Below are 230,686 nucleotides of genomic sequence, written 5' to 3' on the forward strand. Positions count from 1 at the left end.
TCCTGTCAGTTGCAGTCATGGCAATCAGGAGCGGCTGACTTGCCTGCCTGGAGAGGCTGTTTCGCACTGCCGTGGCCATCGGCGAACCGCACAGTCCCGGCATGTGCAGATCGCTGAGGATCACGTCCGGTGGTGCGTTGGTGTCGCTGAGATTGCGAAGCGCCTCGTCACCGCTCGCAGCTGTTCCTACGTCCCAGCCCTCGCTGCCGAGCATGAGCGACAGCAGATCGCGGGTGGTTTCGTCGTCATCGATCAGCAGCAGGGAACGGCCGTCTCGCATGGTTTGCAGGGTACATCGTCCTGCGGCTCATGTGTGATGCCAGCCACGTCGATAGACCTGGCCGATACAATCGGCTGGTGTCGCACGCGAATTCCGGTGCGTCCGTTAAAACGATGAAGATGCTTCTGCCCATCAGCGCTGCGGCACTGCTGTTCGTCCCGCTGCCTGCGAACTCCACTGGTCCGCTGGCACGCAGCCGATGGCAGCGTGTACTGATTGCGCCGCAATCGATGTCGCAGGCCGAGCAGTGCGTGATTGTGGATGCGGATCTGTACGCACACGCCGCCCCGGGCCTGCGCGATGTGCGGCTGGTACAGGATGGCATCGAGATTCCCTACGCCACGGATGTCAGCTTCGACGACCGTACAGGAGACGCAGGCGCACCGCCTCCGGATGACCGCGCGCAGTATGAGACGGTGAAGATTCTGCCCTTGGTGCCAACCCAGGTAGCTGGTGCTTCGAATAGCGGCAGCTCCTTCGTTCCCGGATCGCTCTACCAGGAAGATCTGCTCTCAGCACACGTCCCTGTCGAACGCGTTCGGCTTGAGCCGGCGCCGTCCGGCGAGGCGCGCGTAAGTCTGCGTGCTGCGGCCCGCATGAACCTGGCGCAGGCCGAGGAGCTGCGGACTACGCTTGGTCCTGGGCACGCAGCTGCGCCCTTCACCATCGGAGCGAACCTGCAGGATGAAGCCGACATCACGGTGATGGTGCAGGCTGCGGCGGCTCGTGCGAAGGCTGGGGTGAGTGGCGCGATCATCTCCCCGCGCGGCGCACCGCCTGCGGCGCAGTCCCTCGTGCTGGAGATGCGTCGCCGTGAGATCTGTTACCAGCCCTTGTCCTCTGCGCGCGTGCGGCTACTGCTCGGCGATGCGGAGGCCCCGCCGCCGCGCTACGACTATGCGCTGCATTATCAGCCAAAGGTTTCGCCACTGCTGGCGACAATGGGGCCGATGCAGCCCAATCCTGACTATGTTGCGCCGGTGCGCGCGCAGCGATTCCGCATGACGGCGCGGCTACGTCTGGTCATCGCGTTCAGCGTTGCCATCGCGGCATTTTTCCTGACTGCGATCCCTCTGCTCAAGCTTACAAAGCGATAGGCGCGGCTTATTTTGTGGGGGGTGCGGTGCATCCACTGGGGTCGCGGCCGCTGTCGAGCTGTTCCTGGGCGGCCTTTGCCAGCACGATGATCTGGGTGTAGCTCGGGTCTTTGTCGACGCGGCCAAGGAAGTCCACCAGCGCGGCCTTTGCCTCGGGGAGTTTGCACTGCCGCATGAGGTATTGGGCGTGGTTGAAGTAGGGCGTGTAGCAGTAGGGCGCGGCCTTGATGGACATCTGCGCGAGGCGCTCGACTTCGTTCCATTCGCCCCGGGCGCGGGCGCCTTCGATGGGCAGGATGAACTTGATTTTCGGGGAATTATCCGTATAAGCCGAGCCGGAATAGGCGTCGCTGATGCGCTGCACGCCGTCCGCGGTACACGCGTAATGAATCGTCTCAGTATTGTTCACAGGTTTGTTATTGTCGTCACCGCCGCGTCCCTGCGCGTGCAGTGCGTTGGCAGTGAGAACAACGATGGCGGCGACCGGCAGACGCAAGCGATTTCGCATGCGGAACAGCCTAGCAGTCCACAGGTACCGCTGCGAAGAGGGCCGCACCAATTGGTGCGGCCTCTCTTGTTTCGTTGGTGCCATCATCGTTACCGGACGGCTTCGTCGACCTCGCGATAGAAGTCCTGCGACTTGAGGATCTCGCGGGGGCGGGATCCGTCTGCGGGACCGACGAGGCCGTCGCGTTCCATCATGTCGATCAGCGAAGCGGCACGGCCGTAGCCGATGCGCAGGCGGCGCTGCAGCAGGGAGGTGCTGGCCTTGCCGAACTCGTAGACGAGGCGGACTGCGTCGTCGAATAGCTCGTCGTTGTTGTTGTTTTCGCCGTCGTCGCCCATGTCGTTGCCCTTGTCGTCCTTGGGGCCTTCCAGGAAGCCTTCAACGTATTCGGCCTCGCCCTGTGCTTTCCAGAAAGCGACGACGTCGGAGATTTCCTTCTCCGTGACGAAAGGTGCGTGGACGCGCTGCAGGCGGCTGGTGCCGGGCGGCAGGAAGAGCATGTCACCGCGGCCCAGAAGGCTCTCTGCGCCGTTCGAGTCGATGATGGTGCGGCTGTCGACCTTGGTGGCGAGACGGAACGACATGCGCGTCGGGACGTTGGCCTTGATGAGGCCGGTGATGACGTCGACGCTGGGTCGCTGCGTTGCCAGCACAAGGTGGATGCCCACAGCGCGTGCCATCTGCGCCAGGCGCGTGATGGACTCTTCGACGTTGGCCTTGTCGAGCATCATGAGGTCGGCGAGCTCGTCGATGATGATCATGATGTACGGCAGCGGCTGTTGCTCTTCACCGTCTTCGTTGAAGAGCTGTCCGCTCTCGAACAGCTTGTTGTACTGATCCAGGTTGCGGACGTGCCGCGAAGCGAGGAGCTTCAAGCGGCGTTCCATCTCGCGGACGGCGTTCTTCAGTGCGTTGGCCGCGAGCTTTGGCTCGGTGATGATTGGCGTGAAGAGGTGTGGAATGCCCTCGTACATGCCCAGCTCCACGCGTTTGGGATCGACCAGGATCATGCGGACTTCTTCCGGCGTTGCCTTGAAGAGAACACTCATGATCATGGCGTTGATGGCGACCGACTTACCCGAGCCGGTAGATCCGGCGATGAGCACGTGCGGCATAGCGGCGAGGTTCGCGGTGACGATGCGACCGTTGATGTCTTTGCCCATCGCCATTTCGACCTTGCTCTTGCTGTTGGCGAAGCCTTCGCTCTCGACCACGTCGCGCAGCCAGATGGTCTCGCGTTCGTGGTTGGGGACCTGGATGCCGACGGTGCTCTTGCCCGCCATGCGTTCGATGAGGATAGATTCGGCGGCCATGGCGAGGCATAGGTCATCGGCCAGCCCGGTGACGCGGCTGTACTTCACGCCGGCGTCCGGACGGAACTCAAAGGTGGTGACGACAGGGCCTGGGTTGATCTGGGTGACTTGGCCGTCGACGCCGAACTCGCCACACTTTTCGACCAGCACCTTTGCTTCTTCGCGCAGAGCCTCTTCACGCACGGCGGCGTGCTCATCGCTGCGGTAGAGCAGGGAAGACGGCGGGAGCTTGTAGCCGTGAACGCTCTTCGTGGTGAGTGTGACGGTCTTCAGGCTGTCGTCTGCGCGCTTGCCGAAGGAGATTGTGTTTGCCGGGGGCGCTGGCATCGCTTCAGCACGCGTTGCGGAGACAGGGAAGGGCACGACCTCTGCTGTGCGTCCGGTGCGGACCGGAGCGGGGGACGCTTCGGTGCTCATCCAGTCGAAGGCAGCTTCGGGCTCGGCTTCAGTCGGCTGGTTCCAGTCGGAGAAGTTCTCCTGGGAACCGTGCAGGGGGGCATCCATCGTGCTGGCAAGGACGCCTTCGTGCATCAGATGTGCCTCGGCAGCGGCCTGCAGATGACCCGGCAGTGGAGCGAACTCCGGCTCAGGACCTGCGTCCACGATTGTGCGCGGCATCTGCGACCACATGCTGCGGGATGCAGGCAGATCACTGACTCCCGTGGTGTCCGGGTGAATGCCTTTGCGCCAGAAACCCCACTTGGCAAAGAGACCCGCTATGAGCGATCCGCTGGATGCGCGTTCGGCTGCTGCTGCGGCACGTGCGTTCTCCGCGTCCTGCTTGGCAACGATGCGTTCCCGGCGCGTCTCCAGCCGGTTCGCGGCGCGAGCGGACTTCAGATCGCCACGGTTGCCGCGCCATGCGATGTACCGTTCCCGGGCGCGATAGGCGAAGCCGAGACGCTGCCCTGCCCAGTCCTGGGCGGTGTTGAAGGTGAAAGTGGTGGAAAGGTAGATGCTGAGGACGAAGGCGATGCCGATGACCACACATGCGCCCGGGAAGTTGAGCAGGACGATGACCCCATCGGCAACCAGGCGGCCCAAAACTCCCTCAATGGGCAGCGCGCCGCGCCACAGCATGTGGATGGGAAAAAGGGCGAGCGCAGCGGGTGCAGCGAGAATCCAGAGCACGAGGCCGATGGTCTTCGCGGCGGGGGAACCCTGGGAGCGTGAACGGAGCCAGCAGACACCCAGGCGGGCAATCATCAACGGGAAAGCCAGCGACGCGATGCCCACCAGCTGGAGCAGCAGGTCACTGACCGATGCGCCAAGGCGTCCGGCCCAGTTGTGCACGGGGTGAAGCGCGCCTCCACCGATCAGCCCGCCAACGGTATTCAGGGACGGATCTCCCGGCGTGTAGCTGACGAGTGCGAGCAGCAGCAGCACGGCAAGCGTCAGCAGCCCCAGGCCCAGAACTTCATTCAGGCGGCGGCTGCTGGTTGGGGTCATCTCCAGGCGTAAAGGCTTCATGCAGGGCGTCTCCCAGCCCCCTGAGGGAGTGCAGTTATGCACGCCACCGCACACTGCAACATCGCAGCGACACGCAGGGGATCATGCCCGATTCTCTACTGCTTGGAAGCCTGTGCGGCGCGCAATCTGCAGGAGGAACCCACACGGGCAACCCATGTGAGGCAGTCTGGCTCCTATGCGTTTGTAAGGCTGGCGACGTCAGCACCCAGCCCGCACGACGTATGTCTGTGGGACCTTTGTACCAAGCGGTAAAGGGCGGTGGAGGGGGTTTTCGCGATTTCCTCCCCTTGCCTCCGGCGAAGGAGAATCGCACTGCAGCCGGGGGACACCGCCCTGATACGCATTACCAAGTTTCCGGGCGATTCGCCCGTGGATTTTGCACCAAAGGGCTTCACCGCCCTATCCGAAAGGAACAACATGGCAGAGCTGCTGAAGGATACCGAGAGTGTTTTGAAGGACGTGATCACGTCCCTGATCGATAGCCAGGAAGGCTTCAAGGACATCGGCGAAAAGCTGAAGGACGAAACCCTGAAGCGCTACTTCCTCGCAGAGAGCCTCAAGCGCGCCAGCTTCAAGGGCGAACTCGAGGACGTTTTGATCAAGGAAGGCGTTCACGACGCGTACAAAGAGACGGGCTCGGTTGCCGGCGCTCTGCATCGCACGTGGGGCGACTTGAAGGCCAAGCTGGGCGGCGATGACCACACGCTGCTGGAGACGGCAGAACAGGGCGAGGATGTCGCCAAGAAGGCCTATGCAGATGCACTGAAGCACAACCTGCCGCTGCCGGTTCACCAGTTGCTGAGCACCCAGGCCGCACACGTGCAGACCAGCCACGATTACGTAAAGGCTGCTCGTGACTCGCGCAAGTAGTCCAGGATGTAAGAAAGGCCCCGCCTCGGCGGGGCCTTTTTCTTTGCATCTGAAGAGGGATGAGACAACCGCTACGAACCCTTGGCCTTATCGTGCAGTCGCTGGTTTACGTCGCGGCGGGTATCAATCATTTCTGGCACAGCGGAACGTACGTTGCAATCATGCCGCCGCATTACAGCAACCCGTTGTTGCTGGTGCAGTTGAGTGGCGCGGCGGAGATCCTTGGCGGGATCGGGCTGCTCATGCCGGTGACTCGGCGGTTTTCTGCGTGGGGCATCATTGCGATGCTGGTGATCTACTTCGATGTGCACCTGTACATGCTGATGCACGCGGACCGGTTTGCACAGATTCCGGTCTGGGCGCTCTATGTGCGGATCCTGCTGCAGTTTGTCCTGATTGCCTGGGCTTACGTCTACACACGGCCGATTCGGCCACGGGGATAGGCCAGCCATCCTTTGCGCACTGCGACTCCGCCGCAAAGCAGAAACCCCGTCTCAGTCTGAGACGGGGGCCTGTGTTTCTGTCCGTTACTTGATGGCTGCGGGATGCAGGTGGAGGTAGACCAGCAGGCCTGCGCCGAGGACGATGCGGTAGATGGCGAAGATGGTGAAACCACGCTTGCGCACCCAGCCCAGGAACCATGCCACGACCATGTACGCCACGATGAACGAGACGGCCATACCGATGATGAGGACTATCCAGCGCTCCGGGCCCATGACGAGCGGTGTGAGGGCTTCGGCGCCTTGTGCTGCGAGGTCCTTTGCGCTGGGGTGGATCGCCTTCAGGAGCGAATAGCCGGTCGCGGCGATCATCGTCGGGATCGAGACGAGGAACGAAAACTCCAGCGCGGAAGATCGGTCCATGCCGGCGATCTGTCCGGCTGCGATGGTGGTCATGGAGCGTGACGTGCCGGGAATAACCGCGCTGAGGACCTGGCAGATACCGATCCAGATCGCCTCGCCAACGCCCATCTGTTCTACGTGTGTAACGCGTGCCTCGCTGCGGCTGGCCCATGCGTCGACCACCCACATGACAATGCCACCGATCAGCAACGCGAGAGCGATTACGGTCAGGTTCTCAAGGTTCTCGCCGATCTTTTTGGTCAGCAGCTTGGCCGGGATGGCCGTGCAGACGAAGGCGATGAGCGTAAGCGACACCGGGTGGGTCAGCCACGTCTTGTTCCCGCGCTCACCGTGCGGAAAGGTGCGCAGGTAGCCGATGATGCGGATGGCGAAGAAGAGAAGCAGCGCGAGGATGGCGCCGAGCTGGATGACGATGGTGTACATCTTCCAGAACGGGTCAGTGAGCGAGATATGCAGCAGAGCTTCGCTGAGGCGAAGGTGGGCTGTGGAGCTGACAGGTAAAAACTCCGTCAGGCCTTCCACAATGCCAAGGATGACGGACAGGATGTAGTCGTTCAAAGCGGCTTCACCGGGCTTTCAATGAAATCTGTATTAAGAGGTTGCGAGCTAGTCGCGATCACTGCCGTAGATCGCGATGCCCTGCTCCACCCTGTATACCAGACTGACGGCGCGGGCTGTGTAGTCGCTTGCGGGGAAATGCTGCACCATGGTGTCGCGCAGGACGTGTGCGCGCTGCGAAGCGGCATCGGCGCGCTTCTTATTCTCCTCTGTGGTGTACATGGTCACCAGCACTCCCTGGCGATAGACCGCCTGCCACAGTGCCTGGGCCGTCTTCGGGCCGTCGGGGAAGGTGTCTGCATACTTTTGATAGAGATTGCTCTCCATCTCGGGACACTTGGGTAGTCCCTGCCAGTCGCCGCACAGCTTGCTGTCAAGCAGGTCATAGGCGGCAAGTGCGGGGTATTTACCCTCGCCGGTCTTCACAATCTTCTGCAGATCCTTCTGGTAGAGCGCCGGGCGCATATTTGCGTCCATGTCTTTTGCAGAGGGAAGCGTCGATGCGTCGAACTTCTCTTCCTGCCAGCGGATGTCTGCTGCGCGCCATTGCGCCTCCCCGGCGAGTGAAGAGGAGGGGAAGTACTCGGCAACGCGGCGGTAGAGCAGATGCGCGGCGCCCGCGGCGGATTTCGGTGCGTGCGGTTCGCCCGCTGCGGCTTCCATGCTGGCCGCTTCGCCGTAGATGAGCTTGTCGCCGTTGGGTGTCGTGGGACCGACGATTCCTTTGTCGCGGATCCAGCCGGAGCGCGGCAGAACGGCGGGGTCAACCGTGAACTCCGGTTCCTCTTCCGCTTTTTCCTCTTCGATGTCGGTATTTGCGAAGACCTTCACCCACGGTCCACTGCGCTCGACGATGAGCACTTCATGGCCAGGCGTGACAACGGAGACTCGTTGCGACTGTGCGTCGGGTGCGACGTAGACGTCGGCAACTTTCACCACGGTGGCACGCTGCGCGTCCGGCGGCGGTGCAGGCCGCTTTTGAGCGATAAGTGGGAGTGTCAGGAGGAAGATAGAGGCGAGCTTGCGCATACGGACATTAGACGGTGGTTTGAGGCGTGGTGTCACGCCGCCGGTTCGCTTGCCTCCCACATACTGTCTTCCTGAGCGAAGGGCAGCTACAGGCATTGCCCTGCGCTCAGGATGACAAAGCCATTGGTGTCTATGCTTCGGCGGTCAGGAGTTCTTCGCGCAAGGTGGGGTCGATGTTGCCGCCGCTGACGACAACGACGACCTTTTTGGTGGTGGGAAGCTTATCCGCATGGAAGAGTGCAGCGGCCAGTGTAACGGCGCCGCTTGGTTCCGGCACAATGTCGGTTGCGAGCAGCAGAACCCGCGTGGCTTCGAGGATCTCTTCCTCAGTCACAGTAATGATGCCGTCGACGAACTTCAGAATGTGATGGAAGTTGCGCTCGCCCAGGCTTTGCGTGCGCAGGCCGTCGGCGATAGTGCGTGTCGTCTGGGTACCCTTCCATTCGACGAGGGTCCTGGTGCGAAAGCTTTCCTGCGCGTCAGCCGCGAGTTCGGGCTCGCAACCCCAGACCTGTGCCTTTGCGCCGGAGAGTTTCACCGCGGCTGCGACACCGCTGAGGAGACCTCCACCGCTGACGGGTGAGAGGACGAGGTCAGCATCGGGCGCCTGCTCCGTGATCTCGAGGCCGCACGTGGCCTGGCCCGCGATGATGAAGTCATCGTCGTAGGGAGGGACCATGACATAGCCGTGTTCGGCTACCAGTTCCTCAGCCTTCTGCTTGCGTTCGAGCGACGCGGGACCGACGAGCACAACGTCACCGCCGAGCGCGATGGTCGCTTCACGCTTGATGCGTGGAGCGGATTCCGGCATGACGATGACAGCTTTGGCGCCCAGCGCACGTCCGGCGAAGGCAACGCCTTGCGCGTGATTGCCGCTGGAATAGGTGATGACACCGCGCTCCAGCTCGTCCGGCGAAAGCGATGCGATCTTGTTGTATGCGCCGCGCAGCTTGAAGCTGCCGATGGGCTGCTCGTTCTCAGCCTTCAGCCAGATCTCGGCGGTGGTGGGAACGTTGAATCCCGCCGCAATCATGCGCTGCGTGTCCAGCTTATAAAGGCCGGTCACAACCGCGGTTCCGGCGATACGCTCGCGCGCGGCGTGGATGTCTTCGAGGGTGATCAGGGCTTCACTGGTGGTCGGCATGTCTCTTATTGTCGCGCATGTGTTGCTCCTCCGCCGCTTCGTTACTGCACATGCTGAAGCCTGCGCCCATCAAAGGAAAGGCCCACGAATCTCGTGGGCCTTCCATTTTTGTCGTGTTGTGCTTCAGCTCTACGTGGCGCTGTAGGGTCTCGCGAAGTGTGTGGACCACTCCACGCGACGCTCATCGATCCATTCGATCTTGCCCTGCTTTGCATCGGCACGGAAGATCATGAAGGCGTTCGGGTCGTAGCGCGTCGCGGCGGTGACGGTGTGTTGCGGGCCGTAGGTGTGAGCGAAGTCGATCCACTTGTGCCAATGGCCAGCGATGACGATCTGGATGGTGTCTTTGTACTTCAGTAGCAGCGGGTGCAGGCCGAAGTCTTTAACCTCAGTCGGCGCCACGAGCCACAGCGGGTAGTGAATGAAGACCACCGTGGGCTTGCGTGCGGCGAACTGTGCCTCAGCCCACTGCAGCTGTTCCTCGCCCAGTGAGCCAAGGCGCTTATCGCCACCCGGCTCCCAGGTCTTACCCAGGAAGTTGTTGAGGATGACGAACCGGAAGCCGTTGTAGTCGACTGCCGAGTAGGGATCGGACTTGAGCTTTTCCTTGAACAGGCGATTCGACATATCGATGGAGACGCCGGGCTTTGCGTGCTCGTCGTAATCGTGGTTGCCGAAGCCGAGATGCACCGGCGCGTGGAAGCCGTCGATGATCTTCTTTGCGATGTCGATGCGGGTTTCGTTCTTGAAGTAGAAGTCGTAATCGGCGGACGGATAGTTGTGGAAGATGTCGCCCGGCATGAAGATGCTGTCGACTTTGCTGCCATCTTTGAAGCGGATGCCGTTGATGGTGTCACGGGCAGCGGCAAGGCGATCGTTTGCCTTCAGGATGCTTTCGTTGTCTTCGACTCCGTTCTCGGACCCGGGCTTGTAGAACTTGTCGATGACATGCGTGTCGGAGACGACGGCGAAGTGGAAGGGTTTGTCTGTCGCTGCGGTGGATGGTGCAGCGGCGGCGGTGGCTGGCAGCCACGAGGGCAGCATTGCTGCCCCCGCGGCCGTTACACCAAGTGCGTTGAAGTTGCGACGAGTGAGGATCATTTAGAAGATGATCTTGCCGGCAAGCTGCAGCTGACGCGCGGGAGCGGCAGTTGTGATCTGACCGAAGCTGCTGCCGCCATACGTGCTGTTGGCTGCGCCGTAGTTCACCTTGTTGAGGACGTTGAAGGCCTCTGCGCGGAAGTCAAACTTCGACTGCTCGCTCCAGAGACCGAATGCCTTGTGCAGGCCAAGATCGGCCTGGTAGAAGGCATCCGAGCGACCGAGGTTACGCGATGCTGTGCCGTTCGGGGTCGTTAGAGGAAGGCTGAAGGCTGCAGAGTTGAGGATGCCGTTGACCGAGGTCGCCGTCTTGGTGCGCGTGCTGCCGTAAATCGGCACACCCACGTTGCGGTTGGGGCGGTACGTGACGAGATCCGTGCCGTACAGGCCCGAGGAGCTCGACAGCGAGTAATTGATGTTGATGGGGGAGCCGCTGGTCATGGTGTTGATCAGCGTAAGCTGCCATCCACCAACAACCTCGTTCAGGAAGTTGTTGCTGTTGGAGCCGAAGCGACGACCGTGACCATAGGGCAGGTCATAGACGACGGCAAGCGTGTCGGCCAGCGGCTGGTCGTAGCCCGAAGGACCGTAGCTCGCACCCGGGTTTGCGTAATCGACTCGGCTGTTATCGCCGTTCGCGGTCTCAAGGTGACCACCGGAAAGATCGAAGTCGCGGCTGTAGGTGAAGGAGTTGAGCAGGTACAGGCCCATGGCCGTGCGCTTCTCAACCTTTACCTGGAGCGAGTTGTAGTTGGTCGAACCGCCACCGAAGGCGATTTCGATATCGCCGAAACCGGCAACCGGGCGACGGGAAGCCAGCGACGGGCAGCCAGTCGTTGTTGATGCATTGCAAGTAGCGGTAACGGGAGCGGGTGCGCCCTGGTTGTAATCGGCAAGGATCTGGTAGTGCGTTCCCTTGTTGCCGATGTAGCTCGCATCGAAGAGCCAGCCGTGGCCCAGGTCCTGCTGGACGCCGAGGAAGTAGCTCTGGAGATAGCCGGTCTTCGGATCCTTCGGGAGGTAACGCGAGGTGACGTTCGCGGGGTTGAAGTAAGCCGCTGAGGTCAATACGTTGCTGTAACCCTGCTGGGTCTGGCGGAAGCAGGCCGACTGCAGCTGTGTGTCATTGGCGCAAAGCAATGCCGCCGTAGGGTTCGAGGATTGAGTGATGGCTGCGTTCACGACGTTCGGACCGTTATAGGTGAGGTTGTTCTCACCACCGGCGCGGTTCCACTGGGTGTAACCGATACCGTAGCCGCCGCGCATGACCGTCTTCGGCGTCATCTGGTACGCGAAGCCGAGGCGGGGACCGACGTTGTTGTGCTTCGTGTTCACCAGCGCCTTGTTATAGGTGCTGCCGTTCGAGGCCTGGACCAGCGTCTTGGTGGTGGGGTCAAAGTTCGCCAGCTTGTTATCGCGCTCCCACTGCGGAGTCACGATCTCATAACGCAGACCGGCGTTGATCGTAAGCGAAGGGGTGACCTTGATGTCATCCTGCACGTACATGAAGTTGTAGCGTTGGCGCAGGTTCACGATCGCGTACGTGGTCAGCGAGTACGACGAGCGGTTGCCGAAGAGGAAGTCCGCCATGTTCCGTGCCTGCTGCAGCTGAGCGGCCAAGGTGGGTGCGCCTGCGGCAACCGTGGTGTTCGCCGGACTGCCGTTGGCCGAGTAAGTACCCGCGTAGTTGTCCTGGCCATAGCTCGGGTTGAAGTCATTCAGTTCCGTGTGGACTTCCTGGAACTCATAACCGAGCTTGACGCTGTGCTTACCCTTCAGGATGGTGTAGTTCACCTTCGGGTTGAAGATCATGGGGTTTTGGAACTGCGGATTCGACGACTGCGCACCGAACTGCGTGTAGCCGGTGACAGCCTGCGCATTCAGCGAACGGACGATGCGCGGATCGGTCGGGAGGCCGTCGGTGATACCGCTCTGCGTCAGGATGGAAGTCTGACCTACGTTGACCGGGAACTTCTGGCCCACGTTGCGCGACCAGCCGAAGCGGGCATCGAACAATTGATTGGGCGTGATGGCATACGTAACGCCGCCCGCGATGTTCTTGTTGCGGATGGTGACGTTGCCGTTGCTGTTGCCACCGGCGAGGCCGGTGATGCCCGGCGGGTCAAAGATGTATCCGCGATGCTGGCTATACCGGGCGAAGATGGAGAGTTTCTGGTTGAAGGTATGGTCCAGGCGGAAATCGCCCTTGTCGTCATTGATGATGCCGCGGGGCGAGATGACGAAATTGTTGGACAGGCCAGCAGCATTCGGGGAGGGGAGCGCCGTGACAACATTACGAGCAAAGGTAGTCCACTGTGCCTGCGGAATGCTGCCGAGGAACGTCCGGCCCGAGATGGGATCGCGCAGCGGGATGGCGTTGGCAGGGTTCGAAGGGTCGTCGTTCAGGTAGAACAGACCATTCCGCTGGTTTGCCGTCAGGATCGTCGATGGCGTCGATGCGTTGTTGAAGATCTGGCGAACGGCTTCGTAATCACCGAAGAAGAAGGTGTGGTCCTTCCAGATGGGCCCGCCGATGGTGCCGCCGAACTGGTTCCGGATGAACTTGGGCTTGGTTGCGCCGGGCGCAAGGAAGGGACCGGTCGCGTTGAACACGGTGTTGCGGACGTAATCCCAGGCGCGGCCGTGGAACTGGTTCGTACCGCGACGGACTGCTGCGTTGATCACAGCGCCGACGTTACGGCCGAACTCTGCGGAGTAGTTGTTCGTCTCAACACGGAATTCGTCGATCGCATCGGGCGAGGGCGGAATGTTCTCGTTGGCGAAGCCCTGGTTCGATGTGCCGTAGTTGTTGTTGTCAAGACCGTCCAGCATGAAGTTGTTGAAGGCCGAACGGATACCGTTGACATTGAATGCGCCTTCACGGCTGCTGGTCGTGGTGTTTTCCAGGGCGGACTTGCGTACGCCGGTGGAGAGCAGCGTCAGGTCGGCATACGAACGGCCGTTGAGCGGCAGGTTCTCGACTTCGCGGGTGCCGATGAGCTGGCTGTGCGAGCTGTTCTCAGTCTCCAGCAGGGAGGCTGCGCTGGTCACGGTGACGGTGTCGTTCGCCGATCCGTTCTTCAGGCCCAGGTCGACGCGCTGGCGGGCATTTACGGAGAGTGAGAAGACGCCACTGTCGGACTTGGAGAAGCCGGCAGATTCGGCAGTGATCCGGTAGTCGCCGATACGGATGCTCGAGAACTCGAACTTGCCGTCCTTGTCGGCGGCCATCTGCTGAGTCACGCCGGTCTCGACGTTGGTCAGGGTTACGTTTGCACTTGGGATTGCCGCTCCCGAGGCGTCACGGACGTATCCGAGCACTGAGGCGGTATCGAACTGAGCACGCATGCTCAACGGACTTAACGACAGAACAAAGGGAATTGCGAGTAGTGCTGGGTGGCGTCTCACTAGTTTCTCCAAAGAGGCAGCATGGCTGCGCACGGTCCGGGCTACGACGCTGCAACGGAGCGCAGCGCAAAGGACTTTCAGTTGCCCGGTGTAAACATGATGGCCGGGCAGGGCAAGGCATGTAAGGGGATAGCTGTAACCGGCCATTGCCGGTTACAGGGTGTACACCCCTGGACAGATGTTTTCGTTTCAACAGCTTGCGTGAAAAGAAAGCGCACCCACTTTACACAAAATTCACGAGACTGGCCTAGGGTTTTGCTTATGCGAACTCTTGAGCAAGACGCAGTGTCGCGCGATGCCCCCGAACACTCCGTAACGGCAGACGAGTGCGAGAGCTGGCGCGCCGCCCGCCTGGAGAACAATCCCGAAGTGGAGCTCTTCGCGCGCGAGGAGTGGAAGCTGGCGTGCCGCATCGCCACGAGCAAGGGCATGGCGAAATCTGAGCTCTTGCCACGCTTTTTGCTGCATATCTGCGAGATGTCTCTGCGTGGCCGGAAAGAGGAGATCACCGAGCAGCGGATCGGCATGCTGATCTTTAATCGGCCCCTGGGCTACAACCCGGGCGAAGACAATATTGTGCGGAGTTACGCGCGGACCCTCCGCAAGCGGCTGGACGACTACTTCTTGCAGGATGGTCGGGATGAACCGCTGCGTATGACCATTCCGCGTGGCGGATACGTGCCGTTGTTTGCGCCGGCGCCGACCGGTGACCGGCGGAATGAAGATTCGGCTCCATCGATCGCCACGCCGCCGCAAAGCATCGTGGCGCCTTCCACTCGCGCAATGATCACGCGGGAGTCGCCCGGAACTGGAACGATTGCGGTCGTCGGAGATGCGGGCAACGACCGTCGCGTGTGGCTGGCGGCTGCGCTGGGCATGCTGTGCGGAGCCTTGATCGCCACCGCAATCTGGTTTGCTTCGGCCATGGCACACAGGGGCCAGTGAGACGAGCGGGCTGACCGGCTGCGGATGCCGGACGGAAACGCCCTAAAAGCGACTGACTACGAATGCGAAGAGCCCTGCGATACCAAGCAGAATGGTCGCCAGTGTGCCGGAGATGTAATAGGCGGCGCGGCGTTCCTGGCCTGCCTTTGGCCGTGTGATGCCTACGCTCCAGATGAAACTCTCGCTCACGATATCGGTTAGGCTTCTCATGATGTGGTGCCTCCTGTACCTCTTCATTTGAGCCGTCACGAGGTTGGGCTGATATGCAAATGCTGCGAAAAACGTTCTTCCGATGGTGAAGAAAGACACGGACGATGAGGGATCTTCGCAGCGCGTCACAGTGCTTCGTAACGCCACCCTTGTTCCTCTGCTCGGCTCGCAGGAGGATCGCGATGCGCCGCGACGGCAGCCGTGGAAGGGTGTCGTCCTGGAGCGGCACGTCGTTCAGGCCGGCGAAATTCCAGAGCATGAGCACCCTACGTTGTGTCTCCACCTGCAACTCACCGGCACGCGAGATTTTGAGTGGTGGCAGGATGGTAAGAATGCCGTCGAGCGCACCGAGCCCGGGTCGCTGATCGTCATTCCACCCGGAACACGGGACCGTCTCCGATGGCAGGGCTGTTCCGAGCGGCTGATTCTCTCGATCCAGAACGATGCGATGGAAGAGATCGCTATCCAGCTCGGAGCACAACATGCCCTGGAGATCGTCGGCGGATGGTCGCTGCACAGCGCCTCGCTGCGGCTGTTACTTGCGGAGATGGGCAGGGAAGCGCAGGAGAGCTGGCCGCTTGGGAGCCTGTATGCCGATCTGCTCGCCCTTGGCCTGCAGACCAACCTGATCCGCAACCATGCCACACAGCCGATGGCTCTGCCCGTGCCAAAAGGTGGACTGAGCCTGCCACGCCTGAAGCAGGCGATGGAGTACATCTCGGACAATCTTGCGGAAGATATCGGCCTGGAAGAGATCGCGACCGCGATGGGATTAAGCGCTTCGCACTTTGCGCATGAGTTCCGAAGCTCGACCGGCGCAACGCCGTATCAGTACCTGCTGCAACAGCGGTTGCAGCGGGCCAGGAGCCTGCTGATGAGTACAACCTTGCCGGTCCAAAATGTCAGCGCTCTCACGGGCTTTCAATATCCTGCGAACTTTGTGCGGACCTTCCGCCAGCGCATCGGCCAGTCACCGGAAGCCTGGCGCAGGGAGCATCGCTCGTAGTGTTCAGGAGCCGGGAAAGGGTCGCGCCTTCAGACAAATCTTATTCATGCGCATGGTGCGCGCATGAATGGGGCGCCCGCTTTGCAGCCTTCTATCGAAGCCACGGTTACTGCGCGGTGCGGAGCCACTCGTTCATGGTGGTGTGGTCGACCAGCCCTGCCTGTTGGCGCACGAGTTTGCCCCCGGCGAAGACTGCGAAGTTGGGGATGCCGCGCACGTTATAGCGGGCGGAGAGTTGCGGGTGCGCCTCGGTGTCGACTTTCAGTACGAGGGCGCGACCGGCCATCTCTGCGGCGGTCTTGGCGACTTCGGGTGCGGCCATGCGGCAGGGGCCGCACCAGCTTGCCCAGAAGTCGACGAGCACGGGCACCGAGGAGTTCTGGATGGCCTCGTCAAAGAACGCGACGTCTGCCGCGACTGGCTCGGCCTGTGGCGGCAGGTCCTTCTTGCAGGCACCGCAACGGCCGGTGTCGGCGAGGTGCTTTGCGGGAATGCGATTTTTTGTCTGGCAGTGCGGACAAGTTCGGATGACGGGCATGGGTTTCTCCTGCAGTGGTACAAGTCTTCGATGCCCGCACGTTGCACGTGGCTTCATGGTGCGGCTCGGGCGCCCGGGCGGCGAGTTTCGAATGTGAAGTAACTGTTGCTGGAAGTGCAGATGTACCCGATACTGGATCACCGCTACTTATCAAAGCCCCCACGTCTTCACGGAGATCGTCATGACGTCCCGGTTGTTCTGTCGACATATCGCAGCGCTCTGCTTCGCTGCGTCCTTTGCCTGCGCGCAGCAGGCGCCAGTGATTGTGCAACCGGGCGCTCCAGGGCAGCCCAGCAAGACCCTCACTGAGATGACTGCCGTTTCCGTCGCGCGTCCGCCGTCGGAGGCGGATGTCCGCTTTATGCAGGACATGATCATGCACCATGGCCAGGCTGTGGAGATGACCGAGCTGCTGAAGACACGCACCAGCAATCCGGAAGTGAAGGAACTGGGGCGCAAGATCGATGTCTCGCAGAGCGATGAGATCCGCTGGATGAAACAGTGGCTGTCCGAGCGCGGCATCGCGCCGGAGACGATGGACTCCATGCCCGGCATGGATCATTCGCCGATGGCTGGCATGGATCATTCCCAGATGGCGGGTATGGATCACGGCAGCATGGCCGGCATGGACCACTCGAACATGGCTGGCATGGCTCCCACAACCAAGGCGGCAGCGTCCGGACCTGATCCGATGGATGTGGCCATGATGCCCGGCATGTTGACACCACGACAGATGGTGACGCTGCGGCAGTCGAATGGAGAGACGTTCGACAGACTCTTTCTCACAGGGATGATCCAGCACCATAGCGGCGCGCTACTGATGGTGAAGCAGCTTTTCGCCAGTCCCGGCGCAGGCCAGGACCCTCAACTCTTCGACTTTGCAAATGACGTGGATAACACGCAGCTTGCGGAAATCGACATCATGAAGGGCATTCTCCGAAAGGTAAATCCATGAACCGGTTTGATCGTCTTTCCACGCTTCGCGTCTTCGCAGCGGCTGCTGCGGTGCTCGCAGGCCTTCCGTCCCACGCGCAGATGGATCATGACAAACCGTCGACAGTGGCGCCGACCTCCACCGTCTTTGTGAACCCGCGCGCCGTGGACGATCCACGCATCGGTCTGAAGGCGGGCCTGTACAACGCGGGTGTTGCGGCGAAGGGGTTGGAGATGATCACAACCATCGCCAAGCCGGCGGGTTTCGCGCCGGACGAGTCGAAGATTGCCGCGTGGGAGGCAGCTCCGGCTCCGACGCCACCCAAGCCCGGCCAGCCGCGCGTTGCTCCGGTGCCGGCCCCGTATGGCACCACCAACTCTGACCTGGCGTTTCAGGGCAAGTACGTCTTTGTGGGCAACTACTACGGTGTCAACACCTATGACGCCAGCGATCCGGCCAAGACCAAGCTGGTGACCAGCATGGTGTGTCCCGGCGGTCAGGGTGATGTTTCTGTCTACGGCCACCTGATGTTCATGAGCGTTGAAGCAGCGAACGGCCGCGTGGATTGCGGCGTGCAGGGCTTCGCTTCGATGGAAGCAGCGGCTGCTGCTGCTGCGGCTGCTGCCGCCGCAGCTCCTCCACCCCCGCCCCGTGCGGAAGGTGCTCCACCGGCGGCGCGTCCCACGCCTCCTCCTGCACCGGCGGAAAAGGACCGCGTGCGTGGCATCCGCATCTTCGACATTACCGACGTGACCAAGCCTCGCCAGATTGCCGACGTGCAGACCTGCCGTGGGTCGCATACCCATACTTTGCTGGTCGATCCGAAGGATAAGGACAATATCTACGTCTACATCTCCGGCTCGGCCGGAGTGCGGGACGAAAAGGAACTGCCTGGCTGCAGCGGCGCAGACCCGACCGTGAACCCGGATACGGCGCTGTTCACCATCGTGGTGATCAAGGTGCCGCTGGCGCATCCTGAGCTGGCGAAGATCGTCAGCAGCCCACGCATCTTTACCGATCCCGAAACCGGCGACATGAATGGCTTGTGGAAGGGTGGCAAGCATGGCGACGGCACACAGACCACCAGCGCAACGCGTGGCTGCCATGACATCACGGTGTACTCCGCCTATCACCTGGCGGCGGGCGCCTGCTCCGGCAACGGCATTCTGCTCGACATCAGTGACCCGGTGAACCCGAAGCGGCTGGACGCTGTCAGCGATCCGAACTATGCGTTCTGGCATTCGGCGAACTTCAGCAACGACGGTAAAGCTATTCTCTTCAGCGACGAGTGGGGCGGAGGCGGTCAGCCGCGCTGCCGTGCGACCGATCCCATGAACTGGGGTGCGGATGCCATCTTCAAGCTGGACGGCAACAACAAGATGACCCTGCAGTCGTACTACAAGATGCCGGCGGCGCAGACGGAGCAGGAAAACTGCGTGGCGCATAACGGGTCGGAGATTCCGGTCCCCGGCCGTGCGTTGCACGTGCAGAGCTGGTACCAGGGCGGCATCTCGATTGTGGACTGGACCGATCCTGCGCATCCCGTGGAGATCGGCTACTACGACCGCGGACCCATCAACGGCAACAAGTTTGCCATGGGCGGCCAGTGGTCGACGTACTGGTACAACGGCTACATCTACGGCTCGGAGATCGCGCGAGGCCTGGATGTGATGAAGCTCGTGCCGACCGAGTTCATGACGCAGAACGAGATCGACGCAGCCAACCAGATCAAATTCACGGAGCTGAATGTGCAGAACCAGCCACAGATCGTGTGGCCTGCAACCTTCATCACGGCGAAGGCCTATCTGGATCAACTGGGACGCGGCGATAGTCTGCCCGCAGCCAAAATCGCGTCCCTACGCAGCGCCATCGAAAAGGCAGCTACCTCGAAGAAGGATGCAGCCAAGCTGAAGTCCATGGCACCGGAACTGGAGAAGGCGGCCACAACCGCAAAGACACCAGCCGACGCGAAACGCCTGCACGGCCTGGCAGAGATCATGACCAAGGGCGGCGATGCTGCTCCCATGTCAATCGCCAGCCTGTAAGCAGAGAACTACTCACGCAAGAAGGCCGTCGCTCCTCGTGGGGCGACGGCCTTCTTGCGTTCATGCAGTCGATTGATCTTTGCAATCGTACTCAGAACAGACGGAACCGGGCCGCGTTGCCGGTTCTCGCGTGTAAGGATTGATCTCTACATAGCGGTCACCATCCTAGTTGCAAAAGGGAATAGCAATGCTCGGGCAGTCAATGGACAAACGTGTGGTCTTCGATTTCGAGATCGACTTCCTGAATGGTGGCGGCGTACAGGGCCAGGGTTTTCGCCTGGACGTCGACAGCGAAGAGATCGACGACCGGGACTTGGGCGATGCAGTCGTGCGCGATCTGCGCCTGTTGATGGTGGGCGAAGTCCGCATCCTGAACAAGCAGATTATTCAGGAGCGCCACAAGCGCGGGTCTCGACCAGTCGCTGATGCGAATGGCTCGGTTGGACCCTTGTATGTGGATCTGAGTCACACGGTGTATGAGGGCCTTGTGACGTTGAAGGGATTTCCGGCGCCAATCATCTGTGACTTTCTAAGCCGCGAAGACTCGCGGAAGATCTACGATGCAGACACCAGGTTCCAGATTGGTCGAATCGATATGGTGGCGAATACCGGCACCTACCTCGACAGCCCGTTCCATCGCTTCGAGCATGGGAAGGATCTTTCTGAGCTGGAGTTGGCTTCGCTGGTCGGTCTGGATGCCGTAGTGGCGCGGGTGACGGGACAGGCGCGACGGGCCGTGAGCCGCGAAGTCTTTCTCCCACTGGATGTGCGCGGTAAGGCGGTTCTTGTGGAAACCGGCTGGTCCCGTCATTGGGCCACGGAACAGTACTTCGAAGGACACAGCTTCCTCACACGCGATGCGGCCGAATATCTACGCGCTGAGGGGGCAGCGCTCGTCGGGATCGACTCCTACAACATCGACGACACCACCGATGGCGCGCGCCCTGTCCATACCATCCTGCTGGGGGCTGAGATCCCGATCGTGGAACACATGTGCCAGCTTGAGCGACTCCCAGCGAGCGGCTTCAGCTTCACCGCCGTGCCGGTGAAGGTGAAGGGCATGGGAACATTCCCGGTGAGAGCCTTTGCAACTTTGCGATCGGCATAACGCACGCCCGGAATCTGCACGTCGCAGCTGATGGCGATACTGCTCCCGAAGAACAAAGTTAGGATGAGGAAAATGCACGAGACTGGCTTGAACGAAGAGGCGCAGAAAGCGGAAATCCGTCGTGCCCGAGAGGGTTCCAATCGCGCGATTGCACGACGGAATCTGGTCGGCGTTGGAGACTCACTTGGAGAGGACTACCTCGGAATCATTGGTGACGGCACCTTCGTCCGGTCGCGCGCCGAATATCTCCGGTTGTTTGAAGAAGGCTTTGACCATCCGAAGCAAAGCATGACGTACGTGCGCACGCCCGAGGTCATCACCGTGGCAGACGACTACACGCTTGCATCCGAACATGGCAGTTGGATCGCGACGCTCCCTTCTGGTTCCCTCGCGTATACCGGCACCTATGCCGCGATGTGGCGGCGAACCGTAAGCGGCTGGAAGATCAGATCAGAGATGTTTGTCACCCTTCATAGCGAACCGTCACGGCCCTGAACTCTTCAGGCAATTGGGATCGGCCGGAGCCAGGCAGGTTCCTCATGTGAAGGGCGCTTTCAATACTTACCAAGCGTATGTACGACCGGTCTCGATAAGTGCATTGGCATGTTGTGATCGCCAAGTTGAACCACGCTCGCATTAAGCTCGAGTTTGACGCGAGGGGTTGGGAGTAAGGCCGATGGCGTAAGAGTCAGGCGCATCTTCAGGTGAGCTTAAGTGAATGTTCATTGAGCCGAAACGCTCACTTCACAATCCGAGCATAGAGGCGAACTAAGGTCATCGAATCACTCCTTCGAGGAAGACCTAAGTATGCTTCGTGCACGCTTTTATTTCGCTGTGATTTCCGCCGCCAGCATTCTCTCCGTAGCTCCGCTGTCGGCCCAATCAGGCACGTCCGTCACTGGCACTGTCGTGGATAGTAAGGGCGAATTCGTCACACATGCGAAGATCGCGGTCCACTCGCCTGACAATAAGATCACTCGCAGCACCGTTTCCGACGAAGCTGGACGCTTCTTAATCAGCAATGTACCGGTAGGTACCTATATTCTCGACGCGGACGCGCCGGGCTTTGCGACCACACACGAGGCGAGCGTTACGGTTGATGCTGGCAAGGTTACGACGATGAACGTGACCCTGCGCATTGGGAATCTGGAACAGATGGTCGAAGTGCAGGCCGACGCCTCCAATTCCATTGCGGCACAGCAGGCGCCCATGGATGCCCGCCTCGATGCTCGTTCTGCGCGCACCGAAATTACGTCCCACTTCATTGAGAACTACACCTCACCGGCTGCCGATAACACGGAGATGATTTTCTTCGCCCCGGGAACATTCTCCGTGAACTCGAACGGCAGCGGTCTTGGCGACTCCAAGAGTTTCTTCCGCGGATTCTCCGACGGAAATTACGACATCACCTTCGATGGAATTCCGTACGAGGACACGAATTCGCCCACGCATCACTCTTGGGCGTTTTTCCCCGCGCCCTTCATCGGCAGCATCGACTTTGATCGGTCGCCGGGTACTGCGTCGACTGTTGGTCCGACACCCTTCGGCGGCTCGATCAACATGCTCTCGAAGACTTTGCGCCAGAACCCGGACATCATAGGATCGGTTAGCTACGGAACGTGGAACACGATCCTCTCGGACTTCCAAGTTAACTCGGGCCCACTGGGCGCGAATAAGAAGACGCACTTTCTGGCGGACTTCAACCATCTCACGTCAGACGGATTTCAAACCTTCAATGGGCAGATGCGTTCTGCCGGCGACGTAAAGGTGGAATACCGTTTCAATGATGAGAAGATTCTGACCGGATACAGCGGCGTCGGTATGCTCGACACCAACACGCCGAATATCAAAGGGCCCACACGTGCGCAGTACCAGGCGCAATATAACTACCTGCTGCAAAACACCGATCCCACACGCGCTGACTATTCCGCGTACAACTATTACCACATTCCTTCTGATTTTGAGTATGTCGGCTTTGTGATGCCACTTGGTAAGGGCTGGCACCTTGATACCAAGCAATACACGTACAGCTATTACAACCAACAGAATTATGCCTCGACACCAAAGACTGGTGTGATCTCTGCAGCAAACTGCCTGCCCGTGGGCAGTCAGAACTGCGGCACGGACAAGCTCAATAGTTACCGCAAGTACGGCGACATAACAACCGTAAGCCAGGTGTCGAAGTATGGCATCTTCCGGACCGGTCTCTGGTACGAGTGGGCTACGACGTCCCGTCACCAGATTCCACAAAACCCCGTCACGAAGGCCGATACCGTCGTGCCGAACTTCAACGAATTCTTCATCACCAACAGCTACCAGCCGTTTGCGGAATACGAGTGGCATCCCACGCTAAAACTCACGGTCACAGGCGGCGCAAAGTTTTCGCGCTACACGTTTGACCTCAAGCAGTTGTCCGACAACGGCGGTGCCGTTGGCACACTCCCAGCAGGGCAGGCTGCCGTCTATCACTATGCAACATTCAATACCGTGCTGCCGTCAGCAGACGTGAACTATCGCTTCCGCGAGAATTGGTCGGCTTACGCGCAATTTGGAACAGGGAGCCTCATTCCCCCATCAAGCGTTTTCGATGTTCCAAATGTTGTTGGTGGTGTACTGGTGAACCCTGTCACCGTGCTGCCGAAACAGACCAAGGCCTTTACGTATCAGGCAGGCTCAGTCTTGAAGCTCCGCCGCCTTACGCTTGACGGCGACTTCTACTATGTCCTGTTTGGTAACGGTTACACAGCATCTCCCGACCCGAATGCCGCGGGCGCGAACGAATATCAGAGCTCGGGTAACTCCACGACGAAGGGTTTCGAGGGCGAAGCGAATGTGTCGCTCACGCATGGGCTGCTGCTCTACCTTAACGGAACCGTTGGTTCGGCACGTTACACCAGCCAGACCATCCTTACGGGTACGACCTCGGGTAACAAGTATTACATCAACCCAAACAACGGAAATGCTGTCGCTAGTACGCCCGGGAATACCGAGACCTGGGGGCTTACCTATAACGCACATAACGTCGACTTCGGTTGGTTTACCAAGCGCATTGGTCCCATGTGGAACGACAACAAGGCAACAGTCGCGTTGAAATATACCGATGGGACGACCTCGGCACCGACAAGCATCACGGCGAATCAAGTGATCCCGGTCGATGCATTCACTACCTCCAATCTGTTCATGAATTACAACGTGCATCAGATTCCGCACTTTGGAGCTTCCAAGTTGCGATTGAGCCTGAACAATCTTTTCAATGCTCAAGGCATCACCGGTCTGACCGCAGCGAATGCTGGAACGACCTTTACGCCCGCCGCTGGAGACACGCTCACACTGCTTCCCGGCCGGAGTGTCACGCTTTCCTTCCAGCTTGGTCTTACACGCCGCGAGTAGCTTTCGTTGCCAAAGGGCCGGATCGTTCGTTGCAGGCCTGTCACCTTACCTTCTCAGGAGTGGTTGAACCTTGCGATTGAATCTCTTCTTCTTTTTTGTGATGGCCGCTGCCGGCGCGCAACAAATTTCGCCTGCGCCGGTCGAGCGAACCAGTCCCTGGTTTAACGCGCGTACCATCGATTTCGTCGCGGCGACTCCGGCTCCTCCAGCAGCTGGTTCGAAGCTTGATCGGCAGGATATGCGCGAGGTCTTGCTGGCACAGCGCAATCGAACAACCGCGGAGATTCAGCAGGCACAAGCGGACGATAAAGAAGAAGACATCTTCATCTTTGCACCGGTGTTAGGCGCAAAGTTCAATGCGACCGAGCTGCCGCTCACGGCTGCTTTCTCGCAGCACCTGCGAGGTGCGTCGGCAGTGATCAATCGACCGCTCAAACTTCGCTTCGGGCGTCCACGTCCGTTCATCGCATCGGCACAAGTTCATCCCGTGTGCGAGAAGACATCGTCCAATTCTTTCCCGAGTGGACATGCGATGGTTGGAACGCTGGAGGCGCTGGCGCTTACCCAAATTGTTCCGGAGCGGTCGGCCAAGATACTTCATCGCCTAGATCAATACACGCACAACCGTGTCACGTGCGGCGTTCACTATCCTAGCGATGTCGATGCGTCACGGACCATCGCCTCGGCTCTCTTCGGTCTGATTGCCGCCTCGCCTGTCTTCCAGGAAGAACTTGCATCCGCACGCGCCGAAGTCCGGAACCATTTAGCTCTGCCGGAACGTTCTACAGACCACGCAATGACAAACATTAGTTCGAAACCGGATGCTGTCCACCTCACATCTTCCGCTGCCAGTCCTAACGGGGAAGGTCATTCCCACGCGAACAGCGAATGACATTGAGGCATTCGTGACCGTGAATCACGTGGCATGCCTCATCGTTGTTTTCCGCTGGCTGTCAGTCGCGTTCCTTGTGTCTCCGATTGAAACGACAGCGCAGGAGGGGAGCCGCTCGCCTCTGCGTCGGCTAAGCTGACCAGCGCATCCTGATGATTTCCGGCGAAACGGCGTTCATCGGGACTGATCGTAGTTCTGTAATCCGCGTTTGAGATATTCCCCAGGATTCGCTCCAACCACCCGCTTGAACGCTTTACTGAACGCAGCATCTGATTCGTAGCCGACGGACCGAGCCACGTCAACGAGCTTCCTGTCACGCTGTTCGAGTAAGTGCATCGCTTTCTGCATGCGCCACTCGGTTACATATTCCAGCGGTGTTTGTCGAAGCAATTCTTTGAAGCGCACTGCGAACGCGGAACGAGACACGCCCGCCGATTCGGACAATGACTCGACGGTCCAGGGTGCTCCTACATTTGCGTGAAAGGCGGTCAGGGCAGTGCCGATCTGAGGATCGAAGACAGCGCGAAGCCATCCCTGGTTGCGTCCCGGCTCCGACGCAATATGCGCCCGAAGGATCTGGATGAAGAGAACCTCTGCGAGTCGAGTCGCGACGATATCAGACCCCGGAACCTGCTGGGACATCTCGGACGCCAACGCCTGCATGGTGTTGTGAAGAGCAAACGTGCGTGCCTGATCCGCCCTGATCAGGATGAAGCTCGGCAATAACTGGGTGATCGGTTTCAGGCTGGCACGGTCAAAACTAAGAGACCCACAGACGATGGTGGTCGGGGCGCCGCCACCTCCACAGTGGGCGACGTTGCTCTTGGCCGTGGCCGCGACCTCACGGAAGCTCGACTTCGGGTGCGTTCGAGGGCTATCGCGCATGACGATCGAAGCATCACGATCCAGCAGGATGCAGTCACCCCCGGTAAGTGGAATCGCCTCCGCGATGCCTTCAACGTTGAGCCAGCAATTGCCGCGTGACAGCATGGCGAAGTGCGCCAGATCTGTGGGTGGATTCTCTTTGCCCGCGTTCGGCGCTTTCACGTCGTCCTCCGCTCCGCCCCCTTTGAGTCCCCAGGGGGCAGTGGCTTCGAGCCTGTGTTGACCGAAGGCCGTTACATGCAGCGTTCGGAAGACATCTGTTATCGGGTCCATTTCAGCCTCTCTGTTTGGACGAATAGACAAAATGTTTGGACTTTCGAGCAGTTCTCGTCCACTGCGCGGGGAATCTACCTGTGTAGTGGATGTAACACGGCTACGAAAAGGAGCAAGTATGGGAAAGCTGGAAGGTAAGGTTGCAGTCATCACGGGTGGGTCGAGCGGTTTGGCGCTGGCGAGCGCGAAGCGCTTCGTAGAAGAAGGAGCTTATGTGTTCCTTACGGGCCGCAGGCAGGAGGCGCTTGATGAGGCCGTCAAGCTGATTGGCCGAAATGTGACCGGCGTACAGGGTGACGCTGCGAATCTGGACGACCTTGATCGCTTGTTCGATACGGTCAAGAAACAGAAGGGCAAATTCGACATCCTGTTCGCGAGCGCTGGTAAGGGCGAACCCGCTGTACTGGGCGACGTTACCGAGGAGCATTTCGATCGGGAGTTCGGCCTGATTGTGCGCGGCACGCTGTTCACGGCACAGAAGGCTCTGCCGCTCCTCAATGACGGAGGATCGATCATCCTGACGGGATCGGTCGCGTCGCTGAAGGGGTTCCCCGGCTTCGGGGTGTACGCGGCAAGCAAGGCGGCCTTACGTTCCTTCGCACGCACGTGGCTGAACGAATTGAAGGGCAGAAAGATCCGGGTCAACGTGCTGAGTCCGGGGCAGGTCGACACACCGGACTCCCAGCGTCTCGACCAAGCAACGAGGGAGATGTTCGAATCTCTGATCCCTCGCGGCAAGATGGGGCGTCCTGAGGAGATTGCAGCGGCAGCGCTCTTCCTTGCTTCAGATGATTCGAGCTACGTGAACGGGATGGATTTCGCCGTTGACGGCGGCTTCTCGGCCGTCTGACGTTGCGCCGAGACGCCGACGGTGGCTGATCTGAACACCACCGAATAAGAGCCTGATCGAACGAAAAACGCACTTCTATCAAAGGAAAAGTCATGGGAAAGCTTCAAGGAAAAGTTGCAGTCATCACGGGCGGATCGAGCGGTATGGCACTGGCGAGCGCCAAGCGCTTCGTCGAAGAAGGTGCTTATGTCTTTATCACTGGACGCAGGCAAGAGCAGCTCGATGAGGCCGTCAAGGCGATTGGTCGGAACGTAACCAGCGTCCGCGGGGACGCAGCCAATCTGGACGATCTGGACCGCCTGTTCGAGACGGTCAAGCGCGAGAAGGGCAAGATCGACATCCTGTTCGCAAGTGCCGGTAAGGGGGAGCCGCTGCCGCTGGGCCAGATCACCGAGGAGCACTTCGATGCGGCCTTCGATCTGAATGTGCGCGGCACACTGTTCACGGTGCAGAAGGCACTGCCGCTTCTCAGCGATGGCGGATCGATCATCATGACCGGGTCCAATGCTTCAGCGAAGGGCTTCCCCGGATTTGGTGTGTATGCCGCGAGCAAATTGGCGCTGCGCTCCTTCGCACGCACCTGGGTCAATGAATTGAAAGACAGAAAAATCCGAGTGAACCTTCTGGTGCCCGGGGCTGTGACTTCGCCGATGCAGGAAGAAGTTCTCTCCAAGGAAGCGATTGCGTTCTTCGAGTCGCTGATCCCGCGGGGCAAGATGGGACAGCCTGAAGAGATTGCGACGGTTGCTCTCTTCCTTGCGTCCGACGACGCCAGCTACGTGAACGGCGTGGAATTGTTTGTCGATGGTGGCATGACGGCCGTTTGAGGCCAATGGGCCCGGTGAGTCGATATAACGAACGCACTCGACGGGCCTCCATCAGCGGAAGACACCACTAACAGATACGGGAGAAAACCATGAGTTACGCAATTATCGGATTCGGCAAGATAGGCCAGGCGCTCGCCCGCGCCTTCGCTCGTAAGAACATGAACGTCACCGTCGCAAGCCGCCGCCCGCCCGAGGAGCTGGCAGCGCGAGCCCAGGAGATTGGAGCTACGGTTGTCGCGAGGTCGTTGAAGGATGCACTCAAGGCCGACACGATCATCCTTGCGGTCCCGTTCGGAGAGCTTGGAGAGGTTGCGAAGGCCCTGCCGAGGTGGGAGGGCAAGACGATCATCGACACGACAAACGCCTTCGGAGTTTCACCAGAAGAGCTGGACGGCCTCCCATCCTCTGCCTTTGCCGCAAAGGCGTTCCCCGGTGCCCGATTCGTGAAAGGGTTTAATCACCTGATCGCAGCCACGCTGGCGACCGATCCCGTAGCCGAAGGTGGTCATCGGGTCGTCTTTCTGTCGAGCAACGAGGAAGAAGCAGTCGCTCCCGTGGAGGAGCTGGCCAGACAGCTCGGATTCGCGCCAGTCAAGCTGGGAAAGCTGAATGAAGGCGGATGGCTGGTACACGCGCGCGGTCGCACCTGGGGGCAGCTCATATTTCAGGATGTCTTTAAGAAGCAGCAGTAATCGGTGTGAGTCGCTGGGATACGATAAGTGCCGGGAGATCGGCCTGTCGGAGCCATCCCTCTGCTCCAGGCACCTGACGCCAGAAAAAGCTTGAGGCTCGGAAGCAAGAAGAACCCCGCCTGTATCAGGCGGGGCTCTTACTGTTGAGTCTTGTAACGCCTGGCTCGCTCAGATCTCGAGGATGACTGGCATGATCATGGGGCGGCGCTGGGTGTTTTTCTGGATGTAGCGCTTCAGGTCGGCGCGGACCTTCTCCTTGATCAGCATCCAGTCGCGCTTTTCTTCGTTGCTGGATTGTTCCAGCGTCTGGCCGATGATGCGGCGGGCATCCTTGACCATGCCTTCTTCGTTGACGGCGAATCCGCGCGTGACGATTTCGGGCTGCCCGGCGAGCTTGCCGCTCATCTTGTCGATGGTGATGATGGCGAGCACTAAGCCTGCTTCGGAAAGGTGACGGCGGTCGCGGATGATGATGTCTTCGACGACGTCAGACGTGGAGCCCGAGTCGATGAGGATGCGGCCGCTGTTGACCTTGCCGGTCTTCTCGGCGGAGGTGGCGGTGAGTTCGAGCACTTCGCCGTCTTCCAGCAGAACGCACTTCCCGGGGATGCCGGTTCCGGTGGCCACTTCAATGTGCTGCGTCAGGTGGCGGTAGTCGCCATGGACGGGCACGAAGAACTTGGGACGCAGCAGGTTGATCATGAGCCGAAGCTCTTCCTGCGATGCGTGGCCGCTGACGTGGATCAGGCCACTCTTGCCGTCGTCGTGGATGACCTTTGCCTTGCGGCGATAGAGGTGATCGATGACGTTATAGATGGCCTTCTCATTACCAGGGATGACGCGCGAGCTGAAGAGGACCGTGTCGCCTGCTTCGATGCGTGCGTGCTTGTGATTGTCCACGGCGGCACGGCTCAGGGCGGACATGGGCTCGCCCTGCGTGCCGCTGATCATGACGCAGACCTTCTCGGGAGGCAGGTCCTTGATGGCGCCTGAGTGCACAATGAGTCCCTGCGGCGGATCGATGTAGCCCAGGTCCATTGCGATCTCGGAGGCATTGTCCATGGAGCGGCCGATGAGCGCGACCTTGCGGCCATGCTTGTGCGCCAGTTCCATGGCCAGCTTGATGCGGTGAATCGAAGACGAGAAGCAGGAGAAGAAGAGACGCTTCTCCGTCCGCGCGAAGATCTCATCGAGTCGCGGCTTTACTGCAAGCTCGCCGGGCGTGTAGCCCGTGCGATCGCAGTTGGTGCTGTCCTGCAGCAGCAGGAGGACGCCTTCTTTTCCGAGCTCAGCAAAGCTGTGCAGGTCGAAGGGCTTGCCATCCGGCGAGGAGAGATCGATCTTGAAGTCGCCCGTGTGGACGATCGTACCCACAGGGGTGCGGATCGCCAGGGCTACGCAGTCCACCAGCGAATGTGTCACGCGGATGGGCGAGATCTTGAAGACGCCCAGACTGAAGCTCTCGCCGGGCAGCATCTCAATCATGTCAGCATCGTCGAGCAGCTTGTGCTCTTCGAGCTTGCCTTCGAGCAGCGTCAGCGTGAACTCCGTACCGTAGACGGGCACGTTGAGCTGTGACAGGATGCGAGGCAGGCCGCCGATGTGATCCTCATGACCGTGCGTCAGGAGAATGCCGCGGACTTTCTCGCGGTTCTCAAGCAGGTAGGTGATGTCGGGGACTACGATGTCGACGCCGAGGAGATCGTCTTCGGGGAACATCAGGCCGGCGTCGATGACGACAATGTCGTCTTTCCACTGGATGGCCATGCAGTTCATACCGAACTCGCCCAGTCCACCCAGAGGGATGATTTTCAGTGTTTCATTACTCATGGACCTTCAGGGTAGCACTTCTACCGGCCGGAACGCCGGTCCGTCATACCGTTCCGGCCCTCAGGGATGCGACCCGATAGGCGGGCGGGATGTCGCCTGGGCTGGTCAGGCGACTGCGGATTCAGAGCGCGGCCGACGCATCCGGGCCAATGGCGTTTGCCTGTTCCGCCATGCGGCGTGCGATGCGACCGGATCGGGCGCCCATAAAGCTCTTCCAGACGCTGATGACGAGAAAAAGGAGGCAGGTTGCGCCTGCTTTATCAGGCGAGGCGATCGCCGCCAGCACACAGACCATGATGCCGACAGAGCCGGTGCCGGCCTCTTCCACGATGAAGTTGCGGGTCAGCATGCGTTCCACCGGTGTAAGTGCAAGTTTTTCGCGCTGGCGGTAGGCGTTGGCGTAGAGCGCTGAGAAGAGGAAGTAGATGGTGGCAAGGCCGGCCGAGAAGAGTTGAACGACCTCACGCATGTTGGTGCCGGTCATGACCACTTCATTCTGACCGAAGGAGGACAGGAAGAGGAACTTGAGCGGATAGACGTAGAACAGCACAACAAAGAGCAGCAGGCCGTTCAGCCACACGGTGCCCGGGTCATGCGTGCCAAAGCGGCGGAAGTAGGTGTAGTGGCCGTACCAGACGAGCATCAGCAGGAGAAAGCTGATGCCGAAAGGCAGGAAGCCGGACCAGAGATGATGGAGCTCTTCGTAGTTCTTCGGAACTTCGAGCGAGACGACGAGAAGCGTCAGCGCGAAGCCGAAAACGACATCGGAGAAGGCGTCCAGCCGCGAAAAGCCCAGGCCGCGCAGACGAAAGCCATCGTTGTCGACGGGCTCGTGTTCGTTGTGCAGTAGGGCCTGGCGCAGCATGGGCGGCTTCTCCGATGGTTTCTGTGACGTTACCGCAGAAGATCTTCGAGTGCCAGCGAGAGCTCCGTCTTCTCATCGCGATACTTCACGATGATGGGCGTATACACGCTAAGACCTTCGGCGCCGGGCTTGGTGATGGCGCGCGATCCCGGGACGACTACTGCTCCGGCGGGGATGATGAGCGGCGTGTCTGCCGTGGCGCGGATGGTGACGTTGTTGACGACGTCATACACCGGTGTACCGCGGGTCAGGATGGTGCCTGCTGCGAGGACGGCCTTGCTGCGGACGATGGTTCCTTCATATACGCCAGTATTGCCGCCGACAAGGACGTCGTCCTCAATGATGACGGGCGTTGCGTTCACGGGCTCCAGGACGCCGCCAATCTGCGCTGCGGCCGAGAGGTGAACGCGCTTGCCGATCTGCGCGCAGGAGCCGACGAGCGCATGCGAGTCGATCATGGTGCCTTCATCGACGTAGGCGCCGACGTTGACGTAGGCGGGCGGCATCATGACAACGGACTTCGCCAGGAACGCACCGGCGCGGACGGAGGAGCCGCCGGGAACGATGCGGATGCCCTGCTCCGGCGTGAAGATGCGGGCGGGATAGGTGTGCTTGTCGACGAAGGCGCCGGAGCTCATGTCGACGAGGGTGCCGAGTCGGAAGCCGAGGAGGATGCCGCGCTTGACCCAGGCGTTGACCTTCCAGCCAATGGGGCTGGTGGCGTCCGGCTCGGCGGAGCGGAGGGTGCCGGCTTCGAGGGCGTCACGCAGTTCGTTGAAGGCATCGATAGACTCGCGCTCCGCAACTGCGGCGGCACCGAGCGAGAACGCATGCTCGATGCGTTGTTCCAGATCTTGAAAGGGCATGTGGGAAGTTTACCAAGCGCGTGTGTGCATCCGACTCTAAGTGCGAGAGAAACACAGTCCGCCGGTGACGCCCGATGGCCGCTACTTCGTGGTGCGGGGACGGCTTTGGCGATGCTCGAACCCTGCGTTGAGTGCCGAGGAGCGCGAACGGTTGGTGCATGAACTGATGCAAGCGCGGAGTGCCAAGGGCAGAGCGTTGCGAGCGGGGGACGCTGCGGCACGTGAAGCCGCGCGGAAACGCGTGGACGCGGCAAAGCATGCGCTGGGTGAGCGTGGGGCTGTGTGGTGGGACGATGGTGCGCCGGACTACAACCGGCACATGGCGAAGAACACACCGTATGCCGACTGGCTTGCGTTGATCGAAGAAGAGAATCGCAAGAGGTAGTCATCGGCCGGGAGTAGGCATCGTCTTCGAGAACCGGCTTGCAATCGTTTAGAAAGTTCAACGGATTTCGGTTGGTCGGAAGGGCACGGCGTCGGCTTTGCCAAGAGCATTTCGAGGAGCATAGGCGAATGGTCCCGACCGAATCCAATCGTTCGAGCTGGGCCGATGTGAGCTCTCCAGAACCGGGCTTGGGCCCCTGAGGTCCGCTCTCTTCGATCAGCAAAAGAAAGCTGAACCTCAGCGGCTAAAGCCGACTCGCGGGAGAGGTGGTTGGCACAGCTGAAGCTGTGCCCTTCCGATCGAGGAGCGTAATGTGCGGCAGTAGATCACTGCGGCATCAGTCCCAAGTCCGTCGCGACCGCGCGGAGCTTCTCCCGCGTCGCATCACTGACGGGCAGCATGGGCAGACGGAGGGTATCGCCTTCGATCAGATCCATCATCGCGAGCACGGCTTTGGCAGGTGCCGGGTTTGGCTCAGAGAATAAGGCGTTGTTGACTGCATGCAGTTCTTTTGCGAACTCGCGTGCTGCGCCGAGGTCGTGTACGAGCGCAGCCTTGATGAGATCCGAGACGAGCTTCGGAGCGACATTCGATGCAACCGAGATGAGGCCCGCGCCGCCGCCCGCGATGATGGGTAGCGCGAGGTAGTCGTCGCCTGCGAAGACGGAGAAGTCTGCGGGCTTAAGGGCGAGGATTTCTCCGATCTGCGCGAGGTTGCCGCTGGATTCCTTGATACCGACGACGTTGGGCAGTTGCGCGAGGCGCATGAGCGTTGCCGGTTCGAGGTTTGCGGCGGTGCGGCCCGGGATGTTGTAGAGCAGCAGCGGCAGCGGCGCGATGGCGTCTGCGATGGCCTTGAAGTGCAGGTACTGACCCTGCTGCGAGGGCTTGTTGTAGTACGGATTTGCGGTCAGGATGCCGCTGAGTCCGGGAATCTTTGCGATAGCTATGGAGCGGCGGACGGCTTCGCGCGTGCTGTTGTGCGTGCACCCGGCCATGACAGGGATGCGGCCCTGTGCTGCTTCAAGAACCGTGGTGATGACGGCGATGGTCTCGTCTTCAGAGAGCGTGCTGGCTTCGCCGGTGGACCCGCAGGCGACCAGGAAGTCGACGCCGCCAGCGATCTGCGCTTCGACGAGCTTGCGCAGCGAAGCGTGGTCCACGCTCTCGTCGGTGTGAAAGGGAGTGACGATTGCTGTGCCGAGTCCGTGAAAAATCGCAGGTTCCATGCCGTTGTTGAGTGTATCGCGGACGGGCCTTCAGGCGTCGCTGTGGGCTCGACGAACGCCAAGCTCCGGCGCGATCCAGATGAAGGTGACAAGCAAGTTGAGGAGCAACGAGAGGACGGGCTTGTAGTACGCAACAGGTAGCGCGGCAAGGTAAAGGACGATGCTGGTGACGTGCTTGATCGTCTCGGCGCGATCCTGCTTCGGCAGCGGCTCGCCGCGCAATTTGTGCAGCTGGTTCAATGCCAGTCGCAGCACGAGGAAGGCTCCACCGGAGGACATCATGACGATGGTGTAGAGCGAGACGGAGAAGGAGTCGAAGTGCTTTTCCTGCGCGTAGTCGGTAAAGAAGGGAACCAGCGACAGAAGGAAGAGGAAGAGCAGGTTCGCCCACAGGACGCGGTAGTTGATCTTCTCGCTTCGGCGGAGCAGTTCATGGTGATTGACCCAGTAGATGGCCACCATGAGGAAGCTGAGCGCGTAGATGCCCAGCTTCGGGATGATCGTGAGGAAGCCCGGCAGACCGTTCGCCGCCGGGACGTGAAGTTCCAGCACCATGATGGTGATGATGACGGCGATGACACCGTCACTGAAGGCTTCGAGACGGGTTGACTTCATCTCGAGCGTAGACAAGCTACACCCACTCGCCGTTGCGCATTAAGGGTTCTTCCGTGCCGTCTTCGTAGACGCCGTCGACGTTCATCTGGCCGCTGCCGATCATCCAGTCGACGTGGATCAGGCTGGTGTTCGCGCCCTTGGCGTTCAGCGTTGCTTCGTCGAGCGTCTCGCCGTCCTTGATGCAGGTGGCGTAGGCCTGGCCGAGCGCAATGTGGCTCGCGGCATTTTCATCGAAGAGGGTGTTCCAGTAGAGCAGGCCACTCTGTGCGATGGGCGAGCCGTGCGGGACGAGGGCTACCTCGCCCAGGTGGCTGGCGCCTTCGTCGACCTTGATGAGCTTGCGAAGAGCCTCTTCGCCTGCGGTGGCGTGGGCTTCCACGATCCTGCCGTTCTCGAAGCGCACGCTGATGTTTTCGATCAACGTGCCCTGGTGCGAGAGCGGCTTCGATGCGGTGACGGTACCGTCGACGCGATCTCTGTGCGGCGTGGTGAAGCACTCTTCCGTGGGAATGTTGGCATTGCAGAAGATGCCGTTGCCGCAGACGCCGCCACCGCCCGCCCACAGGTGATCGTCGGCCAGGCCGACGACGAGATCAGTCCCGGGGCTACGGAAGTGCAGGGAGTGAAAGCGCTTGTCATTCAGAATGGTGACGCGCTTGGCGATGTTAGCGCCATGGTCTTTCCAGTCCTGCACCGGGTCTGCGCCGGTGATGCGCGAGGCGTGGAAGATGGCGTCCCACTGCCGCGCGACGGCCTCGTTCTCCGGCACGTCCGGGAACATGAGCTTGGCCCATGCGGGCGTTGCGGCTGCGACTATGGTCCAGTTGATGGCGTGGCGTGTGACCAGTTCCATCGCCGGCTTGGAGGCCCTGGACATGGCAACATTCACGCGGCTTACCTTGGCGGGGTCCTGATCCTTCAGCAGCGACGGATTTGCACCGGTGATGCCCATGCGAGCGGCTCCGCTGCGGTAGGCCTCGGCGATGCCCTCGGTGAGCCACTTGGGCACGGCATCGAAGCTGGCGTCGGGTGCGTACTTGTAGCGCGAGAGGGTTGCATCGTCGTCCGCGTACATCACCGTGACGATGCTGGCGCCGGCCTTGTAAGCCTGCTCGACGACGCGGCGCACGAAAGGGACGTGGTCGAGCGACGCCGTGATGAGGAGTTCCTGACCTTCATGCAGGTTCAGGCCGACCCGGACGGCGACCAGGGCCATGCGGTCGAGCTTCTCTTCAAAGGTGAGGTCGGCGAAGGTACGGGGTGCTTCTGCGATGGCTGCCATAGTGATTCCCTTAGCGGCTGAAGCCGCCTTTGTTGCTAAACCTGGAATGGTAGGGCTAAGCCCTGCCCCTCCAAACGTTTGCTGCGCGAGTCTCTACAACTCGGTGAAGATGTCGCGGAAGTCGTAAACACCTTTGCGTGTGCTCAGCCATTCGGCTCCGCGCACCGCGCCTTCGGCAAATCCACGACGCCCGAAGGCTTCGTGGGTCAGCAGCAGACGGTCGGATCCGCTGACGGCCTCGATCACATGCAGGCCGGGAACATCGCCCTCGCGCAGCGAGGTGATGGGCACTTCACCCACCTCGCTCAGCGACTGCTGCAGGCTGATGGCGGTGCCGCTGGGCGCGTCCAGCTTAGTGACGTGGTGCGTTTCTTCGATCTTGAACTCGTAGCCTGCCTTCCGCAGCGGTGCAGCCATCTGCTTTGCGAGCTGCAGCATGACCTGCACACCGATCGAATAGTTGGTGCCGTGCAGCAGGGCGCCTTCCTTGCGGGTGGCGAGACCGCTCATGTCGTGCAGACTTCCATACCAGCCGGTTGTACCTACGACGACCTTCGCCCCAACGGCCAGGCATGCGCGCAGGTTGGTCAGCACGGCTTCAGGCGTGGTGAAATCGATCACAACGTCGAACCCGGCAACAAAGGGAGCCGTAAGCGCTGCTCCGCGCGGGTTTTCCTTAGCATCCAGAACGTGTACGCCGTGGCCGCGTTCTGTCGCTACTTCCGCGACCAGCTTGCCTGTCTTGCCGTGACCCAGTACCAGCACTCGCATGGTTCAATCCCCGGGGCTGAAGCCCCTTACTTCTAAACTGCCAATCGGCACGGCTGAAGCCGTGCCCTTACGATTCTTGCCTTCCCTTGACGGTGAAACGTTCACCGCAAACAGGGAGCTATAACTGCCCTTCGCACTATAAGAATTGCAACATGCGGAAGGAGCTTATGTCTGCCTCCTGCAGGTGGAAGAACTTGGCCTGCAAGGATAGGAGCCAACCTTCGCACGATTCGTACATCATCATGCGAAGGTGACCACGAGGTGTGATGCTTACTGCACTACGACGGACGCAGATGCGCTAACTGGCGGTGCGCCGGTGGTGTTGGCGCGCGCATCCAGGTCGAAGATGTTGGCGTCCGGATCGGCGAAGAAGGTGCGGTGCAGCGACTGAATAGCCTCAGCCGCGTCGTCCTCTTCGATCATGAAGCTCATGTTGATCTCGCTTGCACCCTGCGAGATCATGCGGACGTTCACGTGTTCCACCGCGGTGAAGACCTTGCCCGCGATGCCGCTGTGGCCGCGAATGTCTTCGCCAACCAGGCAGATGAGCGCCTTGTTGCTCTCGTACTTCACGTCGGCGATCTTTGAGAGATCTTCCGCGATCAGCGGCAGACGGTCGCTTGTGTCCACGGTCACCGAGATCGAAACTTCGCTGGTGGAGACCATATCGATGGCGACCTTGTGCTTATCGAAGACATCGAAGACGGCCTTCAGATAGCCGTGCGACATCAGCATACGGCTGGCTACGATGTCGACGATGGTGAGCTTCTTCTTGACGGCGATGCTCTTGAAGGGCGAGCGGCAGGGCGGTGCGACTGCGCTGATACGTGTGCCTTCATTGGCAGCGTTGCGGCTGTTGAGCACCCAGACCGGAATGTTCTTCTGGACTGCAGGAAGAATGGTGGCGGGATGCAGCACCTTCGCGCCGAAGTAGGCGAGTTCGGCGGCCTCTTCGAACGAGATGGTCTTCACGCGCAGGGCGTCCGGGCAGATGCGCGGATCGGTCGTCATGATGCCGTTGACGTCGGTCCAGATCTCGATGGCGCCCGCGTGTAGCGCACCGCCGACAAGAGCAGCGGAGAAGTCGCTGCCACCGCGCCCAAGGGTGGTGGTGATGCCTGCTTCATTTGATGCGATGAAGCCACCCATAACCGGCGTGAGACCCTGCTCGACCAGCGGCAGAGCGTGCTGCTTCATGCGCTGCTCGATGAGTGCTTCCTGCGGGATGGCCTTGCCGTAACTGTCGTCGGTGATGACGCACAGGCGCGCGTCGAGATGCGTGCCGTTCAGACCGTTGGCGTCAAAGGCCGCAGCCACGATCTGGCTCGAAAGGCGTTCGCCAAAGCTGACAACAAGATCGGTGGTGCGCGGGGTCAACTCACCCACGGCTGCGATGCCGCGCAGCAGGTCGTCGAGTGCGTCGAAGTCATGCTGGATGTGGTTCAGCAGGATCGAGAGTGCTGGTGGCTTGACCAGATCGGCTGCGGTCTCCAGGTGGCGTGAACGCAAACGTGCGCTCAGCGCAAGTGCGCCGGCCTTATCGCCGATGCCCGCGGCTGCCGCTGCTGCCAGCAGTTGATCGGTAACCTTGGCCATCGCGGAGACGACGACGATGGCTTCGAGACCCTTGTCGCGACGGCTGCGCACGACAGCGGCGGTGCGGCGGATGGCTGCGGCATCTTCGACGGAGGTACCGCCGAACTTCATGACAACGAGTTGGGGACGGGGCGCGGTGCTCATGCGGTCACCAGCTCTCGACCCGCACCGGTCTGCGTGTGCTTTACCTGGCCGGGCAGCAGGTCCATCTTTGCCAGCACCTCCGCATTCAACACGGCCGCGCCCGCAGCACCGCGGACGGTGTTGTGGCTTAGCAGGACGAACTTCCAGTCCAGCAGGGAACACTCCCGCAGACGACCGACGGTAGTGCTCATGCCTTTGCCAGCGTTGACATCCAGGCGCGGCTGCGGGCGGTCGATGGACTCGTTGAAGATCACCGGGTTTTCCGGCGCAGAGGGCAGGTGATGCTGTGCCAGGGGCTGGAACTCGCTCCAAGCAGCAAGGATCTCCTCGCGCGTGGCGGCCTTGGTGAACTTGATGGAGACGCACTCCGTGTGGCCGTCGATGACGGCAACGCGGTTGCAGTGCGCGCTGACCTTGGCGGGCAGCATGTCAATCGCCTTACCGTTGAAGGAGCCAAGCAGCTTGTTGACTTCCTCCTGCAGCTTCTCCTCTTCGTTCTTGATGAAGGGAACGACGTTGCCGAGGATGTCGAGCGAGGGCACGCCGGGGTACCCTGCGCCACTGACGGCCTGCATGGTGCTGACGAACATCGCTTCAATGCCGAAGCGCTCCTGCAGTGGAGCGAGTGCGAGCACAAGGCCGATAGCGCAGCAGTTGGGATTGGTGACGATGTAGCCGCCTTTACCGTTCTTGCAGCTCGTCTGGTGCAGCAGCAGCGGCAGGTGGTCGGCATTGACCTCGGGGATGACGAGCGGTACGTCGTGGGTCATGCGGAAGGCGCTGGAGTTGGAGATGACGGCGCAACCGGCTTCTGCGAAGGCCGGCTCGAGTTCTTTGGCAACGTCGGAGTCCAGAGCCGCGAAGATGATCCGTGGCACGTCTTCCGTGTTTGCCTCGGGCGTGTTGGGCTGCAGCACCATCTCTGCGACGCGCGCGGGCATCGGTGTGTCGAGCTTCCAGCGGCAGGCATCCGCGTAGCGTTTGCCGGCGGAGCGCTCGCTGGCGGCGAGCCATGTGATCTCAAACCACGGGTGGGACTCAAGCAGTTGAATGAAGCGCTGACCCACGGTGCCGGTCGCGCCCAGGATACCCACCTTACGACGTTCCATCTGATCCAGTCCTTGTCGTCTCGTACTTATCCGATAAGGATACCGAAAAGCGGCGAATGACGCTTGTTGTGGCGGCGCATCCGGGCGTTTTCGAACAGGCGCGATTGGCCGAAATCGCAAAAGGGCATAGCCGAAGCCATGCCCTTTCGTGATCCGTTTACCCGGCAGCGAATTCGCTTCTGCGTCGCCTTAAAGGTCGCTGCGCCGGCGACGGTAGACCGTGCGTCCGCCGGTGCCGCCCCATGCAATCACAAGAGCGACAGCGTGAATCAGGAACCAGATGCTGAGGCCCTGTGCCGTGTAGATCCAGAAGAGGATCAGGATGCGCGGCACGAGTAGCGCGACCAGAACCGGAACCCACTGGATAACGTAGGTGCTGCCGGTGTGGCCCTGCAGATACAGCACCAGCATCGAGATACGTGGCAGAAACAGGCTGAGAACGAGGAACCAGAAGGGAAGCCCCATCGAGTGTAGGTCGGTCATGGTTTTTGCACCTTGTTCAACGGCTGAGATTGGTCGGTTTTGGGCGGAATCACTACGGTCTTGCCAGGGTTCTTCTGCCCACTCGGCGTGCCAGTGGTGGAGTTGATGGTCGATCCATGCTCCACGGCGGCGTCGGGCTTGCAGCCCGACAGACCAAGGGGGAGTGTGGCAAGCAGCAGATAGCCTTCGAACCTCATCGCTGCTGTGATGCTGAGCGGGCCGATGTGGTTTGTGATGCCGCGGGAAACATTTTGACTGGCTGGTGTGAATGGGCCTTGTTCACGACCGGCGCACATCATGAATGGAATACGGGATGCGCACGTCATCGCGCCCACGCGCAATAGCCCAATCATGCGCACGAATGGGCACCCTGCTCGTGATGCCTAAGAACCTAGACTGTAGGTTTGCGCGTTTTTCCGCCCAAAAGCTCTTCCAGCTCTGCTTTGAATTCGCGGACGTCCTTGAAGTCGCGATAGACCGAGGCAAAGCGGATGTAGGCGACAGTGTCCATCTCGCGCAGATGCGACATGATGAGCTCGCCGATCTCGCTGGTGGTGCGTTCGCGGTCGGGAGAGTCGACGACGAAAGCCTCGGTCTCATCAACGATCTTGCCCAGCTTACCTGTGGGCACGGGACGCTTTTCGCAGGCGTGCAGCAGACCGCTCAGGACCTTCTGGCGATCGAACTTCTCGCGGCGCCCATCCTTCTTCACAACCATGTACGGGATCTCGTCGATCCGCTCATAGGTGGTGAAGCGCTTGTTGCATTTTTCGCACTCGCGCCGGCGCCGGATGCTGTCGGCCTCCTTGCTCTCGCGTGAGTCGACAACTTTATCCTGGGCCCAGCCGCAAAACGGACATTTCATTTGAGGTCCAGTGTACTGTGCGGCACTTCGGACTCTTCCGCTGCCTCATCGCTGGCATTGGCCAGGCCACGCAGAGAGACGTGTTCAAACTGTGCGAAGAGCACGCCAGCGGGGATGATGCTCATGGTGGTCACGAGCCAGAGGATCATGCCGGCGCTGGTAGCGAGCTCGCCTGGAATGCCAAAGAGCTTGGTCAGCGCAGTGATGGACAACACCTGCGCGCCGCCGCCGATACCCGGTAGCTGTACGACTCCACCCACCACGCTGAAGCCCATCAGCAGGACGGAATGCGCGATCGTAAGGTCATGCACGGGGGCGGGAAACGCACGCATGATGACGACGTAGTCGACGGCCACAATGAGCCATGCGGCAAGGCTCAAGAGCGAGACTTTCAGGAAGTCCATCGCGCTGCCGATCGTGTTTAGACCGCCGCGGAACTGCAGGATTTTGGAAGCGATGGCATTGCCGGCGGTAGGGGAAAAGCGCCCGGCGAGGCCACCAAACATCCTTGCCACAGCACTACCCGCGATCCGTACCCCGAAGACAAAGAGGCACAGGAAAAGCGTGAGTCCAAAGATCGCGTAGCCGATGCGGTGGAAGTACTCGTGGTACGGCAACGTGGCTAACTGGGGCGAGAGTAGCAGATTCACGGAGAAAATCAGGGCGAACGCGCCAAGATCGAAGACACGCTCGACGGCGACAACTGCGACCTGCGAAGAGAACGACAGGCCAGTCCGCTTGCTGACAAGATATGGACGGATGAGCTCACCCACTCGTCCAAGCGCTGCGAGTCCTGCAAAGCCGATGAACTGCGAACCGAGGAGAGACCACCAAGGAACGCGCTGCCCGGCGGGAAGAGACGGCTTCAGGAAGATGGCCCATCGTGCCGCGCGGAAGATGTTCATGCTGTAGATGAGCAGCACGGCCACCAGCAGCATGCGCCAGTCAGCCGAGCGGCACGCCTGCCAGAAGCGCGCCCACTCAAAGTTCGAGGTGTGCAGCTTCCAAGCCAGCAGGGCCAGCACGAGTATTCCAACGCCCCAGACGATCGTTCTGCGCTTGTTCATAACTAGCGTGCCGCCATCGTGGTGTTGCCTGCCTTGCCCTGCGCGATGCGTCGATTGAACTCGCGGATGACGCGTGCGACGTACGCCTGTGTTTCGCGGAAAGGGGGAATGCCGTGATAGCGGTCGACCGCACCGGGACCAGCATTGTATGCCGCCAGCGCCAGCGGCAGGTTGTCATGGTAGCGGGTGAGCAGGGCGTCCAGATAGGCGCTGCCACCGTTCACATTGCTTGCAGGATCGAAGGTGTTTCCTACGCCCAGCGCGGCGGCTGTGCCGGGCATTAATTGCATCAACCCTTGCGCGCCCGATCGCGAAACCGCACGGGCATTGCCCGCGCTTTCTGCATGAACGACTGCGGCCAGCAGTGCCACGTTGACGTTGTGGCGAGCGCCTGAGGTGGCAAGAATTTCAGCGGTGCCCACGGACCTTGTCTGCGTCGCAGTGACGGGAGCGGGAAGTTCGTCCGATGTCGTCTCCACGGTCGCGATGGATCCCGCCGGGACGTCCATGTAATTATCGGCATCGCCCGTCGAGCGCAGGTGCAGGCGGACGGTATCGGCTGAGAGCGGCTCGCGCGACGCACAGCGGATGGTGAAGCCGCTCTGAAGCGTCACAATCTCCGCGGCTCGTGCGCAGGGTGCCACCGCCACGAGGACAGCCAGAAGGCACAGTGTGACTCTGTGGGTGCAGGGTTGCATTCGCTATTCAGCGTAGCACTGGACCCGAACACCTGCTTCGCAGGCGTACGGGCACCCGATTCTATCGCTAACGTCCTGAGAAGACCGGTGCGGGGAAGTAGAGGCTCATGGCTTCGCTGACGCCGTCCAGATCGTGTGAGCAGGTGATGGGCCAGCCCTGTTCCGTGGCGAGCTCCCGCAGCGTCTCGGGTGCGTTACCCATCAGCGCCGGCCAGCGGGCAAGCTCGAGCATGGGCATGTCATTCCAGTTATCGCCAATGGCCATGAGGTCGTCAGGCGTCAGGGCCTCGAGCGACAGCAGGCGGCGCAGACCTGATCCTTTGGAGCAGCCGCGCGGCAGAATGTCGACGATGCAGAGATCGCGACCGGGATACTCCGTGCGGTGCAGCGACACACGGTCGTCGTGCGTGGTGGCAATCTCGGCCATCGCGCGTTCCATGCGGTCCATGCTTCCGCACAGCATCGCCTGGATGGGCAGAGGGCCGGGATGACCATCCTCACCAAGCAGCGCGTCTTCGATCGGCACGATGCGGCGTATATAGGGGGCGTTCGCCTCCATCCATTTGCCGATGGAGCCGTGCAGCTCGTCGAGCTCTTCCAGCACCAGGGCGCCGGGCATGTCTTCGCCGTGAGCTCCAAGCTTGTCGAAAGTGAAGACGAAGGCGTTGCGGTATTCCCCAAGCTGCGTGCACAGCCACTCGGCGGTTGGAAGCGGCATCGTCTCGCGGAAGATGAGGTCGCCGCTGACCGTTCGCGCAACCGTCCCGTTGGAGCTGAGGACGATGTCGTCGGGCTGCATGCCGGCCGTGCGCAGGACCTTCATGGCGTAACTGTGACGGCGGCCTGTGGCAATAACGATACGAGCACCCGCGTCTCGAGCGCGTTGCAGGGACGCCTGGTTGGCTTCCGAGACGGTGCCACCGGGATGCACAAGGGTGCCATCCATATCGATAGCGATCATCCGCGGCAATGCTTCGTGAATCGTCATGCGTAGATTCTCATTCGACTTGCGCCATTGCCGCGGCCTCGGCACCTGCGGGGCTACGTGCAGTCAGAACCGCTGCGCTGCCCACGATGAGTGCGCCCCCCAGCCAGGCAAATACGCCAAGCTGCTCGTGAAAGACCAACACTCCCAGCAGCGATCCAATCACGGGCTCCATATTCAGGAAGATACCCGCCTGCGAGGCGGGCACCTGTGTCATGCCCCAGTTCCACAGCATGGTTGTTGATGCGGTACAAAGCAATCCGCTGGCGGCCAATGAGATCCATGCTTTCGTGGAAATTCCGTGCACGGGAGGCGGTCCAAATTGCAGCCAGACCCATATCAGCATCATGACGGTACCTACCATCACACTTCGGGCGCTCACTTCCAGGGTGCGGTGACGGTTCAGCAGATTTTTGTTGCCCAGGATCCAGACCAGGGCAATCAACAGCGAAGCCACGATGAGGAGGTCACCCTTCAGCGACGACGCTCCACTTGCATGGCCTCCAAGTGCGATCAGGCATGCGCCCAGTGTCGATCCTGCAAGCGCGGTCCAGCCCACGTTGTCCATCCGTTCCTGCAGAAAGACGGCGGCCGCAAGCGCGAGGATTACCGGCATCGTGCCGATCATGAGTGCGGCGTGGCTGAGAGTGGTTAGCGACAACCCATAAAACTGGACCAGGAACTGGAGCGGGATGCCGAAGAAAGCCGTAACGACGAGGATGGCCCAGTCGCGGTATGTCCAACGGTCCCCACGGCCACGCGCCAGCGGCAGCATCGGGATGACTGCGAACAGGAAACGGTAGAGCACCATGTGACCGACGGACACTTCACGCAGTGCAATCTTGCCGAAGAAGAAGCCCGTGCCCCAAAGCGCACCGGCGGCACCGCACGCGGCAAAGCCCATGCTGCGTGATTTTGGCGGAAGGGACATGCTTTCACTGTCGCACAATCCCAGGGTTCGATCTGGCGCACGGCTCGACGGCAAAGCTGCAGCTTTCGGCCCGGCGTTTCGTCTACGATAGGGAACACCTACGACGCCATGCTGCTCACCGGTCGCACCCACACACGCCTGTTCGTCGCTGCAGTTGCCACGCTTTTGTGCCTGCCCGCTCTGCGTGCGGAGGATGTGACGGCGGCCAAGCCAGCACCAACACCGGCCATCACCCTGCCTCTGGACATCATGGGCTACCGTCCCATCACAAGCTCTGCGTCCCTACGTGCCGGTTATACCAACGCAACAATAAACTTCATCGATTCGAAGCATCTGCTGCTTACCTACACGGCGAAGAAGTTGATCCCGCGCAGCGCGGAGCAGCGCGAGGGCGATGATGATCACTTTGTGCGAGCCGTTGTGATCTCACTGCCGGACGGCAAGGTTCTCCGCGAGGCAGAGTGGCGCGTGCATGATCGCGCTTCCTACCTGTGGCCCTTGGCGAACGGGCATTTTCTCCTGCGTATCCGAGGCGATTTTTATTCGCTGGACCCGCTCGGATCCTTCAACAAGGAGCACCTTGGGCAGCGGACGCTGCTGGAGTCTGATGACGAGCTGCAGGCGCTCGAATTCAGTCCGGAGCGCGATCTGATGCTGGTCGAGACATCGCCGCCGCTCAAGATTGGCGACGACCCCGCCGAGGCCAAGGATCGACCGGTGTCCGCCACGTTTTACCGGCTGGCCGTCGACGAGACAGGCGCGGTGCGACTTGGGAACCGCGGCAGGGCGATCTCAAAAGACCCGTTCTCGCTGGCATTCACGTCCATGGGGGTCCTGCAGACGGTGCGTGAAGACCGCACGCACTGGGGCTTTGACTTTCACACCTTTGCCGGCAAGAACATCGAGCTGGCCGGTTTCACCAGCACCTGCCGTCCACGCAGCATCTTCGTCAGCGACGCGGAATTTTACGCGTATGGCTGCCGTGGCGGGGAAGATCGCAAGCTGATGGGCGGTTTCAACCTTCTAGCCGAGGCGAAGTGGGTCTTCACGACCGATGATGCGCCCCTGTGGCTAAGCGTGGACATGGCTCCCGATACAGGCCGCTTCGCCGTACGCAATACCCTCACAACGGTTGGAATGCAGGGCAGCGACCGGCCGGACGCCGATGAGATCCGAGGCCAGGAGATACGTGTCTACAGCGGTCGTGCGGGCGAAGAGTTGCTGCGCGTCACAAGTTCTCCGGTGCAACGACCCGGTGGCAATTTCGCGTTGTCGTCGGATGGACTGCAACTGGCGGTGCTGAACGGACTCCATGTTGAGATCTATCGCTTGCCACCGCTCTCCCCGGCGGATGTGAAGCTGCACGAACGAGAGCGGGACGCGCTGGTGCCCATGCGCCCATCGGCCGATCTGAATGTGGCAGCGGCACTGACCCGAACGGTAGCGCCCTCTGACGACCACTGATTTCTTCGCTGCGGCCCTTCGCCCGTATCAGTTTGCGTCGTCACTTCATCGCGAAGATGTCAGGTTCAAGGGGACCGCTATGAAAAACAGGCACAGCGATTGCCCAAGACGAGTGCGATCACTACTCGTCCATGCGTGTGCGGTCGAGCAGGAAGAAGATCGGCAGTGCCACTGCTGCGTTGATCGCCGCTCGCAGTAATTCATGGATCCAGCGCAGGGCGTAGGTGCTGTTGCCTAACAGGAATCGCTCGATCACAAAGAACAGTACGGATTGCAGCAGGCAGAAGCCGAAGTTCATCGCTGCTCGGGTGATCACGTTCTCCACATCGATCTTCAGTCCGATGGAGGCAGCAGCGTAGCCGATGATGGCCTTGGCCATGCCATTGAAGCCGATGTACTGGTTGCTGGGCAGGTCCTGCAACAGGCCGATAGCCGTGCCGATCAGCGTACCGGCAATGGGGGAGCGCCAGGAGACAGCGAAGTACAGCACCAGGATCAGCGGCAGGTCCAGTATGCCCAGCGGAGCCCATATATGAGGCAGATAGGCATGCAGGAACAGGGCGCCCAGCGGCACTGCGACAAGGACTGCCGGATGGAAGTGATGTTCTTCCAGCTCCCGCCGGTTCGTGAATCGCCTTGCCATCTACCGGCCCTCCCCGGCCCTGGTCGGGCTTACCGGTGGACCGGATTCCGTATTTGAGCCACCCGGTTGCAGCGACGTTGCGGAAGGGATTGCGCCCGGCGAGTAGCGATCCGAGTGAAGTGGCGGCGGCGGTTTCGGCAGAGTGGCCGTAGGCGCAGTCTCGCCGGGCTTCAATGGCGCAGTATTCGCCTCCTTGAGGCTCGGAAGGCGGTCGGCAACGACTTCGGCTGCCTTCTTGCCGGCTTCGTCTGCCTCCTCGTCGCCGGACTTATTTCGGGTAAGTTGCTCAGCCACGTCTGTGACGATCAGCACTTCTTCCAGGCGGTCGAGATTTGACGCGGGCTTGATAGAGATGAGGGCGTAGGGCTGATGCTCCGGGTCTGGCTTGCTGCTGATGACGTTCCCCACGGGAAGGCCGCGGGGAAAGACCAGGTCTCCACCGCTGGTGATCAGCTGCTCGCCCGGCTTGATCCGGTCATCCGGCATCAGGTTGGTGATGACGAGCGTGCCGCCCGGGCCACCACGCAGGATGCCGCGGGTTCTCGTCGTGAGCAAGAGGACACCGGCGCCCGAACTTGAATCGTTCAACAGCAGGATCTGGGCCGATTGCGCAAAGACATCGCGCACCTTACCGACGATGCCATCCGGCGTGATGACAGCCATGTCCGGGCGAATGCCGTCCGCTGATCCCTTGTCGATGGTGGCGATGCGTGATCCATCTCCGCCGCCTGTGCCGATGATCTGCGCCGCGATGGTCTTGCCGATGTACTGCTGCTTGAACGCAAGCATGCGTTGCAGCCTCTGACCCTGGCGCGCGTCCTCTGCCAACGAAGCTTCCTGCAGTCGCAGCTGGTCAATCTGATATTGCAGGTCTTTGTCGTGCTGGCGCACGTGCCGCAGGTCGACATAGTTATGCCACAGACCGCGAATGCCTCCGCCAGAGTGCTTCAGAATCGATTCCATCGGGGAAACGGTGTACGCTGCCCACGCCCGCGCCAGGCGTACATGATGGCCGTCTTCCCGTGACCCGTACTGTGGCCGCTTCACCTGCGAGGCCAGACCGATCACCTGCGCCAGAAGCACAGCAAGCAGCACCAGGGCACTCTTGAAGCGGCTGAAGAAGGATTCCATCGGCGTCAGGGTTGCGGTTCGTTTCTGCGATACGGTTTTGGCTTACGTTTCTGTTGGCACTTGCCGGGCGCTCTGCAGGCTGATGCTCGGAAGGGCATGGCGGATGCCATGCCCTTCCCGATGCGCCGGCAGAGCGGACACCTTAGTCGATAGCAATCTTGCGCAGCAGGCCGAAGTCGGCAAGCATACGACCGGTGCCCAGCACCACGGAGGCAAGCGGATCATCGGCGATGGAAACAGGCAAGCCCGTCTCTTCACGGATACGGCGATCCAGGTTCTTGATGAGCGCGCCGCCGCCTGTCAGGACGATGCCGCGGTCGCTGATGTCCGCCGAAAGTTCGGGGGGCGTGCGCTCGAGTGCCACGCGAATGGCATTCATGATGGTCGCAATGGATTCGCCAAGCGCCTCGCGGATCTCCGAGTCGTCGATGGTGATGGTCTTCGGTACGCCCTCGATCAGATTGCGGCCCTTGATTTCCATGGTCAGCGGCTTGTCCAGCGGGAAGGCCGAGCCGATCTCCATCTTGATCTGCTCTGCCGTGCGCTCGCCGATGAGAAGGTTGTACTTGCGCTTGAGGAAGTTGGCGACAGCCTCGTCCATCTGGTTGCCGGCCATGCGCACCGAGCGCGAGTAGACGATACCCGCGAGCGAGATCACCGCGATATCCGTAGTGCCGCCGCCGATGTCGACAACCATGTTGCCGCCGGGTTCGGTAATGGGCAGACCGGCGCCGATCGCAGCCACCATGGCCTGCTCAACCAGGTACACCTCAGACGCCTTCGCGCGGTAGGCACTGTCTTCCACGGCACGCTTTTCAACCTGCGTGATCTCAGACGGCACACCGATGATGATGCGCGGGTGCACCAGCATCTTGCGGTTATGCGCCTTCTGGATGAAGTAGTTCAGCATCTTCTCCGTGTGGCGGAAGTCGGCGATGACGCCGTCCTTCATGGGCCGAATGGCGACGATGTTGCCGGGGGTGCGCCCCACCATCTCCTTCGCTTCCTTGCCCACGGCCTCAACCTCGTTCGTGATCTTGTTCACGGCGATGATGGAGGGCTCGTTGACAACGATGCCCTTGCCGCTGGCGTAGACCAGCGTGTTCGCCGTGCCCAGATCGATCGCGAGATCGTTCGAAAACAGCGAGAAAAGCGACCGCATGGAGCGCGAGCGGGAGGTGCGACCCTGATATCCGTTTTGAGGCATTCTGTGTGCTGACCTGCTCAATCTTGTATTGGATTGATTGTAATGCTTATACGCTGCGTGTGAGGTGAGCTTGCCAATGCGGCGTTGGTGTCATACCGGCAAGGTCTTCTGGTGCTGCGAGGGGCGCGTGACACGCATGCCAAGAAGCCGCTCAATCTGCTGGCGCATGTGATCTGTGTGGAACTCCGTGAGAGATGCGATCAGCCACGCGTAGACAAGCGTCGACAGGAGGACTGCTACGGCGGTGGCCACCGAGCGAGGCGAAGGAACCCATCGTCCATCTCCTACGGTCAGCGATGCCAGCAGCATAAGCAGGGGCATGTGAACTACGTAGACGGTGAAGGAGAATCGCGAGATGCCTCTCGAGAACTGGCTGAGAGGCGCACGTTCTCTGGCAGTCTGGCGATCGGAAAGGAAGACCCAGATGCAGACTGCTGAGATCACGCCAAAGAGGATGTCATTCCAATTGCCGCCCCAGTTCGGCAGCCCATAAACCGTGGTTACAAGGACGGCTGCAGCGAGCCAGCGCATCCAGGGACGATTGCTGGGCGGAGGGAGTCGATAGAGCAACGCTCCGAGCAGCCAGATGGGTAAGCCGAAGAGGATGCCACGACCAACGAAGTAGGCCGTGCCAAGGAAGAGCGTGCCACACAGAAGGCGGACCCATAGCTGCGTGGGCCGGCGCAGCGCAAGCCACCCCATCGGAAATAGGGCGTAATACCAGAACTCATTAGCAAGGCTCCACAGCGGCGTGTCGCTGCCAAAGGTGGAGACGTGAATCGACTGGAGGAAAAAGAGGTTACCGAAGAACGTTGGCCAATTCCTCGCCGTGGCGACGTTTCCCATCAGGTGGTTGCCACTTAAACCTGCGTAGAGCAAGGGTGCGCGATGCAGACTCAGGCCCAGCCCGTCCCATGCTGCACATAGGAGCAGACCCGGGATGAGCACGATCCAAAGGCGAACGATCCGGCGCAGCGCGTAATCCTGCCAGTTCCACGGCCCCTGTCCCGCGGACCGGAAGATGCTGCCCGCGATGAAATAACCGCTGAGAACAAAGAAGAGCACTACGGAGCGATGTGCGCCGGACGTGAGCAGGTACGGAAGAAGGAACCCTCGCTTGAGATTCTGAGGTAGATTCCGGTAGTCCACGAAGAACAGGTTCCGCCAATGTGAGCAGACTACGAGCGCAGCTGCCAGTCCACGGACGAGGTCAAGCAACACCGAAGCGTTACTGCCGGTGAAACGACCGCGTGCCTGTGTTGACATGTTGCACAAGCATAACGCAGGGCTCACGAATGAGCCGGGTCATGACGGCGGATTGACTTGCCCATAGTAGGCGATACCGGTGCGAGTGGGCACCAGAGATTGTCGTAAGGCTTATGTCACGAAGACAGAAAACGTGCTGTTCCAGCGGAGAATTGCGCTGCTGCCGCTGGGTTACCGGCCATTCATTTACTTCCAGTTCTAGGCCTGCCATGGCGCGAAGTGCGGCCTCTCATTTCCGCGACTGCATCTCACAGTTCTGTACCCTAGAAGGGAACAGGAGTGAGAAGCATGATTGTTGGCGTTCCGAAGGAAGTGAAAGACCACGAGAGCCGTGTAGGCGTAACCCCGGCCGGCGTGCATGCGCTGGTTGGAGCAGGGCACACCGTGCTCGTGCAGACCGGTGCAGGTGATCTTTCTGCCTTCACCGATGACGAATACCAGGCCGCGGGGGCCGAGATCGTTGGTGGCGCGTACGACGTGTGGCGGCTGGCCGACATGGTCGTCAAGGTGAAGGAGCCCGTCGAGAAGGAATACCAGTATTTCCGGCCGGGTTTGCTGTTGTTCACCTACCTGCACCTGGCACCTCTGCCCGGTTTGACTGAGGCTCTGCTCGAGAAGAAGGTGACCGGTATTGCGTATGAGACGGTCCGCGACCGCGCAGGATCGCTGCCGCTGCTGACTCCGATGAGCGAAGTTGCGGGACGGTTGAGCGTACAGGTCGGTGCGGAGTATCTCCAGAAGAAGAATGGAGGCCGTGGCCTGTTGCTGGGCGGCGTTCCGGGCGTCCCGCCGGGCAATGTGGTCATCATCGGCGGCGGTATCGTGGGCATTAATGCGGCCAAGATGGCGCTGGGACTGGGCGCGAAGGTCACGATCGTGGACCTTAGCCTGAACCGTCTGCGAGACCTTGACGATATTTTCAATGGCCGCGTCTTCACGCTGGCTTCAAACCCGTACAACATTGCTCGCGCTGCGGCGGAGGCCGATCTGCTGATTGGTGGCGTTCTGATTCCGGGCGCTGCTGCTCCCAAGTTGGTGACAGCTGCCATGGTGAGCAAGATGAAGCCGGGCGCGGTCGTGGTCGATGTCGCGATCGATCAGGGTGGCTGCATCGAGACGGCGCGTCCCACCACGCATACCGACCCGTCCTACGTCGTCGATGGCGTCGTGCACTATTGCGTTACGAACATGCCCGCAGCGGTTCCGAACACGTCTACGCTGGCGCTTACGAATGCGACTTTTCCTTACGTGATGAAGTTGGCGGAGAGTGGCGCAGACGCGGCGATCAAGGCAGACGAAGGCATTGCCGAGGGTGTGAACACATACAACGGCACGCTGACGTATAAGGCAGTCGCAGAGTCGCAGGGCAAGGACTGGCAGCCTGTCGCGGAATTGGTCGCTTAAGCCAGAACCTGCAAACGGTGACCCATGTCTCGCGTTTGAGACATGGGTTCCGGATTTCCTTGCTCCAATGCCGCGTATCGAATGCCCACGTCGTAACGGTGAGGCGTGGAGCACCCGCGCAGATCGCAAGCCTATAATCTCGACACGCACGAGAGAGTGAGGGCACACGGTGGGAACAACGCGTCAGCGCAAAATCTTGATGATTGTGCTGGGTGTCTTCCTTCTTTTGTTGTTCCTTGGGCTGGCGGCGCTGAATGCCTTTCGCCTGAACTTTCTTAACCCGAACACACCGCGTGAGATCTTTCTTTTCACGTCCATCTCGTTCCTCGCCTTCCTGCTGTTCCTTACAACCCTTGTTTTGTTAATGCGGAATGTTCTGCGTTTGTACGCGGACCAGCGCAGCCGCGTGCTTGGGGCACGTTTGCGTACGCGGATGCTGTGGGGCGCCATCCTGGTGTCGCTTGTGCCGGTAGGCTGCATGTTTGGTTTCAGCTACCTGCTGATGAACCGAGGTGTGGAGCGCTGGTTCGCGCAGCCCGCCGCACATCTGCGAGAAGAATCCGCGCAGGTTGCACTGGACCTTTCCCGCTACATCGCAGCGAATGCTCGCTCTGAGGCGGAAGAGATCGCAGGCGATATTGCTACGAGCGGAGCCGATGCGAACAGTCCGTCCAACATGCAGCGCGCCATGCAGAGCCATGAGGTGACGCTGCTCGGCGGCTTTGCTCAGGTCTACAGCGGCAATGTCGTTGTTTCACGCTTCCGGACACCGACTGGCCAAGCTTCTTTGAGCACGTGGCAGGCACAGGATGCGCTTCTGGATGAGGATGCCGGCGCCTCGCCCACCATCGCGCCTTTTCAGAAGCGATCGGCGGGGCCCTTCGACATCATCGTGTTGGAGGCCATTCAAAGCCACGACGAACCCATCCTGACAGCGAACGGCGTTGATTACATTCTTGGCTCGGCACACACGGCGTCGGGCTTGCTCGTGGTCGCGGCTGCGCCGTTGCCAGAGGGCATGACTTCTCACATCGGCGAACTGGATCGTGCGGGCCAGCAGTATTGGACCTTCTTCCGCATGAGGAAGCAGATCCGCGGAACCTACATGGTCCTGCTGCTGATGATCACGAGCCTTGCGCTCTTCATCATCAGCTGGCTCGCGTTGCATCTCTCGAAACAGGTCACGAAGCCTGTGGAAGCGCTGGCGGACGCCATGAGCGCAATTGCGCAGGGAAATTACGATCAACGCGTTGAGGCGTCCGCAACGGAAGAACTCGGCGATCTGGTACAGAGTTTCAACACCATGGCAGAAGATCTGGAGACAAGTCGCCGGCTGGTGGAGCAGACGACCATCCAGGTGTTTGAGGCCAACGTTGAGCTTGAGTCGCGCCGTCGTGAGCTTGAGACGATGTTGCAGACGATCCCGAATGGCGTCGTGATGCTGGATGTGGATCGTCGTATCCGCGTGGCGAACCGGGCGTTCAGCGAAATGCTCGATCCGGGTGGTCAGCGCGCCTTTATCGGACTGCTGATTGATGAAGTGATTCCGAGCGACGCGATGGAGAGTATCGACCGCCTGCTGCAGCGCAGCCACCGCATGGGGTCCGCATCGGCGGAGACAGAGATGCACGCTCCTGGCGGCACGCTGAATATTGCCATTACCGCAGCCATTCTTGAAACAAACAACTCGGGCGTGCGTAGTGCTACGGGCTACGTTGTGGTGCTTGAGAACGCGACCGAGTTACTGCGCGCGCAGAAACAGTCCGCGTGGAAGGAAGTGGCGCGTCGCGTAGCACACGAGATCAAGAATCCTCTGACGCCGATTGCCCTTTCCGCCGAGCAGATTCGCCGGCACATTGTCCGGCTCGGCGATCTTCTGCGTGAGCGTGAGATTGAGTCACCTTCGATTGCCACCATCCACCGGTCAAGCGAAGTCATCAGTTCGTCGGTAGACAGTATGCGTTCGCTGGTTGATCAGTTCTCGTCGCTGGCAGAATTTCCGAATGCTCGTCCTCGTCCAGCCGACCTCAACACGATCGTGGAGAACTCCCTAAGCCTCTTCGCCGGTCGCTTGAACAGGGTGACGGTGGTGCTCTCGCTTGCGGCTGAGTTGCCGCTTGTGATGGCTGATCCTGAAGCGATCAAGCGTGCGCTCTCCAACCTGATCGATAACGCCGCTGAGGCGATGCAGACCAGTCTCCGCCGGGAGATCCATATCGAGACGCGCCGCAGTGAGCAGTCTCCCGGCATGCTGGAGCTTGTGATCGCAGATACGGGGCCTGGCGTCACCGACGAGATGCGTGAGCGTTTGTTTCTGCCGTACTTCTCCACCAAGCAGCGTGGCACGGGGCTGGGCCTCACCATTGCGGCGAAGATCATGGCAGACCACCAGGGGACCATCCGCGCCGAAGGCAATACACCCAATGGAGCGCGGTTCATCCTTGAACTGCCGGTAGCTTCCGCGTCGGAGAACGGCGAGGATACAGCCGCTGCCGTCGCCGGTGCATCCGAAGCCTCATCTCCCGAGGTGCACACCGCGTGACCCACATTCTCGTCGTCGATGATGAAGCCGAGATCCGAGAATCGCTCGAGGGGATCCTGGGCGAGGAGGGCTATGCCACGGCCAGTGCAGGAACGGCCACGGAGGCGCTGGAACTGATCCGGGATGCCGAATATGACCTGGTGCTGCTGGACATCTGGCTACCCGATGGCGATGGCCTGGATGTGCTGGCGAAGATTCGGGATATGGGCTTGTCGGCGCCACCGGAAGTCGTCATCATTTCCGGCCACGGGACAATCGAGAGCGCGGTGCGCGCAACGAAACTCGGTGCGTACGACTTCCTGGAAAAGCCGCTTTCGCTGGATCGCACGCTGCTTGTGCTCAAGAACGCGACGGAAGCCCGGCGGTTGAAGAAGGACAACAGCGAGTTTCAGCAGCAGTTGGCGCAGAAGGCTTATGTCACAGGCGAGAGTGTTCCGCTGAAGGCGCTTCGGCAGCAGATTCGCCTAATGGCGCCGACGAACGGACGAGTGCTGATCTATGGCGAATCCGGCACCGGCAAGGAACGCATTGCCCGCACCATGCATGCGGAGAGTCTGCGCGCGGATCGCGTCTTCATCGAACTGAACTGCGCTGCTATCCCCGAAGACTTTATCGAAAGTGAACTCTTCGGCTACCGGCATAGCGCCGTCCCTGGCGGCCCACCGGAAAAGCGAGGTACCTTTGAGCGCGCCGATGGCGGCACACTCTTTCTGGACGAAGTGGCAGACATGAGCCTGAAGACACAAGCCAAGGTCCTGCGCGCTTTGGACGAGCAGCGCTTCTATCCCGTAGGAGCCTCGCAGCCCATCGCTGTAGACGTTCGTGTGATCGCGGCAACCAACAAGGATCTGGAAGACGAAATCATCAAGGGCAACTTCCGCGAAGACCTGTTCTACCGATTGAACGTCATTCCATTTTTCGTGCCGCCGCTGCGGGATCGAAGTGAGGATATTCCGTTGCTGGTGCAGGAGTTCCTGCAGGAGTTTGGTCGGCAATACGGACGTCCCCGTGTTGAGATTTCCACGGATGCGTTAGCCACGCTGAAGCAGTATCACTGGCCTGGTAACGTCCGCGAGTTGCGCAACGTTATTGAGCGTGTCCTGATCCTGAATCCCAAGGCGCAACGTATCGAGCGCAAGCACCTGCCAGTGTTGGTCTATCGCGAAAGTGCTCGTGACGGCGCAAAGGGAAGTGTACGCACGGAAGAGTTCGGTACGCTGCTGCAGGCGCGGGAAGCGTATGAGCGCGACTACATCCTGAAAAAACTGGACGAGTGCCACGGCAATGTGAGTCGCACGGCCGAGGCGCTGGGACTGGAACGCAGCCATCTCTATCGCAAGATGAAGACTCTTGGCGTCACAATGAAGGAAGTCTAGAGGCCTCTCGATGAGAGGGAGAATCGCGAAAGGGCAGGGATCGATTGATCCCTGCCCTTTCGTATTCTTACGGGTGACTGCCGGGTCTAGAAGGGGTTTACCTTCTTCAGGCCCTTCTTCTTCTTGTGCGTGCTGCTGGACTCCTCGCCCTTATCAAACTCAGGCTTGACCTTCTTGACCTTGCCGTTCTTGTCGAGCACAGGCTGCGCGCCTTCCGGTGTCTTTTGTCCTGCGACGTCGTTCACTGCATCAGGCGCTTCCGCTGCCTTCTCGACGGGCGGCAGGTCACCGGTGTTTGCCGGACCCGCAGCCTTCAGGCCATAGTTCGCAGGAACGCTGCCGGCGGGGGGCGGGGCAGAGGGTGAGCTTGTCGTTGCGCCGGGAGAAAGAATGGTGACGCCAACACCGGTACCACCGCCGCTGGAGACGGGCGCAACGCCTGTCGGAGTCGCCGTAAAGCTGGATCCAGTGACAGCTGTTGCAGGGGCTGCATCCACTGCGGGAATGTCCTGCAGGTTCATGGGCGCGCCTGCCGCTGCTGGAGTGTTGCCCGCGGCAGCGTTTGCTTCGGTCGCGTCAGACGTCGTCGCCGCGGTTCCTGCTGCGGGCGTTGCGCCAGCCTTCGGATCCATTGCAACCTTGAAGGCCTGTTCCGACCGATGGGAGACTTCGGGTGCGAGCGTTGCCTTGGGATCCGCCATGGACGGATCGCCGATGCGAGCGGACTGCACGGTGTCTGGTCCGCGGAAGAGCAGACCCTTGGCGCGGTTTGCCAGGTTGTAGGTCTGACGGCTGTCTTCCAATGCCTGGCTTGCGGCCAACTGCTCGGCCGTCGGCTCCGGGATCGGCACGTTCATCGCTTCAAGGCGGTCGCGTGCATCCTCAACGTGTGCAGAGGCGGCGTACTGCGTCACGACGCGGCTGTAAGCTGCGATGGCCTGGTCGTCATAATTTTTCAAGAGGCGTCCACGTGCATCCTCAGGCAGCTTCAGCGTGCGGATGTAGCGCGACATGGAAGCGTACGCATCGCCCAGACCAATCAGGGTCTGATCGATGTGGCTGTAGAGCGGGTAGGTATCGACGACTGTCTGATATCGCGCGATGGCAGCGGACCAGTTCTCATGCGTGCCGTAGAACTCGCCGATGCTTGACTCGCGCTGAGCCATGACTTCCTGCACTTCGCGCAGATGCTGCTTGGCTTCCGGAATCAGGGAAGAGTCCGGATACTGCGTCAGCATCGTGCGGTACTCTTCCTGCGCGTGCACAGCCTTCGCGTAATCGCGATCGGGACGGTCCATCTGCTTGAAGTAGATGTCGCCAATGCGCATCTGCGCTTCCGCAGCTTCTGGTGCGTTCGGGAAGAAGATGATGAAGTCGTGGTATTCGGTCTCCGCCTGCGCCAGAGCAGCGGTGCCGCCCTCACGGTACCAGCTGTCGGCAAAGGCGAGCTTCGCGCGCATCTGATACTCGGAGTCCGGATAGGTCGACAGCAGGGTCTGCAGATCAAGACGCGCGACTTCGAAGCGACCCTTGTTGATCGCAACCAGCGCCTTGTCATAAAGCTGCTTATCCGGCTGGTTGCTCTTCACGTTGCCCAGGGGATTGATCTTCATCTGGGCCTTGCGAGCCTTTTCGTTCTTGACCGTGTCCTTGGACTGGACGACCTTCTCATCCTTCTTGTCTTCGGCGGTCTTGCGGGTACGGCCGCGCTTGGGCGCGGTGTTGCTCATGACCGCGGTCGGCGTCTGGTCACTGCTCGCTGGCGGTGCGGGAGCAGCCTGGTCCGTTGCGGCCGTGGGCGCTGCGTTGGGAGCCTGCTGAGCGTACACAGCTGCGGTGGCAAAACTGCCAGCCAGCAGAACAACGGCGATGCCGCGGCGCGGAAAGAACGAATGCGCGACAGCCGTCTTGATCGCCTTCGGGGAGAAGAGTGAAACCATGCCTGTAAACCCTCGTACCAGGAGCCGCCGTACGAACAGGCAGGCCACCGGGAAACTCACTTCTTATTCTAAGCTGCAGGCGGGAACGTGTCCTGAACCGCCCCTTCTTTTTGACGGTGCCTGGAGACGGACGTCTACCGGTTATGCCAGGGACCGGGTGGCCGCGTTGGCACGACGCAGGAACTCCACGGCGTTGCTCTCCGTCTTTGCAGGGTCCCCGGACCCGGCGTAGATCGCCGAACCAGCGACGAGCAGGTCCGCTCCCGCCTTCACCACCTGCGCCACGGTGTCATTGCTGACCCCGCCGTCAACCTCGATGCGGAAGTTCAAACCCATCTCCTCGCGGAGCGCTGCCAGATGTTCTACCTTGCCGACGCAGCGTGGGATAAAGCTCTGGCCCCCAAAGCCGGGGTTTACGGTCATGACAAGGACGTGGTGGACCATGGGCAGCACTTCGATGATCGTCTCAACCGGCGTGGCGGGGTTGATGACCACCGCAGGCTGCATACCATGCTCGCGGATCGACGACAGGGTGCGGTGCAGATGGCGGCAGACTTCCTGGTGGACGATCAGCCAATCCGCGCCGGCCTTCGCGAAATCGGCAATATAGCGGTCCGGATCCTCGATCATCAGGTGCACATCCAGCGGCACCCTGGTGCAGCGCCGCACCGCCGCCACCACCGGAGGGCCAAAGGTGATGTTGGGCACGAAATGGCCGTCCATGACGTCCACGTGGCAGACGGTGCCACCACCGCGCTCGGCCGTGGCAATCTCATCGGCAAGGTGCGCGAAGTCGGCGGAAAGAATGGAATATGCGAGATCGATCACAGGGGCAGTCTATCAAGTTGCGCCGCGAAGCACAGTACGATAGAGCCAGGAGAACGACCGTGTCCGTTGACTCAAACAGTGAAGCACTCGTGCTGCCCGCGGGCAATTTCCGCGCGTACCTATTCGATCTGGACGGCACCGTAGCCGATAGTATGCCCGCACACTTTGTCGCATGGAGCGCCACGGTAAAGGCTCACGGCGGCACATTTCCTGAGGATCTGTTCTATTCTCTGGGCGGTGTCCCACCGCTGCGCGTGGTTGAGCTGCTGAACGAAAAGTTTGGTTACACGATGGACGCAGAGGCAGTGGTTGCGCAGAAAGAAGCGCAGTTTCTGGAAGGCGTCGGCGACATACAGCCCATCGCTTCCGTATTGGCACACATCGTGGCGAAGCACGGAGAGATCCCCCTGGCGATTGTTTCCGGATCGCCCCGCGACAACGTCGAGAAGACGCTGGCAGCTCTGGGGCTGACCGATAAGTTCGAGGTCACTGTCTGTGCAGAGGATTACACCAAGGGCAAGCCCAATCCGGAACCCTTCCTCAGGGCAGCAGAGCTGCTGCGCGTGAAGCCGGAAGACTGCCTCGTCTTCGAGGATGCGGACGCGGGCATACAGGCCGCGAAGGACGCCGGGATGCAGTGGGTACGCGTGCCGGTTATTCTGCCCGGTACCCTGGGCGCTGCTATCTAAGCAGGCGGCAACACCGGCGCCGTGGCGCCCGCCGCAATACGCGCGGCCGCACGGACCATGCGCCGCACCGGCCAGCTGTCGCGTTCCCGAAAGAAGATGGCGCCCGTGCGTTGCTTCTCTGGCCGGTAGTACCAACGCTTCAGCATGGCGAGATGATCTCCGAGCTCCGTCATGTCCTCGGCTCCACTGCCTTCGTCCAACGCGGCAATGGCGGCCAGCACACGTTCCTCCGCGCTGGCATTGGCGGCTGCAGTCTCGCGTTTGCTTGCCGCGGATTCCGTCGGGGCAGTTTCAGCAGCGGCTTCGCCCTCCAGCGGTACGGGCGCCAGCATCATGGGCTGTGCGAAGAGCGACGAGCCCACCTCCGCCTGCTCCTTCGCCAGCCGCACTCCAAGCAGAGACACACGGTGCGGGCCGCGTATGCAGCCATCTGCAAACTGAAATGCAGCGACGTGTGGCGCCTCGTCGTCATCGCGGGAAGGGCAGGGCATCAAAAGGACGGCACGCAGATCGCTGAGCGGCTGCACCAGCTCGTCCGCAAGCGCGGCCGCAGACTTCACTTTCGCGGCGCGGGCGTGCGCCGCCGCGGCCTCTTCAAACATCATGTTGGCCGAAGCTTCGTCTCGCTCTGCCTCAAGCTCGCCGATGCGCGAGGCGCCGTGTGTCTCCAGAAAGCTGAGCACACGTTGACACTCTGCGCTGTACTCCTCATCGGTCACGCGCTGCTGGCAGGGAGCCATGCACTTATTGATCTCGCCATAGATGCAGCCGGGATCTTCCGGCGAAGGATGCAGCTCAAGATAGCAGCGGCGAATGAGAAACAGCTCTTCCACGGCCTCGCAATAACGTTCCGCGGCGAAACGCGACGCAAAGGGACCGAAGGTGGTGCGTAACGATCGGCGGCGCAGGTGGTTCGTGACGTAGATGCGCGGGAAACGATTCTCCGCAGCGAAGCGCACGGTGTACGGCGACGACAGACGCATGCGCTTGCGGGCTTCCTCTGCTCCAAAGGCAAAGGCCATCGCGCGATGCAGCAGCAGCAGCGACTCGAAGTCTGATCCTGCCTCGCGCCACGCAATGCGAGCAATGCGATCGCGCAGGTTCAATCGCTTCGTCTGCCCTTCTGTGGGCTCCAGCAGGCTTTGCAGGCGGCGACGGAGATTGGCGGCCCTAAGGAGATGCGGACGATCTGTGTTGGCTTGTCCGAACAGCGCGACGATGCCCGCACTGGCAGGCAATGAACGCAGGGCGTCAGCCGCATGTGCAGGATCGAAGACAATCTCGTGCTCGAAGATGGGCGCCATTGCCACAGGCCGATTCTACCGGCGCAGCAGTCTCCAACGGCTGTGGGGAACAAGCTACAATCCGCGATGGCGATGCCTATCGTGATTCCTCGCGTCGAGTGTCTCGCTAGGACCAGAAGGCAAGCGCCCCCAGGAGTGTTGATCGATGCGTTCATTGATTCTTGTTGCTATTGCGGTAGCTGCCATCCCGCAGGTTGCTTCCGCGCAGAGCGTCTCGCCAAATGATTGGCCGAGCTTTAACCGCACGCTCGAAGGCACGCGCTACGCGCCGCAGTCACAAATCACTCCGGCAAACGCAGCCAGCCTGAAGGAAGTGTGCCGGTACGATCTGCATCAGACCACGAGCTTCCAGACGGGACCCGTAGTGGTTGATGGCGTGATGTACGTCACGACCGGCCACGACACGATTGCACTGGACAGCGACACCTGCGCGCAGAAGTGGCGAACGCATGAAGACTATGCGCCTGCTGTTCCGAACGATGTCAACCGTGGCGTCGCTGTCATGGATGGGCGTGTCTTTCGGGGTACGCAGGATGGTCGTGTGCTGGCCTATGACGCAGCAACGGGAAAACGCCTTTGGGAGGCGACCATCGCTGACAAGGCGAAGAAGGAAAGCATCCCCACGGCCCTGCTTGCTTGGAAGGGCCTGGTATTTGCAGGAAACGCCGGCACTGAGGCGATCCCGGTCAAGGGACGTATGTACGCTCTGGACGCGGCCACAGGGAGAATTGTGTGGGAGCAGTACCTCGTTCCGCGCATGGAGAATGATGCGCTGCGTGGGCCCACTGCGCCTGCGGCGGCGCCAGTCACTGCCAGTGAGGATGAGTCGCTCTTCGGCGGAACCTCGTGGACGGCCTACTCGCTGGACACGGCGACGGGAACGCTGTTCGTGCCGGGTGGTGATCCCGCACGCAAGCCGCACGCGGATGGCAGTCCGCAAAGAAGCAACCTCGTCGCACTGGATGCGCGCACCGGCGCAGTGCTGAAGGGCTTCCCGCTCGTAGCGCAGGACTTCCATGACTGGGAGGTGTCAGCTGCTGCGGCACTGTACCCGGGCAGGAGTGATCGCTTGCGGTACGCCGTTGCGACAAAGGATGGACGCTTATACACGGGCGATGCGAAGGATGGATCCAAGCCGTGGGTCGCGCCGGTGACAAATGTCGCCAATGCTGGCGCGCCGCTCAAGCAGGAGCCTGTACGTTTCTGCCCTGGGACGCAGGGCGGTAACGAGTGGAATGGTGCGGCCTACTCGCCGAAGACGGGCATGTTGTACGTGGGCGCGGTTGACTGGTGCACCACATTGACGCGGGTGCCCGGCAAGATCGATCCGAAGATCACGATGGATCCCCCAGAAACAGCAAAGGGCCGCATCACCGGTGTGAATGCTGAGACCGGCCGCGTGATGTGGGAGAGTCCGGTTGCATCCCCGGTGATCGCGGCCGTGACTCCAACTGCAGGCGGGGTGGTCTTCGCTGGCGATGTCTCCGGAACGTTCTATGTGCTGGATGCCAGGAGCGGTGCGATCGCCTGGAAGACGCAGACAGGCGCAGCCATGGGTGGCGGCATCATCAGCTATGCGACGAAGTCCGGTGCCCAGCGAGTGGCAGTCGCGATGGGGATGAAGTCTGTCATTTGGCCGATGGCAAAGGGCGATGCGCAGATCGTTGTGTACGGTCTGCCTTCGAAGAAGTAGCGCCTGCCTATACGACATCGATTTGAGCTGGAGTCCGCCCTAAATGGGAGGCTAGCGTTTCCGGAGGGGCATGGCTGCAGCCAATTCCGCCTGCAGCATGCGACCGGCTTTAGCTGCTGAGGGAGTTCCTCAAAAGGGCCCACGCCCCAATCTGCTCACGGATCGAAGACATGGCTAAAGCCAGTTCCACACAAATTAACTTGAGCTGTCTGTGTCGAGAGTCGTTCAGGAGCCGGCGATGGTCATGCCATCGATGCGGATGCAAGGCGAAGCCGCGGAACCCCGGAAGATAAGGTCATTCCCGACGGCGACGATGTTCTTGTACATGTCCTTCAGATTGCCAGCGATGGTGATCTCTTCGACAGCGCCGGTGAAGACGCCATTCTCGATCCAGATACCGCTGGCGCCTTGAGAGTAATCACCCGTCACCAGGTTGACGCCGCTGCCCAGCACTTCCGTGACATAGAGACCGGTCTGCACATCCGCGATAATTTCGCGCGGTGTCTGCGTGCCTGCCTCGAGATAGAAGTTGCCGCTGCCGATGCCGGGTGCGCCAGCCAAGCCACGCGATGCGTTCCCCGTGCTCTTCGTTCCGAGCTTGCGCGACGTGTAGGTGTTCGTAACGTACGTTTGCAGGATGCCTTTGTCGACGATCACCTTGCGCCGCATGGGCAGGCCATCGCCATCGTAGGGCAGGGTGCCGAAGCCGCCGAGCCAGTCCTCGAGCATCATGGTGCCGTCGTCGACTACGGTGACCAGCGGGCTCGCAACCTGCTCGCCCAGCATCCCTTCGAACATCGACGCCTTGCGATAGATCGCGTCACCATTCACCGCGTCGAAGATGTCGCCGATGATGCCGCGTGCAATCTCGCGCGAGAAGACCATCGATGCTCCACGCTGCGTCGGCACACGACGTGCTCCCAGTCTGCGCAGCGCGCGTTTCGCTGCTTCTGCACCGACCGCTTCGGGTGATTCCAGTCTGCGCAGGGTACGCGCACCGCTGCCCCAGCCATCGCGCTGCATGCCGCTGGCGTCCTGCGCAATAGGCGTAGTGCCGATGCCGCAATAGCTCTTGCGATACTCGCCGGCAAATCCTCGCGAGTTTGCCATCGCCTTGTGCGAAGTCGATGCGCTGAAGGTGCCGCCATCGCTGTTTTGAATGCGTACATCTGTCGCCATCGCCGCGGCTTCCGTCGCACGAGCCATTGCGATACGCTCTTCCGCCGGCAGCTGATAGACATCGTCGAAGTAGATGCCGAGATGATCGCTATTGCGAACAGTTGAGTACTCGGTCGCATCCGGCAGGCCTGCGAATGGATCCTCTTCAGTGATCTTCGACAACTCCACCGCGCCGCGGACGAGTTGCTTCAGCGAATCCTCGCTAAGATCGTTTGTCGAAGTGCTGGCAGTGCGCAGCCCGTTGAAGACGCGCAGGCCGATCGCACGTGAGGTCGACTCGGTGAGCGTTTCCACCTGGCCCAGGCGCACCTTGGTGTAGAACTCGTCGCCTTCGAAGACGACTGCTTCAGCATCGGTCGCACCCGCGCTCAAGGCGCGGTCGACCAGTTCTGTGGCGAGTGTCTTCAGGTCTGTTGCGGGTGTGGCTGCCGTGCGCATGATGCCTCTATCGCACCGGTGTTCCAGAGAAGCGCATTTCGCGTCCATCCGTGGCTGCCTGGAAGTGCATGGTGCCGGGGCAGTACTCTGCGTCATGCTTCGAGGCGTGCTCCACGTAGGCGCCAGGGCCGCCGGCGATGCGCTGTTTGTGCATCTTCAGGCTACCGTGGCAATCCTTGCAGCGGAACTCGGTATCGCCGTCGACGAGAGCCTCGGCGACATTCTTGACCTTCCAGAAGGGCTCATAGCCGCCACGCGCTGAGACACGACGCCGTTTTACTTCACATTCAAAAATCTTTTCGCCCGGTGCCTTCGCTGCCTTTACTGTTGCCATGGTTATCGCCCCGTTCCGCCAACCGTCATCTTGTCGAGTTTTACCGTCGGCATGCCGACTCCCACCGGTACTCCCTGTCCGCGTTTGCCGCAGGTGCCGATGCCTTCATCGAGCGAAAGATCATGCCCGACCATGCTGACGTACTGCAATGCTTCCGGTCCGTTGCCGATCAACATGGCGCCTTTTACCGGCGCCGTAATCTTGCCGTCTTCTATAAGGTATGCTTCGCTGGCCGCAAAGACGAATTTTCCATTCGTAATGTCTACTGAGCCGCCGCTGAAATTGACGGCGTACACGCCCTTCTTGACGCTGCGAAGTATGTCCTGGGGCTCATCCTCACCCGCGAGCATGTAGGTGTTGGTCATGCGCGGCATCGGTACGCTGGCGTAACTTTCGCGGCGACCGCTGCCTGTTCGTGACAGTCCCATCAGCTTTGCGGAGAGCTTATCGCTCATGTATTGCCGCAGGATGCCCTTCTCGATCAGCACATTGTTCTGCGTCGGCGTGCCTTCGTCATCCACATTCAGGCTGCCGCGGCGGTTGGCGATGGTGCCGTTGTCTACGACCGTTACCTTATCGGTCGCAACGCGCTGGCCCATCAGGCCCGCAAAGGCTGACTGCTTCTTCCGATTGAAGTCGGCCTCCAGGCCGTGACCTACGGCCTCATGAATCAGGACGCCCGGCCAGCCGGGACCCAGAACGACTTCCGTCTCGCCCGCGGGCGCTTCGATCGCGTTCAGCTGGAGAATGGCCTGGCGAGCAGCCTCTGCAGCGAAGTGTTCCGGCGAGTGATGCGCCGCATAGTAGTCCAGCGTTACGCGTCCGCCACCACCGCCGGATCCGCGCGCGGTCGCACCCTTGCCTCCGTCGGCAGTGGCATCCTTAGCGATCACGGAGACGCTGAAGCGGCTGAGCGGCTGCGTGTCGGCAGCCCATGTTCCGTCGCTGGCAGCGATGAAGATGCGCCGCAATTCATCATTGAAACCCGCTCGCACCTGCGTGATGCGTGGGTCATACGCGCGTGCAGCCTTGTCCGCGCGCTGCACCAGAGCAAGCTTCGCGGTGATCTCCGCATCCAGTCCGACGACGGGATAGAGGTTGTGCACTTCCGTCTCGACGAAGCCCTGCACGCGTGTTGTCGCGGGGCCGCTGGCGATCAGTGCCGCGGTCTTTGCTGCGTGGATCAGGCGATCTTCTTCAAGAGAATCGGTGTAGCTATAGCCGGTCCGTTCGCCGATCAGCACACGCACGCCACAACCGGTGCTATGGCCCTGACTCGCAGATTTAACGATGCCCTCGTCGATGCCGATAGAGCTTGAAGTCACCGATTCGAAATACAACTCGGCGAAATCCCCGCCCTCGCTGAGCGCCGCAGCCAAGCAGCGCTCGACCAGGGGGGCGTCGACGGCGAACCGGTCGCGAAAGAAACTTTGAGATGTGGGGGCTGCCAGGGTGGCCGGACGACTCATGTACTCCTCATTCTACCGCTCGTCTTTTTCGGCCGTTTTTTCGGAGTGCTGTGCTAGGTTGGGGAGCATGAGAACAGCCCGCCCGCCGGTCGCTGCACCGGCCGACCTGCGCTATCCCATTGGCCCATTCAAGCGGCCCGAAGAGATCAGCGCTGCTGCCTTATCTGATGCGCTGCTAACGCTGGGCGAACTGCCTCAAAGCCTTCTCACCGCGGTGCACGGGCTTCGAGCCGAGCAACTGGACACACCTTATCGTGAGGGCGGGTGGACGGTGCGGCAGTTGGTACACCATATCGCGGACTCGCACATGAACTGTTATGTGCGCATCAAACTCGCTCTGACCGAAGCTTCGCCGACGATCAAGCCCTACGACGAGGCAGAGTGGGCCATGCTTCACGATGGGTACGATGCGCCGATTGAGTGGTCTCTGGACTTGCTGGAAGCGCTGCATGCGCGCCTGCTGATGCTGCTGCGTTCGCTATCGGCCAAGCAGTGGCAGCGAACCTATGTGCATCCTGAGAACGGCGCCTTGTCGCTGGAAACGGTCGCACTTCTCTACGCGTGGCATAGCAGGCACCATGTGGCACACATTACGACGCTCCGATCCGCGAAGGGCTGGTAATGCCGGCGCACTCGGCCGGGGTTTCAGAGCAGACCCCAGCCGAGGTTGCGCATGCCCTGGAAGAATTCCTCGCAGACCATAGCAGGGCAGTTTTGCTTGACGATGGCCGCGTGCTGTTCGACATGCGTGAGTCGCGGTACAGCATCTCGCAGGAGCATGGCCGTTGCACGCTGCACCTGTGGAGTGAAGACCGCAATATGGTGCGACGTGTCAGCGGCTTCTCCACGCGCAAAGACACGCTGAAGCTGCAGACGCTCCGCTTCGGTCAGAGCAAACCACAGATATTGGAACTGGTGGCGCAGCCCGACCGTCGCACACCCACTGCGCGAGATACTACACGCCGTCGCTACGCTGCCACGCTGGAGCGGGTGCTGCTGCGTTCCTACCCCGACTGGAAGGCTGACGACTTTCGCATCGCGATGGACCTCGAGCAATCCTTTGGGCCTGCGTATGCGCGTGGCGTGCTGCAGCAAGGGCAGAAGGCCTGGGCTGTCGTCGGCGTCAACGCAGAAGAGTCGCAAGCAACGATTGATGGTGTGCTGACGGTCGGCCTGCTCTGGCTGGGTCTCTGCCGAGAGCAGGCGGACGGCAGACGTCTCTTGAGCGGGTTGCGCATCGTTGTACCGAGAGGAACGGCTTCGACAACACTGGCAAGGATGGCGTGGTTACGAGAGGATGCGGCGCGGTGGGAGTTATTCGAACTCGACCAGCGGACAGAAGAGTTAATGGAGCGCGACGCCGCAGACACCGGCAACCTGATCACGAGGCTGCTTCATGCACCCAACACCGCGGCCGCAACAGAGCGGTTCTCCGTGCCGCTGCTACAGGCAATGGCCATGGTCCCGATCGCGGACCAAACTCGCGTTGAGCAGCGGTTGCGTTCGTCCACTGAGCTTGCACTGCTCTTGCACGGCCTCGAGTTTGCGCGGATCCGGCAGAGAGTCTCGGCGAATTCCTTCGCGCAGACTTCGGAGATCAGCTTCGGTGCCGGCGTTCAGGAAAGTCCACTGGATCCAGGCAGTGAGCCGATGATCCGTGAGTTCGTGGAGCGCTTGTTTGCTCGCCGCAGAAAGGGCGGATCACAGAAAGACCCACTCTACCGCATGCAGCCGGAGGCGTGGCTTGAATCGGAACTGCGCGCCAACATTGGCCCGCTGACCGATGGTCAGGAAAGTCTTGCGCGCTTCAACACTGACTACGTCTACGCACAGGTGCCCGCGTTCCAGGCCAGTGACCGCGGCATGCTCGATCTGCTGACCGTCAGTCATGACGGTCGCCTTGCAGTGCTGGAACTGAAAGCGCACGAGGACATGCACTTTGCACTGCAGGGGCTGGATTATTGGCTGCGCGTGCGATGGCACCACACGCAGACCATTGATGCCTCAACCGGCATCGGCACCTTTCAGAGGCACGGATACTTCCCCGGTCTTCGTCTCAGCGAAGATCCACCCCGGCTCTTTTTAGTCGCGCCATCGCTGCGCATCCATCCCGCGACGGAGACAGTCCTGCGCTATCTGAAGCCGCAGGTGGAATGGACCTTGCTCGGGCTGAATGAGAAGTGGCGCGATGGTGTGAAGGTGATTACGCGGAAGCGGTCGCCGGGCCACTGACTCCGCTCAGGATTGCAGGCTTTGGTGGTGAGAGTCAGCGGCTGCTAACGCTGCGCCACAGGTCGATCTCCGGAGTATCGACGGCGTACTTGTCAATCTCCGTAAGCTCGTCCTTCGAGAACGCAAGGTTTTTCAGCGCGTCCAGAGAGTCGTCGAGTTGCTGGACGTTGCGTGCGCCAATGAGTGCGGTAGTCACACGCTCATCACGCAGCGCCCATGCAATCGCCATCTGCGCAAGGGATTGGCCGCGCTGCTTTGCGATCTCGTTGAGTGCGCGGACGTTGGCGAGATTCTTCTCGCTCAGCAGCTTTTCACTGAAGCTTCCATCGCCGCTGTTCACTCGGGTTTTGTCTGCGCCCGGGTTCAGATACTTGTCGGTCAAAAGGCCCTGCGCCAGCGGCGAGAACGCGATGCAGCCCACACCCAGGTCGCTCAACGTGTCGAGGAGGCCCTGCTCAATGAATCGATTCAACATCGAGTACGAGGGTTGATGAATCAAGAGTTTTACGCCTTCTGCCGCAAGCAGGTCGCTCATGATCCGCGTGCGATCCGGCGAGTAGGACGAGATGCCGATGTACAGCGCCTTACCCTGACGTACGATCTGCGCCAGCGCACTCGCGGTCTCTTCCATCGGCGTCTCGAAGTCCGGGCGGTGCGTGTAGAAGATGTCGACGTATTCGAGGCCCATCCGCTTCAGAGACTGGTCGAGAGATGACACCAAGTACTTCTTCGACGCGCCAATGCCGTATGGTCCCGGCCACATGTCCCAGCCGGCTTTGCTGCTGATGATCAACTCATCACGATGCGCTGCGAAGTCGGTACGCAGTACCTTGCCGAAGTTCTCCTCAGCCGAGCCGTAGGGCGGCCCGTAGTTATTCGCCAGATCGAAGTGCGTCACGCCACGATCGAATGCGCGTCGAAGTGTTGCGCGGCTTGTCTCGAATACATCGGCGCCACCGAAGTTCTGCCACAGGCCAAGGGAGATGAGCGGCAGTTGGATGCCGCTCTTACCGCAACGGCGAAACTGCGCGGCTTTGTAGCGTTCCGGATCGGCTGCGTAGATTTCGGGAAAGGCCATGGTGTTTGACTCCGGAAGCTTGAATCGTCCGCGACGCTTCGATCGCGCGAAGTGCGAACCAAGGAAGTATAGCGAGACGTGCATGCGATGCACGTGACAGACATGCCGAGAGAGTAGAAAATCACGCGAACGTGTGTTCTATTTGCGCGGCGATCTTTTGGCTTCAGCTTGAACAAACTGCGCAGCACCCAGGCAATCAAGGGACACAGCTGGAGATATAAAGAGAATTGTAGAGAGAAGGGAGGGTTCGAGTTTCTCCGCGGTGCCCATCCTGCGACGGACTCTGAGTTTCCCGACGGCGGGTCGCCCGAGTCGCCGCTTGACTAGCTGTCCTGGTAATCCGCGAAGGCGGCTGGCTGCAGATCACTCGTGCTGATGATGCGCTGAGCTGGGTCGGTGTTGAAGAAGCGGTCGACGGCATCCATCACCTGCTCACCCTGCTTGCTTTCGAAGATGCTGCGGCGCAACGTTGCTCCGCCGGGGACGCCGTGGGTGAACCAGCTGGCGAACTGCTTCATCTTGCCGATCACATCGCGGCGTGCGGACTCGCGGTCGCGCTTCTTGTTACGGAGTTTGTTGTACTCGGACAGATCGTACGGCGAGAGTGCTTCGAGATCTTCGATGTGCGGCAGGTCGCCGATCTCCGGATGCTCCTGCTCCATCTCTGCGAAGAGCATGGTGAAGTAGGTGCGGATCATGCGGTAACGATCCTGCTCAGTGGCGATGTCATAGGTGCCTGCACCCGTTGCGGCCTTACTGGCGGTGTACTGCGCGATCTGGCGGAAGATCCACGGATTTGCAGGCGCGGCGCGTCCGATCATGACGGCGTCGCAGCCGGTCAGTTCGATCATGTTGGCGGCATCTTCGGGCGTGCGGACGTCGCCGTTGCCGATGACGGGAATCTTCACGGCATCCTTGACGGCAGCGATGAACTCCCAGCGTGCGTTGCCGGTGTAGCCCTGCTCGCGGGTGCGGGCGTGGAGTGCGACGGCGTTCAGGCCACAGTCCTCGGCCATCTTCGCCAGCGGCACGCAGACGAGAGACTTCTCGTTCCAGCCCAGGCGAAACTTCACGGTGAAGGGAATCGTGACGGCAGCGCGAACGGCTTCAAAGATCGTCTGGATGTGCGGCAGATCGCGCAGCAGTCCGCTGCCACCGTTGCAGGCTACGACGCGCTTCGCAGGACAGCCGAGGTTCAGATCGACGATGTCGAAGCCTGCGTCCTGGCAGATGCGTGCGCTGTCGGCGAGCGTCTCCGGGTTCGATCCGAAGATCTGCGCGGAGATCGGGTGTTCGTCGTCGTAGTAGGTCAGGTAGCGCTTGCGCTTGACCTCGCGCATGCGGGAGAGGCCGTCGGCGGAGGTGAACTCCGTCATGATGAGGCCGCAGCCCGACTGCTGATTGGTGGCCGCCTGGTCGACGTTATCGCTGGTGCTGTTGCTGGAGAAGAGGGAAGCATTCTTGATGAAGCGGCGGAAGACGGTGTCCGTTACGCCGGCCATGGGCGCAAGAACGGTCGCCGGCGCGATGCGCACGTTGCCGATCGTGAATTCGGCAGGCACAGCGGACGACGTGGCAACGGGAACGTTGTTAGCGATCGCGGTCGGAATGTACACCCACTCTTTCTTCATCTTGTTTCTCTAACCCTGACACAAGAAGAGCCCCCGGATCCCGGAGGCTCTTTCCTGTTAAAGCGTTGTTGCGGTTACTTGGCTGCGGCGACGGACGAATCGCTCTTGGCGAACTTGCGCTTGAAGCGCTCGATACGGCCGGCGGTGTCCATAACCTTGCTCTTACCCGTGAAGAAGGGGTGGCAGGCGCTGCAGATTTCCAGCAGGATGTCGCCCTTGTGCGTGGAGCGGGTCTCAAAAGTCGTACCGCAGGCGCACTTGACGTTGGTTGCGACGTAGTTCGGGTGAATTCCTTGCTTCGGCATTGGATCTCGATTCTTTGGGAGGTTGGGCTTCCTTGCAGAAGTCCGCGCATCTGGCTCACGGTTCGCTTGCAGCGGTCAGACTCACGCCACATCGATGTTCCCGTCGCTTTGCCCTGGCGGCTTGCTTTCCAGCAATCCGGCGCATTTCCTATTCTATCCCGGTCCGCCACCGTCCGCAATGGGAGCCGCCGGCGCGCTCTAAATCTGGGTCGCAGGCATCACGGACTCCACTTCGGCTATCTCAAGCTTTCAAGTTTGGATCGCCAAGGCCGGCGGCTGTGCAACGCCGGTGCGCGTGGCCTACAATTCCGATCCGAAGAGAGGTTCGCACCATGATGAAGCAAGCAGGACGCGTTCTCGTTGCATTTAGCGCACTCAGTGTTGCGGTACTGGCTGGGGCGCAGACTACCCCCTCCGGCCAGGCGACGCCTCCGGGAACCCAGAACCACACCGGTGGCACCCAGCCCTGTGCCACGGATCCGACCGGCAATCCCGTCTCGCAGGCGCAGGTGGACGCCAACTGCGCTGTCGCCGGTCCCGGATTCGTTGTTCCTTCCACCAATACTCCGCTGGGCGATAAAGCTGAGCACCATGTGACAGCGATCGTCCGCGTCGATTCCGTTGTGGCCAAACCCGCGACCGTTCCGTTTCCCATGGATTTCAGCACCATCGGCAACGTGACCATGGTGAAGGCAAGATTGCCGCGTGTGCAGGCCTGCTTCACTGCAGGTCAGATCTGGAGCAACCGCTCCGGTGCGGCTACTTCGACGACCTGCCTTGACCACAAAGGGGAAGTGATTGCTTACCAGGAGTGCAAGGCAAAGGTGGGAGACGCACAGCCGGTGTGCACCACTACAACGCCGCAGCAGAGTGACGCTGCGGTAGTGGCGGCAAAGCAGTAAAGTGGAGGCAAAGCAGTAACGCAAAACGTACCGGGATGGCTCGAAGGTGAGCGTATCGACCCGATTTCCTCTGCCTCCTCCTCCGCCACACGGCGGGTGAGGAGGCAGATCGCGTTAGCATCACAATGTGAGTACAGCGGATCAACTCGGCCTTGCAGCAGAGCTCGAAGACCAGTGCAAGTTCTGTGAAGGGCAGGGCATGCGCATAGTCGAGGATTCTGCGGGGCGTCGAACAGCAGTTCCGTGCGTCTGCCGGGCTCAGCGACGCACGCGACGGGTGCTTAATCTTGCTCGCATTCCGCGACGGTATGAACACTGCACGCTCGACTCCTTTGAACCGAATTTCGGCGAAGGGTCGCACCGTTCGCTTAGTACAGCTCTGAAGAACGCCCGCAAGTTTGTTGATGGCTATCCGCTGATGAACGACGGCAGCGGCCTGCTGCTGACCGGAGCGATCGGGGTCGGCAAGACGCACCTTGCTGTCGGCATCCTGCAGGCCTTAGTCGATGAGCGTGGTGCGACGGGGTTGTTCTACGACTATCGGGAGCTCCTGAAGCAGGTGCAGAACAGCTATAACCCGCGTGTTGCCGCGACAGAACTGGAAGTGCTGGCGCCGGTGTTCGACGCGGAGGTTCTCGTGCTGGATGAGATTGGTGCCTCCAAACCCACGGACTGGGTTTGGGATACGGTCGCGCACATCTTAAACACGCGCTATAACGACAAGCGGACCACTATCATCACCACGAACTACGCCAATCTGCCGCCTCTGGGGATGGCAGTCGGTGATGAGAATCAACGACCAGCCCGCGCCCTCCGTGAGGAAACCCTGGGCGACCGGATCGGCGAACGCATGCGCTCCCGGTTGCAGGAGATGTGCATTGTGGTCGAGATGCAAGGGGAAGACTTCCGCCAGAAGGTCAAGAAGGCTTCCTTCTCGTAGCAGCCTATCTGCGAGCGTCAGAAAGTAAGTATGCCCAGCAAAAACAGGATGCCGAAGCCAAAGGCGGAGGCACGATAGGTCCATTCACGGGATCGGGGTGTCGCTTCCATGGCCTGCTTCCTTCCTGGAGTTGGGTGCCTGTTTATACCTACGTGCGTAGGTCCTGTCTGGATGGGTATGCGAAGAATGTCCCACATTTCGACTGTCCGAAGCATGAAAGTTCGGTAAGGAATCAGCGTAGTAGACTCCAAAGCGATGACAGCCGACGGCAACCAGACCCCCTTTCTTACCCCGGAACCGGAGCGAACTGTCTCCACGCAGACGTGGATCATTGCGGCCGTCGCGGTGTTGCTGATCGTTGCAGTGGCCATCGTGGCAACGCTACGCCGGACGCCCGTGAACTCTGGCGCTCCGCTGCAACCGGACGTGTACGCAGCCAGCCTGCCGATCACGGGAATCACCATGTCCGAAGCCACGAACGGCGCTGGCGGCAAGGCGACGTATGTCGACGGTACGGTCACGAATACGGGCACCAAAACCCTGACGGACGCGCAGGTGCAGGTCACGTTTGCGACCTCCGACGGAAGCGCGCCACATCTTGAGACAGTCCCGGTGGCGCTGGTTCGAACCCGCATTCCGTACGTTGATCTACAGTCGATCTCAGTTGACCCCATCAAGCCGGGCGACCATCGCGACTTCCGGTTGATCTTTGAATCGGTGCCAGCGAACTGGAACGTTCAGCCGCCTTCGATCCTGATAGTTCATACCGAGCTGCAGTAGTCGCACTCGTGCCGGTCCAAAAATGCCGCATCGTCCGGAAGAATCTTCCTGTCTAAGTGGCAGCCGACTCTAGTTTCACTGATTCGGGTCAGTCTAAGTTGTTCATTTTAATGGGATAGTGCTTCGAATCCACTTTGGCGCGCCGGTTGCTCTTGGTATCTGCGTACAAGCTTGGCCCGCTCCGCTGCGAGCGACCAGGCAGACCCGGAAGGAGCAACACCGTTATGAATAAGCAGAATATCTTTACCAAGACCGCAACCTACGGAGTTTCGGCCCTGCTGTTGACTGGTGCCCTGGCCATCCCTGCGCATGCGCAAGCCGCTGCCGATCAGACTCAGACCACCACGGCCCCCGCTGCAAAGCAGGACGCGACCGACAATGGTTCTTACGCAACTGGCACCCCGCTCCAGATGCAGTCGAAGGAAGGATTCTGGGGTCACATGAACCCCTTGGCGCGCAAGAAGTGGGTAAAGCGCCAGATGGATCCCGTGAAGGATCGCGTCAACGAGCTGGATCAGCTACAGGCGAAGAATGCTAATGATATTCGCGACGTCGATTCGCGCGCTACCGCCGGTATCAAGAAGGCGAACGATGCTGCGCTGATGGCTGACGCACACGCAACGGAAGCCGGAAATCGTGCCGATGCCGCGAACAGCACCGCGACCGCCGCAAGCACGCGGACGGACGCTTTGCACGGAACCGTGACCAACCTGGATCAGTACTCCGCAGTGACCAGCACACCGGTTGCGTTCCCCAAAGGCCGCACCACTCTGGGCACCAAGGCGAAGGCTGATTTGGATGACGTAGCGACGAAGTTGAGCAGCGAAAAGGGCTACATCATCGAAGTCCAGGGCTACAGCCGTGCTGGTGTAGGAACATCGACCGCGATGGCCGACTCTGTAGTTCGCTACCTTGTGACCGAGCACCAGGTGCCGATCTACAAGATCTATCGTTCTGGCATGGGTAAGGCGAGCGCCAAGTCCACACCGGAAGGCGAGAAGACTCTTGCAAACGGCGTCCGCGTGACACTGCTCCACAACAGCCTCGCAACCATGGACGGCGGCTCCACCGTGTCGAGCACCACACCGTCGAGCCACAACGTTGCAGTAAGCTCCACCACCGGTGGATCGCTGCAGTAAGGTTCCCTCCTCCGGGGAAAACCGGTGCCGCACCAGCTGGCTGAGTTGGTGCGGCGCCTACCGACCGGAGAACAAAGTTTGTGGCGAAAGAGTGTTATTCGCCGATAAGTTACGCAACCGGAAATCGCACGAGCTTCCGGTTGTTTTAAAGATTGACCGTCGTAGCGATGGTCAAAACAACTCTCCTAAGCAGAGAGAACCAAGGCAGATTGGCCCTCCTCCCGGAGGGCCGTTTTTTTGCTTGGAATGCAGCCGGGGACGGCTGCGTTGCCCTGTCACCAACAGCCATCTGATTACGCAGCGCGGCGAGTAGCTGCTTCAGCGCTCACGCAAATGTCAGGGCTCACGGAGGCATGTCCGCTGAGAGGTCCACTCACTCTCAAGACATTGTCGCGGACGCGCTACCGAACCGTCACCGTCTCAAACCCAAGACCACGCAGCAGGCTTTCCATGCTGCCGCGAGCATTGCTTCGAGCAGTGTCGAGGATGCCGTCTGCTGTGGCGGCCTGCAGAATCTGTGTTTCAGCGGTGGAGCGCGTGTCGGATTCGAGGTTCGGATCAGCCTGCACGAGCAGCCCTGTCGTTCGCGCGAAAACCTTTGTCTTTGTGCTGTCGATCTTCGTGGTGAAGATCTGCGAGGCAGGCAATTCAATCGTGACGGAGCGACCGCTCACCTGAACCGATTCGGGCTTCAGCTTGGAGAGATCGACACCGGCGACGACCTGGCCATGAACCACCAGCAGCAGGCGGTCGCCGAAGAGCAGATCTGGCAGCACAGCATTCGTACGCTTGCCCTCAACGACGGTGTCTACGGAGTAGCTGACCGTCTCGAGCCGGTTCAGGCGCTGGATCTGGTTCACCACATCGGGTGCGCTGGTGTTAAAACTTTCGCGGCCACTCATGAGGAAGCCGGCGATCCTGCCGGCTGCGCCGTCCGTTCCAGCTTGGCGAAGAAGCCACACCGCGCCGGCGGTACCGAGTGCGAAGAAAAGGAGCAGTCCAATGAGTATGGCGCCCGCACGGCTACGCGGTTTTTCTTTGTAGGTCATGCGCTGCTGACGCGCGACCTCATACTGGCGTGCGCGTTCTTCGTCGGGAGTCTGATTAATGGCCATGTCGGCTAGGATGCACCGCGCGGATTGGCGCTGCTTCCGCCGCAAGAACTTTACCCGGGCGGGACCGATTCAAGACTGGGCGAAGTCGTAGGAGGACACGAAAAAGGCAGGCTCGAGGTGAGCCTGCCTTTTTGCTCGTCTTATTCGTCGCTTCCTACTGTGGCAGGGCTTCGAAGCTCACCTGCGACAGTGCACGCCCGTGGCTCATGCGGTTCTTGTAGCTGGCCGCTACGAAGTCGCGGAACAGCGGATGAGGCTCAAGCGGCTTGCTCTTGAACTCCGGATGGAACTGGCATGCGACGAAGTAGGGATGGGTGGGAATCTCGACGATCTCAACGTACGTCGCATCGGGCGTGGTGCCCGTCAGGCGCAGACCGCCGCCAACGAGGATTGGCTCGTACTCGCGGTTGAACTCGTAGCGATGGCGATGACGCTCGCTGATCTCGGTTGTGCCGTAGGCGGCAGCAGCCTTCGAGTCGGGCTCCATTACGCACGTCCACGCACCCAGACGCATGGTGCCGCCCATCTCTTCCACGCCGGTGAGCTCGCGGAGCTTATAGATGATGCGATGCGGTGTCGCCATGTCGAACTCGGAGGAGTTGGCGTCGCGCAGACCGCAGACGTTGCGGGCGAATTCGATGCAAGCCGTCTGCATGCCGAGGCAGATGCCGAAGTAGGGAATGTTGCCCTCGCGAGCGTATCGAATGGCGTTGAGCATGCCCTCAATGCCACGTTTGCCGAAGCCTCCCGGGACGAGTATGCCGTCGAAGCCTTCGAGCTGCTGCTCGTAGTTGCGGTCTTCTGTTTCGAGGCCTTCGGCTTCGATCCAGGTGACCTTGAGCTTGAGGTTCGCGTGCAGGGCGCCGTGTACCAGCGCTTCCTTGAGCGACTTGTAGCTGTCCTCGTACTCGACGTACTTACCTACGATGCCGATGTGGACTTCGTCCTTGGGGTTATAGGCGCGGTGAACGATGTCCTTCCACTTCGTCATGTCCGCATCCTTCGCGTCCATGCGCAGGTAGTTCAGGACAAGCTGATCGACATGCTCCAGCTCAAAGGCAAGTGGCAGTTCATAGATGCTGGCAACGTCGCGAGCACCGATGACGGCGCGCTCTTCCACATTACAAAAGGCGGCGATCTTGCCGCGCATCTCGCGGGGCAGCGGACGCTCCGAACGGCAGAGCAGGATGTCCGGCTGGATACCAATGGACAGCATCTCCTTCACGGAGTGCTGTGTCGGCTTCGTCTTCAGCTCCTGTGCCGCAGCGATCCACGGCACGAGCGTCACGTGGACGAAGAGCGTGTTGTCGCGGCCAAGGTCCTGGCGCATCTGGCGAATGGCTTCGAGGAAGGGAAGCGACTCGATATCGCCGACGGTCCCACCGATCTCGACGATGCAGACATCGCATTCGGCCGCGACCTTGCGCATAGCGTTCTTGATCTCGTTGGTGACGTGCGGAATCACCTGGACGGTCTTGCCTAGGTAGTCGCCGCGACGCTCCTTCGTGATGACCTGCTCGTAGATACGGCCGCTGGTCAGGTTGTTATCGCGCGACAGCTTCGCATGCGTGAAGCGTTCGTAATGACCCATGTCCAGATCGGTCTCGGCGCCATCGTCGGTCACGAAGACCTCGCCGTGCTGAAAGGGCGACATGGTGCCCGGATCCACATTCAAGTAGGGATCAAATTTCATCAGATTGACGCGAATACCGCGCGCCTCAAGCAGACAGCCGATAGAAGCTGCTGCAAGTCCTTTACCGAGCGAAGACACAACGCCGCCCGTTACAAAGATGTATTTCGCAGACATCTCCGCCTCGCTTTTTTTGATTGTCGTGATTGGCCGTGCGTGGGGTGCACGATCAAGTATAGCAAGGTAAGCGGCGAGCTTCATCCCCGTGCGGGAAGACTGTGATCAGGAGCAATGATGCCACCATCGCCGGGTGCCCCACGTCTCGGATCCGAGACGTGGGATTACCCCGCTAATCGAGTACGGACAGCCGTTCCGGATCCTCGTGCTGGACTAGGTACTCATCGGCGAAGACAACGATGACAGCTGCGGTGGGTACTGCCACCAGTGCGCCCGGTATACCGCTGATCGCAGTACCGCAGAGCAACGCGATCAACACGGTGACACCCATCAAGTCCACACTTGACTTCATGATGCGAGGCGTCAGGAAGGCGTTCTCAAACTGCACGTAGATGCCGTAGGCAGCGAAGACCAGACCGCACTTCGCCCAGCTGTCCGCTGCCGCGATCAGCGCTACCAGCAGAATCGTTACCAGGTTTCCGGCGACGGGGATGATGTTGGTCAGGCCCATCATCAGACCAAGCAGAATGTAGTAACGCACGTTGATGATGCGGAAGGCGATGATGCTGTACACCGCGACGCAGGCCATCAGCGCCAACTGGCCTAACAGCCAGCGCGAGACACGTTCCTCGGCGAGCAGCAGCGTATTCGCGAGGCGTACCCGCGAACGAGGAACCACCAGCGACGTGAAGAACTGATAGACCTCTTCGCCTTCCAGGATGAAGTAAACGGTGAGGATCACAGCTGTCAGGACATCGAGCAGGTGTTCCGCCCAAACGGGCAGGGAGCTGACGACATACGATGCGAAGTGACCCAGCGTTCCGGTGATCTGGTTGTTCAGATCGTCCATGCCGATCTTGTCGGCCATGGGGACCTTATGCAGCTTGCCGACCAGTGCAGGGATACGACCCGGCAGATCGGTCAGGAAGTTGCGGAAGTCGCGCACCACGGGGGGCAGGCCGATCCAGAAGAAGAGCGTCAGGCCGGTCAGCAGCACGACCATCAGGACAGCAACAGCGGCGGCCTTTGGCAGGTGCTTTTCGCGGATGCGAATCTTGCCGATCTGAGCAACGATCGGATTCAGAACGACCGCGAAGAGACCGGAGAGGTAGACGATTCCAAGCACGTGCCGGATCGTCCAGAAGACGCCTAGCAGAACCAGCAGAGCAATCGTAAAGACGATGTGCTTGCGTGTCTCGCGGAATTGGCGCGAGGGAAATGCTGCGGGTTCGTTATCGGCTTCCAGGTGTGACCTCCAGTGATACGCGTCCAAGAAAAGTGCGCTCTGGCGTGTGATGCACGACGGGAGGATGCCGTTGATTGACGTCACAGGATTTTGGCGAACGGACGTTTCAGGCTTCCCGTGTCGCCCGCTTCGTGCGAAAAGGAAACAGTACCGGCGCTCGCCGACAGGCGAAAGCCTGCTCAGAGTCGGCTGCACACAAGCGACACCGCAGGCAGGTGTTTCGATATGTCTTAGGCGCGGAGCAGCTTCAGCACGGCAGCCACAGTCTGCTGCGGCTGCTGGTCGGCTGTGTCGACCAGGTGCTTGGCGCAGCGGCGGTAGACGGGCGCCCGCAGGCGAAAGCGCTCTGCAGCTAACTGGGCGTCCAGCAGGAGGGGACGAACGGCGGCGCCTTCTTGGAGGACGCATCGATCGAAGAGCACCTCGAAGGGTGCATCCAGAAGAACCACGGCGGTGCGCGAGGTCTGCTCCAGCAGAAGGCGGTTCGTCAGTGTCTCCGGGGCGCCGCCGCCGAGCGCAATGACAATGTTGCGACGGCCAAGGACGCGTGCGATGGCGGCAGACTCGCGCTTGCGAAACTCTGCCTCACCGACCTCAAGGAAGATCTGGGAGATGCTCGAACCGTAACGTTGCTCGACCTCGGCATCCACGTCGGCGAACTGCCAGCCGAGTTCTGCTGCCAACAGGCGGCCAACGGTGCTTTTACCTGCGCCCATAAAGCCGGTCAGCACGATGCGATCGGCGGAAAGGGGCGCGGCGGGGATGGGGCTTTCGGTGGTGGGGTCGGCAAGCATGCTCGTCATGATGGTCTCAGGTAATGCGGTGTCGTGGTGCGTTTAGAAAGAGAAAAGCCGCGCCCTTTGGGGGACGCGGCTCAGGAGGATCGAGCGTCTCTTTGCGCTTACTACTGGTGCGTAAAGGTCGCAGGAACCGCCGTCGCCGCCACTGGATACCAGTAGCGGTAGGTAAAGCAAACGGTCTGGAAGGTCTGCGACATCTCTGACGGGCAGATTACACCCGTCCTTGAGCGCAAGGCAAGCGATCGCATTAAAAAAAGGCGGACCCGAAGGCCCGCCCTTTCTATAGGTCTGAGGCTTTACTGAATGGTGTCGTCCTTGGGTGTGATCTCGATCTCTCGTTCGATCTTTGCCCAGAGGTCATGACTCGGCACTTCGCCTTCCGGCTCCATCAGCATGCGCGCGGTTTCCGCGATGTACTCCAGATCGCGCACCAGTTCCGCTGCCTGCGGGCAGTCGCGAAGGATTTCGGCGAAGCGCGGATCTGCGCTCAGCTTTCCGCCATCGGCGCGTTCGAACAACTCTGGTAGTTCCTTTTCGAACTCCGCGCAAGTCCAGCGCTTTTCTTCATAGTCCGGCATTATTTCGACTCCACCAAGGCGGCTTGTTCGTTCTGCCGCAAAATCTCTCGCAGCTTTAGTCGCGCCTTATGCAACTGCGATTTGCTGTTGCCGGTCGAGCACTCAAGCATGCCGGCGATTTCGTTGTGCTCGTAACCTTCGACGTCATGCAGCACGAAGACAAGGCGATAGCCCGGGGGCAGCGTTGCAACAGCACGTTCCAGGGCGACACGGTCTACGGAGCCGGAGAGGCGCGGATCGCGCGACCCGAAGTCCCGCTTTGGTGCGTCCTCTTCCGAAGGATTAATCGTCTCTTCGAGTGAAACCAGTTGCAGGCCCTTCTTGCGGAGGTGCATCAGCACGAGGTTGACCGTGAGGCGGTGCAGCCAGGTGGAGAAGGCGCTCTCGCCTCGGAAGGATCCAAGCTTGCGGTAGAGGTGCAGGAAAGCTTCCTGCGTCATGTCCTCTGCCTCAGAGACGTTGCCGAGCATGCGCAGACACAGCGTGTACACGCGGCGCTTATGCAATGCATAGAGCTTCGAAAATGCGTCTGGATCGCCATTTTTGGCGCGCTCCAGTGCGTCCGCCTCACCTGCAATCGGAGGATTCCGTTTGAAGTGACCTGCGGGCGGCGTCGAGTTGTTTTGTGTCATTCCGTAGCCCTGAAGTTCCATAGCACTCCGGTCTGACGCGCCGGTATGGCGCGTCGTCTGTCCAATGAAAGACCGCAGGCTGTACCCAAGAATACAGGACCGCGGCGTCGTAACGTCGAGACGTAGTAGATGCGTAGCTGATGTGAAGAAATTGAGGAGCCTTAGGTTGTCTCTCAGACATAACTTTTGTCGCGCAGACAGGCGTTTCTTTCCCACTACGGGCAAGGAGTTCCCGACTTACAGAGAACGAAAGCTTTAACTGCCGATGAAACGTGCATACAGGGCGCGCGCTCGCGGGACCTCAGAGGTACCCTGAACGACGGTTCGTCCGTCCGCGAAGACAGAGAGCGTGTACACGCCATAAAGGAAGCGCAGCATCAGGCTGTTCCAGCGCACCTCCCCCAGCGGCCGCAAGCGGTCCGCGAGCGTGGCAAAATCCACCGGGCGATTGTGTTCGTGGATCTGTACTGAGTTGCGCCCGCACATGGTGATGTGGGGGCGGCCCTCGCCGGCAAGGTGAGGAAATTCCCGCAGCCCACAGACGGTGCATGCTGGTCTCGGCCTGGCCGCGGAGACCTCGGAATGCTCGCCCGTCCACAGGTCCATGGAAAGCAGAGTCCGTCGCATGGCTGCAGGTTGGCCCGTCAAGAGCTTGATCGCTTCTGTCGACTGCAGCGATGCGGCGACATTCACCGCAGTGTTCAGAATTCCGGCGGTATCGCAGGTCTCCACGGTGCCTGCCGGAGGCTCTGGAAAGATGCATGCCAGGCACGCCGTGCGGTGCTCGCCTACTGGCAGAATGTTCATGGTGGCTGCATAGGACCCGATGGCTGCCGCATAGATCCAGGGAGTGCCCGTTTTCACGGCGTAGTCATTGAGCAGGTAGCGGGTTTCGAAGTTGTCTGTAGCATCCAGGATCACGCCCGCACCACCCAGCAAGGTGAGCGCGTTCGCAGGCGTCAGGTCAGCTATATGTGCCGTAACGGTGACTTCGCTGTTGATGGTCAGCAGGCGGCGACGTGCCGCCTCGGCCTTTGGCAGAGCCTCGCGCGCGTCGTCTTCCGTGAAGAGCATCTGCCGCTGCAGGTTCGAAGGCTCAACGAAATCGCGGTCAATGATTGTGAGATGGCCAACGCCCGCGCGGGCCAACAGGCCAGCGGAGGCAGCACCGGTGGCGCCGCATCCAACCAGGGCGACATGCGAGTTCGCGAGCCTGCGCTGGCCTTCCTCGCCAATGAAAGGAAAGAGCCGCTGCCGGGAGTAGCGGTCATCGCCGGAGCCGATCTTCGGGGCGTCAGCACGATCTGCAAGTTCGATGACATCAACGCTCACGCGCATCTCCTTGATCAGCATTAGTGTACGAGGGCAAGACTTACACTGGGCGAGCAACCTGAGCGAACCCATCCCGTGGTTCGCGCATCCAACCGCTTCATACCAAGGTGCCCTGGGGCCACAAGTGGATGTGTCCACACCCCGCACAAATATCCGCTGGCGATCCGTCGGCACATAACAGGCAGGGGCATACGACGTTGGCGGCAGGGAAGCACAGGGCGAAGGCGCAGATCGGTCGGGAACAGTTTGTTCGAGTGGGTGGGAGCGTTCTGCTCGCTGCCACACTTGCGTGTGCCACTGCGATGACTCATGCGCAGGAGCCCAATGGCCAACCGTCCAGTGGTGCGAACACCCCCGCGTCTGCCACACCCACACAACCGGGCGTCACACCCCAGGCACCCGCGACAGGCACATCGAACGGATCATTGACGGGTGCGGCCGGCGCCATCGGCGTAGGGGCCAGCACTGCAGGGTCCACCGCAGGTGCCGCAGCACAGACGGACGCTGAGCAGCAGGCAGTCAAGGCAGGCCAGGTGGCAGACAGTGCCACGTCAGGCCTCTTCGGTCTCCGAGGGAAGAAGCTGACCGCGATCAACTTCGAGGGTGTGGTCTACGCCGAAGGCGACCCGCTGCCGGAGGAACTTGGCATCAAGCCCGGCGATACGATCGATCCCGCAAAGATTCGCGCGGCCACACGCAGGCTCTTCCTGACGGGGCTCTATCGCGACATCCAGGTGCGCAGCACGGCGGGGGGCGACGGCGGCGTTACGCTGACCTTTGAAGGCACATCACGCTTTTTTATCGGTCGCGTGCGGATTCAGGGCGTGAAGGCGGAACGCCTGATGTCGCTGGTTGAAGCCTCAACAGAATTACAGCCGGGTCTGCCTTTTACGAACGCGCAGGTGAAAACAGGTGAGGACGGCATCCGTCAGACGCTGGCGCGCAATGGCTACTATCAGCCGCTAATTCATTCCTCTACGGAGCACCTGCCGGACGGAAAGCAGGTCGACGTGATCTATTCGATCAACATCGGTCCGAATGCCACTGTGGGCAAAGTGAATCTGACTGGCGATCCGGGCATTGCGGTCGACGAGTTCCGTAAGCGCGGCAAGTTGAAAGAGGTCAACAAGACTCTGTTCGTCTTCAAGTCAAAGAACAAGGTCACGAACAACACGACCGGCAACGCGCTTGCGAATATGCGCACGTTTTACCAGAAGAAAGAGCGGTTAGAAGCCGCTGTCGCTCTTGAGAAGAGCGAGTATGCGCCTGATCGCAAACAGCTCGACTACACGTTTCGTGCGAACCAGGGACCGATCGTAAAAGTTGCCATCGAGGGCACGAAGGTTTCCAATGCGCGGCGCAAGAAGTTGTTGCCCATCTATGAAGAGGGTGCGGTTGACAACGATCTTCTGAACGAGGGTGCGCATAACATTCGCGAATTTCTGCAGCGGCAAGGCTACTTCGACGCGGACGTGACGCCGCAGGTGCAGGGTGTGCCGGACACACCGACCTATGCAGCAGACGGCACACCGTTACCGCCATCCAGCACTCTGACTGAGACCGTTACATTCCACGCCAACCAGGGGAAGAAGTACAGGGTTGTTGCGGTCAACATCACTGGCAACAAGTATTTTGAAACCGACAACATCAAGGAACGCATGCAGGTGGTTAAAGCGGATGCCTATGTTCGCAATGGCCGCTTCTCGCCCGTCTTGCTGTCGAACGACGTCGACTCTATCACGTCGCTGTATCGCGCCAACGGTTTCAATAAGGTCAAGATCACCAGCAAGGAAGTCAAAGGCGCTACGGACAAGAAGATCGCCACCATCACGGTGAATATCACCATTGAAGAGGGTGTGCAGCAGAAGTTTGGCGAAGTCACCCTGACCGGCGAAAAGCCGGAACGTGCCGACGCGATGAAGGCGTTGATCACCGCTGAGAAGGCTCAGCCCTTCGCGTTGGCCAATGTATCCAATGATCGCGACAACATTCTGCAGGCCTATCTCTCGAAGGGTTTTGATCAGGCCAAGGTCGAGGTCAAGCAGACGCCCCACAAAGACGATCCGACGATCACCGACATCACGTACCTGGTCACGGAAGGCGAACAGGTTGCTGTGGATCGCGTCCTGATCTCTGGAAGACATCATGTTCGGGAAAAGCTGGTGAACGACCAGTTGCTGCTGAAGGCGGGGGATCCGCTTGACGAGTCAGCCCTGGTGGAGATGCAGCGACGTTACTACGACCTTGCGCTTTTCAATGAGGCCAACGTAGCAGTACAGAATCCCGAGGGGCTCGCCGATCGCAAGAATGTCCTGGTGCAGCTGACCGAGGCGAAGCGTTGGGATGTGACCTATGGCGCGGGCTTTGAGTCGCAGCTTTCAACACCCCAGACCAACTGCCGCGCGCAGCAGTCGCTGGGCGGTACCGGGTCAAGCTGCACACCTGAGGGAAAAGCCGGTGCCTCGTTCCGCGTATCGGCGGATGCTACGCGCATCAATTTGTTTGGTACCGACCAGTCCATCACCTTTCACACGACGTATGGCCTGTTGGAGCGGGTCGCTACGGCTACTTACAATGTGCCGAAGTTCCTCTCGAATAAGAACCTTTCGCTGCAGTTCAGCGGCGGTTACTCCAACGTGCAGAACATCTCGACTTTCAAGGCGAGCACGTTGCAAGGACTTTTCCGTCTGACGCAGAAGGTGCCGAAGACAGACACCTTCATCTATGACTTCACGTATCGCCGGGTGTCGGTCGATCAGAACAGTTTGCAGGTCACGGCCAACCTGATTCCGCTACTCTCACAGCCTGTTCGTGTGGGTGGGCCCGGTTTCACATGGTTCCATGACACACGCAGTCCATCGCCGCTGGATGCAACGAAGGGCATGTATCTTTCGTTGACTGACTTCCTGGCGAACAGTGTGTTCGGTTCACAGACGAACTTCAACAAGATCGACGCAACCTACTCCACGTACTACTCGTGGGGTAAGAAGCGGAAGTACACCTTCGCGCGCAACACGCGCATCGGCGTTGAGACACAGTCCGGGACGAATCCGAATGCAGGCATCTTCGGCTGCGAGGGAGTTCTGCTGACCACTAACGCATCGTGCAATGCCATCCCGCTGCCGGAGCGGCTCTATGCCGGCGGCGCCACATCGCACCGCGGCTTCGGCATCAACCAGGCGGGCCCACGCGATCTTACAACTGGCTTCCCGGTGGGTGGATCGGCGGCGCTGATTAACACCTTTGAATTGCGCATGCCTCCACCGACGCTGCCCATCGTCGGTGACAGCGTCTCGTTCGTGGTCTTCCATGACATGGGTAATGTCTTCCTGCATCCCGGCGACATGTTCAAATCCATCGCGCGCTTCAATCAGCCTAATAAGCAGAGCTGCAGGCAGGTGACTGGCTTCACGACCGTCGGGACTTGCGACTTTGCGTATTTCTCACACGCCGTGGGATTGGGAGCGCGATACAACACTCCGGTAGGTCCCATTCGCGTGGATGCAGCCTACAACCTGAATCCGCCCATCTATCCGGTCATCGACGATTACACGCAGTCCACTCCAAACCACCACGTCGGGCAGGGTGGCCGCTTCCAGTTCTTCTTCTCCATCGGACAGAGCTTCTAACCATGCGCAGACCACTGCTAATCACCGGCGCCGCACGCACTGCCACCACCCTGGCGGCGTTGAGCCTCTGCGTCCTTTCACTTCAAGCGCAGAAAGTCGCTCCAAAGTCCGCGGAACAGGGCAAGCCCGCAACCAAGGAGCAGGCAACAGCGGACGCGCACAAGCTACCTGTGGAGCGGGGGGACGTGGTCGATCGCATCGTCGCCATCGTCAATGGAGATCTGGTCCTTGAGAGCGATGTGGAGGAGGAAGAGCGTTTCACGAAGCTCTATCCCTATGCTTCGGACAGCACGAAGCCCCTTCGTGAGCAGGCGATCACACGGCTGATCGACCGAACACTCATCGAGCAACAGCAGGCCGGCTATCCTGCTACGCCGGTGACCGACGAGCAGATCAGCAAGGACGAGAGCGATCTTCGCAAGGATCTACCAGCCTGCTCGCATGCCGACTGCGCCAGCGATGCTGGCTGGAAAGACTTCCTTACGAAGGCAGGATTCACCGAGGAAGAACTTCGTGATCGCCTGCGCCAACGCGAGAGCGTGCTGCACTTCATCGAGCAGCGGTTCCGTAACGGTGTCCGTATCAACGACAAGCAGATTGAAGACTTTTACAACACCACCATGCTGCCGGAGTATGCGAAGCAAAAGGCGACTGCGCCTCCGCTGGATTCCGTCCGGGATCGCATTGAAGAGGTGCTGTTGCAGCAAGAGGTCAGCGCCCTGTTGGATCAGTGGCTCAAGACCCTGCGTGACAGCGGGCATGTACGCATGATGCAGAAAGGTGTCGAGGCGCCCTGATGGCTTTGCTGGACGCAAATACGCCGCCGAATGACGAGCGGAAAGACACCACACCAACGGCGGCCAAGAGGCGCAGCGCCCTGCGTATCGTCGCGTGGGTCGTTGGATCTCTTGCGCTGCTGCTGGTCTTGCTGGTCGTAGGTCTTGGCTTCTACTCCACGACGCAGGATTTTCAAAATCGCGTTCGCACGACGCTTATTTCAACGCTCGAAGACGCGACCGGCGGCAAGGTTGATCTGACAAAGGTGCAGTTCAACCTGATGCACCTTGCCGTTGAGGCAGATGGTCTCGTGATTCATGGTCTCGAAGGGCCGGACCAAGCGCCTTATCTGTCGGCGGATCGTATTCTTGTGCGCGTAACGCTGAAGAGCCTGTTCTCGCATGCGACAGATTCCAAGGGCGCGATGAAGTACATCACGCTGTCGCTGTTGCATGTGGATAAGCCGCAGATCCATCTCATCATCAACAAGGACGGCTCGACCAATCAGCCGGTCCCAAAGACGAAGAGTACAAGCAACGAACCGGTTCTTGATACGCTGCTGGACCTGCAGGCATCGAAAGTTGAACTGGCGAATGGCGTCGTTCTGATGAATGACAAGGCGATCCCGTTTGATCTCGCTGCGCGTGACCTCGGCGTGAACGTGCGTTACATCACCAAGCTCGATCATTACGGCATCGACATTGGCATCAGCGATCTGCGCACAAAGATGCAGCAGATGCCCGAAGCTCAGTCGCGCCTGCAGATCAAGGCGGAAGTAGGCCGCAAGCTCATCAGCTTGCAAAACTTCTCCTTCGATACCGGCAAGACGTCGCACCTGGACGGCAATGCTCACATTGAAAACTTCGATAACCCGGTCTGGAACGTCTCGCTGAAGGGCAATGTCGAGGTGCCGCAGATCTCTGTCCTGAGTGGCTTCCCGGGCTTGACATCCGGCACGGTTGACCTCGATATCTCGGGGCACTCCTGCGCAGTGGCTCCGCAAGTCGCGCAGAAGCAGCCGCGGTTCTGGCAGCGTCGCCATCCTGATAAGAATCCCGGCAGCACGAAGACTCTTCCTCCCAGTCCTGAGTGCGAAAAGGGCTATCTGCTTGCCGGCAATGCCAAGCTGCACCAGGTTGGATATCGCGATCAGTACGTGAATATCCGCGACGTCAACGGCGGCGCCTCGCTGCGTGTGTCGCCAACAGAGCTGCTTTTCAACGCCATCGCGCTGAACCTTCCCGCAGGCGGGACCATCGCGGGTGACATGCGCATCCACAACTGGCTTGGCGAAGTGCCGACCGATTCTGCGCAAACATCCGCTACGATCGTGGCGGGCCAGAAGACCGTAAATGCAACTGCCCAGATCGCCAATGCGAAGGCGCCTGCTACGGGTAGTCTTGCGATCGACACCGTTGGTCGAGCCCACGCCTACGTCGACGTGCGTCTGGGGAATATTTCGTTGCGAACCATCAACGAGATTACCGAGCCGGCCCACTACACCGACCTTGGTATCGATACAGCCGTGAACGGCCCCGTGCATGTCGAGTGGGGTGGCACGGCGAGCGATATTGCCAGCTCAGTCGTGGTGAATGCCGACCTGAAGTTGGCACCACAAAACCTACACCGTCGTGGTGCTGCACAGAACATTCCAGTCAACGGAACGGTAAAGGCGACGTATCACGGCTCAAATGAGACGGTCGACATCGAGAAGGTGGAAGCGCACACGCCAGCCAGTAACGTGCAAGCCACCGGCACGCTTGGTGTCAGCACCGGCGATCCGTTGACCAAGCTGAACCTGATCGCTGACTTCCGCGATCTCAGCGAATTTGATTCGGTCCTGAACGCTGTTGGTTATGAGAGCAACGGCAAGAAGGGCAGTGCCGCTCTGCCTGTTGTGCTGCATGGTGACGCACACTTCCAGGGGACGGCCTCCGGACCGATTAAGAATCTCGATGTCAAGGGGCATTTGCAGGCGAACCAACTGCAGGCTCATCTCGGCAGCGCCGGCGATATCGCAATCGACTCCGTCGTTGCCGATGCCGAATACTCCGCGTCCGGTGTGACCGTTGCGAGTTCCACGATCCATCGCGGCACTGCTGTATTGAACGTCTCCGGCGCGGTCAAGCCTCATCGCATCGTGAAGCGTGGCGTCGTGTCCTATGAGTTCGACGATGCAGCACAGGTCAATATGAAGGTCGGCCTGGCTGAGGCGCAGATCCACGATGTACTTGAGATCGCCGGACAGGGCACTTTGCCCGTCACCGGCATCATCAACGTCAATGCGAATGTTATTGGAACCTTCGGCAATCTAACGGGCGACGGTACGGTGTCGCTGCGCAACGGTGTGGCGTATGACCAGCCGTACGACGCGGTAAACGCGACCGTTTCCGTGCGTGGGCAAGAGATCACCGCCAGTTCGCTGGATGTGAAGGGACAGGGCGTTGAGGTCAGCGGAAACGGCGGCTATAACCTAACGTCGAAACACCTGCATGCGCATCTGCAAGGAAATGATGTTCGACTGTCGAACCTGCTGGCAGTGAAAAAGTCCGGGACGCCCGTCGATGGCGTGCTTACCTTTACGGCGGACGCAAATGGCACGGTGGAGCAGCCGGGACTTACGGCTCATCTTGCCCTTGCGGGCGCGACCTATAACAAGCAAGCTATTGGCCAGTTGACGGCAGACGTTCACAGCGAACGCGATAACGTCTTCCTGACTGCGCACAGCGATCTGCTGTCGACAAAGCTTGACGTCAACGGACAGGTGCAGCTCGCGGGCGACTACCCGATGACGGCGCACGCGACATTCAGCAATCTTGACGTCGCTCCCGTGCTGAAGCTTACCGGCTCAAACTTCGACGCCAGCTCGGTGATCGCGGGAGAGCTCAACGTCACAGGACCGGCAAAGCAGCCTGCGAAGCTGAATGGTTCGCTGGTCGTGAACCCCCTGCAGATCAAGACGCAGGGACTGCAGTTTGCTTCGGTCGAGCCCGTCCGGGCAACACTCAGCAACGGTATGGCGCGCCTTGAGAACTTCCACATCACGGGCCCCGAGACGGACCTGAAGGCATCAGGCTCCGTCCAGGTGTTCTCGGCCGACGGTAAGCCGCTGCCACAGGGCGGCACGATTAATGCCCAGGCAAGCGGCGCGCTGGATGTCGCGATCGCGCACCGCCTGAATCCGCAGATCGTGGCCTCTGGAAAAATCGACCTGAATGTGACGGCAACCGGTACGACAGCGAAGCCGAATCTAGGCGGAAAGGTCGTCTTCAGCAACACGAACCTGGCCTATGACCAGGTACCAAACGGGCTTTCGAACATTACGGGAACAGCGAGCTTCACAGATGACCGCCTGGTGATGGATAACATCACCGCGACGTCAGGTGGCGGCCGTATCAAGGTTGGCGGATTCGTCCAGTTCCGCAATGGCCTTTTCGCCGATCTGACTGCGACTGCGACGGCTGTGCGTGTGCGTTACTACGGCGTCTCTGCCACCATGAATGCAACCGTACGTCTGCAGGGTTCCGGTGACGGCGCTACGCTCGGCGGCAACGTACTGATTACGCGCTTCGGCCTGGCGGAGACTTTCGACTTTGCCTCGGTCGCAGGTAGCGCCGGTGACGTGTCGCCGCCGCCCGATCCCGACTCGCTGCTGAACAAGATCGGTCTCAACATTCGGGTGCAATCGTCGCCTGCGCTTGACTTCCAGAACAGCTACGCGCATATCGCGGGCACAGTTGATCTGTCGGTCCGGGGAACATTGGCTACGCCCACGATTCTGGGCAAGGTCACCATCAACGATGGTTCGGCTACCTTCGCAAGCACGCAATACCAGTTGCAACGTGGCCAGATCTACTTCAATAACCCGATCCGAATCGATCCCGTGATCGACCTGGACGCTACGGCACGCGTGGAGAACTATGACGTCACCATCGGTGTGCATGGGACGTCGAAGAACTTCAAGCTGACGTACCGGTCGGAACCGCCGTTGTCGCAAGCCGACATCTTTAACCTGCTGGCCCTGGGCCGCACCCAGGAAGAGGCTGCATTGAACACGCAGCAGCTACAGCAGCAGGGGCAGGATCCGACTACGAACGCGCTGCTTGGCGGTGCCCTGAACGCTACAGTGTCAAACCGCGTAAACAAGCTGTTTGGCGGTGCAGGGAAGGTCAAGATCGACCCTGCCTACGTCGGAACGCTGGGTACATCGTCGGCGCGCATCACGGTGGAGCAGCAATTGACGCGTCAGGTGACAGTCACCTTCGCGACCAATGTGAACTCGTCGGCTCAGCAATTGATCCAGCTGCAGTACCAATTGAGCGACAACAAATCGATTGTTGCGACTCGTGATGAAAATGGTGTCTTCTCGATGGTCTACAAAATACGTAAACGCTATAAGTAAGTGCGACTCGGTATTTTCGTGAGCAAATGACTTCACGGCGCCGCCTCGAAGGACTTGGAGACGCCTGTCGTCGAAGGGTCTTGGCGGGCCGGAGAATCCAGCTTCTGCTATCGTTCTCTCGTCGGCTCCATCTAACATCTACAGGGAAGTTGGAGCGGAGTGCGATGACCGACGGCCCGGTACGGAGAAGACCATTGAGCACAAAATTCGTAGGTAGGTGCGTGCTTGCAGCGCTTGCGGTATCGACTGTAATTCCCGTGCTGCCGCTGCGCGCTCAGGACAAGGTGCCTGACGCACAGATCCAGGCTGAAGTGCAGAAGTCGCTGGACAACAAGCGCTTCACGGCCGTTCACGCTGTGGTCAAGAACGGCATTGTGACCCTCACTGGCAATGTCGATGTCTATGCGACCAAGGAAGACGCTGAGCATAAGATCCACCACAAAAAAGGCGTGCTTGCGGTTCGCAATATGATCACCGTTCCGGCGGGTGAGTTGCCGGATACGGATCTGCGCGACAAGTTGGCGGAGAAACTGGCCTACGACCGCGTGGGCTACGGCACCACCGCATTCAATAGCTTCACCATTGGTGTACAGAACGGCGTGGTCACGCTGGGCGGCGTGGCCTATGGCCCCTATGACAAGGATTCCGCGATCTCGCTGGTTGAACACTATCCCGGCGTGCGGGATGTCATCGACAATATTGAGGTCGCGCCTCTGTCTCCGAACGACGATCGCATTCGCCTGGAAGCAGCACGAGCCATCTACGGCTTCCCGTCGCTGCAGCGCTATGCGATTGACCCGGCGAAGCCCATCCGGATCACGGTTGTCAACGGCAACATCACGCTGACCGGAGTGGTGGATACCGAAGCTGACAAGGACGTTGCCAACATTCGCGCCCGCGGCGTGAGCGGCGCTTTCAGCGTCACAAACAATCTCCAGGTCGCGAAGCCGAGCGAAGACAAATAGCTTCTAGCGACAGGGACGCATGACGGCCATACACTTGAAAGTGTATGGCCGCTTTTCTTTCCAACACGCTTCGCAACACGCGCATCACGCTTGAGATGATCAAGTGGGAGCACTCCGTCTTTGCGCTGCCCTTCGCTCTCACTGGTGTCGTGCTCGCTGCGGGCGGGTGGCCTCGATGGCAGACACTGTCGCTGGTCGTAGTTTGCATGGTCTCGCTGCGAACGGCGGCGATGGCCTTTAATCGGCTGGTGGATGCGGAGATCGACAGTATCAACCCGCGTACGGCGACCCGCGCCATTCCTGCGGGCCTGCTGACCAAGAGCTTTGTTGCTGCGTTTACGTTGATCTCCATCGGCATCTTTGTGGTGGCCGCTGCAGACTTAAATCACCTGACGCTGTTACTGAGCCCCATCGCCATCGCCGTTGTTCTGTCCTATAGCTACATGAAACGCATCACGCGCTGGTCGCACCTGGTGCTTGGGCTGGCGCTTGGCATTGCACCTTCGGCCGCCTGGATCGCCGTGCGCGGTAGCCTGGATCCTCGCATCATCGTACTCACCGGTGCCGTGCTGCTGTGGGTGGCGGGCTTCGATGTCCTCTATGCGTGCCAGGACTTCGACCACGATCGCGCGAATGGACTCAATTCCGTCCCGCAGGCCTTCGGTCTCCAGGGAGCATTTCTCCTGGCGCGAACGATGCATGTGGTGATGCTTTGCCTGCTGGTGTGGCTGGTCGCGCTCTTTCATCTCGGACCGATCGCCTTCGCCGGTGCTGCGATCGTTGCCATGCTGCTGCTGTATGAGCATAGCTTGATCTCACCCACAGATCTGCGGCGCATGAACGCTGCGTTCTTCACGCTCAATGGTGTGATTTCCGTGGTCTTTTTCTGTGCCGTCGCGGCGGCAGTAATGCTCCATGCGCGCGACTTGTCCGTTGTACCTGTGCGATAAGAAGGCACGCACGCACAAGAAGGCCCGCACCACTGCGGGCCTTCTTTTTCCAATGGACTGCTAAGAGCTATGCAGTGCGTCGAATCTCTTCGCGTTTGTACTCTTCGTTGGTCTTTGCGTTGTCCAGCTTTGCATTGATCGAGTCTTTGAGATTCTCCGCACCATTTACGATGCGGCTCCGCAGAGACTCACCTTCAGCGGTGGCGTGATCGGCATGCACCGCGGCGTCAGTCTTTGCGGTATCGCGCACTTCACGAGCCGTATCCTTCGCATTGCCCCACGTTTCTTTTGCGCCGCCCTTCAGCCGGTCCTCAGCGCCAGCATTCTGCAGATCATTGCTGCCCACTGCCTTGCCCACGGTCTCTTCTACTTTGCCGAATGCATTCTGAAGTTTGCCTTTGATCTGATCGCTATCCATAGTGTTCCTCCCGGCAGCGTCCTGTTTCACGCTGCTTCACTCACACTTACTTTGATGCCGTGTCACGAGGCAATGGTCACTCGCTCGAATGACAAAGGCCACTCTCGAGTGAGTGGCCTTGTCGTAACCGGATCAATTTGACTTGCGCTCAAAGTGCGCGGCGGCCGCTGATCAGGTTAAAGATCAGCGAGATGATGGCAAGCACGATCAGGATGTGAATCCAACCACCCAGGGTGGTTCCACTTACGAGACCAACAAGCCACAACACCAGCAGGATGACGGTAATAGTCCAAAGCATCGTTTCTCTCCAGATGCCCTGGCCTCCGGCCGGGGCGTTCAAATGTGTGACGTTTACAGTCACACCAACATAGTTGCCGCGTAAACTTACTAGGTTGTACTTTTTTCCAAAAACATTCGAAGTCTGCTGAGCCCCCGGAGACCGTGGGCAAAGTGTGTCGTGCAAGCAACGTCAGGAGATAAACCACCGTCGTGAAAATTGCTATTCAGGGTGAGCCCGGATCGAACAGTCACATGGCAACGGAACAAATGTTGGGCAAGGTTTCTCTGGTGCCCTGTGCGTTATCCGTGGAGGTGTTTGAAAAGCTCGCACGCACCCACGAGGCGGATGCTGCAGTTTTACCGATTGAGAACAGCCTGCACGGTGCCGTGGCAGACCACTCGGATCTCGTACTCCAGCATGGTGTGGTGATCGTCGCAGAGCTGTCGCTCCGTATTCGCCATGCGCTCATGACAGTGCCTGGAATTGTCTTGTCGGATGTCCGCCGGGTGCTGTCTCACCCCGTAGCGCTCTCCCAGTGCCGTCGTTTCTTCGCGCGGCATCCCGGGGTGCAGGCCGTTCCGTTCTACGACACGGCCGGTGCCGTAAAGCACTTAATGGCAACACGGCAAAAGGACGCGGCAGCTATCGCCGCGCCGCACGCCGCTCATGTCTACGGCGCGGATATCCTGGCGCGCGACCTGGAAGACGATCCGCTAAACTTCACCCGCTTCTTTCTGCTGGCCAGGCCTGAAGACGCCGAGCGCCTACGTCCCGTGGGAGCTGCGATCGACAAGCTGAGCCTTGCCTTCGACCTGCGCCACCGACCGGGGTCACTGGTGGAAGCGCTGCGCCGTCTCGCCGCCGAGGGAGCCGACCTCACCCGGATCGAATCGCGGCCTGTTCCCGGCAAACCGTGGGAATACATCTTCTTCGTGGACCTGCGCCTGCCGGAACCGGCTGCAGCTGACCGCATCCTGGAAACGCTTCGCCCGGTTTGTGCTCATGTGACTGAACTTGGGCGCTACGCCGCGCATTCGCTCTCCTATCCTCAGAGTTCCTAAGCTACACATTTCCTTACATCTTGGAACCTGCGTGGGCGGCGGATGGGAGCAATCCCGTCCGCCGACGTGCGTCGAGTGGAAATGGTCTCTCGGGCGAGCGGCGCGGGAATCGTCGTGGGCATCCATCGTTACAGGTCGGCTGCATGACGATCAGCGTGCGCCGGGGCGCATAAGTTTGCTTGAATCCGGTCGTGACTTGATGCATCAGATGTGTGAATATCTGATGGAAGGACACTCACAAATGCCAAACGATTTCGTCAGCGTGATTCAGCCCACCGCCTCTGATCCGGACCGTAAGCGCAGCACACGCGCTCTGCCCGTTCTGCCGGTGCGCGACACCGTGCTGTTTCCCCACGCCGTTCTGCCGCTGACCGTTGGCCGCGACAGCTCCATTCAACTCATTCAGTCGCTGGGCGAGGAGAAGACGATTCTCGTCGTTGCGCAGCGTGATGCTCGCCAGGACTCACCCGAATCGAACGAGCTGCACCAGTACGGAACGCTCGCGACCATTCACAAGGTCGTGAAGATGCCGAACCAGTCGCTCTTCGTCTTCACGGAAGGCACGGAGCGCATCAAGCTGGGTGAGTTCGAGCAAAGCACGCCTTTCCTCACGGCAAACTACGAGACCATCCCTGACGTCGACCCGGGTAAGACTCCGGAACTCGAGGCTTTGCAGCGCAACGTCGTATCGCAGTTCCAGCAGGTCGTCACCGCTTCGCCGACTCTATCCGATGATCTGCAGACCATCGCGCTCAACATCGAGGAGCCGGGTCGGCTTGCCGACTTCGTCAGTTCGTCCTTGCCATTCCTCACCACCGTCGATAAGCAGGATCTGCTGGAGACCACGGATGTCGCCGCACGCATGGAGCGCCTGAACCAGCACCTGGTGAAGGAGCTTGAGGTGCAGCAACTGCGCTCCAAGATCCAGAACGAGGTGCAGGACGCGGTGCAGCAGTCGCAGCGCGAGTACTACCTGCGCGAGCAGATGAAGGCCATCAGCAAGGAACTTGGTGAGGGCGACGACTCCAACAAACACATCACGGAGTTGCGCGAAAAGATCGAAGCCGCCGGCATGCCGGAGGATACGAAGAAGGAGGCTCTGAAGGAGCTGAATCGTCTTCAGCGTATGAACCCTGCGCAGCCGGATTACGGCATGGCGCGGACCTATATCGAGTGGCTTGCAGCGTTGCCGTGGGCAAAATCCAGCGGTAAGGAAGTCGACATCAAGGAGGCTTCGGACTTCCTCGACGAAGACCACTACGGTCTGCAGAAGGTGAAGGACCGCATCCTCGACTACCTGTCTGTCCGTCGCCTCAAGCCGGATATGAAGGGGCCGATCCTATGTTTCGTTGGACCTCCTGGTGTGGGTAAAACTTCGCTGGGTAAGAGCATCGCACGCGCTCTTGGCCGCAAGTTTGCGCGCATCTCGCTGGGGGGCATGCATGATGAGGCGGAGATCCGTGGACATCGTCGCACGTACATCGGCGCGATGCCCGGGCAGATCATCCAGAACTTGAAGCGTGTGGAGACGAACGATCCTGTCTTCATGCTGGACGAGATCGACAAACTGGGCCGCGACTTCCGTGGCGACCCTGCATCGGCCCTGCTGGAGACGCTGGATCCTGCGCAGAACGGCACGTTCCGCGATAACTACCTGGATCAGCCGTTCGATCTGTCGAAGGTGCTCTTCATCTGCACAGCGAACCAGCTTGATCCGATTCCCGCGCCGCTACTGGACCGCATGGAGATCATCGAACTGACGGGTTACACCGAAGAAGAGAAGGTCAACATCGCGGAGCGGTATCTTGTGCCGCGGCAGATTCGTGAAAACGGCATCGAGCCTGTCACAGCGCCGAAGGATGAAGCGAAGCATAAGGAGGGTGGCGTCCCGGAATCGCAGTTGCCGGAGCCCGTTGCGGGCGAGCCGCGGATCATCTTCCCGAAGGAGTCACTGGGCATCATTGCCCGGCACTACACGCGGGAAGCCGGTGTGCGCAAGCTCGAGCAGTTGATCGGTACGGTCTGCCGCAAGCAGGCCCGCCGCATCGCGGAAGGTAGCACGGAACCGTTGATCGTGACCGACGAGATCATTCACCAGTTCCTTGGTGGTTACAAGGTCCGGGTGGATACAGAGATCGCGGAGCGCACAAAGCGCAGCGGTGTTGCCGTGGGACTTGCATGGACTCCTGTTGGTGGTGACGTACTGTTCATCGAAGCCAATAAGATGAAGGGCAAAGGGAAGCTCGATCGCACGGGACAGCTGGGCGACGTGATGAAGGAGAGCGTGCACGCGGCGTACACATGGATTCGATCGAATGCGGAGATGCTCGGCATTGACGAGAAGGTCTTCGAGGAGCTCGACATCCACGTGCATGTTCCGGCAGGCGCCATTCCGAAGGATGGACCTTCGGCGGGTGTGACAATGGCGACAGCTCTCGTGAGCCTCCTCACCGACAGGCCCGTCCGGCCTTTGCTGGCGATGACCGGTGAGATCACGCTGAGCGGCAATGTGCTGCCGGTCGGCGGTATCAAGGAGAAGTTTCTTGCCGCCAAGCGCGCCGGTGTAAAGGACGTGATTCTGCCGATCGATGTGAAGGCGAACGTGGACGAGGACCTCACGGCCGACCAGATCGAGGGCATTACGATCCACTACGCTTCGCGCATCGAGGACGTACTTGCCGTCGCCCTTCCGCACACGCTGAAGGACGCGGCACAGGACGAGCAGCTTCGTGAGGAACTGATCACAACCGCCGCATAAAGAAGCAGGAAGACAGCACACAGCGAGCGCCGATCGGACATCGGCGCTCGTTATGCTTTTTGTTGCTATGCAGCGAGCCTTGCGCAGTTGTGGACTCCGCGCAAAGAGCTCGCTTTCTCCCGAAACACACACAAACGTTTTTTCACGAATGTCACTCCCATGTGCAGGAGGCAACGAATGGCCGTCAAGAAAGCTGCGAGTAAGTCCATGCCAAAGTCAGGCCGCAATCCGAAGGGTGGCCTCACGGCTGGGGGTCGTGCGTACTATGCGAAGACTGAGGGATCACATCTGAAGGCAGGTGTGACCGGCGCCGCCGACACACCGGAGAAGATGCACCGCAAGGGGTCGTTTCTGACGCGGATGTTCACCAATCCTCGCGGACCGATGTTGAATGCCAAGGGCGAACCGACACGTCTTGCGCTCAGCGCCCACGCATGGGGTGAGCCGGTGCCGAAGACCATGAGTGCCGCGCACAAGCTCGCGGCAAAAGGCCATACTCTGCTCTCGAAATACCATGCTGCTCAAGAGAAGGCCGCGAAGAAGTCGCCGGGCAAGCAGAGCGCGAAGAAAGCTGCAAAGAAGGTAGCTGCGAATCGGCCGCCAACCAATCGGTGAGTGCTTTCGGCCTCGACTCAGCGGTTATGCTGGAACTTATGCGGGTGAACGTGCTTTGTTTCGGGGTCTTGCGTGAGGCCATCGGCGTTTCAGAGATCGTCGAAGTTCCTGACTTGACGACTGTCGCAGATCTGCTGGTGTACTTCCAGGAACGCTCGCGGGAGGATCTTCAGGCGATTTGGTCGCGCATCGCGGTTGCCGTCAACCGGGAGTACGTTCCGCGTGAGCATGTTCTGCTGGACGACGACGAAGTGGCGCTGCTACCACCTGTGAGTGGTGGATCTCAGCGGTTATCCTGAAGCAGCGATGCAGATTGAACTTACACACGACATCATCGACACCAAGGCAATCACAGACACTCTGAAAGCCGGCGAAGACGGCGCAGTGACAGTCTTCGACGGCATCGTGCGTAATAATACGCGCGGGCGGCAGACTCTGTATCTCGATTACTCGGCCTACGACACCATGGCGCTCGAGCAGATGCAGGATCTCGCAGCAGAAGCGGTCGAAAAGTTCGGTGTGCGTGATGTTGCGATTGTGCATCGGCTGGGTAAGCTTGAGGTAGGTGAGACGAGCATCCTGATTGCGGTAGCGTCTGCTCACCGGGGCGTCACGTTCGAAGCCTGCCGATGGCTCATCGACACTTTGAAGAAGCAGGTGCCGATCTGGAAGAAAGAGGTCTTTGTTGACGGTGCGGTGTGGCCGGATGGCGAGCCATTTCCACCGGAGATTGTTGCGCCCGCAACCGGCGAGTTGTAGCCGCTTACGTCTGCTATCCCGTCATAGTCCAAGAGAATGAAGACGTTATATCGTCCTTCTTGGAGCGGATCACCTTTGAACAGGTTTGCCATCACAGCTGCTGCGGTGCTCGCGGTGTTTATTGCCCTGCCGGGTCAGCCGCATGCGCAGCAGGACTCTGCTCCCATTTTGAGGGTTGATACGCGGCTGGTGAACGTGCCGGTCAATGTTGCGGATGAGCACGGCGTCGCTGTCAGCGGCCTCACGCAGGATGATTTCATCGTGAAGGAAGATGGTCGTTCCCAGAAGATCGCGATTTTTGAACGCGAGGCGAGCACGCCCCTCTCGATCGTGATGGCAGTCGACACCTCTGGCTCTGTCTACACGCAGTTCAAGACGGAACGCGATGCGGCGAAACGCTTTGCCGAGCAGATACTGCGTCCAGAAGATGAGATGGATCTGATTGGCTTCTCCTACGATTCGCAGGAACTGGTGTCGTTCACCAGTGATCCGCGGCGCATCGACGAGGGCATCAGGCATCTGACAAAGGGCGATGATACCGCGCTCTATGACGCGGTGTATGTTGCGAGTGAGCGATTGACGGAGTCACGGGCTGATGCCACGCGGCGTCGTGTGCTGGTGCTGGTCACGGACGGCGGCGATAACACCAGCAAGAAAGAGATTGGTTACTCCAAAGCTATCGCCGAAGCTCAGCGCGCTGGCGCGGCCATCTACCCCATCATCATTGTGCCGATCATGGCGGACGCAGGCCGCAATGTTGGCGGCGAACATGCGCTGATCCAGATGGCCGAGGATACCGGTGGCAAGTACTTCTACGTGACTGAGAAGGACGATCTGAAGACGGCGTTCGCGCACCTGTCGGATGATCTGCGAACGCAGTATCTGCTGGGCTACTACGCGCCCCGCCGCGGTCTGGATGCAAGCTTCCGCAAGATCAGCGTCTCCTTGAAGGATCCAGCCAAGTCAGCGTCGCTTGCACTGCGTAGCCGTACCGGCTACTACGCCGATGCACGCTGACGGCGAGCCAATCGTGTGGCGGGCAGCGTATCCTGTGCCTGCATGAGCCTCTTCGATCCAAGCCAGTTTTCCTTCGCCACTCCCGCCGCTGAAGTTGCGCGCGAGGCCGGTGCGCTATTGCGTCACTTCTATGAGAAAGGCGTCACAGCCGAGTTCAAGGGCGATGTCGACATCGTCACGGAAGCCGACCGGGCCAGCGAGAAATTGATCGGCGAGCGGTTCCGCACGCTCTTCCCGAAGCACGGCATCTTCGGCGAAGAGGGCACGCGGCAGAATCTGGAAGCGGAGTATCGCTGGTACGTGGATCCGTTGGATGGCACGACCAACTTTGCGCATGGTTTTCCGTATTTCTGCGTTTCGCTCGGGCTGGAACATCGGCCGCCGGGCACGGCGGAGGACGCGGACGGCATCATTGTGGCGGGCGTCATCTATGAACCCCTTCGTGATGAGCTGTTTCTCACGGAGCGCGGCAAGGGCGCGTACCTGAACGGGCGCCGCATTCACACATCGAAGACGGCTCTGCTGCAGGAGTCGCTGCTGGCGACAGGCTTTCCGTCGCACAAGCGGCACGAGAATCCGAACGCGCATTTTTATCATGAATTGACGTTGCGATCGCACGGTCTGCGACGCGCTGGTGCGGCGGCAATCGACCTGGCTTACACGGCTGCGGGGCGCGTTGACGGCTACTGGGAGTTCAATCTGAATCCCTGGGACACGGCTGCAGGATCGCTCCTGGTAGAAGAGGCTGGCGGAGAGATTACACGCTTCGACGGTTCACCTTTCCGGCTGGATTCGCGGGAGATTCTGGCGAACAACGGATTGATCGGCGGAGAGATGCGCGATATTTTTGCAGACATGTTCGCGGGAAGGAACCTGTCGCCGATCCCGACAGCAGAAGAGTTCCGTCGGCGCCGCGAGGCAGCGGTGGCGGGCTCTTGAAAATCGCACAACTAAGGCCGGATGGGTCCGAGTTTGATAACTGTTATGATCGACTCGCAGCCACACAATAAGCTCAGCTCGAAAGGATTTACAGCACCATGGCATACGTCATCGCAGAACCCTGCATCGGCACAAAGGACACGGCCTGCGCCGATGCCTGCCCAGTAGATTGCATCCACCCCAAGAAGGGTGAGGATGGGAACGACACCGCCGATCAGCTCTTCATCGATCCGGTCGAGTGCATCGATTGCGGAGCCTGCGTTCCGGTCTGCCCCGTGAGCGCCATCTATGCAGCGGACGATCTGCCGGACAAGTGGGTTGACTTCGCGACGAAGAACGCCGAGCACTTCGGGCGGTAACACGCTGAAAAGCTTCAACGGACGCGCAGCTTCGGCTGCGCGTCTTTGCGTTGGCAGGAGACTGTAACATCGCCACCATTCAACAATCCGAAGGTATCGTCCTACGCACTTGGCCGTTTGGCGAGGCGGATCTGATGGTCGCTGTCTTCACGCGAGAGCAGGGAGTCGTGCGCGGCGTGGCACGGCATGCAATGCGCTCTTTACGGCGTTTCGGCGGCGCACTTGAACCTATGACGTACGTGCGCGCTGAGTGGGCCGAGCGGCCGAAGCAGGACGTTGTACGACTGGACCGATTCGAAATCCTTTGGTCCCCCTTGCGGGATTCGGTGGACTATCCGCGTGCTACCGCGCTCGCCTTTATGGCGGAGGTCCTGGAGGGGGCGCTGCCCGACCACGCTGTGGAGGACGATGTTTTTCGCCTGACGCTAGCTGCTGCGACACACCTGAAGGGGACCAACCTTGGGCTGCCAGTGACTTACTTTGCCCTTTGGATTACGCGGCTGCTGGGCTGGATGCCGGACCTGAACCGGTGCGCGATCAGTGGGGAAACGCTGCGGGCTCAAGCCGTCTATTACTCGCCCATGCGCGATGGTGTGTTCACTGCGAAGTTTCGGCCCAGCGGCTCGGTTTTGCTGCCCACCGAGGCCATTGCCACAGCCTCCCGCATCTTTCGAAAGCCACTGCCCGATCTGCTTGCGGAAGAACCGCCGGCGCGTGGTGCTGTCCAGCAACTACGGCGGTTCGCCATCACGATTCTTGAGCGGCACCTGGAAGACCGTCTGCGCAGCGCGCGTGCCCTGACCTTGCTCTAGCGTCAGGGCAGCGCGAGTTGTCTATTGCCCGCCTGCCGCAATCCACGCATCCACCCGGCGTTCCAGTACATCGAGGGGAAGTGCGCCGGAGTCCAATACCTCGTCGTGGAAGGTCTTCAGGTTGAACTTCGGTCCCAGCTTCGCCTTTGCCCGGTCCCGTAGTTCGAGGATCTTCAGTTGGCCCATCTTGTAGCCCAGTGCCTGTCCAGGCCATGCAATGTAGCGATCCGTCTCAGCCTGGATATTGGTCTCGTCGACGGAGGAGTGTTCGTGGAAGAAGTCGACCATCTGTTGCCGCGTCCAGCCCTTGGAGTGCACGCCTGTGTCCACCACCAGCCGAATAGCCCGCCAGATATCAGCCTCGAGTCGGCCGTAGTCGTTGTAGGGATCCTGGAAGAAGCCCACATCCTTGCCAAGGTGCTCGGCGTAAAGGCCCCAGCCCTCCACGAAAGCCGTATATCCGCCGTTCTTGCGGAACTCAGGAAATCCCTGCAACTCTTGACCGATTGCGATCTGCAGGTGATGTCCCGGAATACCCTCGTGGTACGCGATGTCCTCGGCGCCTTCCAGTCCGCGGTCCGCGAAGTTGTAGGTATTGACGAAGACCCTGCCGGGGCGCGAGCCGTCCGCGGTGCCTGGCTCGTAGTAGGCCTGTGACTGCTCCTTCTCCATGTATGCGGGTACCGTCGCAACCTCGAGCTTGGCCTTTGGCAGTCGGCCGAAGAGGTCCGGCAGCTTGGCCTGCATCTGCGCGATGGGAGCCTTATAGGCGTCGACCATCTGCTGTGCGGAGGTCGCGTGCAGCTTCGGGTTTGCCTTGATGGAGGCGTTAAAGGTCTTCAGATCGTTGAAGCCCATCTTCTTTGCGATGACCAGCATCTCTGCCTCATCGCGCTTCACCTCGGCGAGGCCAATCTGGTGGATCTCATCCGCTGTCTTATTGGTTGTGGTACTGCGGCGGATCAGGAAAGCGTAGTACGCCGCGCCATCCGGCATGGTGGACACACCGGGTGTCGAACGGGCCTTCGGGATGTACTGCGCCTTCAGGAAGCGGCCGAAGCGGTCGTAACTGGGCATGACCTTATCCGTGATGGCGGCCAGCGCTTCGGTGCGGATACGCTTCTGTTCCGCCACCGAGATGCTTGCCGGAAATTTGGTCAGCGGTAATGCAAAGGGGCTTGTCTCGGGCTTCGCGGTGGCCAGCGTGGTCACCTGCTTCAATACCTGCTGCATGATGAAGGCGGGCTGCGTGCGCCCGTCATCGATGCCGCTGCTCATCGACTCCTGAACCTGCGCGAAGACTGCTGGAACGGCATTCAGACGGGCGATGTAATTGTCGTAATCCTTTACGGTCCCGAAGGGCATCTGCGCGATAGTCTGCGGGATGCCTGTGTGTGGGCCGTTGAACTGGCTGACGGGATTCTCCCATTCCTTGAATCGCACTGCTTCCTGATCGTCGATCAGCGAGCGCAGCAGTAGTTCTGCGGAGACGCGTTGTTGCTCGGGCAGGCCCGTCGTGTCGATGACGCCCAGGCGCGTGATGAAGTCTGCTTCTCGCGCCATCGCCGCATGGAAGGCGTTTGCGCTATAGTCCGTCCACAACGCGTTATAGCGCGGATCGCCCACGGATGTGGCGGTCTCCGGTGAAACCTTCAACTGGTACTGCCAATACTCATCGAACAGCTTGTCCAGTGCACGGGCTCGGGTCGCTGCATCTTGCGGGGCGGCGGCTGCGGCGGGCGAAGCGGCGATCTGCGCCGCGAGCGGAAAATTGTTGAAAGCGGGAAGCGCCAGGGCAGCGCAAAGAACAGGGGTGAGAAGACGCATGGATGAAAGCACTCCGAGCCGCAGTGTATCGCCTCCTGCGGCAATGGTGCGCGTCACCCGGACGTCATGACGGAGAAGGCGTCCAGCATGCGATAGAGCGTTGAGCGGCTGATGCCAAGCAACTCGGCCGCGCGAAGCTTGTTGCCGTCACAACGGTGCAATGTCAAAAGCACGTGGCCGCGAACGACATGATCGAGCCGCCATGCGCGGAGGTCGTTGCCTTCGACTGCGTTTCTATGCGGAAGGAGGTGTGATTGCGTTCTCACAGATGCCCTATCGGCACCGCAGTTGCATGGTTGAGCGGAGAAGCGAACCGCGTACAAAGATGAATGGGAAGGCCGAAGCCTTCCCATTGCCGTAGACCGTTACCAGATCGCTTACGCGTTGGCCTTGGCGCAGTAAGCATCGAACGCCCGCGCGAGTTCCGTGGCGATCGCGGGCGCATTCGCGCCTTCAATTGCGGAGCGCTGCATCAGATATACTAGCTGGCCGTCGCGCAGGATGGCGATGGCGGGCGAGGTCGGCGGGTGTCCACCGAAGTAGCCACGAGCCTTCTCGGTGGCTTCGCGATCCTGGCCTGCGAAGACGGTGATGGCGTAATCGGGCTTCTGCGTGTGCTGCATCGCCATGCGAACACCCGGCCGCATCTTGCCGGCTGCGCAACCGCAGATGGAGTTGACGACAACCAGCGTCGTTCCGGACTGCGCCAATGCCTGGTCGACTTCGGCTGCGGTGCGTGCTTCGCTGATGCCTGCGCGCGTAAGCTCTTCGCGCATCGGGATCACCATAATCTCTGGATACATGCTTCCTCCATGCCAATCGGGGTGAAAGCCCGCGGCAGTTCGTTGGATTGATTCTATCTGGATGCGCGAGCATCCGCTTCGGTTCCACCAGCGCTGCTGGCCCGGCCGGACGCTGGTAGGCTCAAATCCGTGCAGATTGAGGAACATGTACAGCTCGCTCCTTTCACCACACTTGGCATCGGCGGCCCGGCTCGCTGGCTCCTGACCGCGACGACGCAAGCCGATGTTGTGGCGGCAGTAGACTTCGCCCGCGAGCGGACGCTGCCGGTCTTCGTCCTGGGCGGTGGCAGCAATCTGCTGATCGCAGACGACGGCTTCGCCGGCGTCGTGCTGCGGATGGCTATACCGGGCATTTCGAAGGAGATAGCCACGGATGGCCGAACACTCGTTCGCGCGGGAGCGGGTGAGCCGTGGGACGGATTCGTGCAGTTTGCCGTGGCCGCTGACCTTGCTGGCGTGGAGTGCCTGGCAGGCATTCCTGGCACCGTTGGCGGAACGCCCGTGCAGAATGTGGGCGCCTACGGTCAGGAGGTCGCTGAGACGATTGCGGTCGTCCACGCTTTCGACACGCAGACCGGCGGGTTCGTCGAGCTATCAAACGAGGACTGCGGCTTTTCCTATCGCACGAGTGTCCTGAACACCAGCGAACGTGGGCGCTACATCGTCGTCCGCGTGGACTTCCGGCTGCAGCCCGGCGGCGCTCCGAAGCTGGCCTACGCGGATCTTCGCAAGCACTTCGGATTCACCGTCAATGGTGTGCCGGGCGACGTCACATCTGCGGCTTCGCCTACCCTCTCAGAAGTCGCGGATGCCGTGCGAGACATTCGTAAAAGTAAAGGCATGGTCTTCGATGCGGCCGATCCCAATTCACATTCGGCGGGCTCGTTCTTCCGCAATCCCATCGTGCCGCAGGAGGCGCTCCTCCGCGTCTCGGAGGCCTCCGGTCTGGCTGTGGATGCTGTGCCGCATTGGCCTGCGGGGGACGGGCTGGTGAAGCTGCCTGCAGCGTGGCTGTTGGAGCGCGCGGGCTTCGAACGTGGTTATGCGCTCGGGAACGCCGGCATCTCGACGCGGCATACGCTCGCGCTGGTGAATCGCGGCAGCGCTACGGCGGCGGACATGATCGCACTACGGGAACGCATCATCGCGGACGTTGCATCAAAATTCGGCATCACGCTGGAGCAGGAACCGGTCAGCATCGGAAGCTAGTTTGCCTGGCCTATCGAGTGTGAATCCCTACGCTTCTCTCCGGCATGACACCTGTCCTGAAACGAAATGATGAGGGACTAGATCGGCAGCAGATCGTCAGAAAGCACGTTGCGTGTCGGGCCCTGTGCGGTGATCTTTCCGTCGTCGATGGTAAGCGTCTCGGTGTTCAGCAGTACGGCCTCCGCTGGATCGTGTGTGACGGAGAGGATGCCGATCCCACGCTGACCGCAATGTTCGCGGACGCGGAGGATCAGTTCGTTACGCTGTGCGCGATGCATGCCCGTAAAAACTTCGTCCAGTAGCAGCAAGAGAGGTTCGCCAGCAAGTGCGCGCGCGATGGCCACACGTTTGCGCTCTCCGCCAGAGAGTGTGGGGATGCGAGCCTGCTGCAGGGAACGGAGTTCAAACAGGCGGAGCAGCGTTTCAAATTTGCTCTCGCTGTCTTTCGGCGAGATGCCGAAGCGGATGTTCTCTTCCGCGGTCAGGTGCGGAAAGAGTGCGGGATCCGTGGCAACGAGGCCGATGCGACGTCTGTGCGCGGGAATGTGACTGAGATCTTGACCGTCGAGCCAAACTTCGCTGCCGATAGGCGTCCAGAGTCCTGCAATCAAGCGCAGCAGGGAAGATTTTCCCGATCCCGAGGGGCCGAAGAGCGAGGTCGAAGTATCCCTCATCGTCGTGTCCACGCGGAGGCGGATGCCACCGATCGGGGCGTCGCACTTCACTCTAAGTTCGGTCACGCGGCTACTCGCGATCTTCGCTGAAACGGCTTCATGTAGAGCAGAATCAGCGCAATGGTGGAGAAGCCAAGCAGCAGCAGCGCAAGACGCGATGCCGCGTTAAAGTCGCCGTTTTCGACGAGATCATACAGCGCGATGGATAGCGTTTTTGTCCGGCCGGGGATGCTTCCTCCCAGCATGAGTACGACGCCGAATTCGCCCACGGTGTGGGTGAAGGCCAGGACCGCTGCGGTCACAATGGATCCTTTCGCCAGCGGCATCGCGATGCGCATGAAGCGTCGACTCGGAGAGGCACCGAGCGTCGCTGCTGCGTCCAGATAGGCAGGATCGACCGCGCGCAGGCCCGCGATAATCGGCTGCACAGCAAATGGGAGGCTGTAGAGGACCGAACCCAAGACCAGTCCCTGAAAGGAGAAGGCGAGCGTATGTCCCAGCATCGCGATTACCGCTCGCCCAATTGCTGTTGTTGGCCCGAGGCCGACGAGAAGGTAGAAGCCGAGAACCGTCGGTGGCAGCACAAGCGGGAGGGCGATGATCGCCTCTGCAAGGAAGCGAGCGCGAGTCGTAGCGAATGCAATCCACCCCGCGAGCGGGAGTGCAATGGCGATCAGCAGCACGGTGGTGAGCGCGGCGAGGCGCAGTGTCAGCCAGAGAGCCTCGGTGTCCATTGATCGCCCTCCGCTTGAGAACGATTTTATGCGATTCGGAGCGAATGCCTACTTGACCGCCTGCAATCCAAGCTTGCTCAGGTTTTGCTGCACCTGGTCGCTGAGAACGAAGTTCAGCAACTTGTGTGCGCCTTCCACATTCGCGCCCTTCTTCAGAATGACGGCGCTTTGGATGATCTCCGGATACTGGCTGAAGGGAAAGAGCACGAAGGTTCCTTTGTCGCGATAGGCGGGGGACATGGCGATGGTCTGCGACATCATGGCCAGCTCTGCGTTACCACTGAGGGCAAACTGTCCTGCTTGGGCCACACTCTCTGCCTGCACGATGTGCGGCGCGACGTTGTCCCACAGCTTCATGCGCTTGAGCACAATCACAGCGGATCGGCCGTAGGGCGCGCGATCCGGATTAGCGACGGCAACGGGCCCGAGGTCCTTGCGTGACAGGGCATCGATGGAGAGCGGACTGAAGCGCGATCCCTTACGCGTCCAGAGAACGAGAAGGCCCTTGGCGTATGGGATGGGTGACTTGGTTTCGGTCAAGCCATCGGCGACGACCTGCTCTGCGAAGTAAAAGTCGGCAGAGAAGAAGATATCGGCGGGGGCACCGTTCTGAATCTGCTGCGCAAGCGTCGCCGAAGAGGCGAAGGAGACCTTGAGTTTGAGACCCGTTTTCTGCTCGAAGATCGGACCGACCACCTGCAGGACCGGCTCCATATCCGCTGCTGCGGAGACGGTAACGACCTTGTTGTCCTGTGCATGGATTGCCAACGGAGCAGCTGCCGTGAGGAGGAAGGCTGCAAGCATCGCGGTGAAACTACGGCGAGAGCGGGCGCCGGCGGGCGCTATTTTGTGACCTGCATCCCGTGCTGGATTGGAGGTTTGTGTGATCCATGTCTCAACCGCCAGACGTGTGACACCCGGCCACGTGGCCAGCTGCTGGCCGGCGCGAGCCGCCGTGTTCTTTACAGTGCGGTACCCTAGAGTCATCCATGTCATTGCGTTCACATCAGCTTCGATGCATCGGAAGTGGCGAGCGGATCGCTCCCGATGAAGTTAGTAGCGACTTCCGCGACCCCGTCTCCGGCGAACTGTACGAGGTCGAGTACCCGTGGAGCGAGTCGCGTGGCGATTCCGCGGCCACCAACAAGCCGAATGCCAGTGCGTTGCGGCATCTTTGGGCCGAGCGTCGCGATTCTACGTTGCCCATCGATCAGAGTGGTGTGTGGCGCTATCGCGACCTGCTGCCCATTCTGAACGACGATGCGAACGCGATCACGCTACGCGAGGGCAATACGCCCCTTTACGACCTGCCGCGGAATGCGAAGGCCTTGGGGCTGGATTTCCTGCTGGCCAAGCATCAGGGTATGAACCCGACGGGTTCTTTCAAGGACACCGGCATGACGTCCGCGCTGTCGGTCGCCGCAGAGCGTGGCTACAAGTGGGTCGCGTGTGCGTCCACGGGGAATACGTCAGCCGCCATGGCTGCGTATGCTGCCCGCGCCGGTCTGCGGGCAATCGTGTTTATTCCCGAAGGCAAGATCGCGTGGGGCAAGCTGTCGCAGTCGATGGACTATGGCGCCGTCACCGTGCAGCTGAAGACAGACTTCGACGGCTGCGTGAAGATGCTAACCGACATGGTCAAAAAGAACCCGATCTACCTGCTGAACAGCGTGAATCCGTATCGACTGGAAGGTCAGAAGACGCCCGCGATCGAGATTTGCGAGCAGCTTGACTGGCAGGTGCCGGATCACGTGATCGTTCCGGGCGGTAACCTGGCCAACGGTTCGGCATTGGGTAAGGGCTTTGGCGAGTTGAAGCACCTTGGCTTCATCGACCGCATTCCGAAGATTTCGGTGATCCAGGCGGAGGGAGCGAATCCGCTCTTCCAATGGTTCACGAACGCCGAGAAGATGCTGCATCCCGTCACTGCGCACACGCGCGCAACGGCGATTCGCATTGGTAATCCGGCAAGCTGGCGCAAGGCTGCCCGTATTATTGAGGCCACTGGCGGATGGTGCGAGCAGGCGAACGAGAGCGAGATTGCTCTCGCAAAGGCGCAGATCGGCGCCGAAGGCATCGGCTGCGAGCCGGCCTCAGCCGTAACGTTAGCGGGCCTGAAAAAGCTGCTGAAGTCGGGACACGTACAGACGGGCGAACGCGTCGTCCTGCTGCTGACCGGACACACGCTGAAGGATCCGGAGTACACGATCGACTTTCACAAGGATCTGCTTGCGACGGATCTTCCGGAGGCTGCGCCGTTCCGCAAGCCCCCCATTGTGCTGGAGCCGAACGAGTCTGCCGTGATGCGTGCCCTGGAAGCCGAGATGGCGGCGACGGTCTAGCGATGGCGGCGCCGATCAAGCTGAAGTTGCCGGCGACGTCGGCGAACCTGGGACCTGGATTCGATGCGCTTGGACTGGCGATGGACTTTGCGCTGCATATCGATGCGCATGAGTCCGAGACTTTTTCAATCAAAGCCACTGGTCGCAACGCCGCGCAATGCGGGGATGTTGCGGACTCACTCGTGCTGGAAACCTACCAGAGCGTTCTGACCGGACAGGGGATCGACCCGACACCGATCCACCTCGATCTTCACAACGAGATTCCGCTGGGCATGGGCTGTGGCTCTTCGGCTGCTGCGCTGGTGGCCGGGGTCTCGCTGGCGTCCCATTTCGGTGGGCTGCACTGGACCAGGGAGCAGATACTGACCGAGGCTTCGCTGCGTGAGGGACATCCCGATAACGTTGCAGCCTGCGTGCTGGGCGGCCTTACAGTTTCGAGCATGCTCATGCCCGAAGAGGGGCCAGCGATCATCGATGCGCTCAGCATCGCGGCGCCTGTCAGCTGGCCTCTGCTCGTCGTGATGCCGGATGCGTCACTGTCTACGAAGAAAGCACGTGCACTGCTACCGGAGACCTACTCGAAGGCCGATGCGATCGCGAACGTCCAGCGCGTCGCGATGCTGACGGCAGCATTTGCGCAGGGTCGTGGCGATCTGCTGGTACGTGCCATGGACGATCGCATGCATCAGCCCTATCGCGCCGCAGCCTGTCCGCTGCTCCCTCGGCTGCTGCCTTTGGCGGGTCACGACGGCATCCTGGGCGTGGCGCTCTCCGGTGCCGGACCGTCGGTACTGATGATCCTGCAGGACCAGTCGATTGTTGAGCACGCGAACAAAGCCGTTCAGGGTCTCCTAATGTCGGGCGATCCCATGCAGGCCGAGATTTTGCTGTCGACAGTTGGCAACGCCGCGATAGTTTTTTAGGAGAATTACTTTTTTGTTACTGAAGTGCGCTGTACGAAGGCCGTGTGGAGTGCTAATTTCTTAGTTGTAGACAACCCTGGGGGAGGGTTAGTCTGCGGGCGCCCGTTGATCTCGCATGAGATCCGGGCGCTTCCTCTTTTCCAGCGACCCCGGGCAGCCCTTATATTCATGCGATCAACGAGAAGATTTCCCTAGCGCGTGCGCGGGTCGGCCCAGTCGCGCAATGCGTCGCCGAGAAATGAGAAGGCCAGAACGCACAGCATCACGGCGATCGCCGGAGCCATCACCATGTGCGGGGAGTCGAAAAGATGGGCGCGCGCGTCGTTGAGCATGGAACCCCAACTCGCCGTGGGCGGCGGTACTCCAAGGCCGAGGAAGCTCAGCGTAGCCTCTGCAAGAACGGCGCCTGCCATCCCGATGGCAGCCTGCACGATCACAGGCTGGACGATGTTGGGCAGGATGTGTCGCGTGAGGATGCGCAGATCACTTGCACCCAGTGAGCGAGCAGCCTCCACAAACTCACGCTCACGCGCAGACATCACCTGTGCGCGGACGAGGCGGGCATAATTCACCCAACCGGAAAGCGTGAGCGCCAGGATGACGTTTCGCAGCCCTGGTCCCAGAAAAGCCACGAGTGCGATAGCCAGCAGAATGCCGGGCATCGCCATGAAGGCGTTCATCACGTAGACATTCAGCAGCGTGTCGCGCCAACCGCCGTAGTAACCCGATAGGGAACCAATGATCAGGCCCAGGATGAGTGAGAAGCCTACGACCGTGAACGCAACCAGCAGCGACAGTCGAGCGCCGAACAGAACCCGCGAGAAGATATCGCGTCCAAGTTCATCAGTGCCTAACAGGAAGCCATGTCCAGGCGACAACAGACGTTGCTCAAGATGCAGCGCGGCAGGGTCGTAAGGGGAAAGCCATGGTGCCAGCAGGGCGGCCAGAGTGAAGACGGCCAGCAAGGCAACGGCGGCCCAGGCGATGGGAGAACGCATGGGGAGATAGTACGGCACGGCAGGCGCGGTTTCTCGCAGAAGGCCGCAGTGCTGGAAGCTATGATGGTGCATCCACACCGTTACAAGGAGTCTCTTGCGCATCCTGATCTTTGGCCTGAACTATGCCCCGGAGTTGACGGGCATTGGTAAGTACACGGGCGAAATGGCCTCTTGGCTGGCTGAGCGCGGGCATGCTGTGCACGTCGTTACGGCGCCGCCGTATTATCCGGCCTGGCGGATCAGCGACGAGTATCGTGGCCTGGGCTATGTCACGGAGGGCGGTGGGCCCGCCGCCGATGGTGTGGGAGAGCCACTCGTCTTTCGTTGCCCGCTCTACGTTCCGGAGGAAGCCACAGGGTTGAAGCGCGTCCTGCATTTGTTTTCGTTTGCGGCTAGTGCCGCGCCGATTGTGATGCGAGAGGTATTGCTGCCGCGCGGCGGCAGTCCCGGTCCTGACGTGATCTGGACTGTAGAACCCACGTTCTTTGGTGCTCCGGTGGCGTTGGCCGCAGCCTCGCTCGCACAGGCGCCCGCGTGGTTGCATGTACAGGACTTCGAAGTGGACGCTGCTTTTGATTTGGGGCTGCTGCCGGCGAACGGAAAGATCCATGCCAGTGCCGTCGGCCTCGAAGCGGTTCTTACCCGGACCTTTGCGCGCGCGTCGAGCATATCGGTCCGCATGGTGGAGCGGCTGCTCCGCAAGGGGGTGAGGCCGGAGCAGACCGTCCTTTTCCCAAACTGGGTCGACGTCGACCAAGTCCTGCCCTCACCTGTTGGGGCACCCAATCCATTTCGATCCTCTCTTGGATTGGAAGGCAAAGTCGTATTGCTTTACAGCGGCAATATGGGTAGCAAGCAGGGTCTGGAGCTGCTGCCTGCACTGGCGCGCGCGCTGGCAGACGATCCCTCGATCCACTTTCTTTTCTGCGGCGACGGGGCATTCCGCCCGACCATGGAGTCGCTTGTGAAGGGAATGGACAACGTAACGCTCATGCCGCTGCAGCCTCTGGAAGCCCTGAATGATCTGTTGAACTGCGCGGACATCCACCTGCTGCCACAACGCGCGGATGCGGCTGACCTCGTGATGCCCTCGAAGCTGACTGGCATGCTTTCCAGCGGCCGCCCTGCCATCGTGACAGCGCAGGCAGGCACGCAGGTAGCTGCGGTGGTCAGTGGTGTTGCTCTTGGAACTGGATCCCCTACGCACGAGCCATGTGGTGTTGTGGTACCGGCGGGAGACCTTGCGGCGCTGGTAGAAGCTGTTCATGAACTGGTTGCAGATCCCGCACGTCGAGCGTCGCTGGGCGCGGCTGCGCGCCGGTTTGCTGTGGAGCATATGGGCAAGGAAAAGGTGCTGGAGCAATTCGAGCAGAACCTGTTGACCGCGGTACGGGACTATCGAAATGGTGTCCGCTGAGGTCGCGAACGGTCTTCGGTGCTTACCGAGATAGCGCCTTCACTTGCCGCAATGCATTGACACAGGAGTGTGATGGCACTTCAAGATCTGTCGCGTAATATGAACATATTCCAGCGGCGAACAGGAAAGAAGACCCATTGAAAAAGGCACTGATCACAGGTGTAACCGGGCAGGACGGGGCTTACCTTGCGGAATTTTTGCTGAAGAAGGGCTATGAGGTCCACGGCATCAAGCGCCGTACTTCGCTCTTCAATACGGCGCGGATCGACCACATTTATGAGGATCCTCACGAGACCCACCGGAATTTCATCCTGCACTACGGCGACATGACGGACTCGTCCTCGCTGATCCACATTGTGCAGAAGGTGCAGCCGGACGAGATTTACAACCTGGCTGCGCAGTCCCACGTTGCAGTGTCCTTCGAGCAGCCGGAATATACGGCCAACAGCGACGCTCTTGGTGTGCTTCGCCTCTTGGAAGCGATCCGCATCCTCGGCCTGGAGAAGAAGACGCGGTTCTACCAGGCCAGCACCAGTGAGCTTTACGGCATGGTGCAGGAGATTCCGCAGAAGGAGACCACACCCTTCTATCCGCGCAGTCCGTACGCTGTTGCAAAGATGTATGGCTACTGGATCACAGTGAACTACCGCGAGGCCTACGGCATGTACGCATGCAACGGAATCCTGTTCAATCACGAGAGCCCGCTTCGCGGCGAGACATTCGTAACGCGCAAGATCACGCGGGGTCTGTCGCGTATCAAGGTCGGCCTGCAGTCTGAACTGTACCTGGGCAATATGGACGCGAAGCGTGACTGGGGGCATGCACGCGATTACATCGAGATGCAGTGGCTCATGTTGCAGCAGGAGAAGCCCCAGGACTTTGTGATCGCAACCGGTGTGCAATACAGTGTGCGCGAATTCGTAAAGCGCTGTGCCGCGTTGCTGGAGATGGAGCTGACCTGGACCGGCGAGGGCGTCGATGAGAAGGCTGTCGATGCGAAGGGCAACGTAGTTGTTGCAGTCGATCCTCGATACTTCCGCCCCACCGAGGTTGAGACGCTGCTGGGCGACCCCTCCAAGGCTCAGCGCGAACTGGGATGGACGCCGCGGACTAGCTTCGATGAGTTAGTCAAGGAGATGGTCGAAGCGGACTACTCCGCTGCGCAGCGTGACGCACTGGTGATCAAGCACGGGTACAAAGCCTTCAACGTTCGCGAAACCTAGATCGCGTTCGAACGCGGTCCTGCGAAGGGCACGGCTCATGCCGTGCCCTTCTGAACAGTTCGGTGAAGCAGCGATTACAGCGTTGACGTTGAGACCTTTTGAGGAGAACAAGATGTCTGGATACATGCCGGTTGACGCACCGATTTTCATTGCGGGCCATCGCGGCCTGGTAGGTTCTGCGATTGGGCGTGAACTGCGAAGGCTGGGTTACACGAATCTGTTGACGCGGTCTCGTGCAGAGTTGGACCTGTTGCATGCTGACTCTGTTGCCGACTTCTTTTTGAAGGAGCGACCGAAGTTCGTCGTGCTGGCTGCGGCGAAGGTTGGCGGCATTCTGGCGAACAACAGCTATCCGGCAGATTTCATAAGGCAGAACCTGGCGATTCAGAGCAACATCATCGAAGCGAGCTACGCGAATGGCGTCGACCGCCTGTTGTTCCTTGGGTCGAGCTGTATCTATCCGAAGATGGCGCCACAGCCGATGCCGGAGAGCTGCCTGCTGACCGGGCCGCTGGAGCCCACCAACCGACCCTACGCGCTGGCAAAGATCGCCGGCATCGAGATGTGCTGGTCGTTCAATCGGCAGTACGGCACCCGTTACCTGGCGGCGATGCCGACCAACCTCTACGGGCCGAACGACAACTTCGACCTCAACACATCGCACGTCCTGCCCGCGCTGATGCGCAAGACGGCGAAGGCCATTGCAGAGGGTGCGCCAGAGGTCGAGGTGTGGGGCAGCGGAACGCCGAAGCGCGAACTGCTGTACTCCGACGACCTGGCCGAGGCATGCGTCTACCTGCTGAATCTGTCCCAGGAGAAGTACAGCACGCTGCTGCGTGACGACGTTCCGCCGCTGATCAATATCGGCACCGGCGAAGATGTAACGATTCGTGAATTGGCCGAAACTGTTGCTCGTGTCCTCGGGTTCAAAGGAGTGTTACGCTTCGATCCCTCCAGGCCAGACGGTACACCGCGAAAGCTGATGGACGTAAGCCTCATCCACGCGCTCGGCTGGCAACACCGCGTCGCCCTGGAAGAAGGGATCAAGCGTACGTGGGAGGCCGTCCAAAGTGAAATCGGAAACTGATACAACGGCAAAGGAAACGGGCGCCTCATGTCTCATTGTTGAGGCATGGGGGCGCAACCTCAAGGGAGCCAAGCGGTCTGACATCCCACGTTTTCTGAGGGTTTGTTGCACATTTTTTGTCGCGTCCCTAATGACGTGTGCGGCCCGCGCACAGCTGCACACCGTAGCAGAACAGTACCTGTTTCAATCCATCAACCAGGAGCGTGCAGCTGTCGGTCTTCCTGCGCTGAAGTGGAGTCAACCGCTGACGCATGCGGCTCAAGATCACGCGGTCCAGATGCGCGCTGCCGGCGCCATCTCCCACCAGTTCAGAGGAGAGGCGGATCTTACCGAGCGCGCCTCTTCCACGGGAACCCGTTTCTCGCGCGTGTCCGAAAATGTTGCCACAAGCATCTCTGTCCTCGAGATGCACACCGCCTTAATGAATTCCCCGCATCACCGTGAAAATATCCTGGACGCAAAGGTCAACTCAATCGGCATTTCCGTCGTGCAGTCCGGTCGGCAGCTTTGGGGCGTGGAAGATTTTGCGCGAGATGTTCCTGAGCTCAGTTATCTGCAGCAGGAGGCCCGTGTGGCTCAACTGGTGCTGCGTGCCGGCATTGCCAATGTGGAGCCAAGCCCCGAAGCTCGCGAAATTTGCCGCATGTCCACAGGCTTCGCAGGCGATCGTCCCGCGTTTGTGATGCGCTATACCGCGAGCGATCTGGACCGGCTACCGTCGCAACTGACGCATCGCCTTAAAGAGGGGGGCGTAAGCAGCGCGGCTGTGGGCGCATGTTCTTTGTCAGAGAGAACTGACTTTACCAGTTACAACATTGCCGTGGTGCTCTACCGCTGATCCGCCTGCAGGTTGCCTCGCGCAGTCTTGCAGGTGCTCGGATGTCTGCCGCGCTTTGACCCCACCGCCAGCGTTTGTTATAAAGGAACTGCGAGTCGAGCCGGCGCCCGCCCGCCGGCACCTCGTAATTGTTCCGCAGTAGCTCAATGGCAGAGCATTCGGCTGTTAACCGAAGGGTTGTAGGTTCGAGTCCTACCTGCGGAGCCATCTAACCAACAACATTAGATGGGTCCGCGTTGTCTTTTTGTTTCGCTCGTCGGAACTGTCGCATGACCTCTCCCGCCTGATGCTTACCCTACACGTAGCCAAACCCCCAGGAATGCTGATGGTCGTTGCGCGTCAACATGGCACATGAGTGCCTGATGCTAGGAACCATCTTCGTCGCGGATCCGTTTCCTGCGATGGTAGTATTTCAAAATTCTCTGACTGCCTGGTCGCAGTCGGACACCATGTGATTCGATGACTGATAGTTCAAAATTCCTCCTGAGTCTCTCCCCCTCCATGCGCGAAAGTTTAGAGTCGCTTGCGCTCGCGGAAGGCGCATCCATGGACCATCTGCTGATCATTGCCCTGGCCGAAAAACTTGCCCGGTCGGAACATCGGAGTTGGTTGACGCAGCAGGCATGGATGGACAGCGGAGGACCTGCGCGCGAAACATTACGAGAGAGATTGCGGAGACGGGGCGGAAACCCCGAACTTCTTCGCACGCCAGTCACGCAAGCGGCAGATAGCTCGCTCTCTCTCGCTGGAGATGCTGCACTCGAACGGCTACGCATGGAGAACGAACGCGAGCGGCAGAAGTTGGCCGATCTGTTTGAAGGTGCGCCTGTTTTCATTGCGGTACTTGGCGGACCGGACCACGTCTTCGAGATGGTGAATGAGTCTTACCGGGAATTGATGGGAAACCGCGAACTAATTGGTAAGCGCGTCGTTGATTGTGTCCCTGAGGTGGCGGGGACGGTCTGGATGGATTTGCTGGATCATGTTTACCGGACCGGCCAACCGCGCGTTGAGCGCGGTGCTAGGCTATCGCTTGCCCCCGCCCAGGGGCAGCCTCTCGAAGATAAGTTCGTCGACTACACCTATAAGGCCCGTCGCGAATCTGACGGAACAATATCTGGGATCATCGCCCTGGGCGTCGACACCAGCCTTGTGCAAGAGGTGCTGCAAAGCACAAGTGCGAGCACGTTTCTGCTCGATGAAAACTAGCGACCCGGCGAGTCTTTAGGGGATGGCAGTTCTTCGGATGACTCCGGTAGAGAGTCCATCTCGCCATAGTCGCTGCTTTAGTTAATCTCAGATAGAAGTCCGAGTCGCCGAGCGTCGGAGTCTGTGAGCTGGCGGTGAACAGACGCCCCGGCGTCTACCAAACTCAGTAGGCTGACGACCTCCTCTGTGGCGAAACATGGCGAAAGAAAAGCCCCGAAGGCCGATCGCGAATTGCAGGTGAACGAGTCTGTGCAATGCGAAGCCGAATCTATCAGAGCAATACAGCTGACACGCACATAGACATCTCGCCCGTGGACGGGAAAGATGCTCAATAAATAGCTTTTCAAGTGAATCAACCTTCGGTGCGGATGGCGAGCAATTCTCTGCGCGGTATCAGTATGAAGCAGCGCAAGGGGAATTGGTTAGGGATATTTTCAAGGAGCAATCTTTATCAAGATGGTTCTCCTCCCCCCGGCATCCCTCCAGTCATCAGCGAGCGACCTTCGTCGCAGCAGACCTCTACTGCGAGGTTCCAGAACTTGGCGCGCGCTGAGCAGGCACAAACACATGGCAAGTGTTTGATGGGCACCGCTAAGATGATTGGGAAGTTTAGCGGCCTTGCGACGGGAGTCGAAGCTTGATGGGAAAGTTCACGGGGAAGTATGGTGTCGCAGCGGCGGCTCTCATATTCGCGGCAGTCGGATCGGGAATCGCGCTCAGAGCGCAGGATATCTCTGCGTTGCGCAAGGGGTTCATCACTCCCTCGAACGATGCCAAACCCATGATGCGCTGGTGGTGGTTCGGGCCGGCTGTCACGCGGGAAGAGATCACGCGCGAGATTGACCAGATGCATGCAGGCGGCATCGGTGGCTTTGAGCTTGCATCGGTTTACCCGCTTGCGTTGGATGATCCTTCGAAGGGGATTCATAACCTTCGGTATGCATCGCCTGAGATGGTCGAGATGCTACGCGTGGCGCAGGAGCATGGCCGCGCCCTGGGCATGCGCGTCGACCTGACGCTGGGCAGCGGATGGCCCTTCGGCGGACCACATATTCCGATCGATCAGGCTGCCGCGAAGTTGAAAGTCGTCGCTGTGCCCCTGCGCGCGCCTCGACCGGTCATGGCGGATGGCGAGAGCTTGATTGCAATCTATTCGGCGACCGGGACGCCGGAAAAGTGGGATGCTGCAAACGCACATCGTGAACCGCTTAGCTTCAACGGAGGGGGCGCGCCGAAGGCGTCGGTGGCGGTGTACTTCATTCTGAGTCATACGAAGCAGATGGTGAAGCGTGCGTCGGTCGGCAGCGAAGGCTATGTGCTGGATCACATGTCGAAGCAGTCGATCGCGACCCATCTGGCAGCTGTGGGCGAACCGCTCTTGAAAGGGTTCACGGGGGCTCCGCCGTATGCCATTTTTTCCGATTCACTGGAAGTCTATGGCAGCGACTGGACGCCAACGCTGCCCCAGGAGTTTCAGCGCCGGCGTGGTTACGACCTTCTGGATCATCTGCCGGAGCTGGTGCAGGGCGGCACGCCGCAGGCTGAGGCCGTGCGGCACGACTGGGGTGTTACGCTCTCTGACCTGGTGCGCGAAAACTACCTGCAACCGATGACGACGTTCGCGGCCGAGCATGGCACAAAGTTCCGTTCGCAGACTTATGGCGAACCCGCGGCGACGCTTGGGGATGAACGTGTGCCGCAGTTACCCGAGGGTGAAGGTCCGCAATGGAGCGCGTTCTCGTTCACGCGTTGGACATCGTCGGCGAACCACATCTTCGGCAACAACGTGACATCCGCGGAGACTTGGACGTGGCTGCACGCGCCCGTCTTCCGCGCGACGCCATTAGACATGAAGGCCGAAGCCGACCGGATGTTCCTGGAGGGCGTTAACCAGTTTATCGGCCATGGCTGGCCCTACTCTGCGCCCGGTGTACAGGAACCCGGGTGGTCACTGTACGCGGCGGCTGTCTTCAATGCACACAACCCGTGGTGGCCCGTCATGCCGCAGGTAACGGGCTATCTGCAACGCGTGAGTTGGCTGCTGCGGCAGGGTGAGCCGTCCAACGACGTTGCCGTGCTGCTGCCTGAGGATGATGCGCAGGCGGAATTTCGCCCCGGCCATGTCTCTGTCACCGCCGAAATGCAGTATCACATCACGCCGGCCCTGATGAAGTCGATGCTGGGCGCGGGTTACAACGTCGACTACACCGATGCAAAGGCAATCGAGCTCAAGGGGCTTTCGTATCCCGTCGTGGTTGTACCCACAACCCATCGCATGCCGCTGGCATTGGTGCAGCGTCTGCAGACGTATGCCAAGGGCGGCGGCAAGATCATCTTTGTAGGCGAGACGCCTTCTACTTCGCCGGGACTACTGGAGGCGAGTGAGAGTGCGCGTGTCGCAGCAGCGGTGGCGCAGCTGCTACCCATGTCGCAGCACGTTGCGTCCGAGGTTGAACTGCCCAACGCGCTGCATCGCGCATTGCCACCGGACATGGATGTGAGTGCGAGTCATGGCGAGGTGGGCTTCCTGCACCGCAAACTGAAGGGCGCAGACGTTTACTTCATCGCGAACACCTCGAACGTCGCGCAGGTGCTGAAAGTTTCGCCGCGTGCTACGCGCCATGCAGCCGAGTGGTGGGATGCGGAGAAGGGCGGCGAGAGCAGCGCAACGCTCGGTGCGGAGATCACGTTACCGCCATATGCGTCCCGTGTGCTGGTGTTGCATGACGGCGCGGCTGTTCGCACAAAGGAGACTTCGCTCACTGCAGAGAGCCGCGATCCCATCACCCTTACTGGCTGGCATGCATCGTTCCCCGGTAGCGCGGGATCGCCCGCCATGCCGGAGCGAGCAGTCGCCAGCACCGTGTGGACTGATGATGCTGCGACCAGGTTCTACTCAGGCGAGGTTCGTTACACAACTACGTTCACGGCGCGTGCTCTCAGCAAAGGCCAGCACCTCATGCTGCAGTTCCCGGACGGCAAGCCGCTTGTGAACACAAGGGCGCCGAACTTACCGGGAATGCGTGCGTGGTTCGATGCTCCTGTGCGGGATGCGGCGCTGGTTACGGTGAACGGCAAATTGGCGGGAACGCTGTGGCATCCGCCGTATGAGCTGGACCTGTCGCCGTTGCTGAAAGATGGAGACAACACCATCGAGGTCCGCGTCTTTAACACGGCGACGAACGAGATGGCGGGCAGGCCGCCGGTCGATTACACGGCCTTGAAGGCGGTCTATGGCGATCGCTTCCAGATGCAGGACATGGATAAGATCGACGCCGCGACATCAGGCATGGTGGGGCCGGTGACGCTCCAGTATCGGAGCGAGTCAAAGTAGGAAGGTCCGCTGGCGGGCATAACGAATTCGCGTGATTCGTTGCGCCCGCCGGCGTAGCCTGTTTGGCAGGAGATGTCCTCATGTCGAGCACTACGCACCCCGCGGGAATTGCTTCGTCGCCGTCTGCTTCCCGTTCCAGTCGGACCCTCTCGCGAGAGGTCGCAGCGGCCGGCGTCCCCTGGTACATCTGGACCGGTGTTGCGGGCATCACGTCAGCCTCAGTTGGCGCGGCGTGGGACGTGGCGTGGCACCGTTCCATTGGTCGTGACACCTTCTGGACGCCTGCGCACCTGATGATTCAACTGTGTGGCGTGCTGGCGGCGGTCGTCGGCCTTTGGCTTGTGTATCAGTGCACCTTCCAGAAAGATTCGAAGCTGCGCGCGGCATCGGTGAACGTGTTTGGTCTGCGTGCACCGCTGGGGATTTTTCTTGCGGGTTGGGGCGGCATTGCCATGATCACGTCTGCGCCCTTCGACAACTGGTGGCATGCCGCGTACGGTCTGGACGTAAAGATCGTCAGTCCGCCGCACACACTCTTGATCCTAGGTATTCGTGCGGTCTCACTCGGCGTCTTCTTCCTGATTCTGGCGACAATGAACCGCGCAGCAGCCGAGGGAGCCAGCAGCTTCTCCACGCTGCAAAAGCTGCTGCTGTACCTGGGTGGCCTCACCGTGGGCGGTCAGATGTTCTTCCTCCAGGAGTACACGTGGGACATTGGACTGCACCAGTTCGTCCCTTATATCGCCATGGGAATTGCCGTGCCGGTGGTCTTTGCGATGATCTCGCAGGCGTCGCGCTTCAAGTGGGCAGCGACGACTTCCGCTGCAATTTACATGGCGTTCCTGATTGGGGAGATCCTGATCTTTCCACTGATGCACGCAGAGCCGAAGCTCGGACCGGTCTTTAACCCGGTCACGCATCTCATCCCCGCGAAGTTCCCGATCCTGTTGATCGTTCCGGCTCTCGCTCTGGATCTTCTCTGGCAGAAGATAAAGGACTGGAAGACGTGGCAGATTGCTCTTGTTTCCGGCGTCGTCTTCGTCGCGGTGCTCACTGCGGTCGAGTGGCCTTTCGCTAACTTCCTTCTTTCGAAGGCGAGCGAGAACCGCTTCTTCGGGACGACGTACTTTGACTACAACTCACGACCGGACGGTGAGGATCGTATGCGGATCTTCTTCCATCCCGTATACGGCCTTCCGCTCTGGTTCGGCCTGATGCGGGCATCGGTTTACGCAGCGATCTCCACATGGGTTGGCTTCGTCTTCGGCCGTTGGATGCGTGGAGTTCAACGGTGACGCGCCGCCACTGTGTGCGTTTCTTCTCTGTGCTGATGTTCCTGCTGCCGATGGTGGCGCGCGCCCATGTTGGGAATAAGGATGTCTTCGTCGAGCTACAGCCCGGTCCTTACAAGCTATTTGTCACCATCCGTCCCCCGATGGTAATTCCCGGCGTGGCGACAGTCGAGGTGCGTAGCTCCGGCCCGAAGTTAAGTTCGATCCGGATTACACCGGTCCCGATGATCGGCGAAGCGAGCAAGCATCCACCCACACCGGACGCCATGAAACGATCAACGGACGATCCAGCCTTCTTTACCGGGTCGCTGTGGCTGATGGGCAGTGGTTCCTGGAAGGTCCAGCTCGCTCTCGAGGGAGCGGAGGGCAATGCAAGCGCAAGTGTCCCTGTGCCCGCAATGGCACTTTCTGTCATGCGGATGAATCGTTCCTTGGGGCTGCTGCTCGCAGCCCTGGGCGTGTCCCTGGTGTTGGGGATCGTAGGCATTGTTGCGGCGGCCTCGCGTGAGTCGCGCCTCGCTCCCGGTGAAGCGCCCGATGTATCCCGGAAGCGACACGCAATCGTGATGGGCGCTGTCGCTTTCGTCGTCGTCATCGCCGCGATTTTACTTGGCGCGCGGTGGTGGAACGTAGAGGCCGCCGATTACGCTTCGTATGTCTTCCGTCCTCTGGGCCTGACGCCGTTGCTGCGCGGCAACACGCTTGACCTGCAGATGGGCAACTTCACTACCGAGAATGTCCGGCGCAACCGCGTGTCCACGGACCTGCTACCGGATCATGGGCACCTGATGCATCTCTGCGCTATACGAGAGCCCGGCATGGATGCGGTCTTTCATCTGCATCCGGCGCCGGTCGCTCCGGGAAAGTTGAGCATGCAACTGCCCGCAATGCCGCCGGGCCACTATCGCCTGTTCGGCGACATTGTGCACCGCAATGGATTGCCGGAGACGCTGACTGCAGCATTGGACATTCCCGCAGGTTTTAAGGGGGGCAAGCTCGATCCAGAGGACGCTGAAGCAGCGCCGCCAGCGCTTGATGTCGGTGAGTTGGGACCGGTGGACAAGCTGCCCGACGGCTACAGCATGGTCTGGGATCGACCGGCGATGCTCGTCGCGAATCAACCAACGATCTTCCGCTTTCACTTGTTGAACGTGCAGGGCGAGCCCGCAAGCGATGTCGTGCCTTATCTGGGTATGGCGGGTCATGCCGCCTTTGTGAAAACGGACTTGACTGCCTTCGCGCATACTCATCCCGAGAGTTCAGCGCCCATGTTGTCCATGATGGTAGCCAATGACGGTGCCACTCCTGACGCCACGTCTGATATGTCGGTGCAGGGTATGGGCGCGATGGATGGCGTGAAGGCTGACACCATCGTCTCGCCGACAGTTGAGTTCCCTTATGGCTTCCCGTCGTCCGGACGCTATCGAATCTTCGTGCAGATGAAGCATGGCGGCACTGTTGAGACGGGAGTCTTTGACGCTGAGGTCCGCTGAGCTTCAAAGGCTGGGGTTAAGGTGCAGTGCGGCCGCCATGCCGAATGCGGGACGCAAACCAGGAACTGACGCGAACGATCGGGAAGAGGAAGAACAGACTACGGGGGAGACGCGATTCCGCCATCTCGTCGGGTCGGTAGGTCCACGTGCGAAGTTCTGAAAGCAGGGCTCCCGCACCGCGACCCAGCAGGAAGCGCGAGAGATAAACAGACGTGCTGCCGAAGCGCTGCGCGTCCACCTCCTTCGTCTCGCCTTCCCCGGCGAGCAGACGAAGTGCAGATCGGCGAAGAAACTGCAGTGTCGCGTCCTTCTCCAGCTCATGCTGCAGGGGACCGATGTCGAGCAGGAGTAAATCGTGACATAGCAGCATCGCTTGCCCCACGGATCGGCCTGCGTCCATGTGTTTCAAGCGTTCATATACTGCAACGACCGCAGCCGGGTTGTCATGCGGCAGCAGCGTATAGACGTCTGCCAGCCACTTTAAACGGCCCCAGCCATGCGAGGCACCATGAACGCAGAGATAGGCGAGTAGCGTATCGCCGCCCAGCGTTGTAACGGTAGCTCCGGGTGCAATCGCAACCTCCTGGAGTGCGGCCGGCGGCAGATCACCTCGGAGAAGCGGCAGGTCGGTAAGACGCCAGTGAAGCTCCAGAGACACGCCGGCCACGCCTCGATGCCAGTCAATGGATTTTCCATAACGCAGCCACACGTGCTGGTGATCCGCGGAGAGGGTGTTCGGATTCTGCGGCGTATATCCGGAGGCCTGCAAGAGTTCCACCGCGGCACTTACCTGAGATTGCGGTACCCACAGGTCCACATCCTTTGCATGACGCAGGCTGGCATCGCCAAAGGCAAGCGCAGTGAGCGCTGCTCCCTTCAGAAAGACGGCCTGCAGATCAGCTTCGCGAAATGCCTTGCCCAGTCGCATGGTTTCAAGTGCCAGCATCATGGACTGGCGCGCCTGAGTCCCTGCGGCGCGCTGCAACGCGGTGCTGATATCTGCGGGTGGATGCACTCCCGCTGTCACGAGCCCGCGGAGCAGCAGCCCAAAGACACGATGCCTGTGACAAACATCAAGGACAAGTTGCCAGTCTGCTACGGCGGCTGCGGCTTCGCGGATAGTTGCTGACTCCTCCTCGGCGAAGGGGAAGCGCAGGCAAGCGAGCACCAGCCGAAACTCTGGCGAGAATGAGACTTTGCCCGTGTTTCCTCCCGGTAGATCAGCCGCTGTGTGAACTGCCTGCATGCCTCTCCAGAGTAAGCGGACGAGAAGCCGCGCACCCAATGAAAGCATAGGACGCAGCCCGCGCACCATACGCTGCGCGACGCCTGGCATGTTAGGCTAGTGCAAATTAACGCGTGGCGATGGGGTTCCGCCAGAACCGCACGCGGCCGGGCCGCTGCTGATGACTCCTACGAATCGTAGGAGGTCCCATGTCCGAAGAACGTCCCGTCTCGCCCAATCACCTTTTTCGATATCTTTGGCGTTGGATCCCGCTTGCCGTAATGGCAGGGATTCTTGCTGGTTCGGCGTCAGCATTACTGCTGTGGTCGCTGAATCTTGCGACAGCGGTGCGCGAAGACCATCGCTGGCTCATCGCACTGCTGCCGATCGCAGGGCTTGCCGTCGGGCTGATGTATCACTACCTGGGCACCTCGGTCGAGGCCGGCAATAACCTCATCCTGGACGAGGTGCATGATCCGCAGCGCACCCTCCCCGTGCGCATGACGCCGCTGATTCTGATCGGCACGTTTGTCACACATCTCTTCGGCGGATCGGCCGGCCGCGAAGGCACTGCCATCCAGACAGGAGCCTCGCTCGCCGACCAGCTTTCCAAGCCATTCCGGCTCAGCGCAGAAGAGCGTCGAGTGCTGTTGATGTGCGGGATCAGTGCCGGCTTCGCTTCTGTCTTTGGTACACCATTGGCCGGGGCGGTCTTTGGGCTTGAAGTGTTGATGGTGGGATCGGTGAGCTACAGCGCCCTTGTGCCGTGCGTCGTTGCAGCCTTTGCTGGAGACCTGACCACACGAGCCTGGCATGTCTCACACACCCTGTATCGCGTTAGCGAAGTGCCTGCAATCTCGGCGCGTGGCGTGCTCTTCGCAGCCATTGCGGGCGCAATCTTCGGTCTTGTCGCGATGGCATTTGCGCGTACCGTCCATGTCATCGCGGCCCGCTGCAAAGCGATGGTCACTTACAGTCCGTTGCGGCCCGTGCTGGGCGGCATCCTTGTCGCGGCCGCCGTCTTTGCGTTTGGTACGACGAAGTACATCGGACTGGGCATACCAGGCATCGTCGCAGCCTTCCATGGCCCTCAGCCACCTTACGATTGGGCCGCAAAGTTCCTGTTCACCGTGGTGACGCTTGGTACCGGTTTCAAGGGGGGCGAGGTGACACCGCTCTTCTTCATCGGCGCAACGCTGGGCAATGCGCTTGCGTACGTACTGCCACTGCCGTCTTCGTTGCTGGCTGGCATGGGCTTTGTCGCGGTCTTCGCGGGAGCAGCCAACACGCCCGTTGCCTCGACACTCATGGCAGTCGAACTATTCGGCGCAGAAGCGGGCGCGTACGCCGGCATCGCTTGCGTCTTCAGTTACCTGTTCTCAGGCAGTAGCGGCATCTATCGATCGCAGCGCGCGGGCACTGCTAAGGTTGCGCGTGACGGAGCAATGGAAGAGGACTCACTTGCGCTCGAAGCGAAGGATGACCAGATACAGGGCGTACGTTCCCAGTGAATTCTCGCTCTAGAGCTTCGCGGATCGCAATCGAAGCGCATTCCCTATCACTGACACAGAGCTCAGGCTCATAGCCGCAGCCGCGATCATTGGACTCAGCAGGAAACCGAAGAACGGGTAGAGCACGCCCGCCGCGACGGGAACGCCGATGATGTTGTAGGCGAAGGCAAAGAAGAGATTCTGCCGGATGTTTTGCACGGTTGCCTGGCTTAGTCGACGCGCACGCAAGACAGCTCGTAGATCGCCATGCAGCAGTACGATGCCCGCTGATTCCATCGCAACATCGGTCCCTGTTGCCATCGCGATGCCGACGTCTGCAGTCGCGAGCGCGGGCGCATCATTCACGCCATCGCCGGCCATTGCAACGGTGCGCCCCATAACCTTGTAACGTGTGACGACATCCGCTTTGCCTGCGGGTAGAACGCCTGCTACGTACTCAATGTCCAAGGCCTTCGCGACTGCCGCAGCGGTTGCTTCCTGATCCCCCGTCACCATCACTACACGCACGCCCGATGTCTTCAACTCACGCACAACATCTGCAGCCGAGATGCGAACTGCATCCGCGATGCATAAGAGACCTGCTGCCTTGCCGTCGCGAGCAAGGATGACAACCGTCTCCGCAGCAGATTGATGTGCCGCGAATGCAGCCTGCAATGACGACGCATCGATCGCGAGCGACTGCATCAGTGCTGCATTGCCAACGGCAATGTCTCTGCCGCCAACATCCCCTCGTACGCCCATGCCAGGAATGTTATCGAAGCTTTCAGCAGGCTGCAGCGCGATCTTTCTCTGTCCTGCCTCGGCGATCAACGCTGCGGCTAACGGGTGTTCGCTCGATCGCTCGACGCTTGCGGCCAGTCGTACGATGTCGTCTTCAGTGAAGCCGGCCGCAGGGATGATGGCGGTGACGCGTGGCTTGCCCTCGGTCAATGTTCCAGTCTTATCGATCAGCAGTGTATTGACGGAGGCAAGCTTCTCCAGTGCCTCGGCGTTACGTACCAGTACGCCTGCGCCTGCTCCGCGGCCCGTGCCGACCATTATGGCCATCGGTGTCGCCAGGCCTAGCGCGCATGGGCAAGCCACAATCAGGACCGCAATCGCATTCACGATGGCGTGCGCCAGTCGTGGCGTTGGCCCGAGCAGATACCAGGCCAGGAAGGTCACGATGCTGATCAGGAGTACGGCCGGTACGAAGTACGCGGCGACGCGATCCGCGAGCCGTTGAATCGGCGCACGCGTGCGCTGTGCTGCTGCGACCATGGAGACGATCTGTGCCAGCAGCGTCTCAGTACCGATGCGCTCCGCCTTCATCACGAACCCGCCAGTGCCGTTCACCGTGCCACCGATGACATTGTCTCCAGCTGCCTTCGCCACTGGCATTGGCTCACCGCTCACCATGGATTCATCCACAGCGCTCGAGCCTTCCAGAACCACGCCGTCAACAGGAACCTTCTCACCTGGGCGCACACGTAGACGATCGCCGACTTTGACAGCGTCCAGTGCAATCTCTTTTTCGTGGCCGCAGTCAGTGACGCGCAAAGCAGTGCGAGGCGCAAGTTGCAGCAGCGATCGCAATGCCGACCCTGTCTGGCTGCGAGCTCTCAATTCCAGCACCTGGCCTAACAGCACCAGTGCGATGATCACCACCGCCGGCTCATAGTACAGCGGTACTGCGCCGTGCATGTCGCGCACGGAAGCAGGGAAGAGTACCGGCGCAATGGTTGCAGCAACGCTATCGATGTAAGCAACACTTGCCCCCAGTGCGATCAGCGTGAACATGTTTCCGCTGCGGTTCTTTACGGACTGCCAGCCGCGTACGAAGAACGGCCATCCGCACCAGAGCACAGCGGGTGTTGCGATGACGAACTCAATCCATGCGAGCGTACGCACTGAGAACGCACGCTGCAGAGACATCGACGGCAGCATCTCGGAGAACATCACGCCGAGCAGCGGGACAGCCATCGCGAGGGCGATCCAGAAGCGCCGTTGCATGTCACGCAGTTCTGGATTGTCCTCCATGGCGACCACCTCGCGCGGCTCCAGCGCCATGCCGCACTTTGGGCAATTACCAGGCTCGGCGCGCACGATCTCAGGGTGCATGGGACAGGTGTACTCGGTCTTTGTGGCTAACGAAACCACTGCGGGTTCAAGCGCCATGCCGCACTTCGGGCAAGTGCCCGGGCCCAACTGGCTGACCTCAGGGTCCATGGGACAGATGTACTCGGTGCCTGCATCGGCCGCTGTTGGAGCAGCTACTGGCTTCGGTGCAAGATACTTCATTGGATCGGCCACGAACTTCGCGAGGCAGCCCTTGCCGCAGAAGTAGTAGCGTTCGCCGCTATGCTCCGCAGAGCCCGCAGCCTTCGACGGCAGCACCATCATCCCGCACACAGGATCTCGGTGCTTCGCTTCGGCGATCTCTTCCGGTAACGCGCTCAATTGGTCCCGCCCATCGTGGAATGCAACATTGCATCGCCTCCGCTAACCGGTGCATCAAGGCCACCACCCAGTGTGTAGTTCTGTAGACCGATAAGGCCCATCCACTCTTTTTCCAATGCATGCAGGTAGGCCATGCGCAGTTGTGCCAGCGTGCGCTGCGACATCAATACCTGCGGATACGGCGCTGCCATGGACTGGTACTTCATGGCATACAGCTCATAGGCACGCAGCGCGCGCGGCAGTAGCTGCGTGCGGTAGCGTTCGGCTTCGAAGCGTGCTGCGAGATAGCTTTGCACCAGCGGCTGCGCCCTCTGTTGCAACTGTAGCTGCGTGCGCGTGATATCGCTCTTTGCGTGCGACAACTCGGCCTCAGCCGCGGCCTTATTCCCTTGATTGCGGTTCCATAACGGCAGCTCTACACCTACTTGCGCGAAGCCCATCCAGCCTGCACGCTTCGTTGGATCACTGAGTTGGTCACCGCTGTTCCATAGTCCAGCCTGCACCTTCAGATCAGGCACCGGCTCGCGTTTTGCGCTGGTGCGTTGCGCTTCTGCAACGGCGACTTCCTGCTGTGCGCGTTGGACGTCGGGACTGTTGGCGAGCAGCTTGGCGACTGCCTGGTCTGCGTTGAGATCGGGGATAGATTCGAGATCGCCGGTCAGCTTCGCCAGTGGGATCGAGTTCTGTCCACACAGAGCTGCGAGCATGTGAAAACGTTGCAGATAGTCCCGTTGTGCGTCGACGTAATCGATCTTCGTTTGCTCCGCTTCGACCTCCGCCTGAAGCACGTCCGGAGCGTCCGCCTGGCCGAGATTTGCCAGCGTATGAATCGATTCAATTGTGTCCAGGGCGACCGACATCAGCTGTTTTCGCACGGAAACGGCGGATTGTGCCGCGAGTGCCTGATAGAAGACCCGTTGCACATCCGCGCGGACGCGAATTGCCTGCTGTTCGATCCCGATCGCATCCGCTTTCGCAGCCTGCTGGTACACCTCGCGCCGCAAGCCGAGTTTACCGCCAAGGACGATGTCCTGCTGTACGAAGGCACCCTGTTCGCCTCCGCCGTAGCTGCCGCCGCGGATGTGTTCGCCGCTGTAGCCGACCGTTGGGTTCGGAGGCAGCGCCGCCTGACGTGCCTGTGCCTGGCTGCGCTGTCGTAAAGCCGCGGCCTGCTTCAGCGTTGGATTGTTCGCGGTTGCCAGGTCTTCAAGTTGCTGCAGTGTCAGCGGTGCATTTGCTTCGGCTTCTTTGAGAAGCTCGGGTGCGGGCGAGTCATCTCCGGTCTGCATGGTGGGGGCTTCAGCCTCTTGCAGATGGAGCGTGTCGCGGCGGATCGAAGGTGTCGCGCCGGACTGCTGAGCGGTCTTTGGCGGCATGCTCATTCCAGGCATGTCGCCCATCTGTGCCGATGCTGAGCCGGACGCGGCGATGAGCAGTACTGTGAGAGTCGACGACAGGGACCGAAAGCTCATGCCCGACCTCCTTCGTTAGTCAGCAGGGACGCATAGGGATCGTTCTTACGGTTGGCGCTCCGCATCTTTCCCATGACTTCGTCGTAGCGCGCGGGTGGCAGCACGCGCAGGAAGGTCATCATGCCCTGCATGGCACTGCTCCAACCCGCGTTCAGGCCAAAATTCTCCGGCTTGTCGAGCATGCTGCTTTGCTCCATGTTCATCGTGGGACCTTCCATGTAGGCGTCCTGCGGAAAGTTCGGCACGTTGCTGGCATTCGGCGCAATGTTCTTGTCTTGCTCTCGCATCGCGCTGTCGCCCATATCCATGGACATCATGCCCGCCATCTGCTCACTGCTCGTCTTTGGTTCGCTTCTGGCCATTGACTGCTGCATGTCCTGCATGGCGGTCATGCTTCTTGCCTGCGAGAGCGGACCGTTGGTGGTGGGCACGCCCTGCACATCCGAGCTCATCTGATTCATCATGTGGTGCGGCATGTGGCAGTGCAGCATCCAGTCACCGGGATTGTTTGCGACCAGTTCCACATCGCGCGCCTGCCCGACGCCGACCAGCGTGGTGTTGCCGGGCCACCATGCGCTCGGCTGAATGCGGCCGCCCTCGGTGCCGGTGACGTGGAAGGTGTGGCCGTGCAGGTGAATCGGGTGGTGATCCATGCCCAAATTGATGAAGCGAAGGCGCACGCGATCGCCTTGACGAACAATAAGTGGAGTCGTTGCGGGACCGGCCTTGCCGTTGATGACCAGCCAGTTAAACTCCATCTTCATGGTGTTTGGCACGGTGTTATTGGCGAGCACGGCGTACTCCTGAAAGTGCAGGACAAAGTCCTTGTCGCAGTGCGGCGTGTACGCCTCGCGCGGATGCATGATGAAGGCGCCGAGCATGCCTGCCATCTCCTGCATGGCCATGTGCGAGTGGTAGAAGTACGTGCCAGCCTGATGGATGTCGAACTCGTAGACGAACGTCTCGCCGGGCCGCGTGGGTGCCTGGCTGATGCCGGGCATGCCGTCAAACTGGATCCGGTCTTCAAAGCCATGCCAGTGAATGGAGCATGGCTCCGGCAACTGGTTTTCAAAGATCACACGCACGCGATCTCCCTGCGTCACCTGGAAGGTCGGGCCGGGTGCCGATCCATTGAAGCCCCACACATCGATGATTTTGTTTGGCGCGATCTGTTGCTTGAAGACATGCGCGACCAGGTGGAAGACCTTCACATCGCCGTCCATGGTGAAGGGCATATCGCCCACTTCTGTGGTGACGACTGGCACATTGTGCGCGTGCGCTGTGTGGTGCGTCGGAGGCGTGGTCGCGAAGAGCCGCGGGGCGGTCATAAGACCGGCGCCAAGGCCGAACGCGCGCTGCAGAAAGCTGCGGCGGTTACTCATGAGGATGTTCCTTCAGATGTCCTAAAGCGTTAGGAGGCCACGGGCGTGCTGCTGCTGCGTGGGAGACGGACCGAAGGAACGGGACTAGACGCGGAGTGGCTGCAGCATCGCCCTGGGAGGCGACGGCGGATGGAGCGCTCGAGGAGGCACGGCATAGCCAGCGATCAGCAGCGGAAGGTGGGACTCCGCAAGGGGCGGTGTTGCTGCATCGGTGGAGAGTGTCGTCTGCTGCGTTGCGGGCGCAAGGCTACCTTGCTGCAGGATGCAGGTGCTATGTGCGCAATGCGTCATGCTGCTTGCGTTCTGCACCGTCGCAGTTCCGTTTGCCGCTACATGGTGGCACGATGGCATGGCTTCCATCGCGTCTTCCTGCGTGGCCGCGGGCGCTGCCTTCGTCGCCGCACCGTCGCAGCAGGGCATCGCCCATGCCGGAAGCACGGGGCCGCCCAGCAAAAGGGTGAGCAACATCGCGAGATGGATCAGGCGCCGCAAGAGTCTCTTCTAAAGGATGCACCGGAGCGGGGATGGGTGCAACCGTGCGCGGGTGCACGCCAGAAATCCGGCGCCTACAGGGCGGCAACATGCTCGGAGCCGGGCGCGCGTATGCAGCAGCGGCGAGCCCGGCCTATGCCGGGCCCTCGTCGTTGCGACCGTCTTCGGAAAAGACGGTTGGGTTTGCCTCAATCTTGATAGAGGAATGCTTAGAAGGCCTGGACACTGCTTTCGAGGATCAGCCGCAGCGACTTGGCTGCGCGATCCAGCGCGGTGCGGTCTTCGGAGCCCAACTCGGCAAGCCGATCGGCCAGCCAGTCGGCGCGGCGCTCGTTGACGGCGCGAAGATACTGCGTGCCGGTGCGGGTGACGGTGAGACCGATGCGACGACGATCCACGTCGCCTTTTGCGATCTCACGCTGTACATAACCCAGTGTCATCAGTCGCTTGACGTGTGCGCTCATGGCGGGCCGGCTCATCTGCTCCATCTCAGCCAGTTCGCTGACGCCCAGGCCGGGCTCTTCACGCAGTGTGCCAAGGAGTTGTGCATCAAGAGAAGAGCCGCCGCCTCGAAGTGCTTCCCGCCGGAGGTGGCGGCTAAGGCGAAGGATAGAAGGACGAAGTTCTGCGGCCAGTTTCACCGTTTTCGTAATCGTAGTCGTTGTGTTACGCATGCCCTGCAATACTCCCAACAATGTCCGGGGGTGGTGTTTGCCGCCCTGCCGAACCTCAGACACACTACATGCCTTCCCGATAGAATGGCAATCGCTAAGAAGTTACAGTTTGACGACAATGAGATTCGCGGGAACTATGACTGAAAATGACGTAAAGACGGAGCCCGAGATCGAACTGCGTCGCAACTTTGTGTCGGCTATGCGACGTTTGATCGCTACCGTCACCATCATTACGGCAGGAGACGCCTCAGCCCGCGCGGGCATGGTCGCAACGGCGGTGATGTCTGTCTCTGCAGATCCGCCATCCCTCGTTGTCGGTATCAATCGCGAGGCTACCGTGTGGCAGGCGGTAAAAGATACAGGCCGCTTCAGTGTGAACCTATTGGCCACGCATCACGCGCCGCTGGTGTATCCCTTCAGCGGCCAGTTACAGGGCGAGGAGCGCTTCACGCTGGGGGAGTGGCATGCGCACACGTCCCAGACGCCGTACCTCGCGGACGCGATCGTCAGCCTGTTTTGCCGGGTGGATAGCGCGCTGGACTACGGCACGCACACGCTGTTTGTTGGAGCGGTCGACGACATCCGTCTGAGCGCCGCCGCGAACGAGCCTTTGCTGTGGCGGAATGGTTCGTTTGCAAATGCTGTGCCACTGGATGAATTGCTTGAGTCTTAGCTGTTCGACTCACCTAGTGCTTAGCTGCAGCTAAGACCCTCGGCATGAACGCTCGCGGCGTTATCGCGAAGCTGTCTGGTTCGCAGCCAGCAGCTTCTCTACAAGCGCGAAGGTCTCGTTGCGCAGGTCCGTGTAGGCCGCGCCGGTGGCGGGGCCGCTGAAGCCTGCATGGGTCTCCTTGACGAGACCGTCGCGACCCACAAAGAACGCAGTCGGCCAGCAGTTCAGATTCTTACCCTGCGGAAGCTTTTCATTCAGTTCATCGGGCGTCCCCATCACAAGCACGGGGTAGGGAATCCGGTACTGCGTCACGAAGGCGCGCAGGCGCTCCGGGTTCTTCAACTGGTCATCCTCTTCGAAGGAGAGGTCTACGATCTCGAGACCGCGCTGATGGTATTTGTTGTAGAGCTCGACGAGCAGCGGCGCTTCGTCGTGGCAGTTGGGGCACCAGCTGCCGCCAATGGCTACGATCACCACCTTACCCTTGAAGTCTGGATCGGTGCTGCTGACAGTCGTTCCGGCAAGGTTGGGACCGGCAAAGCGAAGGGGCTCGGCGGGGTTCACAACGGTCGTCTGCTCCGTTGGCAACGTGGGCTTGCCGAGGTTCGCAAGGCGCGCCGCCTCGGGACGATTCGCGATCCAATGGTCACCTGCCTTGAGGTCAGAGACCAGCAGAGTGCCGTCGGTATTCGGCTTCAATGTCAGGATCGCGCCGCCTGAATCAGCAAAGCGGCTTACGCGGTACTCGCCGACAGCTTCGTCAAATCGGCCATAGAGGCCGCCGGTGTCGCCGTCGATGCGCAGGATTACCGCCTTGATCTGGCCGTTGCCCTCGAACGGAGCGACACGCAAAGTCCAGGCTGACTCGCCCTTTTTGGACTTCTGCGGCAGCGTAATCTCCCAGTCGCCATTGATGGTGGCGCCCTTCTTGCTGCCGTCTGCCTTCGCCGCCGGAACGAAGACGCTGGCGGGCTTGCCATCGCGGTCGGCATGCAACTGAAGGGCGATGGGAGCCGGCAGGCGAGCGCCGTTGTAGGTCGCGGTCAGCGTGTTTCCGTTGAGGGTACCGTCCAGCGTGCGTGCGAAGGAGTTGAAGTGCAGCACCAGGTGCTGGCCGGTGAGCGTGCCGTTGCTGGATGGAGCGCGCTCCGTGCCATTCAGGAAGGTTCCGGTGATCGCACCGGACTTCGTGGCGGATGTGAGATCGAGCTGCACCGGCACGGCCTGACCGTTTACGGTGGCAGTGCCGGACCAGTGGCGCGCGACCTTCTGTGAGAGAGCGAGGTGCGGCAGAGCTGCGAAGAGAGTCATTGCTGCGGCAGTGCGAAGGACGTTCATGGTGGTCGATCTCCTGGTGCGAGCGGGGCGGCAGCCGGCGATCCGGTCCTGTCGGGCGCACGCAAAGGCGCATCAACCCGCACAAAGACGGATCGTAGCCACGGCACGGAAGGTTGTCAGGGAAGTACTACAGAGACGCGAAAACCTGGTGCACGGCTACGAACAGCAGCAGCGGCAACAACAGGTTTTGGCGAGGGACTTCACATGAGCAGCGTAGCTTGAAGAGCGGCCAGCGTCAATATGTGAGGTGAAGTTCATACATCATCGGATGCGCCAGCCATAGGCGGGGATTCCGTTTTGTCCGCTCGATGCTTTGTGGTTTGCTTTCGGCGGAATCGCTTAAGTCATCTGCCTCCGAACGCAAAAGCTCGCGCAGTGAACTTAGCGGCCCGGTAGCAGCGGCTCGACGGAGAGCAGATTACCCAGCGTGCCGCGTTCCTCGTCGGTGAACTGCTGCCGGTACTCGGGTGAATTGAGCATGGAATTGCGCTGTTGAACCGGCATCTGGCGTAGATCGCGGAATGACCTGGCCACCATCCGCCGGCGATCCTCGGGCAATGCACCGAGCTGCCCCATGGCGCTGCGCACGTTGCCGCGCTGCTGCGGACTCATGTGTTCCATGGTTTCAGCCCGCTGGATTACGCGCTCGCGCTGCTGCTGGGGCATGGTGTTGAGCCGGTTCAGGCGATTCATCACCTGATTCTGTTGTTGCGGTGCCAGCCGATTGAAGCCGGGTTCATTCTGCAAGGCGCGCTGCTGCTGCTGCGGGTTCAGGTTGCTGTGTTGCTGCATCCACTGCCCCAGATGTTCACCGCGAACGGGTTGTCCTGCCTGACCGCCCTGCTGTACCGGTCCAATGAATCGTTGCTGTCCTGCGCCGGCCTGCGGCTGAGCGGGTCCGGCAAATCGCTGCTGATTGCCCTGTTGCGGCGTGGGTCCAACCACACGTCCGGCATTCCCCTGGAAGCTGGAGCCCGGGTATCCAGAACCATAGGCAGGCCCGCCGTTGTAGCCTCCCGGGCGAGGCGCACCCATCATGCCACCGCCGCCCATACGCTGGGCGCCACCCATGTTGGGGGAGCCTCCCATGCGCGGACCGCCACCCGTCATACCTCCCGCAGGGCGCCCATAGCCGCCCGCCTGCCGTCCCGGCTGCGCAAAGGCCGAAAGGCCAATCAGCAGGCAGGCGGACGCTGCGAGCATCGTGCGCTCGACGGTCTTGCGGAATGGGGTAAGCAGAGTCATGGGTGTCAAAGTCAGATCAGGTAAATCTGAAATGCAAGCAAAGTATCAAATGGTGCAAACGTTACCAGCCGCGATCGGCTTAGATTTCAGGTGCGTCGTCGTCCAGCAACTGGTCCATCTGCTGAATCGTTTGATCGTTAGTGTCGATGATCTGCAGGTCTTCCACGGTCGCCGAAATCGCTGGCGCGTTCACCTTTTGCAGATGCGAAACTTCAAGCCAGCTGCCGCCACCCGCCACCAGCAGCAGCGCCATGGCACCCGCCAGCATAGGCTTCAGTGTGGCCGTGTTGCCGTACAGGAAACGGTCGCGCAGCCGCGCAAAGAAGCCCTCCGGCTCGCGCTGTACCTCCTCGCGGAATCGCGCCATCATCCGGGCATCGAACCACGGCGAAGGCTCCGGGGCCTTCCAGTCGTCGAGCAGCGCCATCATCTCGTGCATGGCCTGTTCGTCGGATACTTCGGTCGTCTTCTTGGCAGAAAACATAACAACCTTCCTTCTCAACTCTAAATACGCTAAACGAACTCTTTTAGCCGCTCGCGAAGTGTCTGGTAGGCGCGAAACAGCAGAGATTTCGTTGCAGATTCGCTCAATTTCAGCACCGCGCCGATCTGCTTGTAGTCCATCTCCTGATATTTGTGCATCAACACGGCGCTCCGCTGGCGCTCGGGCAGGGCCATTACATGAGCCTTGATCGCTTTCATGCGTTCTGCCCGCATCAGGTCAGCCTCGATGGTCGGCGTCTCGTCGGCCACGTCGTGCATGCTGCCTGTCTCGGGATCCGGCTCGTCCAGATGGACGGTTGGCGCGGTCCTTTCGTTCTTCGTGTCGCGGGCGTGGTTCACTGCAAGGTTTGTCGCGATGCGATAGAGCCAGGTTGTGAACCGGGCCTCGGCGCGGTAGGTCTCACGCGAGCGATAGACCCGGAGGAAGACCTCCTGCGCCATCTCCTCCGCAATCGCCTGGTTGTGGACCATGCGATACATGAAATGAACGATCGGCCGACGGTATTTGTTCATCAGGTAGTCGAAGCACTCAAGCTCGCCCGCCTTCAGCCGAAGCATGATTTCGGCATCACCGGTCTCAGCCGGTTTCGCCGCAACTGCCTGCAATTCCTCTGCAAAGCCACTCGCACGGCCAGGAGCCAGATCGGCTTCCGTACCCGCCATCATGCCCGGATTGAGCGCCAGACTTGCCATATCTTCTCCGACACCATCCGGGTCGGATTGTTGCGCATCGACCGCACTTTCCGGGTCCGGATCGCCATCGGAGTCGCGCTGAACGGCGTCGTTCGCGTCGTCCTCAAGATCGGAATCGTCACCGGGCGCACCGCCATCTTCCGGCGCACTGCGATGCGCGCCGGTGTAGCGATCCACCTCACCCGAGTGTCCGGTCCTGCCTGCTGCCATACGTCCGTAAATCCTTCGATCGCGCGCCCATGCGCAACGAGTAGCACTTATTTGTACCGGCATTCGCCTCGGATGCCAAAGCAAACGCTCACGGTGGGATGCGCCGAAGCAACACCCGGGTCGCATGGCAAGCCAGAGAGTAACGCACGTCCCTCGCCACTTCCAAGGGATCTGCAGACCCGCCGAGTGATCCCGCGTTGCGTGATAAACTTCATTTCAGCAAGCGCATCCCCGCGCGGGCGCATAACTCAGCGGTAGAGTGCCACCTTCACACGGTGGAAGTCGTAGGTTCGAATCCTGCTGTGCCCACCATCAAGTCAACAACTTAGCGACACTGGCGAATGGATTTGATGCCAAAGTGCACCCTCTGGCATCAACCGCGCCGATTGTGCCGGCTGCATCCTTCTATGTCGCCTGCTGCTGTATAGCTGCTGCCGCGAGCATCGCGTAGACCGAGCCGACCATCTGCTGCGCACTCTCTGGCAGTTCCTGCAGGTAATCGTTCGCGGTCGTGTCCGCTCGCGAGTGACGCAGGTGAGATTGAATGTCCTTCACGGAACGAAGATTCTGGGCTCGTGTTGCGATCGTGCGGCGGATGATCTGGTGATTCAATTTCTCGATACCCACTGATTCCCCCGTGAGGCTTCAAGACTTTTCTCGGTAGTTGGAGGTGTCGGTACCTCGCCGTCCGCGTTCGGAAAGGTCGGGTCATCAGGAGAGCATTTCCGTTGGCGTAAGTTTCCAACTGCGTGCTACTTGCTTCATACTGGGCCGATGGGGTCGCCTTATTCACATCTGTCGCAAAGTGTAGCGGGCAGTCGTCGAAGGTTCCTGCAAGGTGCTATCGGCACGCTTTCTGCTGCGACTGTTTCGTGTGGGTTATCCGCACAGGCGCTGCCATTACTACGCCCTTCACAGAAGACAATCGTCGTTACTTTTGGCGGCGGTGCGCGTGATGAGGAGACCTTCTCCGAAGACGGGCAGGAGAATATTCCGAATCTGCTTCAAACTCTCTTGCCGCAGGGCACCTTTTTTAGCCAGGTAGTTAATGCCGGCATTCTTGGTCACTACGTTGCGACCGCGAGCGTCGTGACGGGCAAATATGAGCGCTTCAACAACTTCATCGCGCAGCCTCCACCGAACCCCACGCTTTTCGAGTACTACCGGAAGGGATTGAAGCGCCCCGCAAACGATGCTTGGGTCATCGCCCCCAGCAACGGCTTTCAGCGGATTGGCAGCAGCAGCCATTCGTCTTTCGGGCCCGGATTCGGCGCTGGTGTGATCCTGCCGAAGCGTTTGCTGCAGTCAGCCTTGCGAAGCAAAGGGCTCGTTGACGGCGACCAGCTCTCTCATCTTCTGCAAGACAGCTACGAGATGCCGCTGTATCAGCCGCAGCAATCCAGTATGGACCACGAGATGCATCTGGACACGCTTGAGTCGACGCTGAAGCTGTCCGTGCAGGATTTTGTCCAGAAGGCACGCAGTCTCGACAGCGCGGATGAGCTTTCCATCTACGTCACGCGGCAGTTGATGAAGCACCTCGCACCCTCGCTGATGATGCTGACACTTCATGACATGGACGTCGCACACGCCGGTGCGTACTCGCTGTACGTCGATGCGATTCAACGCGCAGACCGTCTGTGTGCGGACTTATGGGAGATGGTCCAGGGCGATCCGGAGTATAAGGACCGTACAACCCTATACATCATGCCAGACTTTGGCCGTGACTCGGACGATGATCCGACTGGCAACGGCTTCCAACACCACAGAACCGGCAGTGCGATGGCCCGGACTACCTGGATGCTGATACTGGGACCGCACATTCGCCAGAATACGACCGTCACCCGACCGGTGGAATCAATTGACCTTGTCCCTACAATCGGTTATTCCCTGGGTTTTGCGACGGGGGGCGACGGCAGGCTGTTGCAAGAGATCCTATGACGCCTGAACAGTTGTCGCCCTTAGCTTTTGCTGGTTTTGCGCCCATGGCACGTGCCTTTGCGAATGATCATCTGGCGCTGCTGCGACGGTTGCCTCTCGTCCTGTGTCCTTCGTTCCTTCAACAGATACAGGCACTCGACACCAGCTTCCCTGCAGAGATTGCCAGCCTTCGCTGGCAGAGCGATGCGCTACAAGGGCTGTCAGCAAGTAGATTTGATTTACTGACTAGTCCACTGAAAGCGATCTCGCTGTCGCCGTCCCTGAAGCGCGCTGACTGGGTGGGTAGACCGGCGGCATTCGTGACAGAACTAACGGCATACCTGTGGTCCAGCGGTCAGATGACCGAATTTCGGAAGGCGACCGCAGATCTATTTGCTTCCGTTCCTCCGCAGGTCGACGATACGCATCGGCTTGTGGTCGTCATTCTTGGGCAGGAAGCGCAGGTTGATAGCAAGTCGGTATTGCGAAAGCTCCGCAAGCAAGGCGTATTTCTGACTGCGATCCAGAATGCGACAGCACCCGCCGAGATTCGCGAGCTTCTGCTCAAACACGTCGCGCAGCCTTTGGGAGCTTATGCGAGTTGGTATGTCGATGGTGGCCCGGCGCATCCGGAAATCGGCGGCAACCTCTCCGGGATTCAGTTACTCACTTACCCAGGGCTTGCCTCCGTCCGGGATCGGGTCTTGAACCGGATGCAGGTTGATATCGCCAGCCCCGGCAGCGGGCCCGAACACCTGCGCGATCAACTTGCCGCGTTCACTCAGAGCGATGCTCGTGCGACCGACCTCACTGGCGATGGAGTGCTGCAGCGGTTTTACACCGAGCTGTTTACGCAGAGCTCCGGTCCACAGATCTTCAGCACGAGCTTTGTGCAATGGACGGGACGAGAGCTGGCTCGTCGGGCTAAGCCTTCGACTCTTTTGCTGCGCTATGCGCCTCGTCAACGCCATCGCGGCCTGAACGAACTGCTGCCGGGTGAAAAGGCCGCGACCGTCGACGTCCAGGGATCGCTGCGGGACGCGGAGATGGGTGCTTTCTATAACTGGATCGAGATGAAGAGAATTACTGCGCCTGACAAGCTGACGTTCGTTGTATGGGTCGAAGGACATCCGCTAGCCGTGGTGCTTGGTCCGGGCAGCCCGGCTGGCTCTGTCTGCACAACGCCCATGACGCTATCGAAGGCCGTGGAGACATTCGGCTAATCTGTCGCACAAAGCAAAAAATGCCCCTGTGAGAATAGATCTCACAGGGGCTTGCTTTGGAGGCAACTAGAAGGAAAGACGAGCAGCGACCTGCAGAACTCTGGCGTTCGGAAGAATGCCGGAGAAGCGTGTCGACGTAATGGCCTGCCCCGAAGTTCCGGTCAGACTCGTGCCGGGGTTGCTGAATGATGGTGTGTTCAACACGTTAAAGCCATCCACTCGCAGCTGCAACGCAGTCTCCCGATAGGGAAGTGCGAAGCTTTTGAAGAGTGACATGTCCACACGGTTGAAGCCGGGACCGACGACACCGACGCGGCCACGTGGACCGGACGGGATCACGCCTGCGTTCGCTGCGTTGATGGTGTTCTGGCTTGCCGAGGCACCACTGCTTACGACCTGCGGTGGATTGGTGAATGAGCAGGGATTAAACCACTGACTGATCGTGCGAGTTTTGGCGGCGCAGTTGAACTGTGGCTGTGTTGGGCTGAGGGAGCTTCGTGTGCTACCGGAACCAAGCGGGGCTCCCGTGCTGAATGGATCGGCGATCTGGTACGGATAGCTCGAACCCTGGTTTGAAGAAGTGAGGAAGATGGGGTTGCCGGTCTGTGCCTGGAACACCAGGCTCGACTTCCATCCACCAATCACTTCGTCGAGCAGCTTGCTGTCGTGGGCGAATTTCTTTCCACGACCGAAGGGCAGTTCGTATTGCGCATTCAGGCTCACGCGGCTGCGAACGTCCTGCGTGCAGCTGCCGTAGTCATATCGGAAGCCGAGAAGATTCGGATTCCGGTAACCACCCTGCTGCGCCTGTCCGATAGGCCCGAACGAGTCATCAAGGCAGTGAGCCCATGAGTAGCCACCCAGGAAATACAGGCCTGCACCGAACTGCTTTTCGATCTTCGCCTGCAGGGAATCGTAAGACGCAATACCCTCATTGGAGACGTTCGCAATCCCGAAGTCATAGAAAGGCTGATAGGCCTGTCCGTTGGCTCCACTCGGGACATATCCGGCGTAGGTGTTGGCGTTGTAGCTCATCCGAAGACGACGGCTCTTGCTGCCCTGGTAGCTCACGGTCATGGTCATGGTGTTAGACAGTGAGTGCTGCAGGCTAAGGTTATAAGCTTCGTTGTAGGAACTCTTCGCGTTCTGATCCTGGCTATAAATCTGGCCAATGCCGGAAGCTGCGGCGAGTGCTGCGGGACTGGTGGCGGCGGCGCCGAAACCAGTTTCTAGCGTCTGACCGTTGGTCGGGCAGTTCACCGATCCGTTGAGGTTGTAGCACTGGTTGGGCGTGGGAACGAAGCTCGAATTCACAAAGAATGGAGCGTTGTTCGCAAGGTTCAGGCCCAGGCCAATGTTTTCCAAGCCGCCGTAGAACATACCGAAACCGCCACGCAACACAGTCTTGGGCTCGAGCAGAAAATTGAAGCCCACACGTGGTGCGAAGTTCAAACGTTGCGGATTCACCAGATAGTTATTGTCGGTGTATTGGACAGCGATGTGGTCCGCAGCGAGGGTAGTTGCTAAGGTAGCTGCGATCGGGTAGCTGCGCTGAGAGGACGGTATGAGGAGCGTACCCGTTCCCTGGTTGTTATTCGCGTAGTTTCCGATGAAGTTTGACTGCATGTTATTCAATTCACGGATGGGTTGCGAGTATTCCCAACGTACGCCCATGTTCAGCGTAAACCGTGGGGTTACCTTCCAGTCGTCCTGCAGGAAGGCTGCGTAGTACCAACGTAGATCGGTAAACGGCTGCACTGTGCTCAGACCAGAGTTGTTCATCTGGTCCTGCAGGTAATCTGCCAGGCCTGAACCGGAGACGTTGACCTTGTCCGCCGGATTCTCGCTGTATGTGCCGTTGAAGTTCTGGTACCCGATGCCATTGGGTGGCTGCAGGCCGTAGAAACGCACGTGCTGAAAGTTGATGCCGGCCTTGACCGTGTGCCGTCCGACCTGCTTGTTTACGTTGTCAATGATCTGCAGAACATTCTGGAGCTCATCGGAGGGAAGATAGCCAGTGGTCCCAAGCTGTGTCGCTGCATCATTGCCGCTACGGGAATCGCCGAAGTTTGTCTGCGGGAGACCGCCGAGGTTCTTGCCGGTAGGAATGCCGCCCAGGCCAAGGCTGGCTGCGAAGCCGCTGTTTGCAGCGTTCGGTCCCAGGTAGGAGGCGTGCAGCCAGTTATAGCCAGCACGGAACTCGTTGGAGAGTGTTGGGCTGAAGAAGTGGGTCTCCGAGAAAACACCGCTCTTAGCGTAGTTGGAGTTCTGTCCCGAGCTGCCAAAACTGCCACCGTCAAGGATGCCCAGCGGCGGTGCATAGCTGATGGGGTTGTTGGAGTAGCTGTAACGGGCGAACATCTGATCCTTCGCCGAAAAGTTGTAGTCGACACGAAGGTCATACTGGGTGGTGTCATTCGTGATGGCAGTTGCAGGAGCGGTGTAGTTATTGAAGGCCTGGTGCACATTCGCCGCATTCGGAAGCGGGTAGAGCGCGAGCACTGCTTTTGCCACAGCGTTGATCTGATTGGCACAAAGCACGTTCCGAACACCATTGCAGGTCAGGTAACGCGGATCAGCACCAGCGTTCGCAGTTCCGCCGACGATACTGGTTGCCGTTCCACCGGGCTGGTACAGCGAGATCGCACCACGGCCTGCCGTATTTGCAGGGCTTAGCAACTCGCTGAAGTCGCCTGTCCGCTCCAGGGCGGTGGGTACGGTGAGATTCGGTGTTGGCGGAGAGTACTGCGAAATTCGGGTGCCTTCCGCGTCGGCGAAGACGAAGATCTTGTCCTTCCAGATAGGGCCGCCGAGTGTCGCTCCGAACTGGTTCATGTGATATGCCGTCTTGTTGGTAGCGAAGTAATCGAGCGCATTCATGCGGTCGTTACGGTAGTACTCCCACAGGCTGCCGTGGACGGAATTAGTGCCGGCCTTGATCGAGGCATTGATTGCTGCGCCAGTACCGCGCCCAAGTTCCGCACTGTAGTCGCTGCTCTGGACGCGGAATTCAGCAAGTGCATCCGGTGGTGGACGAACGGCATAGGTTGCGCCGTTCAGGAAGTCCTGCATATTGGAGTTATTGTCGACGCCATCCAGGACAAAGTTATTCTGCGACACGCGGTTGCCGTTGGATGCGAAGTCGCCAGCACCGGCGACCTGTCGGAATCCCTGATTGGGGGCTGCCACACCGGTCGTCAACTGCGCCGCGAAGACGTAGTTCCGGCCGTCCAGAGGAATGTCATTGAGCACTCTGGCTGTGAAGGTCTGGCCTGTAGAAGCTTCCTCGGTCTGCAGGGCGGTATCGGCGGTGACTGTAACCGCATCAGAAGCCCCTCCCGCGGAGAGGTTCAGGTTGAGGCCGACCACCTGGCTGACGCTCACTCGGATGTTGTCCTGCGTTTGCGGCGCGAAGCCGGGAGCTTCTACCGTCAACTGGTACGTACCGATCTTGACCGGTGTGAAGCTGTACGCGCCTGACTTGTCGGTGACTCGCGTCAGTGTCAGGTTTGTTTCCTTGTTGACGAGCGTGATGGTTGCACCGTTCACAAGCGCCTTGTTAGCGTCGCGCACCAGACCAGTGACCGATCCCTGATCGATCTGTGCGAAGAGTGGGACAGATCCTGAGATCAGCGAGGCGGAAAGACCGACCGCGAGCACTGCTCGATTTCCAAAGCGCATACGGGGACACCCTTGTTGGATTGCTGAAAGACGATCCTACGACCGAGAACGGGCTTGCTCATGAGGTATGGTGTTTTCAGCTGTGAAAGCAGTATTGCATCAGTGAGCAGAATGTCAACGGAAAGTTCACGCCCCTGTAACGCTCGAGGAGGGTCTTCATGCGGCGGGACATCAAGGATTTGAAGATGTCGTTTTTGAAGGTTGCAAGAACTCTGGTGTCCGTCGCGCTGCTGCCGGGAGTCTCCCTGTTGGCAGGCGCTCAGAGAAGCCCCGCTACTGTAAGCCCCCTGCAGGTCGCCGGAGGTCATCTGGAATTGCGAGGGAAACCCTTTCAGATTGTTTCGGGTGAACTGGAATACGCTCGCATCCCGAGAGAGTACTGGCGGGACAGGCTCCGCAAGGCACACGCTATGGGCCTGAACGCGATCACGGCGTATGTGTTTTGGAATGTGCATGAACCACGGCCCAGTAGTTACGATTTCAACGGTCAGAACGACGTGAAGGAGTTCCTTCGGGAGGCACAGCAGGAGGGGCTGTACGTCATACTTCGTCCGGGACCGTACGTGTGCGCGGAGTGGGATCTTGGCGGCTATCCCTCGTGGCTTCTTAAGGACCATTCGATGGTTCTTCGCGGCATGCAGCCTCAGTTCCAGGAAGCTGCAACACGCTGGATGCTGCGGCTGGGGAAGGAGCTTGCGCCGCTGCAGGCAGATCGCGGTGGCCCCATCCTCGCCGTCCAGGTGGAGAACGAATATGGCTCCTTCGGCGAAGATCATGCGTACATGAAGTGGATGCAGCAACTGGTGATCAAAGCCGGATTCGGCGGATCACTGCTGTATACAGCAGATGGTGCGGACGTCCTGGATAAGGGAAGCCTTCCGGGTGTCTTCGCCGGGATCGATTTCGGCACGGGAGATGCTGATCGATCCATCAAGCTCAAGTCGGCCATTCGCCCGGACTCGCCCACGTATGTCGCGGAATACTGGGACGGCTGGTTTGACCACTGGGGCGAAAGGCATCAGACGACGGATGCCGCGAAGCAGGAGTCCGAGGTTCGGGCGATGCTGCACAGCGGAGCCTCTGTCAGCCTGTACATGGTGCATGGCGGCACCTCATTTGGCTGGATGAATGGTGCCAATAACGATCACGACGGATACCAGCCGGACGTGTCGAGCTATGACTACGACGCTCCTCTGGATGAGTCGGGAAGACCGCGGCCCAAGTACTTCCGCATGCGTGATGTCATTGCGCAGGAGACGCACATCCAACCGATCCCGGTACCCGTGTCATCGCCGATGATCAGCTTTCCGGCGGTGACGCTCACGGAGTCCGTCTCACTTTGGGATACTCTTCCGCCCGCGGTGGAACGCGACACGCCTCCGAGTATGGAGGATATGGATCAGGCGTATGGATACATCCTGTACCGCCGTCAGCTTACGGGCTCAGGCAAGGCTGATTTAACCATTTCAGATCTTCATAGCTACGCGCGGGTTTACCTCGATGGGAAGCTTGTCGGTGTGATGGATCGGCGGCTGGGGCAGAAGAGTATCTTGCTTGCTGTCGAAGGCACGCACCGACTCGACATCCTTGTGGAGAACTCCGGCCGTATCAACTTCAAGACCGCGATACGAGGTGAGCGTGCAGGTGTGCTTGGGGCGATTCGCTACGGTGACTTGCGGCTTGCCGGCTGGAAGGTCTATCCATTGCCGTTTGCGCCACCGCCTGTGAAGGGTTACACGACCGCCGCGTGCAGCGGGCCATGCTTCTCCCAGGGAACGTTTCAAATTGCCTATCCGGGAGACACGTACCTGAATACGCAGCAACTGGGTAAAGGCGTTATCTGGGTCAACGGACACCTGCTGGGCCGCTTCTGGAACATTGGACCGTCCGGTACACTCTACCTTCCCGGGGTGTGGCTTCGTAAGGGAAGCAACACCTTGAAGGTGCTGGACCTGGATGGTGGTGGGACCGGTGCAGTCCGCGGTCAGGATGCAGCGTTTTACTTCGAGCCAAAGAATGAGACCGCGCAGTCGCTGGGTGTTTCGAATTGATTGTGGACGAGCATTACTTACCCATGAGGTTCAGGTGCCATGCATGACGCGCGTGTTCGGCCTCTGCTGGTACTACGTGCCAAGTCTGGCGATAGCCGATAGATGTGAGCTAAGGGTGCCCAAGTACAGGTAGGCAGGCATGACACGACTGCTGCTTCTGTGTGAAGGCGCGCGTCGGAATCGCTGCATGCCGTCGTCACGAATTTGTATCGGTCGTTCCGGCTCTTAAACGTATTCCCAGAGTTTGGTGTGAAAGGTCCTTCTATGCGTCAACGTTCGATTCTTGCTTTCGCCATTGTTGCCCACCTGGTATGTGCGGGCAGCATGCATGCCGTTGCTGCGGATCTTTCTCTGTCAGCGAATCATCTCATGCCGCAGCCAGTAAGTATGTCGACGGGTCAAGGACGACTCGTGCTTACCAAGGGCTTCACCGCGAGTACACCACGCGGGTCTTCGCCGCGTCTCGACAGGGCCGTCGAACGGATGCTCTATCGTCTGGAGGACCAGACTGGCTTAGAGCTTGTACGACAGGTTGGTCACGTTACGGGTGCGACTTTAACGGTTGATGTTCTGCAGCCGGACACGACGGTTCAGGGATTGGACGAAGATGAATCCTACCACCTGGATATCACCTCCAATGCGATCCAGATTCATGCCGCGACCACGACGGGCGCGATGCACGCCTTGGAAACAATGCTTCAATTGGTTCAGCCAGCAGGCTCCGCTTACATGGTGCCCGCGGCGGTCATTGATGACAGTCCGCGCTTTCATTGGCGCGGACTCATGATCGATTGCGGCCGACACTTCGAACCCATCGACGTGCTGAAGCGGAACCTCGATGCGATGGCTGCCGTAAAGCTGAACGTCTTTCACTGGCACTTGACCGAGGATCAGGGATTCCGTATCGAGAGCAAGCGGTTCCCCAGGCTGACGGCCGAGGGCTCTGACGGACTCTTCTATACCCAGGAGCAGGCGCGGGAGCTTGTGCAGTATGCGCGCGATCGCGGTATCCGCATAGTCCCGGAGTTTGAGATGCCGGGACACTCCGTTGCATGGCTCGTCGCCTACCCGGAACTGAATAGTGGGACACAACCGACCGGGATCCGGCGCGAGTTCGGCGTGTCGGACTACGTGCTTGATCCCACACGGGAAGCGACGTACAAGTTCATTAACTTGTTCCTCACAGAAATGGCCTCAATCTTCCCGGACCAATATGTGCACATCGGAGGAGACGAGGCGCCTGCCCCGGATTGGAAGACTAATCCGCGTATCGTTGCCTTCATGAAGTCGCATGACCTGAAGGACAACGATGCCTTGCAGGCTTACTTCAACAAGCGCGTCCTCGCGATTCTGACTAAGCTGAACCGGCGCATGGTGGGATGGGACGAGATCTTCAACCCAGCACTTCCAAAGGATGTCGTCATCCAGTCGTGGCGTGGCGAGCAGTCCCTGAGCAAGGGCGCCACGCAGGGCTACCAGGGTGTGCTCTCGGCCCCCTACTATCTCGACGGGATGCAGCCGGCAGTGAAGCCTTATCTCGCAGATCCAATCTCAGCGAATACGACACTGACGCCAGAGCAGCAGAAGCTGATTCTGGGCGGAGAGATCTGCATGTGGGGTGAGCATCTGGATGGACGGACGATCGATTCACGTATCTGGCCGCGCAGCGCAGCGATCGCCGAGCGATTCTGGTCGCCACAGAACGTGCGAGACGTCGACAGTATGTACTCGCGCCTTGATGCAGTCTCTGTCGAACTGGAGACGCTGGGACTTCGGCACCTCACGAGTGAAGATGCTGAGCTTCGTGGTCTGGCTGGAAGCGAACATATTGCAGCTCTACGCACCTTCGCGTCAGCGTTTGAACCGGTTGGGTTCGGTGATCGATCCTCCGAGCAGCACACCTCGCAACGAACTGCTTTGACGAGTTTTGTTGATGCGGTTCGGCCCGACCCGCCGATCCGACACCAGTTGGAGTTGGCTGCGAAGCGATATCTCGCAAAGGGAACAGAGACCACCTCTGCTACGTCTCAATCGAAGGATCTTCTGGAACGCTTCTTCTCGGAGGTGAATGCATCCATGCCGTCTGTTAACGAACTGATCAAGCAGCAACCCCGGTTGCAGCCCATGCAGGAACGTGCGGATCAGCTCGCGGTGCTGACAGGGATTGGCAGCCAGGCGATACATTTTCTGGAGACTGGAACGTCTGCACCTGCCCAATGGAAACAGGATGCGTTAGCGCGAATCGAAGGGGCGAAGAAGCCTAGTGGTCTGGTCTTCTTTGACTTCCTGTCGCCGCTGACCGATCTGGTAAACGCAACACGATAGAAGCGGGGAGTCGGTAGAGCATCGCTGCACTACCGGCTTACGCTGCGTTTGCGCCGTGGGCTAGGTGGCGTCGGCGCCGGACGTCAGCGCACGATCCAGGTGGGTGTAACCACCGTCGACGAAGACATGCTGGGCGGTTGTGTGGGCGGATTGCGTTGGTGATAGCAGAAAGGCCACAGCAGAGGCGATCTCCGATGCACGAGTCATGCGGTGCTGAAGAGGGACGCGCGCACCTACAGTTGCAAGGCCAGTACCTCCGTGTTGCTGAGCGAGCCATTGCTCATATAAGGGCGTGACCACCTCAGCAGGCACGACGGCGTTCACACGAATGCCATAGGGAAGTAACTCCGCAGCCCACTCGCGTGTGAGTGCCAGTTGCGCGCCTTTGGCGGCTGCGTAAGCCGAGGTGCCACCCTGGCCGGTGACGGCAACCTTCGAGCTGATGTTCACGATGGAGCCGTGACTTTCCTTCAGCATGGGCAGAGCAAAGTGCGCAAGGGAATAGTAGTGCAAGAGATTCTGCCGAAGACTCTCTTCGAAGCGGAGCGGATTCCCCGTCTCAAGACCAACATTATCGTTGGCCCCCGCATTGTTCACCAGGCCATCCAGGCGACCGAAGCTGTCGCGCACGAAGGCAATGGCAGCCTCGCACTGCCTCGGATCCGCAAGCTCTGCCTGGAAGAAACGGCATCGCGAAGAAACCGATGCCTTCATCTCTGTCTCGAATGCCATCACTTCAGGCGTATGGCGTCCAGCGACCACAACGGTCGCACCCTCTTCCAGGCATTGCCGCGTCACCGCCTGACCTATGCCTGACCCGCCGCCACTTACCAGAAATACAAGGCCATCCATGCCGAGATTCATTGCCATCCCCTACCGAACGTGAAGAAATCCGCCATCGATCGGGTAGTCGCAGCCGGTAGCAAACGATGCTTCATCCGAGCAGAGGTACAGCGCGAGAGCAGCAATTTCCTCAGGCTTTCCCATGCGGCCAATCGGCTGCGCCCGCGCCAATTCCTCGAGCTTTGCAGCTTCTTGCCCCGGATAGTTCTTCGCGACGAAACCATCGACAAAGGGCGTGTGAACGCGTGCCGGCGAGATCGCGTTGCAGCGTATACCTGCCGCCAGATAGTCCCGCGCGACGGAGAGCGTCATCGACAGCACAGCTCCCTTGGACATCGAATACGCCAGCCGGTCGTTGAGACCCGCAGTCGCCGCGATGGAGGCCATATTCAAAATCGATCCGCCACCGCGTTCCAGTAAGAGCGGCAAAGCTGCTTGCATGCAAAGAAAGGTGCCGCGCACATTCACTGCGTACAGGCGGTCAAGATCGCTTGCGGTAGTGTTTTCCAGTCGCCCAACGTGGGCGATCCCTGCACAATTGACCAGGATGTCCAGCGGCCCGAGCCCGTTGAAGACCTCCTTGACGGCGTCTTCGCTGGACACGTCGCAAGTCCTGGCGAGTACTTCAGCACCTGTGTGCTCTGCGATCGCTGTGGCGACACCTGCGACCGCATCCGGCACCAGATCGCATACGACCACGGCCGCTCCAGCACTGGCAAAACTCTTTGCAATGGCAAGACCGATTCCGCTGGCTGCGCCCGTGACTACGGCTCGCTTTCCCGTTAAGCTAAACATCTTCCGATCCACCTCTAGTGCACTCGGCGCGGTTGAACTCGCGTGCATTGTCTTGCCTCATATGAAACCACTATTTCATTGACAAAAAAAGACCCAACTCCATAAACTGCAGCAATCTGTTCCGTTGGAATGCGGTAAGCATCCCAGGGTCTGCTGAGAACGAGAATAGTCGAAGAGCTGAAAGGGCGTTTGCAAGTGGAAAGACCTGTGATAACGAAGGTGCGGGTCCTCGACATCCGTTTCCCAACGTCTCGCGAACACATCGGATCGGATGCGGTTAACACGGACCCGGATTATTCGGCGGCATACTGCATCCTTGAAACAAGTACCGGCGAAGAGGGACATGGCCTTACGTTCACTCTTGGCCGCGGTACCGACATCGTCGTCAAGGCTCTGGAGTATCTGGCGAGCAAAGTCGAAGGCCGTGCTCTGGATGAAATTACGGCAGACTTGAATGCGTTTGCGATGGAGTTGTCGGGCGATACGCAGTTGCGCTGGCTCGGTCCGGACAAGGGCGTGGTGCACCTCGCGTGCGGAGCCATGCTGAACGCCGTCTGGGACCTCTACGCGCGCTGCGAGCGGAAGCCTGTGTGGCGGCTCCTGATGGACATGCAACCAGAACAGATAGTTGCTGCCATCGACTTTCGCTACATTGCCGACGCGCTTTCGCCGGAAGAAGCTCTCACGATCCTGCGGGGAGGAAAGCAGGGCCAGGCAGAACGGCTGCGCCAGCTGGAGCGTACGGGATATCCCGCGTATACGACGTCGGTTGGCTGGTTCGGTTTCAGCGACGAAAAAATACGGAACCTTTGCCACGCAGCCCTCGCTGAAGGCTGGACGCATTTCAAGCTGAAGGTCGGCGGAACGCCCGAAGATGATTTGCGTCGTGGTTTGATCGTGCGGGAAGAGATTGGCTGGGCGAATCGTCTCATGGTCGATGCGAATCAGCGGTGGGGCGTCCAGCAGGCGATTGACCGCACACTGCTGCTTCGTGAGCTTCAGCCATGGTGGATGGAAGAGCCTACGAGTCCCGACGACATCCTCGGGCACGCCCGTATCCGGCGCGAGACCGGGGTGCGAATCGCAACCGGGGAACATTGTCAGAATGCCGTGATGTTCAAACAGTTGTTCCAGGCAGAGGCAATCGATGTCTGCCAGATCGACAGCTGTCGCGTCGCGGGTATCAACGAGAATCTGGCGATCATGCTGATGGCTGCAAAGTTCGGTGTGCCGGTCTGCCCCCACGCAGGCGGAGTCGGATTATGTGAATACGTTCAACACCTCTCCGTATTCGATTACCTTGGGATCTCTTGCTCGCTGCAGGATCGGGTGATCGAGTACGTGGAACACTTACACGAACATTTCGTCGATCCCGTTCGCATTGAGCGAGGACATTACCTGTTGCCGAAACTGCCGGGATATAGCGGCGAGATGCGTCCGGAATCGATCGAACAATATAGATATCCAGGCGGGGACGCCTGGAGAGGAACTCCCCATGAAGCTGATTTCGTACAGGCATAAGGACGGCGGTTCAACGCGTGCCGGTCTGCTGGAAGGCGATGCAGTGAGGCCCTTCGTGGGCTCCGATCGTGATCCAGTGCTTGCGTTCATCGAAAGTGGTGACACGCAGCCTGCCCTGGAGGCACAGACTCTCGCGCTGAGTGAGGTTAAACTGCTTGCCCCTATCCAGCGGCCGCCGCGCATTTTTGGAGTAGGTCTCAACTACCGTGAGCATGCAGCAGAGTCGAAGATGGTTGTGCAGAGTGTGCCGACCGTATTCATGAAGCTGTCCTCCTCCGTTATCGGGCCCGAAGAGGATGTGATCCTGGCGCCTGAAGCCCTCCAGCCAGACTTCGAAGTGGAGCTGGGTGTTGTCATCGGCAGGCCCGGATACCGCATTGCCGCCGGCGACTGGGAAGATCATGTTTTTGGCTACACCATTGTGAATGACGTGAGTGCACGCGCTGTGCAGCTTGCAACGACGCAGTGGACGCTGGGCAAGAGCTTTCCGACCTTCACACCGATGGGTCCATGCATCGTCACTCGCGACGAAGTCCCCGACCCACACGCGTTGGATATCAAGTTGACCCTGGACGGAGAGGTGATGCAATCTGCGAATACTCGTGATCTCATCTTCCGTGTCCCGGAGCTGATCGCATACATCTCTTCGATCGTTCCTTTGGAGGCTGGTGATGTCATCAGTACCGGAACGCCGCCGGGCGTTGGACTTGGCCGCACTCCACAACGGTGGCTCAAACCCGGGGAGCAGATGCTGCTTGAAGTCGAGCGCATTGGCACGCTGCGCAACCGGACCCGTTAAACGATCGGAGGTTCTTATGCTGCGTTCCGGTATCCTGCATCCGCAACTCAACTCGCTGCTAAGCCGCGTCCGGCATACCAACACCCTGGTGATTGCGGATCGTGGGTTTCCATTCTGGCCGCAGATCGAAACGGTGGATCTGGCACTGGTGGATGACATCCCGACCGTCCTGGATGTACTGCGGGCGATCGTTCCTAACTTCTCGATTGGGCACGCGTGGATGGCGAGCGAATTCAAAGAGCACAATGATGAGAACCTTCTGCACAGCTTCCGTGAATTATTACCAGAATTGACCTTCGAGCCTCATGAAGCGGTGAAGCAAAGGGTGCCTAATGCAATCGGTCTCGTCCGCTCCGCGGGAACGGCCCAGTATTCGAACGTGATTCTTCAATCGGCCTAAAGGCATGTCTCCCGGTTTCGGGTAGAAGGGTGAGCGCGATGCGAGTGGACGCACATCATCACCTGTGGCATTACAACGTTGACGAGTTTTCGTGGATTGAAGACGAAGCCGCTGCACTCCGCCGCGACTTCCTGCTAGCGGACTTCGAGGCTGCTCTTAAAGAGGCACACGTAGACGCAAGCGTAGTGGTGCAGGCTCGCCAATCGCTGTCCGAGACCCTTTGGTTGCTGAAGTGTGCAGAGCAGTCCGAATCGATCGGTGGTGTTGTTGGATGGGTGCCACTCAATGACAGCGACAAACTCTCTAAGGCTCTGGACGAACTCAGTTCGCATCGAACTTTTGTCGGCGCTCGCGAGATCCTTCAAGACAAGCCAGATGGCTTCCTGATGGATTCAGCATTGACGGAGGGTATGCGTCAGCTTACGCAGCGTGACATCACATACGATCTCCTGATCCGCGCTTCCCAGCTTGAAGAAGCCATCCGTTTCGTCGACCTGCATCCCAATCAAAAGTTCGTACTGGACCATGCCGGGAAGCCCCGGATAGCACAAGGTGAAGTGGAACCCTGGGCCGGGCTGCTCCGCGACCTCGGCCGCCGTCACAATGTCTTCTGCAAGCTTTCGGGTCTGGCGACCGAAGCTAAGCGGGACGGCTGGACCGCGGCCGATCTGGCACCATATCTTGATACGTGCCTGGGAGCCTTTGGGCCGCAGCGATGTATGGCAGGTTCTGACTGGCCCGTTTGCCTTGTCGCGACCTCTTACTCAGCTTGGTGGCAGTCGCTGGAGCGTTGGGTAGATTCCATGTCGGCAGATGAGCAGCAGCAAATCATGGGCGGTACGGCGTGTCTGTTCTACGGGTTATCGCCGGTGGGACGCCCAGCGGCAAAGCAGATCCGGTGAACACAAACCCCAGCTTCGATCCGACGGAAGGGCGCCTACAGTCGGCGAGTGCATCGCTGCTTCCCAAAAGCGGCCTGATCCCGTTCGCTTTGGTCACGGCACTCTTCTTTCTATGGGGCATGTCCAACAATCTGACCGATGTGCTGGTGCAGCAATTCAAGAAATCGTTTGATCTGTCTCCGCTGCAGGCACAGCTGGTACAGACAGCGGTCTTCTTCGGCTACTTCTGCATGGCTCTGCCGGCAGCCCTCGTGACGAAACGCCACGGCTATAAGCGCGGGATCCTGATTGGCCTTGGCCTGTTCGGGACGGGTATGCTGCTGTTCTGGCCAGCCGCTGTCATTGGTCGCTACTCCTTGATGCTGTTTGCGCTGTACGTTGTCGGTTGCGGATCGGCAGTTCTGGAGACCACCGCCAACCCTTTCATTGCGCAATCGGGACCACCTGAGAGCTCGGAGCGGCGACTGAACCTCGCTCAGAGTTTCAATCCACCTGGAACCATTTGCGGAGTTTTAGTCGGCACCTATTTCATCTTTTCTGGTGTTGAGCTGACGCCAGCGCAGGTGCTTGCGCTGCAGCAGCATGGCCAGTACACGCATTACCTGCATAGCGAGCTGATGCGTGTCGTCCCACCCTACGTAACCCTGGGGTGTGTTGTGCTCGCATTGGCGGGCGTTATCGCGTTTGCACGCTTCAATACGACTCTCCGGCAAAATGCCGGCGCACCGCCAGAGCATCTCGGTCGTCAAATCGTGCAGATACTTCGCACGCCCCAGGTACTCGCCGCAGTCGCGGCACAGTTCTGTTATTGCGGTGCGCAGGTCAGCACCTGGTCGGCATTTATCCCCTACACCAAGCAATACGCCGCAACATCCGAGCGAACGGCCGCACTGTTTCTCACTGGCAATCTGGTCGCCTTTGCCGCTGGCCGCATCTTCTCGACATCCCTCATGCGGCGGTTCCGCCCCGTGCGCATGATGACCGCTTACGCCCTGGTGAACATTCTTGTCCTTGGATTTGCAGTACTGCGTCCGGGGCTGCCGGGGGCGATTGCCCTTGTCGTCACAAGTTTCTTCATGTCCGTGATGTACCCAACGATCTTTTCCATTGGGATTAAGGGCCTTGGTGCGAAGACAGAGCTTGCAAGCTCCTTGCTTGTGATGGCGGTGGTAGGTGCGGCGGTGATACCGCCCCTGCTCGGCCTGGTCGCCCGGGCAACACGCAGTTATGCGTTGGGCTATGCACCGGTGCTGGCGTGCTATGCCGTGGTCGCGGTCTTCGGCTGGCTTCACAGCGGAGCACCGGTGAAGGCGTCCGACTAGAGTTTCTGCAGCGTCACGGAGCCTCGCTCCGCACCCACTACCGTTCCACTGATGGCAACCGTTTCCGCAACACCCGTGATGTCCAGGACAAGTTCATCGACATGAGCAGGGCTTCGCTTGAGCAGGTCAGGCTCATCGACTCCGTGCAGGCGCAACGAAAGATTGTTGAGCCCTTTCACAGTGCCAGCAAGTGGAATGAAGCGAAGCCGATATTGGGCCGCAGCCTTGATCTGTGAGGTTAGGTCCAGATGGAAGGTGTGACTTTCCCATCGGCCGACAAGATTGGCCGCCCAGAGCTGCGCAGGGGCGTCCCATGCTGTGGGAGGCTCCTGGCCGGTATGGAACGCTACCATGGAACGAAGATGCGGGCGTCCGACACTTTCCGTGATCGTCAATCGCACCTTGTCGTAGACCGCCGAGGCAATGGGCTGGATGCGCTTATGGCCGATAGCGGAACCGCTACCGAGGAGTGTCCAGGATCCGCCCTTATAACCCTCCAGCCTGTAACTGCGCACCCGTTCGCCGAAGCGTAGATCCTCTGCAAGCACCATCGTGTCGATGGGCATCGCCGGCTTGCCGCTCAGCAGGAGTGAGCTGCCACTGCCTGCTGTTTCTGCAACGGGATCCTGAAAGCGCCGCCAAATTTCCGCACCCAGCTGAGTCGCTGCCTCCGTGTCCTTTGCCGGCAGCAATCCGCTTCTATCTGCGGGAATATTGAGCAGGAGCTGCGCGCCCCGGCCGACGGATCGGTAGTAGATCGAGAGCAGTTGGTCGACGTTTAAAACCTTGCTCTCATTCTTGGTGCTCCAGAACCAGTCCGGACGCCGTATCGAGACGTCCACCTCATTCGGCATCCACACCGCTCCCGAAGGATCGCTGTTCAAAGACGTAGCGGTGCCTGTCTTCGCCTCTTCGGCATCAATGCCGTTCCAGCAGGGATAGGGCGCGTAGCCGTCTTCATTACCCACCCACCGTATAGTGGCTGCAGAACCTTGAAAGACCATGGAATGCGGCTGGTAGCGCGCCAGCAGGTCACTTACAGGCGTTCGTGTGGATCCGTCGAACCACACTTCCACCATGGGACCATAGTTGCCGAGGACTTCGGTGAGCTGTTGCCGGTACATGGTGTCGTACCGGGCCTGCATCTCGGGCGTGGCACAGACTCCGCCGGTCTTAGCGCCGAAGTGATCGTCACGAGGACAGACGTAAACTCCAAGTTTCAAACCGTGGCGTTTGCAGGAAGCCGCCACCTCTGCAAGTACGTCCCCTCGGCCACTCTTCCAGGGCGTGTTCCGGATGCTGTATTCCGTGGTTTTGGTCTGCCACATGCAGAACCCGCCCTGGTGTTTCGCCACAAAGACGAGGTACCGCGCACCCAAAGCGACAGCAGTCCTTGCCCACTGGTCGGTATCGAGATCCCGCGGATTTATCCGGGACAGTGGTGTGGACAGATCGTCCGACTCAAGATCCTGCCATGTGTTGGGCGCGAAGTGAACGAACATGCCCAGCTCAAGATCCTGCCAGGCAAGTTGGTCGGCGCTGGGATGCGCACGGGTCTTTGCTGCATCCGATGCTCCCTCCAGAAGGAAAGGGAAGCCATGCGCGTAGCCGGTACCGATACCGACGGAAGCTGCCGAGAGGATGAAGTTGCGCCTGTTCATAGGCGAGAGTTTACATTTACTGGCGAACAATGTGAACCACGGGCGACGTCCTGCCATCTGTTTCCGTGACAGCTTCGGATCATCGCCGTTCCTTAATGCGGCGCGCCGATAGCTTTGGAAATCTCGCGGCTTGTCTCCCGCAGCATGAGCTCCGCCTCGCGAAGGGGAATGCTTGCACCGAGCCGGTGGATGAAGGGGATGGTTAGCGCAGCGACGGCTCGACTCGACTCACCCATCAAAGGGCAGGAGATATTGATCACGCCCTGCACCTGATAGCTCTTCCGCGTCTCGTACCCGCGGCGCTCGATCTTTCTCAAGTGGCTGCCCAGGTCTGCAGGCACCCTGCGACCTGTCTCTTTCTGCCAGTCGGCAAGCGCTTTCTCTCTTGCTTCCGAGGGCAGGTGTGCAAGGATCACTTGTCCCGACGCTGCCTCCATCAGGTCTACCCTCGATCCAGCCTTCACGTACAGGCCCACGGACGCCCGCGCATTCGTTTGAGCCAGAATCACGACGTGCCCGGCTTCCAGGACGCCAAGATGACATGACTGCTCGAGCTTTTCAGACAGAACATGCATGCGAGGCAGCGCTTCCGAGAGGAGTCGTTCGGTTGGGGGATGCTCCTGTACAAGCTGGAATAGGCGCAGGGAAAGAACGTAGCGATCCTGTTGCGTCTCAATGATGTATCCCCTGCGCTGTAGGCAGACGAGCATACGAAAGATCTCAGAGACTGTCCGTTGCAGCGCTCTCGCGACCTCACTCTTGGTCAGTCCATTGCGATCTCTTGCTAACAACTCCAGGATGTCCAAACCTTTTTCGAGCGCTGGTGTGGCATACACCACGGTCTGGTCCGAACTTCCAGAATGGATTTCTTGCGAAGACTTGCGTGCCATGGACAGAAGTATCGCAGAGGATCGAATCGCCTGCTACAAGAGATGGGTCCGCAGGATTATTGATTGGGCAACCGAAGCGCGCTTCTGCACAGTGCGCTTTTGAAGTTTGAGAACTTGGCTAAGCGAACTCCATACTGACGAGCAAATCGCTTTCCGCGGCCTGAAGGTGCGGCTTGATGTGACGTACCCGGTGGCCGTTTTCGGCAAAGGCGTGACGCATATCCAGGTTGGCGACTCTGTCTTCGGCGTTGCGGATTAGATGAATCACTCGACAGGTTAGGCCGCGGAGTATGCCATTCTGAAGTCTTTCTCCGTGTCCCTAAAGGGTTAGGCGTCATTCGGAGTGAGCCAGCATTGGAAACGTGCGTTGGCCGCTTCTCGACAGTTGAGTGCATGGGTGCTGCTATTTCGGACGTTGTCGTCTAAGAAGGTCAGAACAATTCTCCCGGGACCTGCATGATTTCACACGCAAGATGGCTGGCTAGGCCGCCCTGCGTATGTTGCCACGATCCGCGGAGACCACTGACGCCCAGCGCACTTCTTATTGTGATAGCAAAGCTTCTGTTTCACTTGCCGCGATCATCCGCTGAGCCTCAGCCTTCATAAAGACCGCACGAGGGGCAAGGCGCCCTATCAGACGTGCCAAGCGGCTCAAGCCCGGAAGTATCTCTTCGTGATCTCGTTCCAGCCCGCGTATAGACGCTTTGGCGAATTCGTTAACATCCATGGCAGAAGACGAATTCAGTTCCTCCTGCCCCTTATTGAAGTTGGTCTTCACCGCAGGCGGCGCAAGCTCGATTACCTTGACCGACGAGTTTTTCAACTGCACGCGAAGAGATTGCGTGTACGAGTGCACGGCTGCCTTCGTTGCGCAGTAGATCGGCTTAACCGCCAGTGGAACGAACGCAAGCCCCGAACTGACGTTCACGATCATCGCTGTCTGCTGACTCTTTAGCTGGGGTAGAAATTGCTGAATCATCTGAATGGAACCGGTCAGGTTTGTTCGAATCTCTTTGTCCAGATCTTCCAGTCGTACCGTCGTGTCGTTCAAGTTACGCTTCAAACCAATTCCTGCGTTATTGATGAGGATATTTACGCTCGGAAACGCACGCGTGACCTCCGAATAGAGCCGCCTGATTGCCGCGGGATCACCCACGTCGCTTACATAGGTATGGACACCGGGCAACGATTGACGAACCATCGCTAGCTTCTCTTCGGTTCTTCCGGTAACAAGGACCGTGTTTCCGCGCTCAAGCAACTGCGCGGCGAGCGCGTAACCGATGCCGCTGGTGCCGCCTGTGATCAGGATCGTGTTATTAGACATTTTCATAGAAACTCCTTAAGTACATGCTTTCGATCATGCGTCTACTGACTTCAGTTGTGCCTTATAGAATTCTGTCTAGACAGTCATCTACCGACCAAAATAATTAGGAGACCATCCTCCACAAGGCCTCTACCCCGTTATTGCAATGAGCCTTTGCATGGCCAGGATCCTGGATCATCTGATCCATGGTTGCGTCCGCCACCGAGTTCATAAGTGCAACAACAAATCCCATCGGTACCTTGCGCATGGAGCCGGCACTGCGTACACGCTGCAGCAACTCACCAATCGCAGCCATCGTTGTGTGTCCAGTTGCCCGCGTCTCCGGCGTTATCTCATCGGATACAGAGAGTTGAGCTAATGCTTTCCGTTTCTCGGGAAAGCGAAGCGCCCATTCACCCCAGTTGCGCCAGATGTGGAAGAACTGCGCTCGAAGCTCCGCATCCTTTGGGAAATCCCTCATGGCAACTGACGCCATCTCCTGTTTCAACTCAAGGTAGAGCTCGTTGAAGAGCTCCGATTTCGTTTCAAAATAGGTAAAAAGTGAACCGTTCGCGATGCCAGCTTCCCTCGCGATGCCCATTGTGGGCGCCCTCAGTCCTTCAGTCACGATGACCCGAATTGCCGCCCCCAGAATTCGATTCCGTTTGTCGTCGCTGCGAGGTCTTGGCATAACAGAATTATCTGCCAATACTGTCTAGACAGTCAACTACAGCCAGGCATACATTCCGCTGTACCTCTCATGAAAGCGTGACCGCTGATGCATTGGCTGATGCAGATTGTTACCGGAAGTTGGCTTGTTGTCAGTATCCGCGACTGACGAGCGAGGTATCCGCCGCGGGCGCGCGGCCCCGGCACTGAGGAGCTGTTCCGATCATCCCTCGATCTACGCATGGAAAAAGGATGCGATCGCTTCTCGCTTTACGAAACACTTTATCGCGCGAGATGACGTTTGGGGCATTCGCTAGGGCGTCAGCCGCCCTCACCAAATGTGATCGCTCCACCGGAAGCTCGGATGCCGCTGCCTTGGCGTTCTCAGGATGCTATCTCAGTGAGAATGTCGGTGACGTTCCGGACCAGACGGGACCGTTCCGAACGCCGATGAACAGCGTGGATCGAGAGTTGCTGCGGTTCGCCTTTGAGGGATTTCATCACAACTCCGGTTGGGCGAATGGTCCTGAAATTTGCTGGCATAATGGCACACCCACCGCCCGCTCCTATTAGCGGGAGGGCTGTTTGCAGCATCCGGACTTGCTGAGTACGTTGCGGCTGGAATCCGGCTTTCTTGCACATGGAAAGCGCGAGTTCACGGAAGTCGTCGTGCTCAAGCTTCTCCGGGATGATGAAGATCTCTTTTGCGAAGGCGCGTAAGCTGACTGTCTCATCCTGAGCTCGCGGATCTCTGGAACTGAAGGCAAGTACCATTTCGTTGTTCTCGACCGCCTGGCCGATGAGTGCTGAATCCGCGGGTCGAACGTGCATCAATCCGACGTCGATCTCTTCTCGAAGCAGAGCCACCGTTTGTTGCGAAGCATCTGCTTCCTGCAAGTTCACCTCAATTTCCGGATAGGCCTTTCTCACCTTCCGAAGCAACAGAGGTATGAGTGTGAGCGCTGCCGTACTGATGAATCCGATATTGACGGTACCGGTATTTCCAGCCTCCACACCTTGCAACTCGAGTGCGCCTGCAGAGAGTGCCTCGACTGCTTCTCGCGCTCGCGGCAGGAAGGTTTTTCCCGCCTGCGACAACGCGACCTGATGACTGTTTCGCCAAAACAGGGCTGATCCGAGCTCCTCTTCAAGCTGACGAATCTGTTGGCTCAATGCGGGCTGCGCCAGGTGAAGGCGTGTTGCGGTTCTTCCAAAGTGCAATTCCTCTGAAAGCGCGATGAAAGCGCGAACATGTCGAAGTTCCATCGACGGCCTCCTTGACGATTGTATTAGCTTATCGCAGGCATCACGAGATACGCATATCATGCATCGCCACGATGTCATCTTACGAAGGGATGGCTCCTGATGAAGCCATAGCGGATCGAAGAGATTTGACGAAATTCGGACGGATGATGGCGATGGATCGTCGGCGTTTTATGAGTGGGCTCGGTATCGCTGCGGCCTCTGGATCGTTCGCGCCGGCAGATGTCCTGGCAATGAAAGGAAAACAAGAAATGGAAACGCTCCCAGCACTTCATATCAGCGAGATAACGACGAAACCCTGGTCCCTCAAACAGGATGTCGGGGCGTATCAAGCCGCGGGTTTAGGAATCGAGCTCTGGGAATCCAAGTTCAGCGACGACGACTTTGAGCGAGAGATTGACTGGCTCGTGCAGACCGGGATCTCTGTGAGTTCGTTGCAGCCCAAGGTATTGACCGTGTTTCCTTCCATGTCCGTTGCAGAGCCAAAAGACCCTACCGAGCGGATAAAACTGATGTGCCGCGCGATCGATCGTTTCAAGGTGGTCCTGAAAGGGAAGTCGATCCCGACCAATACTGGTGCCGACTTCACCGGAAATGAAGATGCGGTGTGGCGCGGATCTGTCGAGGCGTATAAGCGCATCGCAGATTATGCTGCGGAGCGCGATGTTAAGGTTGCGTTCGAACCGCTTGGTGCTTCGTTAATGAATCGAAGCACAACAGTCAGCAACATCGAGGTTGCTCTCGAACTCCTGCACGAAGTGAACCATCCCAATCTTGGTATCTGCGCCGACGCTTACAACCTGTGGGAGAGCAGCGCCCTCGACCAGGTATCTCTCTGCGGAGACAAGCTTTTTCTTGTCCACATCGCTGACTGGAAGCGGCCCCGAAACTTTCATGATCGTCACGTCCCGGGCGAAGGTGTGATTCCCCTCGCGGGTTTTCTGCAACGTGTTGAGGCGTTGAGGTACCAAGGCCCACTTGTCGTTGAACTCTTTTCGGAAGGAGTGCCTGACTCACTCTGGAAGGAAGAACTTACTGCTGTCGTCGCGCGCTGCAAGAGCGGCGTAGCCAAAGCAATGAACAGCGCAAGCTGAGGAGGCTTGAACCATGCAGTCAAACAAAGCAATGGCAGGACTGATCGGGTACGGAATTCAAGGCTCTTCTTCACCTCAGATCCACGAGGAAGAGGCGGCCGCTCTGGGCTTCGACCTTGTCTACCGCATTATCGATTTCGAGCAGCCTAAGCGTGAGGCGTCATTCCTGCCTGCTCTTCTTCAATCTGCCGAATCGATCGGCTTCGCGGGCCTCAACGTAACGCACCCATACAAGGAAGATGCGTATAAGCAGGTCGATACCCTGTCGAAGGAAGCGGAAGAGATCGGATCCATCAATACGATCGTCTTCCGTGATGGAAAGCGTTACGGGGACAACACGGATTGGTCCGGATTTTCTGAGAATCTTCGGTCTACGCTGCCGGATGTTGACCTAAGCACGGTTGCGCTAATCGGTACAGGAGGAGCAGGGCTTGCCGTCGCATATGGCCTGCTGAAGCTTGGTACCAAAGATCTTCGACTATTCGATACCGACCACGTACGAGCCAGCAAGCTACAGCAGCATCTGGCGAAGAACTTTTCTGACCGGAAGATCGCGGTGAGCAAATCACCGGCTGAGGCTCTCGACGAAGTGAACGGTTTGGTGAACGCCACACCAGTTGGAATGGAGGGGCATGACGGTATGCCAGTGGAAGAAAACCTTCTTCAGTCCACCATGTGGGTCGCAGATATCGTTTGGTTCCCGCTGGAAACGCAGCTACTAAAGACCGCTCGTGAACTAGGCTGCAAGGTATGCGGCGGCGGCGGAATGGCGGTGCGGCAGGCAGCCTTGAGCTTTAAGCAGTTCTTCCAGACTGAGCCTGATGTGGATCGTATGTTGAAGCGCTTTGTGGAAGCTACGAAGAAAGCCTAACGCGGTCTACACAAAAACAGAGCGTCCGCTTGGGAGGAAATAAAGTATGAGGCCCATCATTGTTGGGATTTCGGGCGCAACCGGGATCGCGTATGGCGTTCGGGCGCTTTCGTTGCTCCGTGATCTTGGAGTGGAGACACACCTGGTGATCTCAAGCGGCGCAAAGATGACCGTGCACGAGACCGGCGTAACCGTAGCCGAGGTCGAGTCGCTCGCGACGCATGTCCATCATCACGAAAACCTTGGTGCAACACTGTCGAGTGGGTCGTTTCGAACGGCAGGCATGATGGTCATGCCGTGCTCGATGCGCAGCCTGGCGGCGATCGCGCATGCTGCACCCTACAACCTGCTGACTCGCGCGGCGGACGTGACGCTGAAGGAGCGGCGCAGGCTTGTCCTGCTGACACGCGAGGCCCCGTTGAATCAGGCGCATTTGCAAAACATGCTCCTCGCGACGCAGATGGGAGCTGTCATCTACCCTCCGGTGCCGGCACTCTACAGCCGCCCTCAAAGCATCGAGGAGATGATCGACTACACGGTCATGCGGGTCTTCGACCTCTTTGATATTGAAGCTCCAGTGGACCTGCCTCGCTGGGCAGGCATGGCCTCCCTCAGCACAGCAGCGATCGCCCGCCCATAACCCGAGTGCGCAACAACAGAAGGAGCCGGCAGCATGACTGAGAAACAGAATCTATCTCCCGAAGAACAGGAAAGCCCCATCAACGATCTGCGCTCAGCACTGGATCGTCTTCGCAAGTATCCGGGACAGTTGATCGAGACGGATCACATCGTCGACCCGCAGGGCGAACTGGCTGGTGTTTACAAACGCATTGGTGCAGCCGGAACCGTGGTTCGGCCAACGCAGACCGGGCCGGCGATGATCTTCAACAATGTCAAAGATTATCCGGGATCGAGCGTGCTTGTAGGCCTTCTGGCAAGCCGTGAGAGAACAGGCATCCTTCTCGATGCACCTAAAGAGAAACTCACCGAGAAGCTGTTCGACGCGATCAATCACGGCATCGATCCCGTTCAGGCTGGGCCCGAGGACGCCAAGTGTCAGGAACTTGTGTACCGGGCTACCGACCCGGACTTTGATCTGCGCAGGATCCTCCCGGCTCCTACCAATACCGATCATGATGCGGGACCGTACTTCTGCATGGGTCTAGTTCTTGCGAGCGATCCCGAACTCGGGACGAACGTGACGATCCACCGCCTCTGCGTCCAGGGCAAGGACAAGATGACGATCTTCTTCGCGCCCGGTCGGATCATCGATATTTTCCGTCAACGTCAGGAAGCCAATGGCAAGGAACTGGAAGTAACGATCAACATGGGCCTTGATCCAGCGATCTACATCGGCGCTGAATTCGAAATGCCGACCGTGCCGGTGGGATACAACGAACTTCGGATGGCGGGCGGTCTCCGCCAAGAGCCTGTGAAGCTGGTGAAAGGTGTGACGGTGCAGGCCGATGCGATTGCCTACGCAGAGATCATCATTGAAGGAAAGATTCTTCCCAATGTCCGAGAAGCGGAGGATCAGAACACGCACACAGGGTTCGCCATGCCAGAGTTCCCGGGATACAACGGGGTCGCGGCTGAGTCGCTTCCGGTGATCCAAGTCACGGCCATTACGACGCGCAGGAACCCGATTCTCCAGACTCTTGTAGGTCCCGGCGAAGAGCACGTTTCGCTCGCTGGCCTGCCGACCGAGGGCAGCATCTATGACATCTGTCACAAGGCGATGCCCGGATTCGTGACCGGCGTGTACTGCCATCCTGCTGGTGGAGGAAAGTTTCTTGGCATACTTCGTTGCAGGAAGACTTCGGCTTATGACGATGGCCGCGCGCGTCAGGCTGCGCTACTGGCCTTCGGAACTTACTCCGAGATGAAGAACATTATTCTCATTGATGAAGACGTCGACATGTTCGAGACCGACGATGTGCTGTGGGCAATGACCACACGCATGCAAGGCAGTAAGGACATCCTTGTTGTCCCCGGCGTAAGCTGCCATGTCCTGGATCCATCGCAGACTCCTGAGTACGATCCGACGCTACCCGCGAAGGGGGTCACCTCAAAGACAATCTACGACGCGACCAAGCCGTTCCACATGCGGGACAAGTTTGAACGCGCACAGTTTCGTGATGTGGATCCGCGGCCCTTCGCTCCGGAGTTGAACCTTCGTTATCCATGAGCGATCGCCCCTGCGGGAATTCATCGCCTGCCCAGAAGAAAGTCAAGCATCAGATCCAATCCCGCATCGACCATCCCGGAGCCGTCGGCTGTCTTACAGCCGACGGCTTGAGCGGCTTTCAAGAGCGGCGTTTGTCCATGTCCCGCGACCACATCTCCAACAAACATAGACGCGGTGAGTAGCTTACTCGAAACAGGCAATGGGTCTTCCGCATGCATTCCCATCGGCGTCGTATTGATGACCAGGTCGAAGCCTGTGGGATCAGGCCGGCCGGAGGCCAGATGACCGCGACGGGCCAACAGCCGCACTAATCCCTCAGCCTTCTCGGTATCGACATCATGAAGGATCAACTCTCGAGTCCCCGCATCCAGCAACGCAGCCGCGATGGCGCTACCGGCCGCTCCTGCTCCAATCTGGAGAACTCGTGCACCCTCGATCTTTGCCCCAGCCTTTTTTTGAGCCTCGACGAACGCCAGGCCATCAAGCATGTCACCATGCCACGAACCGTCATCGTTACGCCGAACAATGCTGACCACGCCCAACAACTTTGAAGTCTCAGAGAACGTCGCGCAGTGTTGAAACATAGTGCCCTTGTGCGGCATGGTCACGAGTAGCCCCCGCACATTGGAAACGGGGGCCAGTCCGCGCAGCAGGTCGCCGAGTGTCCCCTCCGGGACGAGCATGGGCACGCAGGCGCCATTGTGATGGCGCTCCGCAAACTTCGCGGTAAGGCGCTGAGGTGACTTCACAAAGCCGATGGGATCGCCAAGAATTGGGTACAAATGTGTTTCGCCACTCAGTGATTCGAACACGCTAGAACCTCCTACCCTTCAGCTACCGAATCGACACCACTTGCGGTAGCTCTTGATCGTGATCGTGACCGCGTCACTTCGTGTACTGTTCGTCTGTGACGGGTTCAAGCCAGTCGACTGCCTTGCCGTCGAGCACTTCCGTGATGGCGATGTGCGTCATGCCAACTTGAGCGGAGGCACCGTGCCAATGCTTCTCGCCGACCTCAAAAAAGACAACATCCCCAGGCCTTACCTGCTCGATCGAGCCACCTTCACGCTGAACGAATCCGAGTCCCTGCGTGATGATGATCGTTTGACCTGCAGGGTGTGTGTGCCAGCGGGTACGTGCGCCCGGTTCGAAGGTGACGACGCCGCCGTTCGAGTTACGGCCGCCATCCGCGGGGAAGAGTGAGTCCACGCGAACATTGCCGGTAAACCAGTCTGCGGGCCGACCATAGAGGGTGTAGTGCCTACTCGTGTGATTTTCATGATGTCCTTTCGAACAGGTTCATTGTGATTACCAGGCGTACGCCTGGGGAGCTTCTCCGCCCGGGCCGGGCCAGATCTCATCGAGGCGCTTGAGCGTGTCTTCGGAGAGCTTGACGTCCAGCGCGTGAAGTCCCTCGGTTAGCTGCTCTTTCGTTCGTGGTCCCATGATGGGAGCGGTCACCGCAGGATTATGCAGCAACCAGGCCATCGCCACATCCGAAGGCTTCTCTCCAAGCTCTCTGCAGAGGTTTTCGTACGCCTCCAACTGTGGGCGCAGCTTCTCGATTTCTTTGCTCTTCGATGAGAGCCGGCCTTCCTTAGCCTTCTGCAGTGCGCCGCCGAGCAAGCCGCTTCCGAGAGGGCTCCATGGGAAAAGACCGAGCCCGTAGTGTTTGCAGGCAGGGATCACTTCCAGCTCGATCGTGCGAGCCGTCAGGTTGTAAAGGCTCTGCTCCGACGCGAGTCCCATGAAGTGCCGGGCCTTTGCTTCGCCCTGAGCCGTCGCAATGTCCCAACCCGCAAAGTTGCTGCTGCCGACATAGAGCACCTTGCCTTGCTGCACCAGCAGTTCCATTGCCTGCCAGATCTCTTCCCACGGTGTGCGGCGATCGATGTGGTGCATCTGGTACAGGTCGATATGATCTGTCTGCAGACGGCGAAGGCTGTCTTCACAGGCCCTCCGGATATGGTACGCAGAGAGCTTGCGATCATTCGGCCCAAAGTCCATCGGTTGATACACCTTGGTGGCAAGAACGATATGCTCCCGTCGTCCACCCTGGGCGAGCCACCGTCCGATGATCTCCTCGGACACGCCATAGCCTTTCTCGATGTCAGGCTTCTGTGGACCGCCGTAGACATCCGCTGTATCGAAGTGAATGATGCCCTGCTTTAGGGCCTCGTCCATGATCTCGAAGCTTGTCGCTTCATCGGTCACCATGCCGAAGTTCATTGTTCCAAGTCCGAGCCGGCTGACCTGTAAACCTGTTCTTCCTAGATACGCATACTGCATTGAATACTCCTTGGTTCCTGTAACGCGTTCACCTTGAGATTAGGAATCGCTAGGGTTTCGGCAGGATACGCACCGTAGCCGCACGAGCGCGATCACCGACCATCGGGTTCAAGTATTTGCTGGACGCGTACTTCGAGCGATACGCAGCGTCGATCTGATCGTTGATCTCACCATCTACCAGCTCGAACGTGACATCGTTGGTCTTGCCTGCCGCGGTGATCTGTCCAGCCTTTTGTTTCTCTGCCGCTTGATACCAGCGTGACGATGTGCCGTTATAGGCCCGCACATACAACTCGCCATCGACCACCACAGACCAAATCCATGTAAGCGTGCCAGTTGTTACGCCGTCCTCGCGGAACGGAGCGACATGCAGGTCATCTGTCGGCCGCGATCTCGTGAAGTCGTTCTCTCTTCCAAGCACTCATCATGAACCTCCTAAGAGCACTACTTGCTCCCGCTGTATTGCTTATCCGTTACTTGCTCCAGCCAATCCACCGCGTTGCCATCCAGGTTGTCCTGAATTGCGATGTGCGACATCGAGGCGTCAGGAGCAGCGCCATGCCAGTGCTTCACATGGGCTGGGATCGTGACGACATCGCCAGCACGTACAACCTGGATTGGACCTCCCTCCATCTGGACACGCCCGGTTCCAGCCGTGATGATGAGAACCTGACCAAAGGGATGCGTGTGCCATGCGCTTCGGGCCCCAAGGGAGAAGGTCACGATCCCGGCAGAGACACGCGAAGGTGCACTCGCAGGGAACAACTGCTCGACCTTCGCGGTGCCGGTAAAGAACTTTGGTGAGCCATCGACCACTGGCCGCACGCCGGCATGGCTAATGGCAAGACTCTTTGAAGCGTCAGGCGGCGCCGGACTCTGAGCAAATCCTGTGACGAACACGAGCGGTGCGAGCGTCACGAGAAGAAGTTTTTTCATGGAGTCCTTTCTGGATTCGCGCTCGGCTATTTCTGACGCTTTTCGAAGACGTCCTTCACCACAGCCAGCGCGGAAAAGGCGCATGGCCATCCTGCGTAGAACGCAATGTGTGTCAGCACTTCCGAGGCCTGCTCCTGCGTCAAACCGTTGTCCATTGCGCGACCAAGGTGATACGTAATCTGCGCCGTTTGACCATTTGCGATGAGTGCGCTGACAGTCACCAGGCTGCGATCACGCGGCGCAAGAGCAGGTCGAAGCCACAAGTCCCGGAAGAGCAGATCCGTTGTGTTCTGCACAAGACCAGGCGAGGTCGCACCGAAGTTATTCCCAACCTGCGTTGCGCGCTGCTTCTCTGCTTCCTCGTTGAGGGGCAGCATCTTGCCCTGCGCTGGTGGAAGCTGATCGAAACCGATGCCGCGGGCATGGAAGATGTCCTTTGCGATCGCGACTGCCGACATCGCATTCGGCCAACCCCCATAGAAGGCCAGGTGCGTGATGATCTCGGAAAGCTCTGCAGGCTTCACACCGTTATCAAGCGCGAGCGTGAAGTGGTGCGGCATCTCGATGGACTGGATACGAGCGATCAGGGTCGCCACCGTGACGACGCTGCGGTCACGCAGTGAAAGCTCGGGGCGCTTCCACAAGCCATTCAGCAGTGGGCCTTCCGTGTAATGAGCCAGTGCCGGCGATACAGCCTGCACATCGCTGATCGTCAGGGCACCGGGCAGTGCGACGTGCTTCTTATCGTTGGACATGCCATTCTCCAGGGTCCAGATGGGTTCGACCTGCCACAGCGAAACAACGCTCGCTGCCAGCCCAGTCTTGATGAGGGAGCGCCTTCCAACATCCGTCGGCGCTCCAACTGTTTCTGCTGCCACATCACGAAATGTGATCGGACGCATACGCAATCCCTACCGCATCACGTAGCCACCATCGACGGAGATCGACTGGCCGGTAATGTAGCTGGCTGCATCGCTGCACAGGAAGAGCACGGTGTTGGCAATCTCCTCCGGACGTCCTTCCCGCTGCATCGGAACGAACATCTCGCGCATTGTCTTGAGTGCTTCGCCCTGCCCTCCGGCTTCCATTTGATCGGCCATCGCAGTGCGGATGAGGCCTGGGCAAACATCATTCACGCGGATGCCGCGGGTTGCATACTCCAGAGCTGCGCTCTTGGTAAAGCCGATGACGCCGTGCTTTGCTGCGTGATACGTTCCGCGCTGATTGCCGCCGACCAGGCCACCCAGCGACGAGCAATTCACGATCGCGCCGCTGCCTTGCTCACGCATCACCTGCAGTTCGAACTTCATGCAGCTCCATACGCCGCGAAGATTGACGCCCATCACCCGGTCATAATCGTCGCGAGTCACGTCAGCGGTCTCCGCCAGGACGTTCTGGATGCCGGCATTGTTGTAGGCTGCGTCGAGACGTCCGAACGTCTTCACCGTCAGTTTGACCATCGCTTCGACTTCGTCGTCGTTCGAAACGTCGCAGCGGATCGCCAGAGTCTTGAAGCCCTTGTCTGCCAGTTCTCTTGTGGCCGTCTGAACTGCCTGTTCATTCACGTCCGCCAGAACAACCGCTGCGCCCGATTCCGCAAAGGCTTTCGCTGTAGCAAACCCCAGCCCAGATGCAGCACCCGTCACCAGTGCCACTTTTCCCTCAAATGAAATGACCATATCTCTTCCTCTCGTGTCCCTTGCTCTGATTCCGGCGAGTTCCGCCGATCTCGAGATCAAGACCAAGGCTAGGGATTGGGAAGATCGATTACTTACCTGATCCTGCCGATTGTTTGCACAATCCTGTTGGAGAAACAAATTTATAGCAAAACGTACTACGCTTGATTTGGGGGCGATGAGATGCCTGAGAAGAAGAAAAGCGTTGCCCAAAACGACACAGCCGTACAGGAAGCGAGACGCAGCCTTGCTCGTCGCATCGGATCGATCACCGGCGCTGCGGGTGAGCACGCAACGACTATCCCCGGGGTTGTTCTCTACCACCGGGATGAGCCGACTCCATGCTACCGGGCCTCCTATGAACCCAGCCTGAGCATCTTCACGCAGGGCCGAAAGCACGTCATTCTGGGTGAAAAGGAATATGTTTGCGATTCTTCGTCGTTTCTTCTTTCCTCGATCGACGTGCCTGCCCAGAGTCAGATCGTTGAAGCTTCAGAGAAGACGCCGTTGCTGGTGATGTTTCTGCGCTTCGACATGCCGATGGTTCGCGAGATCCTGACGCGGGATGATCTGCCGGAGGTGGAGCTTAACTCTCACCGGCAGGGCCTGGCAGTGGGCGAGACCACGGTAGACCTGCTGGCTGCCTGCCAACGTTTGCTCGATCTTGTGGATACGCCCGAGGACATTCCGTTTCTTAGCCCCTTGATCCAGCGCGAAATCATCTATCGTTTGCTCAAGACACCTCAGGCTGGCCGACTTCGAGCGATCGCGACAAGTGGGGACCTCGTACAGCGGACGGCAAGAGCGATCTCCTGGCTGCGCGCCAACTTCACAAAGCCACTCAGCGTGGAGGAACTTGCCTCGATCGCCCGCATGGGTGTCTCAACACTTCATCATCAGTTCCGTGCCCTGACGTCCATGAGCCCATTGCAATATCAGAAGATGCTCCGGCTTCAGACTGCTCGAGAGCGCATGTTGATGGATGGCCTCGATGCAACGACTGCCGCCTACGAAGTGGGTTACGAGAGCATCAGCCAGTTCAGCCGGGAGTACAGCCGCTGCTTCGGCCTCCCACCAATCCGGGACATACGCGCACTCAAGTCAAGTGCGCTCCTCACCGAAGCAAGGTAGGGTGAACATTCGCATCGGCTCTGCGTGCGTCTCGAGGTTGTTCGCGAACGACCGATTTTCAAGTTTGATGGAGAGGAGGGTTTATGCAGGGAACCATCTACCGCAATTGGCTATTCGCAACTTTGGCTGTTTCTGCGCTGACACCGATAGGACATACACAAACGACCGAACAACGCATCGTCAGAATCGCTGAGCTCGAGATCGACCCCAACCAATTGATGGCGTACAAGGAAGCTCTCAAAGAAGAGATTGAGGCTTCGATTCAATTGGAACCCGGTGTGTCAGCCCTCTACGCCTTATCGGTCAAAGATCATGCCAACCAAATTCCGATTTTCGAATGCTACTCCGACCAATCTGCCTACGAGTCACATCTTCAGACAGCTCACTTTCTGAAGTACACGTCCGCTACGCAAATCATGGTGAAGTCGCTGAAACTTATCCAGACTGACCTCATTCTGCTTGGATCGAAATGAACCGCTACAGATTGCAAGACGTGGTATGGAACCGGTCGCACGCGCTTCTTGGGTTCTATTGCTATTCCGTCTGACCTTGCCGAGACAAAGAAGGCATGTTTGGGAAGTAATCGAGCTCCGTTGGAGCGCTGCCGTAGAGTGTGCGCAGGGGCTCGCTAGAGGTATTTGCTGCGGCGTATACTCAGGCCGATTATGGCAACGCGCGTTGAAGACTTTTCCTTCGTGGATCGTAAGAATTCGGAAAGCATTCCGCACGACGCGGTGCGCCGCGAATTGGATCGGATGCTTCAGAGCAAGCACTTCCGAACGAGCAAACGAAGTGGCCAGTTTCTGCGACACGTCGTGGAACAGAAACTGGAAGGCAACGACGAAAACATTAAGGAGCGAATCTTAGGCATCGCGCTTTTTGGCCGCGATGCCAACTATGCCACCGGTGATGATCCCGTCGTGCGCGTACAGGCGAAGGAGGTTCGCAGGCGACTGGAAGCTTATCGCTCGGACCTGCCGAACGATGTGGAAGTCCTCATTGACCTTCCGACAGGCAGTTATGTACCAGCCTTCTCACTCAGAGAGTCGTCGCCCCTCAACCCGCTGCATGACTATGCCGGCATCCACCCTCTAGTCGATGTTCCGGATACTCACGCAGCCACTCCAGGGGGCAGGCCGGTGTTCGATGACGAGCAGACAACGCCGTCCGAAAAACCGGGCGGACTGAACGGCAATTCAGGATCCTCCTTCGTCGGTCATGGCGGCCTTTCACCACTCATCACGACCTTGGTGCTTGTCCTCGTGGCTGCACTCTCGATCGGATTTCTTGCGTGGATGCATAGCAGGAATCCGTACGACGGAGCGCTGCGAAAGTTCTGGGGACCAATCCTTGAGTCACCCAAACCGGCCGTCATCAGTCTTGGCAGGACGATCGCTTATGCACCGAACGAATCGCTTTATGGTGAATTCCGGAAAAGTCATCCGAACGCCTACCGAGACAGGCTCGATGAATATCTCGATGTGCTCTCCTTCGATAAGGACGCGACCATTCATTGGTCAGATCTTCGGCCGCTGGTCAACATCGGGCCAGCTTTTGGCGGCGTCCGGGCAGGGATGCGTATCAGTTCTCTTATGACCGGAATGCGAAAGCCATTCGTCGTCCGCTTTGGCTCCGAGAGTTCCTTCGTTGAACTCCGAGACTCGCCTGCGATTATTGTCGGTTCGATGAATACCCGCTGGACGAACAGTCTGGAGGGCGGCCTTCACTTTGCTATCCATGATCTGAGTTCGGATCAATATGTGGAGGAAGCACGGTCGAAGCGCACCTGGCGCGCCGGTCCTACCTCGCAGGGGTGGGTGGACTATGGCTTGATCACCCGTGAGGTGGTGGCCCCCACGGGCCAGTTCCTCGTCAAATTCGCGGGCGTCGGCGACGCCGGGACCGAGGCCGCGGGCGAACTGCTCACCAATGCCGATTTGCTCTCGAGCGCTGTGAAAAGGCTGCCTCGCGATTGGGAGCATAAGAATGTGCAGTTGCTTGTCGAGTTCAACGTCATTGATGGAAAAGCGGGACCGCCGAAGCTGGTCGATACGTACGTCTGGTAAGACGCCCGGAAGCGCCTGACTAATCGGCAATCCAGCCGCGCACTGCGGCTGCAGCCCCGCGTCGATTCATCTTCACCGGGGCTGTGTACCGCGAGCGCTGTTTCTATTTACACGTCCAGGTCCTAAGAATGACCCGAAACTCAAACTGTCGATCCGGGAGCGATTTGCTCTCGCGCCCGTGTTTGCGCGCGCTTTCTTTCCGCTTAATGGCTAACTGTCTGCGACTACACACTGTAAAAACACTGTTTTGTACCTGACAAGTTTGGCCACATGCCTGTATCAAGGGTCGTTCGTCGACCGCCCGATCAAGCGTCATGTACCAGGCGGCTTGATACGCGGAAGCCGGGCGCTGGCTCTGCAAGTCGGGGCCAGATTTCAGGAGGTGGTACGCATGGTAAAACCATTGAAAAGAATCGGCAGGTGCAGTCTCCAGATCATGCTGGCGATACTCACACTGCTGACGACGCACGATGCACTTGCGCAGGCAGTGAATGGAACACTACTTGGCACGATCACCGATCAAAGCAAAGCTGTCGTACCAGGCGCAACCATCACGATCACCGAGGTAAAGAGCGGCGCAGTCAAAACCACGAAGACAAACGAGAGCGGCTTCTTCGATTTTGAAGCGCTTCAACCCGGAACCTACCGTGTAAGCGCGACGCAGACCGGCTTCAAAGAAGCGCAGGTCGAGAATGTCGCTGTGGTCGTGAACAGTACGGCTCGAATTGATCTTTCGATGGCTCTCGGATCGATGCAGGAATCGGTCACGATCAGCGCGGCTCCAGAGGTATTGAAAACGGATCGTGCGGACGTAGCTGTCGACATCACCTCGCAGCAGGCTGAAGACCTGCCGCTCACGACGAATCGTAACGTTCAAGGGCTGGTTGCCCTGGCACCTGGTGCCACGAAACCCCGTCTCGTTCACTCTAATTTCTTCAATGCGCAGGCCTCGCTATCCACCGAGGTCAACGGCCAGTCTCGCCTCGCGAACAACACCGAGATTGAAGGCGTCGACGACAATGAGCGCTCGGGTCTGCTGCAGGTACTCATTCCGCCGAGTGAAGCCATCGAAAGCGTCAACGTGTCGACGGCAAACTACCAGGCGGAGTTTGGTCGCGTAGGCGGCGCCATTACGGACATCATCCTGAAATCCGGAACCAACGCGGTCCACGGCCAGGTCTACGAGTTCAACCGCATCAGCGCTCTGGCTGCCAAGACGAGGTTTCAGACTACGGACAGGGCGCCTTCTGTCTACAACTACACGGGCGGCAACGTGGGTGGCCCCATCCTGAAGAACAAACTCTTCCTCTTCGGCGACTACCTTCACATCGCCGATCACCAGGGGCAGTTCAATACCACCACGGTACCGACAGCCGCCTTCCGCGTCGGCGATCTCTCAGCCGGCGGCACCAACATCTACGATCCAGCAACGGGGGACGCAACAGGGAAAGGCCGCGCCCAGTTCAGCTATCAGGGCCGCCCCAATGTCATCGACCCAACGCGCATCAGTCCCATCACACAACGCATCCTTGCGCTGATCCCTCTGCCAAACGTGAATGGGAACAGCCTCACCAACAACTACAGCAAGAACACGCACTTCACACGGACGTCGAACTCGTTTGATGTGAAGGCCGACGCCAACCTGCGCGAAGGCGATCACGTGTCCTATCGTTACAGCTGGCAGAAGGTCGACCAGTATCAGGAGGCGCTCTTCGGCGCAGCGGGTGGCCCAGGTCAGGGTGCGAACAATGCTGCGGGCACGCAAACGGCCTACAACACCGCCTTGAACTACACCCATGTGTTCTCTCCCAAGCTGCTTGCCGAGGTCCGCATTGGCTTGAATCACTACCGCAACACGGCACGCCAGGTGGACTACGGGACGACCGCCTCTTCAGACATTGGTATTCCTGGCGTCAACCTTGATGCGAATACCAGCGGCCTCACGGGCATCAACCTGGGAGGTGGCCTCCCCGGCACGATCGTGGGATCGGGAGCCTCCTATCCCTGGGATCGTGGCGAGACCAACGTCGACCTGGTGAACAACTGGAGCAGGGTGCTCGGAAACCACAGCATCAAATTCGGTGGCGAGTTCCGCCGCGTCCGTGACGACCTGTTGCAAGGCCAGAGTTTTGGGCAGCGGGGTGTCTTCAACTTCACCGATGGCACAACTGCTCTTAACGGAGGCCCGAAGACCGGCATCGCGAATTATATGGCCAGCTTTCTGCTGGATGTCCCGAATTCGGCGGGACGCGACGTCGCTGTGAAAGACGCCACATGGCGCGAGTCGCAGGTGTTCGCTTACGCGCAGGATGCGTGGCAGGCTTCCTCGAAGCTGACGGCAAACTTCGGTGTTCGTTGGGAGCTCTATAAGCCGCCGACGGCCCGCCACAATGGCGATTACTCCAACTATGACCCGACCACAAACTCGCTGATCATCGCCGGCATTGGTAACAACCCGGCGGATCTGGGCATGGTGACGCGGTACAGCTACTTTGCCCCGCGAGTCGGCCTCGCCTACCGCTTCGACACCCAGACTGTCGTCCGTGCGGGCTATGGCATCAGCTATCAGTCGTGGCCGGACAACCTGAACAGTTACGCTACAAACTTCCCGCTGAAGCAGAACAATTCGTTCAACGCGCTGAACAGCTTCTCTCAGGCGCTGCAGAACAACGGAGCGCGAGCCTCCATGGCTGCGGGTTTCCCGGCGCCTCTGCTGGCCACCATCCCAGCCAATGGCGTCATCACCAACGCTCCGCTGCAGTCTTACTTTGTTGTGCCACTCAAGTGGAAGGCACCGTACGTCCAATCCTGGAACCTTGCGGTGCAGCGCGCGCTACCAGGCGGCTTTGCCCTTGATGTCGCGTATGTCGGCAACGTGGGGATTGGCCAGGCTCAAAATTACAACCTCAACGCAGGCTTCGTCGCCGGAGCAGGCGCTGCGGGACAGCCACAGTTCAGTACCTTCGGCAGAACCCAGTCCACGACCACCTTCCGTCAGGCCGGATCCAACTACAACTCGCTGCAAGTGAAGCTGGAACACCGTTTCGCCTCCAGCCTGTCCGCAACCGCGGCCTACACCTACCAGAAGGGCATGGGGTACACCACGTCTAATAGCACCGGCGTCGGCGGCACAAACTTCTACCTGGACTTCCAACGCAACTACACGGTCCTTGGCAACAACCGCACGCACACCCTGGTGCAAAGCTTCATCTACCAGTTGCCCTTCGGAAAAGGTAAGAAGTGGGCGAACCACGGCTTTGCGAGCCTGATTGCCGGCGGTTGGCAGACGACCGGTGTCATGTCGATCGAGTCGGGCACACCCTTTTCGGTCACTGCCAGCGCGACCATCCTGAACGCACCTGGCAATACCCAGGTCGCCAACATCAACGGTAAGTTCACAAAGCGCGGTGGCATCGGGGCCGGAACAACCTGGTTCGATACTTCGGTCTTCAGCCAGCCCACCACAGCCGCCTACGGGAATACGGGACAGAATGCATTCATCGGACCGGGCTTCTTCAACCTGGATGCTTCGGTCTTCCGCACCTTCGCCCTTACGGAACGAGCGAACCTTGAACTTCGCGCCGAAGGATTCAGCATCACCAACACACCGCAATACGGCAACCCCAGCAGCAACGTGAACAACTCCGATTTCGGCCAGATCAACGGCTCCAGCGGAGGTGCTTCTGGCAATCGCAGTGTTGAACTCGCCGGCAAAATTCGTTTTTAGCCTGCTTGTTCCAGCCGTACCGGAATTGTCCTCACGCACATCGATCAGCCTGCAACTCAGTCGAGCCAGCGCTGACGTTCACGCCGCACGAAGTAAGGAGTTTTCATGATCAATCGCCGGGATTTCATCGGTCGTGCTGCCGCAACCGCGGCAGTACTGACCACAACGACAGCGAAGAGCTACGCACGAATCCTCGGCTCGAATGGACGAGTGAATTTCGCAGTCATCGGTCTGCGAAGCCGAGCCTATGCACATCTTGCAGCTCTGCACGCGAACAAAGAAAGCGCGCAGATCGTCACGGTCGCCGACGTCGACAGCCGTTACCTCGATAAGTTCTGCAGCGACGTAGCTACGAAGACGGGCAACTCACCGAAAGGCGAGAAAGACTTTCGCAACGCGCTGTCGAACAAGGATGTCGACGCCATAACCATTGCGACACCAGATCACTGGCATGCGCCCATGGGGATCCTTGGGATGCAGGCCGGGAAGCACGTCTACGTTGAGAAGCCGTGCGCCTACAACCCACAGGAAGGGCTCTGGCTCGTCGAAGCCCAGAAGAAAACTGGCAAGCTTTGTCAGATGGGATCACAACGTCGCTCATCGAAGCCGGTGATGGAAGCCATCGACAGGCTTCGGTCCGGCGTCATCGGCAAGCCCTACTGGGCTGAGACCTGGTATGCAACGGCCCGCCAGCCGATCGGTGTGGGCAAACCAATTCCAGTTCCTGCAACACTGGACTGGGACTTGTGGCAGGGCCCCGCTCCGCGACAGGCGTACACCGACAATGTTCATCCGTATAACTGGCATTGGTTTCGTAAGTGGGGCACAGGAGAAACCTTGAATAACGGCACGCACGAGGTAGATGTCGCCGTATGGGCCCTGGGAGTGGGTCTTCCCAGGCGCGTCACTGCTCTGGGGGGTCGTTTCCAGGCGAAAGATGACTGGCAGTTCTACGACAACCTTGACGTTGCCTTCGAATACCCGGACGCGATGATCACCTGGAAAGGATCTTGCATCAGCGGCAAAAAGACCTACGGCCGGGATCGCGGCGTCGCTGTGCATGGGACGAAAGGCACCATGGTCATCGACATAGGTGAGTGGGAAGTCTATGACGAGAAAGATCACATGATCGACTCGTCCGCAAAGGTTGTGAAGACGGCCGCAGCTCCTTCCTCCGATCGTGCAGGCATCGACGTCCACACGGATCAACATTTCGGAAACTTTATTGGTGCCATCCGCAACGGCGAGGCGCTGCACCAGCCAGTGGCTCAGGGAAACATCTCTGTGACTGCTTTGCATTTTGCGAACATCGCCTACTTCACAAAGCGTTCCCTCAATATTGACGGCAATGGCATGATCCTTGGCGACAAAGAGGCTCAGGCCATGACGAAGCGGGCAGAGTATGCGAAGGGCTTTGAGCCAAAAGTGTAGGCAACACACGGCAGCCGTGCTCCAGCTCAGATCGGACACGGCCGCTGAATCGCCCTCAAACAAACAGCTTCACCGACTATCCGGAGAACCGATGCGACTGAATCGACGCGAACTTCTTTATGGTGCGGCAGCCGTGGCCGCAACCACCACTTTTCCAAGCCTGGTCTCGGCGCAGGTCAAGCAACTGGCAGCTTCCTGCCCCTTCCATCTTGCGGTGATCAACGACGAGATCTCTCCGGATCTGGATCATGCAGCCTACATCGCATCGAAAGAATTCGGCTTGCACCACCTTGAACTGAGAAATATCAACGGCAAGGGTCTTCACATCATGTCATCCGACGAACTGGCTGAGGCAAAGAAGATCCTTGCAAAGTATCAGCTCAAAGTGACTGACATTGGGAGCCCTCTCTTCAAGAGCGACCTGCCCGGCGCGCCGCTCTCGAAAGATAGTCCTAAGCGGAAAAATCCTTCAGCACCGGATGTCGATCAGGATGCACTTCTGGATCGATGCATCGATTTGGCGAAGACATTCGGAACGGATCGTATTCGCTGCTTCGATTTCTGGCGTCTTGATGATGCTGCTGCCTATCGTAAGCAGATCAATCAAAAGTTGGACGAGGCGGCAAGCAAGTGCAGCAAGCATGGCTTGGTCCTCGTACTCGAGAACGAAATGGCCTGCAACACGGGCAGTGGTGCCGAGGCCCTGGCGACACTGAATGGAGTGCCCAACCGCGGCCTGATGTTGAACTGGGATCCAGGTAATTCCGGCACCTTCGCGACTGACGTTCCATTTCCAGATGACTACGAACGGCTGCCGAAGAGCCGCATCGGACACGTACATGCAAAGAACGTAAGAATGGCGCCAGAGACTAAAAGCGGCTGGGAATGGCAACCCGTTGACATCGGCAAGATAGATTGGGCTGCGCAGTTCAAGGCTCTGAAACGTGATGGCTACACCCACGCCGTAAGCCTAGAAACTCACTGGCACGGCGGAGGAACCCCGGAAAACTCCACTCGTCGCAGCATGCAGGGACTCATGGCATGCATGGAGAAGGCAGAACTCCTGCGCTCCTAGAGCTAGCGCATGACACCGCGAAGGAGCAGGTCGATCGCATCGATCAAGGCGAAGTAATCGGCCTGCCCTCTTCGTTCCGAGAGGAGGACGCCTATGGGTTGATTCTCTTTCCGAGCATCACGCTGAACTTTCCGAAAGGGACATCGAGCCGGAAGAGGTGCGCAGGGTAGGCCAGCATTTCTTCCAACTCTGCGGCACGCAGAAAGTTACGTCCACCGGGTCCGACGTCGTGTGCATTTCGTGCTGCGGTGTCGGGAAACGCCTCGAAGATGCCGAAGGTCGTGTCAGAGAATCGGAGTCCGAACCACGGGCCGGTCCCGGGTTCCTGTTCAACGCCGGCGAGAATGTCTCGAAGGAATTGTTCAACTTTGTCACCATGACCTGGCTTGGCTTCAAGATTGATGTAATACGCCTTTGGTCCTGGCGTATTATCGCGGCCACTCCGCACCCAACCTGGATGAACCTCTAGTGCCGTATCGTTGGGAGGATTGGGACCAGGCGATGTTCCCATTTGCGGGCTTGTCGTGATCTCTGCCATTGAAGTCTCCTTAACGTTAGTTGTTCGCTCATCGGCGATAACAGCGATCTCTTCCTCGAGAGGCTCGGCGCATGCTTATGCATCCTCCTCTCGATCACTCCGATGTGACGAGCCAGAACGCGGTTGCTGTCGACTGGGGCCGCAGTGCGTAAACCGCAAGATCCCGATAATCATTCGCTGGATTTTGCTAGTCCATTACGCGCTGCCTCCTAAGGCTGCCTGAGTGCGACACCTTAGGAGGGTTCGCATGACCGAAGACTTAGCTTTCTCAGAGAAACTTGTATTTATTACGGGAACTGCCAGCGGCATTGGCTTGGCGACGACATAGTTGGTCATCGCTCAGGGAGCTCACAGTTGCGCCTCAATTACATTTCACCGAATCCGCTGTGGGCTCGTTGGGATGATCGGAAGTTCATCGGGCTTTGTGAGAACTCCCGACGGAAAGCCGCTGCGAAATGTGACTCCGTGCCGAATCCACATGACAAGGCAATCTCAAGGATCGATTTGTCCGTGTGGCACAGCATTGATCTCGCTGTCTGCAGTCTCAACTGCAGGATATGCCGGTGTGGCGATGCACCCACTGCTTTCCTGAACAGCGCCGCGAAATGAAATTGACTGATACCGGCTTCTCTCGAGAGCGCACGAAGGTCGAGGCGGTCTGACAGATGTGCGTCGATGTATTCCAGAACTCTTACCAGACGGTAGTCAGAGATTCGCTCCCGAGCCAGCGACTTATGCCATTCGATACCCCTGGATGACCCAAGCAAAAGATGCGCGGCCAGCCACTGCGCAGCGGCCTGGGCGTAAAAATCCGGCGCCCCCGCTTTCAGTGCAGACACTACTGAAGAGCTGAGATTCGTGACGAACGGGTCATCCAGGAATGGAACTTCGTTGAGCACTGTCTTACATGTGAAGCCTGGCCTCGATAATTCCTGGGCTACGGAATCGACCGAGTCCTGGTGCAAGATCAAGACCAGGGAGGCGAGACTGCTCTGTCCCTCAAAGTGTCGGCGCACGACACATTCATGTCCAGCAGGGGTAAGGCTGCCCATCCCTTTGAAATACTGCCTTAATCCGCGCCATTTCCCCTTGTAGAAGGATTCGACCTTGATGCTTTTACTGAGAAGCAGGCTAACGGCATGATCGGAAAAACCGGGATTCCGAATGGGCTCGTCACAAGGCGGTTGCTCTCGAATACGCACGCCCAGCGATCTCCAACCTGCCTGTTCGCTGTTGACATGATCGATGTATTTTCCTTCAGGGAATTTGCCGTTCGAGTTTTTCCATTGGCTTGCCACAGGTCGTACTCCTCTCCGCCTGAACAGCCCGATGTCTTGGTCGTATACGAAGAGACGAAACCCGCTGTCTCTCTACGAGCAGCGGGCTTCGCCGTTGCGCTTTAGATCGTGTAGCCGCTGCGGCTGAAGGGCATGCTGCGCACACGGTCTCCAGTCGCAGCAAAGATAGCGTTGCCGAGCGCCGGCGCCAGCGGCGGCAGACATGGCTCCCCAAGGCCCGATGGACGGAAATCCGACTGAATGAAGTGGGCTTCTACCGGCGGTGCCGCGCGCATTCTCAGGATCGGGTACGCGTGGAAGTTGGTCTGCTTGATCCGGCCGTTCTCCACGTCGATCTGCAGGCCCATGGCGGTCGAGAGGCCGTCGATCACACCACCCTGCACCTGGTTTTCGGCGCTGCTCATATTGACGATGGGACCGATGTCCGCGACCGCGACGATGTTGTGGATGGTGATGTGCTTCTTGGCGTCGACGGACAATTCCACAACCTCCGCAACGTGGCCCCCATAGGCAAAACTGAAAGCAATACCCATACCGCGGCCGGGTGGCAGCTTCTTGCCCCATCCCGCTTTCTCGGCGGCCAGCTTCAGCACGCCGGACGCGCGGCTGGCATTGAACGTTCCCGCGCGTGCGCCGGCGTTTTCGATAGGTGCACCAGCCGGAGCAGGGCCACCTTTGCGGGCGTCCGGTCCAGCTGTTTCGGCACGATGGAACCATTCCAGAAGGAACTCCACATGATCTCGCCCGGCTGCAACGGACAACTCGTGCAGGAAGCTGCCGACCACGAACATTTGCGTGTTATCCGTAGGCGCTCGCATTGGTCCGCAAGGGATCTGCAGCGGCAGCAGACTAATGGCATACCGGGTGTTCGGAGCTATGTCGGTAGGGAAGCTGTTGTTGCTGCGGCCACCGCCAGAGATCGGGCGATTCTCTCCTGCGGTGAAGCTGACGATGTGATTCTGGAATGCCGTTAGCTTGCCTGACGTATCAACGGAACCCTTGAGATAGTGGAAGCCCGGCGCTCGAAACATGTCGTGCGCAAAATCATCTTCACGCATCCATTGCAACTTCACCGGCACCTTCAGTTTTGCCGCGATTGCGACGGACTCCAGCAGGTAGTCATTCGCCAACCTTCGGCCGAAACCGCCGCCAGCACGTGTCTGGTGGATGGTGACCTTGTCCTCTGGAAGATTCAACAGCTTCGCAACCTGGGGAATGCCGCGGTCCGCGACCTGGCTTGGCGTCCACAATTCGATGCCGCCATCGTGAAACCACGCGGTGCCGTTATCCGGTTCCAACTGCTGATGCGAGATCATGGCATAGTCATAAGCCGCTTCGACGACCTTGGCCGCCGATGCGAAGGCCGCGTCGACGTCGCCAATGTTGGTCGCTGGAGCCGGCAGCTTGGTCGAGATCTCTTTCGCCTTCGCGGCAGCCGCCGTCAGAGAATCTTTGGAAGCGGAGGTCTCGTCCCAATCCACCTTGAGCGCAGACTTGGCCTTGAAGACTTCCCACGTCGACTTACCGATGATGGCCACGCCCGGCATCACCTCCGCAGGATTGCCATTGCCCTCCAGGACAAAGGCGTCCAGGATGCCGGGCAGGCGCTTGATCTCATCCAGATTTGCGCTCTTCACTTTGCCGCCAACGGCAGGGCACTTGGTGTAATTCGCGTAAACCATGCCCGGCAGCTGCACATCGATGCCGAAGATCGGCTGGCCTGTGACGATGCTCCGATTACCAACGCCACTGAAACGCTTGCCGAGCAGCTTCCAATCTGCACGTGCCTTCAGAGGCAAGCTCGCAGCGTCCGGCACTGGTTGCGCGGAAGCTGCAATTGCGAGTTCGCCATAGGTGAGTTTGCGGCCGGATGCTTGATGAAAGGCCTGACTATCAGAGGTCGTGCACTCCTTGGCGGGAACCTTCCACTGTTCCGCCGCTGCGGCCACCAGCATGGCCCGGGCCGCGGCGCCTGCCTGCCGCAACTGATCCCAACCTCGCGGGATGGAGGTGGAACCGCCTGCGCTCTGTGAGCCGTATACCTTTGGGTTTATCGGCGCCTGGTCGACGGTGACGTTCTTCCAGTCGGCATCGAGTTCTTCGGCAATGATGAGGCCGAAGGCCGTCTTGATACCCTGACCAATCTCGGGCCCCTTGGAAAAGATTGTGATCGTGTTGTCGGGCGCGATCCGAACGAAAGCATTGAGGACAGATGGGCCTGGACTGGTTGCTGCGCCCGCAAGCTCGAGTACCGCAGCGTGCGCTGGGTTGGTATCGAGTTGAAACATCAGTGCGAGGCCGCCGCCAGCAAGGGCGACCTTCTTCAGGAAATCGCGCCGGCCGAAGGTTGGAGCAGCCGAGGGAAGCGTGTGCATCTCCGCGATGAGCGACTGCATATCCGCGTCGAATTGCGTAAGTTGCTGGGCGTAAGTGTTCTCAAGCGTGGGCATGACTCTCCTTTCCAACCGGCGCAGCGGTGCCTGCAACCCGACGGATGGCCATCCGGATGCGATTGTAGGTGGCGCAACGACACAGATTGCCGGACATCGCGGCCTCGATCTGATCGTCAGTCGGGTGCGGGTTCGTCGCCAGCAGCGATGCGGCGCTCAGGATCTGACCGCCCTGGCAGTAACCGCATTGCGCAACGTCAAGATCAATCCAGGTCTGTTGCAGCACATGCAGTCTGCCTTGATCCGCGAGCCCCTCAATCGTGACCACATTGCCCCGAACTTCGGAGGCCTTAAGCAGACAAGACCGTGTGCTGCGGCCGTTTATAAGGATGGTGCAGGCCGCACACTGACCGATACCGCAACCGTACTTGGTCCCTTTTAGATCGAGCGTGTCGCGAAGAACCCACAGAAGGGGCGTGTCATCGCTCACATCGACGGTCACATCCTTCTTGTTGATGTTCAGCTTGAATGGCATGGGGAGCACCTCGAGGGTGGATTGGCCGCAAGATGCGGCTTACGCAGGCGCCGTTTGGATTCTTTAGCGATATCACAGGAACCCGCGTCGCCCGTGCAAAAACAGTATCATTTCGCGCCTTCGGCGTATGTTGCGAATCGTTGGAAAAAACGAGATCGATGGCCGAACGCTTCCGGGTGTTTGGTCCCCAGTCCGTCATGCGCATGGAATGCAAAATAGGAACAGGGTCCAAGCTTTCGCGTGGACCCTGTTCCCATTTGTCGTACTCCCACTGCCTGCTGCCTTCTTCGCCCGCAAGCGCTCCACGGTATGCGAAGAAGGCGGCAGCGGTTGCTGTTCAGGAGCTAGAACAAGTTGACGCTGGTGCTGCCCGTCGCCGCTGTCAGGCTGAACGTCTTCGAGACAGTGGTCAGCAAGCCTAACGAGGTCGCACTTGCCCACGCGCCGGCAGTGCTGCTCGATTTTGCGAGCGTTACGGTGAAAGCGCCACTCGGCAAATTGCCACAGGTCAAACTGAGCACCTTGGAGGCGTAGGAGGTAGGAGTGCAGCCTGTCTGGCTGAACTGGTAATTGGCGGGATTCAGCACCGAGTGGGAGTAGCTAGAGTCGCCAGCCCCGCTTGCGACCATATCGTCGCTGAAGGTGATGGTGAACTGACGCACATCCCACAAATTGCCACTCGCAACAGCTACCAGGTTGTATCCCACGACCGACGGGTTGTTGGCCACGGCAATGACTGGCGGCGTATAGGTCGTTGGGGTCGACGTGACCGTAAGACCCGTCGACGAAGAAGAAGCTGTCGAGGTAATGGCATTGGTCACGAGCTGCGTGTTCGAAGCGGTCATCACTGTCGATTCCGTCACAGCAGGCGTTGTGGAGACAGCAACACCAGATGTCTGGACACTGGTTGGTGTCACGGCCTTCAGCGCGTTGTTGCCTGTCGCATTACCCACAACATTCGCCGCTACGGCAACGGAGGTGTTGGCAATGGTAGCGGCTATGGAGCAGCTCAGGCCGGTGATGTTGCTATTGCTGGATGCCACCCCGTTGATCGCGCTGCACAGGGAGGTTTGCAGGCCGCTCGCCACAGTTGCCGTATTCGTCAGCGATGCCACCGGCGTCGCTGCAAATTGACTTGCTATCTGACTCAACACGGTCAGATTGATGTTGTTCAACTGCTGCGCAGTCAGCGTGGTACCGCTCTTGGTCGCAGCATCCTGAATCGCCGTCGTCAGAGTGGTGGCGGCCGTCATGACCGAATTCAGGAAAACCATCGCTGCCGGCGTCAAACCCGATCCAGCGGTGAGATCGCTGTCAAACGTCTTTCCTGCAGGGAGAAGGGAATTGAGCGTAGCTGCGAGATTGCCGGTTGTATCCAACTCGACCAATGTCGTTAGGGGAGAGACCGAAGCTGCGCCACCCGGTGAGAGCATCGTTAGTGCCGTTTTCCCGGTGATGCTGTCCGTGCCCCCCTGGGAGACCACCACATACTTGTAGCTGGGGGTCGTCGGCAGCGTAAAGGTACCGGTGGAGGAGGTTTTGGTCGACGTGCTCTGCTCTGCGGTGTCGATCACGAAGCGGGTACCTGCTGAAAGGTCGTCGGCCCAAACGGTGGAACCGCTGACCGGGCCTTGTACGACTTTGCCCGTCTGCCCCAGTCCATTGAGGCTCGGAATCTTGGAAGAAGACCCCCCGCAACCGAACAGGGGAGCAAATACCAAAGCAGAGAAAGATAGCGCAGATGCCTTTTTGCCAAGTTGCAAGGTGAACCTCCTAAAGTTTGTTTCCTGAAGCGGCTCTTTTCAACACGTGCAGATAAGGAGAGGCTTCGCACTTCAGGTAATCAGACTTAACTAGTTCGATGGCAATGACATGAACTTGGTTTTGATCTGTCTTAAAAAACCCGAAGGAGATATGAAGGCTTCTTCTTTATGATACTTCATAAGATTTTTTGTGTCAAAGTGGAACTGCTGGTTATAGTTGACATTGTCAATGTATCAATGCATTTGTCGCTTTTAGCCGTCGATATGTCATAAGAAATCGTGTTTTGACGTTCCTGTTTTTTGGTCACTCATTGACAGGTGACCACAGGTTACTGTGGATGCATAGACATGTTTTAAGGGTTACTGAAAAGACGAATATGCGGCGAATAGTCGCATCAAGTGACTTTGCCCTGGGGACCGCTTGGTCAGCCGCGGCTGGCCGAGCGGCGAAACCTTCTTCTTCTCGCGGAAGCTCCTCTGTGAGGTCATTTTCGCTTTCTCGGAAAAGGGTTTGAAATCCGGATTGAAACCGGGGAAAACGTTGCGGGACACACATCGCAACGAGGTGCTCGACAGCATGAGATTCAAGGCACGGACAGTTATGGTGCTGTTAAGTGTGTCCATCGGGCGTGGCCTGCATGCCCAGGCGGATCAGGGCTCGGCTCTTTCCCTTCAGGGGTTTTCAGGCGTTCTCAACACTCCGAATGGCCATGTGCAGCGGGAAGGAACCTTCGACCTGCTGTACAGCAATCAGCGGGATAATGTCGTGGGTTATGGCATCCCAGCCTGGCAGGACAACTTCCTGTTCTCTGTTGGAATGTTCAACTTCGTCGAGGTTGGCGGTCGGCTGACCAGTGCTCCGCCCTTTCCAACCCATTCCGGCATCCGCGACCTTTCCGCGAACTGGAAAGTGTCTTCCGATCCTCTGACGGCACGGTTCCGCTTCTCCCCAGCACTGGCCGTGGGCATGCAGGACGTAGGTGGAGGGGCGCACCTGCTGGGAACCAAGTATGTCGCTGGCTCTGTCGACCCGGTTGGTTGGTTGCGGCTGTCCGCTGGCTATGGAAGCGGTCCGGGACGGATGAAAGGCGCGTTCGGCGGCATGGAGCTGATGGCTCATCCCTGGGTCACCCTGCTTGGCGACTATGACACCAGCAATACCAATCTGGGTGTACGCCTGACAGCTCCAGCGTTGCCGTATATCCCGGTTCGATTGACGGCCACCTTCTCCTCACCGGTCCAGAATTCGCAGGGGCTGGGGATTGCGGGCGGCTTGATTATCCCTCTAGACTTCAAGAAGTCGTCACACCACAGAGCTTCTCTCACTACGGACCATGGAAGCTGGCAGTCCCAGAAGACTCTTTGGGATGTTTTTCGGGCCAGGAATGTTCAAGTGACGGCGGATCCTGCGTCGTCGCCGACCGATGTGTCCGCAACAGCGCCCGTGGCAACGCCTTTGTCTGGAGTGGCGTCTCCCTCTCCTTCGGGCGACCCAGTGTTGACGGCGGTCCCGCCACCAGTGCCGATTCTCTCTGGCAACAATACAAAGCAGGAGTCCCCGGAATGGGTTCGGGAACACCTGATCAAGGGCGGATTCGTCAACGTTCGAGTGGGGTTGCTGGGGAAGACGCTTGTTGTGGAGTACGAGAACATCCGCTACAACCACAACGAGCTGGACGCAATAGGGGTCGTTACCGGAATCGCCAGTCAGGCAGCCGGAGACGGCGTCGAAGACCTTCGGTTGGTAGTGAAGCGAAGGGGACTGGAACTGCTGCAGATCGAAGCGCAGCTCGAGCCTCTGCGTGACTGGTTGCAAGGCGATGTGCAGACCAAGGCACCGACGCTCGTCGTCACCCAAAAGTTGGCCAGCGAAGCCGGTACCAACTTTGTGGCCGGTGGAACCAACCCCGGAAGACTGCGGCCTTCGATCATGGTGTACCCGTCCTTGATCACCCTGGTCGGTACCGAGAACGGCGTCTTCGACTACCAGCTCTCGATTCGACCGGAGCTCCAGTTGCCACTCTGGCGCGGCGCGACGGGCGTGGCGCGATGGGATCTGCCGATCTCCTGGAGTGGCAACCTGGACGACGGGCAGGTCTATGCCGCGTACCGCACCCCGGCGCGGATGGATCGGTTGATGTTTTTTCAGGCGGTGACACTCGCTCCCGGGCTTGTAGCCAACCTGGGCGCAGGCAAGATTCAAGACACGACGAACGGTACCCTCAATGAGTTGAGTTGGACCGTTGGCGGCGGCATGAATCGTTTCAAGGCGATCCAGTCCTGGGGGCGCGACAGTGGCACGAACCGAAATGTTTTTCTCGGCTCGTACCGCTACTTTCTCGCACGTTACGATCTCGGGTTCGAGGGGGTTGCGGGACGCTTCTGGGGACAGGACACTGGTTTCAAGGTCAGCATGCAGCGGTTCTTCGGCGATGCGTCAGCCTCCCTGTATTTCAAGGATTCGAAGTTGCAGAACGGCCCCGAGCGCTGGCTGCAGGCGGGCATCCAACTGGAGTTCCCGCTCACGCCACGCAGGGACATGAAGGCGCGACCGATACAAATCCGTGGCAACCAGGACTGGCTCTACGCGCAGGAGACGGGTATCGCTTCCTCTTCGATCCAGAACTCGAACTACATCCAGCCTGGACTGGCAGTCGTGCCGGAACCAGCACAAGCCCTGGATCTTTACTTCTACGACCGCGAACGCCTCAATGCTGACTACATCCGCAGTCACACAGAGCGGATCAAGGATGCCTGGCGGTTCTTCCGCGACGGTGTGTAGTTTCGCAAAAAGCCCGCCATATGGCGGGCTTTTCCGTTTAGGTGGTTCGTTAAGGGAAAGGTAGCCAATCGTTCGGATCTCACCCGAGGGGGTGGCACGACTCACCCGCCTGCTCTCATGCGGTGACTACCGGTTCGGCGTGGGTGCGGTTGGCGTTGACTATCCCCGGCCAGTGTTGGCCAACGCGCCGTGTCCTGCTTACGGCCTGCATCCGAAACAGAATGCTCAAGGGTTACGCAGACAAGGCTACGCCGTGATGGGCCCGTCCTTCGAAGCGTTGAAATGCAGAGCTTGAGGTCGCGCCGTCCAGGCGCTACTTCGTTGCGAATCTGATCTCTGAGGCGTCGCGCAAGACCACGCGGTTAGCGCCGTGGGGACTATTTCAAAAAAAGTTCGATGACAGTTTTGCAATCGCGAGCCTACAATCCTTCCGCACGACAAAATGACCAGATTCGCGTCGCCAGTAGCGCGAAAATTCGAAACGTTTTTGTAGTCCCTTCAGGAGTCCATTCTTGACATTCTCAGCAGTGATCGCACGCCCATCTTCCTTTTTCAGCAGGCGGCCCTCGCGCCTGCTGTTCGGAATCGTATTCGCTCTCGTGACACTTTTTACCTCCGGTATGAGACCCCTGATGGGCCAGTCAGGCGGCGGCAGCATCACGGGATTGGTCACGGACCAGTCCGGAGCCGTTGTGCCAAACGCAACGGTCACGGTGCTGAATACGGCGACCGGTGTCTCCACCGTGCGCACCAGTACTTCGGGCGGCAACTACTCCATCAGTCCTCTGCAGCCGGGCACCTATTCGGTCACGGTTTCCTACCAGGGCTTTAGCGGCTTCAAGCAGGAGAACGTGGTTGTGAACGCCCTCTCTGAAGTGGGCCTCAACATCACGCTTCAGCCCGGTAGCCAGACGGAGATCATCACCGTAAGCACTGCTCCGCCGATGATGGAAACCACTAATGCGACGCTGGGTGGAACCATTGAAAACAGCACGTATGCCGCGCTGCCATTGCTGATCTCTGGCGGCCAGCAGCGTGACATCACACAGTTCTCCAACCTGCTGCCGGGCGCGCAGGTGAATCCGGGCGGTCGCTCGTCGATCATCGGCGGTACCGGTCAGCGTGTGGGCGAGCTGTATGTGGATGGACTACCCCTGACCACGGCGAGCCAACAGGGTGACAATCGTCCTGTCTTCAACATCGTTCCACTGGAAGCGATCGACCAGATCAAGGTCGTTACCAGCGGCTACTCCGCGCAATACCAGGGCGCTGGTCTCGAGAACTACAACCTGAAGGCGGGTACGAATAAGTTCCACGGTTCGGCCTTTGCGTACATCCGCAACACGATCTTCGATGCCTGGTCTTTCTCGTCCAAGCCCGGTGGCCCCAACGTGGTGCCGAAGCTCGTCAACGGCAGCCTCACAACGGTGGCCGGACCGAAGCCCGCAGAGCACCAGATCGAATACGGCTATACCTTCGGCGGCCCCATTCGTATTCCGCACGTAATCGATGGCCGGGATAAGCTCTTTTTCTTTACGACGCTTGATCGCTTTCGCTCGCGGTTGGGCGCGAACTATGTCACCAGCACGATCCCGACGCTTGGAGAACGTCAAGGTGACTTCAGCCAGGTGGGCTTTCCGATCTACGATCCTACGACCCAGGCAGCCTGCACGGCCAAGAGCACTACGGGCGCGTGCCGCTACCAGTTCGGTTACGGTCCCGGCACGGGGAATGGACCTGCCGGTAATCCGACCCAAATCGGCGCGGTCAATGTTATCCCGACTTCCAGGATCTCGCCGATCACGCAGTACATGCAGAAGTTCCTGCCAACACCTCTTGACCTGACCAAGGTTACCAACAACTTCTCCAGCGGCGTACCCACTGGTTTCGACAACTTCCTGTATTCGGTCCGTGTCGACTACATCATCTCTCCCAAGCAAACACTCTCGGGTGCATATAACCAGGGCAGTCGGCATGCAGTGCCCTACACCGGGGCAGCTGCGCCTGGTGTCGCAGTAGTTCCGTACATCACAACGACACTCTCTACGGTCAAGGGAAACATCGCGGATCTACAGTACACCTACCAGATCACCCCAAACCTGGTGAATCAGGCGAAGTATGGCTTCATTTACTTCGGTGGCCCGCCGACGGGCAACATCACCGGCACCTTGAACCCCGGTCTCTATGGCCTCGCGGCGGCCGGTGTCACGGGGCTTCCGTCTGGCCAGGCTTCGGATAACTTTCCCAATACCTCGTTCAGCGGCACCAACGCTCCCACAGGCTGGGTCGGCAACACGCCAACTTCCACCAACCGGTCCTACACCTATGAATTCGTCGATAACCTGGCGCTTGTGAAGGGCCGTCATTCGATGAACTTCGGGGGACAGATCCAGTGGCTCCAGAACAATGCCGACACCGCAGACGGCGCGTCCACACCTGTTTCTCTGGGATGGAGCACGAACGAAACCGCGAACCTGACTGGTTCCACCTATGTCGCAAACTCCGGCTATTCCTACGCCAGCTTCCTTCTTGGCGCAGTGGGTTCCTCGTCAACCACGCAGCAGCCCTTCTCTATCGTAGGAGGCCGTTATCGTCCTGCCGCTCTGTACTTCCAGGACGACATCAAGGTCAACTCCAAGCTCACGATCAACGCAGGTTTGCGCTGGGACTATCTGCCTCCTTACCGTGAGACCGCTGATCGCTGGTCGTTCCTGAATCCGGACCTTACCAATTCGATTACAGGCAGCGCTGGTGCACTGCAGTTCGCGGGAAACCGAGGCGCCGGACTGAGCTGCAACTGCCGCACTCCGGTGAACACCTACTGGAAGGACTTTGAGCCGCGGGTTGGCTTTGCCTTCTCGCTCGATGACAAGACGATCATGCGTGGCGGCTACAGCCTCAGCTTCTCGCATGGTGGAGCGAATGGTGGTGCTGCAGGCGCCGGAACCGGCACGGGCCAGACGGGATTCAGCACTCCGATTTCCTACACGGACAGCACGGCGGGACCAGCGTTCTACCTGAACGCCGGTAACTCGAAGTACGGCGGCCCCAATGCCACACTTCCCGGCACTTCGCCAATCTCTGCTGCATCGCAGACGCTTGGTACGGGCTTCTACACGACGAGCACCGGTGCATCGGGCGGCAACGGCACGGGCATCAACTACGCCGATCCTTACATTGGTAGCCGCGCTCCCGAGTTCTCCTTCTACAACTTTGGCTTTCAGCGTGAGATCACGAAAAACATGACGATCTCATTTGACTACTCAGGCAGCCAGAGCCACTTTATCGCCGGCGCTTCCAACATCCGCGGACTCCAGTCCGGACAGCTCGATCCGAAGTATCTTGCTCTCGGAGCGAACCTGACGAAGCCTGCCACTGCGGCCAACATTGCAACAGCACAGGCGCAGACTGGTATCAGCCTGACCGTGCCTTACGCGGGATACATGGCTGCCGCGGCGGTCAACACCAACGCCACCATCGCCCACATGCTCACATGGAAGCCGCAGTACTCGGGTACCTCGGATTTCTGGGGTAACTACGTGGCGAATGGAAACTACAACTCATTTCAGGTTTCGCTGGCGCAGCGCGCAAGTGCCGGACTCACCTTCAACGTGAACTACACCTATTCACAGAACGTCGATAACGCCGGCACCCAACGGAGTGGTTATGCCATTCCTGCTTCCGTGATGGCGGGTGGGGTTGGTTACGCTGCCAACCGGGCCGATCGCTCGATCTCGATCAACGATCAACCGCAGAACCTGAGTATCTTCGGTGTCTACAACAGCCAGTACGGCAAAGGCAGCCTCGGCGGCAATAACTTCCTGCTCCGTTCATTGCTGAGCGGCTGGCAGACGTCGCTCATCTACCAGTACAGCTCAGGTCTGCCGCTGCCGATCGTGGGTACCTGCAACGCCACACAAAACGTCGGACAGGGAACCTGCATGCCCGACATCAATCCCAACTTCAAGGGCAGTGTCCGTGTGAACGGCAAGTGGGGGCTGGGAGCTACCGCTGCTAATCTTGGCACAATCAGCTACCTGACCGGCGGTCTTTCCTCTACGGTCTCCGGCACCGGTGTAGGCGGCGCGCAATGCGGCGTTTCCACTGGCCCGTTCTGCAACGCGGGCGACTACAAGATCGGCAACGCTCCGCGCTTCGCTTATAACCTGCGTGGCATGGACAACTACCGGTTGAACATGGCCCTGCGTCGCACCTTCCCGATCCGCGATAACGTGCAATTCATCTTCGGCATCGACGGATCGAACATCACAAACCACACCACCTTCGGAAACAATGCCGGTAACAACCAGATCGGCGTTAACCCCAACAATGCGGCGACATTCGGAACGTTGAACTTCGCGAGTGCTGATCCGAGAGACTTCCAGTTCTCGGGACGCATTCAGTTCTAAGTCGCTCCATGTTGAACGATGCCCACGCCGTTGTACACGGCGTGGGCTCTCTCGTTGGCCGCCCTATTTCCAGGAGAAGAGATGCACCGAGTCATTCGCTTCACGTTGTTGCTGGCTGCGATCCACGCTCCTTTCTCGCTGCATAGCGGAGCGCAGCAGCCTGCGGCGCCAGCCAAGACCACGCCTGCAGCCGTCGGCTCCACGGACCCATCGCTCAAAGACCAGCTTCATCTACCCGTGCCTCGCGATCCGAATTTGCCGACGCTTTGGCTTGTCGGTGACTCCACGGTTCGCAATGGTCATGGGGACGGTGCAGGCGGGCAGTGGGGGTGGGGTGAACCCATCGTTCAGTTCTTCGATACATCGAAGATCAACGTGGTGAACCGCGCCATCGGCGGACGGAGCAGCCGTACATACATCACGGAGGGTCATTGGAATGACACGCTGGCCATGATGAAGCCAGGTGACTTCATGCTGGTGCAGATGGGCCATAACGATGGAGGCGCGCTCGATGACACGTCCCGCGCACGCGGTACGCTACCCGGTGTCGGCAAGGATTCGAAGGAGATCGAGAACCCCATCCTTAAACGACATGAGACCGTACACACTTATGGGTGGTATCTGCGCCAGTATGTTGAACAGGCCAAGGCTAAGGGCGTGACCGTGGAGATGTGTACTCTCATCCCCCGCAAGATATGGAAGGACGGCAAGGTGGTACGTGACAGCGCGACGTATGCCGGCTGGGCACGGGCGGTTGCCGAACAGGAACAAATTGGCCTCATTGATCTGAATGAAATCGTCGCGAGAGAGTACGACGCGATGGGCGAGCAGGCAGTGGAGCCTCTCTTCGCGGACCCGCACACACACACCAGCGCAGCCGGTGCGTTGATCAATGCCAAAGCAGTCATTCTGGGGCTAAAGCTGCTACAACCAGATCCGCTGGAACCTTACTTCTCGGCGGCAGGGAAGCAGTTGCCAGTGATGCCGGCGCCACTTATGAATGCTGTCCAGTGAATCTTACGTCTAACTAACGGGTAGGAGCATTACAGGGACGATCCTTCGTGCAGTTCGTCGGAAGGGGATCGGGCCCGTAGGTTCGCCCCAGATCTGGGGTGGACAGAACATCCGTCGCCGAAGCTGGTGCCTTCTCGACCTCGACCGCGAAGACATAGCTGGGGCCAAACATGTTTGAAGTAAAGAGTACGAGCTTCGCATCCGGCGAGAATCGAACGTTCGGTTCGAGCCGGTAGTTATGGTGCTTCATGTTCACCAGGCGCTCTGCATGAAGCACGCCGGGGGTGATGAACTGGGGCTCGTCCAGCCCCCCATTGTTCCTGGTCCACTCCGGATGGAACAGTTCGATCCACTCGCCATTGCCGGCCCGTGCCACCTGGCCCGGATCGCCTCCATCTCCCGTGAACAGCGTGGCGCCCTTGTTTACATTGAAGTGGATGGACCATTCATCGCGTTGCATATGGTACGCAACACGTTTGTGTGTTGCCAGGTTGTAACCCGCCAGGAAGAAGTCTTCTCCCTTCGGCAATTGCCAGTCGTACCAGATGGTTTCACCATCGATCCCCCAGAACTCATGTCCTGCGATCTCCATCAACATGGTGCGCTTGTGAATCAACTCGTTGTGCGTTCCATCGGCACGGATGGTCCAGATACGGTCGACCTTCTGCCACGGACCTTCGTGGCAGTACATCAGCAGGGAAGGATCGATCGGCGAGAACAGCATGTGACCGATCCAGTCAGTCGAATGAAGCAGTTCATGAACCTTGCCGCTGGCCAGATCTACCGTGAAGAGCACGACAGGAATACGAGACGCCAGTCTGCGCTCCATCATGGCTCCCTTATCTTCCGGCTGAAAGAGGGGTTGCGGCTCGCCCGTCTTTGCCGGTGCTGTGGAGTTGCGACCGTACTCTTTTTGCGTGTCCGTGGGATGCTCGTCGTAGACACCCGCGCCCAGGGTCTCGTCCGCATTGATCGTGGCGATCGATGCGCGCTCTGGCAGCGTCGCCAACGTGGTGACCGCTCCTGAGATCATGTCCGCTTTATAGACCACGGAGCGTCCACTAGCCGGGTCTGTGCGCGTGAAGAAGATGCTGTCCGTCTTGTGGCCGACGACTACCGCGTGATTTGTGTAGCGGCCGCGGAGTGCCGGATCTTTCGCCGCATCGGATGGTAGCGCGGGATTCGGAGCAAGCAGTCGCGTCTTGCGTGTCTCCAGTTCCAGTGTGTGGATGCCGTCCGGCGCGGTATAGATCATGAAGCGGTCGTCAGGTGAATAGCCGTTCACGTTGAAGTAGAACGCGGAAGATCCCGGTTCATCCGTCAATCGCCAAATACGATGTCCCGTATCGCGGTCCACCCATGTCCTGGGGGGAGCGCTCGTCTGCGCTGTGGCGCTTAGGGAGCAGACTGCTGCGACGACGAAGGAATGAATGAGCTTGAACGGCATACCGCGTTTCCCCTTTGCGCTGCTTGTTATCGCTCGTACGGCTTCTCGAGATCGAAAAATGGAGTGACGGGAAGGGCGACAGCCCCAGGCTCGTCGGGATGAGCGGGATCGAAGCGAATGTTGGGTTCGCGGAGCAACTTCACCAATGGCAGCTGGGCCTGCTGCATCCCGAGCACAACGCAACGTGCCAGTTCGTATGCTCCATAGCTGTTGAAGTGTGTGTCGTCGTGAAGCGCTTCCGCCTGATTCGGATAAGTGTTCGCATCCGCATAGACAAACATGCTCCTGGACTTTGCTTCGCCGACAGCCTCGTAGAGGGTCTTGCTCAGGGTGTTGAGATCGATGAGCCCAACGTTTTCAGAACTCGCCACATCACGCACCACCTGGGGATACGGCGCCAGCGTGTCGGTTATGTGGCCCACTGCATCGTAGGTGCGACGATTCATGCTGGTGACCAGCACGGGTGTTGCGCCCTTCTCACGTGCCATCGCAATGTACTTCCGCAGAAGTGCTGCATAATCCTGTGTTGAGACATTCCCGGAACCCGGCTTCTGATCGTTATGACCGAACTGCATCAGTAAGAAATCACCTGCGTGAATGGTCGAAAAGATCTTGTCGAAGCGCCGTTCGCCCACGAAGCTGCGGATGGTTTCCCCGGACTCTGCATTATTAGCGATCGATACGCCGGGGCCGAAGAAGGAGGGCAGCATCTGCCCCCACGCAGCCCATGGTTCATTGTCCTGGTCCACCACTGTCGAGTCGCCAGCGAGATAGACCGTGGGCAGCGACTTGTTTGCCGGAGCGATGGAGATCTTGCGCACCGAGGGATGATCTCCCGCAAACTCGAGCGTCAGCTTGCCGTCCCAGTTGAGAGAGTGCAACTCACGTGGTTTTCGTTTAACCTCTTGCCCGCCTGGCGTGATGGCGGGGCGTCGCACGTTGACCGTAAAGCTCTCAATACGTTCGCCCCCCGCGGCGGTTGAGACCTTTCGAAGCATAAGACGCCGGGCCTCCGCACGCACCGTGGTGATGGCGGCAGCAGGTCCTCCAAGAGTTACTGAGACTGTGTAGCTTCCTTCCGGCATTGACGCCGAAAAGAAAAAGTCACGTTCGGCGGTACACGCATTCTTCACAAGCGATGGAGAAGGCGCAAGATCGAAACCCGCTGAGGCGCCACTGTAGGTGTCTTGCGGCGCAAGCTGGATCTCATCCATCGACTTCTTGTGCTGACTGCAGGTATAAGTCTGTGCAGAAGCGACAGATGTCCCTATAAGGCTCAGGACCAGGCAAGTTTGCAGCACGAATTTTAGGCGGCCCATAGACGCACCCAGTCTAATGCCATTCGCAAGCCACCGCTGCGGCGGTGATTTGACATTTTGAACCTGGCGTAATTATCTATTCACTGTTCCTTTCACGTTTATCTGCCCCCGCCGTAAAACAGCGTCTTTCTGCTGCTCAAAACGGTATCCGGCGTCTGCCATTTCCCCCACGATTGGCAGCCCCGCCCCCATACCCAGATTTCCCGCGATCGCCCTTGCGCGTGCGGTGGACAAGATTTCAGGAGACTTGAAGTATGTCGTCGTTCCCGTACAAGCGGCACATCGCAACCGTCGCAATACTTGGCAGTACCCTGGCTGGCGCGGCCCATGCACAGGAGACGACCGGCTCTATCAGCGGCACCATTACCGATCCCTCCGGTGCCTCCATCAAGGGCGCGACCGTCGTCCTTACCAACACAGATCGCGGCCAGGACGTCCGAACGCTGACGACCAACAGCGCGGGCTACTTCACGGCAACTTCGCTGCCGCTGGGTGTGTACACCGTGAAGATCACGGCACCCGGCTTCAGTACCGCGAACGTCACCAGCCTCACGCTTCACGTGAATGACGCGCTGACGGTGAACCAGCAACTCAAGACCGGCAGCGCTGCGGAAGAGGTCAGCGTCCAGGCGAACTCCGTACAGTTGAACCTTGAGGATGCGACCTCGGCGGGGCTGATCAGCGGTGAGCAGGCGCGCGAACTTGTCCTGAACAATCGCAACTATGAGCAGCTCATCCAGCTGCAGCCCGGTGTCGCCTACGGCGGCGCAAACGACCAACTCTACGTCGGTTCAACCGTCCCTTCCGGCGCCTCCAACCAGGTGGCCTTTGCTGTCAACGGCGGCCGTTCCACCTCGAACAACTGGACCATTGACGGTGCCGACAACGTCGATCGTGGCTCGGGCTTGACCCTGCTAGTGTACCCCTCGGTCGACGCCATCGCGGAGTTCAAGACGCTGCGTGGCACATACACGGCTCAGTTCGGTCGCGGCGCGAGCGGTCAGATCAATGTCGTGACCAAGTCCGGCACGAACAACTGGCATGGTTCGGCCTACGAGTTCTTCCGCAATGACGCGCTGAATGCCAACGGCTACTTCAACAACCTGAACGGCATCAAGCGCTCGGCATCCCCTCTTCGTTACAACGATTTTGGTGCGACCTTCGGCGGTCCCGTCAGGATCCCCGGCCTCTACAACGGCCGTGACAAGACCTTCTTCTTCTTCTCGTACGAAGGCCGCCGCGTCATTCAGTATTCGATCGGAGCTTCGCTGGTCCCGACAGCGGACGAGCGCAAGGGCGACTTCACCAATGCCTACTACCAGAGGACGAACGGATCGTGGACGACGGGTCCGGTCAACGTCTGTACGGCATACAACGCAAGCGGTACATGTACGGCGTCGGGCAACAGGATCACGAACATCTCGCCCACCGCAGCGGCCTATCTCAAGGATCTGTACTCCCTGGTGCCCTTGCCGACGTCCGCCTTGGATCTCGCGAACGGCGTTGATCCGCACACGCTCTACTCGTCCGCACGTAACAAGTTTGGCGATGACCAGTACATCGTCCGCATCGACCATTCATTCGGATCGCGGATCAACCTCTTCTATCGCTATATCCACGACACCCTGCCCGTTGAATCGGGCACGGGGTCGTTTACGACCGTTCCCATCCCCGGCATTGCGAACACCACCACGTCACAGCCAGGCACGACGCACATGGGACATGGCACCTTCGTCATGAACCCCACCACGCTCTTCGATGCTGGTTACGCCTACTCGTCCGGCGCCATCCTCACTGACCCGGTCGGTTCGCTGACTACAGCGAACTCGCCCGACGTGCGACCGACCCTGCCTTACGCTAACCAGCTTGGTGTCATCCCGACCCTCAGCTTCAACGGATCCCTCACCGCGCTCGGCAGCTCCGGCATCTACCGCGAACACAACATCAACCACAACGTCTTTGGCAGTGTGACCAAGACGCTGGGCCGGACAACGCTCATCGCCGGCGCAACCTACAACCGCTACCAGAAGACAGAGAACGCCACCGGCGGCAACCAGGGCGGATTCAACTTCAGCGGGAATCCAACCATCACCGGGAACACTGCCATCACCCAGACCAGCGTCAACGGTTCGCAGGCCTTCGCGAACCTGCTGCTTGGCTTTGCAAACGGTGGCACTTCGAACGGCTTCTCGCAGTCCTCGCTTGCCATCACACCTGACATTCGCGAGAACGTCTTCGAGGCCTATCTGCAGGACAACTGGAAGGTAACGCCTCGCCTCACACTGAACCTCGGCGTCCGCTACAGCTACTACGGCCAACCCATCGACGCGAACGGTCGCCTCAGCAACTTCGACCCGACGGCTTACAACCCGGCCAAGGCGCCAACCATCAGCAGCACCGGCCTGATTTGCACCGCCGCACCCTGCGCGAACACCGACGGCCTCAACTCCGGCACACCGAACAGCAGTGCGGATATCTATCAGTCCACGAACTACATCAACGGCATGGTCTTCGGCGGCAACGCGGTCGCGGGCCACGCATCGCGCTTCGGCAGCAATGTAGGACCATCGGACAACACCAACTTCGCCCCCCGCTTCGGCTTTGCCCTGGATGTCTTCGGCAATGGCAAGACGGCATTGCGCGGAGGGTACGGATGGTCATTCGATGAATCGGCCGTCAGTTACTTCGAGACGTCCGTCTTCAACAATCCGCCCGCGGTCAGCACCTTCAACGCAGCGACAGCAAACATCGACAATCCTGCAGGCAGCACGGCAGCGGCTGCAGGTCTTCCCACCACGCCCGGCCGCATTGTCGGTTCCCCGGTCGATGGCTACAAGACACCGTACGTCCAGCAGTTCTCGCTCGACGTGCAGCAGCAGATCGCGCCCAGCCTGATGCTCGACATCGGCTACGTCGGCACGCAGGGGACGCACCTGCTTGGCATGGTCGACATCAACGAAGCGCGTCCCGGCGCCTTTGTGAATCGCGTCAACCCGCTCCGCAGCAACCCCGGCTCCGCGACTGTGGCAAGCGCATGCGCTTACCCCGGCACGGCAACAACTGGACAACCTTTGAGCGGCACGCCGGCCTTCATGAACTCCACCTGCGATCGCGCAATCAACCAGATCCGTCCGTACCTTGGCTATTTCGCCATCGACGCAGTTCGGTCCATCTTCAGCTCGAATTATCAGTCGCTGCAGGTCAAGGTCACCAAGACCTGGGGCAAGAGTCTGCTCGACGCGAACTATACCTGGTCGAAGAACCTGACCAACGCGCAGAACGACTACACCACGCCACCGCAGAATACCTACAACATCAACGCGGACTATGGCCTCGCAGCCATCGACCGGCGCAACATCCTGACGGTCGACAGCATTGTGTACCTGCCCTGGTTTCAATCACAGCAAGGTCTCGTTGGCCACGTACTCGGCGGGTGGGAGCTGAGCGGTGTTTTCGCCATGAACTCCGGCCTGCCGCTGACTGCCAGCGAGAGCACGGGTTCGCAGGTCTACTACGGCTACACCAACCCAGTAAACGGCAAGGCTGCCGGCAACTACGTGAACGATTCGGCGGGACTCGGGATCAACGGCAACACCAATGCCGGCTTCCGCCCGGACCAAATCGCCAACCCCAATCAGGGCCAGGGCGGTCGCACCATTCACAACCGTAATGAATGGTTCTTCCGCGGAGCCTTCGACACACCGTTGCCCAGCGAAATGCGCCCGGGCAACAGCAAGCGTGGCAACATCATTGGGCCCGGGTTCAATCGTCTTGACGTCGGAATCTTCCGAAACTTCAAGATTTACGAAAGCCTCTTCTTCCAGCTCCGCGGAGAAGCCTTCAACGTTGCGAACCACACCAACTGGCAGACCGTGAACACCACGGCGACGTCAACATTATTCGGACAAGTTACGGGAACCCGCGACCCACGCATTCTCCAGGTGGCAGGCAAGATCACTTTCTAACAAAGCCGAAATCACCAACTAAGCGGCGTCCGTTTCGGCGGACGCCGTTTCATTTGCGCAGCATCTGATCACGCTGTGGCTACGTCGGGATCTTGTCATCCGCGACGGAGCGCAGGCGGAAGAACATTCCCGTGTAATGCTCGGCGGAAGACACTGGGTGAAGCGGAAAGCGAAGATTCAACTCTTCCACTGGCCAGTCGTCAAGTAGTTGATAGTTGAGTCCTTCAAGCTGCCGGATCAGAGATGGCCTGCAGAGTAACTGCGCGGGAGCGTAGTAGCTTGGTGTCCGTTGCACGGCAGCCACAGCATGGTCGTCGACCATGGGGGACCGATTGATCAGAACGTACTTCGGGAGATGTTGAGGATTCTCAAACAACCAGGAAGGAAGCGCCTCAAAGTAATGCAGTGATCCGGAGAATACCGCCAGATCGAAGCTTGTGGCAGGGTTTGGATCCTCAGCGAAATGCAGTCTTGTCTCCTTACGTTGCAGCGCGATCTGCCTGCCGGCGGCTGCAACTTGCGGCAACTCGATGACTGTCCACCGCAGCGAAGGACTCAGGTCAAGATAAGCGGCGTAACAATAAAAGAGGTTGCCGGCATTGCCACCTATATCAATCACCGTGCGCAGTCCCGGCGCAATCTTCTGCAGGTGATAGAGAGCGGGATAGTCGCTTGCTCGGGCCTTATCCGCAAAGAGCATGTGTCTGCGAACAGCCTCGGGATGTTCATGGCTCAGACTGTCATGACGATTGACCCAGGCAGTCGCTGCGGCAAGGGAAGGGAATGGGCGGCGGTAGCCCACGAACACAGCCGTAAGCATTCGCGACTGGCCAATGAAGGACAGCAATCGGGAGAGCCATCTGAATCGCTGTGCTGCTAGAAACAGGGAAGAACACAGTTCGATTTGTCCGCGTCTGAGTCGGCGAAACGGGTGCGGGTACAGCATCCTCGACACCCTCCTTAATGAACTATCTGCTTGTGGAGGGTCATTGCGGAGTTGACATGGAGAACGTCGACGGAGGTAGGAACTTGGGAAGTGGCCAGGCTCGCGACGAAGCCCTTCCTGACTGGAATGTCCATGAGGTACCAGCTCCTGGACAGGATGCCTGAGTTGTCACGCTGCACGTGCTGCGGCTGCTGGTTTCGATCGAAGGAGACCTCGATGGCGCGCAGATCGCGAGTCAGGCCGAAACCTTCTGCCTTTGCAATGGCCTCCTTCTGCGTCCACGCCCGATAAAGCGCCTCAGGCGCCTGCAAGTGTGAGAGCAGATGGTAAGCGGTAAGTTCCTTTGTACTCAGGAACACCTCCGCAATATCCGGCACGGGCCACCGCAACTCCTCGAAGTCAAGTCCGAGTTCCAAACCATCACTAATGGCAAGACATGCTTGCGCGCCGCTATGCGTCAGGTTGAAGCGCAGTCGCGTTGTTGGATGATCGATGCCGGGCTTGCCCAATAGGCCTTCGGTGAACTTCAAGTGCCGCGGCTCCCCCTGGAGATAGTGTGCGAGCAGATGTCTTGTCATTCCGTGGGAGATTGCGTAGCGTGTCCGATCCCTACGAAATTGAAACGAAGTCATGCGGGTCAGCTCCTTATCTGACAGCAAGCCCACATGCTGCATCAGTACATCTTCGGTCGCATCAAGTCGCCATCGCCACACATGCACGGCACCATGCAGCAGGGCCGGTGGCCATCGACATTCCAGCGTATGATCGGTCACCCGCGTTACGGCTCGGTCTCCAATCAGACGCGTTGAACCGAAATCTTTGCGTGCGTTAGCGTACGTCTCTGTCATTGCTTCCCCTGGATGATGCTTTGAATTCGATCAGTGACATGCGTAGATCCTTGGTTGCTGGCGGAGCCAGAGAGACGTCGGTGCCCATGTCATCACGGGACAAGACAGGGGCCGGGTCGACTAGCGTGGCTGGACTGTGCGCCGCCTGCTCGGCTTCACTGATCTGGATGACCGGACCGGGCTGTTGCCTTACGAGGGAAGAGAGTTGAATCTGGAGAGCCGGAGGTGGCTCAGTCGGGATCCTCCCGGGGTGCGCTTCTCCCCGGATGACCACGGGGATGGGATGGTAGCGCAGAGCGCCGGAGGATGATTTGTTGGAGTGAATGATGATCTTTGTTGGAGGGCTACCCGCATGTTCAGAGGGCACCGGAACCGATCCCATAATGCCCTTAGGCCCGCGGTTGATCGATTGATCCGGCTTGGTATCCGTGATGCAGCTTTGCGTGCCAGCCAGGGCCTTCGAGGCTTGATCGGCGCCAGGCGCTTGAAGTGGATCGAAGAGGGTGGTTTCTGGCAATGGTGAAGCACATGGTGCCATGACCGAGTTTTGTACTGGTGGACCGTCCACTTGAGTCGCGGGCCTGACCCGGTCTTGAAGCGGGTCGTATGCCTGCGGATACGCTCTGATCGCTGGATGCGATGACAGGACCAATAGAAGCGGTCCTGTCTTCCAGAAGCGCAAGCAGATACCGAAGACAGATCGAAAGGCCGGACACTCCTTACGAGAATAAGTCGGTCGGCAGGAAACGGGATGCGCTATACGGTCGAGCATAAGCACCTCCAGAAAACGTCGTAGGATGTTGAGGTCTCCCACGCGCACCAGAGGTCAATGCAACTAAATATCGCGCAGCAGATCTGAAAGCGATATTTGCAAACCGAGGGCCACAATCTCAAGGGTGGTAAGAGACATCGCCTTTCGACCACGCTCTACATCGCTGATGAAGGTCCGGTCTATGCCGAACACTTTTGCCATGCGTGCTTGAGAAAGATTGCGCTCCGTGCGAAGTTCCCGCAGACGCTTACCAAACCTCACCGACACCGGGTAGTGCATGATCCGGTCTGGAACGGCAGGCGGGATTGCGACTATCTTGCGCGGGAATGCCGCTGGATTGGCATACAAACTCTGAACGTTTGGCTGAATGTAAGTCGTCGACATAAGTAGGACTCCTTAAATGGTGCGGCCTTATTGTTCCCTCATTTGTCACCGCATCGTAAGTGACTGCCGTCACATCTGTTTGGCCTACACATTGCAGTAGCACGCAACATGCCTAAGCAAATGTGGAGGAATCGTGAGCCATCGGATTGTGCTCCATCTTATAGCCAGTAACTTCATTGGTGGACCAGAAAAACAGATTCTTTATCACGCGGAAACTATGCAAAGTTCTGCATACGATATTGTCGTCGCCTCCTTCCGCGACAGCAGCGACGAACCGGAGATCGTAACCTATGCCGCGAGGATTGGCTTGCGTGCGTTTTGCCTATCCGGAGACGTTATCCCGGCAACAGCGCAATTGATTGCATATCTTCGCAGGCACAAAAACGTTCTAGTATGCACTCACGGCTTTAAAGCCAATGTGCTTGGCTTTTTCGCAACAAGCATTGCCGGCAGTCTGCACGTTGCCTTTGTCCGCGGATGGACAGCGGAAACCTGGCGAGTAGCAGTCTACGAATGGCTGGAACGGCTGACCCTGGCCCATGCGCAGCGAGTCGTGTGCGTGTCCCGATTGCAGCAGCAACAGCTAACTGCACGGCGGACGTTACTTGGGTATGAGGCGCCTCGTCATATCCCGAACGCAATGCTTCCGCCGCGATGCGACTCTGACGGAAGTGCACCCCTACATGTCATCAAGTCCAACGCATTTATTTTCGGAGCAGTGGGCCGACTGAGCAAAGAAAAGGGACATTCCTGTCTTCTCCACGGTTTTGCTGACCTACTGCGGCGACTGCCGATGGGGAGTAATATTCGGTTGCTGGTCCTGGGTGATGGGCGAGAGCGACAGATGCTTGAAGAGATGGCCGGGGATCTGGGTATCGACGAACTGGTAACATTCGCGGGATTTCAATCCGACTGTCGCGCCTGGATGAAGTCGTTGGATTGCCTCGTCCAGCCGTCGCTGACTGAAGGGACACCAAATTCTGTCCTTGAGGCATTAACGCTACACATACCAGTGATCGCTACGTCCGTTGGTGGCGTGCCCGACCTTGTGCGGCACGAGCACAATGGGCTACTTATAAAGCCTTCGTCACCGAAGATTTTGAGTGATGCTATGTATCGGGTGTATTGTGATCCGTCGTTGCGAGCGCGACTCGCAGCGGGATGCGAGGAAATTGAAACGGAGTACGGTTCGGAGATGCAGCGCGCGAGGTTGATCCAACTCTACGACTCAAGCTTTTGTAGTTAGTGATCGGGTGGGTCGAAGTCGGTGCAGAATCCGGAATGCTGTGGGTGACGTGGTGATACCGATGCAGTGAAACTCGGAAATCCATATCGGGGCCGCGAAGAGTACCGCGCTGATTGCCGAAACGGTTGCAATGGTTAAATAATCGGGCCGCACAAATCGATAGGCAAGAGCAGCAGGCAGGACGAGGCAGAAGGCGCTCCGACCAAGTGCAGCGAGGCTGGAATCGGCGTAAAGAGCGGGCGAGATATTCAAGCACCTGCGTACAGCCAAAAGCATGCCAACGCCTCGGACGGCCAGTGCAGGAATCAATGTGCCAAGAGCGACGCCGATCATTCCAAGCCTGCGGACCAGGATGATGCTCAGCACGACGTTCGCAAGCGCCTCCGCTACATTGATGCGCGCGAAGACCTTTACGTTCTTAGTGGCGTAGAGCGCCGATGTTGCCGTGATCTGGGTTAGTTCGATGAAGATTGCGCCGGCGAGCATCAGCAGGACGGGATACGCGTCGAGAAAACGCGCCCCCATCCACCTTTGAATGAAGGAAGGTCCGACGGACACGATTAAAAAACCGATGAAGGTGGCGCAGACAATGCTGGCTCGGGTCCCGAGCAAAGTATTCCGGCGCAGCCCTTCATGGTCCCCGGCACCGAACTGTCGCGCGAGAAGCGGGCTTAGGACACCAACCACCGCTGTGACGCCGTCGAGGTAATACATGGCAAGTGTGCTCGCGACATTATAGTGTGCAACCGCCTCAAGGCCAAGAGCGAAGGATACAACAAGCGCATCACTCTGTAGCCGCAAGCGGTCTGCGACCTGCCCGAGGAGCACGGGGCCCGCGAAGTGAAACAGAGATTTAGCTGTCGAAGCGTGCCAGGCGCTCTTCAGGCGAACCGTCATGAATGGATAGCGCAAGCGAACCGCCATCAATACCGCGATAAATCCCGGGATAGCGGCAAGCAGCTGGGCAAATGCCAAGCCAACCACGTGATAACCCGAACGTAGACAGAAAACCATGGCGATGACGCGAAGCACTGCGGCGCCAATGTTGATCGCATTGGTAAGGTCGAAGTGCGAGCCGGCATTAAGCACGCCATAGGGTGCTCTCATCGGAAAGCCTATCGCGACGTGGAATCCGGTCAAGAGTATGAGGGGAACAACGGCAGCATCGGCGCTTGGCCACGCCAGATGAATGACGAAAGCACAACCGGCGGCCACCGACATGATGAGTACGGCGATCCAGCAGTAGAGAGCCAAGCCGGTCGAATAAATACGATTGGCACTGATGTGGTCTCGCGCGCCAAGTGCGTGCGACATCTGCGTAAATAGCGAGCCCGATAGTCCCAGGTCCAGGATGCTGTAATAGCCCACGACGGTGCTGGTCAGTGCCCACAGGCCGAAGTACCGATCGCCCAGGCTATGCAGGATGTACGGCGTCATGAGAAGGCCGATGACGGTGTTCACTGCGAGAAAGGCGACACGGCTTCCCGAGCCAAGCAATAACTTGCGTAGCGTCCCTTCCGAGGCTTGCGGGACCGCTGCAGCGTGCGCCGTTGTGACGGGAGGCTCTAAGGTTGGCGCGTCATTTGCATATAAAGACATTCGGTCAACTCGTTTCGGAGGGTAACTCCTTCTCCGAAGAGCAACTGACCGACCAAAGGCGAAGCTGCACTGCAAGAGCGCCGCCTGCTGGCACCGGAGGAATCCTTATGTGGGTCGTTCTACTCTTCCTAACGCTGGGCATCATGGTGGCTGCCCTCCGAGATCCACGATGGGGCATGGTTGGCTTTTTGCTGATCTTCGTCGTTCAACCGGGAGAGCTCTATCCCGCGTTGGGAGTCTTTCATCTGGAACGACTGATGGGAGCCGTGATCCTGATCTCCATGGTGGTCCACCATCTGCCGTTGCGTTTTCCGGTTCCCACAAAGTGTTACCTGGGATTCTTTCTGGCCATGCTCGTAGCAGTTCCCTTTGCGTTCTGGCCCAGCAACTCACTGCAGATGTGCATCAACTATTTCGAAGTAGTGTTCTTCCATCTGGTGATGGTGGCCACACTCACTTCAGAAGCGCTCGTGACACGGTTCGTGACAGCGTACGTAGCGGCCACCGGATGGCTTGCGGGAACGTCGTTGTTTCTGTACATGACGGGGGTTCGCGAGTTTCACATGAACGTGGAGCGCGCCACTGGGCTGACCAGCTCTGGTGGCGATGCAAATACACTCGGCATCTCTCTGGTGCTGGGGCTGCCGTTCTGCGCTCTTCTCATGAGAGCCGGAAATCCAAGGAATATGCGACTGCTAGGACTCGTCGTTTTTCTTCTGAGTGCGACGACGATTCTCATCACCGGGTCACGAACTTCCGCTATGACCATGGCTTTCGTATGGCTTTTGCTTGCGCTCACTACCCGCCACCGGGTTGCGGTGGTGGTTGCCTTGGCGATTTCGCTGCCGATCATCTGGATTGCACTCCCGCAGCAATATAAGGACAGATACGCCACAGTGCAGGACCTTTCCGGTGATGAGTCTTTTCAGAACCGCGTCTACTCCTGGAAGGGCGGCGTGAGGATGTTTGAGGACAACCCGCTTACAGGAGTGGGATCAGCGAACTACGCCATTGCCAATGGGACGAAGTTCTGGCCGGGACCAGGTCGTCGTCATTGGCTGGACGCGCATTCGCTGTATTTCAAGCTGCTTGGGGAACTGGGGGCGATTGGCGTATTGAGCTTCAGTGTGTTCATTGTGTCCCTGGTCATCTCGACCGTCCGGGCGCGACGACGGTGTATGTCCAGCACCCTGCCTGCCGTGCAATTTTTACCGGTCACGACGCTGATCGTGCTTACGGCTCTTTTCATCACCGGTTATTCCGCCCATAACCTCTACCGCGTGACATGGGGAATCCTTGGCGCTCTCGCATCTTCGATGATCACGCTTCCATCAGCTGCCGCTAGCGTGGAACCGACGCGGCAGATCCAGAAGAAGAAACCTCTCTGGTCGTATCCCGTAGAAACGGCTTCCCCGGTGGCCTGAGGCAGCTTTGAGCCAAATATTCGCAAGATAAATACGCAAGGCTGCAGAAGTTTGCACAAATCACCTGTACTTCGCGGGCTGGGACGGATATTTGTGAGTCATCCCCCGTGTAGGCGGTCGCTACTTCTAGCGCTCCGCTTGCGGCTGTGCGTATGGCTCGCACGGCAAACCTAACTATTTTTCATCGGCCGCTTCGCACCCACGCTCAACACGTTCAAGCGCGATTGTGCCGACCTGCGTCAAGGAGTCCTTGCATGACCATTTGGCTTGAGCCAACTTCCCCCCCGCCTACCCGGCCACGGAAATTAGAAACCACGAGGAACCCCGCCCTCATAGCTGTTCTCGGACTTTGCGTCTATCTTGCTGGTTGCGGCCAGCGAGCAACAACAGTCCAGGGCATCGGCAGCGTAACTCCGGCTGCCGCGCCGCTCGACGGAGGCAGCTCCGTTACCATCGAAGGAAGTGGTTTCCAGCCTGACTCCAAGATCTCTTTTGGCGGTGCTGCAGCAACTACGACCTTTGTCGACCAGGGAAAGATATCGGCCGTCGTGCCGCCGGGACAAGATGAAGGTGTGGTTGACGTGGTTGTGCAAAGCGCCGCCACGGGAAGCGCTCAGGCTCTATCGCGGTCGTTCACGTTCACCGGAAGCCGAGCCCAGGAGACACTGCAAAGTCTGAACCCTTCCAACCTGACGGTGGGACAGTCCAACACCGTCATGGTGTACGGAACGAACCTCAGCCGCTCCGGCACCACGATCCGCGTCAACGGCGACGCAGTTCCTACGACGTTGATCGACAGAACCCATCTCTCGTTCACAGCACCGAAGCTGGGCGCCGGAACCTATTCCGTGACCGCTTATGCGACGGACAACGGAGTCAGTGGTGCATTGTCGCTTGTGTACGCTGCGCCTCCCGCCTCAGAGAAGATCACTTCCATCGCGCCTACAAGTGCGACCGCCGGCACGACCTTCACGCTTGACGTTACCGGGACGGGCTTTCCAACGGACGGCAAGCTGCTGATCGGTGGCATCGCGGCAACGACCACAATCGTGAGCTCGACCGAAGCGAAGGCCTCGGTGGGTCCGCTGACGGCCGGCTCCTACTCCGTGGTACTGCAGAGTGCATCGACCGGGTCCACGCAATACGCTGGATCGCTACTGGTCACCGGGTCTTCGACTGCCGAGAGCATCACTGCTGTTTCGACCACGACCATTCCGCTCAACCGCACGGTGACGGTAACAGTTACCGGAGCAGGGTTCCCCAATGGCGCCGTTGTTACCCTGAACGGGCAACTGGTCGGCACAACTGCGGTGCAGGACTCCAGCCATCTGCTCGCGACAATGATTGCAAGCAGCCCTGGTCCGTACACCCTTGCTGTTCGCAATCCAGACGGCACATCCGTGACCTACGGGGCACCCTTTGTCGTCGAAAGTGCGCTAAGCATTTCATCGACGGCACTGAGCAGCGTACAGTCAGGCGTGGCATTTTCGATTCCATTGACGGCGACGGGTGGATTGGCACCGTACGCATGGTCGTCCTCAGCTCTGCCTCAAGGCATCGCCCTATCTGCAGGCGGCGTGCTATCAGGCACCGTTTCGGTTAGTGCGGCGTCCGTCCTGAGTGTGCCGCTCACGGTAACGGATTCGCTGCAATCTTCTGCACAGGCGACAGCCCGTATGCCCGTGACGGTGGTTGCCGTAACTGCGCCGGTGAGCCCGATTACGACAACATCAGCCTCCGGCACGTCGCTGACTGCATGCGGCGCACTATCGTCGGCGAACACCACTTACGTGCTCCAGAATGATGTTCAGTCGGCAGGCACGTGCTTCGGCATCACCGCGGATAATGTGACGTTGAACCTGAACGGACACGTCATCAAGTACGCCAACAGCGATTCTTCACGCGCCAACTATGGCGTTCTTGTGGCGGACTGCTGGGACACGCAGCTCTCGGGTATCCCTTCCAATCTCTGCGGTGGATCGCATAAGAATCCCACGATCCTGAACGGCACGATTACGCAGGGTAGCGCAGCGGCTCCACAGTCCCACGCGATCCGCCTGGGGCAGGCCACGACGCAGGCCTCCCAGACGATGCATGATCTCACCATCAACATCGCGGCGCAGGATACATCCGCGATCTACGATCAGTACCCTCCCGGCAACACCAGCATCTACAACATCGTTATCAATGACGCCGTAACAGCGGTCTCGAATCGCGACCAGCTACTCGGATATCCAATTCGTCTCGACTACGGTGGCAGCACCGTGGGCACCAACGCCCAGGATGTGGTTCACGATGTCACTTGCAATGGATCGCCCCAGGGATGCATCGTCTCCGGTGGTGCGTTGCTGGCGTACAACAACAAAGGCAAGCTTGGCCCAAGTCAGTATGTTGGCGGTTACGGGATCTTCCTTGGGGGCAATAATTCGGAGGCGTATGGAAACTCCTTCACGGGGGCGACCCGCGGCTTCGAAATTGAAGGCTCCAATGTGAAGTTGCATGACAACACGCTGGCGATCCAGGACTCGGCAACGGTGCATGACCCCGGTCACAATCCTGATGGTTGCGAAATCGACGGAACCTATGGCATTCGCGTGAAAGCCTATGCCCCGGGCATTGTTCCGACGAACGTGAGCATCACGAACAACAACATCACGGTAACTGCGGGCCCTTGCCAGGCACAGGGACTGCGATTCACGGACCTCACTGGCAGCGAATCCATCACGGTGGCGAACAACACGTTCTCCGTCGTTCAGGCTGGCAGCACCACAATGAACTCGGGTGTCTCGCTGGATAACACCGATGGAAAGAGCATCGTGTTTAACGGCAATACGTTCAACAATGCCCCGTCCTTGTTCGTGTTCTATGGCGGTTATGACGGTGCGACAAACCTCAATCTGAACGGCACATTCACTGGCTCAAGCACAATCTACGCGCGCTGCGGTGGGGCGGCCTGCACCAACCTGAATGTAACCGGATTGCCGAGTACACCCGTCCTGCAGTGCGAGTCGGACCATCTGGCAGTGACGGTAACTGCAAATGGAAAGGCGTTGTCCTGCCCGTAGTCCGTAGTTCTTGTCCTTGAACCGAAACAGCAGTCCTTACGGGAAGGCTGCGCTCACCTCAGAGATGGTGAAGCGCAGCTTTCCCGATTTTTCGCGGAGGATCTTTGGCACCCGAACATACTCCCAGTTCATGCCGCTTGGGAAGAGGCCGTTGACGCATTCTGTGATGTTCTGTAATTCCGTTCGGATATGTTCTGGAGCACCTTCCGCTGCGTAGCGAATCTGTGTCAGATCGAAGCGCTTCTGGATGAACTGCAATCCGTTGATCAGGCGCAGTGGTTTCCTGATGCGAAGGAGTTGCGTGGTGAAGCAGACTCCCGGGACCGTAGTTCCGTCGCCTAGGACAAAGTTGTCAATGGCTCGACCGACGATCCTGCGTACTGCGGGATACCACGATCCGCATGGGCATGGATCGTCAGCAAGCAGAACGCAGTCTTCCGTGTCATACCGGATCATTGGAAAAGATTGGTTCAGCAGGTCTGTGATGTAGAGCCGGTAGAGCATGCCTTCTGAAGAGTCGGTCTCTGGTACAAACTCGACATGACAGGCGGACGGATGGAAATGAAGACGGCCATGGGAGCATTCCACTGCCACCATGCCAATGTCACGACTGCCATAAAACTCGCGGACCGGTGCTCGGAAGACGCGCTGAATTAGCTCGCGGTCCTGCGGCGTCAATGGCTCCGCGGTGACCAACACACGTCGCGGTGCTTTGAACTTCAACTTCTGCCGCTCCACATACTCCGCGAATCTGGCGATGCAACTGGAGTAGCCGTAGACGATTTGAGGTGAGGACGCCTGGAGGAGCTTACCGAAGCGTCGAAACACCTGATCATTTAACATACCGACCGGCGCGCTGTACTGATGCATCAGCCTTTGCTGGTACAGCTTCCACTTCCAGCTTGGGTTCAATTCCAGGTCGCGATCCGCACCCCAGATCATCAACACCGAGTCGCCGGGGGCGTAACCGACTTGGCTCTCCAGATGGATCTGCATCGCAACCTTTTGTCGAAGGTCTTCAACCGTTCTCCAGATGCGTGCGGGCGCACCCGTTGTCCCACCGGTGCTTGCCGCCCGAAGTTGCTCGTTGGATACGGAACGGCAGAGGATCGCATCTCCCGCGACACGGAGATCCGTTTTGGTCAATGGTTCGAGCGGAATCGTGGAGTTGATGTCCCATGCGCTCGGGTTGACCCCGGATGCATCCATCCGGAATCGATAGAACGGACTGCTCTGATGGGCATGATGCAGCAGCCGTGAGACGCGTGCAAGATTTTCAGATCGCTGCTCCGCCTCTGGAAGCTGTTCAAAGTCGCGGAAAGACTTGAGCGATGCCGTCAGGTTGGCATATCGCTCCGGCTCCGCAAACGGTAAAACCCAGCGCGTATGGAACCAGCTCATGCAGAGAACCCCGAGTTGAAAGGATGAGCCGAGGTCTGTTTTACGAATCGGTACTTTCCCGAGGCTTCCCGTGGAATGTGATCGACGACTTTCACCGCAAGACGGATCGACGTGGGGAAGTAGGGAACCAATCGTCTTCGGATCTCATTCACCGTGCCATCGCTGAAGCCTGTGCCCGTCACGACGTTGAGGGTCACGTCGCTGTCGGAGGTTTGGACGTATTGCAGTTGTCGCACTTCACGCATGTCGGAGTGGACAAGGGTGAGCGAGGGACCAGAGACTCGCTTGCCGCACGGGAAGCTGAGGAAGTCTGTCATGCGGCCTTCAATGCGGCGTAGGCGCGGGAAGGATCGGCCGCATGCACAGGCGGAATCAGTAGCCCAGGATCCCAGATCTCCTATCTCATAACGAATGAGTGGCATGCTCAGGTTGTAGAGGTCCGTGATGAGAATGCGACCACAGCCTTCCGGATCTTCCCGTCGACGATCGATCTCGACGATCAAGGCGTCAGCATTGACGTGCAGACCACTGTGCTCCCTACACTCGCTGGCGATGACGGAAACTTCGCGACAGCCATAGCGATTGAAGACCTTCCCTCCGAACGTCGCCTCGATCTTCTCGCGCTGCGTATCCACCAGCATCTCTGCGGTGGTGATGATGGATTCGAAGTGGATGTCTTGAATGGAGTTCGCTGCGCAGAACTCTGCGAACATGTATGCCGATTGCGCGTAGGCAACCAGGTGGCGTGGGCGGTACTTTCGGACGAGCTCAATGAAAGCGTGCAGGCCAGCTTCGTCAGTCTGCGCAGTATTCAACATGATCTGACGATGCAGGGCACGTTGCTTCCATGACACCGAGAGAACCTGCTGAGCCGGAACGTCCATCACCGCCCCCCACAGCAGCGCACAGTAGTCCCCTGGACGCACACCAGCCCATGCGTTATGGCGGTCCGTGCTGGCTCGGCGTAGATCGTACCGAGCCTTGTCGACCCAGAACTGAATCGGAGATCCCGTTGATCCACCGGTGCGATTTAAAGAGCGCATCTCTGGCTCAATGTTGTCTGCCAACAGGTGCTCGGAGGAGACCTGAAGATCACGTTTCTGCAGAACCGGGAGCTTACGCAGGTCGTCAGTTGTGCGTATATCCATGGGGGAAAGACCCAAAGCATCAAACGTGGACCGGTAGTACGGAACATGTCTTGCAGCATGCCCAATCATTCGTTGCAGCAGGCCTTGCTGCAGGTCCTGAAGCAAGGCCGGAGACAGATGTTCATGCTGCTCGAATCGAGCTCGAGCGCGTCGGTAATGCGGATGATCGCGCATCGTCCAGAGTGGGTAGACGACGTTGCGGATGATGCCTGACTCGGTCCAGTTGATGGCATCGCGGACCTGCGCGCGTGCGCTGCTGAGGAGTGTCATAGGGTCGCCACTTCGTATTGTTCGACGTCAAGCTTGATGAGCGACCCTTGGGAACGCCAGGGCTGCCACCTTGGAATCGCGTTTCGATAGACATCGCTGATCGATGCGAAGCGGTACGCGGTGAGCAGATCTTCCAGCTTGGAGCTCATGCGGTCTGTCAGGCCACGCTGGCGGATGCTTGAAAGAAGTCCCAACGACATCCGTGGCTGATTCGGGTCAATCTCCCACGGGTGCAGGTAGATCACAGCAGGCTCACCCTCGCGATCATTCAGGCTCCTGATTCCTGCTTGTGCATAAGATTGCGGCAGGAGTCGCAGGTAAGCGCCACCTCCGATGGGCAGGTTGATGCCCCCAACGCGCCGTGTAGCTATCGGGATTTCGAGCAGATGTCCACCCGCGACGTAGTACGGGAAGCGGGGGGAATCAGGATTCGCATAGGTTGGGTGATAGATCGGATTCATGCTGGAGTCATAGGCAAAACCCAGCTCTGCGAGAATCTCGTATGCCCAGTCGGCAGATTGGTTGATGGAGAAGCACGGTGCACGGTACCCGATGACGTGCGTTCCGGCTGACTGCTGGATTGCCTGCAGCGCGGCATAGGTATCCGCACGGAATTCGTCAGGTGTGAGGCGGTAGACCAGCTGATGTAGATCGCTATGGCAGCCGATCTCATGACCGCGCGCGTGAATTTCGCGGATGAGTCCGGGATGCTTACGTGCAACCCATCCGAGTACGAAGAACGTGGACTTTGCTTCATGATGATCGAGCAAGTCCAGCAGGAGATTTGTGTTGTACTCCACCCGCGAGGGAAGGTACTCCCAGTCTTCACGTTGGATGCAGCTGGCTGCGACTTCCGTGTGGAAGTAGTCTTCCAGGTCTACGCTGAGCGCATTACTGATCACTGAGGAAGACTCGTCGTCAACGCTACGAACCGCGTGCGGCAGAGGTCGAGGTGCAGCGTTCTCCGTCACGCTTACCTGGGACACGGCAGGGACGTCTCCATCCACAAAGCGTCTTCCGAAGAAGCAGAGAAGTAATCCGGTCGCCAAAAAAGTCCACGCGGCGTGAAGGCGGGCTTCATACGCGATCGTACCGAAGAGCAATGGAACGATAAAGAGAGACAAAAGCTTAGACCAGATCAACTTGACCTCCCGGCGCTTCAGACACTCACAGGAGAAAGCAAGTAAGTGGCCAATCAGATGCCGGCTCGATCCAAACTTGAATAAGAGTCCAGGCCGCACCGCTTCATCTTCCCCAGGAAGTCGCGGTACCGCATGTTGAGTTGCTCCGCCGCCACCCGCCGATTCCAGTGAGTTCGGTTCAGCAGCAGTCGCAACTCTTCCGCTTCCATCGTCCTATCTACGGGAATGTCGTGCACCTCTGCAGCGTAGGTCGCTGGGCCGGGCAGGGCTGGGAAGATAACCATTGGATCTTGCACGCTGGCGCAACCGGGAACAATAAGGTCCGTCATCGCCTGTCCCTCATCACGGAGAATCAGATAGCGTTTGATAAAGTTTGCGAACTCCCGCACATTTCCTGGCCAGCGATAGTTCATCATTTTCTCCATGAGTGACGGAGAATAATCTATTGGATCGACCTTATATGCGCGAGCAATGTCAGCAGTGATGTATTGGGCTAGATATGGGATCTCCATCCGACGCTCTCTAAGCGGAGGGATATGAAACGAGAAGACATTGAGACGGTAATACAAGTCTTCACGGAAGCGATTTCCTTTGATTGCTTCCGCAATATCGATATTGGTGGCGGCAATGATACGGACATCTACCTTTGACTCGCCGCGCGACCCTAATCGGGAAAATGTCCCATCTTGCAACACATGAAGCAGCTTCGCTTGCAGTGCCGGACTCATCTCTCCCAGTTCATCAAGTAGCAGCGTCCCCCCGTCGCACTGTTCAAACTTTCCGGGCTTTGATTTCGTCGCGCCGGAGAAAGCGCCTGCCTCATAGCCGAAGAGCTCGCTCTCAAGAAGGTCATGCGGAAGTGCAGCGCAATTCACCTTCATGAACGGGTGTGCAGATCGATGCGATAGGTGGTGCACAAGCTTCGCAACCATCTCTTTCCCTACGCCGCTTTCGCCTGTAATCAGAACCGGAACATCGTGCGGGGCGATTGTCTCCAGCTGTCGCGTCACTTTAAACATGGCGGGACTTGCGGCCAGCATGAAGCCGCCACCAGCGAAGTGAACGACGTGCGGCATGGAACTGGCGAGCGCGTTCGCGGGCGACGGAGAAGTAGCGGGCGTTGCCGGCGCGTTACGCGGTCTGTTAATCCTTGCCACAATCTCCTGGAGAAGTTTCGCCCGGGAAACATTGCAAACATTGGACTGTGCAGATACTTGCACCAAGGAAACATCATCCGAAACAACAAGGATGGTTGCGTCAGTCGCTAGTTGCGAAAGCGCTTCAATCTTCTTGGCTTGAGTCTCTGCGGTTGAGCTGCTTTCGCAGATGATTAGACCAGGCGGCACACGGCTGTTCTCACAGATAGACACGGCTTCCTGGAAGTAGGAAGCGGAAGCCACGACTAAGTTGGGTAGACGTGATGCGCGATGCAGAATGTCGCTGATCTCGCGGTGGACACCAAGGGCTAGAATGAAAAAATGTGCAGTCATATGGCTGGAACATAGTTGAACCAGCACAGTTACCTATGTCAAGACTTGTTTCGAGTTAGTCGTCGTTCTTAGGCCGCGCCAGAAGTTACAAGCGATAAATACGACGATATGACTTCTTAAAACTTAAGTAACGTTCCTAAAGACATGCCTCTGGTGTAAGGTTCCCGACATGCCGAGGCGTAGTTCCAAGGTAACGGTGCTTATGTGAATCGGATAAGTCGAAGGCTATGGCGTCAGCCATAATGCGCGAACCCTCCTCGTCAAACATGCCGGCATGATCACCGGGCACACGGACGAGCGCGAAGCCACTCGGCAGGAGCGAACTCCAAGCCATGTCCTGAGGAAGCGTGCCGCCCACGGGCTGTTCGTCACTCTTGAAGATGACGACCGTGTCGCAGGCAAGGGGAGCCGGGCGATAGGTACTGACCGCCTCGCTCATCATCTGTTCGAAGCGTTCTTCGGAGGGCGGTATTGCCGGTGCGCTCTGCATGGAACCTTTCAAGGTGTGTAAGACCATGCGGAACGTATCCATGGCGGATTTACGAAGACCACTTGCGCTGGTAAAGCTTCGCAGAAGCTTGCGCGCATGCCAGTAGAGCCGGTGAGCGTAGTACGAGCTTCGTGCGGCGAACCTGCGTAAACCCTGAAGGTCTCGCCAGAATCGCGGAGCCCAGGCATCAAGGACGAGGAGAATATCTACCTCTTCCCCGTCTTCCAGTAGCTTCCTGGCCACTTCCAGGGCGACCCATCCTGAGACACACCACCCGGCCAGACGGTAGGGGCCATTAGGCTGGGCCTTGCGTATATACGTGAGATAGCAGTTAGCGATCGAGATCATCGACACTTGCGTGCCCAGGGATAAGACTTCGGCTTCTCCGAGTTGAATGGTGTATACGGGCATCATAGGCCGTAGCGCGGCCGCCAACTTCCGGATGATCATGCTCTGGGAGATGACGAACAAGGGGGGTGCATCTCCTTCTGGCTGCACAGGAACCACCTGATAGGGCATAGCGGGTGAATCGGACGGCCTGAGTACCCGCCGGGCAAGGGCGCCGCACGTGGGGGCGAGGAAGATGTCAGCGGAGGTGATGCGCTGGCCGAAGGCCTTGAGGATATGCTTCTGCATTTCTGCAAGAAGCAGGGAGTGACCACCCAGAGCGAAGAAGTCGTCATCGATAGAGATCGCCTGACGCCGAAAGACGGACTGCCAGATGCCGAGCATCGATTGCTCGGCATCGCGGATCGCTCTTGGTTGCTCTTCGTTCGTCACGACCGCTTCGCCGGTCAGGCTTTCCGGATGCCGCGACGCTTCGCCGAGCGCGATGACGCGCTGGGAGCTTCCATGCAGGCTGCTGAGTGGAGTATGGCGCGAGAAAAGAAACTCAGACAGTGACACCTCAAAGTCGTCGAGCAAGGCTTCCGCAAAGGCCGCAGTGAAATGCCGCTGCGACGATGCAATCTGTGCGGTGACGACCTGGTCCCGCCGAACAATTGAAAGGTTCCAGAAGAAAGAGGAGGTCACTGTTTCGGTGCCAGTGGCGCGCAGGGTGACGGGCCCGGCTTCGAGCGAATGCACGAATGCATCCTGATACAGGAAGCCGACGACGTTGGCGTGAGGTCCTGAAAGCACTATGGGAACGGCGCTCTCTACCAAGGTCTGCAGGGAGATCATATGCTCCGCGCCGCTAAGCAGTTCCTCCTGCGTCGCGATCAGTGCGCTTGCGTACGTCGTGCCAATCTCACCCGCTACAAACATGACCTCAGAGAACGGCCCTAAGACACCGTCCGCCTCCGCAGGCCGATTCGCAGTCGGCACGGCCACAACACAATCGCCATTCGTATAGCGCCGCAGGAGGCAACGGTAAGCGGCGCAAAATATGCTGGCTACCGTGACGTCACTCTCTTCTGCCACGGTTTGAATTGCGAGTACAAGCGTAGGATCCAGGACTCGACTCGACACGACACATCCCTGACCTACAGGTGCATCGTGTGGCAGTGCGCTGGGCCTTTGCAGCTTCGACAGACGCTTGCTCCAGAAGTCGAGTGCTATCGTGTTGGTCTGCGCGGCCTCGCACTCGCGTGCCGCAACGCATTGTCCGTAGGTGATCTCGAGGGCAGGGAGAGAAGCTGCGCGTCCCTCCGCCAGTACGCGATAAAGCTCGGCGAATTCCTTCAGGAAGACGCCACAGGACCAACCATCCATCAGGGCGTGAGGAAACTCGAAGGCGAGTTCTGTGGCCGCTGATTCCTTCTTGATCAGTGCGCGCCAGCACGGCGCATTCGCGAGTCGCGACGGAATCGACGCGATCTCAGAGGACCCGTCAGGCTGCCACGTCAGGTCCCCGTGAGCGTTCGAAACATCGATCAGCGGCACGTCGCAGTGCTGCCGCACATGCTGTACAAGATTTCCGGAAGCATCTTCAACCAGTTCGGTCCGCAGGATTTCATGACGGGCTTGGAGATAGTCCAAAGCGTCCAGCACGACCTGCGTGTCCAGCGTGCCCTCGATGTTAAAGCTCATTCGCAACCAGACACTGTCCGCATCTGGAGCGACGCTGTACATCGCGGCATATCTCTGCTGTGCGGGGGAAGCCGGGTAAGTGCGCTCGGACGGGGAAGCCGCGTCACTCGCTGCTGGGTGGCTTACGTATTTGAGATCTTCTACCGAGAGGTGTGGATTGGCTGCCACCCTTTCCAAAGCCCGTACCAGTTGATGCAGACGCTGTTCCCGTGCAGCCGGCTCTTCCGCTACAGATGCAAGTTCCATCGATAGTCGCCATCCATCTTGGCGCTCTACAAGGAATGTGGTGGAAGCGTGAAGGGCTCCGGGTGTAACGGATGGAAGGGGCGTCAAGCTCAATCCTGCGGCTACTCTCGGTTGGACAAAGTCCCGCTGCACGATGAACACTGCGTTGTAGAGCGCTGCCTCAGGGGTATCGTACGAGGAGAGCATATCCTCGATGCGATAGTTCCGTAGATCCAGGGCCTCTGCCCAACGGTCTGCAAGCGCCGCGGCGAAGTCCGCTACCGTCTCCCCGCCGGGACGAGGTATGACGACGGGGATATAGTTTACGAGCGGGCCCACGATGTTCTGCGTCGTTGCATCCTCACGCGAGAGCACGGGCGTACCCACAACACTTCCGAGGTGATCCTGGCTGATGCAATAAACGGCGAATGCAAGTTGAGCAAAGGTAATACCCCAATCCGCTGCGATGTTACGCAGTGTGTGGGTGAGAGGCAGCGGAAGCAGGTGCGAGTGGATCGTTGCCGGCAGCGCCCTCAGGCATCCCGTGTCTGCAAGGGGGACGGGCTTGGTACCCGTCAACAGCGTCTTCCACGCTCTTGCGAGTTCTGCATAATCACTGCGACTTCGGAGCAGCTGCAACGAAGCGGCATAATCCGCAAAGCCCGGTGTAACAGCTATTGACTGACTGCCAGTTCCGTCGTCCCCATAGCGCTCCATCAAACGGTCCACAAGAAGGCCGACCGAATAGCCGTCAAAGATCGAGTGATGCACCGTGATGAGAAGGAAGTGCTGCGTCGCGCTCTGGCTCACCACCGTAACTCGGAGCAGCGGTGCCTCCTCCATGCGGAACGGGGTCTTCGCCTGCGCATAGGAATATGCCGTCAACGCGTCTTCGAACGTCTCTTCTGACCACGCATCGACCCACTTGACGGGCACTGCGCATCCCTCACTGTACTCACCCAACAGGATGCCTTCCTCCTCTCGGAAGTGGCAGCGTAGCAGGCCATCCTGCCGTATGACCTCATCGAGGGCAGCCTGGAACCGATCGCGGTCTACGTGGCCCATGAGTTGGAAGCGGACTGCAATATTCCATGCAGGATTTGCTGCGGCCTGCTTCTCCAGAGCCCAGAGCCTCTGTTGAAACGGGACCGCAGGGAATATAGCGGTTTCGGTGGGGGAAAGCACGAAGGTAGTCGCCACAGAGATCTCCAACTTAAAGCAGAACAATCAGAACTGACCGCCAAAATGCATGCCGCTGCCCGGTTGCGCGGCCAGAACTTCTGCGGGAACATGATGACTCGAAGAGGCCGTATCTGCGGCTGCGACAGAAAGTGCAGCGCAAACATTGCGGATGCTCTTCAGCTTCATTAAGTGGCGCGCCGTGATCGGCAGTCCCGCCTTACTGCCCTTGGAGGCGATCTGGAAGATATGTAGCGAATCTGCTCCAACCGCGAAGAGGGAGCGGTCAATGTCGACATCATCCAGGCCCAACGTCTCAGCACAGATCTTGGCCAGTACGGCCTCATCTTTGCTCCGCGGTGGCGGCGGGACGGTGAAGACATCCGGCTTTGGAACGATTTCAAGTCCGGGCAGAGATTTCCGGTCAATCTTGCCGTTCGCGGTCAGCGGCAGGCGGGCCAGAGTTACGAAAAAGGCCGGGACCATGTAGTCGGGCAGTAGTTGCGATAGCCGCTCCTGCAATACTTCTTCGGACAAGAGGTGTTCACTTTCCCGAACCTTCAGGAAGGCCACGAGGCGATCGTTCCCCAGGGTATCGGCTCGGAGGACCACGACGGCCTGTTCCACAGCGGGCATTGTTCGGAGCGCAGCCTCAATCTCTCCAGGCTCAATCCGGAAACCCCGCAGCTTGAACTGGTCATCCATGCGGCCAGCGAACTGGATGCAACCCTCGGCCGTCAGGGTCGCTCGATCTCCCGTGCGGTAAAGGTGCGCCGCGGATGACGGTGCGAAATGGTCTGGTACGAAGCGATCTTTTGTTCGCGCTGGGTCGCCGAAATAGCCCAACCCAACACTTAGCCCGCCGATGCAGAGTTCCCCCGGTAAGCCGACAGGTAATGGGCGCAAATGCTGATCGAGGACATACAGGCTTTGCCGCGGAAGAGCGTGGCTGATGCTGACGGGTCTGTCACCGGGCAGGACCTCCTGGTATCCAGACCAGATCGTCGTCTCCGTAGGACCGTAAAAATTCCACAGCCTGCCGCCAAGTACGTGGAGCCGATCAGCGAGCGCCCTGTCCCAGGCTTCACCGCCGCAGATCATCGATAGCGTTGGCTGTGGAATGTTCGCATCGGCAAGCATCCGCCAAGTGGAAGGGGTAGCCTGCATCATGTTGATCTTCGCGGCGTGCAGCATGCGGCTGAGTCGAGCGCCATCAGCAGCGTCCGCCCTCGAAGCGATGACAACGGTTCCCCCATACATCAGCGGCATCAGCAGTTCCATCGCTGCGATGTCAAAACTGATCGTTGTGACAGCCATCAGTCGAGTGTCTGCCGTGCAATGGACCACCTCGGCAATCCCCGCGATTGAATTCAGCAGGTTGCCGTGCGTGATGGAGACACCCTTCGGCTTACCCGTCGAACCGGAAGTGAAGATCACATAGGCAACATCCGCTGCGCCTGGAAGCGCGGTGGGATTGGGGGCGTCGCTGTCCGTGATGCTTGAGATCAGGAGCTTGGGCAAAGCGAGTTCCTGCGGCACCTGTGCGTGTTCCTCGGACGTGATGACACACGATATCGGCAAGCTCTGAGTGATTGCCTTCGTCCTGTCCATCGGCATGGACGGGTCAAGGGGAATGTAGGTGGCACCGCTCCGCATGACGCCCAGAAGCGCCGAGATCATGTCCGGCGAGCGATCGAGGAGAAGTGCGACATAGTCTCCGGAGCCGATGCCCGCTTCGCGCAGTCGAGTTGCGATCGCCATCGATCGCCGCTTGAGCTCCGCATAGGTGAGCTTGCGCCCATAAAACTCAATGGCAGGAACACCCGGCGTAGCGCCGGTCTGGCGGTCGATCCACTCAAGAACAGATTGCCCCGCAATCCCGGCGCCGTTGCTGCGCAGAGCCAACGGGAATGCTTCAGTCGTTGCGAGTGACGTGTCAGCGACGACGCCATCGGAATGCTCCAGGAAGGACTGGAGCAGATGCTGATACGCCTGCATCCAGTTACCAACCTGGTCTTCCGTATAGCGGTCCGAGTTGTAGTCGCACTCCAACCGGAGTCCTTCCGGTGCTTCCACGATGTTCAGGAAGAGGTCAAAGTTTACAAACGCTTTCGCATTGGCTCGCGCGCTGGCCTGCAATGTCTTGAAGGACGAGAGGGAGCCCATCTTCTCGAGATTGAATTGCAACTCTGAAATAGGCAGCCGGCCTGCTTGTCGGGGAATGCCAAGCTCGTGCACCATGGTGCCGTAAGTGACCTCTTGATGGTCGTATGCATTCAGGATCTGCCGTTTGGTGCCTACCATGTAAGAGGACAGCTTCTCCTCGCTGCTGGTCCTCGTGATAATCGGCAGCAGATGAACGCAATGGCCAATCATCTCGCCGTTCGGGAGCGATGCCTGTTGCGCTGCAGGGATCAGCACCGCCAGTTCATCCTGCCCGGACAATTTCATCAGCACAAGAGCCCATGCACTGAAGAGCGTCGAGAACAGCGTGCATCCCACGGCTGCGCCCATCCGGCGTAGCTGCTGGGTTAGTTGCGATGGGCATTGAACAAACAGCGTGTTGCCACGGTAGGTCCTTTCTGCAAGCGGCATCTTCTGCTGTGGCAGGTTCGGCAGCTCCGGGATGCTTGTAAGCTGCTCGCGCCAGAAGGTCAAATCCTTCTTGTCTGAAGGTGCTTGGGCTGCTTTCTCCTGGGCATAGTCCAAGAACGATGCCGCAACAGGCAAGTCAGGCGCGCGCATCTCCACGGCCGCTGTATAGAGTTCCCCCAGGTCTGAAAGCATCACGTTGGTGGACCATCCATCACAAACGATGTGGTGTGCTGTTAGTACCAGTGTGGAGGCATCCTTGTCTGTCCGAAGTAGGCAGGCGCGCACCAAGGGACCGTTATAAAGATCGAACGGTGTCTCCGCGTCCGTTGCGATGAAGCGTGCGACGGCTTCATTCGGATTCGAGACATCTTGCAGATCGATGACAGCGAGGTCTGCCGATGTAGCCCCCAGCACCTCCATCATGGGCTGGTTGCGTTGAAGAACGGCGCGCATCGCTGGATGCCGTAGACAAAGCTGCTTCCAGGCAGCTTTGAGCTTTTCTTCGTCGCACACCCCTGCCAGTGTCACGCGGCACGATTCATTGAAGACGCAGTTGGCCGCGTCGCTCGCCTGGGCGGCCATCAGTACTTCCATCTGAGCGTCTGTAAGTGGAGCAATGTCCGGCCCCTGAGGCAGGGTCGAATGAGAAGACGGCAACAGACCAACACGCTGCAGGTCCACGATGCTGTCGCGGAGAGCATCCAGAAAGAGTTGCAAATCCTGGCTCGAATGCTCGGTCGTGAGATACAGAGGGAAGTGTTCGAGCGCATAGATTCCCCGGTGGCGCAGCAAGACGAACAGCAGGCCCGAACTCCGGATTTCGGCTGGTATCGCCAGATACATCACACTGCCAAGATGCTCCATCGTGAATGGCACATCTAGGTCGTGGAAGAGCTGCGCGGCCTGCTGCACAAACCAGTCGGCATTCGCATTGATCGTGGAATACAGCTCATCGCCACCATCACGGATGTGCTCCAGGGTAGCCTTCGTCGCGGCAATGGCGAGCGGATGCCGTACAAAGGTTCCCGCGAAGAATGTCATGCCTGCTTCTGGCAAAGAGTCATCGCCGAAGGTCCATGCGCCACCGTCCAATGCGTCCATGAAGCGCGGGGACCCTGCGAGTATGCCGATCGGCATCCCTCCTCCGGCGACCTTGCCGTAGCTGGCCATATCGGCGCGAATGCCAAAGTGAGCCTGCGCTCCGCCCGCATGTAGCCGGAATCCCGTAACGACTTCATCGAACACCAGCGCGATCTTGGTGCGCTTGGTGATCGCGCGAAGATTATGCAGGAACTCAAACGGTTGCAGGTCGGGATGACGACTCTGCACCGGTTCAACGATCACCGCAGCCATCTCATCGGCATGCTCCTTCAAATAAAGGAGGGCCTCCGGGTCGCCATAGTCGAAGACAACAATGTTGCTGAGGTTATTCGTTGGAATACCCGGTGCACTGGGAAGCGTGACGGGCTGACCATTGCGGATGAGGCCGCGCACCAGCACTTCGTCGAACTGCCCATGGTAATCGCCGGCAAAGAACATCACCTTGTCGCGCCCGGTCACAGTACGGGCCAGGCGCATTGCCGCCATCACGGCTTCCGATCCGGTATTGCAGAACGTGACGCGCTCCATGCCTGTCAGCTCAGAGACCAGTTCCGCCGTTGGACCCGCCAGGGGCGTCTGTGGACCAATGGCAATGCTGTCCGCCAGTTGTTCCTGGACGGCTTTCAGAACGAAGTCTGGACTGTGGCCAAACATCGTCGGACCGAAGCCGTTCACGAAGTCAATGTATTCGTTCCCATCCACATCCCAAAGGCGGGAACCCTTGGCGTGCCCCACCACGAGCGGATAAGAGATCTCCTTCCACTCCTTGCGAAAACCGGTCATATTGCGAGGGTCTGCGTGGACGGTGCGGAACTGCTGTGTGTGTTGTTTCGAGCCGGCGGTCTTGGTCGAATAACCTGCGATCAGGCTCGCCACAAAAGCCTTTTGCTCTGGTGTCTCCTCGGGACCGGCGTCCGTAGGAGGCGTTTTCCGGAAACGTGGTGAACTGCGCAGCGCAATATCCACGATGGGAGTGTCAGCCGTGTTGATTGCTGCTGTGTCTGGAGCGTTCGCCGGGGCCGGCGCAGCGTCCCCATCCATCTGCGAGAGAGCGCTCAACTGTTGCTGGAAGAGCGCGTTCATCGCCAGTAACTGCTGCTGCACGAGGTCCTTCAGGGATGCTCCCGATCCGCTTCCTGCGCTTACTGCGACTTCGGCAGGCGGACGCGTCGGTGCAGGGGTGGGCTCCGCGGGGAGAGTGGCATCCAGGTGCTGAGCCAGCGCAGCAATACTCGACAGATCGTTCAGCAGGTCCCGGAAGGAAATGTCGACCGCAAACGTCCGTTGCAATTTCGTTGCAAGCTGTGTCAGGAAGAGAGAGTCAAGCCCCAGCTCCAGAAAGCTGGTGTCTTCGTTGTCTTCACTCAGATCTACACCGGCCAGCTCTGTGAGGATGTCAGCGATCTGACGAGAGAGTTTTTCAGCACGTGCGTTGGTGCGTGGCAGGCAGGCAGGTGTAGACATGTTGACGGTCTCCTGAAGTGGAATAGGAACTTGCAGTATTGGCGTGATGGCAGGTGTCGCTTGTGATGTCGCGATGAATTGCCGGCGTTGAAAGCTGTATCCGGGAAGCGGGATGCGTGTGGGGTTGTCGTTTTCATAGAAGCGTGGCCAATCGATCTCCACGCCTGCCGACCACACCGCGCCAACCGTGGTCGCGATCGCCTGATCGTCCTGCGTTGTGGAGAGCGGCGACGGAAGCGATGGAAAGATGCTGGCGCTGGATGGCATCTGTCGACGCATGAGCGATGTGAGAATGTTCCCGGCGCCACACTCGATGAAGACCATCTCCGGTTCGGTCTCACGCAGGGTGCGGACGGCACCCGCGAAGTCAACGGTATGCCGGCAGTGCTCTGCCCAGTACCGTGGTGACATCGCCTGCGCGGCCGTGAGCTGCTGACCCGTCACAGTTGAGATGATGGGGACTTCCGGAGCCCTGAGAGTGAATACCGCGAACAAGGTCTCCAGCGGTTCCATGACCGCATCCATCGCTCGCGAATGGAAGGCGTGGGATGTCTTCAGCGACTGGCTTTGAATGTCGAGATTGGAGAACTGTAAGCGGGCCGCAGCAATGTCGTCCGGGCTTCCTGCAATGACGATGGCGTTCGGTGCGTTGATCGCTGCAATGTCGAGGCCCGCAAGCGTCGCAATGACGTCCTGCACCTGTTCAAGACGAGCCATCACTGCAAGCATCTCTCCAGTTGGCCGCGAGTCCATCAGCGCTCCACGCTGCGCCACGGCGTAGAGTGCATCCTGGAGTGGGATCACGCCGGCAAGACATGCAGCAACCAGTTCCCCTAAGCTATGGCCGACCATGCGCGCCGGGAGAACCCCCCAATGAATCCAGAGGCGAGCCATCGCATACGCAACGATGAAGAGTGCCGGCTGCGAATACTTTGTCATGCGCAGTTGTTCTGCTAATGCCTCATCGGTGCGCTCACCCAAGAGAAACTTCCGCATATCCACACCGACGATCGGCTCGAGAAACTCAGCGCATTCATTCACGATGTTGCGATAGAGCGGTTGAGAACGATACAGGCCGGATCCCATGCCCGGGTGCTGCGCACCCTGCCCCGGAAAGAGGAACGCAACCTTCGGCGGATGTGATGAGGAGGAAGCCTTGATGGCACTCTCTGCGAAGGTCCAACCGCCCTCATCTGCCCAGGAAGCGGTGACAGCCAGACGCTTCGACAGCCGCTCTCGTCCACAAGCCAGCGTGAAAGCGGCATGCGGCATCGTGCAACGCTCACTTGTCGCAATGGCTTGTTGCACGGCCAGCCAAGTCTCTCTTGCCGCCTTCTCCGTCGCGCCGGAGATCACCAGGACCTCCGAGGTCCGCAGGGAAGGAGTGTCGGTTACAGGCAGCGCCTCACGAAGCACCAAGTGAACATTTGTGCCGCCGAGCCCAAAGGCACTGACCCCGGCGTACCGCGGTGTTCCGTTCCGCTTCCACGTCCTCGGTTGACCATCGAAGACGAATTGCCGTGGATTGAGCGGAAGGTTGGCGTTTGGCTTGGAGAAATACTTCGTGCCGGGGATTGCCTCGCGCTCAAGGGTGAGCGCGGCCTTGATCAATCCCGTGACGCCGGCAGCTACGTCCAGATGTCCGACGTTGCCCTTGACCGACCCGAGGACGCAGGGCTCTCCTTGCCGCTCTGCACCTTCGAAGGCCGCGTTCAGACCGCTGATTTCAATGGGATCACCCAGCGGCGTGCCTGTTCCGTGACATTCGATGTAGCCAACCTGGCTCGCAGTCACTTCCGCATCGCGCAGAGCCATGGAGATGGCGGCGCTTTGACCTGTGGCGCAGGGCGCGGCAAAGCCCATCCGCTCCGATCCATCATTCGAAATGCCGACGCCGCGTATGACTGCGACGATGTGATCGCCATCACGGATGGCGTTGAGCGCCTTCTTCAACACCACTACGGCAGCACCCGATCCGAAGACCGTACCAGAGGCTTCGGCATCGAATGGCCGGCAGTGACCGTCGCTCGAGACGATGCCGCCTGGGTCATGAGCATATCCACGCCGCTCAGGAAAGGTAACGGAAACGCCTCCCGCGACTGCCATGTCGGCTTGGTCAGCCCGCAGGATGTCGCATGCCTGTGCTACCGCGAGCAGTGACGTGGAGCATGCTGATTGCACTGTCATCACCGGACCGGTGAAGCCAAGTTTGTAGCCGATACGCGTGGCAAGAAAGTCCTGACCGTTCCCAACCAATTCCGAGAACGAGCCCACTTGGTAACGATGAACCATGTTGGTGAGAAACGTCGGGTCGTTCGACAGGACGCCGAGCATGTACGTGTTGATGCTGCAGCCGACGCAGAGCCCAATCCTTTGCGAGTGGGTGCGCGGTGCGTAACCAGAGTTTTCAAGAGCTGACCAAACAACCTCCATCAGCACTCGCTGCTGGGGATCGGTGACCTCTGCTTCTCGGGGAAGAAATCGGAATAGGTCGGCATCAAAGTCTATTGCGTGATCGATCAAACCACGGCTGCGAACGTAGTTCGACGCTGTACGATCTGCAAGCGGAATGGATGAATCGATCTCTTCGGCACTCAGTCGGGTAACCGTGTCGATTCCGTCCATCAGGTTTTGCCAGAACGACTCAACATCGTTCGCGCCGGGAAAGCGGCCGCCCATGCCAATGATGGCGATGTCATTCTCAGTGAAGGTGTGTCTCATGCCGCGCCTCCGAATTGCTTCATCGACGCAGTCACAGGCTGCCGGACTGCGTGCGCCGACATCACTTCTCGCTTTTGTATGTACTCAGTGATCTTTGCAATCGTTGGCAGGGAGAAGAGTTCCGGAAGCGCGGGTGCGTAGCCGGATAGTTTTCGCAGTTCCGCATGCATCCTCAGCAGGCTCAGCGAATCTCCGCCGAGTTCGAAAAACGGGGCGTGCTCATCGCTGACGGGATGCCCGAGAACCATCGACCACACGGTCTGGATCTGCTCGGGCAAGCTGTCATTAGTCAAAACAACCGCTTGTTGTAATGACTCAAACGCAACTTGCTTCAATTGTTCCCGATCGATTTTTCCGTTGTCATTCAAGGGCAGGTCCGGCATGGCAATGAAGATGTTGGGAAGGGCTGCGGGCATGAGTGTCGACGACAGCGCACGACGAAGTTCTGCTTCTCTGTCCGGTCCGTCCCAGACGATGAATGCAACCAGCTTTTTGTCGCCCTCTCCCAGCTCAACGACAACAGGAACGCAGTCCCGTACGCCCTGCACCTGCTTGATCGCTTGCGTCACATCGTCCAATTGCACGCGTTGTCCAAGGAGTTTGACCTCGGAATCCAGCCGGCCCAGGAACAGGAGGTTGCCGTCAGCGTCTCGGCGTACCAGGTCGTTGGTGCGATAGCTTGACCAAACGGTGGTGCCACTCTTTTGCGAACTGAAACGCCGTGCCGTCAGTTCGGGATCATGTAGGTAGCCGAGCGCAACGCCGTCGCCTGAAACGATCAACTCTCCCGGCTGTCCTTCGTCCACGTCTTCGCCGTCGGAACCAACGATCCGTATCGTCGTTCCGTGGATGGGTCTACCAATTGGCAGCGAATCTTCGCCGTCGTCTGCAACCCCTGCATAGCAGCAGGTGAATACCGTGTTTTCAGTTGGGCCGTAACCGTTCACCAGGCGCAGCCGCGGGAAGCTCCGCTTGACCGCGCGGAAGAGGCCGGGATGGATCACATCACCGCCAACGAGCAGTTGTTGCAAAGTGTCGAAGATCTGCTGATGTTCTCTGGCCGCGGCATGAAAAAGTCCGGATGTCATCCAGAGCGTGCTGACGCCATCGCGGCGAACGATTTCCCCAAAGTCATCGAACGACAGGGGACGATCCGGCGCGATCATAAGCGAACCTCCGGTCAGCAATGGGCCCCAGAGTTCGAACGTGGATGCGTCGAATGTTAGTGGTGAGTGCAGCAGGGTGCGGTGCCTGGGACCAAACGCAAAAGCTTCCTGTGGCTGGACCAGACGCAGGACGCCTCTCTGCGGAACGACCACGCCCTTGCGGTCGCCGGTGGATCCGGAGGTGAAGAGCACGTAGAGCGGCGCGTCACGACTGATGGCTGGGAGCTGGATCGTCTTCTCCGACTCTTCCCAGTTGTAGGGAAGAACCAAGACCTCTTTGCCCTGGAGAACATCCAGGCCGCTGCGTATTGTCGCAATGAAGCGAATGCTGTGCTGATCGAACAGAGCGCCTGTTGCAGGATCTTCAAGGGCGACTGGGACGTACACAGCGCCAAGGTACGCAAGGCCCATGATGCAGGCCACTATCTCCCACGAGCGGCGAGCGTCCACTGCAACCAGATCACCGGCTTTCACGCCTCGTGTGCGGCAGTGGCACGCGAAGCCCAGCGCAGCCAGACGCAGGGTACGGTAAGACATCTGGCCAGTCTCGTGCACAACGGCGACATCATGGCAGAAGGCCGCGGCGATACGTTCAAATCGAGCCGCAACGCTGTCCTCATCGGCCAGGCGAGTTAAAACGAAGTCGTTACGCATGGATAGCAACTCCGGGTATCACTTGAGGCACAAGAATTTCAGCGGATATTTGTTGGCGGTACCACTCGACCGTTCGTTCCAACCCATCGAAAAGCTTGACGCTAGGACGATATCCAAGATCCTGAGCAGCAGCGCGGATGTCTGCAAGGGAATCGCGCACATCTCCAACGCGCGCTTCCAGGAAGCGTGGCGCTCCCTGAAACCCAGTGATACGTTGCAACATCGCGTAGACGTCGAGCAACGATGCACTGTTCCCGCAGGCAACGTTGTAGACCTTGCCGGATACAGCGTTGGCGGGGGCGCGGCCGGCAAGAAGATTCGCTTCGACCACGTTGTCAATGAAAGTGAAGTCGCGTGATTGCGTCCCGTCGCCAAAGATTGACGGCGACCGCCCCGCAAGCATTTCAGTGATGAACTTGGCGAGCACACCCGAGTACGGCGAATTCGCAGCCTGGTGCGGACCGAAGACATTGAAGTATCGGAGGCAAATCGTTTCCAATCCGTACACCGCGTGAAAGCTCTGCATGTAATGCTCGCCGCAAAGCTTCTGCACGGCATAGGGCGAGATGGGAGCCGCCCGCATCGTCTCCTGCTTCGCGCTACCTGTGACGTCGCCGTACGCGGATGATGATGCGGCATACACAACGCGCTTCACTCCACAACGGCGGGCGGCCAGCAACAGGTTGAGCGTGCCGTCTACGTTGGAGCGATGGCTTGTCAGTGGATCACGGACGGACTTCGGGACTGAAGGGATCGCCGCCTCGTGAAAGACAACATCGACACCGTCGCAAAGCCGTAAGAGTGACCTCTCGTCCAGCAGATCGGCCTCGGTGAATTCGACATAGTCCTCGAGCCCCGAAAGGTTCGCGAGAGACCCCGTCGAGAGGTTATCCATGCCACGCGTGTGTATTCCCTGTTTTGCAAGCTCTCTCGCAATGGATGACCCGATAAAGCCAGCGGCGCCGGTGATCAAAATACGATGGGACGTCATACCAGTACTCTCCCTATGCCTGCCATACGTTGTTTCGAGCAAGACCTGCGGTGGCGTTGCGCGTGTCCACGACGAGGGCCGCGTGTTCCACGATCCATGCGTAGTCGTAGGAGGAATGATTGGTCGCAATCAGTACACAGTCATACGACGAGATGTCATCCAGAGAAACACTCGCAAGATTCAGTGCATAGTGCCGGCCCTGCGAAACTTCCGGGAAGTATGGGTCGTTGTAGGCCACCTCGGCGCCTAGCTTCCGCAGCAGCTCAATCAGCGTGAGCGACGGGCTCTCCCGAAGGTCGTCGATATCCTTCTTGTAGGCAAGGCCAAGGACCAACACCTTGCTGCCGTTTACGGTCTTATGCTGCTGGTTCAGCGCGCGCGTTACGACGTCAATCACGCGGTACGGCATCTCCGTATTGATCTCGCCTGCGAGCTCGAT

The 230,686-nt window shown here is 59.2% G+C and carries 185 protein-coding genes, 2 tRNA genes and 1 riboswitch (2 of these 188 running past the window's edge); of the genes, 84 read left to right on the plus strand and 103 right to left on the minus strand.

Features of this window, described 5'->3' with window-relative positions; genetic code table 11:
- A protein-coding gene (locus BLW03_RS16125) for an Hpt domain-containing response regulator (protein WP_074655074.1) crosses the window boundary here: on the minus strand, positions 1-280 show its start. Its footprint begins 479 nt before the window's first position; 280 of the gene's 759 nt are visible here — the first part of the coding sequence; it begins with the start codon at positions 278-280; its stop codon lies beyond the left edge, outside the window.
- Between the two features lie 77 nt (positions 281-357).
- Here BLW03_RS16125 and BLW03_RS16130 point away from each other — a divergent pair, with 77 nt between their 5' ends.
- Complete coding sequence (locus BLW03_RS16130) at positions 358-1,377, plus strand: hypothetical protein (RefSeq protein ID WP_212733216.1); 1,020 nt, start codon at positions 358-360, stop codon at positions 1,375-1,377.
- A 7-nt stretch (positions 1,378-1,384) separates the two neighbouring features.
- On the opposite strand, the gene BLW03_RS16135 is transcribed toward BLW03_RS16130, so the two are convergent.
- Together BLW03_RS16135 and BLW03_RS16140 are read right to left on the minus strand one after the other, a co-directional pair.
- Positions 1,385-1,885 (minus strand): tetratricopeptide repeat protein, encoded by a 501-nt coding sequence (locus BLW03_RS16135; protein ID WP_074655076.1) that lies wholly within the window; start codon positions 1,883-1,885, stop codon positions 1,385-1,387.
- Positions 1,886-1,974: 89 nt separating this feature from the next.
- Positions 1,975-4,668, minus strand: a complete 2,694-nt coding sequence (locus BLW03_RS16140; protein WP_074655077.1) for a DNA translocase FtsK — start codon at positions 4,666-4,668, stop codon at positions 1,975-1,977.
- Between the two features lie 417 nt (positions 4,669-5,085).
- Between BLW03_RS16140 and BLW03_RS16150 the strand changes: the two genes are divergently transcribed.
- Together BLW03_RS16150 and BLW03_RS16155 are read left to right on the plus strand one after the other, a co-directional pair.
- Positions 5,086-5,538 (plus strand): PA2169 family four-helix-bundle protein, encoded by a 453-nt coding sequence (locus BLW03_RS16150; RefSeq protein ID WP_074655079.1) that lies wholly within the window; start codon positions 5,086-5,088, stop codon positions 5,536-5,538.
- 59 nt (positions 5,539-5,597) lie between these two features.
- Positions 5,598-5,981, plus strand: coding sequence for a DoxX family protein (locus tag BLW03_RS16155; protein WP_074655080.1), 384 nt, complete (start codon positions 5,598-5,600; stop codon positions 5,979-5,981).
- Positions 5,982-6,065: 84 nt separating this feature from the next.
- Here the strand turns inward: BLW03_RS16155 and BLW03_RS16160 are convergent, their stop codons facing one another.
- From BLW03_RS16160 to BLW03_RS16180, 5 genes are all read right to left on the minus strand, one after another.
- Complete coding sequence (locus BLW03_RS16160; RefSeq protein WP_074655081.1) at positions 6,066-6,959, minus strand: undecaprenyl-diphosphate phosphatase; 894 nt, start codon at positions 6,957-6,959, stop codon at positions 6,066-6,068.
- Between the two features lie 48 nt (positions 6,960-7,007).
- Positions 7,008-7,988: an SH3 domain-containing protein gene (locus tag BLW03_RS16165; RefSeq protein ID WP_074656075.1), complete on the minus strand. Its 981-nt coding sequence runs from the start codon at positions 7,986-7,988 to the stop codon at positions 7,008-7,010.
- 130 nt (positions 7,989-8,118) lie between these two features.
- Entirely contained in the window at positions 8,119-9,132 is a 1,014-nt protein-coding gene (locus tag BLW03_RS16170; protein WP_074655082.1) for a threonine ammonia-lyase, read from the minus strand.
- A 129-nt stretch (positions 9,133-9,261) separates the two neighbouring features.
- Positions 9,262-10,233: a metallophosphoesterase family protein gene (locus BLW03_RS16175; RefSeq protein ID WP_244502120.1), complete on the minus strand. Its 972-nt coding sequence runs from the start codon at positions 10,231-10,233 to the stop codon at positions 9,262-9,264.
- Positions 10,234-13,641, minus strand: a complete 3,408-nt coding sequence (locus tag BLW03_RS16180) for a TonB-dependent receptor (RefSeq protein WP_074655083.1) — start codon at positions 13,639-13,641, stop codon at positions 10,234-10,236.
- Between the two features lie 261 nt (positions 13,642-13,902).
- Here BLW03_RS16180 and BLW03_RS20905 point away from each other — a divergent pair, with 261 nt between their 5' ends.
- The gene (locus BLW03_RS20905) at positions 13,903-14,586 is read left to right on the plus strand and encodes a hypothetical protein (RefSeq protein ID WP_212733217.1); all 684 of its coding nucleotides are present in this window, start codon (positions 13,903-13,905) and stop codon (positions 14,584-14,586) included.
- A gap of 42 nt (positions 14,587-14,628) precedes the next feature.
- Here the strand turns inward: BLW03_RS20905 and BLW03_RS20685 are convergent, their stop codons facing one another.
- The gene (locus BLW03_RS20685) at positions 14,629-14,796 is read right to left on the minus strand and encodes a hypothetical protein (RefSeq protein ID WP_170835059.1); all 168 of its coding nucleotides are present in this window, start codon (positions 14,794-14,796) and stop codon (positions 14,629-14,631) included.
- 82 nt (positions 14,797-14,878) lie between these two features.
- On the opposite strand from BLW03_RS20685, the gene BLW03_RS16190 reads away from it, so the two are divergent.
- Positions 14,879-15,802, plus strand: coding sequence for a helix-turn-helix domain-containing protein (locus BLW03_RS16190; protein WP_074655085.1), 924 nt, complete (start codon positions 14,879-14,881; stop codon positions 15,800-15,802).
- A 106-nt stretch (positions 15,803-15,908) separates the two neighbouring features.
- Here the strand turns inward: BLW03_RS16190 and BLW03_RS16195 are convergent, their stop codons facing one another.
- A complete protein-coding gene (locus BLW03_RS16195; RefSeq protein WP_074655086.1) occupies positions 15,909-16,340 on the minus strand; it encodes a thioredoxin domain-containing protein in 432 nt (143 codons plus the stop codon).
- Positions 16,341-16,521: 181 nt separating this feature from the next.
- Here BLW03_RS16195 and BLW03_RS16200 point away from each other — a divergent pair, with 181 nt between their 5' ends.
- From BLW03_RS16200 to BLW03_RS16225, 6 genes are all read left to right on the plus strand, one after another.
- On the plus strand, positions 16,522-17,295 hold the full coding sequence (locus tag BLW03_RS16200) for a DUF305 domain-containing protein (protein ID WP_074655087.1): 774 nt from the start codon (positions 16,522-16,524) through the stop codon (positions 17,293-17,295).
- Positions 17,292-19,319 carry an LVIVD repeat-containing protein gene (locus BLW03_RS16205; RefSeq protein WP_074655088.1) on the plus strand — a complete coding sequence of 676 codons (2,028 nt, stop codon included), beginning with the start codon at positions 17,292-17,294 and terminating at the stop codon, positions 19,317-19,319. Before BLW03_RS16200 ends, BLW03_RS16205 begins: the two co-directional genes overlap by 4 nt.
- Before the next feature lie 187 nt (positions 19,320-19,506).
- Positions 19,507-20,427: a cyclase family protein gene (locus BLW03_RS16210; RefSeq protein WP_212733218.1), complete on the plus strand. Its 921-nt coding sequence runs from the start codon at positions 19,507-19,509 to the stop codon at positions 20,425-20,427.
- Positions 20,428-20,499: 72 nt separating this feature from the next.
- Positions 20,500-20,922, plus strand: a complete 423-nt coding sequence (locus BLW03_RS16215) for a nuclear transport factor 2 family protein (RefSeq protein WP_074655090.1) — start codon at positions 20,500-20,502, stop codon at positions 20,920-20,922.
- 312 nt (positions 20,923-21,234) lie between these two features.
- Positions 21,235-23,817: a TonB-dependent receptor gene (locus BLW03_RS16220; protein ID WP_074655091.1), complete on the plus strand. Its 2,583-nt coding sequence runs from the start codon at positions 21,235-21,237 to the stop codon at positions 23,815-23,817.
- Positions 23,818-23,887: 70 nt separating this feature from the next.
- The gene (locus tag BLW03_RS16225) at positions 23,888-24,709 is read left to right on the plus strand and encodes a phosphatase PAP2 family protein (RefSeq protein WP_139285228.1); all 822 of its coding nucleotides are present in this window, start codon (positions 23,888-23,890) and stop codon (positions 24,707-24,709) included.
- Positions 24,710-24,883: 174 nt separating this feature from the next.
- Here BLW03_RS16225 and BLW03_RS16230 read toward each other — a convergent pair whose 3' ends face one another.
- A complete protein-coding gene (locus BLW03_RS16230) occupies positions 24,884-25,867 on the minus strand; it encodes an AraC family transcriptional regulator (protein WP_074655093.1) in 984 nt (327 codons plus the stop codon).
- A gap of 118 nt (positions 25,868-25,985) precedes the next feature.
- Between BLW03_RS16230 and BLW03_RS16235 the strand changes: the two genes are divergently transcribed.
- The 3 genes from BLW03_RS16235 (at position 25,986) to BLW03_RS16245 (ending at position 28,236) form a co-directional block, all read left to right on the plus strand.
- Complete coding sequence (locus tag BLW03_RS16235) at positions 25,986-26,717, plus strand: SDR family NAD(P)-dependent oxidoreductase (protein ID WP_074655094.1); 732 nt, start codon at positions 25,986-25,988, stop codon at positions 26,715-26,717.
- Positions 26,718-26,809: 92 nt separating this feature from the next.
- Positions 26,810-27,544 carry an SDR family NAD(P)-dependent oxidoreductase gene (locus BLW03_RS16240; RefSeq protein WP_074655095.1) on the plus strand — a complete coding sequence of 245 codons (735 nt, stop codon included), beginning with the start codon at positions 26,810-26,812 and terminating at the stop codon, positions 27,542-27,544.
- 74 nt (positions 27,545-27,618) lie between these two features.
- Positions 27,619-28,236, plus strand: coding sequence for an NADPH-dependent F420 reductase (locus BLW03_RS16245; protein ID WP_432279827.1), 618 nt, complete (start codon positions 27,619-27,621; stop codon positions 28,234-28,236).
- 168 nt (positions 28,237-28,404) lie between these two features.
- On the opposite strand, the gene BLW03_RS16250 is transcribed toward BLW03_RS16245, so the two are convergent.
- From BLW03_RS16250 to BLW03_RS16260, 3 genes are all read right to left on the minus strand, one after another.
- A complete protein-coding gene (locus BLW03_RS16250; RefSeq protein ID WP_074655097.1) occupies positions 28,405-30,066 on the minus strand; it encodes a ribonuclease J in 1,662 nt (553 codons plus the stop codon).
- Between the two features lie 121 nt (positions 30,067-30,187).
- Positions 30,188-30,931, minus strand: a complete 744-nt coding sequence (locus BLW03_RS16255) for a TMEM175 family protein (protein ID WP_074655098.1) — start codon at positions 30,929-30,931, stop codon at positions 30,188-30,190.
- Between the two features lie 29 nt (positions 30,932-30,960).
- Positions 30,961-31,797 (minus strand): 2,3,4,5-tetrahydropyridine-2,6-dicarboxylate N-succinyltransferase, encoded by an 837-nt coding sequence (locus BLW03_RS16260; RefSeq protein WP_074655099.1) that lies wholly within the window; start codon positions 31,795-31,797, stop codon positions 30,961-30,963.
- A gap of 40 nt (positions 31,798-31,837) precedes the next feature.
- On the opposite strand from BLW03_RS16260, the gene BLW03_RS16265 reads away from it, so the two are divergent.
- Positions 31,838-32,182, plus strand: a complete 345-nt coding sequence (locus tag BLW03_RS16265) for a hypothetical protein (RefSeq protein WP_074655100.1) — start codon at positions 31,838-31,840, stop codon at positions 32,180-32,182.
- A 326-nt stretch (positions 32,183-32,508) separates the two neighbouring features.
- On the opposite strand, the gene dapA is transcribed toward BLW03_RS16265, so the two are convergent.
- The 13 genes from dapA to BLW03_RS16330 form a co-directional block, all read right to left on the minus strand.
- Entirely contained in the window at positions 32,509-33,411 is a 903-nt protein-coding gene (gene dapA / locus BLW03_RS16270; protein ID WP_074655101.1) for a 4-hydroxy-tetrahydrodipicolinate synthase, read from the minus strand.
- A 30-nt stretch (positions 33,412-33,441) separates the two neighbouring features.
- Positions 33,442-34,026: a TMEM175 family protein gene (locus BLW03_RS16275; RefSeq protein ID WP_074656077.1), complete on the minus strand. Its 585-nt coding sequence runs from the start codon at positions 34,024-34,026 to the stop codon at positions 33,442-33,444.
- Between the two features lie 16 nt (positions 34,027-34,042).
- Positions 34,043-35,308, minus strand: coding sequence for an aminopeptidase (locus BLW03_RS16280; RefSeq protein ID WP_074655102.1), 1,266 nt, complete (start codon positions 35,306-35,308; stop codon positions 34,043-34,045).
- A 93-nt stretch (positions 35,309-35,401) separates the two neighbouring features.
- Positions 35,402-36,079 carry a 4-hydroxy-tetrahydrodipicolinate reductase gene (locus tag BLW03_RS16285; RefSeq protein ID WP_074655103.1) on the minus strand — a complete coding sequence of 226 codons (678 nt, stop codon included), beginning with the start codon at positions 36,077-36,079 and terminating at the stop codon, positions 35,402-35,404.
- A gap of 270 nt (positions 36,080-36,349) precedes the next feature.
- Positions 36,350-37,819 carry a lysine-sensitive aspartokinase 3 gene (lysC, locus tag BLW03_RS16290; protein WP_074655104.1) on the minus strand — a complete coding sequence of 490 codons (1,470 nt, stop codon included), beginning with the start codon at positions 37,817-37,819 and terminating at the stop codon, positions 36,350-36,352.
- A complete protein-coding gene (asd, locus tag BLW03_RS16295; RefSeq protein ID WP_074655105.1) occupies positions 37,816-38,928 on the minus strand; it encodes an aspartate-semialdehyde dehydrogenase in 1,113 nt (370 codons plus the stop codon). Before asd ends, lysC begins: the two co-directional genes overlap by 4 nt.
- Positions 38,929-39,117: 189 nt before the next feature.
- Complete coding sequence (locus tag BLW03_RS16300; RefSeq protein WP_074655106.1) at positions 39,118-39,411, minus strand: hypothetical protein; 294 nt, start codon at positions 39,409-39,411, stop codon at positions 39,118-39,120.
- On the minus strand, positions 39,408-39,608 hold the full coding sequence (locus BLW03_RS16305) for a hypothetical protein (protein ID WP_139285229.1): 201 nt from the start codon (positions 39,606-39,608) through the stop codon (positions 39,408-39,410). Before BLW03_RS16305 ends, BLW03_RS16300 begins: the two co-directional genes overlap by 4 nt.
- Positions 39,609-39,802: 194 nt before the next feature.
- Positions 39,803-40,276, minus strand: a complete 474-nt coding sequence (gene nrdR / locus BLW03_RS16310) for a transcriptional regulator NrdR (RefSeq protein WP_074655108.1) — start codon at positions 40,274-40,276, stop codon at positions 39,803-39,805.
- Complete coding sequence (locus tag BLW03_RS16315) at positions 40,273-41,343, minus strand: lysylphosphatidylglycerol synthase transmembrane domain-containing protein (RefSeq protein ID WP_074655109.1); 1,071 nt, start codon at positions 41,341-41,343, stop codon at positions 40,273-40,275. Before BLW03_RS16315 ends, nrdR begins: the two co-directional genes overlap by 4 nt.
- A 2-nt stretch (positions 41,344-41,345) precedes the next feature.
- Positions 41,346-41,987, minus strand: coding sequence for a lytic transglycosylase domain-containing protein (locus tag BLW03_RS16320; protein WP_244502121.1), 642 nt, complete (start codon positions 41,985-41,987; stop codon positions 41,346-41,348).
- A gap of 121 nt (positions 41,988-42,108) precedes the next feature.
- Entirely contained in the window at positions 42,109-43,029 is a 921-nt protein-coding gene (locus BLW03_RS16325) for an HAD-IIB family hydrolase (RefSeq protein ID WP_074655111.1), read from the minus strand.
- A gap of 10 nt (positions 43,030-43,039) precedes the next feature.
- Complete coding sequence (locus BLW03_RS16330) at positions 43,040-43,957, minus strand: DMT family transporter (protein WP_074655112.1); 918 nt, start codon at positions 43,955-43,957, stop codon at positions 43,040-43,042.
- A gap of 108 nt (positions 43,958-44,065) precedes the next feature.
- Here BLW03_RS16330 and BLW03_RS16335 point away from each other — a divergent pair, with 108 nt between their 5' ends.
- Positions 44,066-45,421, plus strand: coding sequence for a hypothetical protein (locus BLW03_RS16335; protein ID WP_074655113.1), 1,356 nt, complete (start codon positions 44,066-44,068; stop codon positions 45,419-45,421).
- A gap of 121 nt (positions 45,422-45,542) precedes the next feature.
- Here the strand turns inward: BLW03_RS16335 and mreD are convergent, their stop codons facing one another.
- The 4 genes from mreD to BLW03_RS16355 form a co-directional block, all read right to left on the minus strand.
- Positions 45,543-46,064: a rod shape-determining protein MreD gene (gene mreD / locus BLW03_RS16340; RefSeq protein ID WP_074655114.1), complete on the minus strand. Its 522-nt coding sequence runs from the start codon at positions 46,062-46,064 to the stop codon at positions 45,543-45,545.
- A complete protein-coding gene (gene mreC / locus BLW03_RS16345) occupies positions 46,065-47,195 on the minus strand; it encodes a rod shape-determining protein MreC (RefSeq protein ID WP_074655115.1) in 1,131 nt (376 codons plus the stop codon).
- 142 nt (positions 47,196-47,337) lie between these two features.
- Positions 47,338-48,402, minus strand: a complete 1,065-nt coding sequence (locus tag BLW03_RS16350; protein ID WP_014786753.1) for a rod shape-determining protein — start codon at positions 48,400-48,402, stop codon at positions 47,338-47,340.
- Between the two features lie 90 nt (positions 48,403-48,492).
- Positions 48,493-49,668, minus strand: coding sequence for an acyltransferase family protein (locus BLW03_RS16355; RefSeq protein ID WP_074655116.1), 1,176 nt, complete (start codon positions 49,666-49,668; stop codon positions 48,493-48,495).
- A gap of 288 nt (positions 49,669-49,956) precedes the next feature.
- On the opposite strand from BLW03_RS16355, the gene ald reads away from it, so the two are divergent.
- The 3 genes from ald to BLW03_RS16370 all read left to right on the plus strand — a co-directional run bounded on the left by ald (position 49,957) and on the right by BLW03_RS16370 (position 54,990).
- Positions 49,957-51,072, plus strand: a complete 1,116-nt coding sequence (gene ald / locus BLW03_RS16360; protein ID WP_074655117.1) for an alanine dehydrogenase — start codon at positions 49,957-49,959, stop codon at positions 51,070-51,072.
- A gap of 169 nt (positions 51,073-51,241) precedes the next feature.
- Complete coding sequence (locus tag BLW03_RS16365; protein WP_074655118.1) at positions 51,242-53,614, plus strand: sensor histidine kinase; 2,373 nt, start codon at positions 51,242-51,244, stop codon at positions 53,612-53,614.
- Entirely contained in the window at positions 53,611-54,990 is a 1,380-nt protein-coding gene (locus BLW03_RS16370; protein ID WP_074655119.1) for a sigma-54-dependent transcriptional regulator, read from the plus strand. The genes BLW03_RS16365 and BLW03_RS16370 overlap by 4 nt, the downstream gene beginning before the upstream one ends.
- 86 nt (positions 54,991-55,076) lie before the next feature.
- Here BLW03_RS16370 and BLW03_RS16375 read toward each other — a convergent pair whose 3' ends face one another.
- Complete coding sequence (locus tag BLW03_RS16375; RefSeq protein ID WP_244502122.1) at positions 55,077-56,990, minus strand: outer membrane protein assembly factor BamD; 1,914 nt, start codon at positions 56,988-56,990, stop codon at positions 55,077-55,079.
- Between the two features lie 81 nt (positions 56,991-57,071).
- On the minus strand, positions 57,072-57,758 hold the full coding sequence (rpe, locus tag BLW03_RS16380; RefSeq protein ID WP_074655121.1) for a ribulose-phosphate 3-epimerase: 687 nt from the start codon (positions 57,756-57,758) through the stop codon (positions 57,072-57,074).
- 59 nt (positions 57,759-57,817) lie between these two features.
- On the opposite strand from rpe, the gene BLW03_RS16385 reads away from it, so the two are divergent.
- On the plus strand, positions 57,818-58,447 hold the full coding sequence (locus BLW03_RS16385; protein WP_074655122.1) for an HAD family hydrolase: 630 nt from the start codon (positions 57,818-57,820) through the stop codon (positions 58,445-58,447).
- Here the strand turns inward: BLW03_RS16385 and BLW03_RS16390 are convergent.
- Positions 58,444-59,751, minus strand: a complete 1,308-nt coding sequence (locus BLW03_RS16390; protein ID WP_244502211.1) for an excinuclease ABC subunit UvrC — start codon at positions 59,749-59,751, stop codon at positions 58,444-58,446. The genes BLW03_RS16385 and BLW03_RS16390 overlap by 4 nt on opposite strands.
- A 145-nt stretch (positions 59,752-59,896) precedes the next feature.
- Between BLW03_RS16390 and BLW03_RS16395 the strand changes: the two genes are divergently transcribed.
- Positions 59,897-61,444, plus strand: a complete 1,548-nt coding sequence (locus BLW03_RS16395; RefSeq protein ID WP_074655124.1) for an outer membrane protein assembly factor BamB family protein — start codon at positions 59,897-59,899, stop codon at positions 61,442-61,444.
- 225 nt (positions 61,445-61,669) lie between these two features.
- On the opposite strand, the gene BLW03_RS16400 is transcribed toward BLW03_RS16395, so the two are convergent.
- The 3 genes from BLW03_RS16400 to tldD are packed head-to-tail and all read right to left on the minus strand — an operon-like array spanning position 61,670 to position 64,864.
- Positions 61,670-63,061: a TldD/PmbA family protein gene (locus tag BLW03_RS16400; RefSeq protein WP_074655125.1), complete on the minus strand. Its 1,392-nt coding sequence runs from the start codon at positions 63,059-63,061 to the stop codon at positions 61,670-61,672.
- Between the two features lie 7 nt (positions 63,062-63,068).
- Positions 63,069-63,395, minus strand: coding sequence for a hypothetical protein (locus BLW03_RS16405; RefSeq protein WP_074655126.1), 327 nt, complete (start codon positions 63,393-63,395; stop codon positions 63,069-63,071).
- 2 nt (positions 63,396-63,397) lie between these two features.
- Positions 63,398-64,864, minus strand: a complete 1,467-nt coding sequence (gene tldD, locus BLW03_RS16410; RefSeq protein ID WP_074655127.1) for a metalloprotease TldD — start codon at positions 64,862-64,864, stop codon at positions 63,398-63,400.
- A gap of 67 nt (positions 64,865-64,931) precedes the next feature.
- Between tldD and BLW03_RS16415 the strand changes: the two genes are divergently transcribed.
- Together BLW03_RS16415 and BLW03_RS16420 are read left to right on the plus strand one after the other, a co-directional pair.
- Positions 64,932-65,486 carry a YfiT family bacillithiol transferase gene (locus BLW03_RS16415; protein ID WP_074655128.1) on the plus strand — a complete coding sequence of 185 codons (555 nt, stop codon included), beginning with the start codon at positions 64,932-64,934 and terminating at the stop codon, positions 65,484-65,486.
- Positions 65,486-67,096 carry a hypothetical protein gene (locus BLW03_RS16420; RefSeq protein ID WP_074655129.1) on the plus strand — a complete coding sequence of 537 codons (1,611 nt, stop codon included), beginning with the start codon at positions 65,486-65,488 and terminating at the stop codon, positions 67,094-67,096. The genes BLW03_RS16415 and BLW03_RS16420 overlap by 1 nt, the downstream gene beginning before the upstream one ends.
- 34 nt (positions 67,097-67,130) lie before the next feature.
- On the opposite strand, the gene mgrA is transcribed toward BLW03_RS16420, so the two are convergent.
- The 3 genes from mgrA to rpmE form a co-directional block, all read right to left on the minus strand.
- On the minus strand, positions 67,131-68,174 hold the full coding sequence (gene mgrA, locus BLW03_RS16425; protein ID WP_074656078.1) for an L-glyceraldehyde 3-phosphate reductase: 1,044 nt from the start codon (positions 68,172-68,174) through the stop codon (positions 67,131-67,133).
- A gap of 323 nt (positions 68,175-68,497) precedes the next feature.
- Positions 68,498-69,805 carry a tRNA dihydrouridine synthase gene (locus tag BLW03_RS16430; RefSeq protein WP_074655130.1) on the minus strand — a complete coding sequence of 436 codons (1,308 nt, stop codon included), beginning with the start codon at positions 69,803-69,805 and terminating at the stop codon, positions 68,498-68,500.
- A 74-nt stretch (positions 69,806-69,879) separates the two neighbouring features.
- Positions 69,880-70,110 carry a 50S ribosomal protein L31 gene (gene rpmE, locus BLW03_RS16435; protein ID WP_074655131.1) on the minus strand — a complete coding sequence of 77 codons (231 nt, stop codon included), beginning with the start codon at positions 70,108-70,110 and terminating at the stop codon, positions 69,880-69,882.
- Positions 70,111-70,442: 332 nt separating this feature from the next.
- Between rpmE and BLW03_RS16440 the strand changes: the two genes are divergently transcribed.
- The 4 genes from BLW03_RS16440 (at position 70,443) to BLW03_RS16455 (ending at position 73,871) form a co-directional block, all read left to right on the plus strand.
- A complete protein-coding gene (locus tag BLW03_RS16440) occupies positions 70,443-71,012 on the plus strand; it encodes a hypothetical protein (RefSeq protein ID WP_074655132.1) in 570 nt (189 codons plus the stop codon).
- Between the two features lie 199 nt (positions 71,013-71,211).
- Positions 71,212-71,952, plus strand: a complete 741-nt coding sequence (locus tag BLW03_RS16445; RefSeq protein ID WP_074656079.1) for an ATP-binding protein — start codon at positions 71,212-71,214, stop codon at positions 71,950-71,952.
- Positions 71,953-72,207: 255 nt separating this feature from the next.
- Positions 72,208-72,732: a DUF2393 family protein gene (locus BLW03_RS16450; protein WP_074655133.1), complete on the plus strand. Its 525-nt coding sequence runs from the start codon at positions 72,208-72,210 to the stop codon at positions 72,730-72,732.
- A gap of 224 nt (positions 72,733-72,956) precedes the next feature.
- Entirely contained in the window at positions 72,957-73,871 is a 915-nt protein-coding gene (locus tag BLW03_RS16455) for an OmpA family protein (protein WP_074655134.1), read from the plus strand.
- 401 nt (positions 73,872-74,272) lie between these two features.
- Here BLW03_RS16455 and BLW03_RS16460 read toward each other — a convergent pair whose 3' ends face one another.
- The 7 genes from BLW03_RS16460 to BLW03_RS16490 form a co-directional block, all read right to left on the minus strand.
- A complete protein-coding gene (locus tag BLW03_RS16460) occupies positions 74,273-74,986 on the minus strand; it encodes a DUF4230 domain-containing protein (RefSeq protein WP_074655135.1) in 714 nt (237 codons plus the stop codon).
- Positions 74,987-75,140: 154 nt separating this feature from the next.
- Positions 75,141-76,793 (minus strand): CTP synthase, encoded by a 1,653-nt coding sequence (locus tag BLW03_RS16465; RefSeq protein WP_074655136.1) that lies wholly within the window; start codon positions 76,791-76,793, stop codon positions 75,141-75,143.
- A 172-nt stretch (positions 76,794-76,965) separates the two neighbouring features.
- Positions 76,966-78,123, minus strand: coding sequence for an AI-2E family transporter (locus BLW03_RS16470; RefSeq protein ID WP_244502123.1), 1,158 nt, complete (start codon positions 78,121-78,123; stop codon positions 76,966-76,968).
- Between the two features lie 146 nt (positions 78,124-78,269).
- Positions 78,270-78,842, minus strand: a complete 573-nt coding sequence (locus tag BLW03_RS16475) for a shikimate kinase (protein WP_074655137.1) — start codon at positions 78,840-78,842, stop codon at positions 78,270-78,272.
- Positions 78,843-79,135: 293 nt separating this feature from the next.
- Positions 79,136-79,417, minus strand: coding sequence for a hypothetical protein (locus tag BLW03_RS16480; protein WP_074655138.1), 282 nt, complete (start codon positions 79,415-79,417; stop codon positions 79,136-79,138).
- The gene (locus BLW03_RS16485) at positions 79,417-80,070 is read right to left on the minus strand and encodes an RNA polymerase sigma factor (RefSeq protein WP_074655139.1); all 654 of its coding nucleotides are present in this window, start codon (positions 80,068-80,070) and stop codon (positions 79,417-79,419) included. The genes BLW03_RS16480 and BLW03_RS16485 overlap by 1 nt, the downstream gene beginning before the upstream one ends.
- Positions 80,071-80,304: 234 nt before the next feature.
- Complete coding sequence (locus BLW03_RS16490; RefSeq protein WP_244502124.1) at positions 80,305-81,381, minus strand: ThiF family adenylyltransferase; 1,077 nt, start codon at positions 81,379-81,381, stop codon at positions 80,305-80,307.
- A 254-nt stretch (positions 81,382-81,635) separates the two neighbouring features.
- Between BLW03_RS16490 and BLW03_RS16495 the strand changes: the two genes are divergently transcribed.
- From BLW03_RS16495 to BLW03_RS16515, 5 genes are all read left to right on the plus strand, one after another.
- Positions 81,636-85,010: a POTRA domain-containing protein gene (locus BLW03_RS16495; protein ID WP_244502125.1), complete on the plus strand. Its 3,375-nt coding sequence runs from the start codon at positions 81,636-81,638 to the stop codon at positions 85,008-85,010.
- 2 nt (positions 85,011-85,012) lie between these two features.
- The gene (locus BLW03_RS16500) at positions 85,013-85,807 is read left to right on the plus strand and encodes a peptidylprolyl isomerase (protein ID WP_074655140.1); all 795 of its coding nucleotides are present in this window, start codon (positions 85,013-85,015) and stop codon (positions 85,805-85,807) included.
- Positions 85,807-90,189, plus strand: a complete 4,383-nt coding sequence (locus tag BLW03_RS16505) for a translocation/assembly module TamB domain-containing protein (RefSeq protein WP_074655141.1) — start codon at positions 85,807-85,809, stop codon at positions 90,187-90,189. The genes BLW03_RS16500 and BLW03_RS16505 overlap by 1 nt, the downstream gene beginning before the upstream one ends.
- Before the next feature lie 221 nt (positions 90,190-90,410).
- Positions 90,411-91,154, plus strand: coding sequence for a BON domain-containing protein (locus tag BLW03_RS16510; protein WP_244502126.1), 744 nt, complete (start codon positions 90,411-90,413; stop codon positions 91,152-91,154).
- A 44-nt stretch (positions 91,155-91,198) separates the two neighbouring features.
- Positions 91,199-92,104, plus strand: coding sequence for a UbiA-like polyprenyltransferase (locus tag BLW03_RS16515; RefSeq protein ID WP_074655143.1), 906 nt, complete (start codon positions 91,199-91,201; stop codon positions 92,102-92,104).
- 67 nt (positions 92,105-92,171) lie between these two features.
- Here the strand turns inward: BLW03_RS16515 and BLW03_RS16520 are convergent, their stop codons facing one another.
- Both BLW03_RS16520 and BLW03_RS20485 read right to left on the minus strand, forming a co-directional pair.
- A complete protein-coding gene (locus BLW03_RS16520) occupies positions 92,172-92,522 on the minus strand; it encodes a CsbD family protein (RefSeq protein ID WP_074655144.1) in 351 nt (116 codons plus the stop codon).
- Positions 92,523-92,670: 148 nt separating this feature from the next.
- Positions 92,671-92,820, minus strand: a complete 150-nt coding sequence (locus BLW03_RS20485) for a lmo0937 family membrane protein (protein ID WP_139285230.1) — start codon at positions 92,818-92,820, stop codon at positions 92,671-92,673.
- Positions 92,821-93,011: 191 nt separating this feature from the next.
- On the opposite strand from BLW03_RS20485, the gene BLW03_RS16525 reads away from it, so the two are divergent.
- The 9 genes from BLW03_RS16525 to recO all read left to right on the plus strand — a co-directional run bounded on the left by BLW03_RS16525 (position 93,012) and on the right by recO (position 101,122).
- Positions 93,012-93,863 carry a prephenate dehydratase gene (locus BLW03_RS16525; RefSeq protein WP_074655145.1) on the plus strand — a complete coding sequence of 284 codons (852 nt, stop codon included), beginning with the start codon at positions 93,012-93,014 and terminating at the stop codon, positions 93,861-93,863.
- A gap of 241 nt (positions 93,864-94,104) precedes the next feature.
- A complete protein-coding gene (gene lon, locus BLW03_RS16530) occupies positions 94,105-96,621 on the plus strand; it encodes an endopeptidase La (protein WP_074655146.1) in 2,517 nt (838 codons plus the stop codon).
- 177 nt (positions 96,622-96,798) lie between these two features.
- The gene (locus tag BLW03_RS20910; protein ID WP_212733219.1) at positions 96,799-97,236 is read left to right on the plus strand and encodes a DUF6321 domain-containing protein; all 438 of its coding nucleotides are present in this window, start codon (positions 96,799-96,801) and stop codon (positions 97,234-97,236) included.
- 26 nt (positions 97,237-97,262) lie between these two features.
- A complete protein-coding gene (locus tag BLW03_RS16540) occupies positions 97,263-97,535 on the plus strand; it encodes a MoaD/ThiS family protein (protein ID WP_139285231.1) in 273 nt (90 codons plus the stop codon).
- A gap of 7 nt (positions 97,536-97,542) precedes the next feature.
- The gene (locus BLW03_RS16545; protein ID WP_074655147.1) at positions 97,543-97,995 is read left to right on the plus strand and encodes a molybdenum cofactor biosynthesis protein MoaE; all 453 of its coding nucleotides are present in this window, start codon (positions 97,543-97,545) and stop codon (positions 97,993-97,995) included.
- Between the two features lie 75 nt (positions 97,996-98,070).
- Complete coding sequence (locus BLW03_RS16550) at positions 98,071-99,012, plus strand: VWA domain-containing protein (RefSeq protein ID WP_074655148.1); 942 nt, start codon at positions 98,071-98,073, stop codon at positions 99,010-99,012.
- 42 nt (positions 99,013-99,054) lie between these two features.
- Positions 99,055-99,951: an inositol monophosphatase family protein gene (locus BLW03_RS16555; RefSeq protein ID WP_074655149.1), complete on the plus strand. Its 897-nt coding sequence runs from the start codon at positions 99,055-99,057 to the stop codon at positions 99,949-99,951.
- A 98-nt stretch (positions 99,952-100,049) separates the two neighbouring features.
- Positions 100,050-100,310 (plus strand): 4Fe-4S dicluster domain-containing protein, encoded by a 261-nt coding sequence (locus tag BLW03_RS16560; protein ID WP_074655150.1) that lies wholly within the window; start codon positions 100,050-100,052, stop codon positions 100,308-100,310.
- 50 nt (positions 100,311-100,360) lie between these two features.
- Entirely contained in the window at positions 100,361-101,122 is a 762-nt protein-coding gene (recO, locus tag BLW03_RS16565; RefSeq protein ID WP_348270848.1) for a DNA repair protein RecO, read from the plus strand.
- A 21-nt stretch (positions 101,123-101,143) separates the two neighbouring features.
- Here recO and BLW03_RS16570 read toward each other — a convergent pair whose 3' ends face one another.
- From BLW03_RS16570 to BLW03_RS16580, 3 genes are read right to left on the minus strand one after another with little or no spacing between them, the layout of a single operon-like run.
- Complete coding sequence (locus tag BLW03_RS16570) at positions 101,144-102,949, minus strand: DUF885 domain-containing protein (RefSeq protein ID WP_074656086.1); 1,806 nt, start codon at positions 102,947-102,949, stop codon at positions 101,144-101,146.
- 53 nt (positions 102,950-103,002) lie between these two features.
- Positions 103,003-103,302, minus strand: a complete 300-nt coding sequence (locus tag BLW03_RS21370; protein WP_083350587.1) for a helix-turn-helix domain-containing protein — start codon at positions 103,300-103,302, stop codon at positions 103,003-103,005.
- A gap of 24 nt (positions 103,303-103,326) precedes the next feature.
- Positions 103,327-103,752 carry a BrxA/BrxB family bacilliredoxin gene (locus tag BLW03_RS16580; protein ID WP_074655152.1) on the minus strand — a complete coding sequence of 142 codons (426 nt, stop codon included), beginning with the start codon at positions 103,750-103,752 and terminating at the stop codon, positions 103,327-103,329.
- 129 nt (positions 103,753-103,881) lie between these two features.
- On the opposite strand from BLW03_RS16580, the gene BLW03_RS16585 reads away from it, so the two are divergent.
- Positions 103,882-104,961 (plus strand): UDP-N-acetylmuramate dehydrogenase, encoded by a 1,080-nt coding sequence (locus BLW03_RS16585; RefSeq protein ID WP_074655153.1) that lies wholly within the window; start codon positions 103,882-103,884, stop codon positions 104,959-104,961.
- Positions 104,962-105,038: 77 nt separating this feature from the next.
- Here the strand turns inward: BLW03_RS16585 and BLW03_RS16590 are convergent, their stop codons facing one another.
- From BLW03_RS16590 to modA, 3 genes are read right to left on the minus strand one after another with little or no spacing between them, the layout of a single operon-like run.
- Complete coding sequence (locus tag BLW03_RS16590) at positions 105,039-105,701, minus strand: ATP-binding cassette domain-containing protein (protein WP_139285232.1); 663 nt, start codon at positions 105,699-105,701, stop codon at positions 105,039-105,041.
- Complete coding sequence (gene modB / locus BLW03_RS16595) at positions 105,698-106,369, minus strand: molybdate ABC transporter permease subunit (RefSeq protein WP_074655155.1); 672 nt, start codon at positions 106,367-106,369, stop codon at positions 105,698-105,700. The genes BLW03_RS16590 and modB overlap by 4 nt, the downstream gene beginning before the upstream one ends.
- A 48-nt stretch (positions 106,370-106,417) precedes the next feature.
- Positions 106,418-107,356 (minus strand): molybdate ABC transporter substrate-binding protein, encoded by a 939-nt coding sequence (gene modA, locus BLW03_RS16600; RefSeq protein ID WP_083350589.1) that lies wholly within the window; start codon positions 107,354-107,356, stop codon positions 106,418-106,420.
- Positions 107,357-107,358: 2 nt separating this feature from the next.
- On the opposite strand from modA, the gene thrC reads away from it, so the two are divergent.
- Both thrC and thrB read left to right on the plus strand, forming a co-directional pair.
- Positions 107,359-108,711, plus strand: coding sequence for a threonine synthase (gene thrC / locus BLW03_RS16605; RefSeq protein WP_074655156.1), 1,353 nt, complete (start codon positions 107,359-107,361; stop codon positions 108,709-108,711).
- 2 nt (positions 108,712-108,713) lie between these two features.
- Entirely contained in the window at positions 108,714-109,634 is a 921-nt protein-coding gene (thrB, locus tag BLW03_RS16610; protein ID WP_074655157.1) for a homoserine kinase, read from the plus strand.
- Positions 109,635-109,825: 191 nt separating this feature from the next.
- On the opposite strand, the gene BLW03_RS16615 is transcribed toward thrB, so the two are convergent.
- Complete coding sequence (locus BLW03_RS16615) at positions 109,826-110,632, minus strand: ABC transporter permease (RefSeq protein WP_074656088.1); 807 nt, start codon at positions 110,630-110,632, stop codon at positions 109,826-109,828.
- 94 nt (positions 110,633-110,726) lie between these two features.
- Between BLW03_RS16615 and BLW03_RS16620 the strand changes: the two genes are divergently transcribed.
- The 9 genes from BLW03_RS16620 to BLW03_RS16665 all read left to right on the plus strand — a co-directional run bounded on the left by BLW03_RS16620 (position 110,727) and on the right by BLW03_RS16665 (position 122,525).
- Complete coding sequence (locus BLW03_RS16620) at positions 110,727-112,049, plus strand: WcaI family glycosyltransferase (protein ID WP_074655158.1); 1,323 nt, start codon at positions 110,727-110,729, stop codon at positions 112,047-112,049.
- A gap of 137 nt (positions 112,050-112,186) precedes the next feature.
- Positions 112,187-113,272, plus strand: coding sequence for a GDP-mannose 4,6-dehydratase (gmd, locus tag BLW03_RS16625; RefSeq protein ID WP_074655159.1), 1,086 nt, complete (start codon positions 112,187-112,189; stop codon positions 113,270-113,272).
- A gap of 112 nt (positions 113,273-113,384) precedes the next feature.
- The gene (locus tag BLW03_RS16630) at positions 113,385-114,359 is read left to right on the plus strand and encodes a GDP-L-fucose synthase family protein (protein ID WP_083350759.1); all 975 of its coding nucleotides are present in this window, start codon (positions 113,385-113,387) and stop codon (positions 114,357-114,359) included.
- A 130-nt stretch (positions 114,360-114,489) separates the two neighbouring features.
- Positions 114,490-115,197, plus strand: coding sequence for a CAP domain-containing protein (locus BLW03_RS16635; RefSeq protein ID WP_074655160.1), 708 nt, complete (start codon positions 114,490-114,492; stop codon positions 115,195-115,197).
- 132 nt (positions 115,198-115,329) lie between these two features.
- Positions 115,330-115,404 (plus strand) — tRNA-Asn (locus tag BLW03_RS16640).
- A 339-nt stretch (positions 115,405-115,743) separates the two neighbouring features.
- Positions 115,744-116,406, plus strand: coding sequence for a PAS domain-containing protein (locus BLW03_RS16645; RefSeq protein WP_212733221.1), 663 nt, complete (start codon positions 115,744-115,746; stop codon positions 116,404-116,406).
- 640 nt (positions 116,407-117,046) lie between these two features.
- The gene (locus BLW03_RS16655; protein ID WP_074655163.1) at positions 117,047-119,740 is read left to right on the plus strand and encodes a glycosyl hydrolase; all 2,694 of its coding nucleotides are present in this window, start codon (positions 117,047-117,049) and stop codon (positions 119,738-119,740) included.
- Positions 119,741-119,820: 80 nt separating this feature from the next.
- Positions 119,821-121,035 (plus strand): hypothetical protein, encoded by a 1,215-nt coding sequence (locus tag BLW03_RS16660; protein ID WP_074655164.1) that lies wholly within the window; start codon positions 119,821-119,823, stop codon positions 121,033-121,035.
- Entirely contained in the window at positions 121,032-122,525 is a 1,494-nt protein-coding gene (locus BLW03_RS16665; RefSeq protein ID WP_244502128.1) for a hypothetical protein, read from the plus strand. Before BLW03_RS16660 ends, BLW03_RS16665 begins: the two co-directional genes overlap by 4 nt.
- A 16-nt stretch (positions 122,526-122,541) precedes the next feature.
- Here BLW03_RS16665 and BLW03_RS16670 read toward each other — a convergent pair whose 3' ends face one another.
- Complete coding sequence (locus tag BLW03_RS16670; protein WP_074655165.1) at positions 122,542-123,771, minus strand: nucleotidyltransferase domain-containing protein; 1,230 nt, start codon at positions 123,769-123,771, stop codon at positions 122,542-122,544.
- A gap of 106 nt (positions 123,772-123,877) precedes the next feature.
- Positions 123,878-123,948: riboswitch (Fluoride riboswitch) on the plus strand.
- 11 nt (positions 123,949-123,959) lie between these two features.
- On the opposite strand from BLW03_RS16670, the gene BLW03_RS16675 reads away from it, so the two are divergent.
- Positions 123,960-125,261, plus strand: a complete 1,302-nt coding sequence (locus BLW03_RS16675) for a voltage-gated chloride channel family protein (RefSeq protein ID WP_074655166.1) — start codon at positions 123,960-123,962, stop codon at positions 125,259-125,261.
- A 9-nt stretch (positions 125,262-125,270) separates the two neighbouring features.
- Here the strand turns inward: BLW03_RS16675 and BLW03_RS16680 are convergent, their stop codons facing one another.
- The 5 genes from BLW03_RS16680 to BLW03_RS16700 all read right to left on the minus strand — a co-directional run bounded on the left by BLW03_RS16680 (position 125,271) and on the right by BLW03_RS16700 (position 131,720).
- Positions 125,271-127,700: a heavy metal translocating P-type ATPase gene (locus tag BLW03_RS16680; RefSeq protein ID WP_074655167.1), complete on the minus strand. Its 2,430-nt coding sequence runs from the start codon at positions 127,698-127,700 to the stop codon at positions 125,271-125,273.
- On the minus strand, positions 127,697-129,172 hold the full coding sequence (locus BLW03_RS16685; protein WP_074655168.1) for a TolC family protein: 1,476 nt from the start codon (positions 129,170-129,172) through the stop codon (positions 127,697-127,699). Before BLW03_RS16685 ends, BLW03_RS16680 begins: the two co-directional genes overlap by 4 nt.
- On the minus strand, positions 129,169-130,554 hold the full coding sequence (locus BLW03_RS16690) for a multicopper oxidase family protein (protein ID WP_074655169.1): 1,386 nt from the start codon (positions 130,552-130,554) through the stop codon (positions 129,169-129,171). The genes BLW03_RS16685 and BLW03_RS16690 overlap by 4 nt, the downstream gene beginning before the upstream one ends.
- 84 nt (positions 130,555-130,638) lie before the next feature.
- Complete coding sequence (locus tag BLW03_RS16695; protein ID WP_212733222.1) at positions 130,639-131,022, minus strand: hypothetical protein; 384 nt, start codon at positions 131,020-131,022, stop codon at positions 130,639-130,641.
- 233 nt (positions 131,023-131,255) lie between these two features.
- On the minus strand, positions 131,256-131,720 hold the full coding sequence (locus BLW03_RS16700) for a MarR family winged helix-turn-helix transcriptional regulator (RefSeq protein WP_074655171.1): 465 nt from the start codon (positions 131,718-131,720) through the stop codon (positions 131,256-131,258).
- A 136-nt stretch (positions 131,721-131,856) separates the two neighbouring features.
- Between BLW03_RS16700 and BLW03_RS20690 the strand changes: the two genes are divergently transcribed.
- Complete coding sequence (locus BLW03_RS20690) at positions 131,857-132,393, plus strand: flavin reductase family protein (RefSeq protein WP_074655172.1); 537 nt, start codon at positions 131,857-131,859, stop codon at positions 132,391-132,393.
- 60 nt (positions 132,394-132,453) lie between these two features.
- On the opposite strand, the gene BLW03_RS16710 is transcribed toward BLW03_RS20690, so the two are convergent.
- From BLW03_RS16710 to BLW03_RS16730, 4 genes are all read right to left on the minus strand, one after another.
- Positions 132,454-133,731: a TlpA disulfide reductase family protein gene (locus BLW03_RS16710; protein WP_074655173.1), complete on the minus strand. Its 1,278-nt coding sequence runs from the start codon at positions 133,729-133,731 to the stop codon at positions 132,454-132,456.
- Positions 133,732-134,112: 381 nt separating this feature from the next.
- Entirely contained in the window at positions 134,113-134,976 is an 864-nt protein-coding gene (locus tag BLW03_RS16720; RefSeq protein WP_074655175.1) for a DUF3106 domain-containing protein, read from the minus strand.
- A gap of 79 nt (positions 134,977-135,055) precedes the next feature.
- Positions 135,056-135,460 (minus strand): hypothetical protein, encoded by a 405-nt coding sequence (locus BLW03_RS16725; RefSeq protein WP_074655176.1) that lies wholly within the window; start codon positions 135,458-135,460, stop codon positions 135,056-135,058.
- Between the two features lie 29 nt (positions 135,461-135,489).
- Complete coding sequence (locus tag BLW03_RS16730) at positions 135,490-136,383, minus strand: sigma-70 family RNA polymerase sigma factor (protein WP_074655177.1); 894 nt, start codon at positions 136,381-136,383, stop codon at positions 135,490-135,492.
- A gap of 237 nt (positions 136,384-136,620) precedes the next feature.
- Here BLW03_RS16730 and BLW03_RS16735 point away from each other — a divergent pair.
- Positions 136,621-136,695 (plus strand) — tRNA-Val (locus tag BLW03_RS16735).
- A gap of 93 nt (positions 136,696-136,788) precedes the next feature.
- Here the strand turns inward: BLW03_RS16735 and BLW03_RS16740 are convergent.
- Positions 136,789-137,010: a hypothetical protein gene (locus BLW03_RS16740; RefSeq protein WP_074655178.1), complete on the minus strand. Its 222-nt coding sequence runs from the start codon at positions 137,008-137,010 to the stop codon at positions 136,789-136,791.
- A gap of 387 nt (positions 137,011-137,397) precedes the next feature.
- Between BLW03_RS16740 and BLW03_RS16745 the strand changes: the two genes are divergently transcribed.
- Positions 137,398-138,324 carry an alkaline phosphatase family protein gene (locus BLW03_RS16745; protein ID WP_244502129.1) on the plus strand — a complete coding sequence of 309 codons (927 nt, stop codon included), beginning with the start codon at positions 137,398-137,400 and terminating at the stop codon, positions 138,322-138,324.
- A gap of 44 nt (positions 138,325-138,368) precedes the next feature.
- The gene (locus tag BLW03_RS16750; protein ID WP_212733223.1) at positions 138,369-139,526 is read left to right on the plus strand and encodes a hypothetical protein; all 1,158 of its coding nucleotides are present in this window, start codon (positions 138,369-138,371) and stop codon (positions 139,524-139,526) included.
- Between the two features lie 66 nt (positions 139,527-139,592).
- Here BLW03_RS16750 and BLW03_RS16755 read toward each other — a convergent pair whose 3' ends face one another.
- A complete protein-coding gene (locus tag BLW03_RS16755; protein ID WP_074655181.1) occupies positions 139,593-143,207 on the minus strand; it encodes a TonB-dependent receptor in 3,615 nt (1,204 codons plus the stop codon).
- A gap of 185 nt (positions 143,208-143,392) precedes the next feature.
- On the opposite strand from BLW03_RS16755, the gene BLW03_RS16760 reads away from it, so the two are divergent.
- Complete coding sequence (locus BLW03_RS16760) at positions 143,393-145,258, plus strand: glycoside hydrolase family 35 protein (RefSeq protein ID WP_074656091.1); 1,866 nt, start codon at positions 143,393-143,395, stop codon at positions 145,256-145,258.
- Positions 145,259-145,627: 369 nt separating this feature from the next.
- Positions 145,628-147,583 (plus strand): beta-N-acetylhexosaminidase, encoded by a 1,956-nt coding sequence (locus BLW03_RS16765; RefSeq protein WP_280138049.1) that lies wholly within the window; start codon positions 145,628-145,630, stop codon positions 147,581-147,583.
- A 60-nt stretch (positions 147,584-147,643) separates the two neighbouring features.
- Here BLW03_RS16765 and BLW03_RS16770 read toward each other — a convergent pair whose 3' ends face one another.
- Positions 147,644-148,435, minus strand: coding sequence for an SDR family oxidoreductase (locus tag BLW03_RS16770; protein ID WP_244502131.1), 792 nt, complete (start codon positions 148,433-148,435; stop codon positions 147,644-147,646).
- Between the two features lie 21 nt (positions 148,436-148,456).
- Positions 148,457-149,221 carry an SDR family NAD(P)-dependent oxidoreductase gene (locus BLW03_RS16775; protein WP_074655183.1) on the minus strand — a complete coding sequence of 255 codons (765 nt, stop codon included), beginning with the start codon at positions 149,219-149,221 and terminating at the stop codon, positions 148,457-148,459.
- A gap of 207 nt (positions 149,222-149,428) precedes the next feature.
- Here BLW03_RS16775 and BLW03_RS16780 point away from each other — a divergent pair, with 207 nt between their 5' ends.
- Genes BLW03_RS16780 through fucP form a run of 5 tightly spaced genes read left to right on the plus strand, consistent with a single transcriptional unit; the run spans position 149,429 to position 154,165 of the window.
- Positions 149,429-150,742: an enolase C-terminal domain-like protein gene (locus tag BLW03_RS16780; RefSeq protein ID WP_244502132.1), complete on the plus strand. Its 1,314-nt coding sequence runs from the start codon at positions 149,429-149,431 to the stop codon at positions 150,740-150,742.
- Positions 150,717-151,541, plus strand: coding sequence for a fumarylacetoacetate hydrolase family protein (locus tag BLW03_RS16785; protein ID WP_074655185.1), 825 nt, complete (start codon positions 150,717-150,719; stop codon positions 151,539-151,541). The genes BLW03_RS16780 and BLW03_RS16785 overlap by 26 nt, the downstream gene beginning before the upstream one ends.
- 16 nt (positions 151,542-151,557) lie before the next feature.
- Positions 151,558-151,941, plus strand: coding sequence for an RbsD/FucU domain-containing protein (locus BLW03_RS16790; protein ID WP_074655186.1), 384 nt, complete (start codon positions 151,558-151,560; stop codon positions 151,939-151,941).
- 38 nt (positions 151,942-151,979) lie between these two features.
- Entirely contained in the window at positions 151,980-152,843 is an 864-nt protein-coding gene (locus tag BLW03_RS16795; RefSeq protein WP_074655187.1) for an amidohydrolase family protein, read from the plus strand.
- Positions 152,786-154,165 carry an L-fucose:H+ symporter permease gene (gene fucP, locus BLW03_RS16800; protein ID WP_244502133.1) on the plus strand — a complete coding sequence of 460 codons (1,380 nt, stop codon included), beginning with the start codon at positions 152,786-152,788 and terminating at the stop codon, positions 154,163-154,165. The genes BLW03_RS16795 and fucP overlap by 58 nt, the downstream gene beginning before the upstream one ends.
- On the opposite strand, the gene BLW03_RS16805 is transcribed toward fucP, so the two are convergent.
- Both BLW03_RS16805 and BLW03_RS16810 read right to left on the minus strand, forming a co-directional pair.
- The gene (locus tag BLW03_RS16805; RefSeq protein WP_074655188.1) at positions 154,162-155,826 is read right to left on the minus strand and encodes an alpha-L-fucosidase; all 1,665 of its coding nucleotides are present in this window, start codon (positions 155,824-155,826) and stop codon (positions 154,162-154,164) included. The two genes, fucP and BLW03_RS16805, sit on opposite strands and share 4 nt — an antisense overlap.
- A 92-nt stretch (positions 155,827-155,918) precedes the next feature.
- The gene (locus BLW03_RS16810; RefSeq protein WP_074655189.1) at positions 155,919-156,716 is read right to left on the minus strand and encodes an IclR family transcriptional regulator; all 798 of its coding nucleotides are present in this window, start codon (positions 156,714-156,716) and stop codon (positions 155,919-155,921) included.
- Between the two features lie 106 nt (positions 156,717-156,822).
- Here BLW03_RS16810 and BLW03_RS20695 point away from each other — a divergent pair, with 106 nt between their 5' ends.
- The gene (locus tag BLW03_RS20695) at positions 156,823-156,975 is read left to right on the plus strand and encodes a hypothetical protein (protein ID WP_170835061.1); all 153 of its coding nucleotides are present in this window, start codon (positions 156,823-156,825) and stop codon (positions 156,973-156,975) included.
- 282 nt (positions 156,976-157,257) lie between these two features.
- Here the strand turns inward: BLW03_RS20695 and BLW03_RS16815 are convergent, their stop codons facing one another.
- The 3 genes from BLW03_RS16815 to BLW03_RS16825 all read right to left on the minus strand — a co-directional run bounded on the left by BLW03_RS16815 (position 157,258) and on the right by BLW03_RS16825 (position 159,954).
- Positions 157,258-158,046: an SDR family oxidoreductase gene (locus BLW03_RS16815; protein ID WP_074655190.1), complete on the minus strand. Its 789-nt coding sequence runs from the start codon at positions 158,044-158,046 to the stop codon at positions 157,258-157,260.
- 97 nt (positions 158,047-158,143) lie between these two features.
- The gene (locus BLW03_RS16820; RefSeq protein WP_074655191.1) at positions 158,144-158,710 is read right to left on the minus strand and encodes a TetR/AcrR family transcriptional regulator; all 567 of its coding nucleotides are present in this window, start codon (positions 158,708-158,710) and stop codon (positions 158,144-158,146) included.
- A gap of 362 nt (positions 158,711-159,072) precedes the next feature.
- Entirely contained in the window at positions 159,073-159,954 is an 882-nt protein-coding gene (locus BLW03_RS16825; protein ID WP_074655192.1) for a LysR family transcriptional regulator, read from the minus strand.
- A 71-nt stretch (positions 159,955-160,025) separates the two neighbouring features.
- Here BLW03_RS16825 and BLW03_RS16830 point away from each other — a divergent pair, with 71 nt between their 5' ends.
- The 4 genes from BLW03_RS16830 to BLW03_RS16845 are packed head-to-tail and all read left to right on the plus strand — an operon-like array spanning position 160,026 to position 164,104.
- A complete protein-coding gene (locus tag BLW03_RS16830; RefSeq protein ID WP_083350593.1) occupies positions 160,026-161,045 on the plus strand; it encodes a sugar phosphate isomerase/epimerase family protein in 1,020 nt (339 codons plus the stop codon).
- A gap of 13 nt (positions 161,046-161,058) precedes the next feature.
- Entirely contained in the window at positions 161,059-161,916 is an 858-nt protein-coding gene (locus BLW03_RS16835) for a shikimate dehydrogenase (protein WP_074655194.1), read from the plus strand.
- 46 nt (positions 161,917-161,962) lie between these two features.
- Entirely contained in the window at positions 161,963-162,556 is a 594-nt protein-coding gene (locus BLW03_RS16840) for a UbiX family flavin prenyltransferase (RefSeq protein ID WP_074655195.1), read from the plus strand.
- Between the two features lie 33 nt (positions 162,557-162,589).
- Positions 162,590-164,104: a UbiD family decarboxylase gene (locus BLW03_RS16845; protein ID WP_074655196.1), complete on the plus strand. Its 1,515-nt coding sequence runs from the start codon at positions 162,590-162,592 to the stop codon at positions 164,102-164,104.
- Positions 164,105-164,124: 20 nt separating this feature from the next.
- Here the strand turns inward: BLW03_RS16845 and BLW03_RS16850 are convergent, their stop codons facing one another.
- The 7 genes from BLW03_RS16850 to BLW03_RS16880 all read right to left on the minus strand — a co-directional run bounded on the left by BLW03_RS16850 (position 164,125) and on the right by BLW03_RS16880 (position 169,008).
- Positions 164,125-164,916, minus strand: coding sequence for a shikimate dehydrogenase family protein (locus tag BLW03_RS16850; RefSeq protein ID WP_074655197.1), 792 nt, complete (start codon positions 164,914-164,916; stop codon positions 164,125-164,127).
- A 73-nt stretch (positions 164,917-164,989) separates the two neighbouring features.
- Positions 164,990-165,313 (minus strand): (R)-mandelonitrile lyase, encoded by a 324-nt coding sequence (locus tag BLW03_RS16855; RefSeq protein ID WP_083350594.1) that lies wholly within the window; start codon positions 165,311-165,313, stop codon positions 164,990-164,992.
- A 99-nt stretch (positions 165,314-165,412) separates the two neighbouring features.
- Positions 165,413-166,393 carry an aldo/keto reductase gene (locus BLW03_RS16860; RefSeq protein ID WP_074655198.1) on the minus strand — a complete coding sequence of 327 codons (981 nt, stop codon included), beginning with the start codon at positions 166,391-166,393 and terminating at the stop codon, positions 165,413-165,415.
- 49 nt (positions 166,394-166,442) lie between these two features.
- A complete protein-coding gene (locus BLW03_RS16865) occupies positions 166,443-166,814 on the minus strand; it encodes a DUF2255 family protein (RefSeq protein WP_074655199.1) in 372 nt (123 codons plus the stop codon).
- 23 nt (positions 166,815-166,837) lie between these two features.
- Positions 166,838-167,329: a (R)-mandelonitrile lyase gene (locus BLW03_RS16870; RefSeq protein ID WP_083350595.1), complete on the minus strand. Its 492-nt coding sequence runs from the start codon at positions 167,327-167,329 to the stop codon at positions 166,838-166,840.
- Between the two features lie 26 nt (positions 167,330-167,355).
- The gene (locus BLW03_RS16875) at positions 167,356-168,231 is read right to left on the minus strand and encodes a carboxymuconolactone decarboxylase family protein (protein ID WP_083350596.1); all 876 of its coding nucleotides are present in this window, start codon (positions 168,229-168,231) and stop codon (positions 167,356-167,358) included.
- A gap of 9 nt (positions 168,232-168,240) precedes the next feature.
- Positions 168,241-169,008 (minus strand): SDR family NAD(P)-dependent oxidoreductase, encoded by a 768-nt coding sequence (locus BLW03_RS16880; protein ID WP_074655200.1) that lies wholly within the window; start codon positions 169,006-169,008, stop codon positions 168,241-168,243.
- A 180-nt stretch (positions 169,009-169,188) separates the two neighbouring features.
- Here BLW03_RS16880 and BLW03_RS16885 point away from each other — a divergent pair, with 180 nt between their 5' ends.
- From BLW03_RS16885 to BLW03_RS16910, 6 genes are all read left to right on the plus strand, one after another.
- Positions 169,189-170,136, plus strand: a complete 948-nt coding sequence (locus tag BLW03_RS16885) for an AraC family transcriptional regulator (protein ID WP_074655201.1) — start codon at positions 169,189-169,191, stop codon at positions 170,134-170,136.
- A gap of 83 nt (positions 170,137-170,219) precedes the next feature.
- Positions 170,220-170,609, plus strand: coding sequence for a putative quinol monooxygenase (locus BLW03_RS16890; RefSeq protein WP_074655202.1), 390 nt, complete (start codon positions 170,220-170,222; stop codon positions 170,607-170,609).
- Between the two features lie 342 nt (positions 170,610-170,951).
- Positions 170,952-172,202, plus strand: a complete 1,251-nt coding sequence (locus BLW03_RS16895; RefSeq protein WP_139285234.1) for a hypothetical protein — start codon at positions 170,952-170,954, stop codon at positions 172,200-172,202.
- Positions 172,203-172,638: 436 nt separating this feature from the next.
- Positions 172,639-175,929 carry a TonB-dependent receptor gene (locus BLW03_RS16900; protein ID WP_074655204.1) on the plus strand — a complete coding sequence of 1,097 codons (3,291 nt, stop codon included), beginning with the start codon at positions 172,639-172,641 and terminating at the stop codon, positions 175,927-175,929.
- Between the two features lie 105 nt (positions 175,930-176,034).
- Positions 176,035-177,360 (plus strand): Gfo/Idh/MocA family protein, encoded by a 1,326-nt coding sequence (locus BLW03_RS16905; RefSeq protein ID WP_074655205.1) that lies wholly within the window; start codon positions 176,035-176,037, stop codon positions 177,358-177,360.
- A gap of 91 nt (positions 177,361-177,451) precedes the next feature.
- A complete protein-coding gene (locus tag BLW03_RS16910; RefSeq protein WP_074655206.1) occupies positions 177,452-178,435 on the plus strand; it encodes a sugar phosphate isomerase/epimerase family protein in 984 nt (327 codons plus the stop codon).
- Between the two features lie 91 nt (positions 178,436-178,526).
- Here the strand turns inward: BLW03_RS16910 and BLW03_RS16915 are convergent, their stop codons facing one another.
- From BLW03_RS16915 to BLW03_RS16935, 5 genes are all read right to left on the minus strand, one after another.
- On the minus strand, positions 178,527-178,973 hold the full coding sequence (locus BLW03_RS16915; RefSeq protein WP_244502134.1) for a putative quinol monooxygenase: 447 nt from the start codon (positions 178,971-178,973) through the stop codon (positions 178,527-178,529).
- A gap of 365 nt (positions 178,974-179,338) precedes the next feature.
- A complete protein-coding gene (locus BLW03_RS16920) occupies positions 179,339-180,271 on the minus strand; it encodes an AraC family transcriptional regulator (protein ID WP_074655207.1) in 933 nt (310 codons plus the stop codon).
- 101 nt (positions 180,272-180,372) lie between these two features.
- Entirely contained in the window at positions 180,373-182,721 is a 2,349-nt protein-coding gene (locus BLW03_RS16925) for a xanthine dehydrogenase family protein molybdopterin-binding subunit (protein WP_212733224.1), read from the minus strand.
- On the minus strand, positions 182,708-183,196 hold the full coding sequence (locus BLW03_RS16930; protein ID WP_074655208.1) for a (2Fe-2S)-binding protein: 489 nt from the start codon (positions 183,194-183,196) through the stop codon (positions 182,708-182,710). The genes BLW03_RS16925 and BLW03_RS16930 overlap by 14 nt, the downstream gene beginning before the upstream one ends.
- 344 nt (positions 183,197-183,540) lie before the next feature.
- Positions 183,541-184,770: a hypothetical protein gene (locus tag BLW03_RS16935; RefSeq protein ID WP_074655209.1), complete on the minus strand. Its 1,230-nt coding sequence runs from the start codon at positions 184,768-184,770 to the stop codon at positions 183,541-183,543.
- A gap of 766 nt (positions 184,771-185,536) precedes the next feature.
- On the opposite strand from BLW03_RS16935, the gene BLW03_RS16940 reads away from it, so the two are divergent.
- From BLW03_RS16940 to BLW03_RS16950, 3 genes are all read left to right on the plus strand, one after another.
- The gene (locus BLW03_RS16940; RefSeq protein WP_139285235.1) at positions 185,537-187,741 is read left to right on the plus strand and encodes a YjbH domain-containing protein; all 2,205 of its coding nucleotides are present in this window, start codon (positions 185,537-185,539) and stop codon (positions 187,739-187,741) included.
- 620 nt (positions 187,742-188,361) lie between these two features.
- Positions 188,362-192,150: a TonB-dependent receptor gene (locus tag BLW03_RS16945; RefSeq protein WP_083350598.1), complete on the plus strand. Its 3,789-nt coding sequence runs from the start codon at positions 188,362-188,364 to the stop codon at positions 192,148-192,150.
- Positions 192,151-192,231: 81 nt separating this feature from the next.
- The gene (locus BLW03_RS16950; RefSeq protein ID WP_083350599.1) at positions 192,232-193,164 is read left to right on the plus strand and encodes a rhamnogalacturonan acetylesterase; all 933 of its coding nucleotides are present in this window, start codon (positions 192,232-192,234) and stop codon (positions 193,162-193,164) included.
- A gap of 13 nt (positions 193,165-193,177) precedes the next feature.
- Here BLW03_RS16950 and BLW03_RS16955 read toward each other — a convergent pair whose 3' ends face one another.
- Both BLW03_RS16955 and BLW03_RS16960 read right to left on the minus strand, forming a co-directional pair.
- Positions 193,178-194,611, minus strand: a complete 1,434-nt coding sequence (locus tag BLW03_RS16955) for an oligogalacturonate lyase family protein (RefSeq protein ID WP_074655211.1) — start codon at positions 194,609-194,611, stop codon at positions 193,178-193,180.
- 26 nt (positions 194,612-194,637) lie between these two features.
- Positions 194,638-195,930, minus strand: a complete 1,293-nt coding sequence (locus BLW03_RS16960; protein ID WP_074655212.1) for a rhamnogalacturonan acetylesterase — start codon at positions 195,928-195,930, stop codon at positions 194,638-194,640.
- Between the two features lie 254 nt (positions 195,931-196,184).
- On the opposite strand from BLW03_RS16960, the gene BLW03_RS16965 reads away from it, so the two are divergent.
- Complete coding sequence (locus tag BLW03_RS16965) at positions 196,185-199,895, plus strand: TonB-dependent receptor (protein WP_074655213.1); 3,711 nt, start codon at positions 196,185-196,187, stop codon at positions 199,893-199,895.
- A 79-nt stretch (positions 199,896-199,974) separates the two neighbouring features.
- Here the strand turns inward: BLW03_RS16965 and BLW03_RS16970 are convergent, their stop codons facing one another.
- Together BLW03_RS16970 and BLW03_RS20700 are read right to left on the minus strand one after the other, a co-directional pair.
- Entirely contained in the window at positions 199,975-200,715 is a 741-nt protein-coding gene (locus tag BLW03_RS16970; RefSeq protein WP_170835062.1) for a methyltransferase, TIGR04325 family, read from the minus strand.
- 140 nt (positions 200,716-200,855) lie between these two features.
- Complete coding sequence (locus tag BLW03_RS20700) at positions 200,856-201,515, minus strand: 4'-phosphopantetheinyl transferase family protein (RefSeq protein WP_432279828.1); 660 nt, start codon at positions 201,513-201,515, stop codon at positions 200,856-200,858.
- Here BLW03_RS20700 and BLW03_RS20705 point away from each other — a divergent pair.
- Positions 201,507-201,650, plus strand: coding sequence for a hypothetical protein (locus BLW03_RS20705; protein WP_170835064.1), 144 nt, complete (start codon positions 201,507-201,509; stop codon positions 201,648-201,650). The genes BLW03_RS20700 and BLW03_RS20705 overlap by 9 nt on opposite strands.
- 19 nt (positions 201,651-201,669) lie before the next feature.
- On the opposite strand, the gene BLW03_RS20710 is transcribed toward BLW03_RS20705, so the two are convergent.
- Positions 201,670-202,206 carry a hypothetical protein gene (locus tag BLW03_RS20710; RefSeq protein ID WP_074655216.1) on the minus strand — a complete coding sequence of 179 codons (537 nt, stop codon included), beginning with the start codon at positions 202,204-202,206 and terminating at the stop codon, positions 201,670-201,672.
- Between the two features lie 318 nt (positions 202,207-202,524).
- Positions 202,525-202,845, minus strand: a complete 321-nt coding sequence (locus BLW03_RS16985) for a helix-turn-helix domain-containing protein (protein ID WP_212733225.1) — start codon at positions 202,843-202,845, stop codon at positions 202,525-202,527.
- Between the two features lie 133 nt (positions 202,846-202,978).
- On the opposite strand from BLW03_RS16985, the gene BLW03_RS16990 reads away from it, so the two are divergent.
- Entirely contained in the window at positions 202,979-204,091 is a 1,113-nt protein-coding gene (locus BLW03_RS16990) for a glycosyltransferase (protein ID WP_074655217.1), read from the plus strand.
- Here BLW03_RS16990 and BLW03_RS16995 read toward each other — a convergent pair.
- Positions 204,074-205,765, minus strand: a complete 1,692-nt coding sequence (locus BLW03_RS16995) for an oligosaccharide flippase family protein (RefSeq protein ID WP_139285236.1) — start codon at positions 205,763-205,765, stop codon at positions 204,074-204,076. The two genes, BLW03_RS16990 and BLW03_RS16995, sit on opposite strands and share 18 nt — an antisense overlap.
- A 32-nt stretch (positions 205,766-205,797) precedes the next feature.
- Here BLW03_RS16995 and BLW03_RS17000 point away from each other — a divergent pair, with 32 nt between their 5' ends.
- A complete protein-coding gene (locus BLW03_RS17000; RefSeq protein WP_074655219.1) occupies positions 205,798-207,114 on the plus strand; it encodes an O-antigen ligase family protein in 1,317 nt (438 codons plus the stop codon).
- Between the two features lie 254 nt (positions 207,115-207,368).
- Entirely contained in the window at positions 207,369-210,179 is a 2,811-nt protein-coding gene (locus BLW03_RS17005) for an IPT/TIG domain-containing protein (RefSeq protein WP_074655220.1), read from the plus strand.
- A gap of 36 nt (positions 210,180-210,215) precedes the next feature.
- Here BLW03_RS17005 and BLW03_RS17010 read toward each other — a convergent pair whose 3' ends face one another.
- From BLW03_RS17010 to BLW03_RS17050, 9 genes are all read right to left on the minus strand, one after another.
- Positions 210,216-211,580: a phenylacetate--CoA ligase family protein gene (locus tag BLW03_RS17010; protein WP_074655221.1), complete on the minus strand. Its 1,365-nt coding sequence runs from the start codon at positions 211,578-211,580 to the stop codon at positions 210,216-210,218.
- A complete protein-coding gene (locus BLW03_RS17015) occupies positions 211,577-212,998 on the minus strand; it encodes a phenylacetate--CoA ligase family protein (RefSeq protein ID WP_074655222.1) in 1,422 nt (473 codons plus the stop codon). Before BLW03_RS17015 ends, BLW03_RS17010 begins: the two co-directional genes overlap by 4 nt.
- The gene (locus BLW03_RS17020) at positions 212,995-213,984 is read right to left on the minus strand and encodes an XrtA system polysaccharide deacetylase (protein ID WP_170835065.1); all 990 of its coding nucleotides are present in this window, start codon (positions 213,982-213,984) and stop codon (positions 212,995-212,997) included. Before BLW03_RS17020 ends, BLW03_RS17015 begins: the two co-directional genes overlap by 4 nt.
- 209 nt (positions 213,985-214,193) lie before the next feature.
- Entirely contained in the window at positions 214,194-215,630 is a 1,437-nt protein-coding gene (locus tag BLW03_RS17025) for a sigma-54 interaction domain-containing protein (RefSeq protein WP_074655224.1), read from the minus strand.
- Between the two features lie 136 nt (positions 215,631-215,766).
- Positions 215,767-219,576 carry a condensation domain-containing protein gene (locus tag BLW03_RS17030; RefSeq protein WP_170835066.1) on the minus strand — a complete coding sequence of 1,270 codons (3,810 nt, stop codon included), beginning with the start codon at positions 219,574-219,576 and terminating at the stop codon, positions 215,767-215,769.
- A 27-nt stretch (positions 219,577-219,603) separates the two neighbouring features.
- Positions 219,604-227,436 (minus strand): hybrid non-ribosomal peptide synthetase/type I polyketide synthase, encoded by a 7,833-nt coding sequence (locus BLW03_RS17035; protein ID WP_074655226.1) that lies wholly within the window; start codon positions 227,434-227,436, stop codon positions 219,604-219,606.
- Positions 227,433-229,256: a non-ribosomal peptide synthetase gene (locus tag BLW03_RS17040; protein WP_074655227.1), complete on the minus strand. Its 1,824-nt coding sequence runs from the start codon at positions 229,254-229,256 to the stop codon at positions 227,433-227,435. Before BLW03_RS17040 ends, BLW03_RS17035 begins: the two co-directional genes overlap by 4 nt.
- Positions 229,249-230,247, minus strand: coding sequence for an SDR family oxidoreductase (locus BLW03_RS17045; RefSeq protein WP_074655228.1), 999 nt, complete (start codon positions 230,245-230,247; stop codon positions 229,249-229,251). Before BLW03_RS17045 ends, BLW03_RS17040 begins: the two co-directional genes overlap by 8 nt.
- Before the next feature lie 13 nt (positions 230,248-230,260).
- On the minus strand, positions 230,261-230,686 hold the 3' end of the coding sequence (locus tag BLW03_RS17050) for a nucleotide sugar dehydrogenase (RefSeq protein WP_074655229.1). It continues 939 nt past the right edge of the window; the window shows 426 of its 1,365 coding nt (coding positions 940-1,365); its start codon lies off the right edge, out of view; it ends in the stop codon at positions 230,261-230,263.

Source organism: Terriglobus roseus (assembly GCF_900105625.1).
Classification (GTDB): domain Bacteria; phylum Acidobacteriota; class Terriglobia; order Terriglobales; family Acidobacteriaceae; genus Terriglobus; species Terriglobus roseus_B.

What these genes read in the sequence shown, in the direction of transcription:
- BLW03_RS16135 (WP_074655076.1), bottom strand. Translation starts at nt 1,885, where the DNA reads ATGCGAAATCGCTTGCGTCTGCCGGTCGCCGCCATCGTTGTTCTCACT.
- BLW03_RS16140 (WP_074655077.1), bottom strand. Translation starts at nt 4,668, where the DNA reads ATGAAGCCTTTACGCCTGGAGATGACCCCAACCAGCAGCCGCCGCCTG.
- BLW03_RS16150 (WP_074655079.1), top strand. Translation starts at nt 5,086, where the DNA reads ATGGCAGAGCTGCTGAAGGATACCGAGAGTGTTTTGAAGGACGTGATC.
- BLW03_RS16155 (WP_074655080.1), top strand. Translation starts at nt 5,598, where the DNA reads ATGAGACAACCGCTACGAACCCTTGGCCTTATCGTGCAGTCGCTGGTT.
- BLW03_RS16165 (WP_074656075.1), bottom strand. Translation starts at nt 7,988, where the DNA reads ATGCGCAAGCTCGCCTCTATCTTCCTCCTGACACTCCCACTTATCGCT.
- BLW03_RS16170 (WP_074655082.1), bottom strand. Translation starts at nt 9,132, where the DNA reads ATGCCGACCACCAGTGAAGCCCTGATCACCCTCGAAGACATCCACGCC.
- BLW03_RS16175 (WP_244502120.1), bottom strand. Translation starts at nt 10,233, where the DNA reads ATGATCCTCACTCGTCGCAACTTCAACGCACTTGGTGTAACGGCCGCG.
- BLW03_RS20905 (WP_212733217.1), top strand. Translation starts at nt 13,903, where the DNA reads ATGCGAACTCTTGAGCAAGACGCAGTGTCGCGCGATGCCCCCGAACAC.
- BLW03_RS20685 (WP_170835059.1), bottom strand. Translation starts at nt 14,796, where the DNA reads ATGAGAAGCCTAACCGATATCGTGAGCGAGAGTTTCATCTGGAGCGTA.
- BLW03_RS16190 (WP_074655085.1), top strand. Translation starts at nt 14,879, where the DNA reads ATGGTGAAGAAAGACACGGACGATGAGGGATCTTCGCAGCGCGTCACA.
- BLW03_RS16195 (WP_074655086.1), bottom strand. Translation starts at nt 16,340, where the DNA reads ATGCCCGTCATCCGAACTTGTCCGCACTGCCAGACAAAAAATCGCATT.
- BLW03_RS16200 (WP_074655087.1), top strand. Translation starts at nt 16,522, where the DNA reads ATGACGTCCCGGTTGTTCTGTCGACATATCGCAGCGCTCTGCTTCGCT.
- BLW03_RS16205 (WP_074655088.1), top strand. Translation starts at nt 17,292, where the DNA reads ATGAACCGGTTTGATCGTCTTTCCACGCTTCGCGTCTTCGCAGCGGCT.
- BLW03_RS16210 (WP_212733218.1), top strand. Translation starts at nt 19,507, where the DNA reads ATGCTCGGGCAGTCAATGGACAAACGTGTGGTCTTCGATTTCGAGATC.
- BLW03_RS16215 (WP_074655090.1), top strand. Translation starts at nt 20,500, where the DNA reads ATGCACGAGACTGGCTTGAACGAAGAGGCGCAGAAAGCGGAAATCCGT.
- BLW03_RS16220 (WP_074655091.1), top strand. Translation starts at nt 21,235, where the DNA reads ATGCTTCGTGCACGCTTTTATTTCGCTGTGATTTCCGCCGCCAGCATT.
- BLW03_RS16230 (WP_074655093.1), bottom strand. Translation starts at nt 25,867, where the DNA reads ATGGACCCGATAACAGATGTCTTCCGAACGCTGCATGTAACGGCCTTC.
- BLW03_RS16235 (WP_074655094.1), top strand. Translation starts at nt 25,986, where the DNA reads ATGGGAAAGCTGGAAGGTAAGGTTGCAGTCATCACGGGTGGGTCGAGC.
- BLW03_RS16240 (WP_074655095.1), top strand. Translation starts at nt 26,810, where the DNA reads ATGGGAAAGCTTCAAGGAAAAGTTGCAGTCATCACGGGCGGATCGAGC.
- BLW03_RS16250 (WP_074655097.1), bottom strand. Translation starts at nt 30,066, where the DNA reads ATGAGTAATGAAACACTGAAAATCATCCCTCTGGGTGGACTGGGCGAG.
- BLW03_RS16255 (WP_074655098.1), bottom strand. Translation starts at nt 30,931, where the DNA reads ATGCTGCGCCAGGCCCTACTGCACAACGAACACGAGCCCGTCGACAAC.
- BLW03_RS16260 (WP_074655099.1), bottom strand. Translation starts at nt 31,797, where the DNA reads ATGCCCTTTCAAGATCTGGAACAACGCATCGAGCATGCGTTCTCGCTC.
- dapA (WP_074655101.1), bottom strand. Translation starts at nt 33,411, where the DNA reads ATGGAACCTGCGATTTTTCACGGACTCGGCACAGCAATCGTCACTCCC.
- BLW03_RS16275 (WP_074656077.1), bottom strand. Translation starts at nt 34,026, where the DNA reads ATGAAGTCAACCCGTCTCGAAGCCTTCAGTGACGGTGTCATCGCCGTC.
- BLW03_RS16280 (WP_074655102.1), bottom strand. Translation starts at nt 35,308, where the DNA reads ATGGCAGCCATCGCAGAAGCACCCCGTACCTTCGCCGACCTCACCTTT.
- BLW03_RS16285 (WP_074655103.1), bottom strand. Translation starts at nt 36,079, where the DNA reads ATGCGAGTGCTGGTACTGGGTCACGGCAAGACAGGCAAGCTGGTCGCG.
- lysC (WP_074655104.1), bottom strand. Translation starts at nt 37,819, where the DNA reads ATGAGCACCGCGCCCCGTCCCCAACTCGTTGTCATGAAGTTCGGCGGT.
- asd (WP_074655105.1), bottom strand. Translation starts at nt 38,928, where the DNA reads ATGGAACGTCGTAAGGTGGGTATCCTGGGCGCGACCGGCACCGTGGGT.
- BLW03_RS16300 (WP_074655106.1), bottom strand. Translation starts at nt 39,411, where the DNA reads ATGACCGACCTACACTCGATGGGGCTTCCCTTCTGGTTCCTCGTTCTC.
- BLW03_RS16305 (WP_139285229.1), bottom strand. Translation starts at nt 39,608, where the DNA reads ATGAGGTTCGAAGGCTATCTGCTGCTTGCCACACTCCCCCTTGGTCTG.
- nrdR (WP_074655108.1), bottom strand. Translation starts at nt 40,276, where the DNA reads ATGAAATGTCCGTTTTGCGGCTGGGCCCAGGATAAAGTTGTCGACTCA.
- BLW03_RS16315 (WP_074655109.1), bottom strand. Translation starts at nt 41,343, where the DNA reads ATGAACAAGCGCAGAACGATCGTCTGGGGCGTTGGAATACTCGTGCTG.
- BLW03_RS16325 (WP_074655111.1), bottom strand. Translation starts at nt 43,029, where the DNA reads ATGACGATTCACGAAGCATTGCCGCGGATGATCGCTATCGATATGGAT.
- BLW03_RS16330 (WP_074655112.1), bottom strand. Translation starts at nt 43,957, where the DNA reads ATGTCCCTTCCGCCAAAATCACGCAGCATGGGCTTTGCCGCGTGCGGT.
- BLW03_RS16335 (WP_074655113.1), top strand. Translation starts at nt 44,066, where the DNA reads ATGCTGCTCACCGGTCGCACCCACACACGCCTGTTCGTCGCTGCAGTT.
- mreD (WP_074655114.1), bottom strand. Translation starts at nt 46,064, where the DNA reads ATGGCAAGGCGATTCACGAACCGGCGGGAGCTGGAAGAACATCACTTC.
- mreC (WP_074655115.1), bottom strand. Translation starts at nt 47,195, where the DNA reads ATGGAATCCTTCTTCAGCCGCTTCAAGAGTGCCCTGGTGCTGCTTGCT.
- BLW03_RS16350 (WP_014786753.1), bottom strand. Translation starts at nt 48,402, where the DNA reads ATGCCTCAAAACGGATATCAGGGTCGCACCTCCCGCTCGCGCTCCATG.
- BLW03_RS16355 (WP_074655116.1), bottom strand. Translation starts at nt 49,668, where the DNA reads ATGTCAACACAGGCACGCGGTCGTTTCACCGGCAGTAACGCTTCGGTG.
- ald (WP_074655117.1), top strand. Translation starts at nt 49,957, where the DNA reads ATGATTGTTGGCGTTCCGAAGGAAGTGAAAGACCACGAGAGCCGTGTA.
- BLW03_RS16390 (WP_244502211.1), bottom strand. Translation starts at nt 59,751, where the DNA reads ATGGCGCCCATCTTCGAGCACGAGATTGTCTTCGATCCTGCACATGCG.
- BLW03_RS16395 (WP_074655124.1), top strand. Translation starts at nt 59,897, where the DNA reads ATGCGTTCATTGATTCTTGTTGCTATTGCGGTAGCTGCCATCCCGCAG.
- BLW03_RS16400 (WP_074655125.1), bottom strand. Translation starts at nt 63,061, where the DNA reads ATGCGCACGGCAGCCACACCCGCAACAGACCTGAAGACACTCGCCACA.
- BLW03_RS16405 (WP_074655126.1), bottom strand. Translation starts at nt 63,395, where the DNA reads ATGGCAACAGTAAAGGCAGCGAAGGCACCGGGCGAAAAGATTTTTGAA.
- tldD (WP_074655127.1), bottom strand. Translation starts at nt 64,864, where the DNA reads ATGAGTCGTCCGGCCACCCTGGCAGCCCCCACATCTCAAAGTTTCTTT.
- BLW03_RS16415 (WP_074655128.1), top strand. Translation starts at nt 64,932, where the DNA reads ATGAGAACAGCCCGCCCGCCGGTCGCTGCACCGGCCGACCTGCGCTAT.
- BLW03_RS16420 (WP_074655129.1), top strand. Translation starts at nt 65,486, where the DNA reads ATGCCGGCGCACTCGGCCGGGGTTTCAGAGCAGACCCCAGCCGAGGTT.
- mgrA (WP_074656078.1), bottom strand. Translation starts at nt 68,174, where the DNA reads ATGGCCTTTCCCGAAATCTACGCAGCCGATCCGGAACGCTACAAAGCC.
- BLW03_RS16430 (WP_074655130.1), bottom strand. Translation starts at nt 69,805, where the DNA reads ATGAAGAAAGAGTGGGTGTACATTCCGACCGCGATCGCTAACAACGTT.
- rpmE (WP_074655131.1), bottom strand. Translation starts at nt 70,110, where the DNA reads ATGCCGAAGCAAGGAATTCACCCGAACTACGTCGCAACCAACGTCAAG.
- BLW03_RS16440 (WP_074655132.1), top strand. Translation starts at nt 70,443, where the DNA reads ATGATGAAGCAAGCAGGACGCGTTCTCGTTGCATTTAGCGCACTCAGT.
- BLW03_RS16445 (WP_074656079.1), top strand. Translation starts at nt 71,212, where the DNA reads ATGCGCATAGTCGAGGATTCTGCGGGGCGTCGAACAGCAGTTCCGTGC.
- BLW03_RS16450 (WP_074655133.1), top strand. Translation starts at nt 72,208, where the DNA reads ATGACAGCCGACGGCAACCAGACCCCCTTTCTTACCCCGGAACCGGAG.
- BLW03_RS16455 (WP_074655134.1), top strand. Translation starts at nt 72,957, where the DNA reads ATGAATAAGCAGAATATCTTTACCAAGACCGCAACCTACGGAGTTTCG.
- BLW03_RS16460 (WP_074655135.1), bottom strand. Translation starts at nt 74,986, where the DNA reads ATGGCCATTAATCAGACTCCCGACGAAGAACGCGCACGCCAGTATGAG.
- BLW03_RS16465 (WP_074655136.1), bottom strand. Translation starts at nt 76,793, where the DNA reads ATGTCTGCGAAATACATCTTTGTAACGGGCGGCGTTGTGTCTTCGCTC.
- BLW03_RS16475 (WP_074655137.1), bottom strand. Translation starts at nt 78,842, where the DNA reads ATGACGAGCATGCTTGCCGACCCCACCACCGAAAGCCCCATCCCCGCC.
- BLW03_RS16480 (WP_074655138.1), bottom strand. Translation starts at nt 79,417, where the DNA reads ATGCCGGACTATGAAGAAAAGCGCTGGACTTGCGCGGAGTTCGAAAAG.
- BLW03_RS16485 (WP_074655139.1), bottom strand. Translation starts at nt 80,070, where the DNA reads ATGGAACTTCAGGGCTACGGAATGACACAAAACAACTCGACGCCGCCC.
- BLW03_RS16500 (WP_074655140.1), top strand. Translation starts at nt 85,013, where the DNA reads ATGCGCAGACCACTGCTAATCACCGGCGCCGCACGCACTGCCACCACC.
- BLW03_RS16505 (WP_074655141.1), top strand. Translation starts at nt 85,807, where the DNA reads ATGGCTTTGCTGGACGCAAATACGCCGCCGAATGACGAGCGGAAAGAC.
- BLW03_RS16515 (WP_074655143.1), top strand. Translation starts at nt 91,199, where the DNA reads ATGGCCGCTTTTCTTTCCAACACGCTTCGCAACACGCGCATCACGCTT.
- BLW03_RS16520 (WP_074655144.1), bottom strand. Translation starts at nt 92,522, where the DNA reads ATGGATAGCGATCAGATCAAAGGCAAACTTCAGAATGCATTCGGCAAA.
- BLW03_RS20485 (WP_139285230.1), bottom strand. Translation starts at nt 92,820, where the DNA reads ATGCTTTGGACTATTACCGTCATCCTGCTGGTGTTGTGGCTTGTTGGT.
- lon (WP_074655146.1), top strand. Translation starts at nt 94,105, where the DNA reads ATGCCAAACGATTTCGTCAGCGTGATTCAGCCCACCGCCTCTGATCCG.
- BLW03_RS20910 (WP_212733219.1), top strand. Translation starts at nt 96,799, where the DNA reads ATGGCCGTCAAGAAAGCTGCGAGTAAGTCCATGCCAAAGTCAGGCCGC.
- BLW03_RS16540 (WP_139285231.1), top strand. Translation starts at nt 97,263, where the DNA reads ATGCTGGAACTTATGCGGGTGAACGTGCTTTGTTTCGGGGTCTTGCGT.
- BLW03_RS16545 (WP_074655147.1), top strand. Translation starts at nt 97,543, where the DNA reads ATGCAGATTGAACTTACACACGACATCATCGACACCAAGGCAATCACA.
- BLW03_RS16555 (WP_074655149.1), top strand. Translation starts at nt 99,055, where the DNA reads ATGAGCCTCTTCGATCCAAGCCAGTTTTCCTTCGCCACTCCCGCCGCT.
- BLW03_RS16560 (WP_074655150.1), top strand. Translation starts at nt 100,050, where the DNA reads ATGGCATACGTCATCGCAGAACCCTGCATCGGCACAAAGGACACGGCC.
- BLW03_RS16570 (WP_074656086.1), bottom strand. Translation starts at nt 102,949, where the DNA reads ATGCGTCTTCTCACCCCTGTTCTTTGCGCTGCCCTGGCGCTTCCCGCT.
- BLW03_RS21370 (WP_083350587.1), bottom strand. Translation starts at nt 103,302, where the DNA reads ATGGGAAGGCTTCGGCCTTCCCATTCATCTTTGTACGCGGTTCGCTTC.
- BLW03_RS16580 (WP_074655152.1), bottom strand. Translation starts at nt 103,752, where the DNA reads ATGTATCCAGAGATTATGGTGATCCCGATGCGCGAAGAGCTTACGCGC.
- modB (WP_074655155.1), bottom strand. Translation starts at nt 106,369, where the DNA reads ATGGACACCGAGGCTCTCTGGCTGACACTGCGCCTCGCCGCGCTCACC.
- modA (WP_083350589.1), bottom strand. Translation starts at nt 107,356, where the DNA reads ATGACTCTAGGGTACCGCACTGTAAAGAACACGGCGGCTCGCGCCGGC.
- thrC (WP_074655156.1), top strand. Translation starts at nt 107,359, where the DNA reads ATGTCATTGCGTTCACATCAGCTTCGATGCATCGGAAGTGGCGAGCGG.
- thrB (WP_074655157.1), top strand. Translation starts at nt 108,714, where the DNA reads ATGGCGGCGCCGATCAAGCTGAAGTTGCCGGCGACGTCGGCGAACCTG.
- BLW03_RS16615 (WP_074656088.1), bottom strand. Translation starts at nt 110,632, where the DNA reads ATGCGTTCTCCCATCGCCTGGGCCGCCGTTGCCTTGCTGGCCGTCTTC.
- BLW03_RS16630 (WP_083350759.1), top strand. Translation starts at nt 113,385, where the DNA reads ATGTCTGGATACATGCCGGTTGACGCACCGATTTTCATTGCGGGCCAT.
- BLW03_RS16635 (WP_074655160.1), top strand. Translation starts at nt 114,490, where the DNA reads ATGACGTGTGCGGCCCGCGCACAGCTGCACACCGTAGCAGAACAGTAC.
- BLW03_RS16645 (WP_212733221.1), top strand. Translation starts at nt 115,744, where the DNA reads ATGGACCATCTGCTGATCATTGCCCTGGCCGAAAAACTTGCCCGGTCG.
- BLW03_RS16655 (WP_074655163.1), top strand. Translation starts at nt 117,047, where the DNA reads ATGGGAAAGTTCACGGGGAAGTATGGTGTCGCAGCGGCGGCTCTCATA.
- BLW03_RS16660 (WP_074655164.1), top strand. Translation starts at nt 119,821, where the DNA reads ATGTCGAGCACTACGCACCCCGCGGGAATTGCTTCGTCGCCGTCTGCT.
- BLW03_RS16670 (WP_074655165.1), bottom strand. Translation starts at nt 123,771, where the DNA reads ATGCAGGCAGTTCACACAGCGGCTGATCTACCGGGAGGAAACACGGGC.
- BLW03_RS16675 (WP_074655166.1), top strand. Translation starts at nt 123,960, where the DNA reads ATGTCCGAAGAACGTCCCGTCTCGCCCAATCACCTTTTTCGATATCTT.
- BLW03_RS16685 (WP_074655168.1), bottom strand. Translation starts at nt 129,172, where the DNA reads ATGAGCTTTCGGTCCCTGTCGTCGACTCTCACAGTACTGCTCATCGCC.
- BLW03_RS16690 (WP_074655169.1), bottom strand. Translation starts at nt 130,554, where the DNA reads ATGAGTAACCGCCGCAGCTTTCTGCAGCGCGCGTTCGGCCTTGGCGCC.
- BLW03_RS16695 (WP_212733222.1), bottom strand. Translation starts at nt 131,022, where the DNA reads ATGTTGCTCACCCTTTTGCTGGGCGGCCCCGTGCTTCCGGCATGGGCG.
- BLW03_RS16700 (WP_074655171.1), bottom strand. Translation starts at nt 131,720, where the DNA reads ATGCGTAACACAACGACTACGATTACGAAAACGGTGAAACTGGCCGCA.
- BLW03_RS20690 (WP_074655172.1), top strand. Translation starts at nt 131,857, where the DNA reads ATGACTGAAAATGACGTAAAGACGGAGCCCGAGATCGAACTGCGTCGC.
- BLW03_RS16710 (WP_074655173.1), bottom strand. Translation starts at nt 133,731, where the DNA reads ATGAACGTCCTTCGCACTGCCGCAGCAATGACTCTCTTCGCAGCTCTG.
- BLW03_RS16720 (WP_074655175.1), bottom strand. Translation starts at nt 134,976, where the DNA reads ATGACTCTGCTTACCCCATTCCGCAAGACCGTCGAGCGCACGATGCTC.
- BLW03_RS16725 (WP_074655176.1), bottom strand. Translation starts at nt 135,460, where the DNA reads ATGTTTTCTGCCAAGAAGACGACCGAAGTATCCGACGAACAGGCCATG.
- BLW03_RS16730 (WP_074655177.1), bottom strand. Translation starts at nt 136,383, where the DNA reads ATGGCAGCAGGCAGGACCGGACACTCGGGTGAGGTGGATCGCTACACC.
- BLW03_RS16750 (WP_212733223.1), top strand. Translation starts at nt 138,369, where the DNA reads ATGGCACGTGCCTTTGCGAATGATCATCTGGCGCTGCTGCGACGGTTG.
- BLW03_RS16755 (WP_074655181.1), bottom strand. Translation starts at nt 143,207, where the DNA reads ATGCGCTTTGGAAATCGAGCAGTGCTCGCGGTCGGTCTTTCCGCCTCG.
- BLW03_RS16760 (WP_074656091.1), top strand. Translation starts at nt 143,393, where the DNA reads ATGTCGTTTTTGAAGGTTGCAAGAACTCTGGTGTCCGTCGCGCTGCTG.
- BLW03_RS16765 (WP_280138049.1), top strand. Translation starts at nt 145,628, where the DNA reads ATGCCGCAGCCAGTAAGTATGTCGACGGGTCAAGGACGACTCGTGCTT.
- BLW03_RS16770 (WP_244502131.1), bottom strand. Translation starts at nt 148,435, where the DNA reads ATGGATGGCCTTGTATTTCTGGTAAGTGGCGGCGGGTCAGGCATAGGT.
- BLW03_RS16775 (WP_074655183.1), bottom strand. Translation starts at nt 149,221, where the DNA reads ATGTTTAGCTTAACGGGAAAGCGAGCCGTAGTCACGGGCGCAGCCAGC.
- BLW03_RS16785 (WP_074655185.1), top strand. Translation starts at nt 150,717, where the DNA reads ATGAAGCTGATTTCGTACAGGCATAAGGACGGCGGTTCAACGCGTGCC.
- BLW03_RS16790 (WP_074655186.1), top strand. Translation starts at nt 151,558, where the DNA reads ATGCTGCGTTCCGGTATCCTGCATCCGCAACTCAACTCGCTGCTAAGC.
- BLW03_RS16795 (WP_074655187.1), top strand. Translation starts at nt 151,980, where the DNA reads ATGCGAGTGGACGCACATCATCACCTGTGGCATTACAACGTTGACGAG.
- BLW03_RS16805 (WP_074655188.1), bottom strand. Translation starts at nt 155,826, where the DNA reads ATGAACAGGCGCAACTTCATCCTCTCGGCAGCTTCCGTCGGTATCGGT.
- BLW03_RS16810 (WP_074655189.1), bottom strand. Translation starts at nt 156,716, where the DNA reads ATGGCACGCAAGTCTTCGCAAGAAATCCATTCTGGAAGTTCGGACCAG.
- BLW03_RS16815 (WP_074655190.1), bottom strand. Translation starts at nt 158,046, where the DNA reads ATGAAAATGTCTAATAACACGATCCTGATCACAGGCGGCACCAGCGGC.
- BLW03_RS16820 (WP_074655191.1), bottom strand. Translation starts at nt 158,710, where the DNA reads ATGCCAAGACCTCGCAGCGACGACAAACGGAATCGAATTCTGGGGGCG.
- BLW03_RS16825 (WP_074655192.1), bottom strand. Translation starts at nt 159,954, where the DNA reads ATGGAACTTCGACATGTTCGCGCTTTCATCGCGCTTTCAGAGGAATTG.
- BLW03_RS16830 (WP_083350593.1), top strand. Translation starts at nt 160,026, where the DNA reads ATGTCATCTTACGAAGGGATGGCTCCTGATGAAGCCATAGCGGATCGA.
- BLW03_RS16835 (WP_074655194.1), top strand. Translation starts at nt 161,059, where the DNA reads ATGCAGTCAAACAAAGCAATGGCAGGACTGATCGGGTACGGAATTCAA.
- BLW03_RS16840 (WP_074655195.1), top strand. Translation starts at nt 161,963, where the DNA reads ATGAGGCCCATCATTGTTGGGATTTCGGGCGCAACCGGGATCGCGTAT.
- BLW03_RS16845 (WP_074655196.1), top strand. Translation starts at nt 162,590, where the DNA reads ATGACTGAGAAACAGAATCTATCTCCCGAAGAACAGGAAAGCCCCATC.
- BLW03_RS16860 (WP_074655198.1), bottom strand. Translation starts at nt 166,393, where the DNA reads ATGCAGTATGCGTATCTAGGAAGAACAGGTTTACAGGTCAGCCGGCTC.
- BLW03_RS16870 (WP_083350595.1), bottom strand. Translation starts at nt 167,329, where the DNA reads ATGAAAAAACTTCTTCTCGTGACGCTCGCACCGCTCGTGTTCGTCACA.
- BLW03_RS16875 (WP_083350596.1), bottom strand. Translation starts at nt 168,231, where the DNA reads ATGCGTCCGATCACATTTCGTGATGTGGCAGCAGAAACAGTTGGAGCG.
- BLW03_RS16880 (WP_074655200.1), bottom strand. Translation starts at nt 169,008, where the DNA reads ATGGTCATTTCATTTGAGGGAAAAGTGGCACTGGTGACGGGTGCTGCA.
- BLW03_RS16885 (WP_074655201.1), top strand. Translation starts at nt 169,189, where the DNA reads ATGCCTGAGAAGAAGAAAAGCGTTGCCCAAAACGACACAGCCGTACAG.
- BLW03_RS16890 (WP_074655202.1), top strand. Translation starts at nt 170,220, where the DNA reads ATGCAGGGAACCATCTACCGCAATTGGCTATTCGCAACTTTGGCTGTT.
- BLW03_RS16900 (WP_074655204.1), top strand. Translation starts at nt 172,639, where the DNA reads ATGCTGGCGATACTCACACTGCTGACGACGCACGATGCACTTGCGCAG.
- BLW03_RS16905 (WP_074655205.1), top strand. Translation starts at nt 176,035, where the DNA reads ATGATCAATCGCCGGGATTTCATCGGTCGTGCTGCCGCAACCGCGGCA.
- BLW03_RS16910 (WP_074655206.1), top strand. Translation starts at nt 177,452, where the DNA reads ATGCGACTGAATCGACGCGAACTTCTTTATGGTGCGGCAGCCGTGGCC.
- BLW03_RS16915 (WP_244502134.1), bottom strand. Translation starts at nt 178,973, where the DNA reads ATGGCAGAGATCACGACAAGCCCGCAAATGGGAACATCGCCTGGTCCC.
- BLW03_RS16925 (WP_212733224.1), bottom strand. Translation starts at nt 182,721, where the DNA reads ATGCCCACGCTTGAGAACACTTACGCCCAGCAACTTACGCAATTCGAC.
- BLW03_RS16930 (WP_074655208.1), bottom strand. Translation starts at nt 183,196, where the DNA reads ATGCCATTCAAGCTGAACATCAACAAGAAGGATGTGACCGTCGATGTG.
- BLW03_RS16940 (WP_139285235.1), top strand. Translation starts at nt 185,537, where the DNA reads ATGAGATTCAAGGCACGGACAGTTATGGTGCTGTTAAGTGTGTCCATC.
- BLW03_RS16945 (WP_083350598.1), top strand. Translation starts at nt 188,362, where the DNA reads ATGAGACCCCTGATGGGCCAGTCAGGCGGCGGCAGCATCACGGGATTG.
- BLW03_RS16950 (WP_083350599.1), top strand. Translation starts at nt 192,232, where the DNA reads ATGCACCGAGTCATTCGCTTCACGTTGTTGCTGGCTGCGATCCACGCT.
- BLW03_RS16955 (WP_074655211.1), bottom strand. Translation starts at nt 194,611, where the DNA reads ATGCCGTTCAAGCTCATTCATTCCTTCGTCGTCGCAGCAGTCTGCTCC.
- BLW03_RS16960 (WP_074655212.1), bottom strand. Translation starts at nt 195,930, where the DNA reads ATGGGCCGCCTAAAATTCGTGCTGCAAACTTGCCTGGTCCTGAGCCTT.
- BLW03_RS16965 (WP_074655213.1), top strand. Translation starts at nt 196,185, where the DNA reads ATGTCGTCGTTCCCGTACAAGCGGCACATCGCAACCGTCGCAATACTT.
- BLW03_RS16970 (WP_170835062.1), bottom strand. Translation starts at nt 200,715, where the DNA reads ATGCTTACGGCTGTGTTCGTGGGCTACCGCCGCCCATTCCCTTCCCTT.
- BLW03_RS20705 (WP_170835064.1), top strand. Translation starts at nt 201,507, where the DNA reads ATGCTGCATCAGTACATCTTCGGTCGCATCAAGTCGCCATCGCCACAC.
- BLW03_RS20700 (WP_432279828.1), bottom strand. Translation starts at nt 201,515, where the DNA reads ATGCAGCATGTGGGCTTGCTGTCAGATAAGGAGCTGACCCGCATGACT.
- BLW03_RS16985 (WP_212733225.1), bottom strand. Translation starts at nt 202,845, where the DNA reads ATGTCGACGACTTACATTCAGCCAAACGTTCAGAGTTTGTATGCCAAT.
- BLW03_RS17000 (WP_074655219.1), top strand. Translation starts at nt 205,798, where the DNA reads ATGTGGGTCGTTCTACTCTTCCTAACGCTGGGCATCATGGTGGCTGCC.
- BLW03_RS17005 (WP_074655220.1), top strand. Translation starts at nt 207,369, where the DNA reads ATGACCATTTGGCTTGAGCCAACTTCCCCCCCGCCTACCCGGCCACGG.
- BLW03_RS17010 (WP_074655221.1), bottom strand. Translation starts at nt 211,580, where the DNA reads ATGAGCTGGTTCCATACGCGCTGGGTTTTACCGTTTGCGGAGCCGGAG.
- BLW03_RS17015 (WP_074655222.1), bottom strand. Translation starts at nt 212,998, where the DNA reads ATGACACTCCTCAGCAGCGCACGCGCGCAGGTCCGCGATGCCATCAAC.
- BLW03_RS17025 (WP_074655224.1), bottom strand. Translation starts at nt 215,630, where the DNA reads ATGACTGCACATTTTTTCATTCTAGCCCTTGGTGTCCACCGCGAGATC.
- BLW03_RS17035 (WP_074655226.1), bottom strand. Translation starts at nt 227,436, where the DNA reads ATGAGACACACCTTCACTGAGAATGACATCGCCATCATTGGCATGGGC.
- BLW03_RS17040 (WP_074655227.1), bottom strand. Translation starts at nt 229,256, where the DNA reads ATGCGTAACGACTTCGTTTTAACTCGCCTGGCCGATGAGGACAGCGTT.
- BLW03_RS17045 (WP_074655228.1), bottom strand. Translation starts at nt 230,247, where the DNA reads ATGACGTCCCATCGTATTTTGATCACCGGCGCCGCTGGCTTTATCGGG.